Source organism: Streptomyces sp. NPDC014656 (assembly GCF_043084305.1).
Lineage (GTDB): Bacteria > Actinomycetota > Actinomycetes > Streptomycetales > Streptomycetaceae > Streptomyces.
In genome coordinates this window covers 389,273-613,137 of record NZ_JBIBZN010000001.1, presented here as the reverse complement: position 1 = coordinate 613,137, position 223,865 = coordinate 389,273, and the positions used below count along the sequence as shown (strand labels likewise).

At 73.8% G+C, this 223,865-nt stretch carries 197 protein-coding genes, 1 tRNA gene and 5 pseudogenes (2 of these 203 running past the window's edge); 103 read left to right on the top strand and 100 right to left on the bottom strand.

What is annotated here, in order from left to right; genetic code table 11:
• Both ACF1ED_RS02865 and ACF1ED_RS02860 read left to right on the top strand, forming a co-directional pair.
• Positions 1-79: the end of an ABC transporter substrate-binding protein gene (locus tag ACF1ED_RS02865; protein WP_391756593.1), read on the top strand. It extends 1,262 nt beyond the left edge of the window; 79 of the gene's 1,341 nt are visible here — the last part of the coding sequence; its start codon lies off the left edge, out of view; the stop codon is at positions 77-79.
• 138 nt (positions 80-217) lie between these two features.
• The gene (locus ACF1ED_RS02860) at positions 218-1,969 is read left to right on the top strand and encodes a beta-galactosidase (RefSeq protein ID WP_391756592.1); all 1,752 of its coding nucleotides are present in this window, start codon (positions 218-220) and stop codon (positions 1,967-1,969) included.
• 538 nt (positions 1,970-2,507) lie between these two features.
• Here ACF1ED_RS02860 and ACF1ED_RS02855 read toward each other — a convergent pair.
• From ACF1ED_RS02855 to ACF1ED_RS02845, 3 genes are all read right to left on the bottom strand, one after another.
• A complete protein-coding gene (locus ACF1ED_RS02855) occupies positions 2,508-3,536 on the bottom strand; it encodes an ABC transporter permease (protein ID WP_391756591.1) in 1,029 nt (342 codons plus the stop codon).
• Entirely contained in the window at positions 3,533-5,137 is a 1,605-nt protein-coding gene (locus tag ACF1ED_RS02850; protein ID WP_391756590.1) for a sugar ABC transporter ATP-binding protein, read from the bottom strand. Before ACF1ED_RS02850 ends, ACF1ED_RS02855 begins: the two co-directional genes overlap by 4 nt.
• Positions 5,138-5,316: 179 nt before the next feature.
• Complete coding sequence (locus ACF1ED_RS02845; protein WP_391756589.1) at positions 5,317-6,372, bottom strand: substrate-binding domain-containing protein; 1,056 nt, start codon at positions 6,370-6,372, stop codon at positions 5,317-5,319.
• A 594-nt stretch (positions 6,373-6,966) separates the two neighbouring features.
• On the opposite strand from ACF1ED_RS02845, the pseudogene ACF1ED_RS02840 reads away from it, so the two are divergent.
• Positions 6,967-7,044, top strand: a pseudogene (locus ACF1ED_RS02840) (hypothetical protein); the annotation flags it as partial.
• A gap of 789 nt (positions 7,045-7,833) precedes the next feature.
• Here the strand turns inward: ACF1ED_RS02840 and ACF1ED_RS02835 are convergent.
• Entirely contained in the window at positions 7,834-8,865 is a 1,032-nt protein-coding gene (locus ACF1ED_RS02835) for a YihY/virulence factor BrkB family protein (protein ID WP_391756588.1), read from the bottom strand.
• Positions 8,866-9,194: 329 nt separating this feature from the next.
• Between ACF1ED_RS02835 and ACF1ED_RS02830 the strand changes: the two genes are divergently transcribed.
• From ACF1ED_RS02830 to ACF1ED_RS02775, 12 genes are all read left to right on the top strand, one after another.
• Positions 9,195-9,491: a gas vesicle protein gene (locus ACF1ED_RS02830; protein ID WP_391756587.1), complete on the top strand. Its 297-nt coding sequence runs from the start codon at positions 9,195-9,197 to the stop codon at positions 9,489-9,491.
• An 81-nt stretch (positions 9,492-9,572) separates the two neighbouring features.
• Entirely contained in the window at positions 9,573-10,010 is a 438-nt protein-coding gene (locus ACF1ED_RS02825; protein ID WP_391756586.1) for a gas vesicle structural protein GvpA, read from the top strand.
• 2 nt (positions 10,011-10,012) lie between these two features.
• Complete coding sequence (locus ACF1ED_RS02820; RefSeq protein WP_391756585.1) at positions 10,013-10,726, top strand: GvpL/GvpF family gas vesicle protein; 714 nt, start codon at positions 10,013-10,015, stop codon at positions 10,724-10,726.
• Positions 10,727-10,775: 49 nt separating this feature from the next.
• The gene (locus ACF1ED_RS02815) at positions 10,776-11,030 is read left to right on the top strand and encodes a gas vesicle protein GvpG (RefSeq protein ID WP_391756584.1); all 255 of its coding nucleotides are present in this window, start codon (positions 10,776-10,778) and stop codon (positions 11,028-11,030) included.
• A 43-nt stretch (positions 11,031-11,073) separates the two neighbouring features.
• Positions 11,074-11,553: a hypothetical protein gene (locus ACF1ED_RS02810; protein ID WP_391756583.1), complete on the top strand. Its 480-nt coding sequence runs from the start codon at positions 11,074-11,076 to the stop codon at positions 11,551-11,553.
• Entirely contained in the window at positions 11,546-12,403 is an 858-nt protein-coding gene (locus ACF1ED_RS02805; protein WP_391756582.1) for a cyclase, read from the top strand. The genes ACF1ED_RS02810 and ACF1ED_RS02805 overlap by 8 nt, the downstream gene beginning before the upstream one ends.
• Before the next feature lie 135 nt (positions 12,404-12,538).
• The gene (locus ACF1ED_RS02800) at positions 12,539-12,946 is read left to right on the top strand and encodes a gas vesicle protein (protein ID WP_391756581.1); all 408 of its coding nucleotides are present in this window, start codon (positions 12,539-12,541) and stop codon (positions 12,944-12,946) included.
• On the top strand, positions 12,943-13,881 hold the full coding sequence (locus ACF1ED_RS02795) for a GvpL/GvpF family gas vesicle protein (RefSeq protein WP_391756580.1): 939 nt from the start codon (positions 12,943-12,945) through the stop codon (positions 13,879-13,881). Before ACF1ED_RS02800 ends, ACF1ED_RS02795 begins: the two co-directional genes overlap by 4 nt.
• Positions 13,878-14,135 carry a gas vesicle protein gene (locus ACF1ED_RS02790; protein WP_391756579.1) on the top strand — a complete coding sequence of 86 codons (258 nt, stop codon included), beginning with the start codon at positions 13,878-13,880 and terminating at the stop codon, positions 14,133-14,135. The genes ACF1ED_RS02795 and ACF1ED_RS02790 overlap by 4 nt, the downstream gene beginning before the upstream one ends.
• A complete protein-coding gene (locus tag ACF1ED_RS02785) occupies positions 14,132-14,503 on the top strand; it encodes a gas vesicle protein K (protein ID WP_391756578.1) in 372 nt (123 codons plus the stop codon). The genes ACF1ED_RS02790 and ACF1ED_RS02785 overlap by 4 nt, the downstream gene beginning before the upstream one ends.
• A 74-nt stretch (positions 14,504-14,577) precedes the next feature.
• Positions 14,578-15,042, top strand: coding sequence for a hypothetical protein (locus tag ACF1ED_RS02780; protein ID WP_391756577.1), 465 nt, complete (start codon positions 14,578-14,580; stop codon positions 15,040-15,042).
• A 224-nt stretch (positions 15,043-15,266) separates the two neighbouring features.
• Positions 15,267-15,578: an NIPSNAP family protein gene (locus tag ACF1ED_RS02775; RefSeq protein WP_391756576.1), complete on the top strand. Its 312-nt coding sequence runs from the start codon at positions 15,267-15,269 to the stop codon at positions 15,576-15,578.
• A gap of 154 nt (positions 15,579-15,732) precedes the next feature.
• On the opposite strand, the gene ACF1ED_RS02770 is transcribed toward ACF1ED_RS02775, so the two are convergent.
• Together ACF1ED_RS02770 and ACF1ED_RS02765 are read right to left on the bottom strand one after the other, a co-directional pair.
• The gene (locus ACF1ED_RS02770; protein WP_391756575.1) at positions 15,733-17,013 is read right to left on the bottom strand and encodes a cytochrome P450; all 1,281 of its coding nucleotides are present in this window, start codon (positions 17,011-17,013) and stop codon (positions 15,733-15,735) included.
• 225 nt (positions 17,014-17,238) lie between these two features.
• Positions 17,239-19,476, bottom strand: coding sequence for a catalase (locus ACF1ED_RS02765; protein ID WP_391756574.1), 2,238 nt, complete (start codon positions 19,474-19,476; stop codon positions 17,239-17,241).
• Positions 19,477-19,708: 232 nt separating this feature from the next.
• Here ACF1ED_RS02765 and ACF1ED_RS02760 point away from each other — a divergent pair, with 232 nt between their 5' ends.
• The gene (locus tag ACF1ED_RS02760) at positions 19,709-21,253 is read left to right on the top strand and encodes an FAD-dependent oxidoreductase (RefSeq protein ID WP_391756573.1); all 1,545 of its coding nucleotides are present in this window, start codon (positions 19,709-19,711) and stop codon (positions 21,251-21,253) included.
• A gap of 126 nt (positions 21,254-21,379) precedes the next feature.
• On the opposite strand, the gene ACF1ED_RS02755 is transcribed toward ACF1ED_RS02760, so the two are convergent.
• Both ACF1ED_RS02755 and ACF1ED_RS02750 read right to left on the bottom strand, forming a co-directional pair.
• On the bottom strand, positions 21,380-21,679 hold the full coding sequence (locus ACF1ED_RS02755) for an SHOCT domain-containing protein (protein ID WP_391756572.1): 300 nt from the start codon (positions 21,677-21,679) through the stop codon (positions 21,380-21,382).
• 37 nt (positions 21,680-21,716) lie between these two features.
• Entirely contained in the window at positions 21,717-22,178 is a 462-nt protein-coding gene (locus ACF1ED_RS02750; protein ID WP_391756571.1) for a DUF6325 family protein, read from the bottom strand.
• 78 nt (positions 22,179-22,256) lie between these two features.
• Here ACF1ED_RS02750 and ACF1ED_RS02745 point away from each other — a divergent pair, with 78 nt between their 5' ends.
• The 4 genes from ACF1ED_RS02745 (at position 22,257) to ACF1ED_RS02730 (ending at position 25,690) form a co-directional block, all read left to right on the top strand.
• Entirely contained in the window at positions 22,257-23,189 is a 933-nt protein-coding gene (locus tag ACF1ED_RS02745) for a DUF1214 domain-containing protein (protein ID WP_391756570.1), read from the top strand.
• Positions 23,190-23,345: 156 nt separating this feature from the next.
• Positions 23,346-24,323, top strand: a complete 978-nt coding sequence (locus ACF1ED_RS02740; protein WP_391756569.1) for a GlxA family transcriptional regulator — start codon at positions 23,346-23,348, stop codon at positions 24,321-24,323.
• A 103-nt stretch (positions 24,324-24,426) separates the two neighbouring features.
• On the top strand, positions 24,427-25,173 hold the full coding sequence (locus tag ACF1ED_RS02735) for an MBL fold metallo-hydrolase (protein ID WP_391756568.1): 747 nt from the start codon (positions 24,427-24,429) through the stop codon (positions 25,171-25,173).
• Positions 25,174-25,183: 10 nt separating this feature from the next.
• Entirely contained in the window at positions 25,184-25,690 is a 507-nt protein-coding gene (locus ACF1ED_RS02730; RefSeq protein WP_391756567.1) for a MarR family winged helix-turn-helix transcriptional regulator, read from the top strand.
• 48 nt (positions 25,691-25,738) lie between these two features.
• Here ACF1ED_RS02730 and ACF1ED_RS02725 read toward each other — a convergent pair whose 3' ends face one another.
• Positions 25,739-26,317, bottom strand: a complete 579-nt coding sequence (locus ACF1ED_RS02725) for a TetR/AcrR family transcriptional regulator (RefSeq protein ID WP_391756566.1) — start codon at positions 26,315-26,317, stop codon at positions 25,739-25,741.
• 91 nt (positions 26,318-26,408) lie between these two features.
• Between ACF1ED_RS02725 and ACF1ED_RS02720 the strand changes: the two genes are divergently transcribed.
• Positions 26,409-26,855, top strand: coding sequence for an anthrone oxygenase family protein (locus ACF1ED_RS02720; protein ID WP_391756565.1), 447 nt, complete (start codon positions 26,409-26,411; stop codon positions 26,853-26,855).
• Here the strand turns inward: ACF1ED_RS02720 and ACF1ED_RS02715 are convergent.
• The 3 genes from ACF1ED_RS02715 to ACF1ED_RS02705 all read right to left on the bottom strand — a co-directional run bounded on the left by ACF1ED_RS02715 (position 26,839) and on the right by ACF1ED_RS02705 (position 32,352).
• Complete coding sequence (locus ACF1ED_RS02715; protein ID WP_391756564.1) at positions 26,839-29,115, bottom strand: hypothetical protein; 2,277 nt, start codon at positions 29,113-29,115, stop codon at positions 26,839-26,841. The genes ACF1ED_RS02720 and ACF1ED_RS02715 overlap by 17 nt on opposite strands.
• A gap of 290 nt (positions 29,116-29,405) precedes the next feature.
• Positions 29,406-30,824: a Re/Si-specific NAD(P)(+) transhydrogenase subunit beta gene (gene pntB, locus ACF1ED_RS02710; RefSeq protein WP_391756563.1), complete on the bottom strand. Its 1,419-nt coding sequence runs from the start codon at positions 30,822-30,824 to the stop codon at positions 29,406-29,408.
• A 1-nt stretch (position 30,825) separates the two neighbouring features.
• Positions 30,826-32,352: a Re/Si-specific NAD(P)(+) transhydrogenase subunit alpha gene (locus ACF1ED_RS02705; protein ID WP_391756805.1), complete on the bottom strand. Its 1,527-nt coding sequence runs from the start codon at positions 32,350-32,352 to the stop codon at positions 30,826-30,828.
• A 190-nt stretch (positions 32,353-32,542) separates the two neighbouring features.
• On the opposite strand from ACF1ED_RS02705, the gene ACF1ED_RS02700 reads away from it, so the two are divergent.
• Together ACF1ED_RS02700 and ACF1ED_RS02695 are read left to right on the top strand one after the other, a co-directional pair.
• On the top strand, positions 32,543-33,517 hold the full coding sequence (locus tag ACF1ED_RS02700; protein ID WP_391756562.1) for an acetylxylan esterase: 975 nt from the start codon (positions 32,543-32,545) through the stop codon (positions 33,515-33,517).
• Positions 33,518-33,575: 58 nt separating this feature from the next.
• Positions 33,576-34,505, top strand: coding sequence for a LysR family transcriptional regulator (locus ACF1ED_RS02695; RefSeq protein WP_391756561.1), 930 nt, complete (start codon positions 33,576-33,578; stop codon positions 34,503-34,505).
• A 7-nt stretch (positions 34,506-34,512) separates the two neighbouring features.
• Here the strand turns inward: ACF1ED_RS02695 and ACF1ED_RS02690 are convergent, their stop codons facing one another.
• Complete coding sequence (locus tag ACF1ED_RS02690; protein ID WP_391756560.1) at positions 34,513-34,989, bottom strand: hypothetical protein; 477 nt, start codon at positions 34,987-34,989, stop codon at positions 34,513-34,515.
• Positions 34,990-35,127: 138 nt separating this feature from the next.
• Here ACF1ED_RS02690 and ACF1ED_RS02685 point away from each other — a divergent pair, with 138 nt between their 5' ends.
• From ACF1ED_RS02685 to ACF1ED_RS02675, 3 genes are all read left to right on the top strand, one after another.
• Positions 35,128-36,498: a carbohydrate-binding protein gene (locus tag ACF1ED_RS02685; RefSeq protein ID WP_391756559.1), complete on the top strand. Its 1,371-nt coding sequence runs from the start codon at positions 35,128-35,130 to the stop codon at positions 36,496-36,498.
• Positions 36,499-36,686: 188 nt separating this feature from the next.
• On the top strand, positions 36,687-37,895 hold the full coding sequence (locus ACF1ED_RS02680) for an MFS transporter (protein ID WP_391756558.1): 1,209 nt from the start codon (positions 36,687-36,689) through the stop codon (positions 37,893-37,895).
• A 59-nt stretch (positions 37,896-37,954) separates the two neighbouring features.
• On the top strand, positions 37,955-38,383 hold the full coding sequence (locus ACF1ED_RS02675; RefSeq protein ID WP_391756557.1) for a heme-binding protein: 429 nt from the start codon (positions 37,955-37,957) through the stop codon (positions 38,381-38,383).
• A gap of 47 nt (positions 38,384-38,430) precedes the next feature.
• On the opposite strand, the gene opcA is transcribed toward ACF1ED_RS02675, so the two are convergent.
• Together opcA and ACF1ED_RS02665 are read right to left on the bottom strand one after the other, a co-directional pair.
• Positions 38,431-39,345, bottom strand: a complete 915-nt coding sequence (gene opcA / locus ACF1ED_RS02670; RefSeq protein ID WP_391756556.1) for a glucose-6-phosphate dehydrogenase assembly protein OpcA — start codon at positions 39,343-39,345, stop codon at positions 38,431-38,433.
• A gap of 52 nt (positions 39,346-39,397) precedes the next feature.
• Positions 39,398-39,955, bottom strand: a complete 558-nt coding sequence (locus tag ACF1ED_RS02665) for a DoxX family protein (RefSeq protein ID WP_391756555.1) — start codon at positions 39,953-39,955, stop codon at positions 39,398-39,400.
• Positions 39,956-40,144: 189 nt separating this feature from the next.
• Here ACF1ED_RS02665 and ACF1ED_RS02660 point away from each other — a divergent pair, with 189 nt between their 5' ends.
• The 3 genes from ACF1ED_RS02660 (at position 40,145) to ACF1ED_RS02650 (ending at position 41,529) form a co-directional block, all read left to right on the top strand.
• Entirely contained in the window at positions 40,145-40,351 is a 207-nt protein-coding gene (locus tag ACF1ED_RS02660; protein WP_391756554.1) for a hypothetical protein, read from the top strand.
• Entirely contained in the window at positions 40,348-40,962 is a 615-nt protein-coding gene (locus tag ACF1ED_RS02655; protein WP_391756553.1) for an HdeD family acid-resistance protein, read from the top strand. Before ACF1ED_RS02660 ends, ACF1ED_RS02655 begins: the two co-directional genes overlap by 4 nt.
• A gap of 144 nt (positions 40,963-41,106) precedes the next feature.
• The gene (locus ACF1ED_RS02650; protein WP_391756552.1) at positions 41,107-41,529 is read left to right on the top strand and encodes a DUF350 domain-containing protein; all 423 of its coding nucleotides are present in this window, start codon (positions 41,107-41,109) and stop codon (positions 41,527-41,529) included.
• Between the two features lie 53 nt (positions 41,530-41,582).
• On the opposite strand, the gene ACF1ED_RS02645 is transcribed toward ACF1ED_RS02650, so the two are convergent.
• The 5 genes from ACF1ED_RS02645 to ACF1ED_RS02625 all read right to left on the bottom strand — a co-directional run bounded on the left by ACF1ED_RS02645 (position 41,583) and on the right by ACF1ED_RS02625 (position 46,790).
• On the bottom strand, positions 41,583-42,080 hold the full coding sequence (locus ACF1ED_RS02645) for a hypothetical protein (RefSeq protein WP_391756551.1): 498 nt from the start codon (positions 42,078-42,080) through the stop codon (positions 41,583-41,585).
• On the bottom strand, positions 42,077-43,519 hold the full coding sequence (locus ACF1ED_RS02640; protein WP_391756550.1) for a WGR domain-containing protein: 1,443 nt from the start codon (positions 43,517-43,519) through the stop codon (positions 42,077-42,079). The genes ACF1ED_RS02645 and ACF1ED_RS02640 overlap by 4 nt, the downstream gene beginning before the upstream one ends.
• Before the next feature lie 161 nt (positions 43,520-43,680).
• A complete protein-coding gene (locus ACF1ED_RS02635) occupies positions 43,681-44,382 on the bottom strand; it encodes an ABC transporter ATP-binding protein (RefSeq protein WP_391756549.1) in 702 nt (233 codons plus the stop codon).
• A 36-nt stretch (positions 44,383-44,418) separates the two neighbouring features.
• Entirely contained in the window at positions 44,419-45,888 is a 1,470-nt protein-coding gene (locus ACF1ED_RS02630) for an ABC transporter permease (RefSeq protein ID WP_391756548.1), read from the bottom strand.
• A gap of 206 nt (positions 45,889-46,094) precedes the next feature.
• Complete coding sequence (locus ACF1ED_RS02625; protein WP_391756547.1) at positions 46,095-46,790, bottom strand: type 1 glutamine amidotransferase domain-containing protein; 696 nt, start codon at positions 46,788-46,790, stop codon at positions 46,095-46,097.
• Between the two features lie 158 nt (positions 46,791-46,948).
• On the opposite strand from ACF1ED_RS02625, the gene ACF1ED_RS02620 reads away from it, so the two are divergent.
• The gene (locus ACF1ED_RS02620; RefSeq protein ID WP_391756804.1) at positions 46,949-47,917 is read left to right on the top strand and encodes a LysR family transcriptional regulator; all 969 of its coding nucleotides are present in this window, start codon (positions 46,949-46,951) and stop codon (positions 47,915-47,917) included.
• Positions 47,918-47,924: 7 nt separating this feature from the next.
• Here the strand turns inward: ACF1ED_RS02620 and ACF1ED_RS02615 are convergent, their stop codons facing one another.
• Both ACF1ED_RS02615 and ACF1ED_RS02610 read right to left on the bottom strand, forming a co-directional pair.
• Positions 47,925-48,968, bottom strand: coding sequence for a S66 peptidase family protein (locus ACF1ED_RS02615; protein WP_391756546.1), 1,044 nt, complete (start codon positions 48,966-48,968; stop codon positions 47,925-47,927).
• Between the two features lie 62 nt (positions 48,969-49,030).
• The gene (locus ACF1ED_RS02610) at positions 49,031-50,227 is read right to left on the bottom strand and encodes an ROK family protein (RefSeq protein ID WP_391756545.1); all 1,197 of its coding nucleotides are present in this window, start codon (positions 50,225-50,227) and stop codon (positions 49,031-49,033) included.
• A 155-nt stretch (positions 50,228-50,382) separates the two neighbouring features.
• On the opposite strand from ACF1ED_RS02610, the gene ACF1ED_RS02605 reads away from it, so the two are divergent.
• Genes ACF1ED_RS02605 through ACF1ED_RS02595 form a run of 3 tightly spaced genes read left to right on the top strand, consistent with a single transcriptional unit; the run spans position 50,383 to position 52,235 of the window.
• Positions 50,383-51,327, top strand: coding sequence for a ketopantoate reductase family protein (locus ACF1ED_RS02605; protein WP_391756544.1), 945 nt, complete (start codon positions 50,383-50,385; stop codon positions 51,325-51,327).
• A 37-nt stretch (positions 51,328-51,364) separates the two neighbouring features.
• Positions 51,365-52,006, top strand: a complete 642-nt coding sequence (locus ACF1ED_RS02600; RefSeq protein ID WP_391756543.1) for a phosphoribosylanthranilate isomerase — start codon at positions 51,365-51,367, stop codon at positions 52,004-52,006.
• A 40-nt stretch (positions 52,007-52,046) separates the two neighbouring features.
• Positions 52,047-52,235 (top strand): hypothetical protein, encoded by a 189-nt coding sequence (locus tag ACF1ED_RS02595; RefSeq protein WP_391756542.1) that lies wholly within the window; start codon positions 52,047-52,049, stop codon positions 52,233-52,235.
• Positions 52,236-52,500: 265 nt separating this feature from the next.
• Here the strand turns inward: ACF1ED_RS02595 and xylB are convergent, their stop codons facing one another.
• Positions 52,501-53,991, bottom strand: a complete 1,491-nt coding sequence (gene xylB, locus ACF1ED_RS02590; RefSeq protein ID WP_391756541.1) for a xylulokinase — start codon at positions 53,989-53,991, stop codon at positions 52,501-52,503.
• Positions 53,992-54,136: 145 nt separating this feature from the next.
• On the opposite strand from xylB, the gene xylA reads away from it, so the two are divergent.
• A complete protein-coding gene (gene xylA, locus ACF1ED_RS02585; RefSeq protein ID WP_391756540.1) occupies positions 54,137-55,306 on the top strand; it encodes a xylose isomerase in 1,170 nt (389 codons plus the stop codon).
• A 22-nt stretch (positions 55,307-55,328) separates the two neighbouring features.
• On the opposite strand, the gene ACF1ED_RS02580 is transcribed toward xylA, so the two are convergent.
• Together ACF1ED_RS02580 and ACF1ED_RS02575 are read right to left on the bottom strand one after the other, a co-directional pair.
• On the bottom strand, positions 55,329-56,339 hold the full coding sequence (locus ACF1ED_RS02580; RefSeq protein WP_391756803.1) for a LacI family DNA-binding transcriptional regulator: 1,011 nt from the start codon (positions 56,337-56,339) through the stop codon (positions 55,329-55,331).
• A 239-nt stretch (positions 56,340-56,578) separates the two neighbouring features.
• The gene (locus ACF1ED_RS02575) at positions 56,579-56,899 is read right to left on the bottom strand and encodes an L-rhamnose mutarotase (RefSeq protein ID WP_391756539.1); all 321 of its coding nucleotides are present in this window, start codon (positions 56,897-56,899) and stop codon (positions 56,579-56,581) included.
• A gap of 221 nt (positions 56,900-57,120) precedes the next feature.
• On the opposite strand from ACF1ED_RS02575, the pseudogene ACF1ED_RS02570 reads away from it, so the two are divergent.
• Positions 57,121-57,647: pseudogene (locus ACF1ED_RS02570) on the top strand (LUD domain-containing protein).
• Between the two features lie 7 nt (positions 57,648-57,654).
• Here ACF1ED_RS02570 and ACF1ED_RS02565 read toward each other — a convergent pair.
• The 4 genes from ACF1ED_RS02565 to ACF1ED_RS02550 all read right to left on the bottom strand — a co-directional run bounded on the left by ACF1ED_RS02565 (position 57,655) and on the right by ACF1ED_RS02550 (position 61,992).
• The gene (locus tag ACF1ED_RS02565) at positions 57,655-58,680 is read right to left on the bottom strand and encodes a LacI family DNA-binding transcriptional regulator (RefSeq protein ID WP_391756538.1); all 1,026 of its coding nucleotides are present in this window, start codon (positions 58,678-58,680) and stop codon (positions 57,655-57,657) included.
• A 29-nt stretch (positions 58,681-58,709) separates the two neighbouring features.
• Positions 58,710-59,645, bottom strand: coding sequence for a carbohydrate ABC transporter permease (locus tag ACF1ED_RS02560; protein WP_391756537.1), 936 nt, complete (start codon positions 59,643-59,645; stop codon positions 58,710-58,712).
• The gene (locus ACF1ED_RS02555) at positions 59,642-60,589 is read right to left on the bottom strand and encodes a carbohydrate ABC transporter permease (protein ID WP_391756802.1); all 948 of its coding nucleotides are present in this window, start codon (positions 60,587-60,589) and stop codon (positions 59,642-59,644) included. The genes ACF1ED_RS02560 and ACF1ED_RS02555 overlap by 4 nt, the downstream gene beginning before the upstream one ends.
• Before the next feature lie 86 nt (positions 60,590-60,675).
• Positions 60,676-61,992, bottom strand: coding sequence for an ABC transporter substrate-binding protein (locus tag ACF1ED_RS02550; RefSeq protein WP_391756536.1), 1,317 nt, complete (start codon positions 61,990-61,992; stop codon positions 60,676-60,678).
• Between the two features lie 218 nt (positions 61,993-62,210).
• Between ACF1ED_RS02550 and ACF1ED_RS02545 the strand changes: the two genes are divergently transcribed.
• The gene (locus ACF1ED_RS02545; protein WP_391756535.1) at positions 62,211-64,232 is read left to right on the top strand and encodes a beta-galactosidase; all 2,022 of its coding nucleotides are present in this window, start codon (positions 62,211-62,213) and stop codon (positions 64,230-64,232) included.
• A 154-nt stretch (positions 64,233-64,386) separates the two neighbouring features.
• Positions 64,387-65,967, top strand: coding sequence for an arabinogalactan endo-beta-1,4-galactanase (locus tag ACF1ED_RS02540; RefSeq protein ID WP_391756534.1), 1,581 nt, complete (start codon positions 64,387-64,389; stop codon positions 65,965-65,967).
• A 60-nt stretch (positions 65,968-66,027) separates the two neighbouring features.
• Here ACF1ED_RS02540 and dgoD read toward each other — a convergent pair whose 3' ends face one another.
• Genes dgoD through ACF1ED_RS02515 form a run of 5 tightly spaced genes read right to left on the bottom strand, consistent with a single transcriptional unit; the run spans position 66,028 to position 70,756 of the window.
• A complete protein-coding gene (gene dgoD / locus ACF1ED_RS02535; RefSeq protein WP_391756533.1) occupies positions 66,028-67,173 on the bottom strand; it encodes a galactonate dehydratase in 1,146 nt (381 codons plus the stop codon).
• A 24-nt stretch (positions 67,174-67,197) separates the two neighbouring features.
• Positions 67,198-67,950, bottom strand: a complete 753-nt coding sequence (locus ACF1ED_RS02530) for an SDR family NAD(P)-dependent oxidoreductase (protein WP_391756532.1) — start codon at positions 67,948-67,950, stop codon at positions 67,198-67,200.
• 26 nt (positions 67,951-67,976) lie between these two features.
• Positions 67,977-69,194, bottom strand: a complete 1,218-nt coding sequence (locus tag ACF1ED_RS02525; RefSeq protein ID WP_391756531.1) for a sugar kinase — start codon at positions 69,192-69,194, stop codon at positions 67,977-67,979.
• Positions 69,191-69,832, bottom strand: a complete 642-nt coding sequence (locus ACF1ED_RS02520; RefSeq protein WP_391756530.1) for a bifunctional 4-hydroxy-2-oxoglutarate aldolase/2-dehydro-3-deoxy-phosphogluconate aldolase — start codon at positions 69,830-69,832, stop codon at positions 69,191-69,193. Before ACF1ED_RS02520 ends, ACF1ED_RS02525 begins: the two co-directional genes overlap by 4 nt.
• Positions 69,833-69,850: 18 nt before the next feature.
• Entirely contained in the window at positions 69,851-70,756 is a 906-nt protein-coding gene (locus tag ACF1ED_RS02515) for an SMP-30/gluconolactonase/LRE family protein (RefSeq protein WP_391756529.1), read from the bottom strand.
• A gap of 156 nt (positions 70,757-70,912) precedes the next feature.
• Between ACF1ED_RS02515 and ACF1ED_RS02510 the strand changes: the two genes are divergently transcribed.
• Positions 70,913-72,169: an ROK family protein gene (locus tag ACF1ED_RS02510; protein ID WP_391756528.1), complete on the top strand. Its 1,257-nt coding sequence runs from the start codon at positions 70,913-70,915 to the stop codon at positions 72,167-72,169.
• Between the two features lie 79 nt (positions 72,170-72,248).
• On the opposite strand, the gene ACF1ED_RS02505 is transcribed toward ACF1ED_RS02510, so the two are convergent.
• Positions 72,249-73,022 (bottom strand): IclR family transcriptional regulator, encoded by a 774-nt coding sequence (locus ACF1ED_RS02505; protein ID WP_391756527.1) that lies wholly within the window; start codon positions 73,020-73,022, stop codon positions 72,249-72,251.
• Positions 73,023-73,237: 215 nt separating this feature from the next.
• Here ACF1ED_RS02505 and ACF1ED_RS02500 point away from each other — a divergent pair, with 215 nt between their 5' ends.
• The 4 genes from ACF1ED_RS02500 to ACF1ED_RS02485 all read left to right on the top strand — a co-directional run bounded on the left by ACF1ED_RS02500 (position 73,238) and on the right by ACF1ED_RS02485 (position 77,632).
• Positions 73,238-74,392 carry a mandelate racemase/muconate lactonizing enzyme family protein gene (locus tag ACF1ED_RS02500; protein WP_391756526.1) on the top strand — a complete coding sequence of 385 codons (1,155 nt, stop codon included), beginning with the start codon at positions 73,238-73,240 and terminating at the stop codon, positions 74,390-74,392.
• Complete coding sequence (locus ACF1ED_RS02495; protein WP_391756525.1) at positions 74,389-75,408, top strand: zinc-binding dehydrogenase; 1,020 nt, start codon at positions 74,389-74,391, stop codon at positions 75,406-75,408. Before ACF1ED_RS02500 ends, ACF1ED_RS02495 begins: the two co-directional genes overlap by 4 nt.
• Positions 75,409-75,487: 79 nt before the next feature.
• Positions 75,488-76,438: a hypothetical protein gene (locus tag ACF1ED_RS02490; protein WP_391756524.1), complete on the top strand. Its 951-nt coding sequence runs from the start codon at positions 75,488-75,490 to the stop codon at positions 76,436-76,438.
• Between the two features lie 162 nt (positions 76,439-76,600).
• Positions 76,601-77,632: a LacI family DNA-binding transcriptional regulator gene (locus tag ACF1ED_RS02485; RefSeq protein WP_391756523.1), complete on the top strand. Its 1,032-nt coding sequence runs from the start codon at positions 76,601-76,603 to the stop codon at positions 77,630-77,632.
• Here the strand turns inward: ACF1ED_RS02485 and ACF1ED_RS02480 are convergent.
• The 5 genes from ACF1ED_RS02480 to ACF1ED_RS02460 are packed head-to-tail and all read right to left on the bottom strand — an operon-like array spanning position 77,622 to position 85,515.
• Positions 77,622-79,871 (bottom strand): glycoside hydrolase N-terminal domain-containing protein, encoded by a 2,250-nt coding sequence (locus tag ACF1ED_RS02480; protein ID WP_391756522.1) that lies wholly within the window; start codon positions 79,869-79,871, stop codon positions 77,622-77,624. The two genes, ACF1ED_RS02485 and ACF1ED_RS02480, sit on opposite strands and share 11 nt — an antisense overlap.
• A complete protein-coding gene (locus ACF1ED_RS02475; RefSeq protein ID WP_391756521.1) occupies positions 79,868-81,865 on the bottom strand; it encodes a beta-galactosidase in 1,998 nt (665 codons plus the stop codon). The genes ACF1ED_RS02480 and ACF1ED_RS02475 overlap by 4 nt, the downstream gene beginning before the upstream one ends.
• A 29-nt stretch (positions 81,866-81,894) precedes the next feature.
• Entirely contained in the window at positions 81,895-82,851 is a 957-nt protein-coding gene (locus ACF1ED_RS02470) for a carbohydrate ABC transporter permease (protein ID WP_391756801.1), read from the bottom strand.
• Between the two features lie 2 nt (positions 82,852-82,853).
• Positions 82,854-83,813: an ABC transporter permease gene (locus ACF1ED_RS02465; protein ID WP_391756520.1), complete on the bottom strand. Its 960-nt coding sequence runs from the start codon at positions 83,811-83,813 to the stop codon at positions 82,854-82,856.
• 1 nt (position 83,814) lies between these two features.
• On the bottom strand, positions 83,815-85,515 hold the full coding sequence (locus ACF1ED_RS02460) for a Tat pathway signal sequence domain protein (RefSeq protein WP_391756519.1): 1,701 nt from the start codon (positions 85,513-85,515) through the stop codon (positions 83,815-83,817).
• A gap of 383 nt (positions 85,516-85,898) precedes the next feature.
• Between ACF1ED_RS02460 and ACF1ED_RS02455 the strand changes: the two genes are divergently transcribed.
• Complete coding sequence (locus ACF1ED_RS02455; RefSeq protein WP_391756518.1) at positions 85,899-88,757, top strand: glycoside hydrolase family 3 C-terminal domain-containing protein; 2,859 nt, start codon at positions 85,899-85,901, stop codon at positions 88,755-88,757.
• Positions 88,758-88,920: 163 nt separating this feature from the next.
• Complete coding sequence (locus tag ACF1ED_RS02450; RefSeq protein WP_391756517.1) at positions 88,921-89,460, top strand: hypothetical protein; 540 nt, start codon at positions 88,921-88,923, stop codon at positions 89,458-89,460.
• On the opposite strand, the gene ACF1ED_RS02445 is transcribed toward ACF1ED_RS02450, so the two are convergent.
• Entirely contained in the window at positions 89,420-90,571 is a 1,152-nt protein-coding gene (locus tag ACF1ED_RS02445; RefSeq protein ID WP_391756800.1) for a Cmx/CmrA family chloramphenicol efflux MFS transporter, read from the bottom strand. The genes ACF1ED_RS02450 and ACF1ED_RS02445 overlap by 41 nt on opposite strands.
• Before the next feature lie 464 nt (positions 90,572-91,035).
• On the opposite strand from ACF1ED_RS02445, the gene ACF1ED_RS02440 reads away from it, so the two are divergent.
• Positions 91,036-91,578: a DapH/DapD/GlmU-related protein gene (locus ACF1ED_RS02440; RefSeq protein ID WP_391756516.1), complete on the top strand. Its 543-nt coding sequence runs from the start codon at positions 91,036-91,038 to the stop codon at positions 91,576-91,578.
• A 38-nt stretch (positions 91,579-91,616) separates the two neighbouring features.
• Here ACF1ED_RS02440 and ACF1ED_RS02435 read toward each other — a convergent pair whose 3' ends face one another.
• The 3 genes from ACF1ED_RS02435 to ACF1ED_RS02425 are packed head-to-tail and all read right to left on the bottom strand — an operon-like array spanning position 91,617 to position 93,090.
• Entirely contained in the window at positions 91,617-92,063 is a 447-nt protein-coding gene (locus tag ACF1ED_RS02435; protein ID WP_391756515.1) for a pyridoxamine 5'-phosphate oxidase family protein, read from the bottom strand.
• Complete coding sequence (locus ACF1ED_RS02430; RefSeq protein WP_391756514.1) at positions 92,060-92,254, bottom strand: DUF397 domain-containing protein; 195 nt, start codon at positions 92,252-92,254, stop codon at positions 92,060-92,062. The genes ACF1ED_RS02435 and ACF1ED_RS02430 overlap by 4 nt, the downstream gene beginning before the upstream one ends.
• Complete coding sequence (locus ACF1ED_RS02425; protein WP_391756513.1) at positions 92,251-93,090, bottom strand: Scr1 family TA system antitoxin-like transcriptional regulator; 840 nt, start codon at positions 93,088-93,090, stop codon at positions 92,251-92,253. The genes ACF1ED_RS02430 and ACF1ED_RS02425 overlap by 4 nt, the downstream gene beginning before the upstream one ends.
• A 101-nt stretch (positions 93,091-93,191) precedes the next feature.
• Between ACF1ED_RS02425 and ACF1ED_RS02420 the strand changes: the two genes are divergently transcribed.
• Complete coding sequence (locus tag ACF1ED_RS02420) at positions 93,192-93,677, top strand: hypothetical protein (protein ID WP_391756512.1); 486 nt, start codon at positions 93,192-93,194, stop codon at positions 93,675-93,677.
• A 16-nt stretch (positions 93,678-93,693) separates the two neighbouring features.
• Here ACF1ED_RS02420 and ACF1ED_RS02415 read toward each other — a convergent pair whose 3' ends face one another.
• Positions 93,694-94,545, bottom strand: coding sequence for an NAD(P)H-binding protein (locus ACF1ED_RS02415; protein ID WP_391756511.1), 852 nt, complete (start codon positions 94,543-94,545; stop codon positions 93,694-93,696).
• Positions 94,546-94,839: 294 nt separating this feature from the next.
• Here ACF1ED_RS02415 and ACF1ED_RS02410 point away from each other — a divergent pair, with 294 nt between their 5' ends.
• Positions 94,840-95,739 (top strand): GNAT family N-acetyltransferase, encoded by a 900-nt coding sequence (locus tag ACF1ED_RS02410; protein ID WP_391756510.1) that lies wholly within the window; start codon positions 94,840-94,842, stop codon positions 95,737-95,739.
• Positions 95,740-95,890: 151 nt separating this feature from the next.
• Positions 95,891-96,034, top strand: coding sequence for a hypothetical protein (locus ACF1ED_RS02405; protein WP_391756509.1), 144 nt, complete (start codon positions 95,891-95,893; stop codon positions 96,032-96,034).
• A 69-nt stretch (positions 96,035-96,103) separates the two neighbouring features.
• Here the strand turns inward: ACF1ED_RS02405 and ACF1ED_RS02400 are convergent.
• Positions 96,104-96,317, bottom strand: a pseudogene (locus ACF1ED_RS02400) (chloramphenicol phosphotransferase); the annotation flags it as partial.
• A 130-nt stretch (positions 96,318-96,447) separates the two neighbouring features.
• Here ACF1ED_RS02400 and ACF1ED_RS02395 point away from each other — a divergent pair.
• A complete protein-coding gene (locus ACF1ED_RS02395; RefSeq protein WP_391756508.1) occupies positions 96,448-97,179 on the top strand; it encodes a DUF6333 family protein in 732 nt (243 codons plus the stop codon).
• A gap of 177 nt (positions 97,180-97,356) precedes the next feature.
• Positions 97,357-99,720 (top strand): LAETG motif-containing sortase-dependent surface protein, encoded by a 2,364-nt coding sequence (locus ACF1ED_RS02390; RefSeq protein ID WP_391756507.1) that lies wholly within the window; start codon positions 97,357-97,359, stop codon positions 99,718-99,720.
• 376 nt (positions 99,721-100,096) lie between these two features.
• Here ACF1ED_RS02390 and ACF1ED_RS02385 read toward each other — a convergent pair whose 3' ends face one another.
• The 3 genes from ACF1ED_RS02385 to yicI form a co-directional block, all read right to left on the bottom strand.
• Positions 100,097-101,461, bottom strand: coding sequence for an NAD(P)/FAD-dependent oxidoreductase (locus tag ACF1ED_RS02385; protein ID WP_391756506.1), 1,365 nt, complete (start codon positions 101,459-101,461; stop codon positions 100,097-100,099).
• A gap of 52 nt (positions 101,462-101,513) precedes the next feature.
• Complete coding sequence (locus ACF1ED_RS02380; protein ID WP_391756505.1) at positions 101,514-102,047, bottom strand: hypothetical protein; 534 nt, start codon at positions 102,045-102,047, stop codon at positions 101,514-101,516.
• Positions 102,048-102,665: 618 nt separating this feature from the next.
• On the bottom strand, positions 102,666-104,948 hold the full coding sequence (yicI, locus tag ACF1ED_RS02375; RefSeq protein WP_391756504.1) for an alpha-xylosidase: 2,283 nt from the start codon (positions 104,946-104,948) through the stop codon (positions 102,666-102,668).
• A 317-nt stretch (positions 104,949-105,265) separates the two neighbouring features.
• Here yicI and ACF1ED_RS02370 point away from each other — a divergent pair, with 317 nt between their 5' ends.
• The 13 genes from ACF1ED_RS02370 (at position 105,266) to ACF1ED_RS02310 (ending at position 120,018) form a co-directional block, all read left to right on the top strand.
• Positions 105,266-105,949 carry a GntR family transcriptional regulator gene (locus ACF1ED_RS02370; protein WP_391756503.1) on the top strand — a complete coding sequence of 228 codons (684 nt, stop codon included), beginning with the start codon at positions 105,266-105,268 and terminating at the stop codon, positions 105,947-105,949.
• A 2-nt stretch (positions 105,950-105,951) separates the two neighbouring features.
• Complete coding sequence (locus ACF1ED_RS02365; protein ID WP_391756502.1) at positions 105,952-106,854, top strand: dihydrodipicolinate synthase family protein; 903 nt, start codon at positions 105,952-105,954, stop codon at positions 106,852-106,854.
• Positions 106,851-108,584: an L-arabinonate dehydratase gene (araD, locus tag ACF1ED_RS02360; protein ID WP_391756501.1), complete on the top strand. Its 1,734-nt coding sequence runs from the start codon at positions 106,851-106,853 to the stop codon at positions 108,582-108,584. The genes ACF1ED_RS02365 and araD overlap by 4 nt, the downstream gene beginning before the upstream one ends.
• Positions 108,585-108,713: 129 nt before the next feature.
• On the top strand, positions 108,714-109,652 hold the full coding sequence (locus ACF1ED_RS02355; RefSeq protein ID WP_386485240.1) for a carbohydrate ABC transporter permease: 939 nt from the start codon (positions 108,714-108,716) through the stop codon (positions 109,650-109,652).
• Positions 109,649-110,569, top strand: coding sequence for a carbohydrate ABC transporter permease (locus ACF1ED_RS02350; protein ID WP_391756500.1), 921 nt, complete (start codon positions 109,649-109,651; stop codon positions 110,567-110,569). The genes ACF1ED_RS02355 and ACF1ED_RS02350 overlap by 4 nt, the downstream gene beginning before the upstream one ends.
• Entirely contained in the window at positions 110,566-111,735 is a 1,170-nt protein-coding gene (locus ACF1ED_RS02345; protein ID WP_391756499.1) for a Gfo/Idh/MocA family protein, read from the top strand. The genes ACF1ED_RS02350 and ACF1ED_RS02345 overlap by 4 nt, the downstream gene beginning before the upstream one ends.
• Positions 111,732-112,580 carry a PmoA family protein gene (locus ACF1ED_RS02340; protein ID WP_391756498.1) on the top strand — a complete coding sequence of 283 codons (849 nt, stop codon included), beginning with the start codon at positions 111,732-111,734 and terminating at the stop codon, positions 112,578-112,580. Before ACF1ED_RS02345 ends, ACF1ED_RS02340 begins: the two co-directional genes overlap by 4 nt.
• Complete coding sequence (locus ACF1ED_RS02335; RefSeq protein WP_391756497.1) at positions 112,577-114,145, top strand: family 43 glycosylhydrolase; 1,569 nt, start codon at positions 112,577-112,579, stop codon at positions 114,143-114,145. Before ACF1ED_RS02340 ends, ACF1ED_RS02335 begins: the two co-directional genes overlap by 4 nt.
• A gap of 95 nt (positions 114,146-114,240) precedes the next feature.
• The gene (locus tag ACF1ED_RS02330; protein ID WP_391756496.1) at positions 114,241-115,578 is read left to right on the top strand and encodes an ABC transporter substrate-binding protein; all 1,338 of its coding nucleotides are present in this window, start codon (positions 114,241-114,243) and stop codon (positions 115,576-115,578) included.
• Positions 115,575-116,402 (top strand): rhamnogalacturonan acetylesterase, encoded by an 828-nt coding sequence (locus ACF1ED_RS02325; RefSeq protein WP_391756799.1) that lies wholly within the window; start codon positions 115,575-115,577, stop codon positions 116,400-116,402. Before ACF1ED_RS02330 ends, ACF1ED_RS02325 begins: the two co-directional genes overlap by 4 nt.
• Before the next feature lie 12 nt (positions 116,403-116,414).
• Entirely contained in the window at positions 116,415-117,710 is a 1,296-nt protein-coding gene (locus tag ACF1ED_RS02320) for a polysaccharide lyase family 1 protein (protein ID WP_391756495.1), read from the top strand.
• Between the two features lie 147 nt (positions 117,711-117,857).
• Positions 117,858-118,991, top strand: a complete 1,134-nt coding sequence (locus tag ACF1ED_RS02315) for a pectinesterase family protein (RefSeq protein WP_391756494.1) — start codon at positions 117,858-117,860, stop codon at positions 118,989-118,991.
• A gap of 118 nt (positions 118,992-119,109) precedes the next feature.
• Positions 119,110-120,018, top strand: coding sequence for a DUF2382 domain-containing protein (locus ACF1ED_RS02310; protein WP_391756493.1), 909 nt, complete (start codon positions 119,110-119,112; stop codon positions 120,016-120,018).
• A 60-nt stretch (positions 120,019-120,078) separates the two neighbouring features.
• On the opposite strand, the gene ACF1ED_RS02305 is transcribed toward ACF1ED_RS02310, so the two are convergent.
• The 4 genes from ACF1ED_RS02305 to ACF1ED_RS02290 form a co-directional block, all read right to left on the bottom strand.
• Positions 120,079-121,743: a rhamnogalacturonan lyase B N-terminal domain-containing protein gene (locus ACF1ED_RS02305; protein WP_391756492.1), complete on the bottom strand. Its 1,665-nt coding sequence runs from the start codon at positions 121,741-121,743 to the stop codon at positions 120,079-120,081.
• A gap of 351 nt (positions 121,744-122,094) precedes the next feature.
• Complete coding sequence (locus ACF1ED_RS02300; RefSeq protein ID WP_391756491.1) at positions 122,095-122,742, bottom strand: hypothetical protein; 648 nt, start codon at positions 122,740-122,742, stop codon at positions 122,095-122,097.
• Positions 122,742-123,284: a SigE family RNA polymerase sigma factor gene (locus tag ACF1ED_RS02295; protein WP_391756490.1), complete on the bottom strand. Its 543-nt coding sequence runs from the start codon at positions 123,282-123,284 to the stop codon at positions 122,742-122,744. The genes ACF1ED_RS02300 and ACF1ED_RS02295 overlap by 1 nt, the downstream gene beginning before the upstream one ends.
• Positions 123,271-124,305, bottom strand: coding sequence for a LacI family DNA-binding transcriptional regulator (locus tag ACF1ED_RS02290; RefSeq protein ID WP_391756489.1), 1,035 nt, complete (start codon positions 124,303-124,305; stop codon positions 123,271-123,273). Before ACF1ED_RS02290 ends, ACF1ED_RS02295 begins: the two co-directional genes overlap by 14 nt.
• A gap of 443 nt (positions 124,306-124,748) precedes the next feature.
• On the opposite strand from ACF1ED_RS02290, the gene ACF1ED_RS02285 reads away from it, so the two are divergent.
• The gene (locus ACF1ED_RS02285; protein ID WP_391756488.1) at positions 124,749-127,682 is read left to right on the top strand and encodes a glycoside hydrolase family 2 TIM barrel-domain containing protein; all 2,934 of its coding nucleotides are present in this window, start codon (positions 124,749-124,751) and stop codon (positions 127,680-127,682) included.
• Between the two features lie 457 nt (positions 127,683-128,139).
• On the opposite strand, the gene ACF1ED_RS02280 is transcribed toward ACF1ED_RS02285, so the two are convergent.
• The 7 genes from ACF1ED_RS02280 to ACF1ED_RS02250 all read right to left on the bottom strand — a co-directional run bounded on the left by ACF1ED_RS02280 (position 128,140) and on the right by ACF1ED_RS02250 (position 137,811).
• Entirely contained in the window at positions 128,140-129,192 is a 1,053-nt protein-coding gene (locus ACF1ED_RS02280) for a rhamnogalacturonan acetylesterase (RefSeq protein ID WP_391756487.1), read from the bottom strand.
• Positions 129,193-129,209: 17 nt separating this feature from the next.
• On the bottom strand, positions 129,210-131,942 hold the full coding sequence (locus tag ACF1ED_RS02275; RefSeq protein ID WP_391756486.1) for a Tat pathway signal sequence domain protein: 2,733 nt from the start codon (positions 131,940-131,942) through the stop codon (positions 129,210-129,212).
• Positions 131,943-132,375: 433 nt separating this feature from the next.
• Entirely contained in the window at positions 132,376-132,960 is a 585-nt protein-coding gene (locus ACF1ED_RS02270) for a hypothetical protein (RefSeq protein WP_391756485.1), read from the bottom strand.
• Positions 132,957-133,814 carry a carbohydrate ABC transporter permease gene (locus tag ACF1ED_RS02265; RefSeq protein WP_391756484.1) on the bottom strand — a complete coding sequence of 286 codons (858 nt, stop codon included), beginning with the start codon at positions 133,812-133,814 and terminating at the stop codon, positions 132,957-132,959. The genes ACF1ED_RS02270 and ACF1ED_RS02265 overlap by 4 nt, the downstream gene beginning before the upstream one ends.
• The gene (locus ACF1ED_RS02260) at positions 133,811-134,845 is read right to left on the bottom strand and encodes a carbohydrate ABC transporter permease (protein WP_391756483.1); all 1,035 of its coding nucleotides are present in this window, start codon (positions 134,843-134,845) and stop codon (positions 133,811-133,813) included. Before ACF1ED_RS02260 ends, ACF1ED_RS02265 begins: the two co-directional genes overlap by 4 nt.
• The gene (locus tag ACF1ED_RS02255; protein WP_391756482.1) at positions 134,845-136,128 is read right to left on the bottom strand and encodes an ABC transporter substrate-binding protein; all 1,284 of its coding nucleotides are present in this window, start codon (positions 136,126-136,128) and stop codon (positions 134,845-134,847) included. The genes ACF1ED_RS02260 and ACF1ED_RS02255 overlap by 1 nt, the downstream gene beginning before the upstream one ends.
• Before the next feature lie 159 nt (positions 136,129-136,287).
• Positions 136,288-137,811: an alpha-N-arabinofuranosidase gene (locus ACF1ED_RS02250; RefSeq protein ID WP_391756481.1), complete on the bottom strand. Its 1,524-nt coding sequence runs from the start codon at positions 137,809-137,811 to the stop codon at positions 136,288-136,290.
• Between the two features lie 150 nt (positions 137,812-137,961).
• Between ACF1ED_RS02250 and ACF1ED_RS02245 the strand changes: the two genes are divergently transcribed.
• Positions 137,962-138,765, top strand: coding sequence for an MBL fold metallo-hydrolase (locus tag ACF1ED_RS02245; protein ID WP_391756480.1), 804 nt, complete (start codon positions 137,962-137,964; stop codon positions 138,763-138,765).
• Between the two features lie 126 nt (positions 138,766-138,891).
• Here ACF1ED_RS02245 and ACF1ED_RS02240 read toward each other — a convergent pair whose 3' ends face one another.
• Entirely contained in the window at positions 138,892-141,807 is a 2,916-nt protein-coding gene (locus ACF1ED_RS02240; protein ID WP_391756479.1) for a glycoside hydrolase family 48 protein, read from the bottom strand.
• 314 nt (positions 141,808-142,121) lie between these two features.
• On the opposite strand from ACF1ED_RS02240, the gene ACF1ED_RS02235 reads away from it, so the two are divergent.
• Both ACF1ED_RS02235 and ACF1ED_RS02230 read left to right on the top strand, forming a co-directional pair.
• The gene (locus ACF1ED_RS02235; protein ID WP_391756478.1) at positions 142,122-143,687 is read left to right on the top strand and encodes a cellulase family glycosylhydrolase; all 1,566 of its coding nucleotides are present in this window, start codon (positions 142,122-142,124) and stop codon (positions 143,685-143,687) included.
• Positions 143,688-143,740: 53 nt separating this feature from the next.
• Complete coding sequence (locus ACF1ED_RS02230) at positions 143,741-145,483, top strand: glycoside hydrolase family 6 protein (protein ID WP_391756477.1); 1,743 nt, start codon at positions 143,741-143,743, stop codon at positions 145,481-145,483.
• 176 nt (positions 145,484-145,659) lie between these two features.
• On the opposite strand, the gene ACF1ED_RS02225 is transcribed toward ACF1ED_RS02230, so the two are convergent.
• Complete coding sequence (locus ACF1ED_RS02225; protein ID WP_391756798.1) at positions 145,660-146,682, bottom strand: LacI family DNA-binding transcriptional regulator; 1,023 nt, start codon at positions 146,680-146,682, stop codon at positions 145,660-145,662.
• Positions 146,683-147,104: 422 nt separating this feature from the next.
• On the opposite strand from ACF1ED_RS02225, the gene ACF1ED_RS02220 reads away from it, so the two are divergent.
• The 4 genes from ACF1ED_RS02220 (at position 147,105) to ACF1ED_RS02205 (ending at position 152,008) form a co-directional block, all read left to right on the top strand.
• Positions 147,105-148,442: an ABC transporter substrate-binding protein gene (locus tag ACF1ED_RS02220; protein ID WP_391756476.1), complete on the top strand. Its 1,338-nt coding sequence runs from the start codon at positions 147,105-147,107 to the stop codon at positions 148,440-148,442.
• Positions 148,443-148,533: 91 nt separating this feature from the next.
• The gene (locus ACF1ED_RS02215; protein ID WP_391756475.1) at positions 148,534-149,541 is read left to right on the top strand and encodes a carbohydrate ABC transporter permease; all 1,008 of its coding nucleotides are present in this window, start codon (positions 148,534-148,536) and stop codon (positions 149,539-149,541) included.
• A gap of 2 nt (positions 149,542-149,543) precedes the next feature.
• Complete coding sequence (locus tag ACF1ED_RS02210; RefSeq protein WP_391756474.1) at positions 149,544-150,458, top strand: carbohydrate ABC transporter permease; 915 nt, start codon at positions 149,544-149,546, stop codon at positions 150,456-150,458.
• A 107-nt stretch (positions 150,459-150,565) separates the two neighbouring features.
• Complete coding sequence (locus ACF1ED_RS02205) at positions 150,566-152,008, top strand: GH1 family beta-glucosidase (protein ID WP_391756473.1); 1,443 nt, start codon at positions 150,566-150,568, stop codon at positions 152,006-152,008.
• A 66-nt stretch (positions 152,009-152,074) separates the two neighbouring features.
• On the opposite strand, the gene ACF1ED_RS02200 is transcribed toward ACF1ED_RS02205, so the two are convergent.
• The 10 genes from ACF1ED_RS02200 to ACF1ED_RS02155 all read right to left on the bottom strand — a co-directional run bounded on the left by ACF1ED_RS02200 (position 152,075) and on the right by ACF1ED_RS02155 (position 162,208).
• Positions 152,075-152,545, bottom strand: coding sequence for a hypothetical protein (locus ACF1ED_RS02200; RefSeq protein WP_043227932.1), 471 nt, complete (start codon positions 152,543-152,545; stop codon positions 152,075-152,077).
• A 146-nt stretch (positions 152,546-152,691) separates the two neighbouring features.
• On the bottom strand, positions 152,692-153,420 hold the full coding sequence (locus ACF1ED_RS02195) for an IclR family transcriptional regulator (RefSeq protein WP_391756472.1): 729 nt from the start codon (positions 153,418-153,420) through the stop codon (positions 152,692-152,694).
• 201 nt (positions 153,421-153,621) lie between these two features.
• On the bottom strand, positions 153,622-154,500 hold the full coding sequence (locus ACF1ED_RS02190) for a geranyl diphosphate 2-C-methyltransferase (RefSeq protein ID WP_391756471.1): 879 nt from the start codon (positions 154,498-154,500) through the stop codon (positions 153,622-153,624).
• A 27-nt stretch (positions 154,501-154,527) separates the two neighbouring features.
• On the bottom strand, positions 154,528-155,766 hold the full coding sequence (locus ACF1ED_RS02185) for a family 2 encapsulin nanocompartment cargo protein terpene cyclase (RefSeq protein WP_391756470.1): 1,239 nt from the start codon (positions 155,764-155,766) through the stop codon (positions 154,528-154,530).
• A 55-nt stretch (positions 155,767-155,821) separates the two neighbouring features.
• Positions 155,822-157,231: a family 2B encapsulin nanocompartment shell protein gene (locus ACF1ED_RS02180; protein WP_391756469.1), complete on the bottom strand. Its 1,410-nt coding sequence runs from the start codon at positions 157,229-157,231 to the stop codon at positions 155,822-155,824.
• Between the two features lie 671 nt (positions 157,232-157,902).
• Positions 157,903-158,091 (bottom strand): hypothetical protein, encoded by a 189-nt coding sequence (locus ACF1ED_RS02175; RefSeq protein WP_391756468.1) that lies wholly within the window; start codon positions 158,089-158,091, stop codon positions 157,903-157,905.
• Between the two features lie 18 nt (positions 158,092-158,109).
• A complete protein-coding gene (locus tag ACF1ED_RS02170) occupies positions 158,110-158,280 on the bottom strand; it encodes a hypothetical protein (RefSeq protein ID WP_391756467.1) in 171 nt (56 codons plus the stop codon).
• A gap of 111 nt (positions 158,281-158,391) precedes the next feature.
• Positions 158,392-158,733, bottom strand: coding sequence for a GNAT family N-acetyltransferase (locus tag ACF1ED_RS02165; protein WP_391756466.1), 342 nt, complete (start codon positions 158,731-158,733; stop codon positions 158,392-158,394).
• 114 nt (positions 158,734-158,847) lie between these two features.
• Positions 158,848-159,855 carry a hypothetical protein gene (locus ACF1ED_RS02160; RefSeq protein ID WP_391756465.1) on the bottom strand — a complete coding sequence of 336 codons (1,008 nt, stop codon included), beginning with the start codon at positions 159,853-159,855 and terminating at the stop codon, positions 158,848-158,850.
• A 112-nt stretch (positions 159,856-159,967) separates the two neighbouring features.
• A complete protein-coding gene (locus ACF1ED_RS02155) occupies positions 159,968-162,208 on the bottom strand; it encodes a glycoside hydrolase family 9 protein (protein WP_391756464.1) in 2,241 nt (746 codons plus the stop codon).
• A gap of 470 nt (positions 162,209-162,678) precedes the next feature.
• Between ACF1ED_RS02155 and ACF1ED_RS02150 the strand changes: the two genes are divergently transcribed.
• Positions 162,679-166,098, top strand: coding sequence for a S8 family serine peptidase (locus tag ACF1ED_RS02150; RefSeq protein WP_391756463.1), 3,420 nt, complete (start codon positions 162,679-162,681; stop codon positions 166,096-166,098).
• A gap of 92 nt (positions 166,099-166,190) precedes the next feature.
• Here the strand turns inward: ACF1ED_RS02150 and ACF1ED_RS02145 are convergent, their stop codons facing one another.
• On the bottom strand, positions 166,191-167,108 hold the full coding sequence (locus ACF1ED_RS02145) for a pirin family protein (RefSeq protein ID WP_391756462.1): 918 nt from the start codon (positions 167,106-167,108) through the stop codon (positions 166,191-166,193).
• A 124-nt stretch (positions 167,109-167,232) separates the two neighbouring features.
• A complete protein-coding gene (locus ACF1ED_RS02140) occupies positions 167,233-167,937 on the bottom strand; it encodes a DNA alkylation repair protein (RefSeq protein WP_391756461.1) in 705 nt (234 codons plus the stop codon).
• 158 nt (positions 167,938-168,095) lie between these two features.
• Between ACF1ED_RS02140 and ACF1ED_RS02135 the strand changes: the two genes are divergently transcribed.
• The 3 genes from ACF1ED_RS02135 to ACF1ED_RS02125 all read left to right on the top strand — a co-directional run bounded on the left by ACF1ED_RS02135 (position 168,096) and on the right by ACF1ED_RS02125 (position 169,767).
• Complete coding sequence (locus tag ACF1ED_RS02135; protein ID WP_391756460.1) at positions 168,096-168,293, top strand: hypothetical protein; 198 nt, start codon at positions 168,096-168,098, stop codon at positions 168,291-168,293.
• Positions 168,294-168,567: 274 nt separating this feature from the next.
• Positions 168,568-168,996 carry a hypothetical protein gene (locus tag ACF1ED_RS02130; RefSeq protein ID WP_391756459.1) on the top strand — a complete coding sequence of 143 codons (429 nt, stop codon included), beginning with the start codon at positions 168,568-168,570 and terminating at the stop codon, positions 168,994-168,996.
• 84 nt (positions 168,997-169,080) lie between these two features.
• Positions 169,081-169,767 (top strand): DUF6766 family protein, encoded by a 687-nt coding sequence (locus ACF1ED_RS02125; RefSeq protein WP_391756458.1) that lies wholly within the window; start codon positions 169,081-169,083, stop codon positions 169,765-169,767.
• Between the two features lie 29 nt (positions 169,768-169,796).
• Here ACF1ED_RS02125 and ACF1ED_RS02120 read toward each other — a convergent pair whose 3' ends face one another.
• From ACF1ED_RS02120 to ACF1ED_RS02095, 6 genes are all read right to left on the bottom strand, one after another.
• Positions 169,797-170,609, bottom strand: a complete 813-nt coding sequence (locus tag ACF1ED_RS02120; protein ID WP_391756457.1) for a metallophosphoesterase — start codon at positions 170,607-170,609, stop codon at positions 169,797-169,799.
• On the bottom strand, positions 170,606-170,899 hold the full coding sequence (locus tag ACF1ED_RS02115) for a BON domain-containing protein (protein ID WP_391756456.1): 294 nt from the start codon (positions 170,897-170,899) through the stop codon (positions 170,606-170,608). The genes ACF1ED_RS02120 and ACF1ED_RS02115 overlap by 4 nt, the downstream gene beginning before the upstream one ends.
• Entirely contained in the window at positions 170,892-171,560 is a 669-nt protein-coding gene (locus ACF1ED_RS02110) for a nucleotidyltransferase family protein (protein ID WP_391756455.1), read from the bottom strand. The genes ACF1ED_RS02115 and ACF1ED_RS02110 overlap by 8 nt, the downstream gene beginning before the upstream one ends.
• A complete protein-coding gene (locus tag ACF1ED_RS02105) occupies positions 171,557-172,579 on the bottom strand; it encodes an iron-containing redox enzyme family protein (protein WP_391756454.1) in 1,023 nt (340 codons plus the stop codon). The genes ACF1ED_RS02110 and ACF1ED_RS02105 overlap by 4 nt, the downstream gene beginning before the upstream one ends.
• Before the next feature lie 80 nt (positions 172,580-172,659).
• On the bottom strand, positions 172,660-172,896 hold the full coding sequence (locus tag ACF1ED_RS02100) for a CDGSH iron-sulfur domain-containing protein (protein ID WP_391756453.1): 237 nt from the start codon (positions 172,894-172,896) through the stop codon (positions 172,660-172,662).
• Positions 172,897-173,137: 241 nt separating this feature from the next.
• Positions 173,138-173,830, bottom strand: a complete 693-nt coding sequence (locus ACF1ED_RS02095; protein ID WP_391756452.1) for an HAD family hydrolase — start codon at positions 173,828-173,830, stop codon at positions 173,138-173,140.
• 254 nt (positions 173,831-174,084) lie between these two features.
• Here ACF1ED_RS02095 and ACF1ED_RS02090 point away from each other — a divergent pair, with 254 nt between their 5' ends.
• The gene (locus ACF1ED_RS02090) at positions 174,085-174,702 is read left to right on the top strand and encodes an SRPBCC family protein (protein WP_391756451.1); all 618 of its coding nucleotides are present in this window, start codon (positions 174,085-174,087) and stop codon (positions 174,700-174,702) included.
• 192 nt (positions 174,703-174,894) lie between these two features.
• On the opposite strand, the gene ACF1ED_RS02085 is transcribed toward ACF1ED_RS02090, so the two are convergent.
• Both ACF1ED_RS02085 and ACF1ED_RS02080 read right to left on the bottom strand, forming a co-directional pair.
• On the bottom strand, positions 174,895-176,091 hold the full coding sequence (locus ACF1ED_RS02085) for an MFS transporter (protein ID WP_391756450.1): 1,197 nt from the start codon (positions 176,089-176,091) through the stop codon (positions 174,895-174,897).
• Between the two features lie 81 nt (positions 176,092-176,172).
• Positions 176,173-176,454, bottom strand: coding sequence for a hypothetical protein (locus ACF1ED_RS02080; RefSeq protein WP_391756449.1), 282 nt, complete (start codon positions 176,452-176,454; stop codon positions 176,173-176,175).
• A gap of 170 nt (positions 176,455-176,624) precedes the next feature.
• Here ACF1ED_RS02080 and ACF1ED_RS02075 point away from each other — a divergent pair, with 170 nt between their 5' ends.
• A complete protein-coding gene (locus tag ACF1ED_RS02075; RefSeq protein WP_391756448.1) occupies positions 176,625-177,161 on the top strand; it encodes an isochorismatase family cysteine hydrolase in 537 nt (178 codons plus the stop codon).
• A gap of 82 nt (positions 177,162-177,243) precedes the next feature.
• On the opposite strand, the gene ACF1ED_RS02070 is transcribed toward ACF1ED_RS02075, so the two are convergent.
• Positions 177,244-177,465 (bottom strand): hypothetical protein, encoded by a 222-nt coding sequence (locus ACF1ED_RS02070; protein ID WP_351849701.1) that lies wholly within the window; start codon positions 177,463-177,465, stop codon positions 177,244-177,246.
• Between the two features lie 107 nt (positions 177,466-177,572).
• Positions 177,573-178,844, bottom strand: a complete 1,272-nt coding sequence (locus ACF1ED_RS02065) for an MDR family MFS transporter (RefSeq protein WP_391756447.1) — start codon at positions 178,842-178,844, stop codon at positions 177,573-177,575.
• 565 nt (positions 178,845-179,409) lie between these two features.
• On the opposite strand from ACF1ED_RS02065, the gene ACF1ED_RS02060 reads away from it, so the two are divergent.
• The 13 genes from ACF1ED_RS02060 to ectB all read left to right on the top strand — a co-directional run bounded on the left by ACF1ED_RS02060 (position 179,410) and on the right by ectB (position 194,423).
• The gene (locus ACF1ED_RS02060) at positions 179,410-179,886 is read left to right on the top strand and encodes a hypothetical protein (protein ID WP_391756446.1); all 477 of its coding nucleotides are present in this window, start codon (positions 179,410-179,412) and stop codon (positions 179,884-179,886) included.
• Entirely contained in the window at positions 179,877-180,356 is a 480-nt protein-coding gene (locus tag ACF1ED_RS02055; RefSeq protein ID WP_391756445.1) for a GNAT family N-acetyltransferase, read from the top strand. The genes ACF1ED_RS02060 and ACF1ED_RS02055 overlap by 10 nt, the downstream gene beginning before the upstream one ends.
• Positions 180,353-182,005 carry an amino acid adenylation domain-containing protein gene (locus tag ACF1ED_RS02050; protein WP_391756444.1) on the top strand — a complete coding sequence of 551 codons (1,653 nt, stop codon included), beginning with the start codon at positions 180,353-180,355 and terminating at the stop codon, positions 182,003-182,005. Before ACF1ED_RS02055 ends, ACF1ED_RS02050 begins: the two co-directional genes overlap by 4 nt.
• Positions 181,998-182,915 (top strand): alpha/beta hydrolase fold domain-containing protein, encoded by a 918-nt coding sequence (locus tag ACF1ED_RS02045; protein WP_391756443.1) that lies wholly within the window; start codon positions 181,998-182,000, stop codon positions 182,913-182,915. Before ACF1ED_RS02050 ends, ACF1ED_RS02045 begins: the two co-directional genes overlap by 8 nt.
• Entirely contained in the window at positions 182,912-184,546 is a 1,635-nt protein-coding gene (locus ACF1ED_RS02040; protein ID WP_391756442.1) for an AMP-binding protein, read from the top strand. The genes ACF1ED_RS02045 and ACF1ED_RS02040 overlap by 4 nt, the downstream gene beginning before the upstream one ends.
• The gene (locus ACF1ED_RS02035; RefSeq protein ID WP_391756441.1) at positions 184,537-185,247 is read left to right on the top strand and encodes a rhodanese-like domain-containing protein; all 711 of its coding nucleotides are present in this window, start codon (positions 184,537-184,539) and stop codon (positions 185,245-185,247) included. Before ACF1ED_RS02040 ends, ACF1ED_RS02035 begins: the two co-directional genes overlap by 10 nt.
• 68 nt (positions 185,248-185,315) lie before the next feature.
• Positions 185,316-186,572 (top strand): NAD(P)/FAD-dependent oxidoreductase, encoded by a 1,257-nt coding sequence (locus ACF1ED_RS02030; RefSeq protein WP_391756440.1) that lies wholly within the window; start codon positions 185,316-185,318, stop codon positions 186,570-186,572.
• Between the two features lie 234 nt (positions 186,573-186,806).
• Complete coding sequence (locus tag ACF1ED_RS02025; RefSeq protein ID WP_391756439.1) at positions 186,807-187,358, top strand: DUF3291 domain-containing protein; 552 nt, start codon at positions 186,807-186,809, stop codon at positions 187,356-187,358.
• 57 nt (positions 187,359-187,415) lie between these two features.
• Complete coding sequence (locus ACF1ED_RS02020) at positions 187,416-189,368, top strand: class I tRNA ligase family protein (protein ID WP_391756438.1); 1,953 nt, start codon at positions 187,416-187,418, stop codon at positions 189,366-189,368.
• Complete coding sequence (locus tag ACF1ED_RS02015; RefSeq protein WP_391756437.1) at positions 189,365-190,522, top strand: NAD(P)/FAD-dependent oxidoreductase; 1,158 nt, start codon at positions 189,365-189,367, stop codon at positions 190,520-190,522. Before ACF1ED_RS02020 ends, ACF1ED_RS02015 begins: the two co-directional genes overlap by 4 nt.
• Positions 190,523-190,625: 103 nt before the next feature.
• Positions 190,626-191,909, top strand: coding sequence for a lysine N(6)-hydroxylase/L-ornithine N(5)-oxygenase family protein (locus ACF1ED_RS02010; RefSeq protein WP_391756436.1), 1,284 nt, complete (start codon positions 190,626-190,628; stop codon positions 191,907-191,909).
• Complete coding sequence (locus ACF1ED_RS02005; protein ID WP_391756435.1) at positions 191,906-193,087, top strand: amino acid:polyamine antiporter; 1,182 nt, start codon at positions 191,906-191,908, stop codon at positions 193,085-193,087. The genes ACF1ED_RS02010 and ACF1ED_RS02005 overlap by 4 nt, the downstream gene beginning before the upstream one ends.
• Positions 193,088-193,172: 85 nt before the next feature.
• Positions 193,173-194,423 (top strand): diaminobutyrate--2-oxoglutarate transaminase, encoded by a 1,251-nt coding sequence (gene ectB / locus ACF1ED_RS02000; protein WP_391756434.1) that lies wholly within the window; start codon positions 193,173-193,175, stop codon positions 194,421-194,423.
• Positions 194,424-194,518: 95 nt separating this feature from the next.
• Here the strand turns inward: ectB and ACF1ED_RS01995 are convergent.
• A pseudogene (locus ACF1ED_RS01995) lies at positions 194,519-194,872 on the bottom strand (winged helix-turn-helix transcriptional regulator); the annotation flags it as partial.
• Between the two features lie 100 nt (positions 194,873-194,972).
• On the opposite strand from ACF1ED_RS01995, the gene ACF1ED_RS01990 reads away from it, so the two are divergent.
• Together ACF1ED_RS01990 and ACF1ED_RS01985 are read left to right on the top strand one after the other, a co-directional pair.
• Positions 194,973-196,184: a pyridoxal phosphate-dependent aminotransferase gene (locus ACF1ED_RS01990; protein WP_391756433.1), complete on the top strand. Its 1,212-nt coding sequence runs from the start codon at positions 194,973-194,975 to the stop codon at positions 196,182-196,184.
• 155 nt (positions 196,185-196,339) lie between these two features.
• Positions 196,340-197,638 (top strand): acetyl-CoA carboxylase biotin carboxylase subunit family protein, encoded by a 1,299-nt coding sequence (locus tag ACF1ED_RS01985; protein WP_391756432.1) that lies wholly within the window; start codon positions 196,340-196,342, stop codon positions 197,636-197,638.
• Here ACF1ED_RS01985 and ACF1ED_RS01980 read toward each other — a convergent pair.
• Positions 197,593-198,225, bottom strand: a complete 633-nt coding sequence (locus ACF1ED_RS01980; RefSeq protein ID WP_391756431.1) for a HutD family protein — start codon at positions 198,223-198,225, stop codon at positions 197,593-197,595. The two genes, ACF1ED_RS01985 and ACF1ED_RS01980, sit on opposite strands and share 46 nt — an antisense overlap.
• A 243-nt stretch (positions 198,226-198,468) precedes the next feature.
• Positions 198,469-199,155, bottom strand: a complete 687-nt coding sequence (locus tag ACF1ED_RS01975) for a TetR/AcrR family transcriptional regulator (protein WP_391756430.1) — start codon at positions 199,153-199,155, stop codon at positions 198,469-198,471.
• A 150-nt stretch (positions 199,156-199,305) separates the two neighbouring features.
• Here ACF1ED_RS01975 and ACF1ED_RS01970 point away from each other — a divergent pair, with 150 nt between their 5' ends.
• The 3 genes from ACF1ED_RS01970 (at position 199,306) to ACF1ED_RS01960 (ending at position 204,294) form a co-directional block, all read left to right on the top strand.
• Positions 199,306-201,171 (top strand): ABC transporter ATP-binding protein, encoded by a 1,866-nt coding sequence (locus ACF1ED_RS01970; protein ID WP_391756429.1) that lies wholly within the window; start codon positions 199,306-199,308, stop codon positions 201,169-201,171.
• Complete coding sequence (locus ACF1ED_RS01965; RefSeq protein WP_391756428.1) at positions 201,168-202,883, top strand: ABC transporter ATP-binding protein; 1,716 nt, start codon at positions 201,168-201,170, stop codon at positions 202,881-202,883. Before ACF1ED_RS01970 ends, ACF1ED_RS01965 begins: the two co-directional genes overlap by 4 nt.
• Before the next feature lie 136 nt (positions 202,884-203,019).
• Positions 203,020-204,294, top strand: coding sequence for an FG-GAP-like repeat-containing protein (locus tag ACF1ED_RS01960; protein WP_391756427.1), 1,275 nt, complete (start codon positions 203,020-203,022; stop codon positions 204,292-204,294).
• A 585-nt stretch (positions 204,295-204,879) separates the two neighbouring features.
• Here the strand turns inward: ACF1ED_RS01960 and ACF1ED_RS01955 are convergent.
• The 3 genes from ACF1ED_RS01955 to ACF1ED_RS01945 are packed head-to-tail and all read right to left on the bottom strand — an operon-like array spanning position 204,880 to position 208,134.
• Positions 204,880-205,653 (bottom strand): hypothetical protein, encoded by a 774-nt coding sequence (locus ACF1ED_RS01955; protein WP_391756426.1) that lies wholly within the window; start codon positions 205,651-205,653, stop codon positions 204,880-204,882.
• Positions 205,650-207,806 (bottom strand): hypothetical protein, encoded by a 2,157-nt coding sequence (locus tag ACF1ED_RS01950; RefSeq protein ID WP_391756425.1) that lies wholly within the window; start codon positions 207,804-207,806, stop codon positions 205,650-205,652. The genes ACF1ED_RS01955 and ACF1ED_RS01950 overlap by 4 nt, the downstream gene beginning before the upstream one ends.
• Positions 207,807-207,813: 7 nt before the next feature.
• Positions 207,814-208,134 carry a hypothetical protein gene (locus tag ACF1ED_RS01945; protein WP_391756424.1) on the bottom strand — a complete coding sequence of 107 codons (321 nt, stop codon included), beginning with the start codon at positions 208,132-208,134 and terminating at the stop codon, positions 207,814-207,816.
• Positions 208,135-209,301: 1,167 nt separating this feature from the next.
• On the opposite strand from ACF1ED_RS01945, the gene ACF1ED_RS01940 reads away from it, so the two are divergent.
• Positions 209,302-210,084 carry an IS5 family transposase gene (locus ACF1ED_RS01940; protein ID WP_391756423.1) on the top strand — a complete coding sequence of 261 codons (783 nt, stop codon included), beginning with the start codon at positions 209,302-209,304 and terminating at the stop codon, positions 210,082-210,084.
• A 1-nt stretch (position 210,085) separates the two neighbouring features.
• Here ACF1ED_RS01940 and ACF1ED_RS01935 read toward each other — a convergent pair whose 3' ends face one another.
• The 7 genes and pseudogenes from ACF1ED_RS01935 to ACF1ED_RS01905 all read right to left on the bottom strand — a co-directional run bounded on the left by ACF1ED_RS01935 (position 210,086) and on the right by ACF1ED_RS01905 (position 215,948).
• Complete coding sequence (locus ACF1ED_RS01935) at positions 210,086-210,607, bottom strand: SMI1/KNR4 family protein (RefSeq protein ID WP_391756422.1); 522 nt, start codon at positions 210,605-210,607, stop codon at positions 210,086-210,088.
• A gap of 58 nt (positions 210,608-210,665) precedes the next feature.
• Positions 210,666-211,160 carry a hypothetical protein gene (locus tag ACF1ED_RS01930; protein WP_391756421.1) on the bottom strand — a complete coding sequence of 165 codons (495 nt, stop codon included), beginning with the start codon at positions 211,158-211,160 and terminating at the stop codon, positions 210,666-210,668.
• 147 nt (positions 211,161-211,307) lie between these two features.
• A pseudogene (locus tag ACF1ED_RS01925) lies at positions 211,308-211,424 on the bottom strand (IS5/IS1182 family transposase); the annotation flags it as partial.
• A 21-nt stretch (positions 211,425-211,445) separates the two neighbouring features.
• Positions 211,446-212,408 carry a hypothetical protein gene (locus ACF1ED_RS01920; protein ID WP_391756420.1) on the bottom strand — a complete coding sequence of 321 codons (963 nt, stop codon included), beginning with the start codon at positions 212,406-212,408 and terminating at the stop codon, positions 211,446-211,448.
• Positions 212,409-212,435: 27 nt separating this feature from the next.
• A complete protein-coding gene (locus ACF1ED_RS01915) occupies positions 212,436-214,679 on the bottom strand; it encodes a DUF6571 family protein (protein WP_391756419.1) in 2,244 nt (747 codons plus the stop codon).
• Positions 214,680-214,743: 64 nt separating this feature from the next.
• Positions 214,744-215,169, bottom strand: coding sequence for a hypothetical protein (locus tag ACF1ED_RS01910; protein ID WP_391756418.1), 426 nt, complete (start codon positions 215,167-215,169; stop codon positions 214,744-214,746).
• Between the two features lie 260 nt (positions 215,170-215,429).
• The gene (locus ACF1ED_RS01905; protein WP_391756417.1) at positions 215,430-215,948 is read right to left on the bottom strand and encodes a hypothetical protein; all 519 of its coding nucleotides are present in this window, start codon (positions 215,946-215,948) and stop codon (positions 215,430-215,432) included.
• Positions 215,949-216,783: 835 nt separating this feature from the next.
• Between ACF1ED_RS01905 and ACF1ED_RS01900 the strand changes: the two genes are divergently transcribed.
• Positions 216,784-217,104, top strand: coding sequence for a tyrosine-type recombinase/integrase (locus ACF1ED_RS01900; protein WP_391756416.1), 321 nt, complete (start codon positions 216,784-216,786; stop codon positions 217,102-217,104).
• Positions 217,105-217,203: 99 nt separating this feature from the next.
• Here the strand turns inward: ACF1ED_RS01900 and ACF1ED_RS01895 are convergent.
• A tRNA-Pro gene (locus ACF1ED_RS01895) sits at positions 217,204-217,277 on the bottom strand.
• A 105-nt stretch (positions 217,278-217,382) separates the two neighbouring features.
• On the opposite strand from ACF1ED_RS01895, the gene ACF1ED_RS01890 reads away from it, so the two are divergent.
• Positions 217,383-217,922: a DUF309 domain-containing protein gene (locus ACF1ED_RS01890; RefSeq protein ID WP_391756415.1), complete on the top strand. Its 540-nt coding sequence runs from the start codon at positions 217,383-217,385 to the stop codon at positions 217,920-217,922.
• A 7-nt stretch (positions 217,923-217,929) separates the two neighbouring features.
• Here ACF1ED_RS01890 and ACF1ED_RS01885 read toward each other — a convergent pair whose 3' ends face one another.
• Together ACF1ED_RS01885 and ACF1ED_RS01880 are read right to left on the bottom strand one after the other, a co-directional pair.
• Entirely contained in the window at positions 217,930-218,298 is a 369-nt protein-coding gene (locus tag ACF1ED_RS01885; RefSeq protein ID WP_391756414.1) for a DUF488 domain-containing protein, read from the bottom strand.
• 29 nt (positions 218,299-218,327) lie between these two features.
• Positions 218,328-218,930: a TetR/AcrR family transcriptional regulator gene (locus tag ACF1ED_RS01880; RefSeq protein ID WP_391756413.1), complete on the bottom strand. Its 603-nt coding sequence runs from the start codon at positions 218,928-218,930 to the stop codon at positions 218,328-218,330.
• 186 nt (positions 218,931-219,116) lie between these two features.
• Here ACF1ED_RS01880 and ACF1ED_RS01875 point away from each other — a divergent pair, with 186 nt between their 5' ends.
• From ACF1ED_RS01875 to ACF1ED_RS01855, 5 genes are all read left to right on the top strand, one after another.
• Positions 219,117-220,043: a phosphatase PAP2 family protein gene (locus ACF1ED_RS01875; protein WP_391756412.1), complete on the top strand. Its 927-nt coding sequence runs from the start codon at positions 219,117-219,119 to the stop codon at positions 220,041-220,043.
• Positions 220,040-221,164, top strand: coding sequence for a DMT family transporter (locus ACF1ED_RS01870; RefSeq protein WP_391756411.1), 1,125 nt, complete (start codon positions 220,040-220,042; stop codon positions 221,162-221,164). The genes ACF1ED_RS01875 and ACF1ED_RS01870 overlap by 4 nt, the downstream gene beginning before the upstream one ends.
• A gap of 163 nt (positions 221,165-221,327) precedes the next feature.
• The gene (locus tag ACF1ED_RS01865; RefSeq protein WP_391756410.1) at positions 221,328-222,338 is read left to right on the top strand and encodes an SPFH domain-containing protein; all 1,011 of its coding nucleotides are present in this window, start codon (positions 221,328-221,330) and stop codon (positions 222,336-222,338) included.
• Positions 222,335-223,237: a hypothetical protein gene (locus ACF1ED_RS01860; protein WP_391756409.1), complete on the top strand. Its 903-nt coding sequence runs from the start codon at positions 222,335-222,337 to the stop codon at positions 223,235-223,237. Before ACF1ED_RS01865 ends, ACF1ED_RS01860 begins: the two co-directional genes overlap by 4 nt.
• Before the next feature lie 286 nt (positions 223,238-223,523).
• On the top strand, positions 223,524-223,865 hold the start of the coding sequence (locus ACF1ED_RS01855) for a GNAT family N-acetyltransferase (protein WP_391756408.1). 525 nt of this gene lie beyond the right edge of the window; the window shows 342 of its 867 coding nt (coding positions 1-342); the start codon lies at positions 223,524-223,526; its stop codon lies beyond the right edge, outside the window.

The window sequence follows — 223,865 nt, the reverse complement described above, 5'->3', positions numbered from 1 at the left end:
GCTCGACGACGGCCTGAAGGCCTGGCAGGACGCCAGCGTGAAGTACGGCGAGGATCAGGGCTTCACCGTCAACAAGTAGGCCTCACCACCCCGGGGCGGAGCCCAGGCGCTCCGCCCCGCGAGCCCCGGAAAGGGCTTGCCACGTCCCTCATGTTTGCGTAAACATAAGGGACGACGTCTCGACCCGCACGCCTTCACGTACAGGAGCAAGCAGCGCATGCCCGTTCTCCAGACAGACCAGACCGGATTCCTGCTCGACGGAAAGCCCTTCCGTTTCCTGTCCGGCGGGCTGCACTACTTCCGGGTCCACCCCGAGCAGTGGCAGGACCGGCTCCACAAGGCCCGGCTCATGGGCCTCAACACCGTGGAGACCTACGTCCCCTGGAACCTCCACCAGCCGCGCCCCGACCGCTTCGTCCTCGACGGCGGGCTCGACCTCCCCCGCTTCCTCGACCTCGCCGCCGCCGAGGGCCTGCACGTGCTGCTGCGCCCGGGCCCGTACATCTGCGGGGAGTGGGAGGGCGGCGGCCTGCCCTCGTGGCTGCTCACCGAGCCGGACATACGACTGCGCTCCCGCGACCCGCGGTTCCTCGCGGCGGTGGACGACTTCTTCCGCCGCCTGCTCACCCCGCTCCAGCCGTACCTCGCCTCGCGGGGCGGCCCGGTCCTGGCCGTGCAGGTGGAGAACGAGTACGGGGCCTACGGCGACGACACCGCCTACATGGAGCACATCGCCGACTCGCTGCGCGCCTGCGGCGTCGACGTGCCCCTGTTCACCTGCGACCAGCCGGCCGACCTGGAGCGGGGCGCCCTGCCCGGTGTCCTCGCCACCGCCAACTTCGGCAGCCGCTCGGCCCACCACCTGGCCGCCCTGCGCGCGCGGCGGCCCGAAGGCCCGTTGATGACGACGGAGTTCTGGATCGGCTGGTTCGACCGCTGGGGCGCCCGGCACGTCGTCCGCGACGCCGACGACGCCGCACGCGAGCTCGACGAGGTCCTCGCCGCCGGCGCCTCGGTGAACTTCTACATGTTCCACGGCGGCACCAACTTCGGCTTCACCAACGGCGCCAACGACAAGCACACCTACCGCCCCACCGTCACCTCCTACGACTACGACTCGCCGCTCGACGAGGCCGGGGACCCGACGGAGAAGTACACCGCCTTCCGCGACGTCATCGCCAAGTACGCGCCCGTGCCGGACGCCCCCCTGCCCGCCCCGGGCGCCAAACTGGCCGTCCCCGCAGTCGCGTTGACGCAGAGCGCCGAACTGCTGCCGAGCGCGGACGGGCTGGCGCCGCGGATCGCGTCGCGGCGCCCGCTGACCATGGAGGAGCTGGAGCAGGACTTCGGCTTCGTCCTGTACGAGACCACGGTGCCCGTGCGCGGCCCCGCCCTGTTGGAGATCGAGCACGTCCGCGACCGCGCCCAGGTGTTCGTGGACGGGCAGCCGGTGGGCGTCCTGGAGCGCGAGAACCACGAGCACGCGCTGGCCTTCACGGCCCCGCGGGCCGGCAGCGTGCTCTCGATCCTGGTGGAGAACCAGGGCCGGGTGAACTACGGCCAGGGCATCCACGACCGCAAGGGCCTGCTCGGCTCGGTCCTCGTCGACGGCGTCGAACCGTCGGCGTGGACGAACCGGCCGCTGCCGCTCACCACCCTGGAGGACGTCCCCTTCGCCCCGACCACGACGACCCCCGTGGGCCCGGCCTTCCACCGGGGCGCCTTCGACGTCGCCGAGCCCGCCGACACCTACCTGCACCTCGACGGATGGACCAAGGGCAACGCCTGGGTCAACGGCTTCCCGCTGGGCCGGTACTGGTCCCGCGGCCCGCAGAAGTCGCTGTACGTCCCCGCTCCCGTCCTGCGCTCCGGCACGAACGAGATCGTCGTCCTGGAGCTCCACGCCGGCCCCCGGGGCCGTACCGTCGACTTCCGCGCGACGCCCGACCTCGGCCCGACCGAGGAGTAGGACCACCCGGCGACGCCGGGCCCGGGCGACTCCCCCGCTCGCCCGGGCCCGGCCCCTCCCCGCCCCGCCCCAGCCCTCCCGGCCTCCGGGAGGGCTTTCGCCGTTCCCGGGGCCGGTGGGCTCTCGCGGCGGTCGGCGGGCTCGTGTGGCGGGCAGCGGGCTTCCCTCACTCGCGGGCCGACCGTGAAGGGCACCGGCGGAGGGGCGGGGCCGGTGCCGCCGACAGGGCGGCCCGGACCGCCCGCGCCCTTGCCGGCGCCGGTGCGCGGCCGGGAGCGCCGCTCCCGGTCCGGGATCCGGGATCCCGGGTCTTGGATCCCGGGTCTTGGATCCCGGATCTTGGATCCCGGGTCCTGGATCCCGGGTCCTGGATCCCGGGTCCTGGATCCCGGGTCCTGGATCCCGGATCCCGGATCCTCGGCCCTGCGGCGTGTCCGCCGCGCCCCCCGCCTCCTTGCGCCGCGAGGCCCGCTCCCTCGGTGGGAGCGGGCCTCGTCCGGGCGCGGACGCGCCGGTGGAGCGGTGCGGCGGTGGTGGGTCAGTGAGGGAGTCCGACGGCGCGTTCGCCGTTGCGGCGCTGCTGGATCACCACGGCGGCCACGAGCAGGGCGCCCTGGGCGACGTTCTGCCAGAAGGTGTTGATGCCCTCGACCGTGAGGCCGTTCTCCAAGGCGCCCAGGAGGGCGACCGCGAGCAGGGTGCCGCCGACCCCTCCCTTGCCGCCCTTGAGGGCGCAGCCGCCGAGGGCGGCCGCGGTGATGGCCTTGAGTTCGAGGCCCTCGCTGCCGGAGACGGGCTGCCCGGAGCCGGTGCGGGCGGTGAGGAGGATGCCCGCGACGGCGGCGACGACGCCGATGAGGGCGTAGACGGCGACGAGGTACTTGTTGATGCTGATGCCGGCCAGGCGCGCGGCGGTGTCGTTGCCGCCGATCGCGTAGAGGTTGCGGCCGATGTCGGTGTACTTGAGCATCACGTGCACGGCGATCGCGACGACGATGAGGATCCAGACCATGACGGGCAGTCCGGCGATCTTGCCTCGGCCGAGGAAGACGAAGACCGGGTCGTTGAGGACGTAGCCCTGGGCGCGGCCGTCGGACAGGAGCTGGGCGAGGCCCTTGTAGGCGGCGAGTCCCGCGAGGGTGGCGATGGTCGGGTTGACGCGGCCGTAGACGATGACGAGGCCGTTGAGGACGCCCACCAGGACGCCGGCGCCGACGGCGGCGAGCATGCCGACGAACGCGCTGGATCCGGTGCCGGTGAAGACCATGGCGCTGACGACCGAGGCGACGCCGACCTGGGAGCCGACGGAGATGTCGAGGCCGCCGCAGATGATGACCACGGTCTGCACGATGGCGAGGAGGCCGGTGATGGTGGCCGCCTCGGCGATCACCTGGAGGTTCGAGAGGCTGAGGTAGTTCTCGTTGAGGGCGCCGAACAGGCCGAGGACGACGACGAGCGCACCGATGAGGCTGAGGTTCTGCCCGCCGAGGGCGGCCAGCGGGGAGCGCTTGCGCGCCGCCGGCGGGGCCTGCTCGGTCTCGGCCGGGGAGGTGGTGGCGGTGGTCATCGGGGGCCTCCATGGGCGGAGTCGGTGCGGGGCCGGGCGGCGGCCGGGGCGGGGACGGGGTCGAGGGGCGCGAGGTCGTCGGCCATGGCGAGGTTGAGGATCGCTTCCTCGGTGGCCTCGGCGCGGCCGAGTTCGCCGGTGACGCGGCCGCCCTGCATCACCACGATCCGGTCGGCGAGTCCGAGCACCTCGGGGAGTTCGGAGGAGATCACGAGCAGGGCGACGCCGTCCCGGGCGAGGTCGGCGATGATCCGGTAGATCTCCGCCTTGGCGCCGATGTCGATGCCGCGGGTGGGCTCGTCGAGGATCAGGACCTTCGGCCGGCGCAGCAGCCAGCGGGCGAGGACGACCTTCTGCTGGTTGCCGCCGGAGAGCTTGCGGACCTCGTGCTCGATGGACGGGGTGCGCACCCTGAGCCGGTCGGAGAAGTCCTGGGCGACGGCCTGCTCCTGGCCGCGTCGGACGAAACGCATCCGGCGCAGGCGTTCCAGGCTGACCAGGGAGGTGTTGTCGCGGATGGACCGGTGCAGGAAGAGCGCCTGGGCCTTGCGCTCCTCCGGGGCCAGGCCGATGCCCGCCCGGATGGCGTCCTTCGGACCGCGCAGCCGCAGCGGCCGGCCCTCCAGGGTGATCCGGCCGGAGCGCAGGGGACGGTCGCCGGCGAGCGCGAGCCCCAGCTCCGAACGGCCGGCGCCCATCAGCCCCGCGAGGGCGACCACTTCTCCGGCCCTGATCCGCAGGCTGATGTCGGTGACGTCGTCGGTGGTGACGCCGTCCAGTTCCAGGACGACGTCGTCCCGGGCGACGTCCTGCCGCACGAAGAGCGAGGAGAGGTCACGGCCGACCATCATCCGCACGACCTCGCCCTCGGTGGTCGCGGCGGCGTCGAGGACGCCGGCGGAGGCGCCGTCGCGGAGCACGGCGATGCGGTCCGCGAGCCGGAAGATCTCCTTCATGCGGTGGGAGACGTAGATGATCGCGATGCCCCGGGCGCGCAGCCGGTCGATGAGGGCGAACAGCGCCTCGGCCTCGTTCTCCGCGAGCGAGGAGGTCGGCTCGTCGAAGGCGATGACCTTGGCGTCGCCGGTGAGGGCCCGCAGGATCTCCACCAACTGCCTCTGGGCGGGGGTCAGTTCGGAGCCGATCTGGTCGGGGTCGATGACCTTGTCGAAGCCGAGCCGTGCCAGGTCCGAGGTGATCCTGCGGCGCAGTTCGGCGCGGTCGAGGCGTCGGCCGGCCTTGCGGGGCAGCGATCCGGCGTAGACGTTCTCCGCCACGGAGACGTGCGGGATGATCTCCGGTTCCTGCGGGATGATGCGGATCCCGGCCCGGCGGGCGTCGTGCGGCGAGGCGAAGGAGACCGGTGCGCCGTCGAGGAGGATCCGCCCGTCCGTGGGCTGGTGGTCACCGGTGAGGATCTTCAGCAGCGTGGACTTGCCGGCGCCGTTCTCGCCCATGAGGGCGGTGACCCGCCCGGGAGGGAAGGTGAGGGTGACGCCGCTCAGGGCCTGGACGGCACCGAAGCGCTTGGTGACGTTCTCGACGGCGACGCCGACACCTGGGGTCGCCTGCGTGGGGGGTGGGGTGCCGGGTGTGGTCATGCTGGCCTCACGTGCTGGAGGGACGGGAAGGGGCCGGGCGCGCGCCGGCCGGCGGGAGGGGGCCGGGGCGCGTGCCACCGGCCGGCGGGAGGGGGGCCGGGGCGCGTGCCACCGGCCGGCGGGAGGGGGGCCGGTGCGGCGGACGGGGCGGTACGCCGCACCGGCGTCGGGGGCGGCGCTCAGCCGCAGGTGACTCCGGCGGACTTCCAGGTGGCGGCGTCGACCATGGTGGTCGGAGCGAAGGCCTCCTTCGGGAACTCCTTGCCGTTCTTGAGCTTGTCGTACATGGTCTGCACGGCCAGGGCGCCGACGTCCTCGCCGTTGATGAACAGCGCGGCCTTCATGCCGGACGGCTTGCCCGAGCTCCAGTTCTTGCAGGCGAGGTAGGCGCCGAGGCCCACGCCGATGACGTCGTCGGCCTTGAAGCCGGCGTTCTCCAGCGCGGTCACCCCGCCCTGGACGTTCTCGTCGTTGCAGCCCCAGACCACCCAGTGCTTGACGTCCGGGTTCGCGGTGATGGTGGCCGCGATCTTGTCCTGCGCGCCGGTGGGGCTGTTGTCCGTGGGGACGTCGATGTTCTGCACCTTGGCGCCGGCCCCGGCGACGAAGGCGTCCTTGGCCGCCTTGACGCGGTCGGTGCAGACGGTGACGTCCTGCTTCCAGGCGGAGATGGTGCGGGTCTCCGCGGGGTTCCAGCCGGCCTTCTTAAACTCGGCGGCGGCGCGCTTGCCGACCTCGCCGCCCATCTGGGCGCCGCTGAAGCCGATCCGGGGGACGAGGGCCTCGGGGGGACACGAGGACGGGTCGGGCCCGGTCGTGCAGATCTGGTCGTCGGAGGTGAGCAGGGCGACCTTGGCGTCCTTGGCGATCTGGGCGACCTGGGGACCGACGGCCGGGTCGGGGACGACGACGATCAGACCGTTGCTCTTCTGCGAGATCGCCGACTGCGCCTCGCTGATGGTCTTGTTGGCGTCGGTGCCCAGGTTGACGACCTTCAGGTCGACGCCGAGTTCGGCCGCCTTGGCCTTGGCGCCGGCCGCCTCTCCGACGAAGTACTCCTGGTCGCCCTGCTTCTGGAGGTACGTCAGGGAGATCTTGCCGTCGACCTTGGCGGTTCCTCCGTCGCTTCCCGTATCCGACGCCTGCTGGCCGCTGGAGCAGGAGGCGAGCGCGAGGACGGTGGCCAGTCCCAGTGCGGCCGTCGCCACCGGACGCCGATGGTATTCCGTGAACATGTCGTTCCCCTTGCCCGGCCGGGCCCGTGCGGCCGACCGACGTGCGTGGATCAGGTGGTGTCGCGGAGGTCGCGGCAGAGGGACGGGAACGAGGGTTCCGGTCCGGGCGGACGACCGTGCGAGGTGAGCGGCCGGGGCACTTCCGAAGTGCTGAAGTCACCACAGCGAACCATTAATCAACTAGATGCACCACAGAAAAGCGCTGACCTCACCAAAAGTCAACACGCAGATCCAGGCCGCCGGGATCGATACTGCTCCGTTATCCGTGCCGACACGGCCGATATGGCCGACAGTGGCGCACCGAAGCCCACTCACCCAGGGGGCATGGGGCATGTCGCGTTCACCATCAAGATGTTGAAATTTGTTTGTTCGACTTCTCGGCGGGGGGTGGGCCTTCCCCCTTGAGCCGGCGACCGGGGCACGGCCTGCCGGCCCGGGGAGACGTCAGCGAGAGCGGCCGGGAGGCCGCGGGTCATCCGCGCCCCGGCTCACCGCGTCGTGCGGCGACGAGCTGAGCCGGAGCGTGACGGCGCGTAGGGGCTGAGCGGGGGTGTGGCCTGCCGGAGCCGCCCCCGTCTCGGCGAGGGCCGCGCCCCCACCGCCCCCACCGCCGTCGCCGGCATCGACCAGGCCCTGTGGGACATCAAGGGCAAGGCCCTCGGCGTCCCCGTCCGGCTTCGTCTCCCGGCAGCAGCACGACCGGCGGTCGCCCATCGGAACCGCCCCACCGGACTTCGCGGTGTCGCACATCTCCTCCTGGCACGATCCGCGGTGAGGGCGCTGCGAAAACGGGTGCGGCCACCGTTGGTCACCGGTGTCCGAAGACGGAAGGTCATGCGGTGGCCGCAGGTCGCAGCGCAGACCGCGCCCGACGGCAGGAGTCGTCCGAGGGCCCGAGGCTGCGGATCTCGGAGGGGCTTCGCGCGGGTCGAACCCCGTTGCCGAGCACGGGACTTTGCCCTTGGACCGCTCTCGGCTCTCGGACCCGCCGCGCAAGCACTGCTGGACCACGGCCGAGCGCATCGGGGCCCCCGGACGGGCCGCGACACCTGCCCGGGCGGGCCGAGCGGGGCGCCGAGCCGGTCCGCGACGGCCCGCACGGCTACGTACCGGATACGCACCGGAGCATCTGACGACCGAGCAGGCCGTGCTCGCGGGAGACGAGCCGGCGACCCGAAGAAGGGGACGCGCACGGTGGACTTCCCACCCCGGTACACCGCCCCCGGCGACAGGATCGAGAACGCCCAGCTCGCCGTCCACCTCACCCACACATCCCGGCACCGGCACCGGCACCGGCGCGCAGGGATCGACCGTGCCCTGTACCCGCCCATGTCCTGGCCCGGCGGCGTCGAACGCCGCGGGCGGGAGCTGGTGCGCCGACGGGCAGCCGGTGGTCGTGGTCCTGCGGCCCCGTCGGTGCTTCCCCCTCCGTCTTCGCCCCCGGCGCCACGCCACCAGCGCTCAGTCCATCTGGCGCCGGTCCTCCTCGCTCCATGCCCGGGTGTCGCGGGGCTCGACGTACGGTTCCTCGTCCTCGGGCTGTCCGTCGGCGATCGCCCGCCGGCGCATCATCTCGGCGTCGAACTGCAGGCCCAGCAGGACGGCCAGGTTGGTGATCCACAGCCACACCAGGAAGATGACCACGCCTGCCAGGGTGCCGTACGTCTTGTTGTACGAGCCGAAGTTCGCGACGTAGAACGCGAAGCCGGCCGAGGCGACCATCCAGATCACCAACGCCAGGAAGCTGCCCGGGGTCACCCATCTGAAGCCGCGGCCCTTGGCGTTGGGCGCGGCCCAGTACAGCAGCGCGATCATGACCGTGACCAGGAGCAGCAGGACCGGCCACTTCGCGGTCGACCACACCGTCATCGCGGTGTCGCCCACTCCCAGCGCCGAACCCGCCTGCCGGGCCAGGGTGCCGGTGAACACCACGATCAGCGCACTGGCCACGGCGAGGACCATGAGCACGACGGTCAGCCCGACGCGCAGTGGCAGCACCTTCCACACCGGCCGGCCCTCGGGGATGTCGTACACGGCGTTCGAGGCGCGGATGAACGCGGCCACGTACCCGGAGGCCGACCAGATCGCGATCAGTACGCCCACGACCGCGAACAGCGAGCCGATGCCGGCGTTGCCCCGCAACTGCTCCACCGCGCCGCTGATCACGTCCCGCGCGGCCCCGGGGGTGAGTTCTCGCAGGTTGTCCAGCACCTGCTCGGTCGCCGCCTCTCCCGTGATGCCCAGGAGCGACACCAGCACCAGGAGGGCGGGGAAGAGGGCCAGCACCCCGTAGTACGTCAGCGCCGCCGCCCGGTCCGCCAGCTCGTCGTCCTTGAACTCCTTCAGCGTCCCGCGCAGCACCGCCTTCCAGGCCCGCTCGGGCAACTCCGAGGGCCGGTCCGGCCCCCGCTCCCCGGCCTGCCGGCCCACCCCCGCGGTCTCGGCAGGCGGGCGGCGGCCTTCCCCGGGCTCCGGTGTCCTTGTGGGTTTCATGGTCGGCGCCTTTCCCTTCCCGCCGCACCCATGCCGCCCATCCGTACGGGAACCGCGGAACGGGGTCCGTACGACTGTCCCCGGAGGGCGGCCACCCGGCTTCCCCGCTCCTCCTCCCCGCCGTGGTGGCGCGCCCGTTCCCTCCGCACGCTCGTCCCGGCCATGGACCGGACGGCCGCCGCTCCCCGCAAAGCCGGGATCCAGAACGCGCGTTCGGAACGATTCGCGCTTTTCGCGCATACAACGTGAGGCACCGGGCACGCGGTCACCAGCCACGGACCGGGGCCGGGGACTTCCCGGCCGGACTTTCCTGGATGACGGACGGGACGATGAACACGACCGACGGAGAACAGGACGACAAGACGCGGACGATCGACCTGCCCACGGCGATGGACCGTGCGGCCACGCAGCTGGCGGAACTGCTGCGGTGCGAGCCGGGAGCCGTGTCGTCCGTGCGGGCGACCGAGGACGGCTGGTCGGCGGACGTGGAGGTCGTCGAGCTGGCGAAGATCCCGGACACGATGAGCGTGATGGCTTCGTACCACGTCGCTCTCGACCCCGAGGGCCGGCTGGTCGCGTACGAGCGCACCCGGCGCTACGCACGCGGCCAGATCGACCGCCGTTGACGACGGCGGACAACACCCTCCCCTGACAAGCCCGTTGCCGCCTTCCGGTGGCAACGGACGTCGAAACGGAAGGAGTTCAGCGTGACACTCGTCCAACAGAGCAGTACGACGAGCGGCGGCAGCGGCTCGGGAAATCTCTACGACGTCCTGGAACTCATCCTCGACCGAGGGCTCGTGATCGACGCGTTCGTGCGCGTCTCCCTCGTGGGCATCGAGATCCTCAAGATCGACGTGCGCGTGGTCGTCGCGAGCGTGGACACCTACCTCCGCTTCGCGGAGGCGTGCAACCGGCTCGACCTGGAGTCCGGGCGCAAGGCCCCGACCCAGCTCACGGACATCGTGGGCGAGATGACGGAGAGCGGCGCGAAGGGCAAGTCGAAGGGCGCTCTGACCGGCGCCGTCGAGGCGTTCACGGATTCCCTCCAGGGCAAGCGGGAGGAGTCCGAGGAGGAACCGAGGAAGCGGCCGGCGCGGAAGTCCGCCTCCGGCCGGACGTCTGCCGGCCGGCGGGAGGAGTAGAAGTGCCGACCTATGTCTACGCGATCGTCTCGGCCGATCATCCGGCGCCCCTGGACGGCCTCCGGGGAGTCGGTGAACCGCCGGCCGCGCTGCGGACGGTCTCCGCGGGGGACCTCGCCGCGGTCGTGAGCGACGCCGAGGAAGGACTCCGGGCCAAGCGGCGGGACGTGCTGGCCCACGAGGCGGTGGTCGAGTCCCTCATGGCGCACGGCGCGACGCTGCCCATGCGCTTCGGGCTGCTCGGCCCGGACGACGCCAAGGTGGCCGAGGTCCTGGAGCACGACGGCGACGCCTACCGCGCGCGCTTGGCCGAGCTGGACGGCCACCTGGAGTTCCACCTCAAGGCGTCCAGGGACGAGCAGGACCTGCTGCGCGAGATCGTGGCGGGCTCGCCGGAGGTCCGGGAGCTCAACGAGCGGACCCGGTCGGGCGACGCCGCGCAGGAGGACCGGGTCGCCCTGGGCGAGCTCGTGGCCCGCGAGGTCGCCGGCCGCAACGCGGAGCAGGCCGAGGACACCCTGCGGCGGCTGGAGCCCGTCGCCGCCAGGGTCGCCCGGTCCGAGCCCGGGGCCGGCCACTTCCTCAACGTCTCGTTCCTCGTGCCCGCCGGGGCCTCGAAGGAGTTCGTGCACGCGGTACGGGAGGAAGCGGACCGCGGGGGCGACGCGTGCACCTTCACGCTGACCGGCCCCCTCCCGCCGTACAGCTTCGTATGACCCGGCGCCAGGCACGCGGACGCGACGGCGGGGCGGAGGAGGCGGACGGATGGGTCTGCTCGGCGGAATCCTGACGCTGCCCCTCGCCCCGCTGCGCGGCACGGCATGGGTGGTCGACCAGGTGCTGCGAGCCGCGGAACGGGAGTACTACGACCCGGAACCCGTCAGGGCGCGGCTGGCGGCGCTGGTGAACGACCTGGAAAGCGGCCGGTTGGACGCCGAGGAGTTCGACCGGCTGGAGGACGAACTCCTCGACCGGCTCGACGAGATCGAGGCGTACCGAGAGAGGACGGAGGGCGGCTGATGACGGCACGCGAGGAACGGGCGCGGCGGAAGGAGGTGGGCCGGTGAACCCGAAGAACACCACGGTGGCCGCCGCGCTGGTCGGGGGCTACCTGCTGGGAAGGACGCGGAAGGCCCGGCTGGCCATGGGGGTGGGACTGTTCCTCGTCGGCCGCGAGGCGGATCTCGACCCCCGGCGGATCGTCCGCTCGATCGCCGCGTCCCCGGCGGCGGGGGCGCTGGTCGAGCAGTTCCGCCGGGAGGTGGTCGAGGCCACGATGGCCGCGGCGGCCGAGGCCCTCGGCCAACGGACCGCGCACCTGGGGGAATCGCTGCGGAAGCACACGAAGGCGCTCGGAGGCGGGGAGGCCGAGCCGGAGACGGCCTCGGGCGCGGGGAAGGCCACGAGCCGGACCCCGGCCCGCGGCCGGTCCTCGGCCTCGGGCGGCGCCCGGTCCTCGCAGGCGTCCCGCAAGAGGACCGGCGCGTCCCAAAAATCCTCGGGATCCCGCACGCGCCAGGGCGGGGGCGACGACGATGAGTGACTCCGCCCTGGACCGGGTCAAGGGCGACGTGCTGGAGGGCCCGGCGGTCGAACGGTTCAAGGAAGAGCTCCGGCTGTACGTGACGGCACGCTTCGAGGACGCCGCGAAGCGGCTCGGGGAGCGCCTCGGCGAGACCGTCGCGGGGCTGGCCGAGCCGGGCGCCGGACGGGGCGCCCTCGTGAAGGGCCTGGAGCGGGCGAGGCGGGTGCTCGGTGAGGGTCGGACGCCGCTGCGGGCCGCGCTGACGGTCGGCGCGCACGCCGCCAAGGACTCCGTCAAGAAGAAGGCGTTCGAGGCCGTCGGCGGAGGCGGCGGGCGGAAGGGCGGCTCCGCGAGACCCGTCGTGGTCGCCGAGGGCGTCGACGTGGGCGTACCCGTGGGCGAGGCGTACGACCAGTGGACGCGGTTCCAGGAGTCCAGCGCCTTCGCCCAGGGAACCGTCGACATCGGACGGGTCCTGGACAGGCGCATCGACTGGACCGCGGAAGGCACCCGGGGCACCGTCCACGGGGTCGTCACCTTCCATCCGCTCGCCGACGATCTCACCCGGGTCCTCCTCGTCGTGGAGTACTTCCCCCAGGGGCTGCTGGAGAGGCTCGGGCGCGTCTGGCGCGCCCCGGGCAGGCGGGTCCGCCTGGACCTGGAGCGCTACCGCACGGACCTCATGCTGCGGGGCGAGGACGAAGACGTCGAGTACGAAGACGTCGAGTACGAGGCCGACGCGGACGAGGAGGAGGACGGGAAGAGGGACGAGGACGCCCTCTACGAGGACGAGGCGGAGGCGGGCGAGGCGGAGGACGAGGGCGAGGCGGAGCCCTACGAGGAGGACCCCGACACGGCCGACCGCTGACCGCTGACCGCTGACCACTGACCACTGACCACTGACCACTGACCACTGACTACCGACGGCCAACCCTTAACCCCTAACCGCCGACCGCCGACCGCCGACCCCGACCGAGACGTCGTCCCAGGACAGGAGCGCACCGTGTCCGAGACCTTTGCGGGCCGCCTGCCGGCCTCACCCCATGCCGGACCGCCGAGCAGCCGTCAAGGCTCGTCCGCGAACCTCGCGGACATCCTGGAACGCGTGCTCGACAAGGGCATCGTGATCGCCGGCGACATCCAGATCAACCTTCTCGACATCGAGTTGCTGACCATCAAGCTCCGCCTGCTGGTCGCCTCCGTCGACAAGGCGAAGGAGATGGGGATCGACTGGTGGGAGCACGATCCCTCGCTCTCCTCGCGAGCGCGCGCCCCCGCGCCGCTCGACGCCGGGTCCCCCCGCGAACGGCAACTGGCCGACGAGAACGAGCTGCTGCGCGCGGAGCTCGCCCGGCTGCGGGACGGCGAACGGGAGGCCGTCACGGACGAAGGGACGGAGGGAACAGGATGAGCACGACCGAGCGGCCCGAGGCCCGGAGCGAGGGGCCCGAGGCACAGACCGAGCGGCCCGGCGCCCTGACCACGAGGCGGGAGCGGGCGTCCGAGGAGTCCGTCCTCCCTCGCCTCCCGCCCCGGGAGGACTCCACCCGCGTGTACGTCTACGGCATCAGCCGGGACGACGGCAGGGTCGCCCCCCTCGCGGGGGCCGGGGGCGGGGTGGACGGGCACGACGTGCGGCTGGTGGCGGAGGGCGGCCTCGTGGCCCTGGCGTCGGCCGTGCCCGCCTCGGCCTTCGACGAGGAACCGTTGCGCCGCCGGCTGGAGCACCTTCCCGGGCTGGAGGAACTCGCCCGCGCCCACCACGCCGTCGTGGACGCCGCCTTCGCCCGGGCCCCGGTCCTCCCCCTCCGCCTGGCCACGGTGTACACCGACGAGGAGCGGGTGAGCGGAATGCTCCTCGCGCACCGGGACGCCTTCACGGAGATGCTGACGTGGCTGGACGGCCACGTCGAACTGGGGTTGAAGGTCTTCGTGGACCCCGGCGCGTCCTCCGCCGCCCGCCCCTCCCCGGAGCCCGAATCGGATGCGACGGGCCCCGGCAGGGCGTACCTCCGGCAGCGCAGGCGGCAGCGGCGCGGCACCGAGGAGCTCTACCGGGCGGCCGAAGCGGTCACGGGGCGGGTGACGCGGGCGGTGAGGGAGACTTCGAGGGCCGCCGTCGCCCACCGCACGCAGCAGGGCGAGCTGTCCGGGGGGCGCGGCGTGAACGTCGCCAACCACGCCCATCTGGTGCCCGCGAACGCCGAGGCCCGCTTCCGCGCGGAGGTGGAGGCGGCCGGGAGCGGGGTGGCGGGCGTCCGGGTGGAGGTCACCGGCCCGTGGGCGCCGTACTCCTTCGCCTCGCCCGTCACCGAGGGGGGCGAGGGGGGTGCGCCGCCCCGATGACCACCCCTTTCGCGGACGGGGGACGGCACGAGCCGGGCGACCGGCTCACCGGGCCGCCGGTCGCCCTGATCGACCTGCTGGACCGTCTGCTGACCGGCGGGGCGGTGCTGACCGGCGACCTCGTCCTGTCCATCGCCGACGTGGACCTCGTCCACGTCAACCTCCGGGCGGTCATTCGGTCGATCACCGCCGAGAACCCGGCTCCCTGGGCCTCCGCGGACGCCCCCGAGCCCTTCGAGGAGGACACTCCATGAGCCCGGACCACGTGCCGCACGGCCTGAAGGAGCACGTGCGGGAACCGGACGGCGCCACCGGGGGCCGCGCCCTGGCGCAGCGGATCTCCACGGATCCCGACACGGTGGAGCGCGACCTGATCAAACTCGTCCTGACGATCGTGGAGTTGCTGCGCCAGCTGATGGAGCGCACCGCCGTCCACCGGGTCGACCAGGGCGACCTCGACGAGGAGGAGGAGGAACGCGTCGGCATGACGCTGATGATCCTGGAGGAACGCATGGAAGAACTGTGCGCGCGTTACGGGCTGACCATGGACGACCTGAACCTGGACCTCGGCCCCCTCGGTTCGCTCCTGCCCCGGGATCCCGGGGGCCCGCTCGGCCGGTGAGCGGTTCCGCACCGCGGACGCACGACCGGAGGACCGCTCGTTTCATCTGCTCGACACAGGCAAGGAGGAATGCCATGACTACATCGAACGGGAGTTCCGACAGTTCCCAGAAGACCGACACCACGTCGTCGGCGAAGACGTCGTCGGCGAAGACGTCGTCGGCGAAGACGTCCTCGTCGCGCGGCAAGTCCACCACGGGGGCCTCCAAGCGGGCCGCCTCGACGGCGGAGCGCACCCGCTCGAAGGGTTCCGCGGCCACGGACGGAGCGAAGTCCGCCGCACGCGAGGCGGGCGAGACCGCGTCCGGAGGTGCGGTGGCGAACGGTCTGCAGACGGGCCGGGAAGCCGTCACGGCGAAGGCGACGAAGGCGGCGTCCGCCGCCACCACGGCCTGGACCGTCGTCAAGAACCGCAAGGCCGTCGCGGCGGGAGCGGCGGCGGGGCTCGCCGGGGTCGCGGGCGTCGCCTTCGCGGCCGGCCGGGCGACCGCCAGGCCTGCCCTCGGCCCGCTCACCCGCCTCGCGGGGGGACGGATCTGACCGCCCCTCCTCCCCGAGGGCCCCGCGCCCGCACGGGAACCCCCGTCCGGTCCGCTCCGCACCTGTCGGAGCGGACCGGCGGCATGAGAAGCCCCGCCCGTGGCGGCCGCCCGGCCCCCGTCCAGGACCGGCCGGGCGTCGCCCGCCTCCCCGGACTGTCCGTCCACGCGTCCCACGAACCCGCCGGTCGCCCTGTCCGGATCGGGGCAGGGCATCATGCGGACATGGTCACCATTCATCTGAAGTACGAGATCGACGCCGACAAACTCGACGACTTCGAGGAGTACGGTCGCCGCTGGGTCCGGCTCGTCAACCGGCTCGGCGGGACGCACCACGGCTACTTCCTGCCGAGCGAGGGCGACAGCGACATCGCCTACGCCCTCTTCTCCTTCCCCAGCCTGGCCGCGTACGAGCGGTACCGCACGGACAGCATGTCCGACCCCGAGTGCCAAGAGGCCTTCCAACTGGCCCGTGACACCCGCTGCATCAAGCGGTACGAGCGCCGCTTCCTCCGGCCGCTCGACGGCCTGTCCTAGCGCGTCCCGAGACCGGGCCGGGCAGGGGCGAGGGCAGCGGGCGGGCTTCGCGCGGTCGCGCCGCGGGCGCCTCGGCGGGGGCGTGAGGCCCGGGCGGGGAAGTCGGGGGACGAGTGAAAGGCCCCCTGTTGCCTACGAGTTCGGGCCGGGGCGGTCAGCCGGGGAGGTCGTCGCCCCGGGAGGGGTCCGTGACGGTGAGGACGAAGCCGCTGCGCGGGCGGGTGGGAATCCTGGACAGCGGGATCGACAGGTCCTGTGCGGGAACCGCGTGGTCGAGGTCGGCGAGCCGCTTCACCAGTGTGGCCAGCAGGGCCACGGTGACGTCCTCGCCGGGGCAGCGGTGGCCGTGGGCCGGGTCTCCGCCGCCCTGCGGGATGAGTTCGTCCGCGCTCGGTTCGCGTCCGGCGAAGCGCCGCGGGTCGAAGCGGTACGGGTCATTCCACAGTTTGGGGTCGTGGTCGTGCCCGTAGAGGTCCAGGAGGACCAGGGTGTTCTCGGCGATCGCCTCGCCCCGCCAGGTCAGTCCGGTCGCGGCGAGTCCGCCGACGAACGGGGCGAAGGGGTAGAAGCGCCGCACCTCGTGGGCGAAGGCTCGCGCGTACCGTCCGTCGTCGTCCTTCAGGAGCGGTTCCCGGTGGTGCGGCCACCGGTGCAGGGCGTGCGCCGCGAAGGCGACGAACCACGCGATCGCGACGGTGGGCCGGATGATGTTCAGCAGTTCGACGGCGGCCGTCCGCGGGTCGACGAGTTCGCCGTCGGCATCCCGGTGCCAGGCCACGGTCTCGAAGGCGGTCCCCTCGTCGCCGGCCAGTTCCTCGCCCTCGCGGGCGGCGGCGACCAGGCCGGCGAGCACGTCCTCCTGGCGGGCGCGAGCACGTCGCGCGCGCAGGTGTCGAGGGCCGGGTGTCGCGAACCCGTCGACCATGGCCGCGCAGTCGACGGCCATCCGCCGGACGGCCTCGTCGGAGAGCCGGATCCCCGTCCACGCGCAGACGGAACGGGCCAGGATCAGCACCGCCTCGTCGAAGAGCACGACGCGTCGGCCGCCGCGCCAGCCGTCCACGCTCTCGGACCAGTGCCGGGCCACGTGGTCGGCCAGGGCCGCCACCCCCGCTCCGTCCTTGAGAACCGCCAAGAACATGGCCTTCCGGATCCTGTGGGCATCGCCGTCCAGGGTGTGCACGGCCCCCCGTCCGAACAGGGTGTCGAGCACGGGTCCGGGGAGGGCCGACGCGCGCCTGACGTTCCGCTCGTCGTAGAAGAAGCCGATGGCCTCCGGACCGCGCAGGGCGACCACCGGCCGTCCCAGCAGTCTGGTCCTGACCGGGCCGCCGTCCGTGGCGCGCATGCGGTCGGGCAGCCAGGCGTAGCCACGGGCCAGGAGGGAGAGGGTGCTGTCGCCCCACGGTGCGAGGGCGGTGTCGAGTCGGGACATGTCGGTCCGCTACCCGGTCCCCCCGCCCGCACACCGGGGCCTCGGCCGTTCGGCGGAAGACCGGCACCGCCCCTTCGGGCCCGGAGCCCCGGATCGTCCGTGGCGAGGGCCGGGCCGCGGCTCCCGCCCCGTCGGCCACGGCCGCACGCCGCGGTGGGCCGCCGGAAGACCGGCGCCCACCGCGACCGTCCGGTCCGGTGGCCCGGGCCGGCGGCGTCCTCCGCTTCAGACGGCGGCCGGGAACCTGTCCCAGACCCGGTGCTCCGCCAGGGCCGCCGCGACGGCCCGCACGACCGTCGCACCGTCCTCGTCCAGGGCGATGCCCGGCCCGTCCGTGTCGATGCCGAGGTCCCGGAGGAGCCGGTCGGCGCCGTTCCAGCCGCCGAGGGCCTTCCCGTGGCGGTATGCCTCGATCAGGAGCGACGCGACTCGGGGGTCCGGCCCCTGGGGTGCGGGCGTACCCGCTTTCGCGTCCCGGGCGCCGTAGGCGTCGGCGCCCGGCCCCGGCACGCCCGCGAGGACGAGGGCGTCGAATTCGACGGACCGGGCGGCCGCGAAGGTCCGCCGCACGGTGATCGGGTCGCCTTCGGCGTCCAGGACGCCGGCGGCCGGCGCGACGACCAGCGGCACCATGCCCGCGTCCAGGACGGCCCGGCACGCGGCGCGCACGCCGTCGAGGTCGGCCGAGGCGTCGGCCACGACGCCGATGACGCGCCCCTCGACGGGCCAGCTCCGCCCCAGCTGCGAGAGGGCCGGGCTGGGATCGACCTGGGCGAGGGGCGCGGTGGGGGCGGGAGCCGGCAGGCCGAGGCCCTCGGCGACCCGCTCGCACAGCTCGGGGTCGATATGGGCGAGCACCTGGAGGACGCGTTCCCTGATCACCTGCTCATGGCACTTGCTCAGTTCGAAGGAGTAGGCGGCGATGACGTGTTCGCGCTCCGGCGGGGTCAGACTCAGCCAGAAGAGGCGGGGCTGGGTGAAGTGGTCCGCGAAGGACGCGGGGGCCTCGCGGACCTTGCTCGCCTCGGGGACCGTGACGGGCGCGTCGACGAAGGCGCCGGTGTCGGCTCCGGCGAGGAAGGGGCAGCCTCCGTCGAGGCTGTTGGGCCGGTAGGGGGCCACCCCGGTGTGCACGGCCGTCTGGTGCATGCCGTCGCGCAGCATGTCGTTCACGGGGGCGTGCGGGCGGTTGATCGGGATCTGGCCGAAGTTCGGACCGCCGAGGCGGCTGATCTGGGTGTCCAGGTAGGAGAAGAGCCTGCCCGCGAGCAGGGGGTCGTCCGTGACGTCGATGCCGGGCACGAGGTGGCCGGGGTGGAAGGCGACCTGCTCGGTCTCGGCGAAGAAGTTCTTGGGGTTGGCGTTCAAGGTCATCAGCCCGATGGGCTGGACCGGCGCCAGCTCCTCCGGGACGATCTTCGTGGGATCGAGGAGATCGATGCCTTCGAACGTCTGGTCGGGAGTGTCGGGGAAGACCTGGATGCCCAGCTCCCACTGCGGGAACGCGCCCGCCTCGATGGCGTCGCAGAGGTCCCGGCGGTGGAAGTCGGGGTCCACCCCGTTGATGAGCTGGGCCTCCTCCCACACCAGCGAGTGCACGCCCAGCCTCGGCTTCCAGTGGAACTTCACGAGGGTGGTGCCGCCGGCGGCGTCGACCAGGCGGAAGGTGTGGACGCCGAAGCCTTCCATCATCCGGTAGGAACGGGGGATGCCCCGGTCGGACATGTTCCAGAGGGTGTGGTGGGTGGCCTCCGTGTGCAGCGAGACGAAGTCCCAGAACGTGTCGTGCGCGCTCTGGGCCTGGGGGATCTCCCGGTCGGGGTGGGGCTTGCCCGCGTGGACGATGTCGGGGAACTTGATCGCGTCCTGGACGAAGAACACGGGGATGTTGTTCCCGACCAGGTCGAAAGTGCCCTCTTCCGTGTAGAACTTCGTCGCGAAGCCCCTGGTGTCGCGCACCGTGTCCGCCGAGCCGCGGGAACCGAGGACGGTGGAGAACCGCACGAACACCGGTGTCTCCACGTCCTTCGCCAGGAAGGCCGCCCGGGTCACCTCTCCGGCCGTACCGTAGCTCCGGAAGACCCCGTGGGCGGCCGCGCCCCGGGCGTGCACCACCCGCTCCGGGATCCGCTCGTGGTCGAAGTGCGTGATCTTTTCCCTCAGGTGGTGGTCCTGGAGCAGGACCGGGCCCCGGGCGCCCGCCTTCAGGGAGTGGTCCGTGTCGCGGATCCGCGCCCCCTGGGCGGTGGTGAGGTGGGCGCCGCTCTGCGCCACGCGTGCCTGATCCGCGCCGGTGGCCTGGCCGGTGGGGCTGACGGTCTCCGGCCCCAGCTGGTCGGGTTTCGGCGGGAGCGGCGGGGCCGGGCGGGTCGGCTCCGCCAGGGGCGGGGTCACCGGGCCGGGCTTGCCCGGTACCCCGTCCTCGTCCGGCTCGGAGGTGCCGGGGGCGTGCTGCGAGGTCATCTTCTCTCCTTGGGACGGTCTGCCGGATGCCTCAGCCATGACCGCCGGGCGTCCGTCCCCAAACGGGGCTCGGGTTTTCTCACCCGCGGCGGCGGCTTTCCGGGCGTATGCGCGACTGACGAGCAGCCGTACGGCGGTGGATCCGCGCTCCGGCGGCTTCACGTGCCCTTCCCCCCTGCCCGAAGATCCCGCCTCCACGCGTCAGGTCGGCATTACCGGGCAGGCGCCGGGCATGAAGCGACTCTCGGACAGCGGACGCTCCTACTGGAGGGAGACGGCCCCCCTGCCTTCCTTCCCCTCTCTCACGGACGCGGCCGAGGCGGATGCGGTGGTCATCGGGGCCGGCATGGCCGGTCTGAGCACGGCGTGGGAACTCGCCCGGGCCGGGCTCGACGTCGTCGTGCTGGAGGCGGACCGGCTCGCGGGAGGGGTCACGGGCCATACGACGGGAAAGCTCACCGCTCTGCACACCAGCGTGTACGACACCCTCCGGACCGACCACGGAGACGACGCCGCCCGCCTGTACGCGGCCTCCCAGAGCGCCGCGCTGCGACGCGTCGTCGAGGTGGTCGGCGAACTCGGCATCAGCTGCGACCTGGAACGACGCCCGGCCCTCACCTACTGCCGGCAGCCCGAGGGCGTCGCCGCCCTGCGCGCGGAGGCGGAGGCGGCGCGGGCGGCCGGCCTCACCGCCTCGTTCGTCACGGAGACCGGGCTGCCCTTCCCCGTCGCCGGTGCCGTCAGGGTGGAGGAGCAGGCCCAGTTCCACCCCCTCGCCTACCTGCGCGCGCTCGTCGACGACATCGTGGCGCTCGGCGGCCGGATCCACGAGGGAACCCGCGTGGTGGAACTCGACCGGGGCGACCCCTGCCGGCTCCGCACCGACACCGGGGCCACCGTCTCCGCCCGGCACGTGGTGGTGGCCACCCACCACCCCGTCTTCGACCACGCGCTGCTCGCCACGAGACTGTCCCAGCACCGCGACCTGGTGATCGCGGGGCCCCTGCCCGCCCCGCAGGACCCGGACGGCATGTACATCACGGAGGAGAGCGGCAAGCGCTCCGTCCGCACGGCGCCGCTCCCGGACGGCGGACGGCTCCTGATCGTCACCGGTGAGGCCTTCAAGCCCGGCACCGGGGAGGACACCGAGACCGGCTACGCCCGGCTCCAGGACTGGACCGAGCAGCACTTCCCCGGCGTCACGATCACCCACCGCTGGGCGGCGCAGGACAACAGCGCCACGGACACCCTGCCCCTCGTCGGCCGCATGCCCACCGGCGGCGAGAACGTCTACGTCGCCACCGGCTTCGCCGGCTGGGGGATGACGGGCGGTGTCATGGCGGGGGCGGTCATCTCCGCCCTCGTGCGGGGGGAACGGGAGCCGTGGACCGGCCTCTACGCTCCGGACCGCCTCGGTTCGGCCCTCCGTTCCGCGCCGACGCTCCTCAAGGAGCAGTGGGAGACGGGCAAGCACTTCGTCAAGGACCGGCTGAAGACGTTCGGCGAGGGCACCGACGGGGCCGTCCGGGACCTGAGGCCGGGCGAGGGCACCGTCGTCCGCGCGAAGGGCGGTCCGTGCGCCGTGCACCGCGACGACCAGGGCGGGCTTCACGCCGTGTCCGCGGTCTGCACCCACCTCGGGTGCCTCGTCGCGTTCAACAACGCGGAACGCACGTGGGAATGCCCCTGCCACGGCTCTCGCTTCGGCGTCGACGGGGAGATTCTCCAGGGACCGGCGCTGAGTCCTCTCGAACGGCGGGACCCCGAAGAGCTGTGAGGCCGTGACCGTTGGTCGTCGAGGTCCCCGACGAGCCCCGGCGGGCCGGGCGTCCGGCGTCTTCCGCGCCGGAGGGGTTTCCCCTCCGGCGCGGCCGAGGAAGCGGCGCGGGCGGCCGGGGGCGGATCAGGCGCCGAGGATGCGGCTCTTCTGGGCCTCGAACTCGGCCTCGGAGAGCACCCCTTGCTCCTTGAGCTGGGCGAGCTCCTTCAGCTGGGAGATCTTGGTGTCCATCGACACCCCGGCCGGCGGTTCGGGCGCGGGCGGCGGCGGAGCGGCGTACGTCTGCTGGGGGGCCGCGGCGGCGCGCTCGTAGTCCTGCTGCGCCCACCGGCCCGCCTGTCGGCGCGACACGCGGTTGGACACGGCGGTGGCGGTACCGGAGATGACCGCGGTGCGCGCGACACCGCGAAGGAGACCGGGCATGACAGATTCCTTGTCGTCGGGTGGGCGTCGGGAGCCGTCAGGAGCCGGACGCGGCGGTCTCGGCCTCGACGGCCTCCAGACTCGCCAGGAGGTCCTCGGCCGGGATCCTTCCGTTGGCCACCATGCGTGCTCCGCCGCGGCGCAGGGCGGCCGCCAGGGGCACGGCCCACAGGTTCTCGTACACGAGGACGCCCGCGGAGTTGCCGGGTTCGAGGACGGCGGCGGCCTCCTGGAGGTCGTCCTCGCCGAGCAGGCCCGAGGAGGCGCCCTCGAACACGGCCAGGTCGAGTTCCCCGTCCCCGTCCAGGTCGGCGGCCTTCAGCGCGGTGACCGAACCGTCCTCGTCCTTGCGGACGAAGGACAGGTCGAGGACACGGATGACGCGCCGCTCGACGAGGTCGAGCAGCAGGGGCAGCCCTTCTCCGGTCATGCGGTTTCCCGGGAACTCCAGGATCAGGAAGTCCACGGGGCCCATCTCGGAGAATTCGTCGACGCTCATTCCGACTCCTCGCTGGCGGCTCTCGGCCTTCGACCGTGCGGCGGCCACGCCCCCGGCCGCACTCGTTGCCGCCTCCCATTGCAGCATCGCGCGACCGCGCGCGCACCTTCGCGGCGGCCCCGGGCCGCCGCACGGCCCGCCGCCGTCCCCGCCACCCGTTCGGCGGACCCGCCGGGCAGCCGGGGGGCCGCGCGGCTGATCCCGCTGTCGCGGTGGACCGGCGATCCCGACGACTACTCCCCGCCCACCGACGTGCCCGTCCCGGCCGGCGCCGACACCACGACGGCGCCCGTCGAGCAGGTCCACGCGCTCGGCGGCCGGGACTACTTCGCCCTCCTCAACCGGATGATGGCCGACAATCCCCCCGACCCCGCCGACGCCCCGTTCCTGGGCACCCTCGCCAAGCTCGGCATCGCACCCGGCGCGAGCCTGGACGGCCTGTCCTCCGAGGAGCTCGCCGTCCTGGACGCGGGCGCGCGGCGCGGCCCGGAGGCCCTGCGCGAGCTGTTCGCCCGGGCGGAGTCCGCGAAGACCGGCGGCTGGGCCGTGCACCGGGGGCTGGGGGACTACGGAACGGACTACGCCAAGCGCGCGGTGATCACCCGGTTCGGGTACGGAGCCAACCTCGACGCCGACGCCCTGTACCCGCACGCCACCACCGACGCCGACGGCCGGCCCCTCGACGGCGCCCACACCTACGTGCTGCACTTCGACGCCGGACGGACCCCGCCCGTCCAGGGCTTCTGGTCCCTCACGATGATGAACGAGCGCCAGTTCTTCGCCGACAACCCGTTGGACCGGTACGCGATCGGCGACCGCAGCGGCATGCGGACCGGCCCCGACGGCTCCCTGGACATCTACGTCCAGCACGACGACCCCGGACCCGACCGCCGGGACAACTGGCTCCCCGCCCCCGCGGGAAGCTTCAACGTCTTCCTGCGCCTGTACTGGCCCGAGGAGTCCGCCCTCACCGGCGACTGGACCCCGCCGGCCCTGCGCCGCACCGGCTGACCCCCGCCGGGCCCGGAGCCGTCATGCCCGGCGACGGGCCGGACGGACGCGGTGACGCGGGCCGCCGGACGAAGCCGGGCGCCCGCCCCCGTCATGGCCGGTTCTGCCAGAACATGGTCATTGCGGCCCTCGGGGGCGGCGCGGAATGATCGGCGCATGCTCCCACCGCACAGAGTCGTCGTCGCGGCCTTCCCCGGCGTCGAACTGCTCAACGTCACGGGCCCGGCCGAGGTGTTCTCGATGGCCGGCCGGGTCGCCGGCTCCGGCCGGCCCGGCTACACCGTGCGCGTCGCGACGGCCGGCGGCGAGCCGGTGGCCACCTCCAGCGGGATCCGGCTGATGGCCGACCTGGCGCTGGACGAGGTGGAAGGCGACGTGGACACCCTGCTCGTGTCGGGTGCCGTCCGCGTGCGCGACCACGAGGTGGAGCCGGTGCTCGACCGCGGGATCATCGACTGGCTGCGCGAAGTGGCGCCCGGTACCGGCCGGCTGGGGTCCGTCTGCTCGGGCGCGCACCTGCTGGCGGCGGCGGGGCTGCTGGACGGCCGTTCCGCCACGACCCACTGGCGGACGGCCGGGCGGCTGGCCGCCGACCATCCGCTCGTCGCCGTCGACCCGGACCCGATCTTCATCCGGGAGGGCCGGCTGTGGACCTGCGCCGGCATCGCGGCGGGGATGGACATGGCGCTGGCCATGGTCGCCGAGGACCACGGCCCCGCACTCGCGCTCGCCACCGCCCGCACGATGGTCATGTACGTCAAACGCGCGGGCGGGCAGAGCCAGTTCAGCGTGCCGCTCGCCCCTCCCGCGGCGCCCGGCGACCGGCTGGACGATCTGCGCGTGTGGATCGGCGAGCACCTCGCCGAGGACCTGTCCGCCGAAGTCCTCGCGGGGCGGCTGCACCTGAGCGTGCGTCACTTCTCGCGGCTGTTCCGGCGGCGCACCGGCACCACCCCGGCCGCGTACGTCGAGTCCGTCCGGCTGGAGGCCGCGCGCCGGCTGCTCCAGGACAGCGCCCACGGCCTGCCCGAGATCGCCGCCCTCAGCGGGCTCGGTTCCGTGGAGAGCCTGCACCGTTCCTTCCGGCGCCGTCTCGGCACCACCCCCGCCGAGTACCGGCGCCGCTTCCGCTGAACCCCGCACCCCCTCCCCTCCCCTCCCCTCCCCTCCCCTCCCCTCCCCCTGCCGCCCGCGGACCACCGCGCGGCGGAGGACAGTCATGCCCAAGGAGAGAACCGTGTCCCGAACCAAGGTCGTCCCCCTCCCGGTCATGGGCCGGCACCACATCAACGCGTACCTGCTGCTGGGCCGCAGACCCGTCATCGTCGACGCGGGAACGCCCGGCAGCGGCCGGAGGATCCACGACCAGGTCGCCGCCCACGGCGTGGACCCCGCCGACGTGTCGCTGATCGTCCTCACCCACGGCCACATCGACCACTTCGGCTCCGCCGCCGAACTGCACCGCCTGACCGGGGCGCCCGTCGCGGGCCACGTCGCCGACCTCGGCCCCTACCGCACCGGCCGGGCCCGCGAGCCGTACCTGCCCACCGGACCGATGGGCCGCCTCATGGCCCGGCACAGGAACCTGCACCTCAAGGTCCCCCCGGTCGAACCCGACGTGGTCGTGACCGGCGAGACGGACCTGGAGGACTTCGGGATCGCGGCGCGCATCATGCCCACCCCGGGGCACACCGCCGGTTCGGTCTCCGTCCTCACCGACCGGGGGGACCTCGTGGCCGGCGACCTGATCGCCAACTCCTTCTTCGGCCTCGTGCGGGGCCGGCCCGCCAACCCTCCCTTCCACGACGACCCGTCGGGGAACCTCGCCAGCCTGCGCGAGATGCTCGCCCTGAACCCCGTCAGCCTCCACGTCGGCCACGGCACCCCGCTGGAACCCGACCGGGTCCGGCGCTGGGCCGACCGGGAGCACCGGCGGCTGTCCCGGCGCGAAGCGGCGGGCCGGCTCCCGTCCGCGCGGGGGTAGCGTGACGATCATGGAATCATCGAGGAGGACCACCGCCACCGACCAGGCGCCCGCGGACCCGGCCGCCACCGACGACATGCTGGCCACCCAGCCGGTCGGCTACTGGTGCGGGCTGACGCAGGCGGCCGTCACCCGGCGGCTGCGCGACGCCATGGCCAGGATCGACGTCACGCAGCCGCAGTACTGGGTGCTCAACCGCGTGAACGGCGGCCCCGCGGCGCCGAGCCGGGACGAGGTCGTCGCGCAACTGACGCACCTCGCCGACGGGCCGCACGAGGTGGCCCGGGCCGTCGACCAGCTGCTCCACCGCGCCTGGCTCCGGACCGACGACGGAGGGCGCCTGCGCCTCACGGACGCCGGCGAGGCCGCCCGGGTGCGGATCCGCGAGCTGGCGACCGAGGTGCGCGCCGTGGTCCACGAGGGCATCAGCGACGAGGAGTACGTGGCCGCGCTCAAGGTGCTGCGCAGGATGGTGGCCAACGTCGGGGGTCACGGGGGTGCCGGCGGTCCGTCCTGACGCGGCGGCCCCGTGACGGGCCCCTTCGCATCTCACGGGGGGGGTGGGTCAGGGCGCGGCGAGCCGGTCCACCAGGAGGCGGACCCTGCGCTCGGTGTCCTCCGGGGGCAGTCGCCGTGCCCGGGTGAGGGTGGCCAGTCCGTGCAGGGCGGCCCAGAACGTCTCGGTGAACAGCCCCGGGGCGACGCCCTCCCCGGCGACCTCGCCGAGGCTTTCCAGCAGGGCCGCGAAGGCGTCCTTGAGCGGCTCGGGGGTGTCCTCGCGCGCGAACGCCAGGCCGCCGTCGAGCTGGAACATGGCGTCGTAGACCGCCGGGTTGCGCACGGCGAAGTCGAGGTAGGCGCGGGCGAGGGCGGTGACCCGGCCCCGGGGGCCGTCCGCCGCCGAGGCCGCGGCGCGCACCGCCGCGGCCATCTCGGCGGCGCCTTCGAGGGCGACGGCGCCGATGATCTCGCGCTTGCCGCGGAAGTGGCTGTAGAGGACGGGCTGGCTGTACTCGATGCGCTCGGCGAGCCGGCGGGTGGTGACGGCGTCCCAGCCCTGCCGCTCGGCGAGTTCACGGGCCGTGGCCACGATGAGGCGCTCGCGGTCCGCCCGTTCGCGCTGCTTGCGTTCCTGTACCGACATGATGCGATTCTAGCACCGCTAGACAAACGAGCGGCAGCAGTACTAGCGTTGCCTCATCAGCTAGCAGTGCTAGAAAACTGGAGGGGTCATCGTGCTCGACGCGCTCGAGGTCGTCACCACCGTGGTCGTCGGCCTGATGGTCGGCGTGGAGTTCTCCGTCGCCTTCGTCATGAACCGGATCTTCGACGCCCTCCCCGGGGACGGCGGCCAGCTCGGCCGCGCCCACGGGGGCCGGATGCTCGGCGCCGTGATGCCGGTCTGGTACGTCTCCTCGCTCGTCCTGAGCGCGGTCTGGGCCGCCGCCGCGTGGGACCGCCCCGGCACCGGCCTCGTCGTCGTCGCCGCCGCGCTGCTGGTCGTGAGCGTGGTCATGTCGGTCCTGCTGCTCGTCCCGATCAACGACCGGAGCAAGACGTGGACCCCCGAGAACCGGCCCGCCGACTGGAAGGAGCAGGCGAACCGCTGGGACCGCTACCACTACGTCCGCGTCGCCGTCATCATCGCCGCCTTCACCCTGCTGGTCACCGCGCTGGTCTGACGTCCCGGGCGGGGGCCTGCTGGAGGTGGAGGAAGAGGGCGACGGGGTCGAGGCCGGCCGCGTCCAGGAGGGGGCCCAGCCCGCGGCGGGCCTGGTCGCCCTGGGCCGTGGGGCGGGGGGCGCCGGTCTGGAAGGTGGCCAGGGGGGTCGCGGGGGCGGAGATCCGGAAGGCGGTCCACTGCCTGCCGCGCTGGCGGATCAGGACCGGGCGGGACCAGGCCATGAAGCAGGGGACGCCGGTGCCGCGGGCGTGGGCGCGGGCCAGGACGGGGCCCGGCCAGAGGCCGTCGGGGAGGCCGGCCAGGAGCGTGACGGCCTTCGCGCAGGCCGCCTGCGGGTTGCTGAACTCGCCGGCGAGCTCCCAGACGCCGGCCTCGTAGGCCGCGCTCAGATGGGCGGCGTCGAGCGCCCGGTGCGCTTCGGCGACGGGGTCGGGGACGGCGCGGGCGCGCTTGGCCAGGTCCTCCACGTCGGCCCCGGTGGCCACGGGGGCGCCGCGGCGGCCGGGCGGCAGGAAGAGGTCCGCCGCGTGGTGCGGCTCGGCGCGGGCGGCGGCGGTGCGGCCGAGCCGCCAGGCGGCCGCCGCGACGGGGTCCGCCTCCGGCCCCTCGATGTCGCCGTGCAGTCCGAGGAGGGACACGCACACGGCGATCACCGCGTCGAGGCGCCGCCGCTGGCCCTCGGGCGGGTCCTGGTCCGTGGCGTCGAGGGCGCGGAGGAGGTCGGCGGTGACGGCGCGCCAGCCGTAGTCGTCCTCGTCCCAGGCCCCGGCGGCGAGGAGCCGCAGGTGCAGGGCGGTGACCAGGAGGGTGGTGGACAGCGCCCAGGGGCGGCCTCCGGCCGTCGGGGCGTCGCCGGTCTCCCCCTCCGCGGCCTCCCGGGCGAGACGGCGGGCCAGTCCGCCGATCCAGTCGCGGGCGTGGTCGCGGGCGCTGTCGGGCAGCACGGAGGCGCCGCCCTCCTCCGCCCCGGCCCCCGGGTCCGTGGACGGCCCGGCTTCCGACGGCTCGTCCTCGTCGTCCGCCGCGAGGGGGCCGAAGGCCGCTTCGGTGAGTTCCGCCCCCAGGCTCCGGCGGCAGTCGGCCACCGTCGGGACCCCCGCGTCCGTGGCGGCGAGTTCGCGCAGCCGGATGACGTCCTGCTCGAACCGGCGCGCCGGCGCCGCGTCGCGGAACAGGTCGCCGACGGCGTATCCGCCGGAGAGGCGCGGCACCGTGACGCCCGCGCCGCGCGGTGCGCGGCGTTCGGCGTCGTCCGGCGGCGGCGGGGTGGTGCCGGTGACGAGGACGGCGAGTTCGCAGTTGCGGGCGGGGCCTTCCGCGCCGGCGCCGGAGGCTCCGGTGGCGTCTCCGACGGCGCGGGCGAGGGCCGCCCCGGTCAGGTCGGGGCTTCCCGTGAGGGCGTGCCAGGTGTCGCCGACGCGCCATTCGGCGAGCTTGCCGTGGCGCGCCCGGGTCCCGGCGAGTTCGCGGATCCGGACGGCGGGGTGGCCGGCGAGGGCGTCGCGGAGGCCGGCGGCGTCGTGGCCGGACCGGCGGGGCCGGATCCCGAGGACGACCTCGGCCGGGGAGAGCCGGTCGCACAGGCGGCGCAGGATCTCGCCCGTGGGGTCCGCGGAGGGGGCGTACAGGCGGAGTTCGTCCACCGGGCCGGTGGGGAGCCGGTCGATCAGGGGCTCGCGGAGGTTGTGCGCCAGCTCCACGACCGGGCCCTCCGGTTCCACGGGCGGGGCCTCGCAGTGGAGTTCCGTCAGGAGGTCGGCGAGGTGGCGCAGGTGGTCCGCCCACCACGGGGTCACGGCGACGGCGTCCGGCAGGGCCTCCAGCCAGTCCGCGAGGTCCGCGAGGACGGGGTGGGAGGCGCCGCCGTCCGTGGCGACGACGGTCCACGGCTCGTCTTCGACGCCCCCGCCCGGCCGGGCCGGGTCGCCCGGGCCGATGGCGACGCGGCAGGCGTCGTCGCCGAGCAGCAGGGCCAGTTCGGGGCGGAAGGCGCCGTGGCAGGAGGCGACGCCGTGGAGGTGGTCGCGTCCGGCCCGCCGGACGTCGGCGGCCTCGCGCGGGGCGGGTCCGGCGTCGCCCAGGACCGCGACGCGGGCGCCGAGCGCGCGGGCCGGCCCGGCGACCGCTTCGGGGAAGGGCCGGTCGGCGGTGTGGCCGAGGACGAGGAACTCCCGCAGGGGCGCCTTGTCCTGGCGTTCCCGCCAGTCCCTCAGGAGGGAGGCGGGCGAGGCGAAACCGGTGTGCACCACTGCTGTCATGCCCTCGGGCTCCCGTGTCGTCGTGCCTTCACGTCCAGGCGGTTCCGTGCGCCGTCCGCCGGGGCGGGCGGGACGAGTGGGCGGGCACGGACGCCGGCCCGCGCGCGGGGCTCCTCGCCGGTCCGGAGCGACGGGGGAGCGCGGTGTACCGGCCCTGCCCCGGCCCGTGCCGGTCCCGCTGCGCACGCGTGCATCCCGGTGCCTTCCCCCTCGGCTGCCGCAGACGATACCGCCGCCGTCCGGCACCGTCCCGCGGGGGTGCCGGGCGGCGGGGCCGGGTGCGCGGCGGGTCACAGGGCGCTGACGATGTCCTCCACGCGGTCCTTGGCGTCGCCGAAGAGCATGGTGGTGTTGGGGCGGAAGAAGAGGGGGTTCTGGACGCCCGCGTAGCCGGAGGCCATCGAGCGTTTGAAGACGATGACCTGGCCGGCCTCCCAGACGGTGAGGACGGGCATGCCGGCGATGGGGCTGCCCGGGTCCTCGGCGCCGGCCGGGTTGACGGTGTCGTTGGCGCCGATGACGAGGACGACGTCGGTGTCGGCGAAGTCGCCGTTGATCTCGTCCATCTCCAGGACGATGTCGTACGGCACCTTGGCCTCGGCCAGGAGGACGTTCATGTGGCCGGGCAGGCGGCCGGCGACGGGGTGGATGCCGAAGCGGACGTCGACGCCCCGGTCGCGGAGCTTGGAGGCGAGTTCCGCGACCGGGTACTGGGCCTGGGCGACGGCCATGCCGTATCCGGGGGTGATGATGACCGAGCGGGCGGCGGCGAGGAGTTCGGCGGCGCCCTGGGCGGTGATCTCCTGGTGTTCGCCGTAGTCGACGTCGGAGCCCGAGGGGGCCTCGATGCCGAAGCCGCCGGCGATCACCGACAGGAACGAGCGGTTCATCGCCTTGCACATGATGTAGCTGAGGTAGGCGCCGGAGGAGCCGACGAGGGCGCCGGTGACGATCAGCAGGTCGTTGCCGAGGAGGAAGCCGGAGGCGGCGGCGGCCCAGCCGGAGTAGCTGTTGAGCATCGAGACGACGACGGGCATGTCGCCGCCGCCGATGGAGGCGACCAGGTGCCAGCCGAGGGCGAGGGCCAGGGCGGTGGCCGCGACGAGCAGCCAGAGGGCGGGGGCGACGGTGAAGCGGACGGTGAGGACGAGGAAGAGGGCGACGGCACCGAGGTTGAGGGCGTTCTTGCCGGGGAGCGTCAGCGGCCTGGAGTCGATGCGGGCGGCGAGTTTGAGGTAGGCGACGATCGAGCCGGTGAAGGTGACGGCGCCGATGAAGACGCCGACGAAGACCTCGGCGTGGTGGATGCCGAGGGTGCCGAGCGCGTCGAGGGCGGCGGCCTCGGCGCCGCCGGGGTGGTGTTCCACGTCGAGGTAGCCGTTCCAGCCGACGAGGACGGCGGCGAGTCCGACGAAGGAGTGGAGCAGCGCGATGAGTTCGGGCATGCCGGTCATCTCGACGCCCCGGGCCCGCCACAGGCCGATGAGCGCGCCGGCGAGCATGGCCGCGGCGAGGAGGCCGGCGGCGCCGGCGCCGATGCCCCGGTCGGCGGCGAGGACGACGGTGGCGACGAGGGCGACGGCCATGCCGAGCATGCCGAAGGCGTTGCCGAGCCGGGCCGATTCGTGCTTGGAGAGGCCGGCGAGGGCGAGGATGAAGAGCAGCGCGGCGACGAGGTAGGCCGCCTGGGCGGCGTGGGTGGCGGACATGTCAGCTCCTGTTGAACATTCCGAGCATGCGGCGCGTCACCGCGAAGCCGCCGAAGACGTTGATGCTCGCCAGCAGGATCGCGACGGCCGCGAGCACGGTGACGGCGGTGGAGCCGTGGCCGATCTGGAGCAGCGCGCCGACGACGATGATCCCGGAGATCGCGTTGGTCACCGACATCAGCGGGGTGTGCAGGGCGTGGTGCACGTGTCCGATGACGTAGTAGCCGATGACGATGGCGAGGACGAAGACCGTGACGTGGGGCAGGAGCGCGGGCGGGGCGAAGCCGACGACGAGGAAGAGCGCGAGGGCGGCGAGGGCGACGCCGGCGAAGCGCCGCGCCGGTGTCACGGGCGTCCGCACCGGCGAGACGGGGGCCGGGGCCCCGGAGGCGGCGGGGGCGGGGGCGGCCGAGACCTGGACGGGCGGCGGCGGCCAGGCCGGTTCGCCGTCGCGGACGACGGTGACGGAGCGCTGCACGGGGTCGTCCCAGTCGAGGACCGGGCGGCCGTCCTTGCCGGGGGTCAGGAGCTTGAGGAGGTTGAGGAGGTTGGTGCCGTAGAGCTGGCTCGCCTGGGCGGGGAGGCGGCCGGCGAGGTCGGTGTAGCCGAGGATCGTGACGCCGTTGGCGGTGACGGTCCGCTCCCCCGGTACGGTGCCCTCGACGTTGCCGCCGTTGGCGGCGGCCATGTCCACGATCACCGAGCCGGGCTTCATGGCGGCGACCGTCCCGGCGGTGATCAGCCGGGGCGCGGGGCGGCCGGGGATCAGGGCGGTGGTGATGACGATGTCGGCCTCGCGGCACTGCTCGCCGTAGAGGGCGGCCTCGCGGGCCTTGTAGTCGTCGCCCATCTCCTTGGCGTAGCCGGTCGCCGAGACCTCCGTCTCCGGGGACTCGATCGCCAGGTACTCGCCGCCCAGCGAGCGGACCTGGTCGGCCACTTCGGGGCGCGGGTCGGTGGCGCGGACGATCGCGCCGAGCGAGCCGGCGGTGCCGATGGCGGCGAGGCCGGCGACGCCCGCGCCGGCGACGAGGACCCGGGCGGGCGGCACCTTGCCGGCGGCGGTGACCTGGCCGGTGAAGAAGCGGCCGAACTCGTGGGCCGCCTCGACGACGGCGCGGTAGCCGGCGATGTTCGCCATCGAGGACAGGACGTCCAGGGACTGGGCCCGGCTGATGCGGGGCACGGCATCCATGGACAGGACGGTGAGGGGGCGCCGGCCCAGGTCCTCGACCGTCGCCGGGTCGAGGGCGGGGGCGAACAGCGCGATGACCGTGGACCCGGGGCGCACCCGGTCCAGCAGTTCCGGCGGCGGGGCGTTCACGCCGAGCACGACGTCCGCCGTGACCGCCTCGCCGACGCGGGCGCCGGCCGCCTCGTAGGCGGCGTCGGGGAAGCCCGCCGCCGCGCCCGCGTCCGGGTCGACGACGACCTCGTAGCCGAGCCCGCGGATCTTCTCGACCGTGGCGGGCGTCGCCGCCACCCGCCGCTCGCCGTCGCGCGCCTCCTTGAGGACTCCGACAATCACCACACCCCTCCGTTCGCCGCTGTCGTCCCCCACCTTGGCCTCCGCGGACCGCTCCGGGAAGAAGGCTCGCACGCGGGAGGCCGAAGATCGTTCATGTATATGAATCCGGGGGGTGGCCGGGCTAGGGTGGGCCGGGCCGGGCAGGACCGGTCGACATTTCGAACGTGACGACCTGACCAGGCGGTGTTTCATGACCCTGTTCGACATGCCCCTCGACCGGCTGCGGGAGTACCGCAGCGCGTCGGTGGAGCCGGAGGACTTCGACGCGTTCTGGGCGAAGACCCTCGGCGGGGCGCGGGAGCACGCGCTGGACGCGCGGTTCGAGCGCGTGGCGACGGGGCTCGCGACGGTGGAGACGTACGACGTGACCTTCGCCGGCTTCGGCGGGCAGCCGGTCAAGGGCTGGTTCGTCGTCCCGGCCGGGGTGACCGAACCGGTGCCGGCCGTCGTGGAGTTCCTCGGGTACGGCGGCGGGCGCGGGCTCGCGCACAGCCATCTGCTGTGGGCCTCGGCCGGGTTCGCGCACTTCGTGATGGACACCCGCGGTCAGGGCAGCGGTTGGGCGCCGGGCGACACCGCGGACCCGGTGGGCAGCGCGCCGGCGTTCCCGGGGTTCATGACGCGGGGCGTGGAGGCTCCGGAGACGTACTACTACCGGCGCCTGTACACGGACGCGGTGCGCGCGGTGGAGGCGGCCCGCTCGCATCCGCTGGTGGACGCGGAGCGCACCGCGGTGACCGGGATCAGCCAGGGCGGCGGCATCACGGTGGCCGTCTCGGGGCTGGTGCCGGATCTGGCGGCGGTGGCGCCGGACGTGCCGTTCCTGTGCGACTTCCCGCGCGCGACGACGGTGACGGACCGGACGCCGTACCGGGAGATCGGCAACTACCTGAAGACGCACCGGGGCCGGGTGGAGCGGGTGCGGGAGACCCTCGCCTACTTCGACGGGGTGCACTTCGCGGCCCGGGCGACGGCGCCGGCGCTGTTCTCCACCGCGCTGGAGGACCAGACCTGCCCGCCGTCGACGGTGTTCGCGGCGTTCAACGCGTACGCGCACGAGGACAAGGCGATCGAGGTCTACGACTTCAACGACCACGAGGGCGGCGGCGCGTTCCAGCAGGCGGCGCAGCTGGCCTGGCTGCCGGAGCGGCTCCGCGCCCGGTAGTCCCCTTGCCCCCTCCCCTGGTCTGGACCTGTCGGGCGTCCGGCGTCAAGCTGGGCGCATGGACTTGGAGTTGCGGCATCTGAAGACGGTCCGGGCCATCGCCGAGGCGGGCAGCCTCACGCGCGCGGCCACCGCCCTCGGGCTGGCGCAGCCCGCCCTCAGCGCCCAGCTCAAGCGGATCGAACGGGTCCTGGGCGGGCCGCTGTTCGTGCGCGGCAGGGAGGGCGTGCGGGCCACCGCCCTGGGCGATCTGGTCCTGGAGCGGGCCCGGGTGGTGCTCCCCGCCGTGTGCGGGCTCCAGGAGGAGGCCGTCAGGTTCGCCCGGGACGGCGCCGCGGGGCACCGCCTCGGCGGCACCCACGGGCCGCTGCTGGGCGGCCTGGTGGACCGGCTCGCCCGGACCGAGCCGGACGCGCGGGTGACCACGTACACCTCCTGGTCGGAGCGGGAGGTCGCCTGCGGGGTGGTGGCCGGGCGGCTCGACTTCGCGCTCGTCGGGGTCTGCGGGGAGAGCTCCCCTCCGGAGGCGGGGCGGCTCGCCTGGACGGAGGTGGCCCGCGACCCCGTGTACGTGATGCTGGCGGCCGGCCATCCGCTGGCCTCCCGCCCGCGGGTGGCGCTGGCCGAACTCGCCGCCGAGGACTGGACGGACGTGCCGGGCGACGGCTGTTTCGGCGACTGCTTCGCCGCCGCCTGCGTGCGGTCCGGCTTCACCCCGGCCCGGGTGTACGAGACGGACACCGCCTCCTGCGTCCACCTGGTCCAGGTGGGCCGGGCGGTGGGTCTGTGCCGGGCCACCTTCCCCGCCACGCCGGGCATCGTCACCCGCCCCCTGGCGGGCACGCCGCTCGTCTGGCGCCACCTCCTGGGCTGGCACCCCGAGGGCGGCGCGGCCGGCCGGGCCGCCACCGTCCTCGCCCACGCCCGCGACGCCCACGCGGAGGCGCTGGCGCGCAGCGCGGGACGGACGGCGGACGCCGCCCGCTGAGGTCCCGTCAGGTGTCGTACAGGCCGTCCCAGGGGGCGGAGAACCCCAGGCCGTCGGGGTGGAGTTCCGCCCATTCCGTCTCCCCGCCCTCACCGTCCCCGCCGCGGTCCTCCACGACCAGGCCGAACAGGGCGCCCTCGAACCGCACGGCGAAGGGCGCGATCGCGATGGACTCGTACCGCCGCCCGGGCAGGGCGTCCAGCCATCCGTCCAGGAGCGTGTCGGCGGCGTCGATCGCCCCCCGCTCCCCCTGGGCCGTGGTGCCGGTGGAGGCGATGCTCGATCCCAGGTGCCCGCCGGCGCGGTCGAAGCGGTGGAGGACGGCGTACCAGCGCTTCCGCTCCCGCCAGTCGTCGTCCATCGTCCAGCCCTCGGGGAAGGCGGCGGTGACCGAGGCGAAGAACTGGCCGCCGTCCCACCGGCCGATGGTGGAGGTGCGGTGGTCGGGCTCGTACGCGATCGGGACGACCTCGGGAACGCTCATGGGCACACCGTAACCGCCGCCGCCGACAGCGCCCGGGGCCATAACGCGGAGGGAGGGGCCGGGTGGGGGCTCCCGGTCCGCCGGGCGCGTTCCTACGGTTCTCGGCAGATCCCCCACCGAGAACCGAGGAGACTCCCCATGCTCCGACGACACGCCCGTGCGGCGTGTACCGCGCTGGCCGCCGCCGGGATGGCGCTGGCCGGCCTCCAGGCCGGGTCCGCGACCGCCGCGCAGCCCTCCCCCGGGACCGGCCCGGCCGCGCAGAGCGCCGCCCGGGCGCTCGGCGCCGCCGAGGCGCGGCCCGAGCTGCTGGCCGCGATGGGCCGTGACCTGGGCCTGACCCGGGCGCAGGCAGAGCGCCGGCTGGTGAACGAGGCCGAGGCGGGCGCCACCGCCGCCCGGCTCCGCGACCGGCTCGGCGGCTCCTTCGCGGGGGCCTGGGTCGCGGGGGCCGAGTCCGGCTCCCTGACCGTGGCCACCACCCGCTCCGCCGACCTCGCCGCGATCCGGGCGGCCGGGGCCGACGCCTCGCTCGTCCGCCACGGGCTGTCCGCGCTGGAGCGGGCGAAGGCGTCCCTGGACCGGTCGGCGACCGCCGACGCGCCGGTCCGGTACGTGGACGTCCGCGCGAACGCGCTGGTCGTCGAGGAGACCCGGGCCGGCGCCGGAGCCCGCCTGGTGGCGGCCGCCGGTGTGCCGGCGGAGCTCGTGCGGGTCGTGCGGTCCGCCGGGGCGCCGCGCCCGCTGTACGACCTCCGGGGCGGCGACGCGTACTACATGGGCGGCGGCGGGCGCTGCTCGGTCGGCTTCCCGGTGACCCGGGGCACCACGCAGGGCTTCGCGACGGCCGGGCACTGCGGCCGCGCCGGCCAGACCACCAGCGGCTACAACCAGGTCGCGCAGGGCAGCTTCCAGGGGTCGGTCTTCCCCGGCAGCGACATGGCCTGGGTCGCGGCCAACTCCAGCTGGACGTCGACGCCTTACGTGAAGGGCGCGGGCGGCGCGAACGTGCAGGTCACGGGGTCCGTGCTGCAGCCCGTGGGCGCCTCGGTGTGCCGCTCCGGCTCCACCACCGGCTGGCACTGCGGCACCATCCAGCAGCACAACACGAGCGTCACCTACGCGGAGGGCACGATCACCGGGGTGACCCGGACGACCGTGTGCGCCGAGCCGGGCGACTCCGGCGGCTCGTACATCTCCGGCAGCCAGGCCCAGGGCGTGACCTCGGGCGGCTCCGGCAACTGCTCCAGCGGCGGCACGACGTACTTCCAGCCGCTGAACCCGATCCTGTCGGCCTACGGCCTGACCCTGAGGACCACCGGGTCCGACCCGGGCCCCGGCCCCGGCCCCGGTGAGCCGGAGCCGGGCGGCACCTGGAAGGCGGGCACGGTGTACGCGGCCGGCGCCACGGTCACGTACGGCGGTTCCACCTACCGCTGCCTCCAGGGCCACCAGGCCCAGGCGGGCTGGGAGCCGTCGAACGTACCGGCCCTCTGGCAGCGCGTCTGAGCCGCGCCACCCCGGGCACGCCGAGCGCCACCCGCCCCCGCCGGGCGGGTGGCGCTCGGCGTGGGCCCGGCGCCGACCCCCTGTCGCCCCGAACCCGCCCGCTATCCGCGTTTGCACTTATAGCGCGTGTGCAATTATTGTCGAAGCACGCAAAGCGCTCACTCAAGCAATCACGGAAGGGCTGAGCCATGCCGCTCGCACTCCTCGCCCTGGCGGTCGGGGCCTTCGGAATCGGCACCACCGAGTTCGTCGTCATGGGGCTGCTGCCCCAGATCGCCACCGACTACGGCGTCTCCATCCCCACCGCGGGACTGCTGGTCACCGGCTACGCCCTCGGTGTCGTCATCGGCGCGCCGGTGCTGACCGTCCTCGGCAACAAGGTGAGCCGCAAACGGATGCTCATGCTGCTGATGGGCCTGTTCGTGATCGGCAACCTGGTCTCCGCCCTCGCCCCGAGCTTCGGGACGATGCTGGCCGGCCGCGTGGTCGCCTCGCTCGCCCACGGCTCGTTCTTCGGCATCGGGTCCGTCGTCGCCGCCGGCCTCGTCGCCCCGGACCGCAAGGCCGGGGCCATCGCCACCATGTTCACCGGCCTGACGGTCGCCAACGTCGTCGGCGTGCCGCTCGGCACCCTCGTCGGGCAGGCCGTCGGCTGGCGCACCACCTTCGCGATCGTCGCCGCGCTCGGCGTCGCCGGACTGCTCGGCATCGCCCGGCTCGTCCCCGCCCTGCCCCGCCCCGAAGGCGCTCGCCTGCGCCGGGAGCTGACCGCCTTCCGCAACCCGCAGGTGCTGCTCGCGATGGCGATGACGGTCCTCGGCTTCGGCGGCGTCTTCGCCGCGATCACCTACATCGCCCCGATGATGACCGAGGTCGCCGGATACTCGGAGGGCGCCGTCACCTGGCTGCTCGTCCTCTTCGGCACCGGCATGTTCCTCGGCAACCTCGTCGGCGGCCGGTACGCCGACCGCGCGCTGATGCCGCTGCTGTACACCACGCTCGGCGGGCTCGCCGTCGTCCTCGCGCTGTTCACCTTCGCCGCCCACAGCAAGGTGCTCTCCGCCGTCGCCGTCCTCCTCGTCGGGGCGCTCGGCTTCGCCACCGTCCCGCCGCTGCAGAAGCGGGTCCTCGACCAGGCGCACGGCGCGCCGACCCTGGCCTCCGCCGTCAACATCGGCGCCTTCAACCTCGGCAACGCGCTCGCCGCCTGGCTCGGCGGGCTCGTCATCGCCGCCGGCCTCGGCTACACCGCCCCGAACTGGGTGGGCGCCGCCCTGGCCGCCGCCGCCCTCGGCCTCGCCCTCTGGTCGGCCGCGCTGGAGCGCCGCGCCCCCGCCGCTGCCGCACCGGCCGACGCCGCCGCCGTCACCCCCGCCCGTACCCCCGTGCACCACTGACCCGCCGCACCCCGGCCACCCACCCACTCACCCCTCCTCACCCCTCCAGGAGAAGCGCCATGAGCACCACCACCCTCACCCCGCTGACCACCGCCGACGCCGAGGCCCTGATCACCGCCGCCCGCCGCGCGGCCGAGGAGGCCGGGGCCGCCGTCAGCGTCACCGTCCTGGACGCGGGCGGCCACCTGCTGGCCTTCCGGCGCGACGACCGGTCCGTGCTGATCTCCGGCGAGACCAGCACCCGCAAGGCGTACACGGCGCTCCAGCTCGACGCCCCGACCGCCGGCCTCGTCGACCTGGTGAAGCCGGACGGACCGTTCCACAGCCTGGCCACCGCCCTGGACCGGCCGCTGCTCTTCATCGCCGGCGGGGTACCGGTGCACCGCGACGGGCGCCTCGTCGGCGCCCTCGGCGTCGGCGGCGGGGCGCCCGAGCAGGACCACGCGTTCGCGACGGCCGCCGTGGCCGCGCTGGACGAGCGGGGCTGAACCCCACCGGACCCACCGGACCCATCGGCGACGGACCGCGCGGCGGCTCAGGAGGTACGACCCTCCAGGGCCGCCGCGTAGGCGTCGTCGGGGTCGAGGTGGCGCAGTTCCTCGGCGATCAGCTCCGCGGTCGTGCGGACCTTGAGCGCCATGACGCGGCTCGGCTGGCCGGGGATGGCGAGCCGGGCGACCGGGCCCTCGGGGCGGTCGATCCTGACCTCCCCCTGCGGGGTGCCCATCCGGACCGCGGTGACGACCGGGCCCTCCGAGACGATCCGTTCGACCGGGACGCCCAGCCTGATCTCGAACCAGCGGGCCAGCAGCTCGGCGCTCGGGTTGGCCTCCTCGGCCTCCACGGCCGCCGAGACGACGTCCGTCCCCGCCTGGTCGAGGGCGGCGGCCAGCATCGAGCGCCAGGGGGTGAGCCGGGTCCAGGCGAGGTCGGTGTCCCCGGGGGCGTACGAGACCGCCCGGGCCGCCAGCGCGCCGAGCGGGTCCTCGACCGCGTACATGTCGGTGATCCGCCGCTGGGCGAGGGCCCCGAGCGGGTCCTTGGAGGGGACGGCCGGGGCGTCCACCGGCCACCAGACGACTACGGGGGCGTCCGGCAGCAGCAGCGGCAGCACCACCGAGTCGGCGCGGGCGCCGAGTTCGCCGTGGAGGCGGAGCAGCACCGTCTCGCCCGAGCCGGCGTCGGTGCCGAGGCGGACCTCGGCGTCGAGCCGGGTCACGTGGCGCTCGCGCGGCGAGAGCGCCCGGCGGCGGATGACCACGAGGGTGCGCGAAGGGTGTTCCTTCGACGCCTCGTTGGCCGCCCGCACGGAGTCGTAGGCGTTCTCCTCGTCGGTGACGACCACGAGGGTGAGGACGACGCCGACGGCGGGGGTGCCGACGGCCCTGCGGCCCTCCAGGATCGCCTTGTTGACCGCGCTGGAGTTGGTGTCCGTGAGATCGATCTTCATTGCCCGGCGCCCGTCCCTTCCTCTGCGGCGAGCCTAACGCCCCGCGCCGGGTTCAGTGGTCGTCCGCGTCCGCGTCCGCGACGGCGCCGCCGCCGGCTTCGGCGGCGGCCCGGTTCTGGGCGCGGCGGCCGACCACGGCGGCGGCGGCGAGCGCCGTGCCGAGGAAGGCGGTGGCCACCACCCAGGGGCGGTCGAGGACGTGCCCGGTGGCGTGGTCCAGGGAGTAGCGGCCCGCGCCGGTGATGCCGATGGCGGCGGCGGTGAAGCCGAGGAAGGCCGGGTACTCGTAGCCGCCGGCCTGCGCGAAGAAGCCGGCCGGGGCGTGCACGGACACGGCGCCCGCCATCGCTCCGGCGGCGGCCGCGCCGGCCGCGGGGGTGGCCAGGCCGAGGGCGAGCAGGACACCGCCGCCGGCCTCGCCGAGGCCCGCGGCGACGGCGGACTCGCGGGCCGGGTGGAAGCCCATGGCGGACATCGCCCCGGCGGTGCCCTCGATGCCTCCGCCGCCGAACCAGCCGAAGAGCTTCTGGGTGCCGTGCGCCGCGAGCACGGCACCGGTGCCGACCCGCAGCACGAGCAGCCCGAGGTCGCGCCGGTTGGGGTGGGACATGACGTTCTCCAGGTGCGGGAGGGGACGCGTACGCCTCCACTGTCGGCGGGCCGCTCCCCCGCCGCCGCCCGGGAGACCGCCGGATACTCCACTTGAGTCATGTTTTGCGGCGTTTGCCGCGCGTTGCTTGACTGGGGTGGCCGTCGCCGCCCCGGCCACCCGGGAGCGGCCCGAGGGAAGTGGGTGCGCATGACCGCCGAGTCCCCCGGCACCACCGCGCTGGTCGCGATGCGCTCCGTGGCCGGCCCCCGCCGGTTCCCGCCCGAGGAGTGCGCCGCCGCCGTGGACTTCCTGGTGCGGGCCTTCACCGGGGCGGGACCGGAGGGCATGCGCCGGCGCGTTCGCGCGCTCGGCCGCGAAGTGGCCCCCGGCGAAGCAGAGAGGACATCACCATGACGCGGACGCACGACAGGCCGCACGACGGGACCGCCCGGACCGAGCCGCCGCGAGGACCGCTCGCGCTGCTCGCCGGGGCGGCCTGGCAGGCCCTCCTGGTGGCCGGGCTGGTGGCCCTCGTCCTCGGTGTGCTGGTGCTGGTGTGGCCGGGCGCCTCGCTGCTCGCGGCCGGCGTGCTCTTCGGCCTCTACCTGCTCTTCAGCGGGGTGACGCAGCTGGTCGCCGCCTTCGGCACGCACGCCACCGCCTCGCTGCGGGTGCCGGCCTTCATCAGCGGCGCCCTGTCGATCCTGCTCGGCCTGTTCTGCTTCCGGGGCGCCACCCAGTCGATCCTGCTGCTCGCGCTGTGGATCGGAATCGGCTGGCTCTTCCGCGGCATCACGCAGACGGTGGCGGCGGCGTCCGACCCGGCGACGCCGGCCCGGGGCTGGCAGGTCTTCCTCGGCATCGTCAGCGCCGTCGCCGGCATCGTGCTGATCGTCTCGCCGCTGGAGTCGGTCGCGGTGCTGACCCTGCTCGGCGGGATCTGGCTGATCGCGGTCGGCGCGGCCGAGATCGTCACCGCGATCCAGATCCGCTCGCGGGCCCGGCACCTGCCGCCCGGCGCCTGATCCGCCCCGCTGTGCGCCGCTCGTCCGGTCCGCCGTCCGCCCGATCTCCGGGCGGACGGCGGACCGGCTCGTTCCGTGCGCTAGATTTTGCCGGTCCATGACCGTCGATCGCTCGCGATCACCACTCTCCGGAGCCGGCTTCCCATGACCGACATCGTCAACGGCCTCGGCCGTGCCACCGCCTACGGCGCCCTGGGCGTGGTCCTGCTGATCCTCGGCATCGTCCTGGTGGACGTCCTGACCCCCGGCAAGCTGGGCCGGCAGATATGGGAGGACCGCAACCGCAACGCGGCGATCCTGCTGAGCTCCGCCCTGCTCGGCATCGGCGGGATCGTCTTCACGTCGATCTGGACCACCTACGACAACTTCGGCAAGGGGCTGGCCTCCACGGCCGCGTTCGGTCTCCTCGGCCTGGTGATGATGGCGGTCGCCTTCCTGGTGGTGGACCTGGTGACGCCCGGCAAGCTGGGGGCCACGCTGGTGGACCCGGAGCCGCATCCGGCGGTCTGGGTGACCGCCTCCTGCAACATCGCCGTCTCCGCGATCGTCTCCGCCTCGATCGCCTGACGCACCCGGCGCCCCGCGCCCCCCGCACCCTTTCCGGCCCGGTGCCCGTCCGCTCAGGACGGGGCCGGGCCGGCGGGCTTCCCGGCCGGTTCCACCTCCAGGAAGCGGCGGCCGCGCGGCCCCTTGTAGAGCAGGGCCTCCCAGCCGAGCCGGCCCAGCGCCTCGGCGCAGGCCGTCAGCTCCCCGGTCTCCTCCCGGGCGGCGCCGGAGCCGGGCGGCCCCAGCCACTCGACCACGGCGGTGGCGGGCCGCTCCCCCGCCCGCACCCGGTAGCCGGTCGCGGTCCGGACCCCGGCCGAGTCCACCGCCGACGGCGTGAGCCCGGCGGCCTCCAGGGCCAGCGCCACGGCCCGTACCGGCTGCCGGCGCTCCCACAGGGCGGGTACGGCTCCGGCCGCACCGTCCGGGCCGCCGGTCAGGCGTCTGATCTGGCGGAGCCCGTCGAGCGCGGAGCGGACCTCGCGGGAGCGCTGCTCGGCGTTGCCCGTGAACGGCGGCCCGTCGCCCGTCGCCGCCTCGAACGCCCCCTCGGCACCCGGCTCCCGGCTCACAGCAGGCGCCGGATCTCGCCGCGGACCCGGTAGAAGCCGCCGGCCGCTGGGTGCAGGGCCTCCACGACGTACCGCGCGCCGGCCTCGCGGATGGCGCGGGGGAACTGCACGTTCCACGACGGCTCGTAGCCGTGGCTGACCACGCGGACCCGGCTGCGGCCGCCCTCCCGGACGCACTCGACGACGATCGAGCCGGCCGGGGCCTCGCCCACCGAGGCGACGGCGGCGACGGCGGAGGCGGTGGTCGCCGGGGTGTACGTGGGCAGCGCGGCGGCCAGCTTGACGTCCCGCACCACGGGCACGCTGCCCTGCTGGGCGGCCTCGATCGCCGCCTCGCTCGCGTCCACGCAGACCAGCGAGCCGTCGGTGGTGACCAGGTACAGCCGCTCGTCGCGGTACTGCATGGAGAGCGCGGAGCCGCCGCCGGTGCCCAGCTTCCACAGCCGGGTGCCGTCCTCGGCGAAGCAGTAGACGGAGGAGGACGAGTCGCCCGCGAAGACGAACCGGCCGCCGGGCGAGGTGGCGCACGAGTACACCATCGCGTCGCAGGCGTAGACGGCCTCGACGCGGCCGTCCCGCTTCGCCAGCCGCTGCACCTTGCGGTGGCCGGTGCCCGCGTAGACGGCGGTCTCCTCCTGCCAGCCGAAGAGCACCGCGCCGTCGGAGCCGGTGTGCCACAGCTCGCCGGTGCCGTCCGCCGCGTAGGCGGTCACGCCCTTCGTGTCGCCGTAGTAGACCGCGCGGGCGTCCGCCCGGACCATCCAGGCGTACTCGCCCCGGCCGGAGCGGGACCACTGGTGCTCGTCCTCGTGGTCGATGACGGTGAGCCGGCCGGAGCGGTCGGCCACGTCGAGGACGCCCTCGTGGATGTCGAGCCAGAAGATGTCGACGTCGGCGCCGATCTCGTAGGCGGCGAACGGCAGCTTGGAGGAGAGGTCGTAGACCTTGCCGTCGTCGCAGCCCGCGTAGATCCAGAAGTCGTCGGCGACCAGGCACTTCACGCCGTCGGGCAGGCCGAAGCGGGCCAGCACCTCGCCGCCGTGGTCGAGGGTGAAGACGTCTCCGCCCTGGTTGCCCACCCAGATCCGCTCCTCGTCGACGTGGATGCCGAAGGCGGCGGAGCCGGTGCGGAAACGCCACAGGACGGGGGCGACGGCCCGGGCCGTGGAGGGCGCGGAGCCGACCGCGCGGCGGGTGACCGCCCGGGCGGCGCGCTGCCCCCGCACGGCGGGGGCGTACCCCTTGCGGACCTTCTCGCCGATCTTCTTCGCCGCCGCGGCGTGCGCCTTGTCGGCCGTCGCGAAGGAGGAGCGCTGGGTCTGTCCGGCCGCGCCGATGCGGCCGTAGCGGACCGACACGTCCAGGCCCTCGACGGTCACTTCGTAGAACTTGTGGGCACCGCCGCCGTCCTGCGACAGCTCCAGATAGGTCGTCGTCATGGTCAGAACGGTAGGGGCAGCCACTGACAACGGCCCGCACGGGGCCCTGCCGGCCCGTGCGGTCCGGCAGGGCGGCCGGCGCGGCCGGGCACGGCCGGCCGCGAGGACGCGCCCTCGTCCGGCGGTGCCGGACGCGAGGGCGCGGTCGCCCGCTCCGTGTCTCAGACCCCGGAGGGCGCCTTCCCCTTCGGGTTCTCCGTGACCGTGACGCGGCCCTTGCGGAGGGTCGCCAGGCGCGGGGCCCGGCGGGCGAGGGCGCTGTCGTGGGTGACCATCACGAAGGTCAGGCCGTGTTCCTGCCAGAGCCCTTCGAGGAGGTCGGCGATCTCGTCGCGGGTCGACTCGTCGAGGTTGCCGGTGGGTTCGTCGGCGAGCAGCACCCGGGGCCGCTTCACCAGCGCCCGGGCGATGGCCACGCGCTGCTGCTGGCCGCCGGAGAGTTCGGACGGCAGATGGGCCAGGCGCTCGCCGAGGCCGACCGACTCCAGCGCCTCCGCTGCCCTGCGGCGGCGCTCCTTGGCCTTGACGCCGAGCGGGACCAGCGCGGTCTCCACGTTCTCCTGGGCGGTGAGCGTGGGGATGAGGTTGAAGCTCTGGAAGACGAAGCCGATGTACTGGCTGCGGACGGCCGTGAGCCGGCTCTCGGAGAGCCCGGCGAGGTCGGTGCCGTCGAGGAACACGCTGCCGGCGGTGGGGCGGTCGAGGCCCCCGAGCATCTGGAGCAGGGTGGACTTGCCGCCGCCGGTGGGGCCCTGGATGACGAGGCGGTCGCCCTGCGCGACCTTCAGGTCGATCCCGGCGAGGGCGTCGACCCTCGCCTGGCCGCGCCGGTACTGCTTGGTGACGCCGATGAGTTCGTACATGGGTGGGACTCCTGCGGTACGGGGAGGGGTGGGCGGCTACTCGACGCGGCGCAGCGCGTCGGCGGGGCGCAGCCGGGAGGCGCGCCAGGCACCGAACGCCCCGGCGACGAGGCCGCCGACGAGGGCGAGGAGGACGGCGAGTCCGACGGTGGTGAGGCTGACCGGGGCGGTGAGCGCGATGTCGACGCTGCGGCCCGCGGCGGTGCGCGTCATGCCGGGGCCGCCCGCGCCGCCGCCGAGGGCCATGCCGCCGCCGCGCCCGGCGAACCCGCCGGTGCCCGCGCCGAGTTCGGCGGTGAGGGTGGGGCTGACGGCGGTGACGGCGTAGGCGCCCGCGAGGCCGACGGCGATGCCGAGGGCGCCGCCGATGACGCCGTTGACGAGGGCCTCGCCGACCACCTGGCGGGTGACGCGGCCGCTCTTCCAGCCGAGGGCCTTGAGCGTGCCGAACTCGCGGACCCGGCGGCTGACGGCGGAGGAGGTGAGGAGCCCGGCGACGAGGACGGCGGCGAGCAGGACGGCGTACGAGAGCCACCTGCCGACGCTGGAGGCGAGGCCGGCGGCGGTGTCGAGGGAGCCGGAGACGGTCTGGGCGAGGTCGGCGGAGGTGGTGACCGTGGTGCCGGAGACGTTCTTCTGGATGGCGGCCTTGACGGCGTCGATCTTCGTCGAGTCGGTGGCCTTGACGTAGACGGTGGTGACCTTGCCCGTCGAACCGGAGAGTGCCTGGGCCCGCTTCAGCGGGAGGTAGACCTGGGCGGTGGCCTGCCCGCTGTCCGCCGTGGCGATCCCGATGATCTCGAACTTCACTCCCTTGACGGTGAGTTCGCCGCCGACGGCGAGGCCCTTCTGCTGGGCGTAGGCGCTGTCGACCACGACGACGGCGGCGTCGGTCTCGGTGGACTTGAAGGTGCGGCCCCCGGTGACCGTGGAGGTGGTGAGGGGGCCGAGGTCGGGGCTGGTGACGTCGGTGCCGTAGAGGGTGAAGGAGTCGACGTCGAAGGCGGCGCCGCCGCCGGTGACGGTGTCGCCGGGGCCGCCGCCGGTGCCGCCCTGGCCGAAGCCCTGGCCCTGCCCCTGGGCCTGTCCCTGGCCGCGCCGGAACTCGCCGTCGATCTTGAGGTTGACGAGGCTGAGGCCGCCCACCGCCCGGTCGACGCCGGCCTGCTTCGCGACGGTGGCGACCGTGGAGTCGGCGAGGGTCTGGAAGCCCTGGACCATGAGCCGGTCGCTGCTCTGCTCCTCGCCCTCGTCGCCGCCCTGGAACTCGAAGCGGGGCCGCACCGGCTGCGCGCCCTCGGCGGGCCGCTCCTGGGCCTTCGTCACCGTGAGGTCCGTGCCGAGTCCGTAGAGGGATTCGAGGACCTTGCCCTGGGCCTGCTTCATGCCCGCGGAGACCGAGGTCACGACGATGACCAGCGCGATGCCGAGCGCCAGGCCGGAGGCGACGACCAGCGCCGCCTTTCTGCGGCGGCGCAGTTCGCGCCGGAGGTAGGTGAAGAACATGGCGCGAACGTAGGGGCGCCGCGTGAGGCCGGGATAAGGCCCGCGTGAGAGCCGGATGAGAGCACACCGCGCGGCCCCCGGCTCCCGCCACGGGGCGGGGGCCGGGGGCCGGGGCCGCGCGCGGCGGGGCGGGGGCCGGGACGGCACGGGGGCCGAACCGGCACGGGGGCGGGGGCGGTCTGGCGGGCGCGCCGGTGCCCGTGGGGTCAGGCGAGCTTCTTCAGGACCTCGGTCGCGAGGGCGGTGGAGGAGGCGGGGTTCTGACCGGTGACCAGGTTGCCGTCGACGACGACGTGCGGGGCCCACGGCTCGCCCGCCACGACGTCGACGCCCGCCTCGCGCAGCCGGGTCTCCAGGAGCCACTTCGCCTTGTCGGCGAGGCCGGCCTGGGTCTCCTCGGCGTCGGTGAAGGCGGTGACGCGGCGGCCCGCGAAGGCGTTGGCGCCGTCCTCGCGCACGGCGGCGAGGAGGGCGGCCGGGCCGTGGCAGACGACGGCGAGCGGCTTGCCGGAGGCGAGGGCGTCGACGAGCAGGCGCCCGGAGTCGGCGTTCACGGCCAGGTCCTCCATGGGGCCGTGCCCGCCGGGGTAGAAGACGGCGTCGTACTCGGCGAGGTCGACGTCCTCCAGGCGGAGCGGCGTGCGCAGCGCCGCGAAGGCGTCGAGGACGGCGGCGACGCGGTCGGCGCCCTCCTGGCCGCCGTTGGCCTCGGGGGCGAGGCTCCCCCGGTCGACGGTGGGGACGACGCCGCCGGGGGTGGCGACGACGACCTCGTGGCCGGCGGCGGTGAAGGACTCGTACGGAGCGGCGGCCTCCTCGGCCCAGAAGCCGGTGGGGTGCTTGGTGCCGTCGGCGAGGGTCCAGTGGTCGGCGCCGGTCAGCACGAAAAGGATCTTCGACATGGGTCTGCGGGCCTCTCGGTCGGGGGAACGGACGGCCGGCCCTGGCCCCGCGGAGGGGGTCACCGGGTCGGCGATGATCCGACCGTAGGCGCCACGACCCATGGGAATCCAATAGGCTCGGACATGTGGACGATAGGAATTCCGATGGATCGGCGGGAATACCCTCGCTCCCCGGACCGCCGACGCCCGGGCCGCCGGCGAACGGGCTGCCGGACCTGAACCTGCTGCGCACCTTCCTCGCCGTGTACCGGGCCGGGGCCTTCACCGCGGGCGCCCGGGTCCTGGGCCTGTCGCAGCCGACGGTGACCGCGCAGATCCGGGCCCTGGAGGGCCGGCTCGGGCGGGAGCTGTTCGAGCGGCGGCCGCGCGGGGTGGTGCCGACGCCCTCCGCGGACGACCTGGCGGCCCGGATCTCCGGCCCGCTGGACGCGCTGGGGGCCGCCGCCGGGACGGCGGCCGGTTTCCCGGGCGAGGAGGTCCCGGCGGAGCCGGTCCGGCTGGCGGGCCCGGCCGAGTACCTGGCGCACACCGTGCTGCCGACGCTGGCGCCGCTGGTGGAGCGCGGGGTGCGGCTGCGCGTGGCCTTCGGCCTCACCGACGGCCTGCTCGACGAGCTGCGGGCGGGCCGGCACGACCTGGTGGTGGCGACGGCGCGCCCCCGGGGCCGCAGCCTGACCTGGCTGCCGCTCGCCGACGAGGAGTTCGTGCTGGTCGGCGCGCCCGTGTGGGCCGGGCGCCTCGGCGGACGGATCGCGGCGGAGGGGCCGGCCGCGCTGCACGGCGTGCCGCTGGTGGCGTACGCCGAGGACCTGCCGATCCTGCGCCGCTACTGGCGCCACGTCTTCGGCCGGCGCCTGACGGCCGTGCCCGCGGTGACCGCCCCGGACCTGCGGGCCGTGCGGGCGGCGGTGGCGGGCGGCGCCGGGGTGAGCGTGCTGCCCCGCTACCTGTGCGCGGCGGAGCTGGCCGCGGGCGCCCTCGTACCGCTCCACCTGCCGGAGGACCCGCCGATCAACACGGGCTTCCTGGTGGGGCGTCCGGGGCCGCCGGCCCACCCGCACGTGGCGCTGGTCCGGGACCACCTGGTGCGGCGCGGGCGGGAGGCCGGGGAGCGCCCCGGGGCCTGACCCGCCGTCAGTAGGTGACGGTGATCCGGCGGGCGGGGCCGTCGACGCGGACGGTGCCGCCGTACGGGATCACCACCTGCGGGTCGGTGTGCCCGAGGTCCACGTCGAGGACGGCGAGGGTGTCGGGGGCGTAGGCGTCGAGCGCGCGCAGGACGGCGGCGCGCTGGGCCTCGCGGTACGCGGCCCTGGCCGTGGCGTCGTTCGGGGTGTCGAAGGACCAGGCGCGGGCCCGGCCCATGAGGAGGGCGGAGAAGCGGGCGAGGAGGCCCCGCTCCCCCATGGCCCGCAGGACGCGGAACACCTCGTCGGCGGAGGGCAGCAGTTCGGAGGTCTCCAGGAACAGCACCCCGCCCTCGTACACCTCCGGCTCCGCGATCTCCCCGCCGGCCATGAGGAGTTGGGCGACGACCTCCAGACAGCCGCCCCACGAGCGGCCCTCGGCGACCCGGTCGGCGCGGTGCCAGATCCAGGGCCCGGCGGGCTCCATGACGGGCGCGGAGTCGAAGGTGCGGGGGTCCTCCCAGGGCCGTTCGACGTCGTTGGTGTCCGTCGGGGCCGGCAGGTCGTAGGGGCCGGAGCCGAAGAGCGCGGCGCGCACGGAGGCGTCGGTGACGGGGTGGACGGCGCCGGGCCGGCCGAACTGGGTCATCACGGCGGCCCCGTGATAGCCGACGACGCCGAGGTTCCACAGCCGCATGAGCAGGCTGGTGTTGTCGCTGAAGCCGAAGAACGGCTTGGGGTGGGACCGGATCAGCGCGTCGTCGAGGTGCGGGAGGACGGTGATCTGGTCGTCGCCGCCGATGCTGGCGACGATCGCCGCGACCGTGGGGTCGGCGAAGGCGGCGTGCAGGTCGGCGGCCCGGTCCCGCGCGGACGCGCCGAGCTTCCGCGTCGTCGGGTACTCGACGGGCACCAGGCCGTACTCCTCCGACAGGCGCCGCAGCCCCAGTTCGAAGGGGAGCGGCAGCACTTCGGGCAGCCCGGCGGCGGGCGACAGCACGGCGATCCGGTCGCCGGGGCGGGGCTTGGGGGGAACGATGCTCTCCGACATCCCCGCACCCTAGTCGGGGCCCCGCCCCGGCCACCCGCGGTTTTCCGGCGGGCGCCCGCCGGTCAGCGGGTGTGGGCCAGGGGGTCGGCGAGGACGTCGTGGAGGACGAGGGCGGCGGCGCCCCGGGCGGCGTCGGTCGCCGGGGAGGCGGCGCGCAGCCGGCGGGCGTCGGCGGGCCACAGGCCGGAGACGACCCGCTCGGCGAGTTCCGCGGTGACGGCGGGGGCGAGCCAGGGCATCAGGCGGGGGTAGATGCCGCCGAGGACGACGGCCTCGGGGTCGAGGAGGTTGACCGCGCCGGAGAGGGCTCGGCCGAGCATCCGGCCGGCCTCGGCGAGGGCCGCGAGCGCGCGGGGCTCCCGGCGCTCGGCACGGGCCGCGAGGTCGTCGACGTCGGCGGCGTCCGCCGCGCGCAGCAGGGCGGCCTGGCCGGCGTACTGCTCCAGGCAGCCGCGGGAGCCGCAGCGGCAGCGGGGGCCGCCGGCGTCGACGACGAGGTGACCGATCTCGCCGGCGAAGCCGTGGGCGCCGCGCAGGAGTTCGCCGTGGACGACGACGGCGCCGCCGACGCCGGTCTCGCCGGTGAGGTGGAGGAAGGTGCGGGGCGTGCCGGGGGTGCCGAAGCGGAGTTCGGCGAGGGCCGCCATGTTGGCCTCGTTGTCGGAGGCGACGGCGAGCCGGCGGGCGGCGGGGCGCAGCGCGGCGAGGGCCTCGCCGAAGAGGCGCTCGGCGGGGGTGTCGTGCCAGCCGAGGTTCGGGGCCTGGCGGACGGTGCCGTCGGAGACCAGGCCGGGCAGGGCGAGGGCGGCGGCGGACGGGCTCAGGCCGAGGGCCTCGGCCTCGGCGAGCGCCTCGGCGGCGACGCCGGCGGCCCGGGCCAGGACGCCGGGGGCGTCGGCGCGGTTGTCGAGCCGTACGGTGCGGCGGATGCGGTCGGCACCCGTGAGGTCCACGAGGCAGACGGAGACGTACGCGACGTTGATCTCGACGCCGAGGGCGGCGGGGCCGGTCACCGCCGGTTTGAGGACGGTGCCGGGGCGGCCGGCCTGGCCGCTGAAGGTCTTGCCGGACTCGACCAGGAACCCGAGGTCGAGGAGCTGCTCCACCAGGGAGGAGACGGCGGGCCGGGTGAGGCCGACGCGGGCGGCGACGGCGGCCCGGGTGGTCTCGCCGGCCTCGTGGACGGTCCTGAGGACGAGGCTCAGGTTGTGCCGGCGCACGCCCGACTTGTCGGCCTTGGGTTCCGTGGGCTGGTTCATGGTGAGCGAGAGCCTAGTCGCCCCTTTCACTCGAACAGAAACGCGGACGGGCCCGGCGCGGGCCGGACGCCGCGGCCTAGGCTTCCGCCCGTGACGCTTCCGCGTGACCGGCGCGGCCGGGCCGCCCGCCCGCCGCTCCCCACGAGAGGAACCCCATGAAGATCCTGGTCGTCGGCGCCGGTGCCACCGGTGGCTACTTCGGCACGATGCTGGCCCGCTCCGGGCGGGACGTCACCTTCCTGGTGCGGCCCGGCCGGGCGGCGGCGCTGCGCGCGGGCGGGCTGCGGGTGGCGGGACGGGACGAGGAGTGGGTGCTGGACGCGCCCCGGCTCGTCACGGCCGGCGAGGAGCCGTCGGGCGGACCGTACGACCTGGTCCTGCTCGGTGTGAAGTCGACCGCCCTGGACGCCGCCCTGACGGACCTGGCCCCCTTCGTCTCGCCGGGCACGGCGGTGCTTCCGCTGCTCAACGGCATGGCCCACCTCGACGCGCTGGACGCCCGGTTCGGCGCCGGGGCGGTCCTCGGCGGGGTCGCGAAGGTGGTCACGACGCTCGACGACACGGGGACGATCCGGCGGCTCGCGCCGCTGGCGCACCTCGCCCTCGGCGAGCGCGACGGCTCCGTCTCGCCGCGCGTGAAGGAGATCCGCGCCGTCCTGGAGGAGGGCGGCATCGACGCGCCCGTGCCCGCGTCGATCGTCACCGCGATGTGGCACAAGTGGGTCTTCATCACCACGATCGGCGCGGTGACGAGCCTGATGCGCGGCACGGTCGGCGAGGTGTACGACGCGCCCGGCGGCCCGGAGCTGGGCCCCGCGGTCCTGGCGGAGGCGGCGGCGGTGGCCGCGGCGGCCGGGCACCCGGTGCCGGAGGCGGAGCGGGCGGCGACCCTCGCGGTGGTCTCGGCGCCCGGTTCCCCGATGGTCCCCTCCCTCTACCGGGACCTGACGGCGGGCCGGCCGACCGAGGTCGAGCACCTCTTCGGCGACCTGACCGCGCGGGCCCGCGCCCTGGAGGTGCCGACCCCGCTGCTCGACCTCGCCACCCTCCACCTGCGGATCCACCAGCGGCGGATCGACGCCGCCGACCGGGGTCAGTAGGCTCGGCGGCGCCGGACGGGAGCAGAGGAGCGACAGAGTGTTCGTCAAGGTGTGCGGGCTCGCCACGACCGCCGACATCGACGTGGCCGCCGAGGCGGGCGCGGACGCGATCGGCCTGGTGATCAGCGGGACCAGCGTGCGGGGACTGGCCCGGGACCGCGTGCCGGCCCTCGTCGCGCACGTGCCGGACGGCGTCGTGTCGGTGCTCGTCGTCAACGACACCCCAGCCGCCGAGGCCGCCCGGATCGCCGCCGACCTGGGCTTCGACGCGCTCCAGCTGCACGGCCGCGCCTACGGCCCCGCCGAGTTCGAGGCCGCGGCCGGGATCCACCCCCGTCTGTGGCGGGCGACCGCCCTCGCCGACGGGCCCGACACCCGCGTGGGCGCGCTGGGCGAGGAGGTCCTGCTGCTCGACTCGCCCAAGGCCGGCTCGGGCTCCCGCTGGGACCTCTCGCTCCTGGACACCGCCCGCCCCGAGGGCCACTGGCTCCTGGCGGGCGGCCTAGCCCCCTCGAACGTCGCCGAGGCGATCGCCACCGCCCGCCCCTGGGGCGTGGACGTCTCCAGCGGCGTCGAGTCGGCGCCCGGCGTGAAGGACCACGACCTGGTCCGCGCCTTCGTCACCGCCGCGCAAGCCGCACCGCCCGCTCAACCTCTCGGCACCTCCGCACGTCAGTAGGGGTGAGCACGACACACTGCCGGGGAACGAGGGGGCCGTGATGGTGGAGGAACTGGCGGAGGCCGTGGTGCGGGCGGCCGGCGCGGCGGTGCGCGGCGTGGCCTCGGTGCTCTCCGTCCCGGAGGCATACTCGGCCGCGGCGGAGTTCGCCACCGCGGCGGGCGAACGCCCCCGCGAGCGGCGGGACGGGAAGGGCGGGAAGGACGGGAAGGGCGGGCGGCGGGACTAGGTCGTCCTGCGGGACTTCGCCGCTGATCCGCTGGTGGGCGCCGTGGCGGATCCCGGAGGTTGGAGGTTGGATCCCGGGGGTTGGGTCCCGGAGGTCGGATCCAGTATCCCGGAGATTGCATCCCGGATTTCGGAGGTCGGATCCAGGATCCAGGACCCAGGAGGTCGGATCCCGGAGATTGGATCCCGGATCCGGGACCCAGGACCCAGGACCCAGGACCCATGAGATTGGATCCCGGATCCCGGATCTCGAACCCCTGATCCACTCAGCCCAGCAACCCCGCCGCGGCCGCCCCCAGCACCCCCTCGATCCGCCCCCACGTCTCCTCGTCCCGGGTGAGCGCCGGCAGGGTCTCCCCCGCGCCCGTGCCCCAGGCGGTGGCGATGGCCACCGGGTCCTCGCCGGTGGCCGCGCCGGCGGCGAGGGCGGCGGCGCCGAGGGCGACGAGTTCGGTGGCGGCGGGGACGACGAGGGGGCGGCCGGAGAGCCGGCGGACGGTGTCGGTCCAGGTCCGGCCGCGGGCGCCGCCGCCGATCAGGCGCAGAGGCCGGGAGCGTACGGCCGGGTCGGCGGGGTCGAGGCCGCAGGCGGCGAGGAGGCCGTCGAGGGCGCGCAGGACCGTGAAGGCGGCTCCCTCGTAGGCGGCGCCGAGGATCTCGCGGGGGTCGGTGGTGTGGCGCAGGCCGGTGAGGAGGCCGGAGGCGGCGGGGAGGTCGGGGGTGCGTTCGCCGTCGAGGTACGGGAGGACGACGGCCTCGCCGCCGGGCAGGGCGTCCTCGCGGTCGAGGCCGAGGAGGGCGGCGAAGCGGTCGACGGCGAGCGTGCAGTTGAGGGTGCAGCCCAGCGGCAGGCGGGTGCCGTCGGTGGCGGCGAATCCGGCGAGGGCGGGGTCGGCGGGGCGGGAGCGGGTGGCGGCGAAGACGGTGCCGGAGGTGCCGAGGCTGACGACGGGGTGGTCGAGGAGGCCGGCGGCGCCGAGGCCTAGGCCGACGGCGGCGGCCATGTTGTCGCCGGTGCCCGCGGCGACCGCGACCGTGCGGGGCAGGCCCAGTGCCTCGGCGGCGGCCGCGGTGAGGCCGCCGGCGCGGGTGGCGCCGGTGGGGGCCACGGCCGGCAGCTGTGCGGGGGCGAGGCCGAGGAGGTCGAGGAGGGCGGGGTCGTAGGCGCCGTCGGCGGGGGCGTACCAGCAGGTGCCGGAGGCGTCGCCGGGGTCGGTGACGGCCTCGCCGGAGAGGCGTTCGGTGAGGAGGTCGTGCGGGAGGCGGACGGCGGCGGTGGCGTCGGCGTGGTGGGGTTCGTGCTCGCGGAGCCACTGCCACTTGGCGGCGGTCATGGAGGCGACGGGGACGGAGCCGGTGCGTTCCAGCCAGGCCTTGGGGCCGCCGAGGCGGTCGGCGAGGGCGGCGGCCTGGGGGGCGGAGCGGGTGTCGTTCCAGAGGAGGGCGGGGCGCAGCGGGCGGTGGTCGGCGCCGAGGGCGACGAGGCCGTGCTGCTGTCCGGCGACGGCGATGCCGGTGACGGACCCGGGGGTGGCGCCCGCGTCGCGCACCGCCGCGTCGACGGCCGCGCGGACGGCGGTGACCAGGGCGGTCCACCACTCCTCGGGGTCGCTCTCGCGGGCGCCGCCGGTGCCGGTGACGGTGTGGGGGGCGCGGCCGAGGCCGAGGACGCGGCCGGTGGCGGCGTCGACGGCGACGGCCTTGGCGGACTGCGTGGAGCTGTCCACGCCGATCACGACGGAGGGGCTGACGGGCACGCCCTCACCTCTTTCGACTCTGTGTTTCCCGTCCGGGTCTGGCGTCCCGGGGTGCCGGTGGCGTATTAGTTATCTCAGAAAACAAATCCGGCCGCCAGCATCGTCCCCGCGGCCCTCCCCCACCCCTCCACGAGAAGGACCCACCATGTCCGAGCGCTTCTCCCCCTCCCCCGAGGACCGTTTCACCTTCGGCCTCTGGACCGTCGGGTGGCAGGGCCGCGACCCGTTCGGGGACGCGACCCGCCCGGCCCTCGACCCGGTCGAGTCGGTCGAGCGGCTGGCCGCCCTCGGGGCGTACGGCGTCACCTTCCACGACGACGACCTCATCCCCTTCGGCGCGCCGGAGGCGGAGCGCGACGCGGTCGTGAAGCGGTTCCGGGAGGCCCTCGACCGCACCGGTCTGACGGTCCCCATGGCCACCACGAACCTCTTCACCCACCCCGTCTTCAAGGACGGCGGCTTCACCGCCAACGACCGGGACGTCCGCCGCTACGCGCTGCGCAAGACGATCCGCAACATCGACCTGGCCGTCGAGCTCGGCGCCGAGGTGTACGTCGCCTGGGGCGGGCGCGAGGGCGCCGAGTCGGGCGCGGCGAAGGACGTGCGGGTGGCCCTGGACCGGATGAAGGAGGCCTTCGACCTCCTCGGCCAGTACGTCACCGAGCAGGGCTACGACCTCCGGTTCGCGATCGAGCCGAAGCCGAACGAGCCGCGCGGCGACATCCTGCTGCCCACGATCGGCCACGCCCTCGCCTTCATCGAGCGCCTGGAGCGGCCCGAGCTGGTCGGCGTCAACCCGGAGACCGGCCACGAGCAGATGGCCGGGCTCAACTTCCCGCACGGCATCGCGCAGGCCCTGTGGGCGGGCAAGCTCTTCCACATCGACCTCAACGGCCAGTCCGGGATCAAGTACGACCAGGACTTCCGCTTCGGCGCCGGCGACCTGCGCCAGGCCTTCTGGCTGGTCGACCTGCTGGAGTCGGCGGGTTACGCGGGCCCGAGGCACTTCGACTTCAAGCCGGTGCGCACCGACGGCTTCGACGGCGTCTGGGAGTCGGCGAAGAACTGCATGCGCAACTACCTGGTCCTCAAGGAGCGGGCGGCCGCCTTCCGCGCCGACCCGGAGGTCCAGGAGGCCCTGATCGCCTCCCGTCTGCACGAGCTGGCCGTGCCCACCGCCGCGGAGGGGCTGGGCGAGCTGCTGGCCGACCCGACGGCGTTCGAGTCCTTCGACGTGGACGCGGCCGCCGCGCGTTCGATGGCCTTCGAGCGGCTCGACCAGCTGGCCCTGGACCACCTGCTCGGGGTGCGCTGAGCCCGCGCCCCCCGAGGGGGCGTCAGCGGGTGGTGAGGGTGGAGCGGCGGACGACCAGCTCCGGCTGGAGCACCACCTGCTGGTGCCGGTGGTCCGCCGCCGCCGCGCCCGTCTCCTCCAGGAGCAGTTCGGCGGCCCGGGCCCCGAGGGTCAGGGCCGGCTGCCGCACGGAGGTGAGCGGCACGGTGGCGGCGGCCGCGAACTCGATGTCGTCGTAGCCGACGATCGCCATGTCCTCGGGGACCCGCACGCCGGCGGCGTACAGCGCCTGGAGGACGCCGAGGGCCAGCAGGTCGTTGGCGCAGAAGACGGCGGTCGGGCGGTCGGCGAGGCCGAGCAGCCGGGAGCCGGCGTCCCGGCCGGAGGCGACGTCGAGCCGGTCCGCCGGAAGCTCCCTGAGGGCGGTGGCGGGCAGTCCGGCCTCGGCGAGGGCGAGCAGCGCGCCCTCCCGGCGGTCCCGCACCTGCTGGAGGTGGGCGGGGCCGCTGACGTAGGCGAAGGTGCGGTGGCCGGTGGCGGCGAGGTGGCGGACGGCGAGCGAGCCGCCGACGACGTCGTCCACGGAGACCGAGCAGCCGCCGCCGTCCCCGCCGACCCGGTCGACCAGGACGTAGGGGATGCCGTGGCGGCGGAAGTCGCGGAGGTTGCCGCCGTCGGCGTCGGCGGGGGTGACGAGGACGCCGCGGACCCGCTGCTCGGCGAAGAGGGAGAGGTAGTCGGCCTCGTCGCCGGGGTTCTGGTCGCTGTTGCAGACCATGACGCCGAGGCCGGCCGCGCGGGCGGTGCGCTCGGCGCCGCGCGCGATGTCGACGAAGAAGGGGTTGCCCATGTCGAGGACGAGCAGGGCCATGATCCGGCTGCGGCCGGCCCGCAGCTGGCGGGCGGACTCGCTGCGCACGTAGCCGAGCCGGTCGATGACGCGGCGGACGTGTTCCAGGGTCGCCGGGGAGACCCGCTCCGGCTGGTTGATCACGTTGGAGACGGTGCCGACGGAGACGCCGGCCTCGCGGGCCACGTCCTTGATGCCGACGATCCTGCCGCCGGGGGGCCGTTCGGCGCCGCCGGCCGCGGACGTCCCGGTGGCCGTCGCCGCGGGTCCGGCCCCGGCGGTCCCGGACCGCCGGTCCGTACGGGCGCCGTCGCGTCCGCCCCCGGCGTCGCGCGCGGTGCCCGTCACCCGTTCCACCTGCGTGCCACCTGGTCGTCCGTCCTGCCCGTCCCGCCCCGTCCGTCCGGGGGCGCCGCCACCTGTCGCATCCTATGCGGCCCCGCTCACGCGAGGTGGAAGACCTCGGTCAGCGGGCGCATCGCCTCGTCCGGCCGGCGGCCGTCCAGTTCCTCGAAGAAGCCGCCCATCTCCGCCTGCCAGCGGGCGTTGACGTCGGTGGCGTCCATGGCCGCCCTGGCCCGTGCGAAGTCGTCGGTCTCCAGGTAGCCGACGAGGAGGCCGTCCTCGCGGAGGAAGAGCGAGTAGTTGCGCCAGCCGGTGGCGGTGAGCGCGTCGCGCATCTCCTGCCACACCTCGGCGTGGCGGAGCCGGTACTCCTCGGCCCGTTCGGCGCGGACCTTCAGCAGGAAGCAGACCCGCTGCACGGCGGCTCCTCGGTTAGGGGCCGGCGAGATCCCGGCGGGAATGAAATGTTTCACATCCTTCACCCCTGGACGCTAGGTCTTTGCCGTCCTGGTGGTCAAGAACCTTGACGACTCCTCGGGCGCAGACCGGATTCCGAAGGAATTGAATCGATTTATCAAGCGGTGTCGGCCGCGCCGGTGACCTGGCGTCCGTGCGTCGGCCGGTCGCGCGGACGCGGCCCCTGCGACACCACGAGCCGCGGGGCGACGGTGCCGTCCGGATCCGGTCCGCCGCCGCGGACGCCCCGAGGCGCCGGAGGTGTCGCGCGTACCTCGCCCGCCGTGCCCCGGACGGCCCGGACGCCGTCCTCGGCCTGCCGCACGAGAACCTCGCCGGCCACCGGGTCCGCGTCCACCGCGCCGACGGGGCCGGACTGCCCGCGCTGATCGCCCTGATCGCGCGGCTGCTGGAGGAGCACGGGGCGCGGGGTGCGCGCCGGCCGTCGCCGAGACGGGGGCGATCGTCCCCGACGGCGGCCCGGGGCAGGGGCGGCGCGCCCTCACCCTCGTGCCGGACCCGCACGTGTGCGCCGTCCGCGAGGACCAGGCCGTCGCCTCCGTGCCGGAGGCGACGCCGCGGCTCGACCCGCGGCGGTCGCTGACCTGGATCTCGGGGCCTTCGGCGACGGGTGACATCGGACTGGGCCGGGTGGAGGGCGCGCACGGGCCCCGGACCCTGGAGGTCGTCCTGGTCCGGGGCCCGTGCTGAGGGGCGTTCAGGCGGACCCGCGGATCACCAGTTCGGTGGGGAGGATGACGGTCGCCGGGTCCTCGCCCGCTATCCGGGCGAGGAGGGTGCGGACCATCTCGGCGCTGATCCGGTCCCAGGGCTGCCGGATGGTGGTGAGCGGCGGCTGGGAGGAGAGGGCGGCCGGGGAGTCGTCGAAGCCGCCGACGGCGATGTCCTCGGGGACGCGCTTGCCGGCCCGGGCGAGGGCGTCGAGGACGCCCTGGGCCATCAGGTCGGAGGCGACGAAGACGGCGTCGACGTCGGGGGCCCGCTCCAGGAGGGTGCGGGCGGCCTCGGCGCCGCTGGCGCGGCTGTAGTCGCCGGTGACGACGAGGGCGTCGTCGGCGGGCAGGCCGCAGGCGGCGAGGGTCTCGCGGTAGCCGGCGAGGCGTTCGACGCCGCCGGGGGTGTCGAGCGGGCCGGTGACGGTGGCGATGCGGCGGCGGCCGGTGTCGTGCAGGTGGCGGACCATCTCGCGGGCGCCGTCGCGGTCGTCGGCGGCGACGTATCCGATGCGGGTGGTCTGGCCGAGCGGCTTGCCGCAGGCGACGACGGGCACGCCGGCCTCGTGCAGCCGGGCGACGACGGGGTCGCCGGAGTGGCTGGAGACGAGGAGGACGCCGTCGACGTGGCCGGCCTCGATGTAGCGGAGGTTGCGGCGGCGTTCGTCCTCGGTGCCGGCGATCATCAGGATCAGGGGGATGTCGCGGTCGGCGAGGGCCTGGGTGCAGGCGCGCAGGAGGACGTTGAAGTTGGGGTCCTCGAAGAAGCGCTCCTGCGGCTCGGTGAGGAGGAAGGCGACGGAGTCGGACTTGCCGGTGATCAGCGAGCGGGCGTGCCGGTTGACGACGTACCCCGTTCTGCGGATCGCGGCGTCGACGGCCGCCTTGGCCGCGGGGCTGACGTAGTGGCCGCCGTTGAGGACGCGGGAGACGGTGCCGCGCGAGACGCCGGCCTCGCGGGCCACGTCGTGGATGGTCGCGGGGCGGCGCCTGCTCGCTGCTGTGCTCATGCTGTGTGTTTCCCCTCGTTCCCCTGTGTTCAGGACTTTACGGCGCCGGACAGCAGGTCGAGGCTCCAGAACCGCTGGATGACGAGGAAGAGGGCGATCAGCGGGACGACGGCGAGCAGCGCGCCGGTGATCACCAGGGTGTAGAGGGCGGGCTGGCTCGCGCCCTGCTTGAGGAGGGTGAACAGGCCCACGGTCATGGGGAACTTCTCGTCGTCGCCGAGCATGATGAACGGCAGCAGGAAGTTGTTCCAGATGGCGACGAACTGGAAGAGGAAGATCGTCACCAGGCCGGGGCCGAGCATGGGCACGGCGATCCGGGTGAAGATCCGCCACTCTCCGGCGCCGTCCACGCGGCCCGCCTCGACGAGCTCGGCGGGGATGGCGGCCTCGGCGTAGATGCGGCCGAGGTAGACGCCGTACGGGGAGAGGATCAGCGGCAGCAGCACGGAGACGTAGCTGTCGGTGAGGTCGGCCTCGGCCATGAGGAGGTACTGCGGGATGGCGAGGATGACCGGGGGCATGAGCACGCCGGTGAGCATGACGTTGAAGAAGAGCTCGCGGCCGCGGAAGCGGTAGACGGCGAGGGCGTAGCCGGCGAAGGCGGAGACGACGGTCGACAGGAGGGCGCCGAGGCCGGCGTAGAGGACGGAGTTGCCCATCCACTTCCAGTAGATGCCGTCGCGGTAGGCGGTGAGTTCGCCGAGGTTGTCGGCGAGGCCGCTGCCGGGCAGGAAGGTGAAGGTGGAGAAGAGTTCGTCGTCGGCCTTGGTGGCGGCGACGACGACCCAGGCGACCGGGAGCAGGCAGTAGAGGGCGCCGAGGATCAGGGCCGCGGTGGGCAGCAGGGCGGTGCGGCGGGGGGCGGGGCCTCCCGCGCCGGGGGCCGGCGGGGCCTGTGCGGTGCCGGGGGCGGTGCCGGCTGCGGGGGGCGCCTTGCGGAGCGCCGGGGTGGCGTGACCGGTCATCGGCCGGCTCCTTGCGTGGTGCGGCGGTTGGAGATCCTGAGGAGGGCGAAGGAGAGCGCGAAGGTGGCGAGGGCGAGGACGACGGCCGTGGCGGAGGCCGCGTGGATGTTCCCGCCGGTGAACGCGTCGTTGTAGACCTTCATCAGGGGGCTCCAGGTGGAGGGGATGCCGTTGGTGAGCGGCTTGAGCGTCATGGGCTCGTTGAAGACCTGGAGGGTGGCGATGATCGAGAAGAAGAAGGTGAGGACGAGGGAGGGCACCACCATCGGGATCTTGATGCGGAGCGCGATCTGGAGTTCGGAGCAGCCGTCGAGCTTGGCCGCCTCGAAGACCTCGGTGGGCAGGGAGCGCAGCGAGGTGTAGATGACGATCATGTTGAAGCCGGTGCCGCCCCAGACCGCGATGTTGGACATCGCGAGGTAGAGGGGTCCGCCGTCCATGAGGTCGGGCTGCGGGAGGCCCGCCTTCTCCAGGAGGAAGTGGAAGGGGCTGACGTCGGGGAGGTAGAGGAAGCCCCAGAGGACGGCGGCGATGACGCCGGGGACGGCGTACGGCAGGAAGATCGCCAGCCGGGCGAAGGAGCGGCCCCGGACGCGCTCTGAGTCGAGCAGGAGCGCGAAGAGGAGGGCGAGGCCGAGCATCACGGGGACGACGAGGGCGCCGTAGCCGAGGACGCGCAGGGCGCTGGCGAGGAACTCGGAGTCGGTGAGGGCGGAGGCGTAGTTCTCCAGGCCGGCCCAGACCTCGGACTTGGCTCCCTTGCCGAGGCCGAGCCCCTTGATCTGGACCTTGTGGAAGCTGAGCCAGACGGCGTAGCCGATGGGCAGGGCGAAGAAGAGGAGGAAGAGGACGGCGGCGGGGAGGAGGAAGAAGTAGGGGGCGCTTCGCGCTCGTTCGGGGGCGGTGGTGGGCGTCGGGTGGAAGAAACGGGGGGCGCTTCGCACTCGTTCGGGGGTGGTGGTGGGCGACGGGTGGGCGTACGGGGCCGTCTTGACCCCGTACGACCGGCGCGCGCCCTTGGGGGGCTGCGTCACTTGGCGACTCCGAAGCCCTGCTTCTCCAGGTCGGCGACCGTGGTGTCCTGGACCTTGGTCAGGGCGGTGCCGAAGGCGGCCCCGGTCCTGGCCTTGGCGGCCTTGCCGAACTCGTCCTTGAAGGCGGTGTAGGCGACGTTGACGTTGGGGCCCCAGGCGGCGGGGGCGGTGGTCTTCGCGATCTCGGCGGCCTTGGTGTAGAAGTCGGGCTGGTTGGCGAAGTAGTCGGGGGCCTTGGCGAGGGCGCCGCTGGTCTGGGCGGCGGTGGCGGCGGGGTAGATGCCGCTCTCCTTGACGAGGGCGGTCAGCGCCTCGGGGTCGGTGTTCAGCCAGGTGGCGAACTTCGCGGCGGCTTCCTTGTGCTTCGAGTCGCTGGTGACGGCGGTGGAGGAGCCGCCCCAGCTGCCGGTGGCGTTCTCGCCCTTGGTCCACTGCGGGAGGGGGGCCATGGCCCACTTGCCCTTGGTGTCGGGGGCGGCGGTGCCGAGGGTGCCGGGGGCCCAGACGGCGGAGACCCAGGCGAGCTGCTCGCCGGTGTTGAGGGCCTTGTTCCAGGCGGGGGTGTACATGGGCTGGTTGTCGATGGCGCCCTCGGCGACCAGGCCGCCCCAGAAGTCGGTGACCTTCTGGGTGGCGGCGTCGTCGATGCCGACCTTCCAGTTGTCGCCCTCGAAGGTCCACCACTTCGCGCCGGCCTGCTGGGAGAGGCCGGCGAAGAGGCCGGAGTCGTTGGCGGAGAAGGTGGTCAGGGCCTTCTTGGGGTCCTTCTTCTTCAGGGCGCGGGCGGTCTCGGCGAACTCGTCCCAGGTGGTGGGGACGGTGAGGCCGTACTGCTCGAAGAGGTCCTCGCGGTAGAAGAACATCAGCGGGCCGGAGTCCTGGGGGAGGGCGTAGACGGCGTCGCCGCCCAGGGTGGTCTGCTGCCAGACGCCGGGGGCGAACTGCTTCTCGACGCCCTGGACCTCCTTGGCTATGTCGGCGAGGGCGTCGTTGCTGACGAGGGTCGGCAGGGCCTGGTACTCGGCCTGGACGAGGTCCGGGCCCTTGTGGGCCTTGGCCGCCGTGATGATCTTGGTGACGAGGTCGTCGCCGGAGGCCTGCTTCTGCACCGTGACCTGGGTCTCGGGGTGCTTGGCGTTCCAGAGGGCGGCGACCTTGTCCATGCCGGGCGCCCAGGCCCAGTAGGTGAGCTTGACGGGGCCGGACTCGGCGCCCGCCCCGTCGCCGGAGTCGGATCCACAGGCGGTGAGCGCGGTGGCGCCGAGGAGGACGGCGGTGGCGGCGGCGAGGCTGCGGCGCGTGATCTGGGGCATGGGTGGGTTCTCCCTGACCGAAAGGGGCCTCTCCATCGGACGGAGAGGCCGACCATGCATCTGTGAGCGTTCACAGTAGAGAAACGTTCTGGACACTTGTCAATGGTTGTTCCTGTGCGGTTATGTTGCGTTGCCACATCGAAACCGGATGTGTGTACGTTCACAGCCACGGCAAACGAACATCCCCTTCCCACACCACAGGCGCTCAGGAGAGACTCATGTCAGCGACGACCCCCAAGGGCCTGACCCGGCTCGCGTTCGGCGGGGACTACAACCCCGAACAATGGCCGGAAAGCGTCTGGCAGGAGGACGTCCGGCTGATGCAGGAGGCCGGCGTCACCATGGTGAGTGTCGGGATCTTCTCCTGGGCGCTCCTGGAGCCCGAGCCGGGCCGGTACGACTTCGGCTGGCTCGACCGGGTCCTCGACCTGCTGCACGCGCACGGCATCCGGGCCGACCTCGGCACCCCCACCGTCGCCCCGCCCGCCTGGTTCTACCGCGCCCACCCCGAGGCGCTGCCCGTCACCGCCGACGGCGTCCGCCTCACGTACGGCTCGCGCGGCGCGATCTGCCACAGCTCCCCCGCCTACCGCGAGGCCGCCGCCCGGATCACCACCGAGCTGGCCCGCCGCTACGCCGCCCATCCGGCCCTCGCGCTCTGGCACGTCCACAACGAGTACGGCGTCCCCGTCAGCGCCTGCTACTGCGACGGCTGCGCCGCCCACTTCCGGCGCTGGCTGGACCGCACGTACGGCTCCGTCGAGGCCGTCAACGAGGCGTGGGGCACCGCCTTCTGGGGCCAGCGGTACGGCACGTACGAGGAGATCCTGCCGCCCCGCACCACCCCGACCGTCGGCAACCCGGCCCAGCAGCTCGACTACCGCCGCTTCGCCGACGCCACCATCCGCGAGAACTTCCGCGCCGAGCGGGACCTCCTCCACGCGATGTCCCCGGGGATCCCGGTCACCACCAACTTCATGACCGCGCTCAGCCAGTGCGACTCGATCGACTACTGGGCCTGGGGCCGCGAGGTCGACCTCGTCACCAACGACCACTACCTGATCACCGACGGCCGGCGCACCCACGTGAACCTCGCGATGGCCGCTGACCTCACCCGCTCCGTCGCCGGCGGCGCCCCCTGGCTGCTCCTGGAGCACTCCACCTCGGGCGTGAACTGGCAGCCCCGCAACCCGGCCAAGCGCCCCGGCGAGATGGCCCGCAACTCCCTCGCGCACGTCGCCCGGGGCTCCGAGGGCGCCATGTTCTTCCAGTGGCGGCAGTCCCGGCGCGGCGCCGAGAAGTTCCACTCGGCGATGGTCCCGCACGGCGGCACCGACACCCGGATCTGGCGCGAGGTCGTCGAACTGGGCGCCGGACTCGGCGCGCTGGAGGAGATCCGGGGCAGCCGGACCGTCCCCGACGTCGCCGTGCTGTGGGACTGGCAGTCCTGGTGGGCGCAGAAGCTGGAGTGGCGGCCGAACGAGGCGCACGACGCCCGCGAGCGCGCCGACAGCTTCTACGAGACCCTCTACGACCGGCACCTCACGGTGGACTTCGCCCACCCCGAGGCCGACCTGTCGGCCTACCCGCTGGTCGTCGTCCCGGCCCTCTACCTGATGACCGAGGCCGCGGGGCAGAACCTGCGGGAGTACGTGGAAAACGGCGGCACCCTGGTCGTCTCCTACTTCTCCGGGATCGTCGACGAGCACGACGCCGTCCACCCCGGCGCCTACCCGGGCGCCCTGCGGGACGTCCTCGGCCTCACCGTCGACGAGTGGTCGCCGCTCCTGGACCACCAGCGGGTCGGCCTCACCGGGCCGGGCGGCGCCGCGCTCACCGGCGACGTGTGGACCGAGTTCGTCCGGCCGCGCGGCGCCGAGACCGTCTGGACCTACGCGGACGGGCCGGCCGCCGGCGGGCCCGCCGTCACCCGGCACCGGCTCGGCCGGGGCACCGCCTGGTACGTCTCCACCCGCCTCGACGCGGCCTCGCTGGACGCGATCGTGGCGGCGGCCTGCGACGACGCCGGGGTGCCCGGCCGGACCGCGCTCCCCCGCGACGTGGAGGTCGTGCGCCGCGCGGGCGCGAACGGCCACTACGTCTTCGTGCTCAACCACACCGCCGAGGACGCGAAGGTCCCGCTGGACGGCACCGGCACGGAGCTGTTGGACGGCGGACGCGTGAGCGGCCCGCTCACCGTCCCGGCCGGAGCCGTGCGCGTCGTCCGCCTCGACGGCTGACGCCCGCCCGCCCCGCTCCCCCCGATCTCCCCGGGGGCGGCCCGCACCCGCTGCGCCGCCCCCGGGTGAGCCGCACCACCCGAAGCACCGTCCCCGAGGAACAGCGCCACCGCACCACCACTCCCCCGTCCGTCACCGTCGAAGGGACTCGACGATGCGCACCGTCAGAAGCCGTTTCCGGCTCCGCTCCGCCGCACTCGCCACCGCGCTCGGCGCGGGCCTGCTGCTCGCCCCGCTGCCCGCGCGGCCGGCCGCGGCCGCGAGCACGCTCACCAACACCGGCTTCGAGGCCGACGGCACCGGTACGGCCACGCCGTCCGGCTGGTCGACCTACTCGGCCGCCGGCCAGAACGCCGCCTCCTTCACCGAGGCGGGCGGCCGCGGCGGCGGCCACCGCCTCTCGCACTGGTCCTCGTCCGCCTACAAGGTCGAGACGTACCAGTACCTCAGCGGGCTCGCCGACGGCACCTACACGCTGAGCGCCTGGGTGCGCTCGGGCGGCGGCCAGAACGCGGCCTACCTCGCCCTGCGCAACTGCGGCTCCGCCGAGCAGCGCACCGACCTGCCGGTCACGACCAGCTCGTGGATAAGGGTCGTCACCTCGGTCAAGGTGGTCGGCGGCGGCTGCACGGTCAGCGTCAACTCGGACGCCAAGGCGGGCAACTGGCTGAACGTCGACGACCTGACCTTCACCCCCGGATCCACCGGGCTGACGGTGAAGGGCGTGGACCTCTCCGCGCTCAAGAAGAACGAGGACTTCGGCGCCACGTACAAGAACGCCTTGGGGACGGCCGGCGACCCGGTCGCGCTCCTCAAGGGCGCGGGCGCCAACTACGGCCGTCTGAAGGTGTGGGTGAACCCGGCCGACGGCTACAACACCAAGGCGCAGGTCCTCGCCACCGCCAAGCGCGTCAAGGCGCAGGGCATGAAGCTGCTCGTCGACTTCCACTACTCGGACGTCTGGGCCGACCCGGGCGCGCAGTCCAAGCCGGCGGCGTGGGCCGGGCACTCGTACGCCCAGCTCAGGACGGACGTGTACGACCACACGTACGACGTCCTGAACGCGCTCAAGGCGCAGGGCACCACGGCCGACATGGTGCAGATCGGCAACGAGATCAACACCGGCATGCTGTGGCCGGAGGGCTCGACGTCGAACTGGACGCAGCTCGCCGGACTGCTGAACTCCGGGATCTCGGCGGCGAAGGCGGTCTCCCCGTCCACCCAGATCGCGCTGCACCTCGCCAACGGCGGCGACAACGCGCTGTACCGCACCTGGTTCGACAACGCCAAGGCGCAGGGCGTGAGTTACGACGTGATCGCGCTGTCCTTCTACGGCTACTGGCACGGGGCGCTGTCCTCGCTCCAGGCCAACCTGGACGACGTCTCGGCCCGTTACGGCAAGAAGGTGATGGTGGCGGAGACGGCGTACCCCTTCCGGCTGGACAGCGAGGACGCGCACGAGAACATCATCGACCTGTCCTCGGAGCTGGTCTCCGGCTACCCGGCGTCGCCGTCCGGGCAGGCGGCGTGGCTCCGTGACGTGATGAACGTGGTGGAGGCCGTCCCGGGCGGCCGGGGCCTCGGCGTCGTCTACTGGGAGCCGGCCTGGACCGCGGTCGCCGGCAACGGCTGGGACCCGACGGACCCGTCGTCCGGCAACGCCTGGGAGAACCAGGCGCTGTTCGACTACGACAGCCGGCTGCTGCCGGCGGCGGGCTGGTTCGCCCACCGCTGACCCGGCACGCCGTGAAGGGCCGGGCCCCCTCGGGGGTCCGGCCCTTTCCCGTGCCGTGGGCTACCACTCCGCCAGGGAGCCGTCGTCGCGGCGCCAGGCCGGGTTGCGCCAGCGGTGGCCGGTCTCGGCGGCCCGCTCGACGGCCTTCGCGTCGACCTCGATGCCGAGGCCGGGCCCGGTGGGCAGGGCCACGTGACCGTCCTCGTACCGGAAGACCGAGGGGTCGACGAGGTAGTCGAGGAGGTCGGAGCCGGTGTTGTAGTGGATGCCGAGGCTCTGCTCCTGGATGAGCAGGTTGGGCGTGGCGAAGCCGACCTGGAGGCAGGAGGCGAGCGCGATGGGGCCGAGCGGGCAGTGCGGGGCGAGGGAGACGTCGTACGCCTCCGCCATCGCGGCGATCCGGCGGGTCTCGGAGATGCCGCCCGCGTGCGAGAGGTCCGGCTGGGCGACGGCGATGCCCTGGCCGAGCACCTTCTTGAAGTCCCAGCGGGAGTAGAGGCGTTCGCCGGTGGCGATGGGGATGGAGGTGGAGCGGGTGATCTCGCCGATGTGGTCGCTGAGCTCGGGGACGACCGGCTCCTCCACGAAGAAGGGCAGGTACGGCTCCAGGAGCGGCAGGACCCGGCGGGCCATGGGGAGGGTGAGCCGGCCGTGGAAGTCGATGGCGATGTCGAACTCGTCGCCGACGGCCTCGCGGATGGACGCGACCCGGTCCACGATCGCCTGGGTGGCGGCGGGGGTGTCGATGAGCCGGAGCTGGGCGGAGGCGTTCATCTTGATCGCGGTGAAGCCCTCGCGCCGCCGGGCGACGGCCTCGGAGGCGACCTCGTCGGGGCGGTCGCCGCCGATCCAGCTGTAGACGCGGACGCGGTCGCGGACGTGGCCGCCGAGGAGCTGCCAGACGGGGACGCCGAGGGCCTTGCCCTTGATGTCCCACAGGGCCTGGTCGATGCCGGCGACGGCGCTGGAGAGGACGGGGCCGCCGCGGTAGAAGCCGCCCTTGGTGAGGACCTGCCAGTGGTCCTCGATCCGCATCGGGTCCTGGCCTACCAGGTAGTCGGACAGCTCCTCGACGGCGGCGGCGACGGTGTGGGCACGGCCCTCGACGACGGGCTCGCCCCAGCCGGTGACGCCCTCGTCCGTGTCGATCCGCAGGAAGCACCAGCGGGGGGCGACGAGATAGGTGCGCAGGGAGGTGATCTTCACTGGTGGTCCTTCACTGGTGGTCCTTCACTTGGAGTCCTTCTTGACGGTCCAGCCGCCGTCCACGACGAGGTTGGTGCCGGTGATGTAGGCGGCGTCGGCCGAGGCGAGGAAGGCGACGGCGGAGGCGACCTCCTCGGGGCGGCCGAGGCGGGCGAGGGCGGTGGCGCCGGCCGAGAGGCGTCGGCCCTCCTCGTCGACGTCGTTCCAGACGTCGGTGAGGATCGGGCCGGGCAGCACGGAGTTGAAGCGCACGTCGGGGCCGTACTCGACGGCGAACTGGCGGATCAGCGCGCACATGCCGCCCTTGGAGGCCGCGTAGGCGGGATAGCCGGGGAGGCCGAAGTCGGCGTGGACGCTGGAGGTGGCGACGAGGCTGCCGCCCTCGGCGCGCAGGTCGTCGAGGAAGGTGCGGGCGGCGAGATAGAGGGAGCGCAGGTTGACGGCGAGTTCGCGGTCCCAGGCGTCGACGGGGAGTTCGTGGGCGGCGGCCGGGGTGTGGGTGAAGGCGTTGCTGTGGAGGACGGAGACGGGGCCGAAGCGCTCGTGGGTCTCCTCGCGCAGCGCGGTCCAGTCGGCCTCGGAGGAGACGTCGCAGCGGACGTAGGCGGCCCGGCCGCCCTCCTCGCGGATGCGGGCGGCGACGGCCTCGCCGGCGGAGGCGGCGATGTCGGCGACGACGACGGCGGCGCCCTCGCGGGCGAGCCGGGCGGCGCTGGCCGCGCCGATTCCTGAGGCGGCGCCGGTGACGACGGCGGTCTGCCCGGAGAAACGGTTCATGGGTGGGCCTTCTCGGGGAGGGGAGGTCAGCGGGTGATGTCCTGGGCGGCCAGGAGACCGAGTTCGGTGCGGCGCGGGATGCCCTCCCAGTCGCCGGGGACGGAGACGGCGAAGGCTCCGCAGAGGGCGGCGAGCCTCAGCCGCTCGGGGAGCGGGGAGCCGTCGAGACGGGCCGCGAGGTAGCCGGAGACGAAGGCGTCGCCGGCGCCGACGGGGTCGACGGCGGTGACGGGGATCGCGGCCTGGCGGTGGGCGCCGTCGGCGGTGACCGCGAGGGCCCCGTCGGCGCCGAGCTTGACGACGGCCTCGGCGGGGCCGAGCCGGGTGAGGGCGCGGGCCGTCTCCTCCGGCGCGCCCTCGGGGACGAAGAGGGAGGCCTCTTCAAGGCCGGCGAAGAGCAGGTCGGTGTACGGGAGGAGGCGGCCCAGCACCTCGGCGGCCTCGGCGCGGGACCACAGGCGCTCGCGGTGGTTGACGTCGAGGGAGACGGTGACGCCGGCGGCGTGCGCGAGGCGGACGGCGTGCTCGACGGCGGCGCGGGCGGTGGCGCTCAGCGCCGGGGTGATGCCGGTGACGTGGAGGATCCGGGCGCCGGTGATCCGGGTGTCGTCGAGGTCGGCGGGGGCGAGGCGGGAGCCGGCGAGTCCGGAGCGGTAGTAGGTGACGCGGAGCCGGTCGGCGGTCCTGCGCTCGCGGAGCATCAGGCCGGTGGGGGCGTCGGGGTCGGTGCGGGCGCCGGAGACGTCCACGCCCTCGGCTCGCAGTCCGGCGAGGACCATGGCGCCGGCGGCGTCGTCGCCGACCCGCCCGGTCCAGGCGGCGCGGTGGCCGAGCCGGCTGACGCCGACGGCCACGGTCGCCTCGGCCCCGGCCCAGCCGAGCCGCATCGGGGCGCCGTTGGCGAAGGGCCCGGCACCGGTGGCGGCGACAACGGCCATGACCTCACCGAGCGTCACGAGCGCGGGGGCGGGAGCGGGGGCGGGGGTGGACGCGGAGGCGGGGCCGGGGGCGGTGCTCGGTACGGGGCTGGGGGCGGAGGCTCGTGCGGGGCCGAGGCCGGGGGCGGTGGTCGGTGCGGGGCCGGACGCGGCAGCGGGGCCGGGCGCGGCGGCTCGCGCGGAGGCGGGGCCGGGACTCGGTACGGGGCCGGACGCGGAGGCGGTGCTCGGTGCGGGGCGGGGCGCGGCGGCTCGCGCGGGGGCGGGGGCCGGTGCGGGGGCGGGGGCCGGTGCCGGGTGTGTCATCGGAGTCGTATCCCGTCCAGGAAGGCGGCCGCCCGCTCGGTGAGGGCCGTGAGGGAGCCGCCCTCGCAGGCGTCGCCGACGAGGGGGCCGCCGATGCCCAGGGCGGTGGCGCCCGCGGCGAGGTAGGCGGGGGCGTCGGCGGCGCCGATGCCGCCGGTGGGGACGAGCGGCACGTCGGGGAGGGGTGCGCGGACGGCCTTGAGGTACTCGGGGCCGCCGGTGGCGGCGGGGAAGAGCTTGACCATGGTCGCGCCGGCCCGCCAGGCGGTGAGGATCTCGGTCGGGGTGTACGCGCCGGGCAGCACCGGCACGTCGAGGCGGACGGCCTCGGCGATGACGTCGGTGCAGGTGGCGGGGGTGATGAGGTAGGTGGCGCCGGCCTCGACGGCGGCCTGGGCGGCGGCGGGGGTGGTGACCGTGCCGGCGCCGAGGGCGAGCCCGGGCGGGGCGTCGGCGGCGTACTCGCGGAGCGCGTCGAGCACTCCGGGGGTGGTGAGCGTGAACTCGGCGGCGCGGACGCCGGAGGCGAGGAGGGTGTCGGTGACCTCGGCGAAGCGGGTGGCCGAGGAGGAGCGGAGGATCGCGATGACGGGGGCGGCGGCCAGGGCGGCGCGCAGCCCGTCGTACGGGCTGGTCATGGTGGGTTCCTGAGGGGGTCAGCGGTCGGCGTACGGGGTGGCGGGCAGGCCCGTCGCTCCCGGCCGGCAGACGAAGAGCCGGCCGGCGTCGGGTTCGGCGCGGAGCCGGTCGCCGGAGAGGCCGTGGGTGGCGGTGGTGATGACGAGGACGTCGAGGTCGGGGCCGGCGAAGGCGCAGCTGGTGACGTGGGAGGCGGGCAGCTCCACGCGCGCGTGGAGGACGCCCCGGGGGGTGAGGGCGAGGACTTCGCCGCCGCCCCAGACGGCGACCCAGACGTTGCCCTCGGCGTCGACGGTGAGGCCGTCGGGGTAGCCGCTGTCGAGGACGGCGAAGGGGCGGCGGCCGGAGAGGGCGCCGGTGACGGGGTCGTAGTCGAAGACGTCGACGCGGCGGGTGGGGCTGTCGGCGTAGTAGAGCAGGGTGCCGTCGGGGCTCCAGCCGAGGCCGTTGGAGATGGTGACGGGGGCGACGAGGGTGGTGAGGCCGTCGGCGTCGAGGCGGTAGAGGGCTCCGGCGCCGGGCCGCTCGTCGAAGGCCATGGTGCCGCCGAGGAGACGGCCCGAGGGGTCGACGGAGGCGTCGTTCATCCGGCGGGGGACGCCGTCGCCGGGGAGTGCGGGGGCGGCGAGCTCGACGGCCTCGGACGGGGCGCGGCCTTCCTCCAGGTGGAGGAAGGCGGTGCCGGCGGCGACGAGGAGGGCCCCGGAGGCGCAGGGGACGGCCGCGCCCACGGGGCGGTCGAAGCGGAGGGCGGCGGTGGGCGCCAGGTCGGTGCGGCCGTCCTCCCGGGTGAGGGCGGCGCGGTGGACGAGGCCCTCGGTGATGTCGACCCAGAGGAGCTCCTGGCGGGCGGCGTCCCAGACGGGGCCTTCGGGCAGGCGGCCGGGGGCGGGGGCGCAGGGCACGGCGCTGAGCTGGAGCATCGGTCTCCTCCTGGGTGTCGGCGGGGCGGCGAGGTGGCGGCGAGAGAAAAACTACGGGTTCGTCTAACGGTTGTAAATATCCCTCCCGCGTCTTCTTCCAACCCTTCGAATAAGATCCTGGACGACGACCGCGCACCGACGGAGGCAGCAGCAGAGATGATCAGGCGCACCTCGCAGGACATTCGCCGCCTCAACCGCTTCGAGGTGCTGCGCCGGGTCTACGCCGGCCCCGGCGCGATGAGCCGGCAGGACGTCGCGGCCGCCACCGGCCTCTCCTTCGCCACGGTCGCCAACCTCACCGCCGAACTCCTCGAAGCCGGCGTCCTCGTCGAGGCCGGGCACGAGGAGTCCGGCGGCGGACGGCCGCGCGCGCGGCTCGCCGTGAACCCGGAGCGGGGCGCGCTGATCGGCGTCGACATCGCCGAGACCTCGGTCCACGCCGAGCTCTTCGACCTGGCGCTGACGGTCCGGCACTCCGTGGAGCGCCCCCTGCCACCGGGGGACGTCCGCCCCGCCGACGTCGTCGACGCGCTCGCCGGGGCCGTCGAGGAGCTGCTCGCCGCGTCCGGGACCGACCGGTCGAGGGTCCTCGGGGCGGGGGTGAGCGTGCCGGGCATGGTCGAGCGCGAGGGCGGGGTGTCGTCGTTCTCGCCGTACTGGTCCTGGCACGAGGTGCCGCTGCGGGCCCTGCTCGACGAGCGGCTCGGGCTGCCGCTGTGGCTGGACAACCCGCTGCGGGCCAGCACGGTCGCGGAGATGTGGTTCGGCGCGGGCCGCGAGGTCGACGACCTGGTGGTGCTGACGCTGCGGGCCGGCGTCGGCGCGGGCATCGCGATCGGCGGGCAGCTGTACCGGGGCTTCACCAACAGCGCGGGCGAGTGGGGCCACACCTGCCTCGCCCTCGACGGACGCCTGTGCACCTGCGGCAACCGGGGCTGCGTGGAGGCGTACGTGTCGCTGCGCGGGATCGCCGCGACCTGGCGGGAACTCGCCCCGGACGACGGGCGGGCGAGCGGCCCCGACGACGCGGCGACGGTCGCGGCGCTGGCCCGCGCGGCCGACGCGGGCGATCCTGTGGCCGCCGAGGCGATCGGCCGCACCGGGCGGTACCTCGGCGCCGCCGTCGCCAACCTGGTCAACCTGGTCAACCCCCAGGTCGTGGTGGTCGGCAACCAGGTCGTCGACCTGCTCGGCGAGCGCCTGCTGCCGGCCGCGTACGAGGCGGTGGGACACCACGCCCTGGCGCTGCCGCACCGGGCGGCGACCCTGCGCCGCAGCGCGGTCCCGCACAACCCGGTGACCCGCGGCGCGGCGACCTTCGCCCTGGAGGGCTTCCTCGACGACCGGGAGGTCTTCGGCCCGGTGAGCCGGATGCGCAAGGCCGCCAAGGGCGGTGCGGGCGCGGGTGATTGAGGACCGGCGCGGGCGCGGACGCCCGCACGGGCACGGGCCCGGTCGCCCGTACGGGCACGCGTCCCGCCGCGGCCGCGGGTCAGCGCGCCGGGCCGCGGTGGCCCAGGCGGGCGGAGAGTTCGCCCGCGCCGCGTACGGCGAGGGCGGTGAGTTCGTTCTCGCGGGCCTCGTCCCAGCGGATGACGGGGACGGAGATGGAGAGCGCGGCGACGACCCGGCCGGAGCGGTCGCGGACGGGGGCGGCGACGCAGGAGACGTCCGGGTTGGACTCGCGCTGCTCGACGGCGACCCCGAGGATCGCGATCTCGGCGAGCGCGGCGCGCAGGGCCTCCGGGTCGGTGATGCTCTGCGGCGTCATGCCGGTCAGCTCCCGCCCGTCGAGGAGCGCGTCCAGCTCGTCGGCGGGGAGCATCGCGAGGAGCATCTTGCCGACGGCCGTGCAGTGGGCGGGCAGCCGCCGGCCGGCCGCCGACACCATGCGGACGGCGTGGGTGGAGTCCACCTTGGCGACGTAGATGACGTCGGCGTCCTCCAGGAGGGCGACGTGGACGGTCTCGCCGCAGGTCTCGGCGGTCTCGCGGGCGACCTCCCGCCCCTCCGCGGCGAGGTCGAGCCCCTCGGCGTAGCGGCTGCCGAGCTGGTAGGTGCGCACCCCGAGCCGGTAGCGGCCGGGCTGTTCCGGCACCGGGACGAGGTAGTTGCGGGCGGTGAGCGTGGAGACCAGCTCGTGGGTGGTGGTGCGGGGCAGCCCGAGCCTACGGGTGATCTCGGGGGCGGAGAGCGTGCCGTCCCCCTGGAGGAACAGCTCCAGTATGTCGAATGCCCTGGTCACCGCGGGTACGAGTCGTCCCATGGCCCCCCACCTCACCCTCACGCCGTTCGAAATGCCGTACCGCGACCGAAATCGCGGACAGAGACTAGCCCCGGACCGGGGGCCGGGCAACGGGCCCGGTCCGCGCGCGGCCGGGTGGACGGGCTTCCATTGACACCCCGGCGGGCCGCTGCCTACGGTCACGCCACTTCGTCGAACGCCGTTCGAGATCACGAACATTCCGGAGAGTCATCGCGGTGCGCATCACGGGAATCACCACTCATGTCGTCGGCACGCCCTGGCGCAACCTCACCTACGTCCTGGTCCACACCGACGAGGGGCTGACCGGGGTCGGCGAGACCCGGATGCTCGGTCACACCGACGCCCTGCTCGGCTACCTCCGCGAGGCGGAGGCGAACCACATCGCGGGCTCCGACCCCTTCGCCGTCGAGGACCTCGTGCGCCGCATGAAGTACGGGGACTTCGGGCGCGCCGGCGAGATCGTGATGTCCGGGATCGCGGTCGTCGAGACGGCCTGCTGGGACATCAAGGGCAAGGCCCTGGGCGTGCCGGTCTGGCAGCTGCTCGGCGGGCGGGTGACGGAGCGGGTGCCGGCGTACGCGAACGGCTGGTACACCACCGAGCGGACGCCCGAGGCGTACCACGCGGCGGCCCGCGAGGTGGTGGCGCGGGGCTACCGGGCCCTGAAGATCGACCCGTTCGGCGCGGGCCGGCTCGAACTCGACCCGGCCGCCTCGCGGTACGCGGTCTCGCTCATCGAGGCCGTCCGGGACGCGATCGGGCCGGACACCGAGCTGATGGTGGAGATGCACGGCCGCTTCTCCCCCGCGACGGCGGTCCGGCTGGCCCGCGAGCTCGCCCCCTTCCGTCCCGCGTGGCTGGAGGAGCCGGTGCCGCCGGAGAACCTGAAGGCGCTGGCGAAGGTGGCGGAGAAGACCGAGCTGCCGATCGCCACCGGGGAGCGGATCCACGACCGGATCGAGTTCCGGGAGCTGTTCGAGTCGCAGGCCGCCGACGTCATCCAGCCGGACGTCGGGCACATCGGCGGCATCCTGGAGGCCCGCAAGCTCGCCGCGACCGCCGAGACCCACTACGTGACCGTCGCCCCGCACAACGTCGGCGGCTCGGTCCTCACCGCGGCCTCCCTCCAGCTCGCCGCCTGCACCCCGAACTTCAAGGTGCTGGAGCACTTCAACGACTTCGCCGACGCCGAGATCAAGAAGGTGGTGCGCGGCGCCCCGGAGATCGACCCGGAGACCGGCTGCTTCCCCGTCTCGCACGCCCCCGGCCTCGGCGTCGAGCTGGACGTGGACGCGGCGGCCGAATTCCCGCAGCAGCGGGCCAGGTTCGACCTGTGGGCCGACGGCTGGGAGCGGAGGCGGCCGAAGTGACCGGCGGAACGGGCGACCGCGCCGTCCTCGTCGAACGGCCCGGTGCCGCCCGGCTCGTGACCCGGCCGAGGCCCGAACCCGGCCCGGGCGAGGTCCTGGTGCGGGTCGCCGCCGCCGGGATCTGCCTCAGCGACCGGGAGGTGTACGAGGGGCGGCGGCCGCCCGGCTACGTGCGCTACCCGGTGGTGCCGGGGCACGAGTGGTCCGGCACCGTCGAGGCGGTCGGCCCGGGGGTGGACCCGGAACTGACCGGGCGGCCGTGCGTCGCCGAGGGCTTCCGCTCCTGCGGGACCTGCGAGCGGTGCCGGTACGGCGAGACGAGCCTGTGCACCGCCGGGTACGCGGAGACCGGCTTCACCGAGCCCGGCGCCTTCGCCGACCGGCTGCTCGTGCCCGTCCGGCTCCTCCACCTCCTGCCGGACGGCTCCGACCTGCGGGCCGCCGCCCTCCTGGAGCCGGCGGCGGTGGTCGCGGCGGCGGTACGGGCCGGGCGGCCGCGCCCCGGGGAGCGGATCGCGGTCGTGGGCGCCGGGACGCTCGGGCTGCTCGCCGTGCGGTGGCTGGCCGCCCACTCCCCCGCCGAACTGGCCGTGGTCGACCCGCGCGCGGCCCGGGCCGGGCGGGCCCTGGACTTCGGCGCGAGCGCCGCGCTCGCCCCCGGGGAGGCGGCGCACGGCGCCTTCGACCTCGTGGTGGAGACCGCCGGGGCGCCCACCACGGCGGCGTCCTCCTGTCTGCTCGCCCGCCGGGGCGGCCGGGTGGTGCTCACCGGCATGTTCGCGGAGGGCGCCGCCGGCATCGACCCGGTGCACCTCTCGGTGAGCCAGCTGGAGCTGCGGAGCGTCTTCGGCGCCTCCTCGGCGGCCTGGACCGACGCGGTGCGGGCCTTCTCGACCGGGCTCCTGGACCCGGCGCCGCTCGTCACCCACGAGTTCCCGCTGGAGCGCTTCGCCGAGGCGCTGGACCTGGTCGGCTGCGGGGACCCGGCGGTCGGCAAGGTCCTGCTGCGGCCCTGAACCCGCCGCGCACCACCGGCGGGCACCCGCCCGTCCGGTTTCCCGCACGTCGTCCGGACCGTCGAACACGAGGAGTCAGATGTCTTCGCACCGTCCCGGGGCCGAGGCCCTGCGCCGCATCGGCCACCCCGTCCCGCGGCCCGACCCCGCCGACTCCTCCCCGCACTCCTTCCCGGACGGGGGGCGGTGGCGCACCGAGGTGCCGTCCGTGGAGGGTCCGGAGGCCCTGGCGGCGGTACTCGCGGAGAGCGCGCGGCTCGACGTGCCGGTGCACCGGGTGAGCCAGGGCAGCGGGGTGTGGATGCTCACCGACGCCGAGATCGCCGAGATGGTGGCCGCCTGCGCCGAACGGGCCGTGGAGCTCTGCCTGTTCACCGGTCCGCGCGGCACCTGGGACACCGGGGCGGCGACCCGCACCGACTCGGGCGGCGCGGGTCCGCGCGCGCGGGGCCACGACGCCCTCGCCGGCTGTGTGGAGGACGCCCTGCGGGCCGCCGGGCTGGGCGTGCGCTCGCTGCTGGTGGCGGACGAGGGCGTGCTCTGGACCCTGCACCGGCTGCGTGCCGCCGGGGTCCTGCCCGAAGGGATGCGGTTCAAGGTGTCGGCGCTGATCGGCCCGGTGAACCCGGCCTCGTACGCGGTCTACGAACGGCTCGGCGCCGACTCCCTGAACGTCCCCTCGGACCTGACGCCCGCGCACCTCACCGAGATCCGCCGGTCCAGCGCCGCGCCGATGGACCTCTACGTGGAGGCGCCGGACGACCTCGGCGGCTACGTCCGCCTCCACGAGGTGGCCGAACTGGTGCGCAGGGCCGCGCCGTTGTACCTGAAGTTCGGTCTGAGCCGGGCGGCCGGCATCTACCCGTACGGAGCCCATCTGCGCGAGCACGCGCTGGCCACCGCCCGCGAACGGGTCCGGCGCGGACGCCTGGTCCTGGACCAGCTGGCCCGGCACGGCGCCGCCGGCTCCATGTCGCCGCTCGGCTCGCACGGCTCCGGCCCGCTGACCCGCTTCCCCGTCACGGACTGAGGCCCGCTCGCCGGACCCTCGCGTCGAAGCGCTTCGATTTTGCCCCTCCCCGCAGTCTGGACACGTCAACTCGCCCGCGTTACCGTCTCGCTGAGCCCGTCGAAGCGATCTTTCGACGGCTCCGTCGAAGCGATTCACCCGTCCTGGCCGCAGGGAGATCGGATGGTCACGCTTGCCGAGGTCGCCCGCCACGCCGGGGTGTCGGCCAGCACGGTGAGCTATGTCCTGAGCGGCAAGCGGCCCATCTCCGGCCCCACCCGGCGGCGGGTGCGGGCCAGCATCGAGCAGCTCGGGTACCAGCCGCACGCCGGGGCCCGGGCGCTCGCGAGCAGCCGGTCGCGGATCATCGCGCTGATGGTGCCGCTGCGCACCGACATGTACGTGCCGGTGATGCTGGAGATCGCGGTGGCCGTCGCCACCGCGGCCCGGGCGCGGGGCTACGACGTGCTGCTGCTCACCGGCGAGGAGGGCCCCGCGGCGCTGCGCCGGGTCACCGGCAGCGGGCTGGCCGAGGCCGTGATCCTGATGGACGTGCAGCTCGACGACGGGCGGCTGCCGGTGCTGCGGGGGGCGGCGCCGCCCGCCGTCCTCGTCGGGCTGCCGGCCGATCCGTCCGGACTGAACTGCGTGGACCTGGACTTCGCCGCGGCCGGGGCGCTCTGCGTGGAGCACCTGGCCGGGCTCGGCCACCGGGAGATCGCCGTCGTCGGCGGCTCGCCCGGGGTGTACGCCCGGCACACCGGCTTCGCCGAGCGGACCCTCGGCGGGCTGCGCGAGCGGGCGGCGCTGCTGGGCGTCGGGCTGCTGCACCGGCCGTGCGACGGCAGTCACGACGCGGTCGCCGGGGTGCTGGCCCGGATCCTGGACGAGCGCCCGGGGGTCAGTGCCTTCGTGGTGCAGAACGAGACGGCGGTGGAGCCGTTGCTGGCCCTGCTGCGGCGGACCGGGCGGGCGGTCCCGGAGGACGTGTCGGTGGTCGCGGTCTGCCCGGAGGCGGTGGCCGCGCGGGCGTCCGTGCCGCTCACCTCGGTGGCGATCCCGGCGCAGGAGCTGGGACGGCGGGCGGTGGAGCGGCTGTTCGCCCGGCTCGCCGGGCCGGGCGGGCCTGAGGCGACCGGGGTGGAGCTGCTCACCCCGGTGCTGACCGTGCGGGCCAGTTCGGGTCCGCCGCCCGCCCGCCGGGTCACGGGCTGACGAGGACGTGCTCCTCGCCCTCCCGGAGCCGGATCCGCCGCCGGCCCTCGGGGGCGCACAGCTCGACGTCGGCGTCCCGGGCGGGGCGCAGCACGGCCCGGTACTCCCCCGGCGCCCAGGCGAGGTCGAGCCGGGCGCCGAAGCGGGTGCGGACGCCGGTGATCCGGCCGCGCGCGCAGAGTCCGGGCGGGGGCGCGGGCAGCAGCACGAGCCGGCCGGGGGTGGAGCGGACCAGCGCCTCGACGAGGAGGGCGGGCAGGGCGTGGGCGGCGTCGGCGTTGTAGACGTCCCGCTCCGGGTAGTGGGCGCTCATCAGGGAGGCGTGGAAGAAGTCGCCGCCGAGGACCCGGCGGAGGGCGTCCCCGGTGCGTCCGGCGTCGCCGAGCCGGGCGGCGATCAGGCCCTGGTGGAGGTGGCCGTGGGCGGAGTCGTTCTCGTGGCCGCGCAGGGCGAGGGCGCGGGCGGCGGCCCGGGCCAGGGCGGGGGTGTCGTACGGGGTGATCTCGTCGAGCGGCCAGACGGGGTAGAGGTGGCTGAGGTGCCGGTGGTCGTAGCGGTCGCCGAGGCCGGGCCAGGCCCATTCGGCGAGGGCGCCGTCGTCGTTGACGCGGTGGGGCGGGAGGCGGTCGGCGAGGGCCCGGAGGCGGGCGGCCCGCTCGCCGGGGGCGCGGTCGGCGGCGGCGGTGAGGGCGTGGCGGGCGGCGGCCAGGTCCATGGTGGCGTTGACGGCGCCCCAGCTGCCGCCGCGCGGGCGGTTCTCCGGCGAGTAGGAGGGGACGACGGCGAGGTGTCCGTCGGGGCCGGTGCGGGTGAGGAAGTCCTCGTAGAAGTCGGCGAGTTCGAGGAGCATTCCGGTGAGCCAGGGGTCGCGGCGGCCGTCGGCCTCGTCGGCTTCGAGGAGCGGGAGGAGGAGCCAGTCGGCGGCGGCGGTCCAGAGGTGGAGGGGGTACTCCCGGTCGAAGTGGTACGTGTGGCCGCTCTCGCCGTCGGTGTGGGCGGGGGCGACGACACCACGGGTGCCGAAGACGGCCCGGGCGTTGTCCCGCCAGTCGGCGGACTGGCCCCGGATCAGGGCGCGGTGGGCCTCGGTGACCTCGGGCAGGTCGGCGGCGACGGCGGAGGCGGTCTGGAGGGCGAGGTTGGCGTCGGTGGTGAAGCCGCCGGACCAGGCGGTGTCCCAGTCGCCGGTCCACAGGCCGCACAGGCGGGGCGGGTACAGGCCGGCCGAGGAGAGCAGGTGGTGGCGGCCGGCGGCGAAGAGGCGTTCGAGGAGGGCGGGTCCGGCGGGGCGGGCCAGCAGCTGCGATCCGGACAGGGCCCGTTCGGCGGGGTCGGCGGCGAGGTCGAGGGCGACCCGGCGGTAGGCGGCGCCGTGGAGCGCGGCGTGCCGGGCGAGGAGCCGGGCGTACGCGGCGGCGGGGCCGTCCTCCCCGGCGAGGGCGCGCAGGGCGGCGGTCTCGCCGGCGGGGTCGTACGGGCCGTCGTGGCGGTGCACCCGGGTGAGCAGGAGCAGCGCGCCGGCGCCCTCGGCGCGGATGCCGCGGTCGGTGAGGACGGTGCGGCCGGCGTCGGCGACGACGAGGGTGACGCCGGTGTAGCCGAGGGTGGAGCCGGGGTAGCCGGCGCGCAGGGTGAGGACGGTCTCGCCGTGGGCGGTGGTGACGCCGCGGGCGGTGGTGAGGCCGGGCGGAACGCCGTCGAGGCGGTGGTCGAGCTCCACGTGGACGCGGGGTCCCGGCTCCGTCACGTACTGGACGAGGACGTCGTCGGCGCGGGAGACGAGGACCCGGCTGGTGCGCGGTCCGGCGGTGGCGGTGACGACGCCGGTGGTGAAGTCGGCCTCGCGGCGGACCGCGCGCCCGCCGTCCGGGGCCTCGTCCCGGACGCGGGTGAGGAAGCCGGGGTGGAAGGGCCGGATCCAGCGCAGCGGGCGGCCGTCGGTGAAGGTCTCGGCGGCGGTGAGGTCGCCGGAGAGGAGGGCGTCCTGGAGGGCGGGGAGCCGGTCGGCGAGGCGGGGCGGGTCGGTGTCGCCGGGGGCGTGGTGGGGGCGGACGAGGGTGTGGTGGGTGACGATCACCCGGTCGTCCGCGGGGTCGCCGTACACCAGGGCGCCGTGCCGGCCGTTCCCGGCGGGGAAGGCGTCCTCCCAGCGGGCGGCGGCCGCGGGCTCCCAGGTGCCGTGCACGGGGCCGGGCGGGAGCCCGGGGGCGTGCGGGGAGGCGGGGGCGGGTTCGCTCATGGGTGCTCCTCCAGGACGGCGGCGCCGAAGCGGTCGAGGGTGAGGGTGTCGTCGACGGTGGTGCCGGTGAGCAGGTCGCGGTGGCGGCCGGGCACGGCGACGGTGACCGGGTCGCGGCCGTGGTGGAGCAGGAAGAGGAGCTCGCCGCGGCGGACGGCCTCGACGCCGTCGGGGAGGCCGGCGAGGACGGGCCGGACGCCCGCCTCGTGGGCGGCTTCGGTGAGGAGGGCGCGCAGGGCGGCGGGTTCGGGGAGGGTGGAGAGGTAGCGGGCGCGGCCGTGGCGGAGGACGGCGGGGCGGCCGTCGAGTTCGCCGCCCCGGTAGGCGGCCAGGGTCTCGGCGCCGGGGGCGGGGACCAGTTCCTCGGACCACAGGGTGCCCCGGAAGGCGTCGCAGTCGGCGTGCTCGCCGGGGGCGAGGGGCCACCGTTCGTCGATCCGGTCGATGCCGAGGAGGGCGCGGAGGCGGGCGTCCATGCCGCCGGGGCGGATCCGGTCGTCGGGGTCGGCGACGCCGGTGAAGAAGCCGCAGACGAGCCGGCCGCCGCCGGAGACGTACCGCTCCAGGGCGCCGATCGCCGCGTCGTCGAGGAGGTAGAGGTGCGGGACGACGACGAGGGGGTGGGCGGTCAGGTCGTGGTGGGGGTGGGCGAGGGTGACGGGGAGGCCGGCGTCCCAGAGGGCGCGGTGCCAGGCGCGGACCAGGTCGCCCTGGTCGAGGTGGGCGGAGAGGGCGCCCTCGTGACGGCCCGCCCACCAGGAGTCCCAGTCGTGGAGCAGGGCGACGCCGCCGGCGGGGAGGCGGCTGCCGGCGACGCGGGGGCCGAGGCGGGCGAGGTCGGCGCCGATGCGGACGGTCTCGCGGAAGGCGCGGCCGTGTTCGCCGCTGTGGCCGAGCATGCCGGAGTGGAACTTCTCGGCGCCCTGGCGGGAGGGGCGCCACTGGAAGTAGTGGACGGCGTCGGCGCCGCGGGCGACGGCCTGGAGGGTCCAGAGCCGGTTGAGCCCTTCGGGTTTGGGGCGGTTGACGGGGCGCCAGTTGACGGCGCCGGCGGCCTGCTCCATGACCATCCAGGGGCGGCCGCCGGCCTCGGCGCGGGTGAGGTCGGCGACGAGGGCGTTCTCGTGGGCGCCGGCGCGGGGCTCGGCGGGGTCGGGGTAGACGTCGACGGAGACGACGTCCTCCTCGGCGGCCCAGGCCCAGCCGTCCTGCCCGGACCAGAAGGGCATGAAGTTGGTGGTGACCGGCAGGTGGGGGGTGTGCTTGCGGACGATGTCGCGTTCGGCGCGGTAGCACTCCAGGAGCTGGTCGGAGGTGTAGCGGCGGAAGTCGAGGACGTGGGAGGGGTTGCGCAGGTAGTGGGCGCGGCGCGGGGGCAGGACCTCGTCCCAGGCGGCGTACCGCTGGCTCCAGAAGTCGGTGCCCCAGGCGGCGTTGAGGGCGTCGAGGGTGCCGTACCGGTGCTGGAGCCAGGTGCGGAAGGTGCGGGCGGCCTCGTCGCCCCAGTCGTGGGTGCAGTACTCGTTGTTGATGTGCCACATGACGAGTGCGGGGTGGGTGGCGTAGCGGGCGGCGAGGTCCTCGGTGACGGCGGCGGCGTGGCGGCGGTAGACGGGGCTGGAGTGGGAGAAGTGCTGGCGGGAGCCCCACCATTCGGTGCGGCCGTCCTCGTCGCGGGGGAGGGTCTCGGGGTGGCGGCGGCCGAGCCAGGGCGGCGGGGAGGCGGTGGGGGTGGCGAGGACGACGTCGATCCCGTGCGCGTGGGTGAGGTCCATCAGCCGGTCGAGCCAGCCGAACTCCCGGGCGCCCGGCTCGGGTTCGAGCCGGGACCAGGAGAAGACGCCGAGGGTGACGGTGGTGACGCCGGCCCGGCGCATCAGCCGCAGGTCCTCGGCCCAGGTGTCCTCCGGCCACTGTTCGGGGTTCCAGTCGCCGCCGTACAGGATGCGGGCCGGGCGGCCGGGCGGGCGGGTGAGGTCGTCGAGGCTCGGCATGCGGGTTCTTCCGGTAGGAGGGTGCGGGGTCATCCCTTGACGGCGCCGGTGAGCATGCCCTTCTTGAAGTGCTTCTGGACGAAGGGCGAGAGGACGGCGACGGGCAGCAGGGCGAGGACCATGACGGCCATCTGGACGGCGAGTCCGGAGAGGTTCCCGGCCTTGACGGCCTGGCCGAGGCCGACGGGGATCTCCTGCTTCTGGGCGAGCTGGATGAGGACGTTCTGGAGCGGCATCATGTTCTGGTCGTTGAGGTAGATGGAGGCGTTGAACCAGGCGCTCCAGTAGCCGACCGCGTAGAAGAGGGTGATGACGGCGATCACCGCGCGGGAGAGCGGCATCACGATGGTCCGGAGGATGCGCAGGTCGCCGGCGCCGTCGATGCGGGCGCTGTCGATGAGTTCGGGCGAGATGCCCATGAAGAAGGCGCGCAGGACGAGGATGTTGAAGACGCTGATGGCGCTGGGGAGGATCAGCGCGAGGTAGGTGTCGGTGAGGCCGAGGCTCTGCACCAGCAGGTAGGTGGGGATGAGGCCGGCGCCGAAGAACATGGTGCCCATGAGCGTGAAGAGGATGGCCCGGTGTCCGAGGGAGCCGGGCCGGGACAGTCCGTAGGCGGCGAACACGGAGACGGTCATCGAGAAGAGCGTGCCGGCGAGGGTGACGCCGAGGCTGACGAGGACGGCGCGGGTGACCTGTCCGCCGCTCAGCAGTTCCCGGTAGGCGATGAGGGTGAGGTCCCGGGGGATGATGACCAGTCCGCCGGCCTCGGTGATCGCCTTCTTGCTGGAGAGGCTGGTGACGACGACGATCCAGAGCGGGAAGAGGACGGCGAGGCAGGCGGCGGCGAGGAGCCCCGCCTTGGCGGTGAGTCCGGCCCGGGTGGGCGTCTCCTCCCAGACGGGGCGGGCGGGCGCCGCCCACCGGGAGCGGCGGGCGGCGGTGTCGCGGGCGGGCGGCGGCGCGGGCCGTTCGAGGACGCGCAGGGTCACTTGCGGTACACCCCCTGTTCGCCCATGAGGTGGGCGACCTTGTTCGCGGTGAGGACGAGCACGAGGCCGACGATCCCCTTGATGAGTCCGGCCGCCGCCGCGTAGCTGAAGTCCTGGCTGCGCAGGCCGGTCCACCAGACGAAGGTGTCGAGGACTTCGGCGGCGCCGGGTCCGACGGCGTCGCGCTGGAGCAGCAGCTGCTCGAAGCCGACGGTGAGGGCGTCGCCGACGCGCAGGACGAGGAGGAGGGCGATGACGGGGCGCAGGGCGGGCAGGGTGACGTGCCACATGCGGCGCCACCGGTCGGCGCCGTCCATGGCGGCGGCCTCGTAGAGGGACTGGTCGACGGCGGCGAGCGCGGCGAGGAAGACGATGACGCCCCAGCCGGCGTCCTTCCAGATGCCCTCGGCGGTGACGAGGAACTTGAAGACGCCGGGGTCGGTCATCAGGTCGAAGCCCTCGTGGCCGTGTTCGCGCAGGGTCTGGGCGATGATGCCGGCGCCGCCGAAGATCTGCTGGAAGACGGTGATGACGATGACCCAGGAGAAGAAGTGCGGCAGGTAGAGCACGGCCTGGACGAAGGCGCGGATCCGGGGCCGCAGCAGGCTGTGCACGAGCAGGGCGAGGGCGATGGGGACGGGGAAGAAGAGGACGAGCTGGAGGAGGAAGAAGACCAGGGTGTTCTCGACGGCGTCCCAGAACGCGGGGTCGGACAGGACCCGGTCGAACTGGGCGAGGCCGACCCAGGGGGATTCCAGGACGGCGGTGACGCCGTTGGTGGAGACGTAGGGGTCGTAGTCCTGGAAGGCGACGACGTTCCCGAGGATGGGGACGTAGTTGAAGACGAGGACGAGGGCGAGGGCGGGCACCGTCATCAGCAGGAGGACGCGGTCGCGCCGGAGCCGCCGGCCGAGGGGGATCCTCGGCCGGCGGTCGGTGGTGTCGTGCTTGTTCACGTCAGCTCGCCGCGGAGCCGGTGGTGTCGAGGAGCTTCTTGTACCAGTCGCGGAGCTGGTCGCCGCCCTTGGACTTCCATTCCGAGACGGCCTGCTGCATGTCGGAGAGCTTCTTCCGGCCGCGGACGATGTCCTTCTCCAGCTGCTCGAAGTCGTTCATGAGGCCGGTCCACCGGGCGGGTTCGGCGATGGTGAGGCCGTAGAAGGAGGACTTGCGGGTGAGGGCGCCCATCCGCTGCTGCCATTCGACCTGCGCCTTGGTGATCTCGGGCATGTCGGGGTGGGCGATGTAGGGGGCGGGGCTGGCGACGAACATCCAGGAGCTGCTGACCTCCTGGTTGCCGGCGTCGGTCTTGACGGGCAGGCCGTCCTTGACCGTGTGGTGGACTCCCTCGACGCCGTAGTCGGTGAGCATGCGCTCCTTGGTGCCGTAGGGGGCGGCGGTGAAGTCGGCGATGGCGAGGGCGTCCTCGATCACCGACTTGGGGGCGCCCTTGCGGACGAAGGACCATATGTTGGCGGGGTTGGTGGCCCACAGCTGCGGGGTGCCGCCGGCGTGGCCGGGGACGTCCATGGCGGCCATCGCGAATCCCGGGTTCTGGGCGGCCATCTCGGCGGTCTTGCCGTACCAGTGGGAGAGGTCGTTGTTGTAGATGAGGCACTGGCCGGAGGTGAAGCGGACGCTGGTGTCGCCCTGGTTCTGGGCCTTCTCGTCGGGGTGGACGACACCGGCGTCGAAGAGCTTGCGGGTCCATTCCAGGGCTTCGAGGTACTCGGGGGTCTCGATGCGGTTGACCAGCTTGCCGTCGACGAGGTTCCAGCCGAGCGCCTTGTCGCTGCCGTTGAGGACGCCGAACATGTTCCAGGCGGTCCAGGTCATGTCGGCGCAGGCCCACACCTTGGCCTTCGCGCTGGTGATCTCCTTGGCGAGGGCGAGGAACTCGTCGGCGCTCTTGGGGAGTTGCCAGCCCTTCGCGTCGAAGAGGTCCTTGCGGTAGAAGGGCGCGATGTTGGTGACGTAGGAGGCGGGCATGGGCAGGCCGCGGAGCTTGCCGCCGAAGATGGAGCGCTGCCAGGCGTCGGTGGGGATGGCGGCGAGGTTGGGGTAGGCCTTGACCTTGTCGCCGGAGAGGTACGGGCCGAGGTCCTCGAACTTGGCGTTGACGGCGCTGGGGATCTTGCCGCCGAGGTTCCAGCCGGGGACGACGACGAGGTCGGGGATGTCGCTGGAGGCGAGGACGGCGCCGAGCTTCTGGTCGTAGACGTTGCCGTCCTGGTTCTGCCAGGTGGCCTGGACGCCGATGGCCTCGTCCATGGCCTTGTAGTACGGGTTGCCGGGGGCGGGCGGGGTGCCCCAGAAGGGCGCCATGACGGTGAGCGCGCCGCCCTTGCCGAGCTTCTCGGGTACGGAGGCCTTGAGTTCGGCGGCGGGGATGGCGCGGGTGAAGCCGGCGGCGGAGCCGTTGCGCGCGGGGACGTCGGCGGGGACGACACTGCTGGCCACGAAGGCGGGGAGGATCTTGGCGGCGTCCTTGCCGCTGGTGGTGCCGTCCTTCTTCCCGGTGTCCCCGCCGCCGCCGCAGGCGGTGAGCAGCGGGGCTCCGCCGGCGACCGCGACGGCGGCGACGGCGCCGGTGGCGAGGAAGCCCCTCCGGCTCTGTTCGGTTCTCGGGGAGCCCGTGGAGGCGGCGTTCGGCGTCATTGCGTCAACCCTTCATGGCACGCGCCAGGACACGCGGCGCCCGAAGGGTCGCCGGCCGGCTGCGGTGATGGAGATGGAGCAAGGTGCGGGGTGCGGGCGGGGCGGGGCCCCGGGGGCGCGGCGACGGGCGCGGCAGGTCGGCACCGGCGAGTCGAAGCGCTTCGATGTTGCTGCGAGGTTAAGTGACCGTCACAGGCGCGGCAAGAGTCGTTCAGGAGTTTCTCGAACCGACGCCCGGGAAGCCCTCTTGCCTTCAACTCCTGTGGACAGGAGGCGAAATGTGACCGCCGTGGACCTTGACACCCACCCCGGCGCACTTGAGCATCGAAGCGCTTCGAAACTTCCGGCCGCCGTCCGGCGACCACCGTCCAAGGGACTCGTACGTGACCGCAGACCGGCCGCCCTTCCGTGACCCGGCCCTCCCCGTCGACGCACGCGTCGCCGACCTCCTCGGCCGCCTCACCCCCGCCGAACGCCTCGCCCTGCTCCACCAGTTCGCGCCCGGCGTCGAGCGCCTCGGCCTGGCCGCCTTCCGCACCGGCCAGGAGGCCCTGCACGGCGTCGCCTGGATGGGCCCGGCGACCGTCTTCCCGCAGGCCGTCGGCCTCGGCGCGAGCTGGCACCCCGAGCTGGTCCGCCGGGTCGGCGAGGCCGTCTCCCGCGAGGCGCGGGTGATGCGCGCCAAGGACGAGCGGGTCGGCCTCAACGTGTGGGCGCCCACCGTGAACCTGCTGCGCAACCCGCTGTGGGGGCGCGGCGAGGAGGGCTATTCCGAGGACCCGGCGCTCACCTCCGCCATCGCCGTCGCCTTCACCCGCGGCCTGCGCGGCGAGCATCCGGCGTACTGGCGCACGGCGCCCGTGCTCAAGCACTGGCTCGCGCACAACAACGAGACCGCCCGCGACACCTCCTCCGCCTCCGTCCGGCCCCGCGTGCTCCACGAGTACGACCTGCCGGCCTTCCGCGGCGCCGTCGAGGCGGGCACGGTCGCCGGTGTGATGCCCGCCTACAACCTGGTCAACGGCCGGCCCAACCACCTGTCCCCGTACCTGGAGTCGGAGCTGCGCGCCTGGACCGACCGGGAGCTGCTGGTCTGCTCCGACGCGGGCGCGCCGAGCAACCTCGGCGACTCGCAGGCGTACTTCGACAGCCACGAGGAGGCCGTCGCGGCGGCGCTGCGCGCGGGCGTCGACTCCTTCACCGACCACGGCACCGACAGCTCGGTGATCCTCGGCCGGCTGGAACGGGCCCTGGAGCGGGGCCTGATCGGCCAGGAGGACGTGGACCGGGCGGTGCGCAGGCAGCTGACCGTACGGTTCCTGCTCGGCGAGTTCGATCCGGAACTCGACCCGTACGCCCAGGAGTCCGCGTACGACACGGCCGGCCACCGCGAGCTGGCGCGCGAGGCGGCGGAGGCGGCGCTCGTCCTGCTGCGCAACGAACCGGCCCCGGACGGCGCCCCGCTGCTGCCGCTGGCGGACGGCGGCCGGATCGCGGTCGTCGGGCTGCTCGCCGACGCCGCCAAGCTGGACTGGTACAGCGGCGCGCTGCTGCGCCGCTCCACCCCGCTGGACGGCGTCCGGGAGCGGTTCGGCGCGGACCGGGTGGACTTCGCGGAGGGCGTGGACCGGATCCGGCTGCGCACCGCCGACGGGCGCGCGCTGCGCGTCCCGGACACGGCGGGCGAGGAGACCGGGCGGGACGCGGAGATCGCGCTCGACCCGGCGCTGCTCGCCGGCCGCACGGACCTGCCGCCGCTGACCGCCGACGCGGAGGGCACGGTCCTCGACCTGATCGACTGGGGCGACGGAGTGCTGACCCTGCGCGCCCCCGACGGCAGGTACCTGTCGGTCGCCGACGACGGCCTGCTGCGCGCCTCGGCGGACGAGCCCGGCGGCTGGGTCGTCCAGGAGACGTTCCGGTTCGAGGCCCACGGCGGCGGACACCTCCTTCTGCACCTGGGGACGGGGGGCTACGTCTCTGTCGCCGCCGACGGCGCGAAGGTTGCCGCCGGTCGCGAAATCGCCGAGGTCTTCTCCGTGGAGACCGTCGAGCGCGGCGAGGAGGCCGTGGCCCGGGCCGCCGCCGGGGCCGACACGGTGATCGTGGTCGCCGGGAACGACCCGCACGTCAACGGCCGGGAGACCGAGGACCGCACGACGCTGGCGCTCCCGCCGCACCAGGACCGGCTGTGGCGCGCCGCGCACGCGGCCAATCCGCGCACGGCCCTCGTCCTCGTGTCCTCCTACCCGTACGCCGTGCCCGACGCGGCGGCCACGCTCCCGGCGCTGCTGTGGACCGCGCACGGCGGCCAGGCCGCAGGCACCGCCCTCGCCCGCGTCCTCGCCGGGGACGTCTCCCCCGCCGGACGCCTGCCGCAGACCTGGTACGGCTCCGACGCCGACCTGCCGGACCTGTTCGACTACGACGTCATCGGCGGCCGGCAGACGTACCTGTACTTCGACGGCACCCCGCTCTTCCCCTTCGGCCACGGCCTGACGTACACGGCCTTCGGCTACGAGGCGCTGACGGCCACGGTGGACGAGGAGGAGGTGCACGTCTCCTGCACCGTCACCAACACGGGCGCCGTCGCCTCGGACGAGGTCGTCCAGGTGTACGCCCGGGTGGTCGCCCCGTCGGTGCCGCGCCCGCACCGGGCGCTCGTCGCCCACGAGCGGATCCACCTGGCGCCGGGCGCCACGGCGGCGCTCGCCTTCACGGTGCCGCTGTCGGCCCTCGCGTACTGGGACGTGGCGCACGGGCGGTGGGCGGTGGAGCCGGGGGCGTACGAGTTCCAGGCGGGCCCGTCCTCGGCGGACCCGCGCCGGACCGTCCGCGTCGAGCTGGCGGGCACGGCGCCGGGCCCGCGCCCGGTCCTGGAGGCGGGGATCGAGGCCGCCGCCTACGACGAGCAGACCGGCACCGTGATCGTGGACCGCTCCCGGGTCTCCGGCGACGCGGTGACCCCGGCGGACCCGGCCGCGCCGGGCACGCTCCTCTTCCGGGCCTGCGACTTCGGCGACGGGGTGACGGAGCTGGCCGTGACGGCCGCCGGGGCGGGCGAGGTGACGTTCTTCGCCGGTACGGACCGGGAACCGCTGGCCCGGGTGACCGTGGAGCCCACGGACGGCCCGTACGCCCACGTCCTCGCGGGGGCGCCCTGTCACCTCCGGGACGTGACGGACCTCCGCGTCGAGCTGCGCGGACCGGTCCGCCTCGCGCACGTCGGCTTCTCCGGCTGAGGGACCGGAGAAGCACGGCGCACGGGCGGCCCCGCCGGCCTCCTCCGGGCCCGGCGGGACGCCCCCGGGGCCCGGCACCGGCGTCATCCGGTGCCGGGCCCCGGCACGTTCCTCCACGTCCCGGCTAGGCTCTCCCGATCCGTACCCATGGGGAGGGACCCACATGACCGGCACCACGTCCATACGGAACACCGCACTGCTCGCCGCCGCCCTGGCGGCCCTGGCCGTCTCCTGCGGTACGACCCCCGAACCCGAGCGCCCTGCGGCCGGTCGGGCGGTGGCACAGGAGGCGACGGGGGCCGCCGAGTCCACGGCCGCGCCCGAGGACGCCGGCGCCCTGCCCGACGACTCCGCGCCCGCCACCGCCGCGTCCACCGCCGACCCGTACGCCCCCGAATCCGGCGAGAAGGTCCGCGACGCCTTCGCGACCCTCCAGGCCACGCTCAACGACTCCTGCGCGCAGGACTGCGGCTACTTCCTGGGCCGCGTGAACAAGGAACTCCAGGAACTGGACCGGGCGATGAAGAACGACCCCAAGGGGCCCGGACACTTCCCCGAGCCGATCCGGAAGATGACCGAACTCAACGAGCAGCTCGGTGGCGACGCCTCCTTCGAGAACCTGAAGAAGCACGAGAAGCAGCTCGTCGCCACCCGCGACTTCATCAACACCTGGATGCAGGACCACCCCGACGACTACCGCTGACCGCCGCGAACGCCAGCGCGGCGGCCACCAGCCCCGCACTGAGCAGGAACGGCCCCGTCGGCCGCCCCAGCACCGTCGCGGCGAGCAACGGCCCCGCCACGGCGCCCGCGTTGAGGGCGGCCGTGGCGTAGGCCCCGGCGAGCGCGGGCGCCCCGGCCGCCTCGTACAGGATCCGGGCGATGAGGGTGCCGCCGAGCGCGAAGGACAGCGCGCCCTGGACGAGGAGCAGGCCCAGCAGGGCCACCGGCCGGTCCGCCAGTAGGGCCAGGCCTGCCCAGCCCGCGAGCAGCAGCGGCCCGCCGACGGCGAGGACCCGGGCGGCGTGGCGGTCACCGAGCCGCCCCGCCGCCGTCACCCCGGCGAAGGACCCCGCCCCGAACAGCACCAGGGCCACGGAGACCCAGGACGGGGCGAGCCCGGCCGGGCCGGTGACGACGGGCGCGAGGAAGGTGAAGGCGCCGAAGGTGGCGGCGTTCACGAGCGCGGCGAGGACGAGCACCCGGACGAGCCGGGGTTCGCGCAGCACGCCGAACTCGGCCCGCAGGGAAGGCCCTCCGGCGCTCGGCCCGGTCGCGGGCACGCCCCGCAGGACGCCGAGCGCGGCCGGTACGCAGAGCACCGCCACCGCCCAGAAGGCCGCCCGCCACCCGGCGTGGGCCCCGAGGAGGGCGCCACCCGGGACACCGGCGACGGTGGCGACGGTCGTCCCGCCGAGGAGGACGGCGAGCGCCCGCGCCTTGCGGTCCGCCGGGACCATGGCGGTGGCCGTGGTGAGGGCCAGGGCGAGGAAACCCGCGTTCGCGAGGGCGGCGGCGACGCGGCTGACGAGGAGGACGGCGAAACTGCTCGTCAGGGCGCCGGCCACATGGGCGGCGAGGAAGACGAGCACGAAGCCGAGCAGCCCCGACCGGCCGGACCGGCCGCGCGCGAGCACGGCCATGAGCGGCGCGCCGATCACCATCCCGACCGCGAAGGCGGAGGTGAGCGCCCCGGCGGTGCCGACGCTCACCCCCAGGTCTCCCGCGAGGTCCGGCAGCAGACCGGCGAGCATGAACTCCGAGGTGCCCATGGCGAACACGGCGAGGGCGAGGAGGTACAGGGGGAGGGGCAGGGACAGGGCACGCTGAGGTGGCCGGGGATGGGGCTGGGGATGGGGCTGGGAATGGCGTTGGGGCTGAGGCTGGGGCACGGAAGGCTCCGAGGTGAGGCGAGAACGGTGGACGTCGTCTCGTCACCGCCGCCTGCCCTCCCACCTCCCGGCCCAGGAGCACGCGGGCACACCCGACCGGCCGCACGGCACTGCGCGCGGCGGCGGTCGGTGAGGTCACCGGCTCAGGAAGGGCGGGGGCTCAGGGGCTGACGGCGGGACCGAAAGCCCCCCGCTCTGGACGCCTCGGGGCTGGACACGAGGGGCACGATACGCCCCTCCCCCGCTCCCCCGCACCCGGATTCCGCCCCCGGCCGAGGCCGCACGGGGTCGCATAGAGTGCCGTCGCGAAGGGTGACCGGGCCGCCCGTCGCACGACGGTCCCGGGCGCCCCCGCCCGCCCCCGGCACACAGACAAGGACCGTGACATGCCCAGCGACCGTCTCATGCGGATCCACAGCGCGGAGTTCCAGGCCATGGCCGAGAGGGTCCTGCGGGTCACCGAGCTCACCTCCCGCCTGAACGTCCTGCCCTTCGAGGACGAGGCGGGCAAGGCGGAGCTGTTCGAGCGGATCCTCGGCAAGCCGCTCCCGCCGAGGGTCACGATCTATCCGCCCTTCTACACGGACCACGGTCTGAACCTCGACCTCGCCGAGCGCGTCTTCATCAACCAGAACTGCACGTTCCTGGACTACGCCGGCATCCGGATCGCCGAACGGGTGATGATCGGACCGAAGGTCACCTTCATCACCAGCGGCCACCCGGTCGACCCCGAGGAGCGCAAGCTGTACCTCACCGGCGCGCCCATCGACGTGGCGGAGAACGTGTGGATCGGCGCCGGTGCCACGATCCTGCCCGGCGTCACCATCGGGCGTGACGCCGTGATCGCCGCCGGCGCGGTCGTGGCCGACGACGTCCCGCCGGCGAGCCTGGTGACCGGCGGCAAGGCGACCGTGCGCCGAAGCTGGTGACGGCCCCCGCCGGCCGCGCCGGGCGCCGCCGTCCTCCGTCAGCCGGCGGCCCACTCCCCGTCCGTCATCAGCCGCCGCCCCGGCAGCTCCGGCTCCTCGTGCCACGCCTGGAGCCCGGTCGGCCGGACCCGGAACCAGCGGTACGCCGGCCCCGCGCGCCGCGCGTCCCACCCCGTCTTGCCGTGGAAGCCCTCGGCAGCCGCGTCCGGAACCTCGTCGTGGGTGTACGTCACGACCTCGCCGTCCAGCAGGACGACGTCCCGGGTGTCCCCGAGAGCGAGGCGCGTCCGGCCGGAGGCGGCGAGATTCCGCCCGGTGGGGTTGGCGAGCCGCGTGACGAGCCAGACGTCCGCCCCGTCCCAGAAGAACGAGAGCGGCACGAGGTACGGCGAGCCGCCCGGACCAGCGGAGGCGACCCAGAGGTCCAACTCCCGTCCCAGGCGCGCCCGCACGTCCTCGATGCGCTGCGCGCTGTCGCGGGTCACCGCTTGACGGACTCGATGAAGGCGGTGAAGGCGGCGGCGGAGACCTTGAGGGCGGGACCGGCCGGAACCTTCGAATCGCGGAGGGGGACGAGGCCGAGGGAGGGGACGAGGTTGTGGGCGACCTCCACGCAGTCGGCGCCGCCGTTTCCGCTGAAGGAGGGCTTGAACCAGAGAGGGGACTCGTTGGTCACAGCATGCCCTTTCGTACTTCCTTGATCATGGCCAGCGAGTCTGCCGGGGAGAGGGCTTCCGCGACAAGCCGATGGTAGGTCGCGTTCAGGTACGACAAGGTGGCGGCTTCCCGCACCAGGTGCCCCCGGGCCTGAGCCTCGCTGTAAGCGAGCAGGGACCTGTCGGCCAGTGTCAGGAGCGTGAGGGGCATGTGCGACGGGCGCCTCTCCCCCAGGCTGAACGGAGCCACCTGGACGTAGGTGTGCGGGCGCGCCGCCAGCTCGACGATCCAGTCGAGCTGCGCCGCCATGACGGCGGGGCCGCCGACCATCTGGCGCAGGCAACTCTCGTCCAGCACCACGAAGCACATGGGTGGACGCCGCTGCTCCAGGATCTGCTGGCGCTCCCGCAGGATATGCACCCGTTGCGCGGCCTGGTCGGCCGTCACGGACCCCCGCTCGACGGAGAACGCAGCCAGCACCTTCGCGTACTCATCCGTCTGGAGCAGCCCCGGTACCACGCCGACGTCGAACACTCTGATCTCCACGGCCTGCCGCTCGAAATGGAGGTACTCCGGGAACCCCTCCAGCAGCACCCCGTCCCGCATCCTCAGCCACTCGCGCTCGAACGATTCAGCCTTCCCCGCCAGCTCGAACGCCGAGTCGATCTCTCGCGAGAATCTGAGAGTTGGAGATCTGCGGGCGGTCTCGACGGCGGAGATGTGCTTTCCCGAGTACGAGATCCGGTCGGCCAGATCCTCCTGCTTCCAGCCCCGTCCCTCGCGCAGCCTGCGCAAACGCGCCCCGTACGCCGCAACCACCCCACTGTCCGGGTCCAGCTCCTTTCGGTTGACCACAACTCTCCTTCCGCAAGTCTCAGTTGAAGATTTGAAGACTTGTCGAATATAGGCCACGCTGATGGCCCCTGGTAGTGGCTGCGCTACAGAGAGGTACGCCCATGCCCGAAAGCGACCGCCCCACCCCCGTCCCCGACCTCGGGTCGTACATGGCGGCAGACACACCCGAGGGCCGGGCCCGCCTCGGGAAGGTGACCGCCTGGGACGGGGAGTCGGTGCACCTGCAACAGCCCGGCGGGGGCGCCGTCTGGACGGCCGTGCCGTCGGAGCTGCGGCGGCCGACGGCCGAGGAGACCGCCCTGATCCGCGTGCTCACCACCCCGGTCCCGGCGACGAGCCGCACGTCGCGAACCTTCCAGGAGCCGCCCGTGGTCCTCACGGAAGCGCCCCTGCCGCCGGCCGTGCCGACGCCGGGCTGTCCGACGTGCGAGCTGGTGGCCGCGTGGGAGCGGAACTGCCTCCGCAGGCACGACTACTCCCGGGCGGCGGACTTCCGGGTCGAGATGCGCAACCACCCGCACACCGAGCCGAAGGTGCGGCTGCGGGAGGGTCGCCTGCCGCCGGGCCGTGACCCGGAGGCGCCGTGACCGCGCGGCGCACCGCTCAGCGGAAGTCCGCCGCGTGGTCCGCCGCCCACTGGCGGAAGGACCGGGCGGGGGTCCCGGTGATGCGCTCGACCTCGTCGTTGACCGGCTCGGGGTCGTCGAGCATCCTCGCCTGGGCCGGCAGGACCGCCTCCACCAGGTCCGCCGGCCAGCCCGCGGCCTTCATCCGCGCGACGGCCTCGTCCAGCGTGATCTCGTCGAACCGCACCGGTCGTCCGATCGCCTCGCCGATCAGGGCCACCTGCCGTTCCTGGGTGACCCGTTCGGGGCCGGTGAGCAGGGGGCGGGCGCCGAGCAGGGCGTCGGTGGTCAGCGCCTCGACGGCGACCGCTGCCGTGTCCGCCTCGTGGATGAGCGGGCGGGCCAGTCCGGCGAGCGGAGCCCGTACCGCTCCGGTGGCGCGGATCTCCTCCGCCCAGCCCAGGGTGTTGGACGCGAAGCCGGTGGGCCGCAGTGCCGTCCACTCCAGGCCCGACGCCTCGATCAGCCGCTCCAGTTCCGCGTGGAACCGGGTGATCACCTCGCCCGGCTCCCCCTCCTCGTTCCCGACGCCGGCGGACGACAGGTACACCACCCTCCGGGCGTGCTTCCCGATCGCGTCGACCACCTCCGCCGCGCCGTCGGCGCTCAGGAACGGCCACACCAGGAAGACCGCGTCGACGCCTTCCAGGGCGGGGCCCAGCGAGGCGGGGTCGCCGAGGTCGCCGCGTACCGCCCGGACGCCTTCCGGGAGGTCCGCCTCCCCGCGTACGAGCGCCTTCACGGGCACGCCCGCCGCGTGCAGCCGGGCCACCACCGCGCCGCCGACCCTTCCGGTCGCGCCGGTCACCAGGATCCTGGGCCGTGTCATCGCGTTCTCCTCGTCTCGTCGTCTCGCCGTCCGTCGGGACGACCCTCCTACGTCAACCAAGGTCGAGGTCAAGCGCCGGCCCCTCGGCTTCCCCGCTCCGGGCGGGGCGGCGCGGAAGTCCGTGGACGGGCCCGGGGAGTTCACGTACGGTGGGGCTCCACGCCCTGAGACGAACGGAAGGAGGCGAGTGCCGTGCAGTTCACGCCCACCCAGCGCTCCCCCTTTCCTTGTCCCGGCGCGGTTCGTCAGTTCTGACCGGGAGCGCTCCACGCAGTCCGCATCCCGGAGGAATCCATGACCGGTCTGGTCATCCGCACGCTTTCCGAGAGCGACGCCGCTCTCTTCGACACGCTCCCCGACCCCCTCGACGCCCGTGAGGCGCATCGGCTCACCCGGTTCCGGCCCGACTGGAAGCGCGTCGCCCTGCGCGACGGCGAGGTCGTCGCGCGCGGCGCCTGGTGGGGCGGGCCCGACGACGACGAGCCCGTCAACATCAACTGGTTCGACGTGGCCGAGGGCGAGGAGGAGGCCGGGGCCGCGCTCCTGCGCTCCGCGCCCCGGCAGGTCGAGCTGGAGATCAACCTGCCCGGCGGCTGGCGGGAGGACGCCGGGCTGCGCGCCGCCGCGGAGGCGCGCTTCGCCGCCGCGCGATCCGCCGGGTACGCGCTCCTGGTGGAACGCCTCCTGTACCGCTGGACCCCCGGGCGGGGCCTGCCGGAGCGGCCCGGACGCCTGCGCTTCGAGGCCGAACCCGACGACGCCGTCTTCTTCGACGCGTTGCGCCGCATCCACTCCGTCACCCTGGACGCCCACGCGCTCAAGGCCGTGGAGGAGGGCGGTCTCGACCGGGCCGCCCAGGAGGAGCTCGACTTCTTCCACTGGTGCCCCTCGCCGCGGGAGTGGTGGCAGGTCGCGCGCACGCCGGAGGGCGAGTTGGCCGGCATCCACGTCCCGGCCCACAACCCCTCGGGCCCGACCGTCGGCTTCATCGGGGTCGTCCCGGAGCAGCGCGGCCACGGCTACGCCCACGACCTCCTCGCCGAGTGCGTCCACGTCCTCGTCGAGCACGGTGCGGAGTTCATCGGCGCGGCCACGGACCGGGGCAACTTCCCCATGGCCGCGAACTTCGCCAAGGCCGGCTTCCCCGTGACCAGGGAGCGGATCAACTTCCACCCGGCGGGCCGGCCGGCCTAGACGAGCAGGTCCGAAGTGCTGGTCAGTGGTCGTGGGCGATGAGTGACCTGGTCAGCGGTGCGTTGTTGGCTCGGTCGTGCCGGCTGGCGGCGGTCAGGGCCAGGACGCGTTGTCCGGCGCGGGCCGGGACCCCGGCTGGGGTTCCGGCTCCGTGGCGTTCGAGGCCGAGCCGGCCTTCGAGGGTGTCGTCGACGGACTCGATGAGCCGGCGGACCGGTTCGAGGAGGTGCTGACCGAGGGGTACGCGTGGGCGTTCCGCACGGCGACGGGGGCGCTGCTGCTGGGGTGGTGCTGATGCTGCTCCGGCTGCCGCGGGTCGGCCGGGCGGGCGCCGGGCCGCCGGCCGACACGGTCGGCGAGGTCGGCTGACGCGGGCGGCGAGGGTGCGCGCACACCAGGGACTCGGTCCGCGTCGTGTCCGCCTCCAGGTCGTGGACCACGCCCTCGTGCACCGTCTGCGCCCGCAGCGCCGCCATGCCCCGCTCGCGGTCTCCACGTGCGATCTCGGCGCCCGCGGCGACCGCGCTCTCGCAGCGGACGCCCACCCACAGCACATCGACCTCGCCCAGGGCCTTCCGGGCAAGAAACGAATTCCGGCCGGTCGGGTCGAGGATCCCAGGGGCTTGAGCCCTCGGCCCTCGGTCTCGCTACGGTGGCGCCCTGGACGCCCCGCTCCCGCGGGAACCCGACACCCACGGAGGTAATCCGATGACGACAGGCAACGACTTCTGGGAGTACCCGCCGGAGCAGGACATCGCACGGTACGGGGAGTTCAGGCTCACCCTCGTCGAGCCGCCCTTCCCCGCCGGGGCGGAGGTCCTGCCCGCTCACGACCCGGACCGCGCAAGGGAGTTCGCCGCGGCGCTCCTCACCGTGGACGCGGTGGTGGAGGAGGCGGAGCGGATCGAGGCGGTCGAGCGGCCCTCCTTCGCCACGCGCGCGGACCTCGATCTGGTCGGCGTCGGATGCTGGGGAGCGGTGACCGAGATCAACGATCCCGCGCTGGCGCTCAGCGGGGGGAACCACCCTCTCGCCGAGCAGGCGGACGCGCTGGCCGAACGCTTCCCGGGGGCGGTCGTCGTCGGCTCGGCGACGACCGACCACCACATGACCCACGGCACTCACGTGATCCACCATCCGGACGGGACGCGCCTGTTCGGCTCGGGGTGGGGCGGAGAAGGGGACTGGGAAAGCTCCGGCACGCCGCGCGAGGTCGTCGCCGCCTTCGGCATCGGCGCCGACGACCTCGCGCGGGAGGACGTCGACCTCGACGCCGACCCCGGGTCCTTCTACTGGGAGGGCCTGGCGCGGCTCGCCCTGCTGCGCGTCACCCCGCTGCACCGCAAGGGCCGCACGCTGTCGGTGTTCCGGGTCCGGCGCACCGAGAAGACCATCGGCGATCTGGAGGAGACCTGGCTCCGGGGCCTCGACGAGTTCTGACCGTTACGACCGCAAAACCCTCACGAGTCGGCGGGGGCATGCCGACGTAACACCGGGACTCCGCTCCCTCTGTCCCCTAGAGTGCCCAACAGGCGGCATATCCAGACCAGTTGACCTCGGAGCCGCGACGCCGCATGCCGTTCGTGCACACCACGGGGCTCCCAGGGGGAGAAGTCAGTGAGCATTCACATACAAGAATCCGCACGCCGTCGACGGGTGTGGCCGCGCCTCGTGCCGGCCTTCACCGCCGCGGCGGCCATGACCCTGACGGGTCTGCCCGGGCTCGACGAGGCACAGGCCGCGAAGCGGCCCAACGTCAAGACGATGCGGTGCGACGAGAAGTACCTCGGGAAGAAAGAGCCCACCACGCCGCCCAACTCCGGGCCGCCGGCCAACCTGCCGTACGAGGCGTGGCCGAACGACGAGAACTACACGTACGACAACCCCGCCAAGGCGTACGACGGCGTGCTGCCGCCGACCGAGGACCAGAAGGCGGCCGCGGGCACCGACTACCGCAAGTGGGAGAAGGCGTTCAACAAGTCGAAGGATCCGGCCGACAAGGTCATGGAGATCTACGCCCGTTACAACGCGCAGCACAAGACGGGCTACAAGGACTTCCAGCGCTTCCTCGACGTGAAGTACATCGGCAACCACGGCAATCCGCGCCGTGGTGACGCGTTCGAGGCCCGCATGGTCAAGAAGTACAACATGATCGGCCCCGACTGGATCTGCCAGGACGTCATCGAGTACATCGACGAGAACGGCGAGAAGCGCTACCGCGTCGTGGACGCGCACAACACGCGCACCGAGCGCAAGGTCGAGATCAAGTCCAACGGCAAGGTCGAGAGGGACCAGCTGAAGGCGGACAAGCAGATCGCCAAGCAGTACCCCAAGTCGACGTTCCGGTACCTGACCGGCGGCGCGACCGAGAAGTGGACGAAGGACGCCATCAGGCAGTTCGACAACGAGATGAAGAACGACCGCAATACCAACCGCAGCCAGGCCGGGGTCTACGAACGCCGGTCCAACGCCGTCGAGCGCACCCAGAAGCCGAACGTCTACACGAAGTACGACAAGCGCTTCAACCCCGACCCGCTCAAGGGCGGCCGGGGACCGATCATCGACCAGGCCCTGCGGTCCGGGAAGACGGTCCAGGAAGCGCAGCGGCTCCAGAAGATCTACGACCAGAACAACCGCGGCGGCTACTTCAACCGCGGTCCCGGCGGCATCGACTTCTCCACCCTGGAGATCAACTACGTCGGCACCCCGGTCAAGGGCAAGGGCCTCGACTACTCGATGAAGGCCGACTACGTCCAGGACCCGGACGCGAACCCCGGCTACGGCGGTGACGCCAAGCTCCAGCTCGCCTCGGACGCCTTCTTCACCTGGCTCGCCCTGACCCCGGACAAGTTCTGGGTCAACCTCAACCCGGTCCGCCCCGACGTGATCATGGACAAGGAGTTCGCCAAGACCGACGCCGGGCGCATCCTGCTGGAGGCCGACCTCACCCTCAAGCACGACTACGCGGATGCGATGAACCCCGACAAGTACGAGCGCGGGGAGCGCTTCTGGCGCGCGGCGCCCCGCACGCCGGAAGGCATGCCGTGCCTGCCGGTCATCCGGCAGTGGATCACCCCGAAGCCCGCGAAGATCCGTGAGCAGGACGGCGGCATCTACATCCTCGACGCGCCGCTGAAGGTCAACATGGAGGTCCCCACCGGACCCGACGTGCCGGCCGGCGGCTGCGAGCTCACCGAGGCGCAGACCAGGCAGGCCGAGTCGCTGATCCTCACGATGATCCAGCCGGAGCTGGAGCGCCGGGTCAACGACGACGCGTCCTACGCCGACCTGCGCCGCGTCTACTCCTCGCGAGTGGCCGCCGAGTACATCCGCCGCCAGGACGCGGTGGCTCCCACCGACTTCCGCGAGATCATCAACAGCAACGACGTCAAGCGGTGGCCGCTCAGGGACGAGAACAAGGACTGGGACAAGAAGACCGTCTACGACAAGTACGTCCACTCGTTCAAGAACGGTGACTACAAGTTCGAGCGCGTCTACAGCGGCAAGGTGTGGATCCTCTCGATGGGCGGGGTCGACTTCTCCAAGGCGCCGAAGCGGAACATCAGCCGCGCCGAGTTCGACACCCAGCACCGCGGCCTGGACAAGACCACCAAGAGCTCCGTCCAGACGGAGGTGACCCACCGGGGCGGCGAGACGGCCTACCTCGGTGGATCCAGCTCCGAGCAGCCCACCAGCCCGGAGGAGCCGACGCCGACCCCGACCGGCCCGAACGACCCGAAGCCGACGCCGACCGGCCCGGAGGACCCGAAGCCGACCGGCACCCCGTCGGCCCCGGCCCCGGACCCGTCCACGCCCGGCGGTGACCCGACGACTCCGCCCGCGAAGGACCCGGACGGCGACCTCGCCGACACCGGCAGCAGCAGCCCCCTCGGCCTGATCGCCGGCGTGGCCGCGGCCCTCGCGGTCGTGGGCGGCGCGCTGACCTGGTGGATGCGGCGCCGCAGGAGCGCCGGCAGCTAGACGAGTGAGCCCGAAGTGTTCGGGTGCGTGGAGCGAGGGTCTCGTTGGTTCGTTCGTGACGACGAACCCGGAGACCCTCGCGACAGCACCGCACGTGCGGGCCGACGACGCCCTGGCGGGAACGCGGCGATCGGTTCGCCCGCCGCCGGCTGACCGTCGGATTCCCCTGCCGGCCACGCACCGCTGACCGGGTCACTCATCGCCTACGACCACTGACCAGCGCCTCGGACCCACTCGTCCAGGTCCTGTCGTCAGACGTCGCCCCCGCGTCAGGAGTGACGCGAGGGCGACGGCCGTTTCGCAGGGCTCGGCGGTCCTGTCGTAGCGGGGGGCGACCCCGCACCACGCCGTCACCGGCCGGGCGCCGCCCCGGCCTTCAGGAGGCCCCGTGCCCGCCACGACGGAGGGCCCGCCGGGCCCGCGTCCTGCTGCCGTTGAAGAAGTCGTTGAACCGGTCCAGCCCCCAGACGGCCCGGAGGACGAACGGCCGCATAAGCAGCGACATCGACGGCGGGTACTTCGAGGCGTCCGACCAGATGCCGGCGAGGTCCTCCGACATCTCGCCGTCGACGATGTAGTCGGCGATCTGGTGGGCCACGTACGGCACCTGGCAGAGACCGTGGCCGTTGCAGGCCATCAAGTAGAAGACGTCGTCTCCCACCTGCCCGGCGACCGACAGCCAGTCCGGGCTGATGCCGATCCAACCGCCCCAGGCCCGCTCGATGGCCACGTCGGACAGCGAGGGGAACCGGTCGGCCAGGTCCTTCCCCATGTCCCGCACGACACGGGGGTCCGGGACCCGGTCCGGGAGCGGGTAGCTCTGGCCCCGCTGCGGTTGGCGGACCCCGCAGACGATGGTGTTGCGCTCGGTGAGCCGGTAGTGGGTCATCAACTGGTGCTGGGTGATGATGCCGGACCGACTGGTCCAGCCCAGCGCGGCGAGCCGCTCCGGGGCGATGGGTTCCGACTCGATCTCGATGACGTACAGCGGCGTCGCGAGGTTCTTGGGCGTGATGTCCCACTCGCCGCCGTAGACGCTGGTCGCGAGCACCACCTTGTCGGCCCGCACGGTGCCGTGCGGTGTCGTGAGCTCGACGGTGCCGCCCGTCCGCCGGACATCGCTCACCCGCGTCCGCTCGAAGACCCTGGCCGGGGAGGCGAGCAGCGCGCGGCGCACACCACGGGCGAGCTTGCCCGGGTTCAGCATCCCGCCGATGGATTCCCGCATGCCGCCCACGAAGCCGGCGGGAAGGCCGAGTTCCTCCCTGCTGCCGACGGTCCCGTGTCCGCCGAAGGCGCGCAGGATCGCCGCCTGGGTGCGCACCCTGAGCATCATGACGGGTGAGACCGCACCCCACACCAGGCCGTTCGCCACGTAATCGCAGTCGATGTCGTGGGTCTTCATGAGGTCTTCCACGTAGCGGCCCGCGTGCTCCGCCAGTTTGGCCATGACCGGCATCTTCTTCGGGGACTGGAGGCTGAGCATCCGCAGGTCGCCGCCCGGCGCCCCGGCGATCTGACCGCCGTTGCGCGAGGCCGAGCCGTAGCCGCAGAACTCGGCCTCCAGCAGGACCACGTCCTGGCCGCGCTCCGCGAGGCGCAGCGCGGCCGCCATGCCGCCCATGCCGCCGCCGACGACGGCGACGGCACAGGTGAGGTCGCCGTCCAGCGCGGGCCGCACGTCGTCCGGCCGGTCGATCCAGCCGGTGAATTCGCTGTATTTCGTGCCGTCGGTCCTCATGCTGTGCTGATCTCCTTCTGGGTGGGGGGTGTGTTCCGCTCCGCGCTCCGCGTCAAGGCATGCCCGGCAGCACGCCCCCGGCCCCGGTGTCCGTCCGGCGGACCAACCGCGACAGGCGCCCCTTCGGCGAGCGGGAGGTTTCCGGCTTTCGCGTCTCCGTCTCAGTCCCGAGGAGCCGTGGCCCCGAGCGGGGCCGCCCGCCGCTCTCCCTTGGCCGCGACCGAGCGGGCCGGGAGGTCTCCCATCGACAGGAGACGGGGGGCGCCTCGACGACCGCGGTGGAGGCGTTGACCGCCGCCGCGATGGTGCTGAGGAAGGAATCGAAGCCCACCGAGGAACGGAGGCCGACGACCTGCTCCTCTCCGAGGATCCGGTAGTCGCCGCCCGCGGTCACCTCGCCGGCCGGGTCGCGCACGACGACGACGCCGTTCGCGGCGCCGCCGAGGAGCACCCCGAGGTCTTGACCGGCCACGCGGGGGTCCTGGTCCGCCGCTCCGACGATCTCCACGTCCGCGCGTCGCAGCGGGGAAGAAGCGATGGTCCGGCCAGTGGCGCCGAAACCCACGATGACAGCCTTCTTGCTCAACGTCACTCTCCTGGGCGCCCCGGTCGGCACACCCACGACCCGGTGTTCGGCGAAACCGGACTTCGCCCGTGGCGGTTGCCTCGTAGCCCACTGTCGTCGGCCACGACCGCGGAGAGAACGCCACCGAGCACCTGCTTCCCCCGGGGACGGTGCACGGTGCACAGGCCGGGTCGCGCCCTTGCGCTCGTGCGCCGCCGAGCGGGAGCCCTTGCCGCCCAGGACGTGACCGGCCGGGCACGGGGCCGCCCCGGCCGCCTGCCGGCGGGCGCGCACGGCGGTCGGGCCGACCGCCGTGCGCGCCGATCGACGTCGCCCCCGGCGCCGGCTCCCGCCCGGACGGCCCGAGGCGTCCGGACGGCCCGAGGCGCCCGGACGGCCCGAGGCGTCCGGGCGGACGTGCCGCCCACCGCCCGCCCGCGGAGACGGGTACGGAGCGTGGCCCGCGGTCCGTACCGCTCGGGCCCGTCCCGCCGGGCGGCCCCGGTGCGGGACTTCCGGACGATCCCGTTCAGGGCCTCGCGGTCGTCCAGCCGCTTCCGCCCCGCGACGGCTCGGGCGGCGACGGCCAAACGAGCTCCCGCCCGGCATCGGACCGGTGCCCGTGGCCGCGCACCGGCCTCATCCGGTGAGGACGCCCTCCACTCCCCCCGGCCCCAGGGTCCGCACCTCGTACGGCAGCTCCGTCCCCGTGACCGTCGCCGTCGGACCCGGCGCCGTGCGGCCCGCTCCCGCGTCCGGCCCCCCGTGCGTCACCGTGTACACCGCGGCCGGGGCGCCCCGGTGGTCCGGGACCGTGACGGTGGTGGTCGCGCCCGCGGGCGCGCCGGGGGCCACCAGGAGGGTGAGGCCGTCGGGCCAGTCGCCGTCCGGGCGGTCCGAGGGCGCGGCCAGCGGGAGGACGGCGCCGGGACGGACGTACAGGGGGAGGCCGTCGAGGGCGTGGGTCTCCCGGCGCCAGCACGGGCCGGTGACGGTCTCGCCGGTGAGGAGGTGGGTCCAGGCGCCCTCGGGGACGTACACCTCGGTCTCGCCGCCGGGGTCCATGACGGGGGCGACGAGGAGGTCGGGGCCGAGCATGTACTGGCGGTCCAGGGTGCGGCAGGCCGGGTCGGCGGGGAACTCCAGGAGCATGGGGCGCATGACGGGCAGGCCCGTCTCCCGGGCCTCGACGGCCGCCGCGTACAGGTACGGCATGAGGCGGTGCTTGAGGCGGGTGAAGCGGCGGGCCACCTCCACGGCCGTCTCGCCGAACTCCCACGGCACCCGGTAGGAGTCGCTGCCGTGCAGGCGGCTGTGGGAGGACAGCAGGCCGAAGGCGAGCCAGCGGGTGAAGACCTCCGGGTCGGGGGTGCCCTCGAAGCCGCCGATGTCGTGGCTCCAGAAGCCGAAGCCGCTCAGGGAGAGGGAGAGTCCGCCGCGCAGCGACTCGGCCATGGCCTCGAAGGAGGCCCAGCAGTCGCCGCCCCAGTGGACGGGGAACTGCTGGCCGCCGGCGGTCGCCGAGCGGGCGAAGAGGACGGCCTCGCCGGAGCCCCGTTCCTTCTCCAGGAGTTCGAAGACGGTGCGGTTGTAGAGCTGGGTGTAGTAGTTGTGCATCCGCTCGGGGTCGGAGCCGTCGTGCCAGACGACGTCGGTGGGGATCCGCTCGCCGAAGTCGGTCTTGAAGCAGTCGACGCCCTGGGCGAGGAGCGGGCGGAGCTTGTCCTGGAACCAGGTGCGGGCGTCCGGGTGCGTGAAGTCGACGAGGGCCATGCCGGGCTGCCAGAGGTCCCACTGCCAGATGTCGCCGTTCGGCCGGCGGACCAGGAAGCCGCGGTCGGCGGCCTCCTCGAAGAGGGCAGACTTCTGGGCGACGTACGGATTGATCCAGAGGCCGACGCGCAGGCCGCGGGCCTTGAGGCGGGCGAGCATGCCGTCGGGGTCGGGGAAGGTCTCCGGGTCCCAGGCGAAGTCCGACCACTGGTACTCGCGCATCCAGAAGCAGTCGAAGTGGAAGACGGAGAGCGGGATGTCACGGGCGGCCATGCCGTCGACGAAGGAGGTGACGGTCGCCTCGTCGTAGGGGGTGGTGAAGGAGGTGGTGAGCCAGAGGCCGAAGGACCACGGCGGGGGCAGGGCGGGGCGGCCGGTGAGGGCGGTGTAGCGGCGCAGCACGTCCTTGGGGGTGGGTCCCGCGACGACGTAGTACTCCAGGGACTGGTCCTCGACGCTGAACTGGACCTGGCCGACGGCCTCGGAGCCGACCTCGAAGGAGACCCGGCCGGGATGGTTCACGAAGACGCCGTAGCCGCGCGAGGAGAGGTAGAACGGGACGTTCTTGTAGGCCTGTTCGCTGCTGGTGCCGCCGTCGGCCTGCCAGATGTCGACGCTCTGCCCGTTCTTCACGAAGGGGGTGAAGCGCTCGCCGAGGCCGTAGACCTGCTCGCCGACGCCGAGCGCCAGCTGGACGGCCATGTGGTGGGCGCCGTCCGGGGTCGTCACGAAGGCGGTGCCCTTGCGGCCGGCGGCGGTGAGGGGGCGGCCGTCGGCGTCCAGGAAGTCCAGGGTCCAGGGGCGCGCGCGGTCGAGGCGGAGGCGGAGCGGGCCGGAGGCGAGCTCGACGGCCGTGCCGTCCTCGTGGACCGTGCCGGCGGCGGGGTCGGGGGCGGCGAGCGCGAAGCCGGGGCCCCGGCGGGTCTTGCCGGCGTGGTGGGTGATCCGCACGCCGATCACGCCTTCGGCGGGGGCGTGGCACTCCACCGTGAGCAGCGCCGAGTTCAGGGTGTCGCCGCGGGTCTCGACCCGCTTGACGGAGGCGTACGCGGTGAAGCGGCCGGGGGCCACGCGCAGGTCGCGGACTTCGGTGGCGTACGAGGCGTGCACGCCCTCGCGCATCAGCCAGAAGCCGTCGGTGAACTTCATGCGGGTCCTTGGGGTGGTGGGAGGAGCGGGGGCCGGGCCGGGGCTGCGGGGCCGAGCCCGGGGGGCGTACCTGGTCCCCAATAGTTATCCCAGAAAACAAAACCCGGGAACAGCCCCGTGACGATCACCGGAGGCCCGCCGTGGAAGCGCTCCCCCGGCAACGGATAGAAAACGCTTTCTCCAACCCTGCGCGAAGCATTGACGAAACACCGGCGCCCGCTTAGCTTCATGCCCGTTGCACTTCGTACGTCATATATGAGACGCGATACACGAGATGCCGTACACCATGCGCCATACACGAGATCTGAGAGTGTTCCATGGCCTTCGCCCCCAGCCCCATCCCCTCCCGGACCCAGTACGTCCAGGAGGCGATCAAGCACGACATCCTCACCGGGGGGCTCAGACCCGGGCAGGCGCTCGTGGAGGCCGAACTCGCCGCGCGCTTCGGAGTCTCCAAGACCCCGGTGCGCGAGGCGCTGAAGACCCTCGCGGGCAGCGGACTCGTGGTCATGAGCCAGTACAAGGGCGTCACCGTGCGGATGGTGGACGCGGACATGGCCAGGGCCGTCTACGACGTCCGGCTGCTCCTGGAGCCCGAGGCCGTGCGCCGCGCGGTCGCCTCGGGGGCCCCGCTCGACGCCGCCCACGAGGCGCTCGCCCGGGCGGCCGGCGCCGATGACCCGGCCGAACGCTCCCTGGCCAACCGGGCGTTCCACCGCGCCCTCTACCTCCCCTGCGGCAACCCGCTGCTGGGGCGGATGCTCGACGAAGTGCGCGACCAGGCCGCGCTCGTCTCCACCGTGGCCTGGGCCTCCGTCCCCTCCTGGGACCGGGAGGCGGCCGAGCACGAGGAGATCCTGCGGCTCGCCGCCGCGGGCGACGCCGACGGGGCGCGCCGGGCCGTCCACGCCCACATCGCCTCGTTCGTGGAGCGCGCCTTCCCCGCGAACCCCCTGGAGCCCGGCGCGGGTTCCTCCCCTCTGGACAGCGACAGCGAGTGACCATGAATTTCGAGACCCTTCGGGCCGCCCTCGCCGACGTCGTGGCCATCCCGGTCACGCCGTTCGCCGAGGACGGCCGGGTGGACTCCGCCGCGCACCGGGCGCTGCTGCGCCGGCTGCTCGACGGCGGGGTGCGCACCCTCACCCCCAACGGCAACACCGGCGAGTTCTACGCCCTGACCCCCGACGAGCGCCGCTCGATCACCGAGGCCACCGTCGCCGAGGCGGCCGGCCGGGCCGTCGTCCTGGTCGGCGTCGGGCACGACGTGCCGACCGCGGTCGAGGCGGCCCGGCACGCCCGGGACACCGGGGCGCACATGGTGATGGTCCACCAGCCGGTGCACCCCTACGTCTCCGAGAGCGGCTGGGTCGACTACCACCGGGCCATCGCCGAGGCGGTCCCCGAGCTGGGCGTCGTCCCCTACATCCGCAACCCGCTGCTGAGCGGGGCGCGGCTGGCCGAACTGGGCGCCGCCTGCCCGAACGTGGTGGGCGTCAAGTACGCGGTGCCGGACGCCTCGCGCTTCGCCGGCTTCGCCCGGGACGCCGGGCTCGACCGCTTCGTGTGGGTGGCCGGGCTCGCGGAGCCGTACGCCCCCTCGTACTTCTCGGCCGGCGCCACCGGCTTCACCTCCGGTCTCGTCAACGTGGCGCCCGCGCTCTCCCTGGAGATGCTGGAGGCGCTGCGGGCGGGCGACTACGGCACGGCGATGAAGGTGTGGGAGCGGATCCGCCGCTTCGAGGAGCTGCGCGCCGCCAACGGCAACGCGGACAACGTGACCGTGGTGAAGGAGGCGCTGGCCTCCCTCGGGCTGTGCCGCCGGGACATCCGGCCGCCGAGCCGCGAACTCCCCGAGGACGAGCGGGCCGAGGTGGCGGCGATCGCCGGCGGGTGGCCGATATGACGGACGGAGGGCGCAAGCGGCCCCACGAGCTGCGCAGCCACCAGTGGTACGGCACCGACGGGCTGCGGTCGTTCAGCCACCGGGCCCGGACCCGCCAGCTCGGCTACCTGCCGGAGGAGCACCTCGGCAAGCCGGTGATCGCGGTCCTCAACACCTGGTCGGACATCAACCCCTGCCACGTGCACCTGCGCGACCGCGCGCAGGCCGTGAAGCGCGGGGTGTGGCAGGCGGGCGGCTTCCCGCTCGAATTCCCGGTGTCCACGCTGTCGGAGACCTTCCAGAAGCCGACGCCCATGCTCTACCGCAACCTCCTCGCGATGGAGACGGAGGAGCTGCTGCGCTCGTACCCGGTGGACGGGGCGGTGCTGATGGGCGGCTGCGACAAGACGACGCCGGCGCTGCTGATGGGCGCGGCCTCGGTGGACCTGCCGGCGGTCTTCGTGCCGGCCGGTCCGATGCTGCCGGGGCACTGGCGGGGGGAGACCCTCGGCTCCGGCACGGACATGTGGAAGTACTGGGACGAGCGGCGGGCCGGCACCATCGGCGACTGCGAGCTGGCCGAGCTGGAGAGCGGCCTGGCCCGCTCCCCCGGCCACTGCATGACGATGGGCACGGCCTCGACGCTGACCGCCGCGGCGGAGACCCTGGGCGTGACCGTGCCGGGCGCCTCCTCGGTGCCGGCGGTGGACTCGGGGCACGACCGGATGGCCGCCGCCTCGGGGATGCGGATCGTGGAGCTGGTCCGCCAGGACCTCAGGCTCTCGGCGCTGCTGACCCGGGAGGCGTACGAGGACGCGGTGGCCGCCGTCCTGGCGCTGGGCGGCTCGACCAACGCGGTGATCCACCTGATCGCGATGGCCGGCCGGTCGGGCGTGAAGCTGACGCTGGACGACTTCGACCGGATCGCGCGGACGGTGCCGGTGCTGGCGAACCTGCGGCCCGGCGGGGAGCACCTCATGGAGGACTTCCACTTCGCCGGCGGGATGCGCGGCTTCCTGTCGCGGATCGCCGACGTGCTGCACCTGGACCGGCCGACGGTCTCCCACGCCACCCTGCGGGAACAGCTCGACGGGGCGCTCGTCCACGATGACGAGGTGATCCGGGAGCGGCACCGGCCGCTGGCGCCCGAGGGCGGCCTCGCGGTGCTGCGGGGCAACCTGTGCCCGGACGGGGCGGTCATCAAGCACGTCGCGATGGAGCAGCGGTTCCTCAAGCACACGGGTCCGGCCGTCGTCTTCGACGACTACCGGACGATGCAGCGGACCATCGACGACCCGGCGCTCGGCATCACCGCCGACCACGTCCTGGTGCTGCGCGGCGCGGGCCCGAAGGGCGGCCCGGGGATGCCGGAGTACGGGATGCTGCCGATCCCGAAGTACCTCCTGGAGCAGGGGGTGCGGGACATGGTCCGGATCTCGGACGCCCGGATGAGCGGGACGAGCTACGGGGCGTGCGTGCTGCACGTGGCGCCGGAATCCCATGTCGGCGGACCCCTTGCCCTGGTCCGCACGGGCGATACGATCACCCTGGACGTCGCGGCCCGCTCCCTCCACCTGCACGTCGCGGACGAGGAGCTGGAGCGCCGCGGGGCCGCGTGGACCCCGCCGCCGGCCCGGTACGAGCGCGGCTACGGCGCGCTGTACATGGAGCAGATCTCCCAGGCCGACACCGGCTGCGACTTCGAGTTCCTGGCACGGCCGGGGACGACCCCCGAACCGTACGCGGGCTGACCCCCCGCCACCGTCCGCCACCGCCCTCCCTGTTCGACATGCCGAACGCCGTTCGCGAAGCGCTTCACCTCTGATAGAAAGCGCTTTCCGAACCTCTTGCACCGCCCGCCCGAGAACGGAGCCGCCGTCATGGCCACAGCTGTGACCAAACCGCCCCGAGCCACCACGGCACGGGGGCGCCGCCGCACGGGAGCGACCCCCCGCCGGCTGCCGTATCTGCTCATAGCCCCCGCCGGCCTGCTGATGCTGGGCTTCATCGCCTACCCCGTGCTGAGCGTCTTCTACTACAGCCTCCAGCACTACAACCCCACCAAGCCCTGGCGGAACGGCTTCGCCGGCCTGGACAACTTCACGAAGATCTTCACCGACGACCCGCACTTCTGGGGCACCCTCACCTTCAGCCTCAAGTGGGTCGTGGTGGAGGTGACGCTCCAGCTGCTCTTCGGCCTGGCGCTCGCCCTCATCGTCAACCAGACCTTCTTCGGCCGCGCCCTGGGCCGGGCCCTGGTCTTCTCCCCGTGGGCCGTCTCGGGCGTGCTCACCTCCGCGATCTGGGTGCTGCTCTACAACTCCCAGACCGGCATCACCCGCTACCTGGCGGACCTCGGCATCGGCGAGTACGGCACCTCCCTGCTCTCCGACACCGGCACCGTCTTCTGGGCGGCGATCGTCGCCGACCTCTGGCGCGGCGTGCCCTTCTTCGCCATCCTCATCCTCGCCGACCTCCAGTCCATCCCGGGCGACCTGTACGAGGCCGCCGAGGTCGACGGAGCCGGCCGGCTGCGGCAGTTCTTCCACATCACGCTCCCGCACATCCGGGACGCGATCGTGCTCTCCACGCTGCTGCGCGCGGTGTGGGAGTTCAACAACGTCGACCTGCTCTACACCCTGACCGGCGGCGGACCCGCGGGCGTCACCACGACCCTGCCGCTCTACGTCGCCGAGACCAGCGTCGACGCCCACAACTTCGGTTACGCCTCCGCCCTCACCACGGTGGCGTTCGTGATCCTTCTCTTCTGCTCGATCGTCTATCTGCGCCTGAGCAAGTTCGGAGGCGACAGCAAGTGACCGCCGCAGCCACCCGCACCCGCACCGCGCCGTCCGACGGCGCCGCGCCCCCCGCCGTCCCCCCGGAGGGCACCCCGCCCACCGCCTCCCGCAAGCGGCACCGGGCCTGGGACGAGGTCCCCCGCTGGCAGATCTACCTCCCGCTCGGCGTCTACCTCGTCTTCACCCTGGTCCCGTTCTACTGGATCCTCCTCTTCGCCGTCCGCCCGGCCGGATCGACCTCGCTGCTGCCCTGGCCGATGACCACCGAACACTTCGAGAAGGTGTGGACCGAGCGCAGCTTCGGGATCTTCTTCCAGAACAGCCTGCTCATCGGCGTCGCGGTGCTCATCAGCACCACCCTGGTCGCGCTGGCCGGCGGATACGCCCTGGCCCGCTTCGACTTCCGGATCAAGAAGGGCTTCATGCTGGCCCTGCTCTGCTCCCAGTTCGTGCCCGGCGCCCTGCTCCTCGTGCCGCTCTTCCAGATCTTCGCCGAGCTGAAGATGATCAACTCGATCGGCAGCGTCATCCTCGCCGAGACGGTCTTCCAGCTCCCGCTGTCGATGATCCTCATCAGCGGCTTCATCAGGAACGTGCCCCCCTCGCTGGAGGAGGCCGCCTGGGTCGACGGCTGCAACCGCTTCCGCGCCTTCCTGATCGTCGTGCTGCCGCTGCTGCGGCCCGGTCTCGTCGCGGTCGGCTCCTTCGCCTTCGTGCACGCCTGGAACCACTTCCTCTTCGCCCTGATGTTCCTCAGCAGCCAGAGCAAGCAGACCATCCCGGTCGGCCTCAACACCCTCATGGGCGCCGACAGCGTCGACCTCGGCGCGCTCGCCGCGGGCGGCGTCATCGCCGCCGTCCCCGTCGTGATCGTCTTCGCCTTCATCCAGAAGTGGCTCGTCACCGGCTTCAGCGCCGGGGCGGTGAAGGGATGAGCCCCATGCCCGCGACAGAACCCCTGCCCGTCGTCCTCGCCGGTGCCCGCGGCCACGGCCGCAGCCACCTCCTCAACATCCACCGCCTGGAGCGGCTCGGCCTGGTCCGCCTGGCCGGCGTCTGCGAGCTGCGCCCGCTCGACGCCGCCGAACTCGACGGACTCGGCGACCCCGTCCAGTCCGACGACTTCGAGGCGCTGCTCGCCGCCACCGGCGCGAAGCTCGCGGTCCTCAGCACCCCGATCCAGACCCACACCGACATGACGCTGGCCGCCGCCCGGCACGGCGCCGACATCCTCCTGGAGAAGCCCCCGGCCCCGTCCTACGCGGAGTTCCGCCGGATGGCCGACGGGGTCGCGGCGGCCGGCGCCGCCTGCCAGATCGGCTTCCAGTCGCTCGGCTCGCACGCCGTCCCCGCCGTCCGCGAGCTCATCGCCGACGGTGCCGTCGGCGAGGTCCGCGGCGTCGGCGCGGCCGGCGCCTGGGTCCGCGACGAGGCCTACTTCCGGCGCGCTCCCTGGGCCGGCCGGCGCCGCCTCGACGGCCTCGACGTCGTCGACGGGGCGCTGACCAACCCGCTCGCCCACGCCGTCGCCACCGCCCTCGCGCTCGCCGGGACCACCCGCGCCGAGGACGTGGCCGGCATCGAGACCGAGCTGTTCCACGCCCACGCCATCGAGTCCGACGACACCTCCGCCGTCCGCGTCACCACCACCGCCGGCTTCCCGGTCACCGTGGCCGCGACGCTCTGCGCGGAGGAGACCCGCGAGCCGTACGTGGTCGTGCACGGCACCCGGGGCCGGATCACCTTCTGGTACCGCGAGGACCGGATCCTGCTCCAGCGGGCCGGGCACGGCCCGGAGGAGATCGTGTACGGCCGCACCGACCTCCTGGAGAACCTGCTCGCGCACGTCACCGACGGCACCCCGCTGTGCGTGCCGCCGGACGCGACCGGCGCCTTCATGCGGGTCGTCGAGGCGGTCCGCACCGCCCCCGACCCGCTGGCGCTGCCCGCCGCCCACTGGCGCGCCGAACCCGGCGAGAACGCCCCGCGACGGGTCGTGGCGGACGTGGAGAAGCTGGTGGACGCGAGCGCCGAGCAGCTGCGGCTCTACTCCGAGCTGGGCGCCCCGTGGGCGTCGCGGGCCCCGGCGGAGGTCCGATGAGCACCGACACCGCCACCACCGTGCTGCGCGCCGGGGGCCGCGCGGTCGCCCACTGCGTGACCCGCCCCGGGCTCGCCGCCGACCACTCCCCGCGCCCCTACCTCCACCCGGTGACGACGCTCGCCGGGCGGACCGTCACCGAGGTGCTGCCCGAGGACCACGTCCACCACCTGGGCGTCTCCATCGCCGTCCCGGACGTCGGGGGGCACAACTTCTGGGGCGGCCGGACCTTCGTCCGGGGCCGCGGCTCGGTCGAGCTCGACAACCACGGCGTCCAGCGCCACGACGGCTTCAAGCTGTGCGACCCGGACGGCTTCGTCGAGGAGCTGACCTGGAGCGCGGGCGGCGAGCGGCTGCTCGCCGAGCACCGCACGGTCGCCGCGGTCGCCCTCACCGACACGGCGTGGGCCCTCGACCTGACCTTCTCCGTCGCCAACGTCTCCGGCCGGGACCTGTCGATCGGCAGCCCGGCCACCAACGGACGCCCGGGCGCGGCGTACGGCGGCTTCTTCTGGCGCGCGCCCAAGGAGGCGTCCGCGCCCGGGGTGTTCGGCCCCGACGCGGACGGCGAGGAGGCCGTGCACGGCGCCCGCGCCGACTGGGTGGCGATGTGCGGCGACGGCTGGACGCTGGTCTTCGCCGGGGCGACCGCGACGACCCGGCGTGACCCGTGGTTCGTGCGGGCCGCCGAGTACCCGGGCGTCGGCTCCTCCCTCGCGTACGGGGAGCGGCTCGCGGTCCCGGCCGGCGGGACCTTCGTCCGGCGCGTGGTCACGGTCGTCGCCGACGGACGGCTGGACCGGGACGGGGCCGCGGCCCTGGTGCGCAAGGCGGTGGCGTCGTGACCGGGCCGTACGTGCCCGAGGTCACCGGGGACCTGGGGGACGGCACCTACCGCAACCCGGTCCTGGCGGCGGACTGGTCGGACCCGGACGTGGTCCGGGTGGGCGAGGACTTCCACCTCACCGCCTCCAGCTTCGGCCGCGCCCCCGGCCTGCCGCTGCTGCGCTCCCGCGACCTGGTCAACTGGACGCTCACCGGGCACGCGCTGGAGCGGCTCGCACCCGAGGAGGCGTTCACCGGCCCCCGCCACGACCGCGGGGTGTGGGCGCCGTCCTTCCGCCACCACGACGGCCGGTTCTGGATCTTCTGGGGCGACCCCGACCACGGGATCTTCCAGATCAGCTCCCCGGCGGCCGAAGGGCCCTGGAGCCGGCCCCACCTGGTGAAGGAGGGCCGGGGCCTGATCGACGCCTGCCCGCTGTGGGACGAGGAGACCGGCGAGGCCTACCTGGTGCACGGCTGGGCCAAGTCCCGGGCCGGGTTCAACAACCGGCTGACCGGACACCGGATGAGCCCGGACGGCACCAAGGTCCTCGACGAGGGCCGGACGCTGATCGACGCCGACCTGATCCCCGGCTGGTTCACCCTGGAAGGACCCAAGCTGTACCGGCACGACGGCCGGTTCTGGATCCTCGCCCCGGCCGGCGGGGTCGCCACCGGCTGGCAGGGCGCCTTCCGCGCCGACTCCTTCTTCGGCCCGTACGAGGAGCGGATCGTCCTCTCCCAGGGCGACACCGACGTCAACGGCCCCCACCAGGGCGGCTGGGTGCGCACCGGCGCGGGCGAGGACTGGTTCCTGCACTTCCAGCAGAGCGGCGCGCACGGCCGGCTCGTCCACCTCCAGCCGATGCGCTGGGACGAGGACGGCTGGCCGGTGATGGGCGACGACGGCTCGCCCGTACGCGTCCACCGCAAGCCCGCCCTGCCGTCGGGGCCGCCGGCCCGGCCGGCCGTGGACGACGCCTTCCCGGGCGGCGCCTTCGGACCGCAGTGGTCGTGGACCGCCAACCCCGGTGCGGACTGGACGGGTCCGCACGAGGGGCCGGGACTGCGGCTCGCCTGCGTCCGCGACGGGCGGGCGGACGACCTGCGGTCGGTGCCGCACGTGCTGACGCAGCGGCTGCCGGCCGGGGCCCGGAGCGTGGAGGTCCGGCTGCGGCTGGAGTCCGACGCCCCCGGGGCCCGCGCCGGACTGGTCGTGCTCGGCGACGCGTACGCCTGGATCGGGCTGGAACGGGACGCCGGCGGACGGGTGCTGCTCGCCCACCGCTTCGCTCCGGGCAACGCCGACCGGGAGCGGGACGCGGCCCGGGCCGTACCGCTCGCCACCGACGCCGCGCTGCTGCGGATCGAGGTCACCGCCGACGCCCGCTGCCGCTTCTCCTACGACGCCGGCGAGGGACCCGTCCGGCTCGGCCCCGAGTTCGCGGCCGCCCCCTGGCGGTGGGTGGGCGCCCTGCTCGGCCTGTTCGCCGCCGCGCCCGAGGGCGAAGGGCACGCCGGGACGGGCGTGTTCACCGACTTCCGCACCCTCGCCACCGCCGCCACCGCCACCCCCGCCCGCTGAAACGCGGCAGGGCCCCGCACTCCCCCACACCGCACCCCCCTCCCCCGCACCACCCGAGTACCTCCGAGCACCACCCCGAGAGAAGAGAGCCGACGATGACCATCTTCCCCGGACGGCGCAGAGCCGCCCTCGCCCTCGCCCTCTCCGGCGTCCTCGCGCTGACCGCCACCGCCTGCGGTGACGACGGCAGCGGCGGCGCCGGCGGCGAAGGGACCGAAGGATCGGGCAAGGGCAAGATCACCTTCTGGGACAACAACGGCGGTGTCCGCACCGACGTCTGGAAGGAGATCATCGCCGACTTCGAGAAGGCCAACCCGGACATCGACGTCGAGTACGTCGGCGTCGCCTCGAAGGAGGTCCAGTCCAAGTACGACACCGCCATCCAGGGCGGCGCGCTGCCGGACGTCGGCGGCGTCGGCGCGGCGATGCTCGCCGGGATCGCCGCCCAGGGCGCCCTGGAGCCGCTGGACGAGCGGATCGAGAAGAGCTCCCTGTTCGGCAAGCTGAACAAGGGCATGGTCGAGTCCGTCAAGGCGGCCGGCGGCCAGGACAAGCTCTTCACCGTGCCGACCTCCGCCAGCAACGGCGTCCTCTACTACCGCACCGACCTCTTCAAGGCGGCGGGCCTCCAGGAGCCGTCCACCTGGTCGGCGTTCTACGCGGCGGCCGACAAGCTCACCGCGAGGGACAAGAACCGCTTCGGCTACACCATCCGCGGCGGCGCCGGCTCCATCGCCCAGGCCCTGGACGCCATGTACGGCCAGAGCGGGATCCAGAGCTTCTGGGACGGCGACAAGACCACGGTCAACGACCCGAAGAACGTGGCCGCGCTGGAGAAGTACGTCGGCCTGTTCAAGAAGAACACCCCGGCCGCCGACGTCAACAACGACTTCACCAAGATGGTCGCCCAGTGGGACAGCGGCGAGATCGGCATGCTGAACCACAACCTCGGCTCCTACCAGGACCACGTGAAGGCCCTGGGCACCGAGAAGTTCCGCGGCATACCGAACCCGACGCTCGACGACGGCACCCGGGTCATGGTGTCCAACCCGGTCGACGGCCTCGGCCTGTTCTCCTCCAGCAAGAACAAGGCCGCCGCCTGGAAGTTCATCGAGTTCGCGGCCGGCCACGAGTCCAACTCCAAGTGGAACAAGTCCGCCGGCGCCATCCCCGCCCACACCGAGGCGGCGCAGGACCCGTGGCTCCAGGAGGCCGAGCCGACCAAGCTCGCCGCCGAGGTCCTCTTCAGCGGCAAGGCGACCATCGTCCAGCTGCCGTACTACCTGCCGGACTGGAACACCATCTCCAAGGCCGACAACGAGGCCAACTTCCAGAAGGTGCTGCTCGGTTCGATGTCGGCGAAGGACTTCGCCGACACCCTCGCCAAGCAGCTGAACGAGGCCCAGGCCGAGTGGAAGTCGCAGAAGAAGTGACGGTCGGCCGCCGTGAGGCGGTCGCGGCCGGGGCGGGCCTGGTGCTCGCCCTGGCCGCCCGGCCGGCCGCCGCCCGTACCGAGGAGTCCGCCGCCGGGGGCGCGGCCCCCCGCCCCCGCACCCTCTTCGTCGCCGGAGACTCCACCGCCGCGCAGAAGTACGCCGACGCGGCCCCCGAGACCGGCTGGGGCATGGCCCTGCCGTTCTTCCTCCACCGCGAGTTGAGCGTCGCCAACCACGCGGTCAACGGCCGCTCCACCAAGAGCTTCCTCGACGAGGGCCGCCTCGAACCGATCGCGGCCGCCCTGCGCCCCGGCGACGTGCTGCTCGTCCAGTTCGGGCACAACGACTCCAAGAGCACCGACCCCGCCCGGTACGCCGCCCCCTGGGGCGCCTACCAGGACAACCTGCGGGTCTTCGTGGAGACCGCCCGCGCCCGGGGCGCCCACCCGGTGATCGCCACCTCCGTGGAGCGGCGCCGCTTCGACGCCGCCGGGAACGCCCAGCGCTCGCTCGGCGACCACCCGGCCGCCGCCCGCGCGGTGGCCGCCGCCTCCGGGGTGCCCCTCCTCGACGTCGAGGCCCTGTCGCTGGAGCTGTGGCAGCGGCTCGGCCCCGAGGCGACCAAGACGTACTTCAACTGGACCGCCACCGAGCAGGACAACACCCACTTCAACCCGCCCGGCGCCATCGAGGTGGCCCGGCTCGTCGCCCGCGAACTGCTCCGCACCCGGGTCCTCGCCCCCCGCGAGACCCGCCGGCTGGACGACACCGTCCCCACCCGCTGGATCACCTGGCCCCCCGCAGTCCCTTCCGCCTCCTGAGGAGAACCGCGCGTGAACAGAAGCACGAAGCTCGGAGCGGTGGCCGCCGCCGCCCTCGTCCTCACCGTCACCGCGCCCGCCGCCGGCGCCCACTCCGGCCACCCGACCGGTCCCGGCACGGCCCGTGCCGTCCTCCCCGCCGGCGACGGCTGGGCCTCCGAGGGCACCGGCACCACCGGCGGCGCCGCCGCCGACGCCTCCCGCGTCTTCACCGTCACCACCTGGGCCGAACTGCGGGCCGCCCTCGCCGTCCCCGGCACCGAGCCGCGGATCGTGAAGGTCGTCGGCACCCTGGACGCCGTCGAGGCCGGCTGCGCCGCCTTCGAGGCCCCCGGCTACGACTTCGACCGGTACCTCGCCGACTACGACCCCGCCGTCTGGGGGTACGAGAACGAGGTCACCGGCCCGCAGGAGGAGCTGCGCGCCGCCTCGGCCACCGCCCAGGGCCAGGCCATCAAGGTGAAGGTGCCCGCCAACACCACCCTCGTCGGCGTCGGCCGGAACGCCACGATCCTCGGCGGCAGCCTCCAGGTCACCGGCGTCGACAACGTGGTGGTCCGCAACCTGAAGCTGGAGAGCCCGCTCGACTGCTTCCCGCAGTGGGACCCGACGGACGGCGCCACCGGCGCCTGGAACTCGGAGTACGACAGCCTGGTCGTGTACGGCTCCACCCACGTGTGGATCGACCACAACACCTTCACCGACGGCCGCTACCCGGACAGTTCGCTGCCCGAGTACTACGGCGAGGTGTACCAGCAGCACGACGGCGAGCTGGACGTGGTGCGCGGCGCGGACCTCGTCACCGTCTCGTGGAACGTCTTCACCGACCACGACAAGACGCTGATGATCGGCAACAGCGACAGCGCGGGCGCCACCGACCGCGGCAAGCTCCGCGTCACCCTCCACCACAACCTCTTCGACGGCGTGGTGGAGCGGGCCCCCCGGGTGCGCTTCGGCCAGGTCGACGCGTACAACAACCACTTCAAGGTGCCGGACACGAACTACGTGTACAGCCTGGGCATCGGCCAGGAGTCGCAGCTGTACGCGGAGAAGAACGCGTTCACGCTCGGTTCCGGGGTGCCCGCCGGGCAGATCCTGAAGAAGTGGAAGGACGCGCCCGTCACCACCACCGGCAACTACGTCAACGGGCGCCCGGTCGACCTGCTGGCCGTCCACAACGAGCAGTTCCCGGCGGAGACGCTGCGCGGCGACGCGGGCTGGACGCCCGCGCTGCGCACCCGGGTGGACCACCCGCTGGCCGTGCCCTTCCTCGTCGGCCACCACGCAGGCGCCGGCCGGCTGCGCTGACCGGCCCCCCGGCTCCGGGCCGGGGCGGAGCGCGGCACACCCGTCCCGTCGCGCCCGCCCCGGCCCGGTCTCCTTCCCCCGGCCTCCCCGCCTTCCCTCGCCTTCCCCCGCTCTCACCCACCTCCTGCTCAGCGAAGGAGCATCCGCATGCCCTCGCACCACCCCCGCACCACCCTCGGCCGCCGGTCCTTCCTCACCGGCGCCGGCGCGGCGCTCGCCGCCCTCGCGCTGCCGGCCGCCCCCGCCGCGGCCGCCCCCGCCGGCCCCTTCGGCCGGTACGGTTCGCCGTCGGCCCGGCTGTCCGCGAGGACGCTGTACGTCCACCCCGGGGGCCTCGGCGACCACACCTCCGTCCAGGCCGCGGTGAGCGCCGCGTCCGGGGCCGGCTGGACGCTGGTGCTCGCGCCGGGCACGTACCGGGAGACGGTCGCGGTGAGCGCGGCCCGGACCGGGATGACGTGGATCGGGGCGAGCGGGGACGCGAAGGACGTCGTCGTGGTGTACGACAACGCGGCCGGCACCCCGAAGCCCGACGGCTCCGGCACGTACGGCACCACCGGCTCGGCGACGGTCACCCTCCAGGCGGCGGACTTCACCGCCCACGCGGTGACCTTCGCCAACGACTTCCTCCGCACCGACCTGCCGGGCAACCCGGGCACCCAGGCGGTGGCGCTGAAGGCGCAGGGCGACCGCTCGGCCTTCTTCCACTGCCGTTTCCTGGGGCACCAGGACACGCTGTACGCGGACTCGATGTCGCTGACGGCCTTCGCCCGGCAGTACTTCGCGCACTGCTACGTCGAGGGGGACGTGGACTTCGTCTTCGGGCGGGCCACGGCGGTCTTCGAGCACTGCCACTTCCGGACGCTGGTCCGCACCGACCTGGCCGGGGCGCCCTACGGCTTCGTCTTCGCCCCGTCGACCGCCCGCGCCAATCCGCACGGCTTCCTGGCCTCCCGGTGCCGGGTCACCAGCGAGGCCCCGGACGGCTACTACAAGCTGGCCCGGCCGTGGGTGCCCGGCTCGGACCCGACCGCCTGGCCGTCCCTGGTGGTCCGGGAGAGCGTCCTGGGCGCGGGGATCGACGCGGTGGCGCCGTACGCGGACATGCGGGCCGAGTACCCCTGGCAGCGGCAGCGCTTCGCGGAGTACCGCAACGCCGGCCGCGGCGCGGAGGTCACCGTCCCGGAGAACCGTCCGCGGCTGACCGCCGGGCAGGCGGCGGAGGCGACCCGGGCCGGGTACCTGGGCGACTGGGAGCCCGTGGCGCCGCCCTGCCCCTGAGCCATCGATTGAACGGTCAAATAGTCAGAAATCAACTAAATATGTGGCGCTCATGGACGTTTCGCCCTCGCCTCGCCGGTCAGTAGCCGGGTGACCGCGACAAGCCTGGAGGGTGGACATGATCGCCCAGGAACAGATTCCCACTGTGCTGGACCATCCCGTGTACGACACCGAGGGGAAGAAGATCGGCGACGCCAAGCACGTCTTCCTCGACGACGCCACCGGCCGCCCCGAATGGGTCACCGTCAAGACGGGTCTGTTCGGCACCAGCGAGTCCTTCGTGCCGATCAAGGACGCCTCCGTGGTGAGCGACCACCTGGAGGTGCCCTACTCCAAGGACCGCGTCAAGGGCGCCCCGCACGTCGACGTCGACGGCGGCGGCCACCTGGACGCGAGCGAGGAGCAGCGGCTCTACGAGTACTACGGCATCGCCTGGGACGAGGCGTGGCAGCGGGCGAACGAGCCCGGTGACCGCGGCTGGGCCCGCGGCGACGGCACCGGAGCCGCCGGCACGGCCGGCATGGCCGGCGCGGCCGGTACGGCGGGCCTGGCCGGCACGACCGGCAGGGCCGACATGACCGGCAGGGCCGACATGACCGGTGCGGCCGGCACGGCGGAGTCGCGTGAGGACGCGATGACCCGGTCCGAGGAGCAGATGCACGTCGGCACCGAGGAGGTCGAGACCGGCCACGTCCGGCTGCGCAAGTACGTCGTCACCGAGGAGGTCCAGCAGACCGTGCCGGTGCGCCACGAGGAGGTCCGCGTGGTGCGCGAGCCGATCACGGACGCCAACCGCGACGAGGCGATGTCCGGCCCCGAGATCACCGAGGCCGAGCACGAGGTGACGCTGCACGAGGAGCGTCCGGTGGTCGAGACCCGGGCCGTCCCCGTCGAGCGGGTCCGCCTGGAGACCGACGAGGTCACCGAGGAGGAGACCGTCACCGGTCAGGTCCGCAAGGAGCGCATCGAGATCGAGGGCGAGGACACCGGGACCGTCCGGGACACCGGCGAGGACCTCGGCAAGTGAGGGACCACCATCCGGGGGCCGGGCGGCACCGCCGCCCGGCCCCCGTTCCGTCACGTCGCGTCAGACGAGGAGGTCCACGCAGTCCAGGGCGGTGCCCGCGCTCAGGAAGCCGGTGCCGGTCGAACCGCTGACGACGTTCAGCCGGAGCACGTTGTACCGGGTGGGGTCCGTCCGCCACGCGCTCGCGGGGACGCTGTAGGTGAAGGTGTGGTTGTTGCCCCGGTAGGAGCCGGTGGTGAGGGAGCGGGTCGACGGCTGGGCGGGCGGTGACGGGACCGCAGAGACCCAGGTGTCGTTGACGGTGACCTGCGGGCGCCCGTTGAGGAAGGCGGTGGTGACGCCGATCCGCAGCGTGTGGGCGGCGGCGGCCTGCGCGGCGGTGAGCCGGAAGTAGACCAAGAAGCCGTCGTTGACGTCCTTCCACAGGTAACAGGGCACGGCGGCCGAGGGGTTCGCGCCGTCGACGACGACGTTGCCCGTCCAGGCGGCGGCCCGGACGTCGGCCGGGTGGGCGTACGTCATGAGCGCGGCGTTCTTGAAGCCGGCCGGGGTGCCGTCCCAGTCGCCGAGGCGCCAGACGGCGGGGGCGGTGCTCGGGTCGCCGGTGATCGTGAGCGTGTGCAGGGCGGTGGCGGCGCCGGCGGTGACGGTCACCGTGGTGGTGTGGACGGCGAGTTCACCCTTGTGGACGGTGAGGGTGTACGTCCCCGGGAGCATGCCCCGGCAGGAGTACGCGCCGGTGCCGGCGGCGGCCCGGGTCCAGTACTGGGCGTCGGCGTTGGCGAAGCCGATCGTGTACGGGTGGTCCGGGTCCATGTTCTTGAGGCCCACGCCGGCGACCCTGCCGCGTCCGGCGGCGCCGACCCAGCCGGGGATGCCGAGGCCGTCCACCCAGGCGGTGTCGTGGGCGGCGGCGAAGAGCGCCGGGTCGGGGGCGCCGCCGTCGGTGAAGGCGAGGAGGTAGGGGCCCTGGAGGCCGAAGCGCATGGCCTCGGTCTGCGACTGGTTGTAGTGGAGGATCTCGTAGAGTCCGACGCCCAGTTCGTTGGAGTGGCGCAGCAGCGAGCGGTAGAAGGGGCCGCCGGACGCCTTCTCGTGGTTGGAGCGCACCATCCAGAGCCCGGCCGTGCCGGTGGTGTGGCCGACGTAGTCGTAGTCCATGACGCGGACGCCGGAATAGTGCTTGGAGCGGGTCTGCCCGTCGGCGCGCCGCCAGACGTCGCCCGCCTCGATGACGGTGTCGGCGCCCTCGACCCAGGAGTCCGGGCCCTCGTTCGGGAAGACGCCGGGCTTGAGGCGGGCGATGAAGCGGGTGGCGGTGAAGGAGGTGTCGGCCTTGTCGGTCCACAGGTAGACGTTGTTGTGGCCGGAGCGGGCCGCGTAGTAGTGGCGCAGGGTGCCGTGGACGACGGTGACGAGGATCGTCGCGCCGTGCTGGGCGAGGGTGACGGTGGAGGCGCCGAGGCCCGACTCGACGTGGGAGTGCTTGCCGCCGTACCCCTCGTACTCCTTGCCCTTGTAGACGAGGGAGGTGAGGTCGCCGTTGGTCTTGGAGACCTTGAAGACGAGTCCGGCGCCGGTGTCGAGGACGTAGTGCGCGCCGTCGTCGCTCCAGCCGAAGCCGGCCGCCTCGGCGGCTCCGGCGGCTCCGGCGGTGGCGGCGAGGGCTCCGGCGGCGGCGACCGCGCCGAGGACGGTCCGGCGGGGGACGGGGTGGGTGCGCATCTGCGGCTCCTTCGGCGGGGCGGTGGGGGGCAGCCATAGGTCGCCGCGGGAGGGGAAAGGGTTGCCCCCTCGGTCGAAACGTTTCAAGAGGGTTTCGCCGTTGAGCCGGACCCGCCGGACCCGCCGACCCGGCCGCCACCGGGGCCGACCGCCGGTCCGGCACGGCGCACGGCTTCGCCCCGCTCGCCGGGGGCGCCTCCTTCCACGCCTGCCGGCTCGACCCGGCGAGCGCCGTGCCCGCGCCGGTGGACCGCTCCTCCGGTCCGCGGAAGAAGCTCGGCGTGCCCGCGGACCGTCCGGACGGCGTCCGGACGGCCGCGCGGGGACCGGGGACGCCCCGGTCCTCCGCCGTCAGGCGAAGCCGCCCCGGAGGGTCGTCCGGCCGCCGCCGGGGGCGGTGAGGACGACGGTGTACGCGTCGGCCGAGGCGTCCCGGACGCCCTCGGCGTGGTTGTACTGGGCGGCGAAGGTGTGCGGGCCCGCCGGGACCGCGCGGCCCTCCTTCAGGGTCCAGCGGTAGACGAGGGCGCCGGGTTCCTCCACGACCGTGACGGTGAAGTCATCGGCGGAACGGGTCTGCCAGTGACCGGTGCTGACGATGCCTCCGGTGAGCGCCACCCGCAACTCGACCGTGAGGCCGGTGACCTCGCCGTCCGTCGTGACGGCGAGGTCGCTCTGCGCCCACCAGCGGTTGCTGCCGGGGTCGACGGTGCCCGCCGCGCGGGCCACGGGCCCGGGCGCGACGGCGACGGCCGGGGGCGCGGGCCGCTCCTGGAGGGCGGTGACGGCGAGGCCGCCGAGGGCGACGACGCCCACGACGGTCGCGGCGACGGCCGCGGTGGCCGTCCAGCGGCGCCCCGCCCCGAAGGCCGGCGTCCGCTCCCGCCGGGGCGGCGGCCCGGCCATGCCGCGCTCGACGCGGGCCAGCATCCGGGCGCGGTCCGGGCGGTGCGCGGCCGCCGCCTCGCGCAGCTCGCCGCGCAGCCGTGTCTCGTCCATCAGCGCCTCCCCGAGGCGAGTTCGGTGGCGGCCCGTCCGCCGAGCAGCTTCTGGAGTTCGGCCATGCCCTTGGCGGTCTGGCTCTTGACCGTGCCGACCGAGACGCCCAGGGCCAGGGCGGTGTCCCGCTCGGAGAGGTCGAAGGCGTGGCGGAGGACGACGCAGGCCCGCTTGCGGAAGGGCAGGGCGCGCAGCGCGGTCCGCACGTCGACGACCGCGGGCACGTCCGGGTCCTCGGTGTGCTCGGGGCGCCGGTCCCAGAAGGCGGCGATCCGGCGGCGTTCGCGGACGGTGCCGCGGATGCGGGTGCGGACGAGGTTGGCGACGACGCCCCGGGCGTAGGCGGCGGGGTGGTCGGCGGCGCGGACCCGGTCCCAGCGGTGCCAGAGCGCGAGCATGGCGTCGGCGGCGAGGTCGTCGGCGGCGTCGGTCTCGCCGGTGAGGAGGTGGGCGAGGCGGGCGAGTTCGGCGTAGTGACGGTCGAAGAAGTCGCGGAACTCGGCCGCGCCGTCCCGCTCCTCGTCCGGGTCAGTCCCGGCCACGGTCGTCCCCCGGTGCGGCGGGTGCCGGGCCGGTGCCGGCGCGGACGGTGAGGTGCGGGGCGAGCAGCTCGGTGCCGGGGGCGGTCTCGCCGCGCAGCCGGGCGACGAGCCGCTCGACGGCGATCCGTCCCATGTCCTGGGCGGGCACGGCGACGGCGGTGAGCGGTACGGAGGCGTGGGCGGCGACCTGGTCGGGGCAGACCGCGGCGACGGAGACGTCCTCGGGGACGGCGCGGCCCTGGTGGCGCAGGACGGCGAGGAGCGGTTCGACGGCGGCCTCGTTCTGCACGAGGAGGGCGGTGGTGCCGGGGCGTTCCTCGAAGATCCGGGTGACGGCGGCGGAGACGGCCGCGTAGGTGCCGTCGACGGGCCGGTGGAGCAGGTCGAGGCCGTGCCCGGCGGCGGCGGCGCGGACACCGGCGAGGGTGCGCTCGGCGTAGCCCGTGCCCCGGGCGTAGACGGCGGGGGGTTCGCCGAGGACGGCGAGGCGGCGGTGGCCGAGGCCGGCGAGGTGGTCGACGCAGCGGGCGCCGGCGGCGGCGAAGTCGAGGTCCACGCAGTCGAGCCCGGCGGGGTCGGCGGGCAGTCCGATGAGGACGGAGGGCCGCTCGGCCTGCCGGAGGAGGGGCAGGCGGGGGTCGTCCAGCTCGACGTCCATGACGATCATGCCGTCGGCGATGGCGCTGCCCTCGACGCGGCGGACGGCCTCGGGGCCCTCCTCGCCGGTGAGCAGCAGCACGTCGTGGCCGTGGGCGCGGGCCGTGGTGGTGACGGCCATGGCGATCTCCATCATGACCGGCACGTAGAGGCCGGTGCGCAGCGGCATCATCAGGGCGAGGATGCTGGTCCGGCCGCCGGCGAGGGCGCGGGCCCCGGCGTGCGGGCGGTAGCCGAGCTCCTCGATGGAGTGCTGGATGCGCTCGCGGGTGGCGGTGGAGATGGACCGCTTGCCGCTCAGGACGTAGCTGACGGTGCTGGCCGACACACCGGCGTGACGGGCGACGTCGGCGAGGGTGACCACGTGCGCGCTCCTCGGCTGGTCCGGGCGGGTTCGCCGGGATGGGTGGAGGGTTCTCCGGAATCGGCGGAGGGTCCTCCGGGCGGGTGGGGTGCCCGTCGGTGACGGGGGCCGTCGGCGGCGGGCCCCGGCGACGGGGACCCCCGGCGTCAGGAGCCCTCGACGACAGGGACCCCCGACCCTAAGCGGCCGCTCGTCGGACTGTCCAGGCGGGGCGCGAAGAGTCCAAGGGCCCGGGGGCCGCGCGGGGTTGTGCCGGGGCGTACGGCGGGGTGGGATGGAACCGGTCGCGCAAGCGCTTTCCGGCGGGTGTCCTCCTCCCCGCCTCCCCCCTTCCTCCTCCCCGCCTCCCCCCTTCCTCCTCTCGCCCTTCCCCCTTCCCCCTTCCCCTTCCTCCTCTCGCCCTCCCTTCCCCCTCTCGCCTCTCACCTCTCCCTGGGAACGTCATGACCGATCTGCCCTGGTACACCTCCTTCGCCCCCGAGCGGGGCACGCTGCCGCCGCGCGCCTGGACCGCCTTCTCCGACGCCGCGCGGCTGCCGCTCGGCGGCGACTGGGCGTTCCGCCTGTCCCCCGCCGCCGACGCGGCGGACACCGCCTTCGCCGAGCCCGGCTTCGACGCGGACGGCTGGCGGACCGTCACCGTGCCGGGGCACTGGGTGCTCCAGGGCGAGGACGGGGAGTTCGGCGCCCCCGCGTACACGAACGTCGTCTACCCCTTCCCGGTCGACCCGCCGCACGTGCCGGACGAGAACCCGACCGGGGACCACCTGCGCCGGTTCGACCTGCCGGACGACTGGCCCGCGGAGGGCGGGGCGGTGCTCCGCTTCGACGGGGTCGAGTCCTGCGCCCGGGTGTGGCTCAACGGCACGGAGCTGGGCTGGTTCAAGGGCTCCCGGCTCGCCCACGAGTTCGCGGTCGGGGAGCTGCTGCGGGAGCGGGACAACGTCCTCGCGGTCCGCGTCCACCAGTGGTCCTCGGGCTCGTACCTGGAGGACCAGGACCAGTGGTGGCTGCCGGGCGTCTTCCGGGAGGTGACGCTGCTGCACCGCCCGGAGGGCGCGCCGGGCGACTTCTTCGTGCACGCCTCGTACGACCACACCGCGGGGACCGGCGAACTGCGGGTCGACTGCGACGTGCCCGCCCGGGTCCGGGTGCCGGAGCTGGGGCTCGACCTGGCGGCCGGGGAGTCCGTCACGGTGCCGGTGGAGCCGTGGAGCGCCGAGGTGCCGCGGCTGTACGAGGGCGAGCTGACGGCCGGCGGGGAGCGGATCGGGCTGCGGATCGGCTTCCGCTCGGTGTACGTGGAGGACGGCGTCCTGAAGGCGAACGGGCGGCGGATCCTCTTCCGGGGCGTGAACCGGCACGAGTTCCACCCGGAGACGGGGCGGACCCTGGACCTGGACACCATGCGGGCGGACGTCGAGCTGATGAAGCGGCACCACGTCAACGCCGTGCGGACCTCGCACTACCCGCCGCACCCGGCCTTCCTCGACCTGTGCGACTCCTACGGCCTGTGGGTGGTCGACGAGGGCGACCTGGAGACCCACGGCTTCGAGGAGCTGGGCTGGCGGGGCAATCCGGTGGACGACGAGCGGTGGACGCCCGCCCTGCTCGACCGGGCGGCCCGGCTGGTCGAACGGGACAAGAACCACCCGTCGGTGGTGCTGTGGTCGCTGGGCAACGAGTGCGGCACGGGGGCCGGGCTGTCCGCGATGGCACGCTGGATCCACGACCGGGACCCGTCGCGGCCGGTGCACTACGAGGGCGACCGGTCCTGCGCCGACGTGGACGTGTACTCCCGGATGTACCCGCCGCACGCCGAGGTCGAGGAGATCGGCCGGCGCGAGGACGGGGGCCCGGAGCGCCGCCGCGAACTCCCCCTCATCCTGTGCGAGTACGCCCACGCGATGGGCAACGGCCCCGGCGGCCTGAGCGAGTACCAGCGCCTCTTCGAGACGTACGAGCGCTGCCAGGGCGGCTTCGTGTGGGAGTGGATCGACCACGGCCTGGCCCACCCGGTCCACGGGTACGGCTACGGCGGCGACTTCGGCGAGGACCAGCACGACGGGAACTTCGTGTGCGACGGGCTGCTCTTCCCGGACCGGACCCCCTCGCCGGGCCTGGCCGAGTACAAGAAGGTGATCGAGCCGGTGCGGATCGGGCCCGGCGGGCGGCCGGGCACGGTCGCGGTGCGCAACCTCCACGACGTGGCCGACCTGTCCGCGTACGCCTTCGGATGGGAGTTCCTGGCGGACGGGAAGGTGGTGGGCGAGGGGCCGCTGGCGGTGCCTCCGCCGGCCGCCGGGGAGCGGACCGAGGTGGTCCTCCCGGAGCCGCCGGCGCATCCGGCGGGCGCGGAGACGCTGTGGAGGGTACGGGCGGTGCTCGCCGCCGCGACGCCGTGGGCGGAGGCCGGCCACGAGATGGCCTGGGGCGTCGTGCCCGTGACGGGACGGCGCCCCCTGGCGGCGCCGTCGCCTCCGGTCCGCCCGGCCGCCGGGGACGGGCGGATCGGGCTCGGCCCGGCATCGTTCGACGCGCGCACGGGCGCGCTCGTCTCCCTGGGCGGCCTGCCGGTGTCCGGTTTCGGACTGGACGTCTGGCGGGCGCCGACGGACAACGACGAGGGGGCGCCCTGGCAGCCGGACGCGCGGTGGGCGTCGCTCTGGCGGGAGCTGGGCCTGCACCGGATGCGGCACCGCACGGACGGGGTGATCCCGGACGGCGGGGGGCTGACCGTCCGGACGCGGGTGGCTCCCCCGGGCCGTGACGTCGGGCTGGCCGTGACCCACCGCTGGACCGCGAGCGGCACGGCGGTACGGCTCGACGTGGACGTGGTGCCCGAGGGCTCCTGGCCGGTACCGCTCCCCCGGCTGGGCGTGCGGCTCGGTCTTCCGGCCGCCCTCGACCGGGCGGTCTGGTACGGCGGCGGCCCCGGGGAGGCGTACCCGGACACCCGCGCGGCGGCCCGCCCCGGCCTCTGGGAGTCCACGGTGGCCGGTCTCCAGACCCCGTACGTGCGTCCGCAGGAGAACGGGGCCCGGATCGACACCCGGTGGCTGGAGCTCACGGACGGGGAGGGCGCGGGCCTGCGCGTGGCGGGCGAGCCGGAGTTCTGGTTCACCGCGCGCCGCTGGACGCACGCGGAGCTGGACGCCGCCGCGCACCGGCCGGACCTGGCCCCGGGCGACACCCTGTGGCTGAACCTCGACCACGCCCTGCACGGCATCGGCTCCCAGTCCTGCGGCCCCGGCGTCCTCCCCGAGCACCGCCTCCAGGCGGCCCCGGCGTCCTTCTCGCTGGCGTTCGAGCCGGTCGGGGCATGTCGAAGCAGGGCAGCGGGCCGGCCGTCACCCGCCGGAGCGCGGAACCCGTAGCGGCCCCGCGCACGGCGGCGGCGGTGATCACCGGCGTCCTGGGGGCGTTCCTGCGGGGGGCCCGGAGACGTCCGCGCCTGTGTCAGCGCTCCCGTCCGCGCGTACGCGCGCGGGGCGGCCGGCCCGAAAGGGCGGCGGGAGCCCTGGTGCGGCACGCGGCCGGGTCGGTCGTCGCCGCGATCGGGACGCTGCCGCTTCCCGCGCTGTTCCGGGGGGGCCTACCGGTGAGTCAGGGAGATCGGCCGCCTCATGCCGCTCGGCGCCTGGGAGGCGCTGAGCCGCGACCCGGAGCGGCCGGCCGTGGAGAAGCACCCCGTGGCGGTGGCCGAGGCGTGGGCGGTCTTCGGCGGCCGGGCCGTCGCCGGGGCCGTCCTCTCCGTGGCGGCGGTCCGGTGCCGGACGTCTGACGCGGGGCCGGCCGGGCCCGCGGGGTGCGGGGCCCGGCCGGTGGGGGCGGTCAGCGGAGGAGGTGTTCCGGGAGGACGCCCCGGGCCTTCAGTGCGGCGGCGACGAGGGCCGCGTACTCGGTGGCGCCGCGGACCGAGGTGTGGGTGTTGTCCCGTTTCTCGGCCGTCAGGTAGAGCTCCTTGGACGCCTCGGGACCGAGCTGTTCGACCCGGGCCCTGGTGAGGGCGGTGAGGTCGATCAGCGGGGTGCCGAGGGAGGCGGCGAGGGCGCGGATCTCGGCCGGGTGGTCGACGCCGAGGCCGTTGACGAGCAGGGCGGTGCCGTTGTCGAGGGTGCCGTCCGCGTTGAACCAGCGGCGGACGACCGGGGTGACGAGGACGGGTGCGCCGCCCCTGGCCCGTACCCGCTCGACCAGGGTGGTGAGGTTGGCGCGGTAGGTGGCGGCGTCCGTCTGCTTGTCGTTGTGGGCGAGCTGGATCAGGACGGGGTCGCCGGGCCGGATCGCCGCCTCGACCCGGTCGAAGAGCGCCGGGTTCGCGAGGAAGCTGACGGTGCTCTCGCCGGAGTCGGCGTGGTTGGCGACGGCGGCGCCCCGCTTCAGGTGGACGGGGAGCCGCTGGCCCCAGCCGGTGTACGGGTCGCCGGGCTGGTCGCAGACGGTGGAGTCGCCGATCAGGAAGAGGCGGGTCGCGGTGGGGGCGGGGGTGACGCGGAGGGACGCGACGCGCGGGGCGGAGCCGTCGATCAGCAGGTCGAGGCCGGGCGTGCCGGCGGGTCCGGTGGGTTCCCCCTCCGGGTCGCGGACGTCGACGGTGAAGGAGCGGCGGACCCGCTCGCCGGCCCCGGTCGGGGTCTCGGCGAGCAGGGCGCGCCGGGTCTCGCCGCTGATCCGGGTCGTTCCGGCGGTGTCGCCGCCGAGGGTGACGGTGACGTCGTACGTGCCGGGGGCCAGGTCGAAGTGGCAGGCGAGGGCGCCCGTCCCGGTGGCGGCGCAGTGGTCGAGGCCCTGGCCGTAGGGGTTCTCCCCGGCGTGGGCGGTGGCGGGTGCGGTGGCGGCGAGGAGCGCGAGCAGGCTCGCCGCGAGGATCGTGGTCCTCTTCATCGGGCGTCTCCTGTCCGTCACTCGGGGAGGTGGTCGCCGACGAGGGCGAGGTTCTGGATGGCGGCCAGGCCGTAGAGGGCGGTGGTGTTGGTGCTGATCCAGAGGTGCTCGTAGCCGGGTTCGAGGGCGGCGGGGCCCCGCACGGGCGTCTTGTCCCAGACCATGGCGGATGTGTAGCCGTCGCTCCTGTCGAACTTGGCCCAGGCGCGCTGGGCGAGCTTGGTGTCGTTCAGCTGGGCGGCGGCGTAGGCGTCCTGGCGGGAGTGGCCCTGGAAGAGGAGGAGCGTGCCGAAGTTCTGTCCGTAGCGGGCGGCCTGCTCGGTCTTGGAGGCGTTGAAGTAGCGGCAGTAGTCGAGCCAGGCGTTCTTGAAGGCCGGCAGGTCGACGAGGTCGATGAGCTCGGCGCACATCTCGACGAGGCCGAACATGGCGGAGAGGTGGGAGACGCCGACGGCGGGCTGTTCGGCGACGGCGAAGCGGCCGGTGTCGAGGTCGTAGAGGCCGGTGCCCTGGACGAAGCCGTTGGGCTGGGCGGCGATGGTCTCCATGGTGGAGCGCAGCCGCGCCTCGGCCTTGGCGGCCTTGGGTCCGCCGCGCTCCCACTCGGTGAGCCAGGCGGCGGCGAGACCGCTCCAGTCGGTGCCGAAGCCGATGGAGAGGGCGTGGCGGTCGGGGGTGTAGGGCTCGGTGCGGATCTTGCGGATGGGGTCGAGGACGAGGAAGGTCTCGTCGGAGTCGACCAGGTCGCGCATGAGGTCGCCGACGCGTTCGTCGGCGGTGAGGAAGTAGTAGGGGCGGCGGTAGACGGCGGTGGAGATCCGCTGCTGCTTGGCGCTGTCGGCGAAGTGCTGGACGCCGTGGCGGGTGCCGAGGCCGGCCCAGGTGCCGAGGTGGTAGACGTCGACCTCGCCGGTGTGGCGGGTCATGGCCTCGGCGAAGCGGAAGACGTCGGCGCGGCCGGAGCGGAGGTAGGCGTACCAGAGCCACAGGTCGGGCGAGAGCTCGGAGTTGTCCCAGGCGTAGCCGCCGACGTCGTACCGCCACTGGTGCCGGTCCTCGTCGTAGGTGTGCATGATGTCGCCGTAGTCCCAGAAGCCGTACCAGCGGCGCTGTTCGGCCTGGTCCTTGTAGTAGGTGAAGAGGTAGTCGAGGCGGTCCTCGATCTTGGCCCTGGCGGGGGTGGAGCGGTCGACGGGCGAGAACAGTCCGCCGAAGACCCGGGCGCGGACGAGGTCCTCGGGGCTCGCGGCGAGCTGCGGCGGGACGCGGACGGCGGCGGCCTGGGCGACGAGGGCGGCGGCGCTCGGGGTGGCGGCGTTGGCCCAGAACATCAGCTCGCTGGTGCGGGCGATGCCGTAGGGGGTGCCGAAGCCGGGCTCGTGGTCCTCGTAGGTGATGTTGAGGCCTTCGAGCTGTTCGGGGAAGGTGTCCTGTCCCATGCCGTCGTGGTAGAAGCGCAGGTCCATGGGCTGGGCCTCGGGCGACCAGAGCCAGAGGGTGACCTCGGCCTCGTCGCCGGCGGCGCCGCGGACGTCGAGCTGGGCGGGGTGCTTCTGCCAGAAGTCCCGCAGGCCGAAGGAGAGTCCGCCGCTCGCGCCGCCGACGTAGCCGAAGCCGTTGGCGCGGCGGCCGCCGCCGGCGGGGATCCAGCCGTGGCCGGGCTTGGTGCGCTTGCGGATGCCGAAGCCGTCGGCGGTGAGCTGGGAGAGCGTGTAGTCGCCCCAGGTGGGGATGTACTGGAGGCGGCTGGTGACGCGCTGGTCCCAGGTGGCCGGGTCGGGCAGCTTCTCGCCCTTGACCTGGGCGGCGCGGACGGCGGCGCCGGGGTCGCGGCGCAGGCCGGTGATGCCCTGGACGGCCTCGGTGAGGAAGCCCTGGTCCTCGCCGGCGAGGCGGACGTGCCGGTCGTAGAAGGCGTCGCGCATCGGGACGGTGAAGCGGACGCCGAGGCCGCGGATGAAGTCCTTGTCCTGGTCGCCGTCGAAGGTGATCGTGTGGATCATGCGGAGGGCTTCGGAGCCGGCGTGGAAGTAGAGCCGGACCGAGAAGGGCAGCCAACTGCGGCTGCCCTTGCGGTGCTTGCCGTCGATCCGGACCACGGCCCGGACGGGGCCGGTCTGTTCGACGACGGCGCCGGAGATCTCGCCGTCGAACCGCTCCCACTTGGCGTTGCCCTGGTCGCCGTCGTCGATGTCGCCCTGGCGCAGCAGCACGAGCCGCCCGTCGGTCGCGATCTTGACGCCGTCGCGGGTGAGGGACTCGACGAGCTTGCCGCCGTCCTTCCACAGGACGGCCCTGACGACGCCGGTGTCGACGGTGATCCGGCGGCCGGACTCGGTGACGGTGACGGTCTTCGCGCCGGCGGCGGGGGTGCCGGGGGCGAGGGAGTAGCGCTCGGCGCCGGCCGCCTCGGGGCCGACGGCGTGGGCGGTCCACTTGAGGGAGCCGTCGGGCCACCGGGCGGTGGTCCAGGTCTGTACGGGGACGGGGGCGCCGTCGGCGGTGGTGAGGGCGAACTCGCGGTCGCCCGGATGCGCGCCCTTGGGCCAGGCGACGCCGAAGGTCGACCCGCCGGCGGCGCCGAGGCCGCCCGGCTCCAGCCAGGAGATGCTCGCGGGCCGCTCCTCCGCGGGCACCTCGGCGGCGGGCGCGGCCTGCGCCTCGTTCCGGCCGAGCGCCCAGCTGAACTGGGCGGCGGCACCGGCGACGGCGGCCGCCTTGAGGAGGGAACGGCGGGGTATCGAGGACACGGGAACTCCTTTCGAGGGCATGCCGATGACATGCCTGCGGGAGGGGAAGGGGGCGCGAGGGTACGGAGCGGGGCGCGGGGCCGGCGGGACGCGGGCCCATCGGGGCGCGGGGACGCGGCGGAGCCCGCGGGCCTCCCGGGGCCCTGAACGGTCCGGGCCTGAACGGTCCGGGGCGGGAGCCCGGCGCGGGCCGTCCCGGACCGTTCGGGCCCGGGCGCGGCGGTGAGGGCGGGCGGACGCGGGGGTGGGGCGCGATGGTGGGGCCGCGGAAGCGGGAAGGCGGAAGCGGGAAGGCGGGGGCGGGAAGGCGGGGGCGGGAAGGCGGGGGCGGGAAGGCGGGGGCGGGAAGGCGGGGGCGGGAAGGCGGGGGCGGGGACGCGGGGGCCGCGTCCCCGGGGTGGCCGGGGAGGGGGTGGCCCGGTGGCGCGGGCGGTCAGGCGCCCGCGAGGGCGGGGGCCTTGCGGTGTTCGGCCGCCAGGGTGCCGGCGAGCAGCAGGCCCAGGGCGGGGAGGGCCAGGGGGGCGGAGAACCAGGCCGAGGCGGCCACCACCGCCAGGCCGCAGACGACGAGCAGGGAGCCGGCCGGGTCCCGCAGCGCGCGGCGCCCGGCGTCCGGGAGCAGCGCCCGCCAGGAGACGCCCGGGCGCCAGGCGGTGGCCGCCCGCAGCAGGGCGACGGTCGCCCAGAACGCCGCGAGGATCGCGAGGGCCCCGGCCGCCCGGCCGCCCGGCACCGGCAGCGCCCGTACGAGCGCGAGGTCGGCCCCGACGAGGGCGAGCACGGTCCAGTAGGCCGCGCCCACCGCCCACCCGCCGCCCCGCAGGGCGGCGCGCAGTCCGGCGGCGAAGGACCGCAGCCCGGTCTCCTCGCCCTCGATCGTGCGCCGCAGGTGCCCCGCGCCGGCGGCGAGCGCCGCCGGCAGGGTGACGAGCGGGAGCGCGGCGACGGCGATCCACACCCCCGTCAGCAGGCACTCGGCGAAGACCCCGAAGCGGGCGAGGAAGCGGTCCCGCCTCACTTGAGCCCCGAGGTGGCCATGCCGTCGATCAGGTACCGCTGGAAGGCGAGGAAGAACGCCACCACGGGCAGCAGCGCCACCAGCGACATCGCGATCATGCCGCCGTAGTTGGCGACGCCGTCCTGGTCGACGAACATCTTGAGGCCGAGCGAGACCGTGTACTTCTCGGGTTCGTTGAGGTAGATCAGCGGGCCCATGAAGTCGTTCCACGCGTTGATGAAGGTGAAGATGGCGCTGGTGATGAGCGCGGGCCGGCACAGCGGCAGCACGATCGACCAGTAGGTCCGCAGGTGCCCGCAGCCGTCCAGGCGCGCCGCCTCGTCCAGCTCCTTGGGCAGGGCCCGCATGAACTGGACCATCAGGAAGACGAAGAAGGCGTCCGTGGCGAGGTACTTGCCGAGCAGCAGCGGCGTGTACGTGTTGATCAGTTCGAGCTTCTGGAAGAGCACGTACTGCGGGATGAGCAGCACGTGGTAGGGCAGCAGCAGGGTGCCGATCATCAGCGTGAAGAGCAGGTTGCGGCCCGCGAAGCCGATCTTGGCGAAGGCGTAGGCGGCGAGCGAGCTGGAGATCAGCACGCCGGCGACGGAGGCGAGCGCCAGGAAGAGCGAGTTGGAGAAGAAGGTGGAGATGGGGATGTCGGCGATGCCGTCGGCGAGCCGCCGGTAGTTGTCGGTGATGGGGTCGGTCGGGAGGACGTTCAGGCTGCCGACGATCTCGTCGTTGGGCTTGAACGAGCCGCCGATCACCCAGAAGACCGGGTAGAGCACGACGGCGAGGACCGCGAGGGAGCCGAGGTGCCAGGCGAGGGACCCGGCGCGCAGGCCCCGCGTCCCGGTGCGGACGAGGCTCATCGGCCTCCCTCCTCGTAGTGCACCCAGCGCCGCTGGGACCAGAACAGGACCGCCGTGACCAGGCCGACGGCGAGCAGCAGCATCCAGGCCATCGCGGAGGCGAGGCCCATCCGGCTGTTCTCGAAGCCCTGGACGTAGAGGTAGCAGGTGTAGACGAGCGTGCCGTCGGCCGGGCCGCAGGCGTTGCCCTGGCTGCCGATGATGTAGGCGGAGCCGAAGATCTGGAAGGAGTGGATGGTCTCCAGGAGCACGTTGAAGAAGAGCACCGGGGAGATCATCGGCAGGGTGATGTTCCAGAACCGGCGCCACGGTCCGGCGCCGTCCATCTGCGCCGCCTCGTACAGCTCGCGGGGCACCTGCTTGAGCCCGGCGAGGAAGATGACCATGGGCGCGCCGAACTGCCAGACGGTGAGCGCCACCAGGGCGTAGATGATCTTGTCGGGGTCGCCGATCCAGCCGCCGGGGTCGAGGCCGATCAGCTGCTGGGCCCGGTCGACGGGGGCGTTGTCGGCGAAGAGGGCGCGCCAGACGATGGCGATGGAGACGCTGGCGCCGATGAGCGAGGGGGCGTAGAACGCGGCCCGGTAGAAGCCCTGTCCGCGCCGGCTCTGGTTGAGGAGGACGGCGACGCCGAGGGCGGCGGCCAGTTTCAGCGGGGTGCCGAGGACCACGTACCAGCCGGTGACCTCGACGGAGGTGCGCCAGCGGGGGTCGCCGAACATCTCGGTGAAGTTGTCGAGCCCGATCCAGCGGGGGGCGTCGAAGAGGTTGTAGTCGGTGAAGGCGAAGTAGAGCGAGACGGCCATCGGGCCCGCGGTCAGCAGCAGGAAGCCGGTGAGCCACGGGGACATGAAGAGGTAGCCGGCGAGGTTCTCGCGGGCGGTGCGGGACCCGGGGGCGCGGCCCGCCGCCCGGCGGGGGCGCCCGCCGCCGGGGGCGGGGGCCGCGGGCGCGGTCCCCTTCCCCGGCGGGGCCGCTTCCGGGGTCTGCGGGACGGCGGGGGTCGGTACGGTGGTCACGGCGGCGTCCATCAGGAGGAGAGGGCCGTCTTCGCCTCGGTGAAGTACTGCTTCACCGCGTCGGCGACGGTCCGGGTGCCCAGGGACATCTCCTCCGAGAGGCGCAGGAAGGCCGCCTCGCAGACGTCGGCGCCGGCCGGGTGCGGGGTGATGGGCTCCAGGACGCGGGACTCGACGAGCTGCTTCTCGTAGGCGGCGATCTGCTTGCCGACCTCGTCGGCGGGCACGTAGGCGGCGTTCTGCGCCTCGGTGGCGGGGACGCCCCGGTCGTAGCCCATGATCTTGCCGACCTCGGGGTCGTGGACCATGAAGTCGATGAACTGGGCGACCTCCTTGGGGTGCTTGGTGCGCCTGGAGGCGCTGAGCATGAGCGAGCCGAGGTACTGGCCGGTGCGCTTGCCGTCGGTGGTGGGGATGGGGGCGAGGCCGTAGCGGCTCTTGCCCTCGGCGGTGTAACGGACGGCGAAGTTGTCCCAGGTGAACTCGCAGCCGGCGAGTTCGGCGGTGACCGCGGACTTCGGCTTGGCCTGGATGGTCTTCTTCGGGTCGGCGTAGACGCCGGACTTCACCCGCCCGGCCGCCTTGTTCCACCAGTCCGTCAGGTCGGCCTCGGTGAAGCCGAGTCCGGAGGCGGTGAAGAAGGCCTTGCCCTGCTGGCGCAGGTACATGTCGTACAGGTACATGATCCCGTAGGGGCCCGCGTCGCCGGCCCGGCCCGCGGTCTCCTGGATCTTCGCCAGGGCGTCGTGGTACTCGTCCCAGGTCCAGCCGGGCTTCGGGGTGACCTTGGCCTTCTCGAAGACCGCCCGGTCGATGACGAGGGCCATCGAGTTGGAGCCGACGGGGACGCCGAGCAGCTTGCCGTCGACCTCGCCGAACTTCTCCAGCCCGGCCCGGAAGCCCTCCATGCGGAGGTGTCCGGCCTCGACCTGCTCGCGCAGGTCGAGGAGGACGTTCTTGGCGTCGTACTTGCGCAGGAAGCCGATGGCGTTCTGGAAGACGTCGGGGGTGTTGCCGCCGGACGCCTGGGTGTTGAACTTCTTCCAGAAGTCGGCGTACGGCTGGAAGTCGGTCTTCACCTTGATCTTCGGGAACTTCTTCTCGAAGAGGGCGATCGACTGGTTGATCCGCTTGGCGCGGTCGTCGGAGCCCCACCAGGTGTACCGGATGGTGACGGTGCCGTCGCCGCTCCCGGAGCCGCTTCCGCAGCCCGCCGCGGTCAGGCCGAGTACCGCCACCGAGCCGCCCGTGACCTTCAGCAGACTCCGACGGTCGACAGTGCCTTGAGTACGCACAGTTCGTCCTCCCGCGCGTGATTAGAACGTTTCAGGAAAGCGCTTGCTGGGTCACCGTAGGGTCGCCCGTCAGCCACGTCAACGCTTCGGACAGGATCTTTCGAAGCGCTTCGAAACGCCGACGTGCGTCACCACGATGAAAGGATTCAAAGAGGGGGGTCAGGCGAGCCGGATGACGTTCCACGACATCGGCTCAAGGACGGCCCTCAGGACGCCGTCCGACAGCTCCGTGCCGGCCACCTCGTGGGGCACCACCCGGCCCGGATCGGCCAGGGTGTTGCACGCCTCCGGATCGGCGTCGGCGAGCGCGCTGTGCTCCACCACCTCCGCCAGGCCGAAGCCGCGCAGGGTCACGTCGAGCGGCAGCGCCCGGTGCCGGTCGCGGTTGACCGCGAAGACCGTCACGCCGCCGTCCTCGTCCCGTACGGCGGTCGCGTGCAGCAGCGGCACCTCGCCGTACTTCTCCGTCCGGTGCGCGGGCGAGACCGGGCGCACGTCGAGGACGGTGCCGCGGCCGTGCCGCGCGGCCTGGGCGAAGGGGAAGAAGGTGGTCTGCCGCCAGGCGGGGCCGCCGGGCTCGGTCATGATCGGCGCGATCACGTTCACCAGCTGGGCGAGACAGGCCACCGCGATCCGGTCGGCGTGCCGGAGCAGCGTGATGAGGAGCGAGCCGAAGACGACCGCGTCGGTGACCGTGTAGACGTCCTCCAGGAGGCGCGGGGCCTCCTGCCAGTCCTCGAAGGGGTGCGGGTTGGGGCGGCGCTGGTACCAGACGTTCCACTCGTCGAAGGAGAGGGTCAGCCGCTTCGGCGACTTGAGCCGTGCGCCGACGTGGTCGCAGGTGGCGATCACCTCCTCGATGAAGGCCTCCATGTGGACGGCGGAGGCCAGGAAGGAGTCCCGGTCGCCGTCGGTCTCCTCGTAGTAGGCGTGCAGCGAGACGTGGTCGACCACCTCGTACGTCTCCGCCAGCACGGTCGCCTCCCAGGCGGCGAAGGTCGGCAGGTCGCGGGCGGAGCTGCCGCAGGCGACGAGTTCGAGGTCCGGGTCGATCTGGCGCAGCGCCCGGGCGGTCTGGGCGGCGAGCCGGCCGTACTCCTCGGCGGTCTTCTGGCCGGTCTGCCAGGTGCCGTCCATCTCGTTGCCCAGGCACCACAGTCGGATGCCGAAGGGGTCCTTGTCGCCGTGCGCGATCCGCAGGTCCGAGAGCGCGGTGCCGGCGGGGTGGTTGGCGTACTCGACGAGGTCCATGGCCTCCGTGATGCCGCGGGTGCCGAGGTTGACCGCCATCACGGGCTCCGCCCGGGGACCGAGCTTCCGCAGGAAGGCCATGAACTCGCTCAGGCCGAAACGGTTCGTCTCGGTGGAGCGCCAGGCGACGTCGAGCCGCCGCGGCCGCTGCTCCACCGGCCCTACGCCGTCCTCCCACCGGTACCCGGACACGAAGTTGCCGCCGGGGTAGCGCACGGCGGTCACGCCCAGCTCGCGGACCAGCTCCAGGACGTCGGTGCGCAGTCCGTCCTCGTCGGCGGCGGGGTGCCCGGGCTCGTGGATGCCCGTGTAGACGCAGCGCCCGAGGTGCTCGACGAAGGAGCCGTACAGCCGGGGATCGACGCGGCCGACGGTGAAGTCGGGGTCGAGGGTGAAACGAGCGGTGCGGGTGGGGCGTTCGGAATGGGACACGCGATTCCCTCTCGTTCGGTGCGTTCGAAATATCGACCATCGGTCGTATGTCCGAACGAGAACGTAGGAGGGGAGCCCGCGCACGTCAATGGACCTCCGGAGCGCGCGACGCCTGGCGGCGGGCGGCCCGGCGGTGGCAGCATCTGGCGGATGCTCCCTTCCCTCCAGGTCGGCCCGTACACGGTCATCGCGCTCGCCGACGGCGCGGGCCCCTTCTTCGCCCCCAGGTCGGAGGCCTTCCCCGACGCCACCGGTGAGCAGTGGGCGGCGGCCGACCGGTTCGACCCCGGCTCGCTCGACGCCGAGGGCCGCTGGTGGCTCCGGTTCCGCGCGTTCGCGATCCGCGGCGAGCGGGGGGTGACGCTGGTCGACGCGGGGATCGGCCCGGCCGACGGCCCGGCGGCGTCCTGGGCGCCCGTGCCCGGTGTGCTCCCGGAGTCGCTGGCCGCCGCGGGGATCGAGCCGGCCGACGTGGACACGGTGGTGCTCACGCACCTGCACACCGACCACGTGGGCTGGGCCGTCGTCGGCGGCGATCAGGCCCGGCCGTTCTTCCCGAACGCCGACTACCTGCTCCAGCGGGCCGAACTCGACGCGATCGACGAGGTCAACCCGCAGCTGCGGTCCCGGCTGGTCGACCCGCTGCGAAGGACCGGACGGCTGCGGCTGCTCGACGGCGGGACCCCGCTGCGCGGCGGCGGGCGCGTGATCGCCACGCCCGGTCACACGCCCGGACACCAGAGCGTGCTCGTCCCGTCCGGACGCGAACTCGTCGCCGTCACCGGCGACCTGCTCGTGCACGCCGTCCAGCTGCTCCACCCCGAACTGGCCTACGCCCACGAGATGGACCCCGCGCGGGCGAGGGAGTCGAGGGAGCGCGTGCTGCGCTCCCGGGAGGCCGGCACCCTCCACCTCGCGACACCGCACCTGACCGAGCCGTTCGTCACCCTCTGAGCCGCCCCCGCGGAGGGCCGGGGACCTCCCGGCCGGGCCCGGAAAGCCCGAGGGCCGGACGGGCCCCTTTCGGGGTCCGCCCGGCCTCGATTTCGTACGCGGAGCCCGCTCTCGCGGGGCGGGCTGTTATTCGAGCAGCTCCGCGTACGAGCCCATGGCCAGGGCGATGTCCGCCTGGGCCCAGAACCGGTGGTAGGTGAAGACGGGGGCGGCGCCGCCCGCCAGGTAGGCCTCGATCTTCGGCCAGGCCGGGTCGTCCTGGTAGAAGGAGCGGATCGAGGCGAAGGTGGAGGTGTTGTTCACCGCGTCGCCGTTCGGCATGACGCCGGTCCAGCCGCTCGGCACGTGGACCGGGTCGTCGAAGCGGTTGTAGTCGGCGCGGGTCTCCTCGACGGCGATGCCCAGCGGGTCCTGGTGGTGCTCCCACATGCCGTCGAGCAGGGCCTTGGCGACCCGCTTGGCCTCCGCGTGGCCGGACTTGGCCGCGTAGTAGGTCAGGGTCTTGGCGTAGGCGGCGGCCACGCCGACGTCGTTGGTGTAGTCGGCGACGGTGACGTGCAGGCCGTTGTTGGCGCCGGGGTTCGCCGCGTTCCAGGTGTCGGGCGCGCCGGACCACTGGAGGGTGGACGGGATGCGGAAGGTGCCGTCGGGGTTGACGGTGGTCTCGGACAGGGCCCAGGAGACCCACTTGTCGAGGACGGTCTTCGCCTCGGCGTCACCGGTCTGCTGGTAGTACTCGGCGACCCGCTCCATCGACCAGGCCTGGAAGCCGAACCACTGGTTCGACGCCGGGTCGTGGTAGACGGGCTTCTCGTCGTAGTACATGCCGTAGAAGGTGGGGGTGCCGGCCGGCGGGGTGGCGTAGCGGCCCTGCCAGCTGTTGGTGGCGCCGCCCGCGATGCCGCCCTCGCTGGACTGGAGCCAGCGGTAGAACTCCAGCTGCCGGTCGAGGCTGGTGGCCCAGTCCGCCTGGCCGGTCGCCGACTTGGGCTTGAGCGGGGCGTACTCGCTGAGCGCGTACGCGGCGAGCGGGTTCTGGTAGCCGCTGTGGTTGTGGCTGGAGCCGATCCGCCACGACCAGCCGGCCGAGGTGTCGACGGCGCCGCCCCAGGCGTAGTACCAGGACATCAGGTAGTGGGCGCTGTCCTTGCCGGTGCCGGCCGGGCAGGCCGTCGGGCCGACGCAGTTCCCGATCTTCTTGAAGTACTTGTCGAACATGGCGTACCGCAGGTAGTCGCCCATCTTGGCGGCCTTGCCGACGGTGGCCGAGACCTGGGAGCCCTTGCCCTGCTCCTTGGCCCAGAGGTCGGCCCAGTAGGCGGCCTGGACGGCGCGGGCGTCGGCGTCGGGGGCGTTGGTGTACTTCCACTGCTTGGCGTAGGAGGCGTCCCCGGTGAAGATGTCCAGGTAGCCGTTCTTGCCGCCGTAGGAGAAGTTGTCGCAGGTCGGGTGGGTGACGGTCTCCCAGACGGACTCCTGCGGGCCGCGCTGGAAGGTGTTGATGTACGAGGGGCCGGTCGCCGTCGGTCCGGCGGAGCACTTGCCGGGCTCGTTGCCGAAGCCGTAGACGTTGTCGACGTCCTGGATCCAGTGCATGCCGTAGATGTCGTCGGTGCCGTAGGCGCTCTTCAGCTCGGCCGCGATCGGATCGGAGCCGGAGGTGACGCCGGAGTCCAGCTTCGCCGGGTACTGCGAGGGGAGGTCCCACTCGGGGGCGTAGGTGGCCGGCTTCGAGGCGTTGTAGGCGGAGTTCGTCGGCTGGTCCGCGTGGGTCGGGATCATGTACTTCTCCATGATCTCCCACGCGCCGTTGAACTTGGTCCAGTCGCCGGTGATCTTGCCGTACATGGCCTGGAGCCAGATCAGGTAGCTGTACGCCTCCGAGGTCGTCTCGTGCCCGTGGTCGGGGGCCTCGACGATCAGGGTCTCGACGGAGTGGTACGGGATGCCCTCGGGCGAGAAGTAGCCGTTGGCCGGGTTGGTGATCTTCCCGTACAGGTCGAGGAAGCGGGCGTCGTAGGTGGAGTCCGCGGCGAGCTGGGTGGCCTGGACCTCGGCCTTGGCGTGGCCGGGGGCGGTCGCGGTGAAGACGGCGGTTCCGGTGCCGGTGGCTGCCGCGGTGACGGTCACCTTCTGGGCGGTGTTCCAGTTCGCCGGGGTGAAGGTGAGGGTGGCGGGGCTCGCGGTCAGGCCGGTGGTGCCGGAGGTGCGGGCCACCGTGACGGTGACGTTCGCCGCCGGGGCCTTGGACAGCTTCAGGTCGAAGGTGCCGGTGGCGCCCTGGCGGACGGCCAGCTGGCCCGGGGAGGCGACGAGCGCGGGCCCGGCGGCCACCGTGATGCCGACGGGGGCGGACTCCCCGGAGGCGCCCTGGCTGTCGTACGCCTTCGCGTAGAGCGAGTGGGCGCCGGTGGCGAGGCCGGCGGCGCTGTAGGTGAAGGGCGCGGTGGTGTCGGTGCCCAGGAGCGTCGTGTCGCTGTAGAACTCGACCTTGTCGACGGTGGCGCCGTCGGCCGCGGCGGCGGTGGCGGCCAGCGGCACGGCGTCGCCCTGGGCGTAGACCGCGCCGGCGGCGGGGCTGGTGAGGACGGACACCGGCGGCTGGTGGGCGCCGGTGCACGAGGTGCCGTTGACGGCGAAGTTGGTGGGTGCGGCGTTGGTGCCGCTGTAGGTGAACTGGCCTCCGGCCGTGACGGCGGCACCGGCGGCGACGGTGCCGTTCCAGCCGGCGTTGGTGACCGTCACGTTCTTGCCGGACTGGGACCAGACGCCGCTCCAGCCGTTGGTGAGCTTCTGGTCACCGGCGTAGGAGTAGGTGAGGGTCCAGCCGTTCAGGGCGGCGGTGCCGCGGTTGGTCAGGGTGAGTTCGGCGGTGAAGCCCGAACCCCAGTCGTTGGTCTTGTAGTCGACGCTGCACTGCACGGCGGCGGCCTGCGCGGTGCCGGCTCCGGCGCCGGCGGCCAGCAGGCCGAGGGGGAGCGAGAGCGCGGCGGTCAGGGCGGTGAGGTGCCTGCGTGGGCGGCGTGGTCTCAGGCGTGGCATGCGGGTGGATCTCCTCGCGGCTCGGGAGGTCGGGTGGTGCGAAGAGGGAACCGCACGGAACGCCACGAGGTGCGCGAGGCGGGCCGCACGGGGGGTGCGTGAACAAGCCGTGAACCAGTGGGAGCGCTCCCACTGTGCAAGCGTGACGCAACCACGTCAAGATGCGCGAAGAGTCGAAGGCAAACGACGAGCAATTTCCTCAACTCCTCTTTTGCTTGGCCTCGGTTGGCGCTACGGTCTGCCCCGACCAGTGGGAGCGATTCCATCCAGTCGGCACGCCGTAGGGGGCGTGCCCTCGCTGTGAGGACTCGCTCATGCGACATCCCCCACGTCTCACCGCGCTGCTCGCAGGAGCAGCGGTCACGATGGCGAGCACCGCGCTCGCCGTCGTGGGTACGGCCTCAGGAGCCGCGGCCGCACCCGTCTGCACCGTGGAGTACTCGGTCACCAACCAGTGGACCGGAGGCTTCCAGGGTGCCGTCACCGTCACCAACAACGGCACCGCGCTGAACGGCTGGAGCCTCGGCTTCTCCTTCCCCGCCGGCCAGCAGGTCAGCCAGGGCTGGGGCGGCAAGTGGACCCAGTCCGGCGCCGCCGTCACGGTGACGAACGAGAGCTGGAACGGCCGGCTCGACGCCGGCGCGAAGGCGACCACCGGCTTCATCGCCTCGTGGACGGGGGCCAACACGGCCCCCACCGCGTTCACGCTCGGCGGTGTGCCCTGCGTCGCGAACGGGCCGACCACCCCGCCCACCAGTACGCCGCCGACCGATCCGCCCACCACTCCCCCGACCGACCCCCCGACCACACCGCCCACCACACCCCCGACCACCCCGCCCACCTCGCCGCCGCCGACCCCGGCCACCGGCGCACCCGAACTCACCGTCACCGGCAACAAGTTCACCGACCAGAACGGTGCGGTCCGCCGGCTGCTCGGCGTCAACCGCTCCGGCGGCGAGTTCATGTGCGTCCAGGGCTACGGCATCTGGGACGGTCCGGCGGACGACGCCTCCGTCCGGGCGATCGCCGACTGGAAGGCCAACACGGTCCGCATCCCCCTCAACGAGGAGTGCTGGCTGGGCCTGGACAACATCAAGCCCGAGTACCGGGGCACGAACTACATCGACGCCGTGAAGGACCTGGTGACCAAGGTCCTCGCCCACGGCATGACCCCGGTCGTCGAACTGCACTGGACGCACGGCCAGTACACCGGCAACTCCTCGGGCTGCGCCGACGTGCACGCCACCTGCCAGAAGCCGATGCCCAACGCCCGGTACACCCCGGCGTTCTGGACCTCGGTGGCGAACACCTTCAAGAACGACAAGCGGGTCGTCCTCGACCTCTTCAACGAGCCCTATCCGGACCGGGCGACCTCCACCGCGACCCAGGCATGGACCTGCTGGCGCGACGGCGGCACCTGTCCCGGCATCGGGTACGAGGTCGCCGGCATGCAGGACCTGGTGGACGCGGTCCGCGCCACGGGGGCGAAGAACCTCGTCCTCGTCCCGGGCATCGCGTACTCCAACGACCTCAGCCAGTGGCTGACGTACCGCCCCACCGACCCGGCGCAGAATCTCGGCGCCGCCTGGCACGTCTACAACTTCAACACCTGCTCCACCGAGACGTGCTGGAACGACACGCTCGCTCCCGTCGCCGCGCAGGTCCCCCTGCTCGCCGGCGAGATCGGCGAGAACACCTGCGGACACGCGTTCATCGACCGCGTCATGAAGTGGTTCGACGACCGCGGGCTCTCGTACCTGGGCTGGACCTGGAACACCTGGAACTGCAACTCCGGTCCCGCACTGATCAGTTCGTACGACGGCACACCCACCGCCTTCGGGATCGGGCTGCGCGACCACCTGCGCGCGATCGTCCCGTGACCCCCGCCAGTTCCGTACACCACGTGAATCCGCCGAAAGGAACCCCCACCCCCATGAGCCGCACCAGCCGCACCGCCCTTCTGGCGGCCCTCGGCCTCATCACCGCGACCGGCGCGACCGCCACGGTCTTCGGTGCCACCGCCGGCGCAGCCACCCCGGGCTGCAAGGTCGACTACAGCATCACCAACCAGTGGAACACCGGCTTCGGCGCCAACGTCGTCGTCACCAACACCGGTGACCCGACCACCGCGTGGACGCTGGAGTGGAGCTACGCCGGCAACCAGCAGGTCACCCAGGGCTGGAACGCCACCCTCACCCAGTCCGGCACCGCCGTCACCGCCAAGAGCCTGTCCTACAACGGCACGCTGGCCACGGGCGGTTCGACCTCCTTCGGCTTCAACGGCTCGTACAGCGGCACCAACGCGGTGCCCGCGACCTTCAAGCTGAACGGCGTCACCTGCAACACCACCACCCCGCCGACGGACCCGCCGACCACTCCCCCGACCACCCCGCCCACGACGCCGCCGACCACCCCGCCGCCCGGCCAGAAGGCGGACAACCCGTACGCGGGCGCCAAGGTGTACGTCAACCCCGAGTGGTCGGCGAAGGCCGCGGCCGAGCCCGGCGGCACCCGGATCTCCAACCAGCCCACCGGCGTCTGGCTGGACCGGACCGCCGCCATCGCCGGCGTCAACGGCGGCATGGGCCTGCGCGCCCACCTCGACGAGGCCCTCAAGCAGAAGGGCACCGGCGAGCTGGTCGTCCAGCTGGTCATCTACAACCTGCCCGGCCGCGACTGTGCCGCGCTCGCCTCCAACGGCGAGCTGGGCCCGACGGAGATCGACAAGTACAAGACGCAGTACATCGACCCGATCGCGGCGATCCTCGCCGACCCGAAGTACGCGGGCCTGCGGATCGTCACCACGGTCGAGATCGACTCGCTGCCGAACCTCGTCACCAACGTCGCGGGCCGGCCGACCGAGACGGCCAACTGCAACGTCATGAAGGAGAACGGCAACTACATCAAGGGCGTCGGCTACGCGCTCAACAAGCTGGGCTCGATCGCCAACGTCTACAACTACGTCGACGCGGGCCACCACGGCTGGCTGGGCTGGGACTCCAACTTCGGCCCCTCCGCCGAGCTGTTCAAGCAGGCCGCGACCGCCGAGGGCTCCACGGTCGCCAACGTCCACGGCTTCATCGTGAACACCGCCAACTACAGCGCGCTGAAGGAGGAGAACTTCAAGGTCACCGACAGTGTGAACGGCACCTCCGTCCGCACGTCGAAGTGGATCGACTGGAACCAGTACACCGACGAGCTCTCCTACGCCCAGGCGATGCGCGACAAGCTCGTCTCCCTCGGCTTCGACAGCAAGCTCGGCATGCTGATCGACACCTCCCGCAACGGCTGGGGCGGCACCGCCCGGCCCACCGGCCCGGGCGCGCTGACCAGCGTCGACACCTACGTGAACGGCGGCCGCTACGACCGCCGCATCCACCTCGGCAACTGGTGCAACCAGTCCGGCGCCGGTCTCGGCGAGCGTCCCCAGGCGGCCCCCGCGGCCGGCATCGACGCGTACGTCTGGATGAAGCCCCCGGGCGAGTCCGACGGCGCCTCGAAGGAGATCCCGAACACCCAGGGCAAGGGCTTCGACCGCATGTGCGACCCGACCTACACGGGTAACGCCCGCAACGGCAACAGCATGTCCGGCGCCCTCCCGGACGCCCCCCTCTCGGGCGACTGGTTCTCCGCCCAGTTCCAGGAGCTCATGAAGAACGCGCACCCGGCGCTGTAACCCCCGCCGGGGGGTGCCGCGCACGGCCCGGCGGGACCGGGCGCGGCACCCCCCGCACGGAGCGACCGGCACGTGACGAAGAGGCCGGACGGGCCCACGAAGCCCGTCCGGCCTCTTCGTCGTGCGCCCCGCCCGGCCCGCGAGCCCGGCCCTCCGCCGGCGGAGGGCCGGGCTCCTCAGCAGGAGGCCCGGACCACCAGTTCGGTCGGCAGGACGCGCTTCGGGGCGGCCTCCAGGGTGCCCGCCACGTCGTCGAGGAGCATCCGGGCCATGGTGCGGCCCATCTCCTCGATGGGCTGGCGGACGCTGGTGAGCGGCGGGTCCATGAGGCGGGCGACCGGGGAGTCGTCGACGCCGACGAGGGCGACGTCCTCGGGGACGCGGCGGCCCGCCTCGCGGAGGGCGGCGCGGGCGCCGGCCGCCATGACGTCGGAGGCGGCGAAGACGGCGTCCAGGCCGGGCCTGCGCTCCAGGAGGCCGCGCATGGCGCGGCGGCCGCCGTCCTCGGTGAAGTCTCCGGCGGCGACCAGCCCCTCGTCGGGAGCGTGGCCCGCCTCCGCCAGGCCGGCGCGGTAGCCGCCGAGGCGGGCCCGGGCCACGTACATGTCCAGGGGGCCGGTCAGGGTGGCGATGCGCTGCCTGCCGCGGCCCACCAGGTGCGCCACGGCGGCGCGGCCGGCGCCGATGTTGTCGGAGTCGACGTACGGGACGGGTTCGGCCTCGGAGCGGCGGCCGTTCATGACGACCGGGATGCCGAGTTCGCGGATGCGGTCGGGGAGCGGGTCGTCGCCGTGGACGGAGGCGAGGAGGACGCCGTCGACGCGCTGGGCGGCGAGGTACTGCTCGAAGCGCTGGCGCTCCTGTTCGCTGCGGACCAGGGTGAGCAGGAGCTGCTTGTCCGCCTCGGCGAGCTCCGCGCTGACGCCGCGGATCAGGTCGAGGAAGTAGGGCTCGGCGAAGAGCCGGGCCTCGGCCTCGGGGATGACGAGGGCGACGGCGTCCGTGCGGCTGCCGGCGAGCGCGCGGGCGGCCTGGTTGGGGACGTAGCCCAGCTCGGCGACGGCCCGGGCCACGGCGGCGCGGGTCTGTTCGCTCACCCGCGGGGAGCCGTTGATGACCCGCGAGACGGTGCCCCGGCCGACTCCGGCGCGGGCCGCGACCTGCTCCAGGGTGGGTCTGCTGTTCTGCCGTCCGTTCACCGTCGCCGTGCTCCCCTCGTCGGACCTCGTGCCGCTCACCAGGGACTCGGTGGGGACGGGCCCTCCGGCAGGCGGTACGGGCCGTGCCGGGGAAAGGGGCCCGCGCGGGGCCACACCGGGATGGGAGCGCTCCCACCCTAGAGCACCGCGCTCCCGGCGCGCCACGCGTGCGTTCAGGAGATGACGTGAAGAACCGCGTTCCAGTACGGGGAAACCCGCTGAACACCTTCCGGTAACGAAACCGCGTTCATGTCTTGACACCCCCACCCCCCCGGCGGCAACCTTCCGGCAACGACGTGGGAGCGCTCCCATCAGGGGGGCGGCACAACCTGCATCAGGTCCCGGCAGGGCCCGCCGAGCCGCGAGCAGCCGGCCGGACCTCTTGGCGCACAACGAGCACCACCTTGGACGAGGAGAGTGGAATGCGCACTTCCAGCAGCAGACGCGGACGCCGCACGGCCGCCGCGGCGGTCGCCGCAGTGGTGACCGGAACGGTCCTGCTCACCGGTTGCGGAAGCGACAAGGACGACGAGGCCGGGAAGGACGGCGGGAAGATCACCCTGCGCGTCGGCACCTTCGGGTCCTTCGGCTACGACAACAAGACCGGCGCGAAGCTGTACGCCGAGTACGAGCGGCTCCACCCGAACATCAAGATCGAGGAGTCGAACGTCTCCGACGGTCAGAAGTACTGGGACACCCTGAAGCTGCGCCTCTCCCAGAACAGCGGCACCGCCGACATCCAGGCGATCGAGGTCGGCTACATCGCCGAGGCCACCGGCCCCACCATGGCCGCCAAGTGGCTGGACGTCGCCAAGGAGGGCGGCGCCGACACCTCCAAGTTCCTCGACTGGAAGGTGAAGCAGGCCACCACCGCCGACGGCAAGGTCATCGGCCTCGGCACCGACATCGGCCCCATGGCGGTCTGCTACAACAAGGACCTCTTCGCCAAGGCCAAGCTGCCCACCGACCGCGACGAGGTCGGCAAGCTGTGGAACGGCGACTGGGCGAAGTTCCTCACCGTCGGCGAGACGTACAAGAAGAACGCCCCCGCCGGCACCGCCTTCCACGACTCCGCCAGCGGCCTGTTCAACGCCGTGCTCTCCAGCGACCCCGTCCAGTACGCCGACTCCAGCGGCAAGCTCGACTGGGAGAACAGCCCCGGCGTGAAGAAGGCCTGGGAGCTCGGCGTCAAGGCCGCCCAGGGCGGACTCACCGCCAAGCTGCGCCAGTTCGACGAGGCGGGCACCTGGAACGCCGCCTTCAAGAACTCCAAGTTCGCCACCGTCGCCTGCCCGAGCTGGATGACCGGCATCATCAAGGACCAGGCCGGTCCCGCCAACCAGGGCAAGTGGGACATCGCCGCGCCGCCCGTCGCGGGCAACTGGGGCGGCGCCTTCCTGGCCGTGCCCAAGGCGGGCAAGCACACCAAGGAGGCCGCCGAGCTCGCGGCCTGGCTGACCGCCCCCGAGCAGCACGCCAAGGTCTTCGCGGTGAACGGCAACATCCCGTCCTCCAAGGACACCCTGCTCTCCGCCGCGGTGCAGGACGCCAAGCTGCCGTACTTCGGCGACACCCCGGTCGGCAAGATCTTCTCCTCGGCGGCGGCCGGCATCACCCCCGCCGTCATCAGCCGCTACGACGGCCAGGTGAAGACCTTCCTCACCGACAACGGCATCCTCGACATCGAGCAGCGCGGCACCGACCCGGGCAAGGCCTGGGAGAACGTCAAGAAGCTGGTCGACGACAAGATCCAGCAGTAGCGGGGATCGCGTGCCGGCCCGCCGCCACCTGCCGGCGGCGGGCCGGCGCCGTCCGCACGACCGCACGCATCGACCTGGAAGGACGCCACCCGTGGCCACCTCCGTACGGGCGGAGCGGGGCGGCACCCCGCCGCCCGCCCCGCCCTCCCCGCCCGCCCCGCGCGGCCGGCGCCGCCGCTCCGGTCCGGGCGGCTGGCGCAGCACCCTGTACCGCTGGGACGTCAAGGCGATCCCGTACGTCTTCATCACCCCCTTCTTCCTCACCTTCGCCGCCTTCGGCCTCTTCCCGCTGATCTACACGGGCTGGCTCTCGCTCAACCGGGTCGAGCTCGGCGGAACCCCCGAGTGGAAGGGCCTGGAGAACTACACCGACCTCGCCACCAGCGAGTTCTTCTGGAACGCGCTCCTCAACACCTTCACCATCGGTGTCATCTCCACCGTCCCGCAGCTGCTGATGGCCCTCGGTCTCGCCCACCTGCTGAACTACAAGCTCCGCGGCCGCGGCTTCTTCCGGGTCGCCATCCTCGCCCCGTACGCCACCTCGATCGCGGCGGCGACCCTGGTCTTCGCCCAGCTCTTCAACACCGACTACGGGATGATCAACGGCGTCCTGGACTGGGTCGGGATCGGGCCGATCGACTGGAAGAACTCCAAGTGGCCGGCGCAGATCGCGATCTCCGTCATCGTCACCTGGCGCTGGACCGGCTACAACGCGCTGATCTACCTGGCCGCCATGCAGGCCGTGCCGCAGGACCTCTACGAGGCCGCCTCGCTGGACGGCGCGTCCCGCTGGCGCCAGTTCATCAGCGTCACCATCCCCTCCATCCGCCCGACGATCTTCTTCACGATCATCGTCTCCACCATCGGCGCCACCCAGCTCTTCGGCGAGCCCATGCTCTTCGGCGGCAGCGTCGGCATCAGCGGCGGCAGCGGCCACCAGTACCAGACCCTGAGCCTCCTGATGTACGAAAAGGGCTGGATCACCGGCGCGCTGGGCTCCGCCTCCGCGATCGCCTGGGTCATGCTGGCGCTCCTGCTGCTCGTCGGCGGCATCCAGGCGCTCGTCTCCCGCCGCAACCGCAAGAAGCTGGGGGACTGACCATGGCCCGCACCCTCGACACCTCCCCGTCCGTCGAGCCCAAGACCCCGGGCGCCCGCCCGGCCCGCCGCCGCTTCCGCCAGACGGCGGGCCGGCAGCACCACGCCGGACCGCTCACCTACGTGCTGCTGGTCGTCGCGACGGTGGTCTCGCTCTTCCCGCTGTACTGGAACGTGGTCGCCGCCTCGCACACCGGTGACCGCGTCGTCCAGGCACCGGCACCGCTGCTGCCCGGCTCCCGCCTGCTCGACAACCTCAGCTTCGCCTGGGAGCAGGTCGACATGGGCGAGGCGCTGATCAACACCACGGTCGTGGCGAGCCTGGTGGCCGCCTCCACCGTCCTCTTCTCCACGCTCGCCGGCTTCGCCTTCGCCAAGCTGCCCTTCAAGGGCCGCGGCATGCTGCTCTCCCTGGTGGTCGCCACCATGACGATCCCGCCGCAGCTCAGCGTCATCCCGCTCTACCAGATCATCACCGACCTCGGCTGGTTCGACCAGCTCCAGTCGGTCGTCCTGCCCTCGCTCGTCGCGGCCTTCGGCGTCTTCTTCATGCGCCAGTTCCTCGTCGAGGCGCTTCCCGTCGAGCTGGTCGAGGCGGCCCGCATGGACGGTGCGCACAGCCTGCGCATCATCTGGCACGTGGTCTTCCCGGTGGCCCGCCCGGCCATGGCCGTGCTCGGCATGCTCGTCTTCGTCCAGGCGTGGAACGACTTCTTCTGGCCGTTCATCGCGCTCACCCCGGACGGCAGCCCGACCCTCCAGGTCGCCCTGGCCGGACTCGGCGCCGGCAACCACACCGTCGACCACGCGATCGTCCTGACCGGCGCGCTGATATCGACCGTGCCGCTGCTGCTGGTCTTCGCCTTCCTGGGCAAGCACATCGTGGGCGGCATCACCGCCGGCGCGGTCAAGAGCTGACCCGCCCCACCCCTCTCCGTACCGCAATTCCCGTCGGCCGTACGGGTCCGCCGCAGTCGCCGGACCCGAACGGACCGACCCGTACCCCGCGTTGGGAGCGCCCTCCTATGACCGCGTCCGAGACCCGGCCGCTCACCGCCGTCCGCCAGTTCCCCTCCGACTTCCTCTGGGGGTCGGCCACCGCCGCCTACCAGATCGAGGGAGCGGCCCGGGAGGACGGCCGCACCCCGTCCATCTGGGACACCTTCTCGCACACCCCCGGCAAGGTCTTCGAGGGCCACACCGGTGACGTGGCCGTCGACCACTACCACCGGTTCCGCGACGACGTCGCCCTCATGTCCGAACTCGGCCTGAACGCCTACCGGTTCTCCGTCTCCTGGTCCCGGGTCCAGCCCACCGGCCGGGGCCCCGCCGTCCAGAAGGGCCTGGACTTCTACCGCTCGCTCGTGGACGAGCTGCTCGCCGCCGGCATCGAGCCCGCCCTCACCCTCTACCACTGGGACCTCCCCCAGGAGCTGGAGGACGCCGGCGGCTGGCCCGAGCGCGCCACGGCCGAGCGCTTCGCCGAGTACGCGGGCATCGTCGCCGACGCGGTCGGCGACCGCGTCAAGCGGTGGACCACGCTCAACGAGCCCTGGTGCAGCGCCTTCCTCGGCTACGGCTCCGGGGTGCACGCCCCCGGCCGCACCGACCCGGTCGCCGCGCTGCGCGCCGCCCACCACCTCAACCTCGGCCACGGCCTCGCCGTCCAGGCGCTGCGCGCCGCGCTGCCGGCGGACCGGCAGATCTCCGTCTCGCTCAACCTGCACGAGGTGCGCCCGCGCAGCACCTCCGCCGAGGACGTGGAGGCGGCCCGCCGCATCGACGCCGTCGGCAACCGCGTCTGGCTCGGCCCGATGCTGGAGGGGGCCTACCCCGAGGACCTGATCGCCGACACCCGGCACCTCACCGACTGGTCCTTCGTCCAGGAGGGCGACACGGCGACGGCCCACCAGCCGCTCGACTTCCTCGCCATCAACTACTACTCCCCCACCCTGGTGGCGCACGTCGCCGAGGGCGAGGAGAAGCCGCAGGACGACGGGCACGGCGACAGCGCCCACTCGCCGTGGCCGGGCGCCGACTCGGTCGCCTTCCACCGCGCGCCGGGCGAGCGGACGGCGATGGGCTGGCCGGTCGACCCGAGCGGCATGTACGACCTGCTGCGCCGGACCGCCGACGCGTACCCGGACCTGCCGCTCGTCATCAGCGAGAACGGCGCCGCGTACGACGACGTGGTCGGCGAGGACGGCGGGGTGCACGACCCCGAGCGCACCGCCTTCGTGCACGCGCACCTGGAGGCGGTGCACCGGGCGATGGCCGACGGCGTCGACGTCCGCGGCTACTTCCTGTGGTCGCTGCTCGACAACTTCGAGTGGGCCTACGGCTACGCGAAGCGGTTCGGGATGGTCCGGGTGGACTACGACACCCTGGAGCGCACCCCGAAGACCAGTGCCCGCTGGTACTCCCGGGTGGCCCGGTCGGGCGAGCTGCACGCGCCCGACGCGGTCTGACCGGAGCACGCGGAAGGGGCCGTGCCGGGTTCACCGGCACGGCCCTCACGCGCTCCTGACGTCCGATCAGATGTCGATGACCCGGTAGCCGATGACGTAGACGCCGCCGGAGCCCTCGACGCTGCGCCACTGGGTCTCGGCGCCGACCTCGCTGCCGGTGACGAGGGTGGCGCCGAGCTTGTCGTCGCCGCTGGTGGAGTCGTAGTCCCACAGGGTCAGGGTGCGGGCCTGCTCCTTGCCGAGGATGAGGGCGGCGTTGCCGTTGCCGTCGGCCATGGAGCGGACGTAACCGGTGCCCATGGTCTGGTACTTGATGCCGTTGCCCGGCCAGACCTTGACGGCGTTGCCGTTGGCGTCGGTGATCTTGAGGTACGCCTCGTCGTGGTCGCCCTCGCTGTTCTTCTGGCAGTGCAGCTCGACGAGTTCGATCCGCACGTAGTCGATCGGCTCGGCGTGGGCGGTGCCGGCGAAGGCGCCGAGGGTGCCGAGCCCGAGGAGGGCGGTGGCGGCGATGCGTGCGACCCGGTTCTTGCGCATGGTGTGTCTCCCCCGAAGGTTGCGTTCTGCTCTTCTCTGGTGTGCCGTTCCCCCGGCACGTCCCCTACTGTGCCGCCCCTCCCCCGCCCCGTTCTACGCGCGTTCCGCTCAACGGAACCGCTTCCGGGAGGAGTTGGCGGGGGCGGTCAGGGGGCGAGCGCGGCCGGCGGGACGGCGCGGTGCGGCACGCCGCGGGCCAGGGCGCGGCCGAGCGCGGCGCCCGCGCCGGCGACGGCCTCGGCGAGGGCGTCGAGCCGCCGTCCGGCCGGCACCATGGCGGCGAGCGCGGCGACGGTCCGGCCGTCCCTGCCGCGCACGGGGAAGGCGGCGCAGCACACCCCCTCCATCACGTCCTCGCGGTCGAGGACCGCCCCGGCCCTGAGGGGTCCGCGCAGCGCGTGTCCGGCGGCGGTGTCGAGCCGGAAGGCGGTGCCGTTCCGCACCGGCACCAGCGGCTCCAGCTCGCCGGGGGCCGAGGAGACGACGATGGCCCGGTCCTCGCGCAGGACGGCGAGGACGACGCTGGCGCCGGTCGCGGCCCGCAGCCGCTGCACCGGCAGCCGGGCGGCGAGCCGCAGCCCCGGGTGCGGCTCCCAGGCCTGGCCGAGCCGGTAGAGCTGCGGGCCGACGCGGTAGCGCGAGCCGCGCCGCTCCACCGCGCCGACGGCGACCAGCTGGTCGAGCAGCCGGTGGGCGCTGCCCTTGGGCACCCCGCAGGCGAGGGCCAGTTCGGTGACGCCGGCCTCGTCGCCGCTCCGGCGCAGTGCGTCGAGCAGGGCGAAGGCCCCTTCGAGCACGCCCCGGCCGCGCCCCGGCCGGTCCTGTTCCGCGGTCGTGCGCGCGGTGCCGGGTCTCGGACTCGTCCCCTGGTCCATGGGCCGTGTTCCCCCTGTCTGCTCCGCCCGGCCGTCGTCCCCCTGTGGCGCGGCTCCGGGCGCCCCTCCACGATGCCGCAGACCCGGACGAACCGCCGAAGGGTTCGGCGCCGGTGCGTCGCGGCCCGAGGGGGCCGGAAACGGTCGGGGCCGGGTCCGTCACGGTGGACGGACCCGGCCCGGTGACCGGCGGGGCGGGGGTCAGACGCGGTCGGCGGCGATCAGGACGTACTGGAAGGAGCCGTCCTTGTACGACTCGATGAACGCCTCCTCGATGCCGGTGACCAGCGAGGAGGTGGCGCGCAGCTCCCAGTAGGGCAGCGTGTCGGGGGTGAGGTCGATCACGGCCTGGGGCACCAGGCGGTTGTCCGCCATCGCCTTGAGGTACTCGCGGCGGGAGTGGATGTTGCACTCGAAGTGGGCGTTGATCTGGGAGACCCACTTGGAGGGCTGGCCGTACTTCGGGTTCCAGCAGCCGGTGATGGTGACGTAGCGGCCGCCGACCTTGAGGAAGCGGGAGTGCTCGGCCATCAGGTCGTCGAGGTCGACGTACATGCTGGACTCGTTGTTCCAGGAGGCGGTGATGCTGCCCTTCTCGAACGGGGTGTCGAGCATGTTGCAGACCTGGGCGCTGACGTGGCCGTCGATGCCCAGCTCGCGGGCGCGCTTGTTGCCGAACTCGGCCTGGGTGGAGGAGAGGGTGACGCCCCGGACGTGGCAGCCGAACCGCTGGTGGGCCATGACGCTCGATCCGCCGCGGCCGCAGCCGGCGTCGACGAGGGTGTCGGCGGCGGTGACGGGGCCGAGGTGGTCGAGGAGGACCTCGGCCTGGGCGGACTCCAGCCGGTGCAGCTCGGCGATCAGCTTCTTCTCGTACTCGCTGTCCTCGGGGGTGCCGAGGGAGGCGTGGTCGACGGCGCCGATGCCGTAGTGGTGGTGGTAGAGGCCGTCCACGTCACCGAGGCGCAGGTTCACGGGCCGGGCCTCGGCGTTCCAGTAGCGGGCGATGTCGCCCTGGTACGGCGTCGCCGGACCGGGGATGATCGCGGAGGCGTCGGTGGAGGTCAGCTCGGTGGTCACAGAGGGGATCCATTTCGGAAGTCGGGCCTACCAGAAGTCGGGCAGGCTGTAGCGGAACGTGTTGGTCTGGTGCCAGTAGTGGTTGCCGTCGACCCAGGTGGCGACTCCCTTGAGGAAGCGCAGCACGGTGGGGACGGCGAAGGTGGCGGCCACCTCGGCGGCGGCGGTCTCGAAGGCGCGCATGAGGTCGTTGTGGACCTCGATCGCCTTGAGGTAGGCGTCGCGCTCGGAGAGCTTCTCGCGCTGCGCGAGCACCACCGGCAGGTTGAGGTGGACGCCGGGGCTGGAGAGCTCCTTGGTGTAGGAGTACAGGTCGTTGACGATGGTCGTCGCGTTGCCCGCGAGGGCGATGACCCGCTGCATCTCCGGCCTGGCGTGCAGGTCCGCCGGGAGTTCGTAGCCGCCGACGGAGTCGGTGATGGTGGGGCAGGGGCGGAAGTTGTTGAACTGGCGCATGGCCAGGTACTCCCACACCTCGGGCACGTGGTCGGTCTCGGCCCAGGCCGCCTCGGCGAGGTAGCCCATGTGGAGCCGGGCCATGTCGTGCCGGAAGCGGTCGGCCTGGGAGGGCGAGGCCGCGCGGACGAAGTAGTCCATGGCGGAGCGGTAGGCGCGGCGCGGGGCGTCCGAGCCTAGCGACTCCGCCCACGCCGGGGCGTACTCCGGGGTGGTGTGGAGGGGGTCGAGCGCGGTGTGCGCCATGAGGAGGCGGCCGCCGAGGCCGATCGGCGAGCCGCCGTGGTCCTCGCAGTAGCAGTCGTCGACGGCGTTCTCGGCCACCATGAGCCGGGTGGCGAGCATGAGGTGGTCGACGGTCGGGGCGTCGGGGTGGCAGGCCACCATGTAGCGCCCGACGGAGAAGCCGTCGAACTGGCCTTCCCACTCGTCGGGGAAGAGCTGGACCTCGTCGACGGCCCAGTCCTTGATCCGGCGGCTGACCTCGTCCACCCGGGCCGGGTCGGGGTCCGGGACGGGGTGGAAGTAGAGGCCGGGGATGGGCCGGCCCTCCGCCGCCGAGGGGGCGGCGGGCGCCGCCTCGGCGGGGTCCGGCGCCGTGTCCGGCACCGGGAGGGGTGCCGGACGGGCGAAGGACGTGCTGGCCGTGCCGAGTCCGCTGGGTCCGCCGGGGATCCAGCGGGGGGCGGCGGGCGGCGCGGGTGCCCCGGCGGCCGGGCCGGTGAGGGCCCGGTCGAGGACGTCGGCCCCGAGGCGGGCCGCCGCCGCGGGCAGGGGTGCCGGCAGGGGGGAGAGCCCGGGGTCGGGCATCCGTTGCTCCTTGCTGGGTGGGGCGCCGGTCCCGGATCCGGGACGGGCGGGGGCGTCAGTCGCGGCGGCGGGCGATCTGCACGTTCTCCATCACGCCGAGGGCGTCGGGGACGAGGACGGCGGCGGAGTAGTAGGTGGTGACGAGGTAGGACATGATCGCCTGCTCGCTGATGCCCATGAAGCGGACGGAGAGGCCGGGCTCGTACTCCTCCGGGATGCCGGTCTGGCGGAGGCCGATGACGCCCTGGTTCTCCTCGCCGGTGCGCATGGCGATGATGGAGCTGGTCTGCTCCTTGGTGATCGGGATCTTGTTGCAGGGCAGGATCGGGACGCCGCGCCAGGCCGGCACGGACTGGCCGCCGAGGTCGACGTGGTCCGGGTAGAGGCCCCGGGCGTTGAACTCGCGCCCGATGGCGGCGATGGTGCGCGGGTGGGCGAGGAAGAGCTTGGTGCCCCGGCGGCGGCTGAGCAGCTCGTCCATGTCGTCCGGGGTGGGCGGGCCGGAGTGGGTCTGGATGCGCTGCTTGAAGTCGGCGTTGTGCAGGAGGCCGAACTCGCGGTTGTTGACGAGCTCGTGCTCCTGGCGCTCGCGCAGGGCCTCGATGGTCAGGCGGAGCTGCTCCTCCGTCTGGTTGTGCGGGCCGTTGTAGAGGTCGGCGACGCGGGTGTGGACCTTGAGGACGGTCTGCGCGACGGAGAGCTCGTACTCGCGGGGCTTGAGCTCGTAGTCCACGAAGGCGCCGGGGAGGACGGCCTCGCCGACGTGCCCGGAGGACATGGCGATCTCGGCCTCGCCGTGCTTGTTCTGCGCCTGGTCGGGGAGGGAGGAGAACTCCTCGATGTGGGCCTGGAGGGCCGGGGAGTTCGCCATGACGGCGGCGAAGTCGGCGCGGGAGAGGGTGAGGAGGGTGCCCGAGGTCTCGGCGGTGGCCGTGTAGTCCCAGGTGGCGTCGGCGTCGAGCAGCGCGTTCTCGCCGAAGCGGTCTCCGTCGCCGAGGACGGCGACGGTGATGTCGTCGCCGTAGGGGCCCTCGGAGGTCTGGCTGACGCGGCCGTGGGCGAGGAGGTGGATCTCGCCGGCCGTGTTGCCGCGGGTGACGAGGATGTCGCCGGCGGAGAAGTCGCGCTGGACGCAGCGGCCGGCGAGGGCGGTGAGCACCTCGACGTCGTCGAAGCCGCGCAGCAGGGCGAGTTCGCCGAGCTCGCGGGGGATCACGCGGACGGTGGCGCCGTCCTGGACGAACTCCACCCGGCCGTCGCCGACGGTGTAGCTGAGCCGGCGGTTGACCCGGTAGGCGCCGCCCTTGGTCTCGACCCAGGGGAGCGTCCGCAGCAGCCAGCGGGAGGTGATCTCCTGCATCTGCGGGGCGGACTTGGTCGTGCTGGCGAGGTTCCGCGCGGCGTGGGTGCTGAGGGACTGCTGCGGGGGCGCCGCCTGGGCTTCCGGGCTGGTGTCGACGGTCATCGGACCGGGCTCTCCTTAGCGAGGGGGTGACCGGGCACGGCGGCGTGCCGGACCGGTCGATGAGGAGGAATGGAGGGAGGTGGTCTGGCCATCCGTCCAGACCCGGGGAACAGTAACGGTCCGTCAGGACGGCCCGCCCGAAGAGCCGAGGGGCATTACCTCGATGCAGTGATCTTGTTTCGGGCCCGGTTTACCGGTGCGCCCGCCGGGTTTCCGCCATGCGTCGCGGAAGGGGGAGGGCATGCGGGCCGGTGGGGGCCCCGGGGCGGTTTCGCGCCCCGATCGGACGGCACGCGTTCCGGCCACGTTGACCACGGTGACCCCGCCTTGACAACCGATCCCTCCCGTCACACAAGTCAACACGGAGCGTCAACCCGTCCTCTCCCGGGCCTTCGACACTCCCCGTCACGTCTTTCTCTCCACACAACTGCCGTCGCCTGAACGGAAGTTCGCGGAACGATGAGCACGAGGGGACCGTCGTGGCGGCGGGAGACGGGGGGCGGGGGCCACGGAGGAGGGGCACTCCGGCTCGCGGGCGGCCGGCGGCGGGCCGGTCTGGGCAGTCGCACAGGCCGGGCCGCGCGGGACCGGGCCCGTGGGCACAGACAGGCGGGGCGGGCCGTTCCACGATGTCCCTGGCCGCGGTCGCGAGGACGCGCGACCGCGCGGACTCATAGAGGAGTTCCCATGCCAGGGAGGAAGAGCCGCCTGCCGGGCGGTCCGCTGCTCGCCGCGCTGCTGCCGTCCGGCGCGGCACCGGCCTCCACGGCGGGGCCCGCCGCGACGGCGACGGCCGGCGGGATCCCGTCGGTGGGCACCTCGTGGGGCGCGCCCGGTCCGTACGAGGTGGACGTCGACATCGAGGCGGTGCACACCTTCTACCGCCCGCGCGCGATGGGGGCGGCGGGCGAGCGGCACCCGGTGGTGATCTGGGGGAACGGCACGGGGGCCGTACCCGGGATCCACAGCTCGCCGCTGCGGTACCGGGCGAGCCACGGCGTCATCGTCGCCGCGGCGGACACGCCCGCCTCGAACTTAGCGATCAGCATGCGGGCCGGCATCGACGTGCCGGAGCGGCGGAACGCCGATCCGGGCAGCGAGTACTCCGGCCGGGTCGACCTGGAGCACATCGGCCCGGCGGGGCCTGAGCCGGGCAGGCCTCAGCGGCCGAGCCGGGCGTCCAGCCACTGGAGGACCTCGGGGGTGACCGGGTCGGTGATGTCCGCGAACTCCTCGTGCTTCTTGAGGAACTTGGCGACGTAGGGGCACACCGGCACGATCCGCATCCCCGAGGCCCTGACGTCGGTCAGGGCCTGCTCCACGAGGATGCCCGCGAGCCCCTGCCCCGCGTAGGCCTCGTCGACCTCGGTGTGGAAGAACACCCGCCGGTCGTCGCGGTCGCGGTAGGCGGTCAGCCCCGCCCGCGCGCCGTCGACGAGGATCTCGTACCGGTGCCGCTCGTCGACGCGGCGGACGACGGGGCTGACGCTCTGCTCGCTCATGGGCGGCCTCTCGCACTCGCTCGGACACTGCTTCCGCACGGCGCGCCTCGGCCCGCCGCGCCTCACCCTACTCCCCGGTTCTCGCAGGTGGGGCGGGGCGTCCGGCCGGGCGGGTCAGCCCCCGGCGGCCGTACCGCCGCGGACGTCGACGGCCACGGACGCGCCGCCGCGTTCGAGGACGAGGTAGCGGGGATCGAAGCGCTGCGGCACGGCGAAGCAGAGGCGGCCGGTGGTCTCCCCGGGGGCGAACGTGTCGTCGAGGGCGCCCGGTTCTTCGCCGCACCGCGACCACCGGAGCAGCTGGGCGTCGCCCTCCCCTTCGCCGATCAGCACGACGGGCAGATGGGTGCCGGTCCCCTGCCCGGTGCCGCGCACCACGACGGGGACGGCGACGACGCGCAGGGCCGTGCCGGCCCCGGGGGCCGGTGCGACGGTGGCGGCGGGCGCGCGGACGGTCACGGCCATGTCGTCGACCTCGGCCTCGGTCCCCACCCCGACGACCCGGTCCGGGAAGAACGCGGGGTCGCGGTAGATCCCCATGCCGTCGAGGGACGAGCGGCTGCCGTCGGCGGGATCGCGGTCGAGCGGGGCGGCCCCCGCGAGGACCAGGGCGGCCACCGTCACGGCCGCCGCGAGGAGCCGGGGGGCGAAGGGCAGCACGGCGGACGCGGCCCGCAGGAGCGGGCGCCGCCGCCAGGCCACGGCGGCGGCGAACAGGCCCGCCGCGACGACGAGGACGACGGCTCCGGTGTGGTGGTGGAGGTTCGCCTCGCCTTCCACGTGCCGCACGGCGAGGGGCCGGCCGGTGGCGCGGGACAGCGTCACGACCACCGGCTCGCCCGAACGCACCCGGTCCACCCGCGCGCTCCCTCCGGCGAGGGGGATCGTGCGGCCGTCCGTCGTCCGCGCCTCCAGGTCGTAGCCGTACCGCTCGTGGCCGTCGCCGTCCAGGTCGGTCACCCGCACGGCGACGGCGTGCTCCCGGTCCACCGGTGCCACCGCCTCGGCGGTCCAGACGGCCAGGAAGCCGAGCGCGGCACCGGCGAGGGCGAGCGCGAGCACGCTCGCCCAGCCGAAGACCGCGGTGCGTTCGTCCTTCTCCCGGTGCTTCCGATCGGACATGCCGGTCCGCCTCCCCCGTCGGGTCCCCCTGTCGGCCCCACCCTAGGAGGGAGAGGTGAACTCCCCCCTGAGTACGGGTACTCAGGGCCGGGGACCCGGCGGCGGGAGGGGCTCAGCCCTGGTCGGCGACGAAGGACGCCATCCAGGTCAGGGCGGAGTTCCAGTTGATGGTCAGCTCGTTGGTGGACCAGGACTGGATGTCGTCGATGTAGCAGAACTGGCCCACGCAGCCCTGGAGTTTCGCCTGCGCGAGCGGGTCCTGGATGCTGGAGTTCGGGCCGCCGGAGAGCGAGCCGGCGGGCGGCGGGGGCAGCTCGGGGTCGAGCTGGCGGGCGTACCAGCGGCTGTGCTGGTTGTGGGCGGCCGCCTCGCCGTAGCCGGTGACGTAGGAGAGGTTCAGGGCGTTGCGGCCGAGGACGTAGTCCATGCTCTGGACGGCTCCGTCGCGGTAGGCGGCGCTGCCGGTGAGGTCGTAGGCGGTGGCCAGGACGACGGCGTTGTTGAGGATCTGGTGGGTGGAGCCCCAGTCGTACTTCTGGCCCTCGGGGGCGTACGGCATGCCGTAGGGGTGGGCCTTGAGGGTGGCGAGGTAGCGGTCGGCGCCGGCGCGGACCGAGGCGCGGACCTTGTCGCGGCCGGGGAGGCGGCTGGGGACGGTGGCGAGGTCGAGGCGGGCGGGGACGGCCGTGCTCGCCCAGTCGAAGCCGACGGCTCCGAAGATGTCGGCGGTGTGGACGGGCGAGGCGAGGACGTGGGCCTTGAACTCCTTGGCGCCGGTGGTGAGGTAGAGCTCGGCGGCGGCCCAGTAGAACTCGTCGGCCACGTTCCGGTCGGCGTAGGTGCCGCCGCCGACGCCGTCGCTCTCGGAGGCGAGGACGTCGGGGTGGGCGAGGGCGGCGGCCCACGCCTTGCGGGCGGCGGCGAGCGCGGTGGCGGCGAAGGCGGGGTCGTACTCCTCGTACAGGCGGGCCGCCTGGGCGGCGGTCGCGGCGAGGTTGAGGGTGGCGGCGGTGGTCGGCGGGTGGAGTTCGCGCTTCTGGGGGTCGTCGGAGGGCATCAGCGGCAGGCCGGTCCACTGCTCGTCGTGGATCTTGTGGTGGGCCATGCCGGCGAGGGGTTCGCCGTCCGGGACCTGCATCTTCAGGAGGAAGTCCAGCTCCCAGCGGGCCTCGTCGAGGATGTCGGGGACGCCGTTGCCGCTCTCGGGGAGGGCCAGGGTGCCGTCGCCGAGCGCCTCGGCGTCGCCGGTGCGGGCGTGGCGGGCGCGTTCGTAGGTGCTGAGGAGCTGCCAGACGGAGATGCCGCCGTTGACGACGTACTTGCCGTGGTCGCCGGCGTCGTACCAGCCGCCGGAGACGTCGAGGGCGTAGTCGCAGACGCCCGGCTGGCAGGGCACCCGGGTGTCGCCCTGGTTGGGGGCGACGCCGACGTGTCCGGCGGCGCGGCCGTAGCCGGGGCGCAGGTCGTCGCGGACGGGGGTTCCGCTGCGCTGGGTGTAGTAGAACTTCGCCGCGTCCAGGCGCAGTCGCTCGTAGGCGGCGGTGCCGATGTCGAAGGGGTGGCTGGTCTCGCCGTCGGCGGTGAGGGTGAGGCCCGTGCCGGGCCTGCGGTGTCCGCCGAAGTCGATCGTGTGGACGTTCTGTCCGGAGGAGGCGTCGACGCCGCGCGGGACGGTCCGGCCGCGGGCGACGACGGCGCCGGCCGCGTCCTTGAGCTGCCAGGGCAGCGGGGTGGTGGCCTCGGTGACGAGGGTGGCGTTCTTCGGGCCGCGGGGCAGGTAGGCGACCTGGTTGACGCGGACGCGGGGCCCGGTGTCGGGTTCGTACTCCTCCGGGGGCACCCCGCCCAGCAGGGACACGTCGTCGAGGCAGAACCGCCAGGGCTCGGCGGCGCCGCCGAGCTGGAAGGCGACCTGGCCCTGGGTGGTGTCGACCGGGGAGGCGAAGGTGTACGTGTAGGTGTCGCCGGAGACGCTGAGCTGCGGCACGACCTCGTGGTACGCGTCGTACGGGGCGACCTGGAGGCCGACGACGGCGCGGACGGAGTGGCCCGCCGGGGTGCCGGTCGCGCGGAAGGCGATGCGGTACGACTCGCCCTTGGCCAGCGTGAGGTCGTTCTGGCCGACCGCCGCGTCCCAGCGGTTCGCGGTGCCCCCGGGCACGTCGGCGCAGAGTCCGCCGCCGTCGGGCCCGGCGGTGACGCCGCTGGTCCACCAGGACTCGGTGCCGGCGTCGAAGCCGCCGTTCCTCACCTGTTCCGCCTCGTCCGCGCCGGCGGGCCCCGCGGGCAGCGCGGTCAGGCCCGCCGCCAGCAGGGCCGTCAGGGACAACAGGGCGGTTCTGCGTCGGTTCACGTCCGGGCTCCTCATGGGGGTCGGTGGAGCACACCCTCTGTGGGAGCGCTCCCAAAGGGGCGGTGGACATCCTTGTGGTCCGGGCGCGGGGCCGTCAACGGCCCGGACAGGACCGGTCCGTCGCGGCCCGGATACGGCCAATCGGAGAGACGGCCTCCGGTCGCGCGGCGACGGGGGGCCGGAAGGCGCGTGCCGCCTGCGGTTCCGCGGCGCCGACGACGGCGGCTGTCGCACAGTCATCGCACGGGTGTCACGGACCCGTCACATCACCGTCGTCGCCCCATCGAACTGGCGTCCTGCGGCGTGGCCGGAAACCATGCGTTCCAACCCCCCGCTCCCGGACCGCCGTTGATCACACCCCTGTGACCTCACATACTGCGCTGACCGACAGCGGGCGCCTCTCGCGCCGCTGGCCGGATTCGACCATTCGACCTCATCCCAAGCTCCTGGGGGGAGACTTGCGCGCACACGTGCAGAGAGCACGCGCCCTCACGATCGCGGCCGCCACCTCGGTGGCCCTGGTGGCGGGCATGACCGGCCCGGCCACGGCGATCACGGCGGACACCCCGCACACCGCCCACCCGGCGAAGGACCGGAAGAGCGCGAAGGGCCCGAAGGCCCCCGCCGCGCCGGAGATCCGGCGCACCGGCGCCGACCTGCGGATCCCGCTCGTCACCGGCGACCACGTGGTGGTGGACGCCGCGGGCCGCATGGTCCGCTTCGAGGCCGCCGCGGGCCGCGAGCACATACCCGTCGAGGTGCGCCGCACCGGCGACCGCACCCTGGTGGTGCCCGCCGACGCCCAGCGCCTGATCGCCGAGGACCGGCTGGACCAGCGGCTCTTCGACCTCTCCGTCCTCACCGACCCGCGGCTGCGCGCCGGCCACCGGGCGGGGCTCAAGCTGATCGTCCAGTACGAGGGCGGGGCCGCCGCCGCGCGGACCGGCGTCCGGACGGCCGGAGGAGCCGAGGTCCTGCGGACCTTCCCCGTCCTCGGCGCCGAGGCGCTCCTCGCCTCCCCGGACGACCTGGCCCGGGTCTGGGAGGCGCTGACCGACCGGCGGCGGGACGGCGCCCGGGCCGCCGCCACCGGCATCGGGAAGGTGTGGCTGGACGGGGTGCGCGGGGCGCGCCTGGACCGGGGCGTCCCGCAGATCGGCGCCGACAAGGCGTGGCAGGCGGGCTACGACGGCACCGGCGTGAAGATCGCCGTCCTCGACACCGGCGTCGACAGGACCCACGACGACCTGAGGACCCGGGTCGTCGGGGAGAAGAACTTCTCCTCCTCCCCCGACGCGGTGGACCGCGTCGGCCACGGCACCCACGTCGCCTCCATCGCCGCCGGAACCGGCGCCAAGTCCGGCGGCCGGTACAAGGGGGTCGCGCCCGGCGCCGAGCTGATCAGCGGAAAGGTCCTCGACGACGAGGGCTACGGCGACGACTCCGCCGTCCTCGCGGGCATGGAGTGGGCGGCGGCCGAGGGCGCCGACATCGTCAACCTCAGCCTCGGCAGCGCCGACAGCCCCGGTGTCGACCCGCTGGAGGCGGCGATCGACCGGCTCTCCGCCGAGAAGGGGATCCTCTTCGCCGTCGCCGCGGGCAACGAGGGCGAGGCCGGTCCCTCGACGGTCGGTTCGCCCGGCAGCGCGGACGCCGCCCTGACCGTCGGCGCCGTCGACCACGAGGACCGGCTCGCGCCCTTCTCCAGCACCGGCCCGCGGGTCGGCGACGGAGCCGTCAAGCCGGACGTGACCGCCCCCGGCGTCGCCGTCACGGCGGCGGCCGCCGCCGGCAGCGCGATCGACGTCCGCCCCGGCACCCCGCACCCGGCGCCCGGCTACCTCCAGATCGACGGCACCTCCATGGCCACCCCGCACGTGGCGGGGGCGGCGGCGATCCTCAAGCAGCGGCATCCGCAGTGGAAGGCCGCCGAGCTCAAGGGCGCGCTGACCGGGTCGGCGAAGGGCGGCGACGGCCTCACCGCCTTCCAGCAGGGCACGGGCCGGATCCAGGTCGACCGGGCGCTGGAGCAGACCGTCGTCGCCGAGTCCGGGTCGCTGAACTTCGGCACGGCGCTCTGGCCGCACGCCGACGACGAGCCGGTCACCCGGCAGGTCGTCTACCGCAACCTCGGCACGGCCGACGTCACGCTCGACCTGTCGGTGGCCGGACTCGACCCGGCGGGCAAGCCCGCCCCCGAGGGCTTCTTCGCGCTCGGCTCCCCGCGGGTGACGGTGCCGGCCGGCGGGACCGCGTCGGTCGACCTCGTCGCCGACACCAGGATCGGCGAGGCCGACGGCACCTACTCCGGTTACGTCACCGCCACCGGCGCGGGCGGTTCCGTCCGCGCCGCCGCCGTGGCCGTGCGGGAGGCGGAGTCGTACGACCTCACGGTCAGGACGCTCGGCCGCGACGGCGCCGACGCCCGGAACTTCGCCAACACGCTGACCGGCGTCGCCGGGCCGGCCGCCGGCTTCCAGGCGCGCGTCGACAACGAGCCCGGCAGCCACACCCTCCGGGTGCCCAAGGGCTCGTACACGCTCAACACGGCCGTCTACGAGGACCCTTCGGACTACACGAAGGGCACCGACTGGATCGCCCGGCCGAAGCTGGACGTCTCCGCCGACACGGAGGTCACCGTCGACGCGCGCACGACGCGGCCCGTGGAACTGACCGTGCCGGGGATCGACCGGGCGGACTACGCGGGCACGTACTACGAGGTCGACACCGAGATCGGGCGGGTCGGCAACGGCTGGGTCCTGCGGGGCCTCACCGGCTTCCGCACCGCCCACCAGGGGCCGGCCGTCACCGACGGCTCGATGCTGCAGACCTGGGACGCCCACTTCCTCGACGACGCCGCCGGCAGCCAGTACTCGGTGGCCTTCGGCGGGCGGACGGACAGGGTCGCGACCGGCTACCGCCGCCATGTGGAGGCCGGTGAGCTGGCCACCCTGAAGGTCGGCCTGGGCGCCTCCGCCGCCGGCAAGACCGCGCTGGCCTCTCCCTACGCGCACCTGCCGGGGGCGCCGGAGGGCAACGGCTTCTCCGCGCCGCAGGCGACGCCGGGGACGCGCACCTTCCACGTGTCGACGGCCGACGGCGTCTCGTGGCTGACCCGCTTCAACCAGCTCGGCGCGCCCGACGAGTGGGGCTACCCGGCCTTCGAGGGCAGCCTGGAGATGGCCCGGCCGAAGCGGTACGAGGCGGGCCGGACGTACCGCGAGCGGTTCAACGCCGGTGTCTTCGGGCCGCTCCTGGGCGAGGGCACGGGCGTCTTCCGCACCGCTCCCGACCCGGTGACGGGCGAGCAGCAGCTCGTGGGGGCCGTGCCGCTGCTGGCCGACGGGGAGGGCCACGCCGGCTCCTCGCTGTTCTCGTCGGCGACGTCGACGCTGTACCGCGACGGCGTGCGGATCGCGGCGAACGAGGACCCGCTGAGCGGCACGGAGCCGTTCGCGGTCGACGGCGCCGAGGCCGAGTACCGGCTGGTGACCTCGGCGGAGCGGCCCGCCGGTGTCGCCGGGGTGTCGACCCGGATCGACACCTCCTTCACGTTCCGTTCGAAGCAGGTCGCGGCCACCACGGCGCTGCCGGTGTCCACGGTCCGCTTCGCGGCCCCGGTCGACCTGGCCACGAGCGCCCCGGAGGGCACGTGGGTCTCGGTGCCGGTGACGGTGCAGGGATCGGCGGCCGGCCGGAACCTCAAGTCCCTTGAGGTGAAGGTCAGTTACGACCGGGGCGGAAGCTGGCGGTCCGTGCCGGTCGTCGGCGGCCGGGTGGTCGTGAAGAACCCGGCGAAGGGCAGCGGGATCTCGCTCTCCGCCGAGGTCACGGACCGGCAGGGCAACACGTCGACGCTCTCGGTCCGCGACGCGTGGACCGGGAGGTGACGCCCACCCGCTGAGCACGCGTCACCTGAGCCGGCGTCACCATGTGGGGTGGTGGCGCCGGTTCGGCGTGCGGTCCGGGGGCGGGCCCGGTCTCAGCGCGCGTCGCGGCGTGGCCTGAGCGGGGTGGTGGGGAGTTCGGGGGCCGGGAGGCGGTCGCCGGGGTAGCCCGTCACCTCGCCGAAGCGGTCGGAGCCCCGCGCCCACTCCTCCCGCGCCTGCCGGATCTCGGCGTCGGTGCGGGCGATGAAGTTCCACCACATGACGATCTCCTCCCCGAAGGGCGGGCCGCCGAGGAGGACCGCGCGGGCCCGGCCGGAGGAGGCGTTGACGAGGGTGAGGGCGGCGCGGCCGGGGGCGGCGTATCCGAGTTCGGCGGGCCGGAGCGGGGTGCCGTCCAGGGTGAGGTCGCCCTCGTCGACGAGGAGGCCGTGCTCGAACTCCGGGTCGACGGCGAGGGTCACGATGGCGCCGGGGTCGAGGAGGAGTTCGGCGCCGAGGAGGGGCGTGAAGGTCTCCACCGGGGAGGTGTCGCCGGCCAGCGTGCCGAGGAAGACGCGGAGTTCGGCGCCGTCGACGCGCACCGGGCGGGGCGCGTGGTGGGCGAAGGCGCGCGGGGTGTCGCGGTGGGCGTCGGGGAGGGCGACCCAGAGCTGGACGCCGTGCAGGACGGTGGTGTCGGGGGTGGAGACCTCGGAGTGGGCGATGCCGTGGCCGCCGGTCATGAGGTTGATCTCGCCGGGGCGGACGGCGGCGTGGCTGCCGAGGCTGTCGCGGTGCTCGATCTCCCCGCTGAAGAGCCAGCTCACGGTCTGGAGCCCGATGTGGGGGTGGGGGGCGACGTCCATGCCGCCGGAGGCGGCGACCGGGTCGGGGCCGTAGTGGTCGGCGAAGCACCAGGCGCCGATCAGGGTGCGGGCCCGCTGCGGCAGCGTGCGCCGTACGGTCATGGCGCGCGGGCCGCCCAGCGGAACGTCCCGGGGCGTGAGGACCTCGACCTTCGTGTCGCCCATCTCCGACCCCTCCTCGCTTTAGTTTCAGATTCAACCATTGTGGGTGACGCCCCGCGCCGCCGCAAGTCCGTGGTCCCCCGGACCTCCCGCCCCCGCCCTCCGGCCCCGCGCCGGAGGGCGGGGGTCAGGAACCGCCCTCGCGGCGGCGGACCATCTCGGTGATCCAGGCGGGGGCGTAGGGGGAGGTGCAGCCCTTGGGGGTCGGGTGGTCCTTGAGGACCTCCAGGCGCTCGCCGATGGCGAGGGCCCGGTCGCGGTGGGCCGGGTGCTCGATGCCGGTCCGGGCGAGACAGTGGTTCATCGCCCACTGGAGCCGGCCCGGGGCGTCCTTCATCTCGCGCTCGACGGTGTCGAGGAGGGCGTCGAGGTCGAGGCCCTCGGGCCGCTTCGCGACCCGCTCGGTGGTGAGCGCCCAGCCGGCGCTCGCGACGACGGCGTCGGGGTCGGCGAGCCACCGCAGGCGCAGCTCCTCCGCGTGGGGGCCCTTCTTCACCACGTGGTTCAGGAGCCAGTCGTGGACCTTGGGGGCGCGGGCGGCGCGCAGCATGGCGTCGAGTTCGTCGCGGCCGAACTCCTTGGGGCGGCAGACGAGGGTGGCGAGGAGCCGGGCGGCGGTGTCGCCGCTCGCCCACAGCTCGCGGGCGAGCTCGTGCCGCGTCCTCAGCCGCTTGGCGATCGCGCGCAGCCCGGCGAGGTTCACCCCGTGGTCGTCGCCGTGCCGTTCGTTGACCTCGCGCATCCGGGGGTCCTCCAGCGCGGCCAGCTCGGCCAGCACCTCGTCCGCCGTCACCCCGGCCTCCCCGCTCGCCCCGGCCACCGTCCCGGCCATCGGTCCTCCTGTCGCTCGCGTACGGCCTCCAGCCTACGGGCGCGGTGGTTCCGTGCGGCCGGGAGCGGCTGTCCGGGCGCCCGGCGGGTAGACGCGGTACGAAGGCGCCCGGGCGGGGAACCCGGGCGGAGGACCGGATCCGGAAGGCGGCGAGGACGATGCGCGGACCCACCGGGGGACGGTCGGCGGACACGGGCGCGGGCTGCCGGCGCAGGCTCACGGACGAGGAGTTCGGGGTGCTGATACGGGAGGCCAGGGCGGAGGCGCGGCGCGGCTTCCTGGGGCGCCCGCCCCCCAGCGAGACCGATTTCTCCTTCCGCACGCAGCACGCCGAGTTCGGCGCGGCGGCCCACTGAGCGCACGAGCCGGGGCCTCGGCGCCGGCGGGACACGGGCGGGGCGGACACGGACGGGACGGGGCGGCAGGACGGCGAGGGATGGACGGACCACGGGCGGACGGGACAGAACGGCGGGGCGGTGGACGGGTGGACGGACGACAGGCGGACGGGACGGGACGGCGGGGCGGCGGGCGGGTGGAGGGACGACGGGCGGGCGGGCGATCGGGTGAAGCCGGTGGGCCGGGCGGCCCCGCGTCTCGGGGCCGTACCGCCCGCACGGGCAGGGTGGGCCCATGACAGCACCCGGACGACGGACGAGAAGGCTGTGCCGCGCGGCCTGCGCACTGCCGGCCGCGCTTCTGCTGTGCGGCTGCGGGGCGTCCGCGGCGCGCGAGGACGGCGCCACCGACGCCGGCCGGCGGTTCGCGGCCGCGGTCTCGGCCGGGGACTACCGCGCCGGCTGCGAACTGCTCGCCCCGGAGACCCGCGAGCAGATCGAGGAGGACGCCCAGGGCCCGTGTGGGCCGGGGCTGCGGGAGGCGGGACTGCCGCCGGCCGGCGAGGCGCGCGGGGTCGACGTCTACGGCCGCGAGGCGCTGCTTCGGATGACTTCGGACACGCTCTTCCTGTCTCAGTTCGACAGCGGCTGGCTGGTCACGGCCGCCGGCTGCGAGGAGGGCTCCGGCGACGAGCCGTACCGCTGCTCGGTGAAGGGGGGCTGACGGGATGCGGATCCTCTTCCTCGGCTGTGTCGTGACGGTCCTGGGCGGGCTCGCCTACTTCACGGTGATCGGGGCGATGCACCGGTGACCGCGGGACGCGCCGGTTTCTGGCGCTCCAACAGCCTCACCCTCGTCTTCGGCGGGGCCTTCCTCCTCGTGCTCGCCGCCCAGGCGGTCGCCGGGCGCGCCGAGTTCAACGAGCAGCTGGCCGTGGCCGGGCTCCAGCAGATCGGCTTCGGCGCGTACCTGACCTCCTCGGACTTCGCCGTCGACGTCACGGAGAACTGGCAGTCGGAGTTCCTCCAGTTCTTCCTGTACGTGTACGGGACCGTCTACCTCGTCCAGCGCGGCTCGCCCGAGTCGAAGCCGCTGGACCGGGCGGGGACCGAGAGCGAGCGGGACCAGAAGATGGGCGACCACGCCCGGTCCGACTCCCCCCGCTGGGCCGGCACGAAGGACTGGCGGCAGGGCCTTTACGCCCGCTCGCTGGGACTGGTCATGGGCGTCTTCTTCCTGCTGTCCTGGCTCGCCCAGTCGGTGTCCGGCGTCGCCGCGTACAACGGCGAGCGGCTGCGGCAGCTCCAGGCGCCGGTCGACTGGGGCGCGTACCTCGCCTCGGCGGACTTCTGGAGCCGCTCCCTGCAGAACTGGCAGTCGGAACTCCTCGCCGTCTGCGCGATGGCCGTCCTCTCCGTCTACCTCCGCCAGCGCGGCTCCCCGGAGTCCAAGCCGGTGGGCTCGTCGCACGACTCCACCGGCGTGGAGGGCTGAGGCGGGTCCCGGCCCCGGCGGGTCCCCGCTCAGCGGGGGTCGTAGCGGGCCGTGGGGGCGGCGGGGCGGGCGCGGTGGCCGTCGAGGGGCAGGCGGTAGAGCGCGAAGGCGTGGTCGATGACGGGCTGGGCGACGTTCCGGACGCGGACGCCGCCCGCCGTCATGCCGTGCTCGGTGCCCAGGTGGGCGTGGCCGTGGACGGCGAGGTCGGCGCCGTGGGAGTCGATGGCCTCGGCCAGGAGGTAGCTGCCGAGGAAGGGGTAGATCTCCAGCGGTTCGCCCGCGAGGGTGTCGGGCACCGGGGAGAAGTGGGTGAGGGCGATGCGGACGGCGCAGCCGTGCTCGGCCAGTTCGCCGAGCGCGTGCCCGAGGCGCTCGGCGCTCCGCCGGGCGGTGCGGACGAAGGCCTTCATCTCGGGCTCGCCGAACTCGCCGGCGCTGCGCCCGAGGAAACCGCCGCAGAAGCCCTTCGCCCCGGCGACGCCGACCTTGTGGCCGGCGACGGGCAGGACGGTGCTCTCGCCCTCCAGGACGTGCGCGCCGGCGTCGCGCAGCACCCCGGTGACCTCGTCCGGCGTGTCCCCGTGGTGGTCGTGGTTGCCGAGGACGGCGACGACGGGGACGCCGAGCCCCGCGATCTCGCCCGCCACCACCTCGGCCTCGGCGACGCTGCCGTGCCGGGTCAGGTCGCCGGCGAGCAGCAGCAGGTCGGCGCAGTCCGGCAGGGCCTCGAAGGCGGGGCGGAGCAGGCCGGCGCAGTCCTCGCCGAGGTGGATGTCACCGACCGCGGCGATCCGGACGGCGGGCTCCCGTTCGGTGCGTTCCGGTCCGAGGAGGGTCATGTCAGCTCCTCCCCGTGGTCCGGGGCGTCGTGGCCGGCCACGGCGATCTCGGTGCGCACCGTGCAGCCGGTCAGGGTGGCGCGGGCGAGTTCCAGGATCTCCTCGCACCGGGTGGAGTTGGGGACGGTACCGGTGAGCAGCACGACGCCGCCGCGCCGCTCCACCCGCACGCCGAGCTCGGCCGGTCCGTCCCCGGCGAGCCGCTCCCGCAGCAGCGCGATGCGGTACTCGTCCTCGTACGGCTCCGGGCCTGGCGCCCGGGCCTCGTGCGGCTCCGGTCGTTCAGTCACGGCCGTCGGCCTCCTCCCGTGTCGTCGGGGGGTGCGGGAGGACGCCGAGGAGCCGGAGGAGGTAGAGGAAGGCGACGGCCATGGGCCGGTCGCGGGTCTCCTCGGCGACCCGCTCCCAGTCGACCCGTTCGCGCAGGCCGCGGGCGACGGGCAGCAGGGCACCGTAGTCGCAGTGGTGCTCGGAGAGGGCCGCGAGCCGGCCGGTCATGAGGTCGGTCGGGTCGATCACCGGCAGGTGCACGGAGTCGACGGGGAGGACCTGGGCGCGGTCCAGGAGCTCTCGGGTGACGGACCGTCCGGCGAGGGCGAAGATCAGGTCGATGTGCTCCCCGCCGCTGCGGGCCTTCACCAGCCAGTCCTCCGGCGGGTCGACGATCTCGATGCCGCGCTCGCGCAGCAGCTTCACCACGGTCTCGGAGTCCTCCGCCCGCAGCGCGAAGTCGGTGTCGTGCTGGAGCCGGACCGGGATGCCGTAGGCGTAGGCGGCGACGCTGCCGACGAGGGCGAAGGGGCAGCCGGAGCTCTTGAGGACGGCGCCGACCTCCTTGGTGACCTCCAGGATGGCCTGGGTGTGGTCGGGCGGGAGCGGGTCGGCGGCGCCTCCTGCGCCGGCACCGCGGGCGCGGGCGTCGCGGGCGTGGGCGTGGGCCGTGAGGTTCATGCCTCCTCCTCGGAGGTGGGCCGCAGGGCGCCGGCACCGGAGCGCCAGGCGCGGATGGCGGACGTGGCGAGGGCGTCGTCCAGGAGGACGGTGGCCCGGGCGCCGAAGGCGACGTCGGGGGCGAGGCCGGGCTCCTCGGCGAGCAGCCCGCCGACGACCTCGCGACGGACCAGCTGCTCGTGGACGGCGTCGGCCTCCACGTGCTCGTCGTAGTAGCGGACGGCGGCCTCCCCGGCGCCGCACCGGCGCAGGGCCGCCGCGTGCCAGGAAGCGGCGGGCGGCGAGCCGATCTCCAGGGCGGCGAAGTGGCCGACGAGGGCGCCCCGGCGGGCCCGGTGCAGCCCGAAGAGGGACATCACGTTGGCGACCGCGAGGGCGGGCGCCCCGACCTCCGGCAGATACCGGCCGTATCCGGGATCGAGCCCGAGGGCGCTCATCAGGTCGGCGTAGAGCCGGGCGTGCGCGCGCTCCTCGCGACCGCAGCCGAACTCGTCGTACAGCACGGTCACCAGGCCCGCCTTGGCCCGGCCGCGCAGCCGGGGCAGCATCCAGGCCTGCGGGTCGGACTCCCGCAGCTGGTGGACGGAGCGCAGGACCGCGTACTCCCGCAGCTGCTCCAGGGTGCCGTGGCGCAGCAGGTGGCGGGAGACGCCGCGGCCGTCGGGCGGCTCGGTCAGGAGGGCGTCGAAGACCTCGTCGGGCGTCGCGGGCCCGGGGCACGCCTCCCGCAGCGCCCCCTCGAAGCGTTCCTCCAGGAGGGCGCGCAGGCGCAGCAGGTCCGGGTCCCACTCGGCGGCGTCGGGCACGCCGTCGAAGCCCCGGTAGTGGAGTTCGTAGCAGAGGTGGAGGGCCAGCTGGACGTCCTCGCCGTACGGGTCGGCCGCCGCGGCGGCGCGCGGTCCCGGCAGCGCGCCGGGGCGTCCGCGCAGCCGCCCGGAGACGGCCGCCGACAGCTCGCCGCGCGCCGGGGGCAGGGCGGGCGCCCGGGCCCCGGCGGGGCGCGGGGCGGTGATCGTCATGGCGGGACCTCCTCGGGGGGCGTCTCCGGCGGGCCGGGCGCGTCGGGCGGGCGGTGGCGTATCGGGCGGGCGGTGGCGCGTCAGCCGGGCGGTGGCGTGGGCTCGGGTCCGCCGGACCGGTCGGGGCGGGTGGCCCTGGCGCGGCGGCGGTGGCTGGTGTCGCAGAACGGATCGAGCAGGCTGCGGCGGCAGCGGCAGAGCGCGACGACGGGGCGCTCGCTGCGCCGCACGGTCCCGTCGGCGAGCACGACCTCCACGGGGCCGTCGACCAGCAGCGGGCCCTCCGCGAGGGGGGTGACGCGGACGGCGGGCGGCATCCGGGGACGGGGCGGCGCGGGCGCGGGGGGCGGCGGTGGCTCCGTCCGGTCGGCCGGGTCCGCGGACGCCGGCCGGGGGGTCTTCTCGTGCGCGGGTTCCACGGCACACCTCCGGAGGAGGAAGCGTGGGACGGGAGGCCGTGACGGCCGCCGGTCCCACGGGGCTGACGCCTTGGCGCCTGCCCCCTCCCGGCCCCGTCATGCCCGCGGGCGGACGGGGGTGCCGGGAGGGGCCGGGGCCTCAGCGCGGGGGCCGGGCCAGCGGTCCCGCGTCGAGGTGGCGCAGCAGGGCGAGGGCGTCGTCGTGGACGAGGACCGCGCCGGCGTCCTCCAGCTCGCGGCGGGTGGCGCCCCCGGTGAGGAGCCCGACGCAGGGCACTCCGGCGCGTCCCGCGGCCTCGACGTCCCAGACGGTGTCGCCGACGAGGACGGCGTCCTCCGGTGCGGCGCCCACCTTGTCGAGGGCGGCCCGCACCAGGTCGGGGGCGGGTTTGGTGGCGGTCACGTCGGCGCTGGAGGTGGCCGCGTCGATGACGTCGTCGGCGCCGAGCCGGGCGCGTACGGCCGCGACCTCCTCCTCCGAGGCGGAGCTGGCCAGCACGATCCGCCAGCCCCGGGCGGCGGTGGCCCGCAGCAGTTCCGCGGCGCCCTCGAAGGGGGTGAGGGTGTCGAACCAGGTGGCGTAGAGGGTGCCGTGGGCGCCGGCGATCGCGTCGTCCTCGCCGGCCCGCCGGTCCGCGCCGAGCACGGCGTCGAGGAGCCGGTCGGCGCCCATGCCGACGGCATGGTGGATGCGGGCCATCGGCACGGTGTGGCCGTGCTGCCGCAGGGCCAGCCACCAGGTGAGGGTGTGGAGGTAGGTGGTGTCGACGAGGGTGCCGTCGATGTCGAACAGGGCGGCGCCGCGGGTCCGCGGCGCCGGGTGCGGGGTCATCGCGCCTCCCGGGGGCGAGGGGTGCCGCTGGGCCGGCGCGGCCGTCGTGCGCCGACAGGCTGCGGCTGCCCCGGCGGGGGGTGGGTCATGCGGGAGGGGGGCTGCGGGGCGGGTCATGCGGGGCGGGGCGTTCGGGGAGAGGGACTCGGGGGCCGGAGGGGCGCGTCGCGCCGGGCGCGGGGCCCCGGCGGGCGGTTGCGGGGTACGGGGGCGGGTAGCCGCGCGCCGACAGGTGTTCCGGCGAGAGCAGGGAGATGACCGAGATGGTGCACGACACGATCGAGGTGGAGGCCCCGCTGCGCGAGGTCTACGACCAGTGGACGCAGTTCGAGGAGTTCCCCCGCTTCATGGACGGGGTCGAGGAGGTGCGGCAGCTCGACGACCGGCTCTGCCACTGGCGGACCAAGATCGCGGGAGCGACCCGCGAGTTCGACACCGAGATCGTCGACCAGCTGCCCGACGAGCGGATCGCGTGGCGGACGGTGGGCGGTGACGTGAAGCAGAAGGGCGTCGTCACCTTCGAGCGGGTCGACGACGCGCACACGCGCGTGCGCCTGTCGATGGAGGTGGAGCCCTCGGGCATCACCGACCGGGCGGCGAAGGCGCTGGGAGTCGTGGAGAACCGCGTCGAGGGCGACCTGCGCCGCTTCAAGCACTTCATCGAGGAGCGGGACCGGGCGACCGGCGGGTGGCGCGGCCGGCTCCGTCCCGCCGACAGCGCAGGCGGCACCGCCCCCGCGGACCCGGCCACCCCGGACGACGGCGTCCCGCCGCCGCACGGCCGCTCCCCGCTCCCGTCCGACGCCCTGCCGCCGCGCGACGGCCCGCCCCCGGCCCCCGGCGCGGGCCCGCCGTACCCGGGACCCGTGTAGTCGTGGACGGCGCCGGTTCCGGTCCTGGTACGGGTTCCGGCCCCGGTGCCGGTTCTGGTACGGGTACGGGTTCCGGCCCCGGTACCGGCGCCCGTCCTTGGCCTGGTCCCGGCACCGGCCCAGGCTCCGGCCCTGGCACCGGTGCGGGTTCCGGCACCGACGCGGGTCCCGGCTCCCGCGGCGGATGCCGGGCTAGCCGGACGGTGTCGCCGTCCGCGCCCGCCGGAGCAGATAGGCGGCGGCGGAGACGACCAGGACCAGCATGCAGGCGATGAAGACCAGGCCCGCGCCCTCCAGGCCGAGGGGGCCGGCCAGCAGGCCGACGCCGATCACCGGGATCGAGATGCCGGTGTACGCGACCACGAAGAGGGACGAGATGACCGCGGCCCGCTGGTCGGGGGGCGAGGCCGCGGCGACGGCGGAGAGCGCCGCGCGGAAGGTGAGGCCCTGTCCGGTGCCCCCGACGAGCGCGGCGAGGACGATGAGGACGAGCAGGTCCGTGGCGAGGGCGGCGCCGAGCAGGACGAGGCCGGCGAAGAGGACGGCGCAGCCCAGCGGGAGCGAGCGGGTGGGACCGAAGCGGCCCGCGGCGACCTGTCCGGCGGTGGAGGCGAAGAAGGCGAGGGCCACGACGAGGCCGCTGACGGCGTGGTCGTCGACGTGCAGGTAGCGGGCGAGGAAGGCGGGGCTGACGGAGGTGAAGACGCCGAAGAGGGCGAAGCCCGCGAAGGAGGCGACGGCGGCCGGCGCGAAGACGGCCCGCACCCCGGCCGGCAGGGCCGGTCCGCGGGGCCGCACGGCGCTGAGCGGCCGGCGCTCCTCCACCGTCTCGGGCAGCCCCTGGAGGACCAGGACCGAGACCGCGACGAGGACGAGGTGGACGGCGAAGGGCAGCAGCAGCGGCTCGGGCGCGTACTCGGCGAGGAGCCCGGCGAGCAGCGGTCCGCAGCCGAGGCCGCCCATGTTGGCGGCGGTCGCGACGAGGGTGGCGCGGGCGGCGCCGCCGGGCGGGGCGAGCTCCATGACGTAGGCGGTGGCGGCGCCGGTGAAGAGGCCCGCCGACAGGCCGGACAGCAGCCGCCCCGCGTACAGCCAGCCGAGGGCGTCGGCGCACAGGAAGCAGACGGCGCTCGCCGCGGCGAAGGCGAGCCCCCAGCGCAGGGCGGGCCGCCTGCCGATGGTGTCGGAGACGTTGCCGGCGAGGAGCAGCACGCCGATGACACCGAAGGCGTACACGGCGTACACCACGGTGACGGTGAGCTCGGAGAAGCCGAACTTCTCCTGGTAGAGGGGATAGAGCGGGGTCGGGAGCGTGGTGCCGGCCATGCACACCACGAACACCGCTCCGCCGAGCAGACACCGCAGCCACCCGCGTCGATCACCGGCCATACCGGCGAAGGTAACCCGCCCGGCCCGTCCGCCCGCGGCAGCGCGGCGGACCGGCCACACCGCCGGCCCTACGGGGCCGCGTCAGCCGCCGGGCACCCAGTGGTTGTGGACGGCCACCACGCGGGGCCTGGGCTGGTCGGCCCAGCCGAGGTCGGCCGCGACGGGCATCATCTTCTCCGCGAACGCCTCCATCTGCTCCTGGCTCGCCCAGATGTCGAAGATCTCCAGGCCGCCGTCGGTCGCCACGCACGCGTGCGAGACGCAGCCGTCGAAGATGCCGGGGATCTCCTGGAACTTGGCGTTGAGCTGGTCGTACTGATCCGTGCTGACTCCGCCGAGGACGGCGTGGACGAGGATCGCCATGATCCTTCCTCCTCGTGAGGCGACGGTCCGCCCCCCTCCCCACCAGCACACCACGCCGGGGCGGGGACGGCACCCGCTCGGGATGCGCGGGGCGGTCCGTGCCGGTATGCCGGGAGGTACCCCACGGGACCCGGAGCCGGAGCCGGGTCCGGAGAAGGGCGGTGCCCGCCATGGCGCACACGGCGCTCGTCGTGATCGACATGCTCAACACGTACGAGCACGAGGACGCGGACCGGCTCGTGCCGTCCGTGACGGCGGCGCTGCCGGCGGTCACGGAGCTGCTGCGGCGGGCCCGGGCGGCCGGGGCGCCGGTCGTGTACGCCAACGACAACTTCGGGCAGTGGCGCTCCCACCACGGCGAGATCCTCGACCTGGCGCTCGCGGGCCGCCGGCCGGACCTGGTCGAGCCGGTCCGGCCGGACGAGGACGCGCTGTTCGTCGTGAAGGCGCGGCACTCGGTCTTCTACGAGACGCCGCTCGCCTATCTGCTCCGCTCCCTGGACGTGACCGAGCTCGTGCTGACCGGCCAGGTGACCGAGCAGTGCGTGCTCTACTCCGCGCTGGACGCGCACATCCGCCATCTGCGGGTGACGGTCCCCCGGGACGCGGTCGCCCACATCCACGAGGACCTGGCACGGGCCGCGCTGCGGATGATCGAGCGGAACATGGACGGCCGGATCGTGGACGCCGCCGACGTCACGTTCTGACCGCCCGTCCGCTCCGTCCGCCCCGTCCCGCCCCCGGCCACAGCTCCGGAACCGGCGCAGCCGGCTCGGGCCCCGGATCCGGCTACAGCGCGAAGCCGAGGAGGGCGACCTCCAGCGGGAGGGCGGGCCGCTCGGGGAGCGCGGGCGGTTCCTCGCCGCGGCCGGTGTGGGTGGGGCGTACCGGGCGCAGCGCCGCGAGGCCGTCGGCGGCCCAGCCGGCGCCGGTGGCGGGGAGGGAGAGGGTCATCCGCCGGCCGTCGGCCAGGGTGGTCTCCAGGGTGTTCGGGTCGTTCGTCGTCCGCATGGCACCTCGCTCGGGTCTGCACACGATGGATCTCCGCTTCCTGGAGGGAAGACGGGCGGTCGCACCGGAAGGTTCCCGCCAGGCCGGCCCGGCCCGCCCGCGCCGGGTCACCCCGGCTCGGGCCCCGCCCCCGACGCGGCGGGTTCCGGCTCGGTCCGCTCCACGGCCTTGACGCGGCGGGTGAGGCGGGTGCCGATGCCGAACTGGGCGGCGGCCGCGGCGACGGTGACGACCAGGCAGCCGATCCAGAGCGGGGCCGCGCCCCAGGTGTGGATCACCCAGCCGCCGGCCAGCGGCGCCACGACGGCGGAGCCGGTCCAGGCGACCTGGTAGAGGCCCTGGTAGCGGCCGCGCAGGTGGTCCGGGGAGATGCGGGCGACGAGCGCGAAGCTGGTGGGGGTGTTGCCGATCTCGCCGAGGGTCCACACGATGATCGAGGCGCCGTAGATCCAGGCGGAGTGGCCGAAGAGGAGGACCGAGTAGCCGACGCCGATCAGGGCCGAGGACCCGGCCAGCACCCAGGACTCGGGGAAGCGTTTGTAGAGCCGGGTGAGCGGCAGCTGGACGGCGACGATGACGATGCCGTTGAGCGCGGCCACCTGTCCGAAGGTGCTCGGCGAGAAGCCGTCCTGGCCCATCGCGATGGGCAGTCCGCTCTCCGACTGGAGGAGGACCGTGAGGACGAGGAACTGGGCGGCGACGAAGGCCACGAAGCTGCGGTCGCGCAGCACGGCGCCGAAGCCCTCGCCCTCCTCGCCGTCGGGGGGCGCGGCGGCCGGGGCGCGGCCCGGGACCCGGATCGCGATCATCACGGCGCCGATCAGGGTGGTGGCGCCGTTGAGCCAGAAGAGCGCGGTGTAGCCGGTGAGGGAGACGAGGCCGACGGAGAGCATCGCGATGGAGTAACCGACGTTGATGGCCCAGAAGTTGAGCGAGTAGGCGCGGACCTGGTCCTTGCCGGGGATGACGTCGGCGATGAGCGCGTTGTGGGCGGGCCGGGTCGCGTTGTTGACCACGCCGACGACGAAGGCGCCGAGGAGCAGGGCCCAGGGCGAGCGGGCGTAGGCGAGGGCGATCATGCTGACCGCGGTGGCGCCGAGCGCGCCGACGAGCGTGGGCTTGTGGCCGAAGCGGTCCCCCAGGGCGCCGCCGAACGGCCCGGCGATGAGCGATCCGACGCCGATGCCCGCCACGACGGTGCCGGCGAAGGCGGCGCTGCGGTCGAGTTCCTCGGTGATGTAGAAGGCGAGGAGGGGCATCACGAAACCGCAGGCGCGGTTGATGAGTTGAGCGGTCCAGAGCCACCAGAAGCCGGAGGGGAGCCCGCCGAAGGTCGCGACGAGAGAGGATCGCGCCCTCGTCAGTGGCTGGAATCGCATGCGTTCCCCTTCGTCGTGAGGCCCGTGGACGGGGCGGATGGTACGAGACCCGCGTTCCGCCGGTCCGGACACCGAATGAATACCGGCCGGAGCGGTTCCGCGAAAGGCGGGAACGCGCCACGCACCTCTCGGACACTTCGCCGGCGTCCGGTGCGCGAACCGCCCCGTATGGGGTTCACCGACGGGATAGGGAAGCTTTCGGCGGAAGAGTGCCGGTGTTCTCCGCTTGGCGCTACGTTGGTCTGCGGCGCGGGCGCCAAGTCCGTCGAAACTTTTCGGAAATGACGAGGTGTCACGCAAATGACGAGGTCAGCGGGGGCTTTCGCCGCGCCCCCTCAATCTCTATGATCTTACTCGCGCACCGGCCCCATGCACTGATGTACCGCCCTTTATGAGGATCTGTCAGAGCCGTCGCACCCTGACCAGGTGTGGGACCACGGCATATGCGGATCCTGCGTTCCCAGGTTGTTCAAGGCACCTTCCGTACGGATGATCCACGACGGTTCGGAGGCGAAGAGCACGTGACGCACATGGCGCACCACCGGCGGGCGGGGACCGCCGCCGCATGAATCCCCTGACCTACTCACCGCGTCTGGTGAAGGCGCTCCCCCCGGTGCACGCGAACGGGCGGACGCTGAAGGCGTACGCGATGTTCGCCGACCCCGGGCGCGCCCACGACCTGCCGGAGCCGGAGTGGCTGGAGCGGCACGCGGCCACCGTGCTGGGCGGGCCGCCGGGCGGTGGGGACCATCCGGCCGGCTTCCTGATCCTGCATCACGGCATGGAAGGAACGTATCTGCTGGTGAGCCAGTGGTACGACGCCGACATGCTCAAGCACTGGGTGCGCGGCGCGGTGACCGACGCGGAGGGGAACACGGCCTTCGTCCCGCTCGCCGAGCGGGACCTGATCGCCTGCGTCTGGGAGCTGGAGGTCGTGAAGTACGAGCGCGACGCCTGGGTCAACACCGTGCTCGCGCGCGGCAGCACCGGACCGGACGCACTCGGCGCGTATCTGGAGACGACCTTCTCGGGGTGGGTGTGAAGCACGACATCGAGGTCCGGCCGATCGAGCCGGGCCATCTGGACGCACTGCTCGCGCTGTGCGTCGAGCACGCGGCGTACGAGAAGGCGGAGTTCGCGGACGACGGCCAGGTGGAGCGCTGGCGTTCGGCGTTCTTCGCGGAGCGCCCCGCGCTGTACGGCTGGGTCGCCCTGGACGACGGACGGCCCTGCGGCTTCATGACCGTCACCACGGACTTCGCCACCTGGAGCGCGGAGCGCTTCGCCTACATGGACTGCCTCTACCTCCAGGAGCCGTACCGCGGCCTGGGGCTCGGGCGCGTCTTCCTGGAGCGGCTGCGGGAGTTCGCGGTCGCCGAGGGCTGCGGCTGGGCGGAGTGGCAGACGCCGCCGGACAACGAGGCGGGCATCGGCTTCTACCGGCGCATGGGCGCCCGCGCCAAGGACAAGGTCCGTTTCTCCTACGACGTCGGGGCGGGTGGTCTCTCGTGACGCGGGAATCCGTGCCGCCGGTCCCGCCGGTGGCGCTGCCGCCGTGGTCGGTCGATCCCGCCGACCGGGAGCGGCCCGCGCCGGCGCTCGGCGACCTCGTCCGCGCGGCGGCGGCCGCCTGGCCGGACCGTCCGGCCCTGCACGACGGGCGCCTCGGACTGACCTTCGCGGAGCTGGAGCGGCGGGCCACGACGCTCGCGGCCTGGCTGGCCGGGCAGGGGGTCGGCCCGGGCGACCGGGTGGCGGTCCTGGCCGAGAAGAGCGCGCTGATGCCGGTCCTGGCCATCGGGATCTGGAAGTGCGGCGCCGTCTACGTCCCGCTCGACGGCACGGCCCCTCGGCCGCGGCTGCGCGGGCTGCTCGGCCGGCTCGACCCCCGGGTGGTGCTCGCGCTCGACGACCGGGAGCCGGTGGCCGAGGGGGCTCGCTGGGCGGGCCGCGCGGAGCTGGACGGAATCCTGTCGGGACCGGACCGGGAGTGGCCGACCGTGCCGCACGGCCCCGGGGCCACGGCGTACATCATCTTCACCTCGGGTTCCACGGGCGAGCCCAAGGGCGTGGAGATCACGGTCGCGAACCTGGTCGCGTACTTCGGGAACCACAACGAGGTGCTGCGGTTCACGCCGGAGTCACGGGTGTTCAGCCTGTCGCCGTTCCACTTCGACGTGTCGATCGAGGACACGCTGCTGCCGCTGTCGCTCGGCGCGTTCGTCCACCAGTTCCGCGGGATGCACGCCGGCGCCGTGATGCGGGCGGTCATCACCCGCGAGGGGATCACCCACCTGATCGCGGTCTCCACGCTGCTGACGATGATCACCGAGGGCGGGAAGCACGTCACCCGGGAGAACTTCCCCCGGCTGGAGATGGTGATGACGGGCGCGGAGGTCTGCGACCCGGGCGTCATCAACGTCTGGAAGGAAGGGCTGCCCGAGGTCCGGGTGATCAACGTCTACGGCCCGACCGAGGCGACGATCGTCTGCGTCGCCCACGAGATCGAGCGGGCCGACCCGGAGCGCGTCGGCTCGTACCCGATCGGCCGGCCCCTGCGCGGGGTCACGGCCCGGATCATGGACGACGGCACCGAGGTCCACGAGCCGGGCCGGGTGGGCGAGTTGTGGATCGGCGGCGAGCAGGTGATGCGCGGCTACCACGGCCAGCCGGAGGAGACCGCCCGGCGCGTGGTCGAGGTCGACGGCGTCCGGCACTACCGCACCGGCGACCTGTGCAGCTACGACGAGAACGGCGACATCGTCTTCCGCGGCCGGAACGACGACGAGGTGAAGCTGGCCGGCCGCCGGATCCACCTCGGCGAGATCCGGCAGACCGTGCTGAGCTGCCCTGGCGTCGAGCGGGCCGCCGTCGCCCTCGTCCAGCGCCTCGGCCACGACGTGATCGCCCTCGTGGTGATGGCGCCGGACCGGTCCGTGGTCCCGGACGTGGAGAAGCGGCTGGCGGAGCTGCTGCCCGCGTACATGCTGCCGACCGTCGTCGCCTGGTCGCCCGAGCTCGCCGTCTCCTCCACCGGGAAGACGGACGAGAAGCTGCTGATGGGACGGCTCGCCGAGGCGGTCCGCGAGGCGAGCGCCACCCGTTTCGTCATCGCTCCGGACGGGGACGTCGAGCCCGTCGGCGAGGACGGCCATGCCTGACACGGAAACGGCAGCGCTGCACCCGGAGTTCGGACGGCTCGCCGCCGCCCGCAGGATCATGGCGGCACCCGGCTCCACCGGCTCGCTCGCGCGGGACCGGGCCAACGCCGAGCGCTGGATCGCCCGGTTCGGCGGCGCGGCCGACCCCGACGACGGCGCCACGGTCGAGACGGGGCCGCACTCGGTCACCGTCCGGCCGGCCCGGGAGGCGGCGGACGGCCCCTGGGTGCTCTACGTCCACGGGGGCGGGATGGTCTACTACTCGACCGCCGTCTTCCAGCCCTTCTTACGCCGCCTGGCCGGCGAACTCCGCGCGCCGGTCGAGGCCTTCGACTACCCGAAGGCGCCGGAGCACACCGTCGAGGAGGCGGTGGAGCTGCTGGCCGAACGGATCTCCTCGCGCTGCCGGGCCCTGACGGACCGTCCGGTCGTGCTGGCCGGCGACAGCGTCGGCGGACTCCTCTCCCTCTACCTCGCCCTGCGGGTCCTGCCCGGGGCGTTCTCGCGGATCGTGCTCCTCTATCCGGTCCTCGACCTGCGGACGGAGCGCCCGTCCTACCGGGCCTTCGGCGAGGGCCACTTCCTCGACCGAGACGCCATGCGGCTCTTCACCTCCTTCCTCGCCCCCTTCTTCGCCGCCCGCGGCTTCGACCCGATGGACCTGCCGGAGAGCGAGCTGGCCCGGCTCCCCGGGTGCTCGATCGTGACCGCCGGCTGCGACGTGCTCCGCGACGAGGGCCTCGCCTGGGCCGCGTCCACGGCCGCCCGCGCGCCGGGCCTGCGCCACCGGCACTTCCCGGACCTCCCGCACGACTTCTGCCTGTACGCCGGACGGCTGGCCTCGGCCGACAGCGCCGTCGCCGAGATCGCCAGGACCGCCTTCCCTCTCGAAGAACGGGGTCGCCCGTGACAGCCCGAACCGGCGCGGTGGCACTGCCGCCGTGGTCGACCGATCCCGCCGGGGCGGCCGGTCCGCCGCCCGCCCCCGGCGACCTGCTGGCGGCGCCGGCCCGCAAGTGGCCGGACCGCACCGCGATCGACGACGGGACGGTGACGCACACCTTCGCCGAACTGGAGGAGGGCGCCCTCGCGGTGGCGTCCTGGCTGGCCGCCCAGGGGGTCGGCGCGGGCGACCGGGTGGCGGTCCTCACCGAGAAACGAGCTGTCATGCCCATGATCATCGTGGGCATCTGGAAGCGCGGCGCCGTCTACGTCCCCCTCGACGCCACCGAGCCCGAGGAGCGGCTGCGGGGCCTGCTCGCCCGGCTGCGCCCCGCCGCCGTCCTCACCCCCGGCGACCGGGAGCCGGTGGCCCCCGGCGCCCGCCTGCTCGGCGGGGAACGGCTCGCCGGCGTGCTCGCCGGACCCGCCGCCCCGCACACCACCGTGGCGCACGGACCCGAGGACGCCGCGTACATCGTCTTCGCCTCCGGGGCGACGGGCGAGCCGCAGGGCGCCGAGATCTCCGTCTCCGGTCTCTTCGCGCACTTCACCGGCCACAACGAGGTGCTGCGCTGCACGCCGGACTCGCGCGTGCTGAGCCTCTCCCCCTTCCACTTCGACGTGTCGCTCCTGGACACCCTGCTCCCCCTGTCGGTGGGCGCCTTCGTCCACCAGTTCCGCGGCCTCCCGGCGGGCGCCGTCATGCGCTCCGTGATCGCCAGGCAGCGCGTCACCCACCTGCTCGCGGTCACCGTGATGCTCGGTCTGATCACCGGCGACGGACGCCGGATCACCCGGGCCGCCCTGCCCGACCTCGAACTGGTCATGACCGGCGCCCAGGTCTGCCACCCCGACGTCCTGCGCGTCTGGACCCGCGAACTGCCGGAGACCCGGCTCGTCCAGGCCTTCGGCCCGCCCGAGGCCACGATCTTCGGCTTCAGCCACCCGGTCGGCCCCCGCGACGCGGACCGCACGGCCCCCTGCCCCGTCGGCAGGCCGCTGCGGGGCGTACGGGCGCGGCTCGTGCGCGACGGCGCCGAGGTCGAGGGGCCGGGCGCCGAGGGCGAGCTGTGGGTCGGCGGCCCGCAGGTCATGCGCGGCTACTTCGACCAGCTCGGGGAGACCGCCCGGGTCGTCGTCGAGGCCGACGGGACGCGCTGGTTCAGGACCGGCGACCTCTGCGCGTACGACGCCGACGGCGCGCTCGTGCTGCGCCGGTACGACGAGGGCGTCACCTGGCTGGCGGGGCGTCGCACCCACCTCGCCGAGATCAGCCGGACCGCCCTCGGCTGCCCCGGCGTCGAGCGGGCCGTCGCCGCCCCGGTGCGGCGCGACGGGCGCGACGCGGTCGCCCTCGCCGTCGCCTCCAAGGACCCCCGGACGCTCGCCGAGGTCACCGACCACCTGCGCGGCCACCTGCCCGAACCCCTGCGCCCCGTCCTGCTCGCCCGGACGCCCCCGGCGCCGGCCCCGCAGCCCGAGGAGCGGGAGCTGGTCCGGTGGCTCGCGGAGGCGGCCGCGCACTCCCGGTCCCCGTACGTCGCGCTGTCGGCCGACGGCGCCGCCGAGCCTATCGATGAGGTGGAGACATGCCCGTAGCGGTGAACGACACGGTCAAGGAGAAGGTCGCCGAGTACCTGGAGGCGGCGCTGGGCAAGCCGGTGGACCTCGCCCCGCTGCCCGACGACACCCCGCTCAACTCCCTGGGGCTGGACTCGCTGCTGACCATCAGCGTCCTCGTGACCCTCCTGGAGGACTGCGGGGTCGACCTGGGCGAGCACGCGGACTCGCTCGTCACGCCGAGCACCCTCGGCGACCTGTACGCCATCGCCGGCCGGTTCCTCGGCGAACCGGAGGCCCCGCAGCCCGCGGCCGCCGCCGCGGCCGGCGCCGACTCCGGCGAGCACAACGCCCAACTCGCCTACTACCAGGCCAAGCTGGCGTACGAGACCGACTCCGCCGACCTCCGGGACGCCCTCGCCGCCGGCCAGGACCTCGTCGTCGTCGACGGGCGCAGCAGCGAGTCGTACGCGGCGGAGCACATCCCGGGCGCGATCAGCATCCCGCACCGCTCGATCTCCCAGGACTCGCTGGCCGGCCTCTCCAAGGCGCCGCTGTACGTGACGTACTGCGACGGCATCGGCTGCAACGCCTCCACCAAGACGGCGATCAAGCTGGCGACGGCGGGCTTCCGGGTCAAGGAGCTGATCGGCGGCCTCGACTGGTGGAAGCGGGACGGCCACCCGACCGAGGGCCACGCCGCCCCGGAGCACGCCCACCACGCCGCCTGCGGGTGCTGACCGGCTCCGTGCCGGAGCCGAGCGGTCATCGCAGGAGTCCGTCCGACCGAGAAGTGGGGAGCAGGAAGATGAGCACCGAGGAGTACGACGACGCGCCGCTGGACGTGGCGGTGGTGGGCGGCAGTCTCGCCGGCTGCGCCACCGCCGTCCACTTCGGCACGATGGGGTACCGGGTCGCGGTCTTCGAGAGGAAGGCCACGCCCGAGGAGTACCACAAGCAGCTCTGCACCCACTTCGTGCAGCCGCACACCGTGCCCCTGCTGGCCGCCCTCGGGCTGGCCCATCTCCGCGAGCCGTCCTGGTCGGTGGCGACCAAGGCCGTCTTCGTCACGCCCGGGGGCGTGGTCGAGACGCCCGGCACCGGCTACGACCCCGAGCGGCCGGACTCGTACGCGCTCAACCTGGAGCGGCGGGTGCTCGACCCGGCGATCCGGGAGTCCGCGCGGCGGCACGGCGTCCGGTTCGTGGAGTCCACCTCCGTGGAGGGCGTCGAACGGGACGCCTCCGGCTGGACCCTGGAGACCCGGGGCGACTCCGGGCCCCGGCGGTACCGCGCCCGGCTGGTCGTGGCGGCGGACGGCCGGCGGTCCCGGCTGGCGGGGCTGCTCGGCAACGAGGCGGAGAGCAGGCCCAACGAACGCGCCGCGCTCTTCGGCTACTTCCGGGGAATCCCGGCGCCCGCGGACAACCGCTCGGTCTTCGTGATGAACGACCGCGACCTGGCGTGCAGTTACCCGCTCGTCGACGGCAGGACCGAACTCGTCCTCTTCGCGGAGAAGTCACGGGTGGAGGGGTGGCGGGGCGCGGACGGCCGGATGCAGGAGTTCCTGAAGTACTTCGACGGGCTGCCGGACGCGCCCCCGGTGACCGACGCGGTCCCGGAGGGGCCCCTGCTGGGCTACGGCGACTATCCGAGCCTGATCCGCCGCCCGGTCGCCGGCTCCGTGCCGTTCGTCGGCGACGCGGCCCTGTCGCTGGACGCCATGAGCGGCGTCGGGTGCGGTTTCGCGCTGCTCTCCGCTCAGCTGCTGGCCCACGCCTTCGCCGGCCGCGCCCTGGACGCGGAGGGGGTGCGGGACGGACTGGACGACTACCGGCAGCGGTTCGAGAAGAACCTCCTGCCGCACGCCGAGGGAATCTGCGGGGACTCGCTCGTCGACAAGGACGAGGCGACCCGGCGGAGGATGTTCGAGACCATCTGCGGAAACCAGGAGCTGAGCCAGAAGTACCTGGCCCTGACCGGCCGCATGGTGCTGCCCGCCGAATTCCAGCGCGCTTTCATGCGGGGCCTGATGGCCCGCGGTTCGGGCGCCGCCCGGAAATAGGCGACGGATTCTCCCGTCCCCGCGCCGGAACATCACGGGGATACTCCGGGAACAGCACTGGGATATCGCCGGAATACCAGCGGGATATCGCTGGGGACATCACCACGAGCGCCCCGGAATACCACCGGGACATCACCGGGAGAACCACCAGGGCCATCGCCGGGTGATCACCGGAAATAACCGGAACATCGCCGGAACACCACCGGACCATCGCCGGGAAAGGAACAGAGGCCGATGTCGCGTGTCGCTTTCACGACGTTCGCGATCCTGAAGAAGCCGTACGGAAACCCCGAGGTGCAGGAGTTCGACGACCTGACACCGCCGACCTTCGAGGAGGCCGAGCGCAGCCCGGGCTTCGTCGCCCGGGCGAAGGAGGACCCCGGCCAGAGCCACCTCACCAACTTCCAGCGCGACTGGGGCGACTGGGGCAAGTTCGAGGTGCCGCGCTTCTACACCGGCGGCCGGACGGACGAGACCGACAGCCGGGCGTCGACCCTCTCCCTCTGGGCCGACCTGGACTCCGTCTTCGCGTTCGTCTACGCCGGGCTGCACCGCTCCACCCTGAGCCGTCGCCACGAGTGGTTCCTCAAGCCCGAGTGGCCCTCGTACGCGGCCTGGTGGGTCTCCGACGACACCATCCCCACCTGGGCGGACGCCTGCGCCCGGCTGGAGCACCTGCACGACCACGGGCCCTCGCCGTTCGCGTTCTCGTTCCGCCGGCCCTTCGACGCCGACGGCGCCCCGACGCGGCTCGGCCCGGCCGAGCGGCGCGGCACCGGCGCCTGACGCCGGCACCCGACGCCGTACACCGCTCCGTCCCAACCACTCCACCAGGGGGTCCCCTTGATCACGCGCGCCTTCGACCGGTCGGCGATGAGCTGGTCCTACGAGATGCACCTGCAACCCATGCTGTCCGCCTCCGACATCGAGGGGCTGCCGTTCGGCTCCGTCTTCGGCAGCGTCCCCGGGCACACCGTCTCGAAGCGCCACGCCCACCAGGACGGCGAGATGTTCATCGTCCTGGCGGGCCGGGCGGTGGTGGTGCTCGGCGACGAGGAGCGCGAGCTGGGCCCGGGCCAGGTCTGCTACCTGTCGCCGTTCGGCTTCCACGAGATCCGCAACGACCACGACGAGCCCTTCGACATCGTCTCGGTGTACTGGGAGCACATCCCGAGCGCCGTCGCCGCCCTGGAGAAGGCCCCGCCGCGCGACCAGCAGGCCGACCGCACGCTGGTGTTCTGCCCGCCGCCGACGCCCAACGGCGGCCTCCACCTCGGCCACCTCGCCGGGCCGTACGTCCGCGCCGACATGCTGGTGCGCGCGCTGCGCGGCACGGGCCGCGACGCCCGGTACGTCACCGGGACCGACGACCACCAGTCGTACGTGGCCGCCGCCGCCCGGCTGCGCGGTACGGACCCGGCGGCCGTGGCCACCGCCGAGGGCGACGCGATCGTGGCGACCCTGCGCGCGGCCGGGGTCGGCGTCGACCGGCTCACCCGCCCGGCCGGGGACCCGGAGCACGCCGGCCGGATCCGGAAGCTGCTGGACCTGGTGGCCGCGTCGCCCGCGGTGACGGAGGAGGAGCGGGAGACCGCGTACTGCCCGGACTGCGAGCTGTCGCTGCACCAGGCGTTCGCCCGCGGGGCGTGCGCGCACTGCGGGGCGGCCAGCGACGGGGAGATCTGCGAGGCGTGCGGCCGGCCCAACGAGGCCCGGGAGCTGACCGGCGTCCAGTGCCGGATCTGCGGCACGGCGGCCGTCACCCGGCCGGAGCGGGCCCTGTGGCTCGACCTGAACGCCTACGCGGACGAGCTGCGGGAGTACCTGCGGGCCTCGTCCACCTCGCCCGACCTGCGGATCCTGGTCGAGCGGCTGCTGGACGAGGGGCTGCCGCCGTACCGGCTCGCCCGGACCTCCGAGTGGGGCGTCGACCTGGGCGGGGGCCGGGCCCTGGACGCCTGGGCGGACCTCGCCCTCACCTTCCTGGACGCCGCCCGGTCGGAGTCCGAGGAGGGCGGCCCGGCGCGGATCGCGCTCTTCCTCGGCTACGACAACAGCTTCTACTACGCGGTGCTGCTGCCGGTCCTGGCCTTCGCGGCCGGTCTCGGCGAGCACCTGCCCGCCTCCTTCGTCACCAACCAGTTCCTGCACCTGGGCGGCGAGAAGTTCTCCACCAGCCGGGGCCACGCCGTCTGGGCGGACGACGCGCTCGCCGCGGCCGGTCCGGACGCCGTGCGCCTGGCGCTGCTGCGCGACGCCCCGGAGGGACGCGTCACCCGGATCACCGAGGAGCGCGCCGGCCGGCTGACCGAGGACCCGCTGTACCTCGCCGCGCACGCCTGGCTGGACGGCTTCGCGGCGCTGGGCGACGGCGCGGTGCCGGGTACCGGCGCCTGGACCGACGCGCACCGCGAGTTCTACCGCCACCTCAACCTGATTACCCGTCAACTCGACGGCCTGGTACTGCCGGAGGCGTTCAGCGCGCGCGGCTACGTCGACCTCCTGGAGTCCTTCGTCAAGCGCTGCGCCGAGTTCCGGGCGACGGAGGAGGTGGCCCGCCGGGTCCCGTCGCTGGCGGAGGAGGCGCGGACCAGCCTGGCCCTGGAGTACCTGGCGGCCAAGGCGTTCGCCGCGCTGGCCTGGCCGGTCACGCCCGGCCTCGCCGAGCGGGTGTGGGAGTGGCTGGGGCTGCCGGGCACGCCGGTGCGCGAGGCCGACTGGTCCTTCCTGCCCTCCGGCACCCGCTGCACGGCGCCCGCGCCCGTCCCCGCGCCCGCCGCGAGCGGTCGGTCGTGAGCGACCCCGACGGGGCCGGCCAGGCCGGCTCCCGTGACGGCGGGGAGCTCCCCGCCGTCACGGACGTCGTGGTGGTGGGCGCCGGGATCACCGGCGCCGCCGTCGCGCACCACCTGGCGCGCCGGGGCGCGTCCGTCGTCGTCCTGGAGCAGGCGCCCCGCCCGGGCGCCGGGGCGACCGGGCACTCCGGCGGCATGGTGCGCGCCTACGACCCCGACCCGGCGACCGCCGCGCTGGCCCTGGCCGGCCTGGCGGTCTACCGGGACCCCGCGCGCTGGGCGTCGGGCCGGGCGCCGCTGCGCGCGGTCGGCGCGGTGACCGTCGCGGATCCCGCCGAGGAGGCCGGCTTGCGGGCGGCGGCCGGGCGGATCAACGCGGCGCTGGGCACCTCGGCGCACGTGGTCGCGGGGGCCGCCGAGGCGGCGGGCGTCCGGCTGGCGGGCGGGGTCGCCCTGGTCGAGCCGGAGGCGGGCTGGGTGGCCCCGGCGGAGGTCACGGCGGACTGGCTGGAGCAGGCGCGTGCCGACGGCGCCGTCGTCCGCTGCGGGGTCCGCGTCCGGGCGGTGGAGGCGCGCGGCGGGCGGCCGGTGGTGGTCACCGGCGCGGGCGCGGTCCGGGCCGGAGCCGTCGTGTCGGCGGTCGGGCCCTGGGCGGCCGATCCGGTGCCCGGGCTGCGGCCGGCCGTCCCGGTCCGCTCGCGGTCCATCCAGGTGAGCGTCGTCGGGCGCGGTCCGGACGCGCCGGCCCACGCGACCTTCGTCGACCTGCGGACCGGTCTGTACGCCAAGCCGGTCGGCGCGGACCGGACGCTGGTCGGCATGCCGCACCTGGTCTGGGACGCGCCGGTCGACGCCCGTCCCGACCCCGCCCACGCGCGGGCGACCCTCGCGGCGCTGGCCACCCACTTCCCGTGGCTGGCGACCGCGCCGCACCTCGACACGGTCCGCGCCGCGGACGCGTACGGCCCGCCCGCGGACGGCGGCCCGGCGTCCGGGCTGCTGGCCGGCACCGGCGTGCCGCACGCGTGGGCGGTGCGCGGCTGGAACGGCGGCGGCGTCAAGACCGCTCCGGAGGCCGGCCGCCGGATCGCCGCCGCCCTCCTGGCCGGCCCGGGCGACGCCGCGAGCGGCCCCGGTCCCGGCACCGGCCCCTGATCCGGCCGGCCGCACGGCCCCGTTCGACCGCCCGCGGCCGCCGCACGACGGCGCCGCCGGGCCCGCTCCACCACTTCTGTCCGCATTCCATCAAGGGGGAACAGTGACGCGCTGCCACGACGTGCTCGGCATCGGCTTCGGTCCGGCCAACCTGGCTCTCGCGATCGCCCTGGAAGAAGAGGGCCACGACCTCGACATACGGTTCCTGGAGGCCCGGCAGGGCCCGTCCTGGCAGAGCGCGATGATGCTCGACGGCTCGGACATCCAGAACCACCCCGTGCGCGACCTGGTGTCCCTGCGCAATCCGCGCAGCCGCTACAGCTTCATCAACTACCTCTTCGAGAACGGGAGGCTGCTCGACCACCTCAACCTCCCGGTGGAGTTCCCGCTGCGCAAGGAATACGCGCAGTACGTCACCTGGGCCGCCGGGCACTTCGAGCGGCTGGTCGACTACGGGGTGCGGGTCACCGGCGTCGCCCTGGACCGGGACGCCGGGGGCCTGCCGCGCTACACCGTCACCACCTCGGCCGGCGAGACGCTCCGGGCGCGGGCCCTGGTCATCGGCACCGGGCGGGCGCCGTTCGTGCCGGAGCCGTTCGACACCGTGGACTCCCCCCGCGTCTTCCACCTGACGCGCTACCTGCCGGCCCTGCGGGAGCTGGAGGAGCGGGGCGGGGCGCCGCGCCGGGTGACGGTCGTCGGCGGCAGCCAGAGCGCCGTCGAGCTCACCCTCGACCTCGCCCGGCGCTATCCGGAGGCCGAAGTGACCACGCTGGTGCGGTCGCTGACGCTCCGTGAGAAGGACACCAGTCCGTTCAGCGAGGAGGGGTACTTCCCCGGCTTCACGGACTACTACTACGGCGCCTCGCGCGAGCGGAAGGACGCCATCGACCAGTACATGCGGCTGACGAACTACTCGTCGGCCGACGGGGACGTGCTGCGCGAGCTGTACCGGCTCATCTACGAGCAGCGGCTCGACGGCGAGCAGCGGGTCTTCGTCAGCGGCAGCCGTCAGGTCCGCGCGCTCGCCGTGGACGAGACCGGTGTGCGGATGACCGTGGACGAGCTGAACACCGGGGAGTCGGAGGAGCACGAGGCCGACTTCGTCGTGCTGGCCACCGGTTTCCGCGACCTCGGTCCCGCCGCCCACCAGGAGCGCGTCCCGGCGCTGATGGGCGGGCTCGCCGGGGACTTCGCGTTCGACGCCCACGGCTATCTGTCCGTGGGCCCGGACTACGAGGTGCGGCCGGTGACGCCCGACACCCCGGCGCTCTTCCTCAACGGCCTGTGCGAGTCCAGCCACGGCATCGGCGACGCCGGCTCCTTCAGCCTGCTGTCGCTCCGGGCCAAGGTCATCGCGGAGAGCCTCCGGAAGCGCCTCCCGTGAGGGAGCCTCCGGAAGCGGCCGGGGCCGGCACGGCCGGCAGCGGGGCGGGGCGGCGGCCCGAGCGGGCGCTCGCGGCCCAGGTGGCCGGGGGCGTCCTCGGTGCCGGGATGCCGGTCATGCCGCCCGTCGTGGCGGCGCTGGCGGGCGGGTCCGGGCCGCTCGTCTGGACGGCGCACCTCCTGCTGGGCGGCTGGGTCGCCCTGGTGCTGGCCGCGCTGGTCCGCACCCGGGTCGGTCCGGCCTCCCTGGCGGGGGCCGTCGGGGCCCTGCTGGGCACGTGGGCGGAGCGGGTGGTGGACGGCGTCTTCGCGGTCGCCTTCACCGCCGGGCAGGCGGCGATCGCCTGGTTCGCCGCGACCGCCCTGCTGACGGCGGCGGACGGCGCCCCGCCCCGGGCGGGGACGGACGGCCTGCCGCTCGCCCTGGGCGTGCTCGTGGTGGCCGGGGCGGCGGCGCTCGGCCCGTGGACGTTCCCGGCCGCGGTGCTCAGGTGGCGTCCCTGGGTCACCGGTGTCCTGGCCCTCGCGTGCGCCGCGTGGGCCTGGCCGGGCGACCCGGTGGCGTGGGCCGGCACGCCGCTGGCGCCGTCGGGGCTCTCGTCGCAGGGCGCGCTGTGGCTGGCGCTCGCGGCGCTGTTCTTCGCCGGTGTCGGCTGGGAGGCCGTCACCGGCGCCGCTCCCGCGACCGGCGCCGGGCCGGGGCGGACCGCTGCGGGCGTCCTCCTGGGGACGGCCGCGGTGGCCGTCGTCTACCTGGGGCTCGCGGCGGTCCAGGGCCGGGCCTCCCCCGGTCCGGCTCCGGAGCCGCTGCGCTGGGCGCTCGCCGGGGCGACGGCCGCCGTCCTCACCTCCTACGTCTTCACCAACGTGCGCACGGCGGCCCGGATCGCCGCCCGGCTGTACCCGGGCGGGCGGCGCTCCGCCGGGCGGGGCCCCGCCCGGGTCCTGGTGGCGGCCGTCGGCGCGGCCTGCTGCGCCTTCGCCTGGGCGGGGGCGCGGGACGGCGGCGTACCCCTGCTGCTGCTCGGTCCGGCGGCCGCGGCGCTGACCGGCTACGCGCTGGGCGCCGCCGCCGCGGTACGGCACGGCGGGCCGCTCCTGCGGTGCGCCGGGGCCCTGCTGCTGCTGGTGCTCGCGGGCCTGGCGGTGCTCGGCGGTCCGGCCCTGTCCGGCGCGTGAACGCCGGCCCCGGGCCCGTGCCCCCGCGCGTCCCCTCCCTTCCGTACGGCTCCCTTCCCACCCCCCATCACCGAGGAGACCCCTCATGAACGCCTCATCCCTCGAATCCGAGGTCCGCAGCTACAGCCGGAACTGGCCGGTGGTCTTCGACCGGGCCCGGGGCAGCCGTCTGACCGACCGGGACGGGCGCGCCCACCTGGACTTCTTCGCGGGCGCCGGCGCCCTCAACTACGGCCACAACCACCCCGTGCTGAAGCGGGCGCTGCTCGACTACCTGGAGCGGGACGGGGTCACCCACAGCCTGGACATGCTGACCGCGGCCAAGGAGGACTTCCTGACCGAGTTCGGGGCGCGGGTGCTGGGGCCCCGCCGGCTGGACTACCGGGTGCAGTTCCCCGGCCCGACGGGCACCAACAGCGTGGAGGCGGCGCTGAAACTGGCCCGCAAGGTGACCGGGCGGCAGACGGTGGTCGCGTTCACGGGCGCCTTCCACGGCATGTCGCTGGGCTCCCTCGCCGTCACCGGCAACGCCTCCAAGCGGGCGGGTGCCGGGGTGCCGCTCGGGCACACCTGGCGCCTGCCCTACGACGGCTTCGCCGGGGGGCAGGTGTCCGGCCTGAAACTGCTCGACAGCATGCTCGGCGACCGCAGCAGCGGCCTGGACCTGCCCGCCGCCGTGATCGTGGAGACGGTGCAGGGCGAGGGCGGGGTGAACCCGGCGGGCCCGGCGTGGCTCGCCGACCTCGCGGAGCTGTGCGAGCGCCGGGGCATCCTGCTGGTCGTGGACGACGTCCAGATGGGGTGCGGGCGCACCGGCCCGTTCTTCAGCTTCGAGGCCGCGGGGATCACCCCGGACATCGTCTGCCTGTCCAAGTCCCTGAGCGGGTACGGGCTTCCGATGGCCCTCACGCTCTTCCGCACCGAGCTGGACGTCTGGCAGCCGGGCGAGCACAACGGCACCTTCCGGGGCAACAACCCGGCCTTCGTGACGGCGGCCGCGGCGCTGCGGGAGTTCTGGGCGGACAGCGCCCTGGAGAAGCAGACCGAGGCGCGGGGCGCGCTGCTCGACGAGCGGCTCGGCGAGCTCGCCGAGCGGTATCCGGCGCACGTCTGCGGCCACCGGGGGCGCGGCCTGGCGTGGGGCCTGGCCTTCCGGGACGCGCCGGTGGCCCGGCGGGTCGCCGACGCGGCCTTCGCCCGGGGGCTCCTGGTGGAGACCTCGGGCTCGGAGGACGAGGTGGTGAAGCTGCTGCCGCCACTGACCGCCACCGACGACGAACTCGACGAGGGCCTTGCCCTGTTGGCCGAGTCGGTGGCCGCGACCGTCGGCGGCTGAGCCCCGGGCGGGGGTGCGCCCCGGGGTCACGCGCCGGGCAGCGCGGCGGTCTCCGGGGTGCGGGCCGCGGCCTGTCCGGAGGGGCCGCGTTCGGTGAACCAGTGGGTGCGGACGGCGTCCGTCGGCCGCGGTTCGCCGAGCGCGTCGAGGCCCCAGCCGGCCAGGGCCTCGACGACCGGGCGCAGTTCCGCTCCGCGCCCGGTGAGCTGGTACACGGTCACGTTGGCGGGCCGTTCCAGGCGGCGGCGCTCGACCAGCTCCTCGCCCTCCAGCTGCTTGAGCCGGCTGGCGAGGATGTCGGTGGAGACGCCGGGGAGGTCGGCGTGGAGGTCGGTGTACCGCCGCGGGCCGTGCAGGAGCTCCCGGACGATCAGCAGACTCCAGCGCTCCCCCACCGCGTCCAGGGCTCGGGCGACGGCGCAGTACTGGTCGTAGCTTCGGCGTGGCATGGGGCCAGCATAGCCAAAGGGTTGGACTTTCCAAGTGCCTACTTGGTAGAACAAAGCAGCCACGGCGGCGCGGATGACGGTCACGGTCGGGAGGCCGCAGATGAATTTTCGACAGTCCAGCAAGTTGAAGGACGTGTGCTACGAGATCCGTGGCCCGGTCGTCGACCAGGCCAACGCCCTTGAGGAGGCGGGGCACAGCGTCCTTCGGCTGAACACCGGCAACCCGGCGCCGTTCGGCTTCGAGGTGCCGGAGGAGATCCTCCAGGACATCATCCGCAACCTGCCCAACGCGCACGGCTACAGCGACGCCCGGGGCATCCTGCCGGCCCGGCGCGCGGTGATGCAGTACTACCAGCAGCGCGGCGTCGGCGGCGTGACCGTCGACGACGTCTACCTCGGCAACGGCGCCTCCGAGCTGATCCAGATGGCCGTGCAGGCGCTGGTGGACGACGGCGACGAGGTCCTGGTGCCGATGCCCGACTACCCGCTGTGGACCGCCGTGGTGCGCTTCGCCGGCGGCCGGGCCGTGCACTACCTGTGCGACGAGGAGGCGGACTGGTTCCCCGACCTCGACGACATCGCCTCGAAGATCACCGACCGCACCAAGGCCATCGTCGTCATCAACCCCAACAACCCCACGGGCGCGGTCTATTCGAAGGAGCTCCTGGAGGGCATCCTCGAACTCGCCCGCCGCCACGGCCTGATGGTGCTGGCCGACGAGATCTACGACAAGATCCTCTACGACGGCACCGAGCACCACTGCCTGGCCGCGCTCAGCGACGACGTGCTCACCCTCACCTTCAACGGCCTCTCCAAGTCCTACCGGGTGGCCGGTTTCCGCAGCGGCTGGCTGGTCGTCTCCGGGCCGAAGGAGCAGGCCGGGGACTACCTGGAGGGCCTGACCATGCTGGCCGGCATGCGGCTGTGCCCGAACGTGCCGGCGCAGTACGCCGTCCAGGCCGCGCTCGGCGGGCGCCAGTCGATCCACGACCTGACCCTGCCGAACGGCCGGCTCACCGAACAGCGCGACGTCGCCTGGCGGGCGCTCAACGAGATCCCGGGCGTGAGCTGCGTCAAGCCGAAGGGCGCCCTGTACGCCTTCGCCAGGCTGGACCCGAACGTGCACAAGATCGTCGACGACGAGCGGCTCGTCCTCGACCTGCTGCTGCGCGAGAAGATCCACCTCGTCCAGGGCACCGGCTTCAACTGGCCCCGCCCGGACCACTTCCGCTTCGTCACGCTGCCGCGCGCCGACGACCTGGAGACCGCCATCAACCGCATCGGCCGCTTCCTCTCCACCTACCGCCAGTAGCGGGCGGACGGGCATCGGGTTCCGGCCAATTCCGTTGTGACGCACTTCGATTGACGTATCGCCGGACCGTGGACACCACGGGCGGGCAAGCTAGATCATCCAGTGACCGTTCCTCGCACTCCACATCCGGGGTGCATCCCACCGGAGGAGCTCCGTTGAACCGTCAGAGCGAACGCCCGCCCGCCGTGATCGTCATGAGCGACCTGGCGGCCCTCGCCCGCCAGCACCGCCTGATCACCGATATCGCGGAGCGCGGCCTGGCGCCGCTCGTCGTCGTCGGCCCCACCACCGACCTGCCCAAGCTGAACGGTCACATCGCGGACCCGGCCCACCCGCTGTCCCGGATCGAGGCCGTCCGCCAGTTCCCGGACGCCGTGATCGCCGGCGTGCTGGCCTCGGTGCAGGACTGGGTAGCCGACTACGACGTCCGCGGCGTGATCTGCAGCGGCGAGGTCTTCGTCGACCCGTGCGGCGTGCTCTCCGAGGCCCTCGGCCTCCCGGGCCCGGGCACCTGGGCGGCCCGGGTCTGCCGGGACAAGGTCATGCAGCGGGTCCTGCTCCGCGACCACGGCCCCGCCTGGCGGGCCTTCGCCCCCCACCAGCGGGACGCCGCCGCCTCCGACACCTACCCCTGCGTCGTCAAGCCGGCCGGCCGGATGTTCAGCTCCGGCGTCGTCCGCGTCGAGAACGACGAGGAGCTGCGCGCCGCGCTCACCGCCTACGAGCCGGACGAGACGATCCTGGTCGAGGAGCTGGTCGACGGCCCCGAGTTCTCCGTCGAGGCCCTCGTCCACAACGGCGAGCTGCTCTGGAGCGGCGTCACCGCCAAGCTCACCAACGAGGACGACAGCCGCTTCTTCACCGAGATCGGCCACACCAGCCCCGCCGACCTCCCGCTCGCCCACACGGACGCCCTGGTCGCGGCCAACGCCGCCATCCTCAAGACCCTCCGCTTCGACAGCGGCATCACCCACGCCGAGTTCCGGCTGCGCGACGGCCAGCCCGTCCTCATGGAGATAGCGGCCCGCCTCCCCGGCGACGCCATCACCATGATGTGGCACCTCGCCACCGGCAAGCCGATCGAACCGGCCATCGTCGACCTCGCCCTCGGCGTGCGCCCCGACTATCCGGCGCCCACCCGCCGGGCCGTCCAGCGCTTCGTCGAGCACCGTCCCGGCCGCCTGGCCGACGTCCGCTACGAGGGCGAGCCGGTCGCCTGGATCGCCGACGACGCCGTCTGGCCCACCGTCGAGGCCACCGCCCCCGACGCCCCCGCCCGCTGCGCCTCCGTCATGGTGGGGCTCCCCCGCGGCTCCCGCCTGGGCACCCTCGCCGACTCCTCCGGCCGCTCGGCGTACGTCGTCGCCGACCTCCCGTGGGACGCCGACCCCGAGGCCGAGGTCCGCGCCTACGTGGAGCGCGTCGAGCTGACCATCGAGGCCGACCCGGCCTGACGTCCGGCGGCCGGGCGCCCCCGGTCCGGCGGCGCGAGGTCCGCCCACAGGGCGACGGCGCCGGGAGAGAGGGGGACGATCCCCCGGCCCGGCGCCCCGTCGCCCGCGTCCCACCACACGCCCTGCCCGGCGGTCGCGGCGGGCCCCTCCTCGCCGGCCCGCCACCGGCCCCGCAGCACGTGGAGCACCCCGGCGTGGCCGCCGGGCGGCACGACGGGGCCGGTGACCCGGTCCACCCGGACCGTCCAGCGGCCGCGCCGCACCATGAGGTTGAGCACCCGGCAGGCGCCGCCCCGCAGCGCGGCGGTCAGCTCCAGGTCACCGGGGAAGGCGAGGGGCTCCTCCGCGCGGACCGTCCGGTCGAACGCGCCGGGGGCCGTCAGCCGCACCCCGTCGCCCGACAGGACGGTGAACGCCCGGTCGACGCCGGGGAACGCCGAGAACGGCCCGTCCCGTTCGATGTCGGCCACGCTCGCCCGCCACCCGAACTCCTCGGCGCCCGCCGGCCGGCAGGCGATCTCCCGCGTGGCGCCCCCGCCGTTGCGCCACCGCCCCGCCGTCAGGGTCTCGACGTCGTAGCGGTGCATGGGGCTCCTGAGCTGCGCGGAGTGCGGTCCGTGGACGGCCGCGGGGCGGTCCGAGCCTACTGCGCCGGGGATCCGGGGGCCTAGGCGGCGGCGCGCGTGACGCGGGCGTCGGACCGGAGCCGGGTGAGGAGGTCGCCGGAGGAGACGGGCGCGCCCGCGGCGGCGGACGGGGACTCCGGGGAGGGACCGTTCACACCGGGTACCGGTCCGGTCCGGCCCGGTCCCGGGTTCCCGTGAGCCGCGTCACAGCGCTCGCGCGCCACCCCCCGCGGCCCCGGCGAGGAGTCCGTCGACGAGCGTGCCGAGCGTGCGGGGGTAGACGTCCCGCGCGGCCAGCGGGACCCAGCCGACGCCGATGGCGGCCAGGTGGGGCACCTGCGCCGGGTCCAGGTCGTCGCGCTGGGCGAAGGGCCGGCCCTCGTCCTGCCGGCGGGCGGAGCGGGCGCGCACGAGGACTTCGCCGACGGTGAGGTACCAGACGCCGCGGAAGAGGTCGACGCTCTGCTCGGGGGTGCATCCGTGGTCGCGGGCTCCGGCCACGACGGCTTCGACCATCCACATCGCCGACTCGTCGAGGAGGCCGACGAAGCCGTCGGCCGACAGCACCTCGGCGGCCCACGGCCAGGCCCGGAGGGCGTCACGCATCGCGAGGGCGGCCGTGACGATGCGCTCGCGCGGATCGTCGGGGAGCGGAGGCCGTTCGACCTGCTGGATGTGGTGGTTGAGCAGCAGGAGCAGCAGGTCGTCCTTGTTCCGGATGTGGTGGTAGAGGGTCGTCGCCCCGACGCCCAGTTCGGCGGCGAGGCGGCGGATCGTCAGCTTCTCCCAGCCGTCCCGGTCGATGAGCGCGCGGGCGGCCACCAGGATCCGCGCGCGGGAGGTCAGGGGCGGGCGGCCGGTGCGGCCGTGCGGGGCGGGCGCTCGGGACATCGTCCCATCATGCCCCGCCCCCTCCTCCGCCACGAAACGGGCGCGGCCGCGGCTCCCGTGTCCGCGGGGGCCTGCCCCGTGCTACTTTCGGAACATGTTCGGAAAGTTAATGGGCCTCGCCTGCCCGGGAGTTCGCCTTCGAGGAGGACCATGACCACCATCGAGACCGCCACGGCGAGGGAGTCCTCCGCGCCCCCGCCCGACGACGATTCCCCGGCGGGGCCCGGCACGACCGGACTGCTGCGCCCGTACCGCGCGGCCTTCGCCGCCGTGGTGACCCTCCAGGTGATCGGCGCCCTCGCGGGCCTGCTGCCGCTGCTCGCGGTCGTCGAACTCGGCCGCACCCTGCTGTCGCCCGGCCCGGCCGATCACGGCCGGGTGTGGACCGCCGTGGCCGTGGGCGCGGCCGGCATGTCCGTCCGGCTGCTGTTCACCGCCGCCTCGTCCGGCCTCGGGCACGTGCTCGACGGCCATGTGCAGCTGGCGCTCCGTCGGCGGCTGGCCGCGCGGCTGGGACGCGTACCGCTCGGCTGGTTCTCGCGGCGCCGGACCGGCGAGCTGGCGAAGGTGGTCGGGGAGGACGTCAGCGCCGTGCACCCGTTCATCGCCCACGCCCCCGGCGAGCTGGTCTCCGCCTTCGTGGTGCCGCTCGCGTCGCTGGTCTACCTGTTCGCCGTCGACTGGCGGCTCACCCTCGTCACCCTGGTCCCGGTGCTGCTGGCGGTGGCGCTGGTCCCCCTGATGATGACGCCGGCCCGGCTGCGGGAGCAGGAGGAGTTCGACGCGGGCACGGGGCGGATCGCGAGCGCGGTCGTCGAGTTCGTCCAGGGCATCGCGGTGGTCAAGGCGTTCGGCGGGAGCGAGCGCGTCCACCGGCGGTTCCTCACCGCCGTGGACGACTTCGTCGGCGGCTTCCTCCGGATGGTCCGCGGGCTCGCCGGGACCGCCGCGGCGATGCAGGTCGTGCTGTCTCCGCCGTTCGTCCTGCTGGCCGTGCTGACCGGCGGCACCGTCCTGCTCACCACCGGCCGCATGCCCGCGGCCGACCTGCTGCCCTTCCTGCTGCTCGGCATGGGCCTGACCGCTCCGGTGGAGGCCCTCGGCCACGGCTTCGACGACCTGCGGGCCGCGCGGCGCGCGGTCGGCAGGATCCGGGGCGTGCTGGAGGTGCGTCCCCTGCCGGAGCCTGCGCGCCCGGCCGCCCCCGACGGGAACCGGGTGGAACTGCGGGGCGTGCGGTTCGGCTACGAGGCGGGCCACGAGGTGCTGCGCGGGGTCGACCTCTCGCTCGAACCGGGGACGGTCACCGCCGTCGTCGGACCGTCGGGAAGCGGAAAGTCCACGCTGGTGCGGCTGTTGCCGCGGTTCTTCGACCCGACCGCGGGCTCGGTCACCCTCGGCGGCGTCGACCTGCGCGAACTCGACGCCCGGGAGCTGTACCGGAGGATCTCCTTCGTCTTCCAGGACGTCCGGCTGCTGCGCGCGTCCGTCGCGGACAACATCGCCCTGGCGGTGCCGCACGCCGGCTTCGACGACGTGGTCCGCGCCGCCCGACTGGCGCACGTCCACGACCGGATCCTCGAACTGCCGCGCGGCTACGCGTCGGTGATCGGCGAGGACGCCGGGCTGTCGGGCGGCGAGGCCCAGCGGATCGCCCTCGCCCGCGCCCTGCTCGCCGACACGCCCGTCCTCGTCCTCGACGAGGCGACCGCCTTCGCCGACCCGCAGACCGAACGGGCGGTCCGCCGCGCCCTGGCCGCGCGGGAGGGCACCCGGACGGTCCTGGTGATCGCCCACCGCCCGGAGACCATCGCCGGCGCCGACACCGTCGTGATGCTGGACGAAGGGGTGGTCGTCGAGCGCGGCGATCCCGCCGAACTGCTGGCCCGGGGCGGCAAGTTCACCGCCTTCTGGTCGGCGCGGCGGCCGGCACCCGCCGACCCGTCCGGCACCCCCGGCACCCCCGACGCCCCAGCCGACCCAGCCGACCTGCCGCGAGGAGACGAGGCCCGATGATCCGCACGCTGCTCCGGGTGCTGGGGCACGAGTACGCCCGGCCGGTGCGCCGCACCGTGGCCCTGATGACGACGGCCGCCCTCGCCGAGGGGCTCTCCTACGCGCTGCTGCTCCCCCTGCTGCGCGCCCTGTTCGGCGGCACGCCCGGGGACGCCCGGCCCTGGCTGATCGCCTTCGGGGCCGCGGTCGCGGTCCACTCGGCGCTCCGCTACGCCGCCGACCTGTCCGGGTTCCGCGTCGGGTCCACGCTGCTGCGCGGCACGTACCACCGCCTCGGCGGCCACCTCGCCCGCCTGCCCCTCGGCTGGTACGAAGGGGGCCGCGTCGGCGAGGTGTCCGTCCTCGCGGGGCGGGGCGTCCTGCGGGCGATGAGCGTGATCGCGCATCTGCTGGCGCCGTTCGTCTCCGCCACCGTGACCCCGCTGGTGGTCCTCGGCGTCATGCTGGCCGCCGACTGGCGGCTGGGCCTCACCGCGTCGGCCGCCGTCCCGCTCGTGGCGGTGGTCCGGACGCGCACCGGGCGCTCGGCCGCCGCCGCCGACGCGGAGCGCCACGAGCGCGACCACGAGGCCGCCGGGCGGGTCGTGGAGTACCTCCAGGCCCAGCCGGTGCTGCGCGCCGGCGGGCGGACCACCGAGCGCTTCCGCCTGCTGGACGACGCGCTGCGGGAGGTCCGGCGCGCCTCCCGCCGCACCGCGCTGTCGGCCCTGCCGGGCGTGGTCGGCCTGACCCTCGCGGTCCAGGCGGCGTTCACCGCCGTGCTCGCCCTGGGCGCCCACCTCGCGCTCGGCGGGACCATCGGCGCGGCGGAACTCCTGGCGGTCCTGGTGCTGGCCGCCCGCTGCGCGGACCCCCTCCTCTCGCTGTCGGAACTCGGCGGCCGGCTCCGCGAGGCGCGCCACGAACTGGACCGCCTCGACGCGGTGCTGCGCACCGAGCCGCTGCCCGAACCGGCCGTACCGGTCCGCCCGGCCCGCCACGACCTGGAGTTCGCGTCGGTCACCTTCCGCCGCGGCGGCCGCACGGTGATCGACGGCCTCTCGCTGTCCGTGCCCCAAGGACAGCGGCTCGCCGTGGTCGGCCCGTCGGGCTCCGGCAAGAGCACCCTGCTCCAGCTGATCGCCCGGTTCCACGACGTGGACGCCGGCGCGGTGCGCGTGGGCGGCGTGGACGTCCGCGCGATCGGCTCGGAGGCGCTGATGGCGCGGTGCGCCATCGTCTTCCAGGACGTCTACCTCTTCGACGGCACGATCGAGGAGAACGTCCGCCTCGGCCGGCCCGGCGCCGACCCCTCCGAGGTACGGGCGGCGGCGACGGCGGCCCGCCTCGACGAGGTCGTCGCGCGGCTGCCCGCGGGCTGGTCGACCCCGGTCGGCGAGGGCGGCACCCTCCTGTCGGGCGGCGAGCGCCAGCGCGTCTCGATCGCCCGTGCCCTCCTCAGGGACGCCCCCGTGGTCCTCCTGGACGAGGTGACGTCCGCGCTGGACCCGGTGAACGAGGCCGCCGTCCACGAGGGCGTCGAGCGCCTGATGGCGGGCCGCACGGTGGTGACGGTCGCCCACCGGATGCGCACCGTCCGGCGCGCCGACCGCGTCGTCTTCCTCGACGGCGGCCGGATCGTCGAGCAGGGCACCCACGACGAGCTGCTGCGCCGCGACGGCCGCTACGCCGCCTTCTGGAACGCCGCCCTGACACCGGCGGTGCGCGACTGAACCGCCCGGGTCGCGCGGGGGCGGGCCGGCCACGCACACGGCACCCTCCCGGCCCGCCACAACCTTTTCCGGGGGCCGGGAGTCACCTCACCGTCCCGCTCCCCCGTGCGGGACCCACTCGCCCCTGGGAGGACCCTTGCACTTCGCCGCGACCCGGCAGCGGCGGCTCGCCGCCGCCGTGGCCACCGCCCTCGCCGTCACCTTCGGTTCCGGGATCCTGGCCGCTCCGGCGGCCTCCGGGGCGGACGGGACGCCCGTCGTCGGCAGCGCCCCGACCGAGCTCGTGGAGGCGACCCCCACGCGGGTGCCCACCGGAACGATCGACCTGGACACGACCTCCGCGCTGGAGTTCGCCTTCGACGTCGACGGCCCCGGCGCCCGCGTCGAGTTCTCCCTGCGGAACACGCGCACGGGCAACGCCGTCACCTGGATACGGGAGCTGTCCGGGGGCCGGTTCCCCGTCGGCTTCGTCTGGGACGGCACCTTCTCCATCCCGGACCCCGACGGCGTGTACACCACCCATGCCGCCACCACCGGCACGTACGCGTGGACCGTGACGGCCTCCCCCCTGAGCGGTGACGGCCCGGGCCTGCGGACGTCCGGCACCTTCGCCACGACCCGCACCCCCCGGGACCACGACCTGGACGCCGACGGTGTCTTCGACCTCCTGGCCGTCACCGGCGAGGGCCGGCTGACCGCCGAGGGCTCCTACCGCGGCAACGCGGGCTACAGCGATTTCTGGGGCGCCCGGGGCTGGGACGCCTTCGATCGCCTGGAGGTCGCCGGTGACGTCGCCGGCACCCCCCACAGCGATCTCGTCGCCCGCGACCGCGGCGGTGTGCTCTGGCTCTACCGGAGCAACGGCGGGCGCACCCACGAGTATCTGGAGCCGCGGTCCCGCGTCGGCGGCGGATGGCAGGTGTACCGCCACCTGGCCGGCGGCAGCGACCTCACCGCGGACGGCCGCCCGGACCTCGTCGCCGCCGACGCGTCGGGCGTCCTGTGGCTGTACGAGGCGACCGGTCGCACCACCGCGCCCTTCGCGCCGCGCGAGCGGATCGGCGGCGGCTGGCAGGCGTACAACCAGATCACCGCCGTGGGGAACGTCGCCGGGGGGCCCGGCGGCGACCTCGTCGCCCGCGACAAGAACGGCGTCCTCTGGCTCTACCTCGGCAAGGGCGACGGCACCTTCACCGCCCGCGAACGCCTCGGCGGCGGGTTCCAGCGCTACAGCGAACTCGTCGGCGGCGGCGACTGGGACGGCGACGGAAGGAACGACCTGCTCGCCGTCGAACCCGCCACCGACACCGTGTTCGCCTTCGAGGGAACCGGCCGGCGCGACGAGCCGCTCGACCTGACGAGGAAGGCCACCCTCCTGTTCAAGGGCGTGGAGCACGACATCTACGCGTGACGGAGGCCCGGCGCGGGTCCGGTCCCCCGACCGGCCCGCGCCCGATGGGGGCGTGGTCCGGAAACGGCCGAGGGGCCGTCCCAGACGAATCTGAAACGGCCCCTCGGACCACGACTTCGAAAAGTCGGGACGACAGGATTTGAACCTGCGACCCCTTGACCCCCAGATGTGCGGGCCGGGGGTATTTTCCGCATACAGTCGGTTTAATGGGGGCGCAGAAAGTGCACGTGACGGTTCGTCGTGCACCATCGTGCGTGCCGTGTGGTCCCCAACTGGTCCCCAACTCACGTCCGGGTCCAGCCTCATGCCTCACAGCGGCCGTGCGCGCTGTCCGATTCGGCGTGTAGCAAGCGTCGAGCCCCACCCAGGAACGCCTAGCCCGGGTTCAGGCACGGTCTCCGTGGCCGTGCAGGAGGTAGTGGGAGTCGCCCGGGTGGCGCTGGACCCGGGCCTGTCGCCAGGCGGCATCGAACGACAGCTGCTGGGGAGGCGAGGCCTGTGCGCGGGCGCGGCGCATCAGGAGCAGCGCACGCCAGCTGGTTCGCGGAGACAGAAGGAGACGCCACAACGTCGTGTGCCGGGCGCTCACGATGCGTCCGTGGCAGTGGGCCTGGTCTCGCTGGTCGCCGGCGGCGGTGTCAGCAGGGCTTCGACCTGGTCGGCATGACCGGGCTTCCGGGCGGCGCGCATCCCGTTGGCCAGGAGTATCACCAGCAGTCGCTTCTGTTCCTCCTTGGGGAACTCGGCGAGGAAATCTCGCAGGATGGTCAGGAGTTGCCGCTCCATGGGTTCGTCGTGATCCTTCGGGTAGCCGCGCAGCCGTCGTGCGAGCGCTTCCAGCTCCGCGTCAGCGGGCGGCTGGGTGATCTGGGCATCGGGCTGCTGGAGCCATCGAGCCAGGAGGGCTGCCGGGTGGGCGAGTTCCTGGGCGAGGGCTTCCGCGCGCTGCCTCGTGAGGGTGTCTGTGGCTGCCTGAGCGCGTATGGCAGTGAGCAGTTCCTTCACCGCGGCACGGTCCTCGTCCGCGAGTTCGAGCTGGACGGAGGCGGTGACGGTGGCACCGTCCGGAAGGCCGAGTTCCTGAGGTTGGCGCAATTGCCGTGCGCAGGCGTCCTGTGCGGCGGGGAGGTCGATTGGGTCCTGGTCGCGTACTGCAGCTGCCGCCGTGGTACGCAGGGCGGTGCGGACACGGTCGGCGATCTCGTCCGGATCGTAGGAGCCTGAGGGCTCCGGTGCCAGGGTCGCTTGGATGGTGGCGGTGTAGTAAATGCCGGGTCGGCTGCTGCGCAACACTGCGGAGAAGGCGTCGATCTCCCGATGGAGTCGCTTACGGCGGGCCCATTTGAAGCCGTGCCTCATGTCGCGTCCTCCGTCCCGATGCGAAGGGCGGAATCGTCTTCGGAGGCAATCGCGGGGCCCAGCGGCGTCTGGATCTGGCCGCCGGGCGGCGTCGGGCGGTGGTCGTTCCATCGCAGGATTAGGCGCTCGCGCAGGTCGACGACCGACTGTGAGGTGTATCCCGTGCCGGCCCGTCCGGCGATGAAGGTGGACAGCGGACCGGTCATCCAGTGCTCGCGGATGACGCGGTTGAGTACCTCGACCACTGCGTCGGCGTCGAGAACGCCGTCGGCCACGGCTTCGGCCCAGGCGGTGAGGACCTCCTCGCACCATGCTTCCAGCGTCGGCACGGACAGGGCGGCGGACCATCCCTGCACCAGCTCGTCGGCTGTGTCTGAGTGCTCCAGGGCGTTGGCCAGCAGCAGGATCGCGGCAGGGTGCTCGGCGGAAGGACGGAGCAGAGACAGGACTGCGCGGCGTGCCGCGAGATGGTTGCGATCGTCCGGCTGCTTGTATTCGGTCAGCCATTTGTTGACCGTGTCCCACACGCGCGGCAGCAGCCGGAGGTCCGAGCCCATGGCGCGCAGGACCTCTTCCGCCAGGGATACGGCGCTGTCGTGTTCGCCACGGCCCAGGACCCAGCGCAGGCAGGTGAGCGCCTGGCGGGGGTATTCCTTGGAGAAGGGCCCCTGGCACACCACCGCGGCCACGGTGGCGTTGGCCCGGGATTCCTGGCCGGCCCAGGATCGCAGTTTCGTACGGGCTTCCGGCCCAAGGGCGGGGTCCCTGGCGACGCGCGCGAGCAGACGGGCGGCGCCGTCCTGCCCGGCGTCGCTCGCGGTGGCCCATGACTGGGCGACGTCCAGGGGACGCAGATCGCTTTCGTCGACGGCGAGTTGGGCGAGCAGATCTGCGATCTGCGGGATCCGTCCGGCACCGAGCCCCTTGGGGGCGGTGAGCTGCTTGACCCACTGGATCAGGCTGGGCTGGATGTCGCTGAGCTGGCGCCAGAAGTGCCGCAGTACCGCGGCCGGGTATCCGGGCAGGTGGCTGAAGGAGACGCGCTGCCCGTCACTCTTCGCCTGGACCGCCTCCAACCGGGTGACGAGGTCACGGCCCGTGAGAATGTCCCGGATGCCGCGCGTCTTCTGGTCCCTGAGCAGCAGACGCGCCCCGGCCAGCACTTCGGCGGGGCTGAGTCCTTCAAGCATGATGGCCGCCAGCAGCAACGCCCGATCATCCGCGCTGTCCTGTGTCTCGCGAAAGACGGTGCTGACTCGTTCACGCCAGCGCAGTACGAGGTCGCGGGCGTCCTTGACCGTACCGCCCGATTCACTGATGCGGCTGAGTTCACGGGCGAGTGCCGCGGCGTCGCCCGGATGCATGTCGGCGCGAAGAAGATCATCGAGCGGGGCTCGACGGTCCTCACCGTCGCTCTCCTCGCCCCGCCTGTCGACGTCCCCGACACTTTCCTGCAACCATCCCCGGCGTGCGACCCACGGATAGATCTGCTCAATGTGGCGCCGCGCGATCCGGTCCCCCGAGGGTGCGTGGACGGCGCGAACGACGGTGCGCCCCAGGACCGGGTCGTTCTCGGGCCAGCCGCGCTCACCCGCCACCACGACAAGGTAGGAACCTCTTTTCCGCAGGATCTCGGCGTGCCCGAGGAACTTCCTGGCCGTGACGTCCGGCTTCTCCCAGCGCATGCTCTCGCCCGAAACGTCAAGCAGGTACCCCCGGCCATGCTCGGCGGGGAGCAAGAACTTGTCTTTCTCAACCGATTCCCAGTCCGGCAATACGTGCTCAAGGCGCAGCCGTAGCCTGGGCCCGCTGTTGCCGGGCAGGACGGGTCGCAGCTCAGACAGGGCGCGCAGTCCCGCTGCGGTCTTGCCCGTCCCGGGCGGGCCGGCGATCACGACTACGCGCTCGTCCAGGCCGAGCATCGCCAGCACTTCCGGGGCGGTCGCGATCTCCTTGCCCTCGCCGTTCTCGGCGACCCAAGCACGGCGGACCGCGTCGATCTCCGCCGGTGGCACGGGCTCGGTGGGCAAAGGCTCCTGCTGGTGCAGGTTGATGTCCCGCCCAGCTTGCAGCAGAGTCGAGTAGGTGTTGTTGGCGGCGTGAATCCCTCCGTGGGACACACGATTGTCGGGCGGCACAGTGGACGGGGTCACGGCCCGTTCACGCCCTCGGGTTGCGTGGCGGCACCCCGTAGTTGATGCCCCCACTGCCCGCGTCCAGGTTGCCCAACGCCTGCACGATCTGGCTGTTGGTGTTGTTCTGCGCGGTCAACATCGGGGCGCCCTCCGACGGTGCGTCGTCCTGCGGGGCGGGCAGGAGCACCGCCAGTTCCTCACCCATGTCGGGATAGCGGTCCAGATAGGCAGCGAGCTGCAGGACGAACCGCTGCTCCAGCCGGCTGCGCAGATCGTCGCGGTTTTCCTCTGCCGCCTCGGCGAGGGTCTGCTCCGCCGCATCCAGCAGCTCCAGCTGCCGCTCCACAGACGACTCCCCGTCCCGCCTGAAGAACCGCGCCAGGGCTCCGCGCAACGACAACCAACCGCCCCTGGCCATCTCCGCCGCCACGGCACTCGCCGCTGGCACAGCCACTGCCATCACGTCCAGTTCCGAAGCCACCATTCCCCCTCGTCATACGTCGTCGTTCCACTGCCAGAGAACAGTCTGCGATCACTCATGCACACAGAGCAGCGAGATGAGGAGGCATGACGGAAACGGATAGGGCCGCGTGCATCGCAGCACATCGCACACATTGCCCGGAATAAGTCACTTCATTGGGCGCCAAACTGCCTGCCCTGCTTGTGAACAGTGCCGCCGGTCAGGAGTTCGACACGTATCCAGCCAGCTCGGTGTGTGCTGTGCGAAGCTGGGGTTGGTATGCGGCAATCGACAGGATGGCCGAATTCGGGCTCTCGTTGCCCTGCGGTAGGCGATGGTCAGCGTTTTGCACTCCTGGACGAACCTCGACCAGGGTGATGCACACGGTTGGGTCCATCGATCTGCCAGCCTTCGACGCCGGCACCGGGTAGATCTTCTGACGGCGGAGATAGAGTCGACGCTCCGGGTGAAACAGATCGAGGAACGGCCTGTGAACGAGAACTCGTCAGCGCGCTCGGACGCGGGTGGTAGCGCTGGAGCTGGCGGCTTTGACTTCCAGGACCGCGTCGCTGCATGGTTCGCCGTCGCCACCCTCGCCAGCGAGGCCGCAGCACCGGTGCAGGGCCTGTGGACTGGCACCGTCGAGCAGGTCGCGTGTGAGACCGGTGAGCCTGTCGACGACTGCAGGGTACACACCACCGATGGCATCACCCTGGCGCTCCAAGCCAAACGATCAATCACCGTGGGCACCACGAAGACCAGCGAACTAGCGAAGACTGTAAGTGAGCGTTGCTCTATCGATCTTGGTGGACGTGGGTTCGACTTGCACCAGCTCGGTTGGGTGATCTTGCCGTGTGTCGAGCATGAAGACAGGGCCTCTGGTGCAGCTCGGGGTTGTCGAGACCGTGAGCACGCCAGGAGGCCCTGTTGCCGCATTTGTACGCCCTTGCGTCGGATGGCTCCAACTTGGCTGCTGGTGAGTGTGATTGCCTCGCTCATCGGTTCGGGAACGCCGGGGACCATCCGCACAGGCGGCCGAGGTATCCGTCCGACATGAGCGACGCGGAGTGGGCGGTCGTGCGCGACGCGATGCCCGTGCCGGGGTGGTTGGAGGGCAGGGGCGGTCAGCCGGAGAGCTATTGCCACCGGCAGATGGTCGACGCGGTGCGCTACCTGGTCGCCGGCGGTATCCCCTGGAGGGCGATGCCCGCGGACTTCCCCGCGTGGGACCGCGTCTGCGCCTTCTTCCGGCGCTGGCGGGACACGGGTCTGGGCGCCGAGTTCCACGACCGGCTGCGGGACCGGGTTCGCGAGGCCGCAGGCCGGGATCCGGAGCCGACCGCGGGCATCATCGACGCGCAGTCGGTGAAGGCGGCCGCGTCGGTGCCGGCTGCGAGCCGAGGCTTCGACGGAGGGAAGAAGGTCAACGGCCGCAAGCGGCACATCGTGGTCGACACCCTTGGCCTACTGCTGGCGGTGATGGTCACCGCGGCGTCGGTCACCGACCGCGAAGCCGGCGGACAGCTGCTGGCCCGCCTACGCGAGCGGCACTGGCGCATCACGATCGTGTGGGCCGACGGCGGCTACACCGGACGCCTGGTCGACCTGGCCCGCGACGTCCTGGCCCTCGTGCCGAGCGTGGTCAAACGCAGCGACGACACCACGGGCTTCGTTGTACTGCCCAAGAGGTGGCTGGTCGAGCGGACGTTCGCGTGGCTGATGCGCTCACGCCGCCTGGCCCGCGACTACGAGGGCCGCACCGACAGTTCCGAGGCGGTGATCCGCTGGTCGATGACCATGGTCATGAGCCGCCGACTCGCCAAGCGACCACGCTGATTCAGGACAGGGGTTCGTAGAACGGGCGGTCAGGCGCGAAGTTGCGAGAACACACCGTCACATCCTCGCCCCTGAGATAAGCCAGCAACCATTCACTGAACGTCATCTCATGAAGAGTCCAGGCCGGACTGTCAAGCTCCTGAACCAGGACCTGCCAGGGCGACGAGGGTCCATCTGGAACACGAAGGAAGACCCATTCTCCCGTCGTGGCCGACGCCACCGGCATCAACTCACCGGGGTCCGCCCCCGCCGAACTGGGCAGGAACTCCGCCATGTCCTCCTCCCGCCACATCTCGAGATCCCTCCTGATGGTCTCTCCCAGACTGTGCAGAAGATGGCCTGCGGGATGCTCCAGGTACAACTGCCCGTTGATCTGGATCGAGCCGTAGGCGTTCACGATCTCACGGAAGTCCGCAGGGAACTCGATACCGAACTCCCGCTCCATTTCGACCCAAGGCGCCGAATCCGACCAGTTGAACCGGGGCTCGCCCAACAGGGCTTTGACCTCCGAAAGCGTTGCCACCACCAAGCCCCTTCCCCTGGGTTCCGGGGGGCCCGGCCGAGACCCCCGCCCCGGTAGCCTACGAGCCGCCGACTCGCCCGGCGACCACGCTGAACGCCCCCGGACGCGCCTCGGCCAGCCACCCCCGCGCGACCAGGCGCTTCGCCTTTGACCGCACCCCCTCGACCTTCGCGGGAACCGCCTCCAGCCCGAGAGCCACTGCCAGCTGCCGGCAGTCCATCGCTTCCCCGCCCGACCTGCTCCCACCGGCCAGGACATCCACGAGCCGGCGGTAGTCCGGCGCCAGCACACCGACATCGAGGCCGTCCCGGCACACCGGCACGACCGAACCCGGTACCGCCGCGGCGGCTGCCGCCGTCCGCTCGCCTGCCACCACGACCGGCGGCACCTCCTCCCGACGGCAAGGTTCTGCCAGGACCTCGGCCACCGTCTCCCGGGCGATCACCACCCGCTCCCAAGCGGCCTCCGCCTCCCGCAACTCGGCCTCAAGAGCCTCCATCCGCTGCCGAGCGGCACGCTCGCGCTCCTCCAACAGCCCCAGCACCGACGGCATCCCCACACCTCCACCAGAGAGACGACACCACACCTCGTCTCTGCTGCTGGAGCACCACTCCTATGCCTGATCAGCGGAAACACGCCCGCCACTCTCGGAAAGACAACGGCTCCTAACGGGTGCGGAGCCACCTGAGCTGGCGAGTCAGGCGAAGGCACGCTCGACCACAGCGCACCTTGCCCGGTCCGGAACTGTGGGCGCCGCCACGCCTGCGATCAACGGCTTGATGCCACGCTTCCACAACAGGAGACGGTACTGGGGGAACGGGACGAGCCGGGATTCACCTCAGGCTTTGACTTCGCGGTAGGCGGTGAGTGCGCTGCGCTCCACCTGGGTCAGGAGGCCCTCCCGTGTGGGTTCGTCCATGTTCCGCTGCTCTGTCCACAGGCGGGTCATGTCGGCTCCTTGGGTGCGGAGGAGTTCGTACCGCTGGGCCTCCGGGGTGCTGCTCAGTCCGTCCAGCCAGGTGCCGGCGAGGCCGTCCTTCGTCGAGGCGCGGTCGGTACCGAGCCGGTGGACGACGGCCGCTCGCCATTTCCTTGCCTGCTTGTCGTCCAGGTCGCGGGTGACCGAATCCGCGATGCCGTCGAGAACACCGAGGGCGCGGGCGCTCTCGGTGGGGGGCACGCTGAGGCTGTACCCCTTCGCGTCGGCGGGAACGGCGGCGAGGCGCTGCCCGGTGGTCCGGGTCTCTGCCAGACGGAGTGTCGCGTAGGCGTCGGGGTCCTCCATGACGGCGCGCAGGACGTTGCGGAGGGTGTCGGTCAGGACAGTCAGGTGGTAGGTGCCATCGGACTCCCACGGCGGCTCGCTCGGGGCCGCTTTGGTGACGAAGTCCTCGACGGCGATGCCGCCGAGCATCGCGTGCAGGTCGGGGGCGTAGTCGGACAGGGCTACGGCCAGGGGGCGGCGCAGGGCCGGGTCGATGGTGACGCTGCCGCTTCCCTGGTCTTCCAGCGTGGTGAGGACGTCCTTGAGGGCCTGGGCCTGAGCGAGAGTGTGGTTGCCCTGCTCGTCGCCGGCCGATGCCTTCACGATGGCCTCGCCGAGGGCCACGCAGCTCATGCCTGACTGGACGGCTTCACCGACGGACTTCTGGATACGGGGGTTCTCCGTCAGGTCGCTGCACGGAGGAGCCGACTCCCGGCCGAGCAGCAGCCATGCTCCAAGACCAGCGAGCAGCGCCAGGCACACGCCGAGCACGATCAGTGCTGCGGCCGATCGGGGGCGGGCTGTTTCCTTCGGCATGATCGACTTCCTCCGTGGGCGGTCGGGTCAGTTGGTGGTGTCGGTCAGATACTTCTGTGTCGTGTTGGTCCCCCGGTCATGTCCGTCGAGGATCTCGCTCTTAAGCCCGGCCCTTTCGTCGGCGTCGATGTCCTGCCGGCCGTCGGCCCACGAGTCGACCATGAGGTTCATCTGGTTGTTGGCGTTGAGGTAGTGGTCGGCGATGCCCGCGTTGGCGGTGGTGTCCGCTTCGGCCTTCAGGTTGTTGCCCATGACCCAGGCCCAGGTGTCGACGCCGCGCTGGATCGAGTCGCCGAAGGCGATGGAGACCCCGCCGGCAGTGGTGAAGTACAGAGGGGTCACGGCCCCGCCGACGACGTGGTAGGCCATCTTCGATTTCCAGTCCGCCGCGCTGTAGGCGGACATGCGCTCGTCGTTGATGACGTCCTCCCGGATGGCGCTGTAGGCGCCCAGGGTGGCTCCGGCGTTGCTGAGGGGGTTGCTCTGGGTGAAGCCGTCGGCGCCGTTGGGGATCTTCTCCATCTCGAGGCTGATGTAGCGGGACTCGGCCTTGTGGAGCGTCGCGTACGCCTCGGGGTCGTCGGACAGGCCCCGCATGAATTGCGCCAGGTCCTTCTGACTCGCCGCCATGTGGACCTTGTCGCCGTCGCGGAAGAAGCCGTCGCCGGTGGCGGCGGTGACGTACTGGCTGCTGCCCATGCCGCCCAGGATCTGATGGGTGTCCTCGGTGTACGAGGCGAGGGCGCGGGAGAGGGGCTCGCGCATGTTCTCGTGCACCTTCTGGTCGGGGCCGAGGCCGCTGATGACGTCGTGCATGATGCGGGCCTGTCCCTCGGTGTGCGGGGTCACGGGCCAGGGGTCCTGGTTAGGTCCCAGAGGCGGGTGGCCCGTGGTCGACGACTCCAGGATCAGTCCCAGACCTGTGCGGACGTCGCGCTCCTCGCTCTCGCGGTCGGAGTGGGTCTCGATGTTGCCGCGCCACTCCGGGGTGTCGACGAGGTTCCAGTCGCGTTCCTTCAGCAGGTACTGCAGGTTGTCGTTCTTGCCGTCCGGCCCGGGGTCGAGGTAGGAGGTCGCGGCATCGGGATCCTTGGCCATGAGGCCGAGGACTCCGTCGAGCGGGTCGTTGGCGAACCAGCCGCCGTCCTTGCCGCTGAAATCACCTTGCAGGTCCCAGACTCCGGGGTCACCGCCGCGCTTCTTGTCCTCGGCCGTACGTATGTCGTCTGCCAGGTCGTGCAGGAAGGAAGCGGAGTAGCCGTCGCCCTGCTGCATGAGCGTGACGAGGCTCTGATAGCCGCGGACCTGCTGGCCGTGACCACGGCTGATCACGTTCGGGCGCTCGCCGGCCTCCTTGAGGTCGAACTTCTCGGTACCGGCCTGCCTCAGCTGCTCCCGGAAGTCCTTGTAGAACGCTGACTTCGGGTCCTGCATGGCGTTGGCCAGGGAGTTCGCCAGTCCCTTCTCCAGACCGAGGTAGGTCTGCCGCTGCTTCTTGTCGTCGTGATAGGCGAGGTCGTTCAGCCGGTTCGTGAAGTTCAGCGCGCCCTGCGCGCCCATCCCGTTCAGGAACGTCTGGGTGAACTCGGGGCGGGAGGAGTTGTCGCGGAAGGACCGCTGCAGCTCGGCCAGGTCCGCGGCCGAGACCTTCTCGCCCGCGTTGACCCGGGTGGCGATGTCCTCCGCCCGGTCCGCCTCGTACAGCTCGACATCACTCTTCGCGCCCGCGTTGAAGCCGTCGAAGGTGCCGTCGAGCGGATTACTGTCGACCACGACCGCCTCCAGGGCGATCCGGACACCGTCGTCGGCGTCGGCCACCGCCTTGACGGCCGCGGTGATCGCCGCGTTCCACTCGCCCACCGACGAACGGACCGAGTCCTGATAGCTGGGGTCGTGGAGGTAGGCGCTGCGCTCGCTGTCACTGAGCCGGGCGGTGTCGAAGGAAACGTGCCCCTGCTCGGACACCGCCATCCCCGCCTTGACCGCATCGTCCCGGACGCTGCGTACCCTGCCGCGCAGGTCGACGAACTGAGCGTGCGCGTCGCGCAGCAGCGCGGCGATCGCCTTCGCCTCCTTCTGCGCGGCCTTGTACTCGCTCAGGGTCACCGCGAACCGGGCGTTCGCGGCGTCCGCGCTCTGTCCCTGCCAGGACGGACCCAGGGATATGCCGTGGACGTCCCGCTCGTACTGCTCTTCCAGCTTCTTGAACTCACCCGCCATGTCGTCCCACTTCGAAGCGGCAGCGGTGAGCTTGGACAGGTCGGTGGTCATCACTTCGTGGTACGTCGGCATGCTTCCCCCAGGCCGTTCACGGACAGTTCGGTTCTCGGCAGACTCAGAGCCTGTCAAGTCCGGAGGACTGGCGCGTCTGCAGACCGACGCCCACGTCGGTGTTCCGCAGCAGCAGCGAGGTGCCGCGCAGGGCACTCTTCTCCGACCCCAGGCGGCTCATCAGCCCCTTGACCTGCCGCTCCCACACCGCGTGGGCCTTCTTCAGCGCCGGGGAGGTGTCCCACCCTTCCCCGTCCTTGCCGCTGAACTCGCTGACCGCGGCGCTCGTACTCGCCTGAGCCGTGTCACCGGCCTTCTTCGTGTCGGGCTCGAGGTGCTGCTCGATCGCGTCGGCCGCGGCCTTCTTCTGCGCCGGCGTCGACACCAGGTTCACGGCACCTCCGCCCCCGGCCGCCGATACGAGCTGGTTCAGCCGCATTTGCTGCCCACCCGCCTCAGGCTCGGACTGCCCCCGTTCGGCCCCTGCCATGCTGCCGTCCCCTCGCTGGACTGTCGCGCGTCGGTCAAGATCACCATACCCATCGCGATCAGACCGGATCGACGCGAAGGAGCCCGCGTAGCACCGACGCTCCTCCGGCGCCGGGATTCCGCGCCAGAACCGACGAGGTCTCGCTCGTCAAACCGACGCGCTGCCGGGGTGAGATGGACGCCTCAGGAAGCTCCATGTTCTGTACGCCGTGAACACGGTGGAGCGGGGCCGGCCGGATCCAGAACGGTTCTGTTCTCCTGTCACCGGCCCGCCCCGCGAAGAGAGCGGGGCCTGCCGGCAGAAGAGGGCCAGGCCCGGGAGAAGGCGGCGCGTTCGGTGCGGGTCCATTCCGTGTACTCCTGGCGCACGTGGGAACGGCCGGTGTCGGGTTCATCGTCCCGGAGCGGGTGCTCTGCGGGGAGGGGGCCGGCGGCGTGGAGGCCGTCGGTGTCCACGTCGAAGGTGCGCCGCGCCGCCGCGGCTGTACCGGCCTTGTCCAGGGCGTGTTCGGCCCGGGTAGCGGTGGCGCCGCCGCCCAGGTGGTCGAGTTCGGTGGCGTAGGCGCTGAGGTCGGCGAGCGCGGCCCGGCGCAGCAGGAGCAGGCGGTGGGCCATCGGGCCCGGGCGGCGCTGTCCGGCCGCTTTAGCCACCGCGGTGGCGGCGTCGAGGCCGGCCTCGGGGGCGGTGAGGGCCTTACCCTGCTCGTGCTCGGGCGGTGCGGTGCGGTGCGGTGCGGTAGGCGTCGTGGCAGCCGGGGGCCGGGGAGGATGAAGTGTCATAGGGCGGCCGGGTCCTCCCGCACCGCCGGCACCGCAGTACCTGCCGTCCCTCAGCGGCGATGATGTCGGCCTTCATGCTAGGGCACATGCGGCACACGATCGCCGGGCGCTCCGTCACCAGGTCCGTCCCTCGCTCCGTTCGGCACCGGTTCCCTGCGGGTCGGCCGGGGCGGGCCTGCCCCTCGCGCGCGGCCGGCACTCCGGCATCACCCGGACGCGGTCTCCAGACGTTCTTCTGCGCCCGTCGTCCCGGCTTCCCTCGCCGCACGCCGGGCACGGGCCCGGCGCAGAGCGGGGCGTACCAGGTGTCGGCCTGACGGCGGCACCCGGAGAGAGCCTGCTCGATCCGGGTCGGCGCATTGTGCAGGGCGATGGCTGGGTCTACGAGGATTTCGGCTGGGAGTGATGCCTGCCACCGGTTGGAGCATGACCTCTCTGGTGCCTTCGTCCAGGGCCGGGATCCCGCGCCCTCTTCCCGAGGCAGGGAATCCCGCTCATGACAAAGACGCCGTAGCACCTGGCGGGCGGCCCGCACTTTCACGATCCGCTCCGCCGGAAGAACGGGCACGTCAGTCGTGTCCGGAAGTGCTTGCGGCCCGGCGGCGCGCGGCACGGTCGACCTGCCGCAGCGGAAGGTGGGCGAGCTGGATGATCGCAGCTGCTTCGACGGGTCGTCGAAGTCGACCGTGCGGCGGCTCGTCGGGGCTGCCGTCCTCCTCCGAGCCGTGGCATCGTGCCGTTCACCAGTTCAACGGTCGCCTGAGAGCGAAGAACTGCGTCACCCGATATCACCGCATAATCGCCGGTCCGTCCGGACCACCGCGACGGGGGTGACATGACCGCACTGCCGTACCGGGAAGGCCCGTGGACCGACGGACACTTGGTGGCCTGCGGCGACGACGTCGTGACGCGGCTCGGCTTCGAGCACCTTCGACGACACGACCTGCGCCACACCGGGCTGACGTGGTTCGCGGACGACGGGGTCCCCCTTCACGTCCTGCGCAAGATCGCCGGGCACGGCTCACTGCGCACCACCCAGCGCTACCCGCACCCCGACGCCGGCCAGGTCACCGCAGCCGGTGCAGCCCTCTCCGCGCACCTCATGGTGCTCCGTGCACCTCGTTCGCTGCCTGTCACGGCAGTCGTCGCCGTCTGACCGGCACCGACCGCCCTGGTCCCCAACTGGTCCCCAAAAATGATCAAGGGGCCGCTTCAGATCGCTCTGAAACGGCCCCTGACCTGCGACTCATTCGAGTCGGGACGACAGGATTTGAACCTGCGACCCCTTGACCCCCAGTCAAGTGCGCTACCAAGCTGCGCCACGTCCCGGTGCCCGTCGGCGGCGGGGTTTCCCCGCGTCGGCGTGCAGGAGAACACTACCTCACTCCGTGGGGGGAGATCACACACCGGTGCGCGGGGGCGGAGAATGGCGGGGTGAGCGAGGCATCCGGAGGGAACGGGCGCGGCCGGGACCGCGACGAGGAGGGGCGGGCGCGCAGCGCGCGGCCGCGGGACGGGCTCGGGCGGCCGCTGCCGTACGGGGCGGCGGGCGTGGCGCGCCAGCCCGAGGGGGTCGCGCGGACGCCCGGGGAGACGGTGCGGGAGGCGCAGCGGCTGCTGGACGCCGGGATGCCGTTCCACGCGCACGAGGTCTTCGAGGACGCGTGGAAGTCGGGGCCGGGCGGTGAGCGGGAGCTGTGGCAGGGGCTGGCGCAGCTGGCCGTGGGGCTGACGCACGCCGCGCGGGGGAACGCGACGGGCGGGGCGCGGCTGCTGCGGCGCGGGGCCGGCCGGGTCGGCGGGTACGCGGAGGGGGGCGGCGAGACGTACGGCCTGGACGTCCCGGGGCTCGTGGCCTGGGCCGGGGAGCTGGCCGTGCGGGTGGAGCGCGGGGCCGCAGGCGGGGCCGCTCCCCCGGACGCCGCCGCCGAGGCGCCCCGGCTGGCGGGGGGCCGGGGCGGCGCGGGCCGGTAGCGCTCCGTCAGGTGGCGAGTTCTTCCTGGAGGACCGTGGTGTGGCTGGTCTCGGGGTGCTTGGTGGCGGTGAGGAGGGTGAGGGGGGCGGTCTTCGCGAGGGCGCGGAGGCGGTCGAGGGCGGCGGCCGCCTCGGGGGCCGCGAGTTCGGCCTCGTAGCGGCGGCGGAACTCGTCGTAGCCGCCTTCGCCCGGGCCGTGGTACCAGCGGCGGAGTTCCGTGGACGGGGTGAGCGCCTTCGGCCATTCGTCGATGCGGGCGTCCGCCTTGGCGAGGCCGCGCGGCCAGAGGCGGTCGACGAGGACGCGGACGCCGTCGTCGGGGGCCGGCGGGTCGTAGACGCGGCGGACGCGGACGGCGGGGGTGGGGGCGGGCATGGCTCCAGGGTGCGCGACCCCGGCGCGCGTCACCCGTCGACGCGCAGGACGGGCAGCAGGACGGCGTCGACGAACGCGCGGGCGGCGGAGTCGTCGGGGAAGCGGTCCTCCAGCAGCCGCTCGATGCGGAGCAGGCCCATGAAGCTGGGGGCGACGAAGGCGATGGCCGGGTTGTCGGGGGCGACCTCGCCCCGGTCGACGGCGCGCTGGACGACGGCGTCGATGGCCGCGACCTCGGGGGCGATGACGGTCTCGCGGATGCAGCCGCGCAGGTCGGGGTGGCGGAGGTATGCCTGGGCGACGGCCTCCATGAGCTCGGTGTCGTGCTCGTGGCGGGCCGAGGCGATGCGGGCGGCCTCGTGGAGGTCGCCGGCGAGGCTGCCGGTGTCGATGCCGCCGAAGACCGCGCAGCGGCGGGCGGCGAGGGCGGCGGTGACGAGCTGCGGCTTGGTGCCCCACTGCCGGTAGAGGGTGGCCTTGCCGCACTTGGTGCGGGCCGCGACGCCCTCCATGGTCACCGCGTCGTAGCCGCCTTCGCGCAGGAGGCGGAGCACGGCCTCGTACAGCTCCGCCTCGCGCTCCGGCGTGATCTTGCTGCGGCGGGCGGCGGCGGTGGCGGCCTGCGTGGACATCGGTTCCTCCCGGAAACCTCGGGCCCTCCGCGCGGGACGGGAGCACCCTTCTCTGCACATACGAGAGTAGGGGGTGCACAATCGAGACGCAAACGTATCGAGACGCTTGCGTCTCGATGAAATCGGATCTAGAGTTCCTCCGTTTGTTGCAGCTTTGACCGATTGACGGATGGGAAGTGCCGCGCCATGGCTACCCCGACACACGGGACGGGCGGGACGGACGGGATACGTCCGGCCGCCCGGGCCGAGGGCGGCCGGCCACCGCTCCTGCGCGAGCTGTTGCTCGTCACCGGGCTCTTCCTCGTCTACAAGTTGGGCCGGCTCCTCGCCAACGGCCACGAGACCGCCGCCTTCCGCAACGCCGACCTCGTGTGGGACGCCGAGCGCGCCCTCCACCTCCCCGGCGAGGGCGCGGTCCAGCAGCTCCTGCTGCACGGCGAGCCGCTGGTCCGGGTCGCGAACACCTACTACGCGGCCGTGCACTTCCCGGCCACGATCGCCTTCCTCGCCTGGCTGTACTGGCGCCGCCCCGCGCACTACGTCTGGTCGCGGCGCGTCCTGGCGCTGCTCACCGGCGCGGCGCTGGCGCTGCACATCCTGGTGCCGCTCGCGCCGCCCCGGATGCTCGCCGCCGCCGGCCTGGTGGACACCGCGCGGGTCTACGGCCCGTCCGTGTACGGCGCCGCCCCGGAGGCGGACTCGATGGCGAACCAGTTCGCCGCGATGCCGTCGCTGCACTTCGGCTGGGCGCTGATGGTCGCGATCGGGCTCATCGCCGCGACCCGCTCGCGGCTGCGCCGGTGGTGGCTGCTGCACCCGGCGCTGACGCTGCTCGTGGTCGTCGGCACCGCCAACCACTACTGGATGGACGCGCTCGCCGCCGCGGCCCTGCTGGGCTTCGCGCTGCTCGTCGTACCGACGCCGGAGCGTCCGGCCGTGCCGACCGCGCCGCCGTCCGCGTCCCCGGCCGTGCCGCCGTCCGTGTCCACGGCCGCGCCGACCGCGCCCCCGGCCGTGCCGCCGTCCGCGTCCACGGCCGCGCCGGCCGCGGCGCCCGCCGCGCCCCCGCAGCGGTCCGCCGCCGGCTCCGTCCCCGCCGGGGTGCGGCGATGAGCGCCACGGCGGGCACCGTGCTCGCGGTGCTGCTCTCGCTCGTCTCCGCCGCCGGGTACGCGCTCGCCGCCGTCGCCCAGGCCCGGCTCGCCGCCGCCCCCTCCACCCCCTCAGGGCACGGGGCGCTGCGGGCCCTGCTCGCGCGCGGCCAGTGGTGGTGGGCCGTCGGCCTCAACGCCGCCGGAGCCCTCGCCCACGTCGCCGCCCTGCACTACGGCCCCCTGACGCTGGTGCAGCCGCTGGGCGCGCTGACCCTCGTGGCGGCACTGCCGCTGGGCGCCCGCACGGCCCGCCGGCGGGTGACCCGCACCGAGTGGCGCGGGGCGCTGTGGACCCTGGCGGGCCTGGTCGGCCTCGTGGCGGTCACCGGCCCCGCCGCGCCCGGCGAGTCGCTGAGCCTGACCGAGGCCCTGGTGGTCGCCGGGGCGACGGCGCTGCTGATCGCGGCGCTGGCCGGCGCCGGCCGCCGGGCCGGGCACGGGGAGGGCGGCGTACGGGCCAACGGGCTCGGGCACGCCACCGCCTCCGGCATCGCCTCGGGCGTCGGCTCGGCCCTCACCCAGACCCTCACCGCCGCGCTGGCCCTCGGCCTCCCGGGCGGGCGTCCGGCCTGGTGGCAGACCGCCCTGCTCGCGGTGCTGATCTCCGCCTTCGCCATGGGCGGCCTGCTCCTGTCCCAGACCGCCTACCGGGGCGGGCTCGCCGGCCCGCTGGCGGTCGTGAACCTGTCGAACCCGGCGGCCGCCGCCGTCATCGGCGTGGCGCTGCTCGGCGAGACGTTCCGCGCGGGTGCCTGGGGCTGGCCGGCCGCCGCGGCGGCGGCCCTGGTCGCGGCCCGGGGCGTCGTCCTCCTCACCACGGGCGGCCCCACGCCCCCGAAGTCCGGGCCCGAGTCCGTGACCGGGGCCGTGACCGGGCCCGAGTCCCTGACCGGGCGCGGCCCGGCCGCGCCCGTCGCGACGCCCGTCGCGACGCCCCCCGTCGGCGAGCTCGCGCCGGGGCCCGCTGCGCCTGCGGTGCCTGCGGTGCCTGCGGTGCCTGCGGTGCCTGCGGTGCCGAGTCTGGCCGAGGCGCTGGGTGAGGTCCTCGTCCCCGTACGGGAGGCGGAGCCGGCCCGCTGACCGGGACGGCCGGGGCGGACGCCTCCTCCACCTCGCCCCCCGGCCGCCCCGGCCACCCCGGCCGCCCCACTGGTACGGCCCCACCCCACGACCCCCTTCGCGTCACCTTGACGACAACCGGCCTCCGGTTCTATCGTCATGATGACGACAAGGGGGTTCTCTCATGGCCGACATCACCCGGCGCGCGGGCTGGCGCCACCTGCGCTCCGCGCCCACCGCCCACATCCGGCACCAGCGGGACGGACGGATCGCGCACGACGGGGCCGGGCTCAGCTTCTGGTTCCGGCCGCGGAGCGCGGCGCTGTCGGAGGTCCCGGTGGACGACCGGGAGCTGGCGATGGCCTTCCACGCCCGCACCGCGGACTTCCAGGACGTGAGCGTGCAGTCCACCGTCACGTACCGGATCGGGGACCCGGCGACGGCCGCCGCGCGGCTCGACTTCTCCATCGACCCCGACACCGGGGTCTGGCGCGGGACCCCGCTGGAGCAGATCGCGACGCTGCTGACCGAGACCGCCCAGCAGCACGCCCTCGACGTGCTCGCGCGCACCACGCTCGCCCGGGCGCTGGTGGACGGCGTGGCGGCGGTACGGGAACGGATCACGGACGGGCTCGCCGCCGAACCGCGGCTGCCGGCGACCGGCATCGAGGTGGTCGCCGTCCGGGTGGTCGCGCTCCGCCCCGAGCCCGAGGTCGAGCGCGCCCTGCGCACCCCGGCCCGGGAGCAGATCCAGCAGGAGGCCGACCGGGCCACCTACGAGCGCCGCGCGGTCGCGGTCGAGCGGGAGCGGACGATCGCGGAGAACGAGCTGGCCAGCAAGATCGAGCTGGCCCGCCAGGAGGAACGGCTCGTCGAGCAGCGCGGCACCAACGCGCGGCGCGAGGCGGAGGAGTCCGCCGCCGCCGACGCGGTGCGGGCGGAGGCCGAGGCGGTGCGCAAGGTGCGCCTGGCACGGGCCGAGGCGGAGGCGGCGCGCGAGGTCGGCGAGGCCCGGGCCGCCGCCCAGACGGCCTGGCTCCAGGCGCACGCGACGGCCGAGCCCGCCGTCCTGCACGCCCTGGCGCTCGCCCGGGCCGCCGAGCAGCTGCCCAGGATCGAGCACCTCACCCTCTCCCCCGACGTCCTCACCGGCCTCCTCGCGAAGCTCGGCGGCAGCGGCGGGGCGGGCGCGTGAGCCTCGCCCCGCGGGCGGTCCTCGTACACCGCAGGACGGAGTACGAGGAGCTGCTCGCCCGGCACGGGACGCACGGGCAGGCCGCGTTCTTCCTGGCGGCCCGGGGGCGCTCGGCCGACGAGGTCCGCGAGCGGCACGACCGCGCGCTGCGGGCGCTCGCGGCCGTCGCCGGGGCCGTGCCGCTGGCCTGGCGGCAGACCCGGGTGGAGCGCGCCGATCTGGACAGGTTCCTCTTCGGGCCGGAGGACGTGGTGGTGGTGGTCGGCCAGGACGGGCTGGTCGCCAACACCGCCAAGTACCTCGCGGGCCAGCCCGTCGTCGGCATCGACGCCGACCCGGGCCGCAACCCCGGCGTGCTCGTCCGGCACCGCCCGGCCGACGCCCGCCGGCTGCTGCCGCACGCGGCCGGGCCGGGGGCCGCGGCCGACGAGCTGACCATGGTCGCGGCGGCCACGGACGACGGCCAGCGGCTGCTCGCCCTCAACGAGATCTACGTGGGTCCGCCGGGCCACCAGACCGCCCGCTACACCCTGGACGCGGAGGGCGGCGACGGCCGGGGGCCCGAGCCCCAGGCCTCCTCCGGGGTGCTGGCCGGCACCGGCACCGGCGCCACCGGCTGGCTCCGCTCGCTCTGGCAGCAGCGCTCCAGCGCGCTGGCGCTGCCCGCGCCGGCGGAGCCGCGCCTCGCGTGGTTCGTCCGCGAGGCATGGCCCTCCCCCGCGACCGGCACGAGCCGGGTCGAGGGGCTCCTCGGGCCCGGGCAGGGGCTGCGGCTCACCGTCGAGTCCGACCGCCTCGTCGCCTTCGGCGACGGCGTCGAGTCCGACGCCCTCGACCTGACCTGGGGCCAGACCGTCCGCCTCTCCGTCGCCGACAGCCGCCTCCGGCTGGTGACCTGACCCGCCCCGCGCCCGGCCGCCGGGAAGCCGTCGAAACGGCCACCGGCGCGACCACCGGAGCGGCCCCCACCGGAACGGCCCCACCAGAGCGGTCGCCGGAATGACTGTCGGAACGGCCGTCGGAACGGCCGTCGGAGCGGTCGCCGGAACGGCTGACGGAACGGCCGCCCGGGCGGCCGCGGGCGCGGCCGGAATCGATCGGCGGCGCCCGGGGAGGGCGCCAGGAGGCGCTACGGTGGGGCGCTTTGACCGTTTTGATGTGCGGTGTCGCCCGAAAGGCTCTCCCATGACCCTCTCCCCCGCCGGTCCGATCGTCGTCGCCCCCGCCACCCGCGCCGAGTGGGAGCTGGTGCGGGGCTGGGCCGCCGAGGAGGGGTGGAACCCCGGGCGGGCGGACGGGGACGCCTTCTTCGCGCAGGATCCGGACGGGTTCTTCCTGGGGCGGGTCGACGGCGAGCCGGTCTCCGCCGTCTCGGTGGTCACCTACGGGGACGCGTACGCCTTCCTCGGCTTCTACCTCGTCCGGCCCGAACTGCGCGGGCGGGGGCTCGGGCTGGCGACCTGGCGGGCCGGTCTCGCCCACGCGGGCGGGCGGGCGGTGGGGCTGGACGGCGTGCCCGCGCAGCAG

What these genes read in the sequence shown, in the direction of transcription:
- ACF1ED_RS02860 (WP_391756592.1), top strand. Translation starts at nt 218, where the DNA reads ATGCCCGTTCTCCAGACAGACCAGACCGGATTCCTGCTCGACGGAAAG.
- ACF1ED_RS02855 (WP_391756591.1), bottom strand. Translation starts at nt 3,536, where the DNA reads ATGACCACCGCCACCACCTCCCCGGCCGAGACCGAGCAGGCCCCGCCG.
- ACF1ED_RS02850 (WP_391756590.1), bottom strand. Translation starts at nt 5,137, where the DNA reads ATGACCACACCCGGCACCCCACCCCCCACGCAGGCGACCCCAGGTGTC.
- ACF1ED_RS02845 (WP_391756589.1), bottom strand. Translation starts at nt 6,372, where the DNA reads ATGTTCACGGAATACCATCGGCGTCCGGTGGCGACGGCCGCACTGGGA.
- ACF1ED_RS02835 (WP_391756588.1), bottom strand. Translation starts at nt 8,865, where the DNA reads ATGAAACCCACAAGGACACCGGAGCCCGGGGAAGGCCGCCGCCCGCCT.
- ACF1ED_RS02830 (WP_391756587.1), top strand. Translation starts at nt 9,195, where the DNA reads ATGAACACGACCGACGGAGAACAGGACGACAAGACGCGGACGATCGAC.
- ACF1ED_RS02815 (WP_391756584.1), top strand. Translation starts at nt 10,776, where the DNA reads ATGGGTCTGCTCGGCGGAATCCTGACGCTGCCCCTCGCCCCGCTGCGC.
- ACF1ED_RS02805 (WP_391756582.1), top strand. Translation starts at nt 11,546, where the DNA reads ATGAGTGACTCCGCCCTGGACCGGGTCAAGGGCGACGTGCTGGAGGGC.
- ACF1ED_RS02795 (WP_391756580.1), top strand. Translation starts at nt 12,943, where the DNA reads ATGAGCACGACCGAGCGGCCCGAGGCCCGGAGCGAGGGGCCCGAGGCA.
- ACF1ED_RS02790 (WP_391756579.1), top strand. Translation starts at nt 13,878, where the DNA reads ATGACCACCCCTTTCGCGGACGGGGGACGGCACGAGCCGGGCGACCGG.
- ACF1ED_RS02785 (WP_391756578.1), top strand. Translation starts at nt 14,132, where the DNA reads ATGAGCCCGGACCACGTGCCGCACGGCCTGAAGGAGCACGTGCGGGAA.
- ACF1ED_RS02780 (WP_391756577.1), top strand. Translation starts at nt 14,578, where the DNA reads ATGACTACATCGAACGGGAGTTCCGACAGTTCCCAGAAGACCGACACC.
- ACF1ED_RS02775 (WP_391756576.1), top strand. Translation starts at nt 15,267, where the DNA reads ATGGTCACCATTCATCTGAAGTACGAGATCGACGCCGACAAACTCGAC.
- ACF1ED_RS02770 (WP_391756575.1), bottom strand. Translation starts at nt 17,013, where the DNA reads ATGTCCCGACTCGACACCGCCCTCGCACCGTGGGGCGACAGCACCCTC.
- ACF1ED_RS02765 (WP_391756574.1), bottom strand. Translation starts at nt 19,476, where the DNA reads ATGACCTCGCAGCACGCCCCCGGCACCTCCGAGCCGGACGAGGACGGG.
- ACF1ED_RS02760 (WP_391756573.1), top strand. Translation starts at nt 19,709, where the DNA reads ATGAAGCGACTCTCGGACAGCGGACGCTCCTACTGGAGGGAGACGGCC.
- ACF1ED_RS02755 (WP_391756572.1), bottom strand. Translation starts at nt 21,679, where the DNA reads ATGCCCGGTCTCCTTCGCGGTGTCGCGCGCACCGCGGTCATCTCCGGT.
- ACF1ED_RS02750 (WP_391756571.1), bottom strand. Translation starts at nt 22,178, where the DNA reads ATGAGCGTCGACGAATTCTCCGAGATGGGCCCCGTGGACTTCCTGATC.
- ACF1ED_RS02740 (WP_391756569.1), top strand. Translation starts at nt 23,346, where the DNA reads ATGCTCCCACCGCACAGAGTCGTCGTCGCGGCCTTCCCCGGCGTCGAA.
- ACF1ED_RS02730 (WP_391756567.1), top strand. Translation starts at nt 25,184, where the DNA reads ATGGAATCATCGAGGAGGACCACCGCCACCGACCAGGCGCCCGCGGAC.
- ACF1ED_RS02725 (WP_391756566.1), bottom strand. Translation starts at nt 26,317, where the DNA reads ATGTCGGTACAGGAACGCAAGCAGCGCGAACGGGCGGACCGCGAGCGC.
- ACF1ED_RS02715 (WP_391756564.1), bottom strand. Translation starts at nt 29,115, where the DNA reads ATGACAGCAGTGGTGCACACCGGTTTCGCCTCGCCCGCCTCCCTCCTG.
- pntB (WP_391756563.1), bottom strand. Translation starts at nt 30,824, where the DNA reads ATGTCCGCCACCCACGCCGCCCAGGCGGCCTACCTCGTCGCCGCGCTG.
- ACF1ED_RS02700 (WP_391756562.1), top strand. Translation starts at nt 32,543, where the DNA reads ATGACCCTGTTCGACATGCCCCTCGACCGGCTGCGGGAGTACCGCAGC.
- ACF1ED_RS02695 (WP_391756561.1), top strand. Translation starts at nt 33,576, where the DNA reads ATGGACTTGGAGTTGCGGCATCTGAAGACGGTCCGGGCCATCGCCGAG.
- ACF1ED_RS02690 (WP_391756560.1), bottom strand. Translation starts at nt 34,989, where the DNA reads ATGAGCGTTCCCGAGGTCGTCCCGATCGCGTACGAGCCCGACCACCGC.
- ACF1ED_RS02685 (WP_391756559.1), top strand. Translation starts at nt 35,128, where the DNA reads ATGCTCCGACGACACGCCCGTGCGGCGTGTACCGCGCTGGCCGCCGCC.
- ACF1ED_RS02680 (WP_391756558.1), top strand. Translation starts at nt 36,687, where the DNA reads ATGCCGCTCGCACTCCTCGCCCTGGCGGTCGGGGCCTTCGGAATCGGC.
- ACF1ED_RS02675 (WP_391756557.1), top strand. Translation starts at nt 37,955, where the DNA reads ATGAGCACCACCACCCTCACCCCGCTGACCACCGCCGACGCCGAGGCC.
- opcA (WP_391756556.1), bottom strand. Translation starts at nt 39,345, where the DNA reads ATGAAGATCGATCTCACGGACACCAACTCCAGCGCGGTCAACAAGGCG.
- ACF1ED_RS02665 (WP_391756555.1), bottom strand. Translation starts at nt 39,955, where the DNA reads ATGTCCCACCCCAACCGGCGCGACCTCGGGCTGCTCGTGCTGCGGGTC.
- ACF1ED_RS02660 (WP_391756554.1), top strand. Translation starts at nt 40,145, where the DNA reads ATGACCGCCGAGTCCCCCGGCACCACCGCGCTGGTCGCGATGCGCTCC.
- ACF1ED_RS02655 (WP_391756553.1), top strand. Translation starts at nt 40,348, where the DNA reads ATGACGCGGACGCACGACAGGCCGCACGACGGGACCGCCCGGACCGAG.
- ACF1ED_RS02650 (WP_391756552.1), top strand. Translation starts at nt 41,107, where the DNA reads ATGACCGACATCGTCAACGGCCTCGGCCGTGCCACCGCCTACGGCGCC.
- ACF1ED_RS02640 (WP_391756550.1), bottom strand. Translation starts at nt 43,519, where the DNA reads ATGACGACGACCTATCTGGAGCTGTCGCAGGACGGCGGCGGTGCCCAC.
- ACF1ED_RS02635 (WP_391756549.1), bottom strand. Translation starts at nt 44,382, where the DNA reads ATGTACGAACTCATCGGCGTCACCAAGCAGTACCGGCGCGGCCAGGCG.
- ACF1ED_RS02630 (WP_391756548.1), bottom strand. Translation starts at nt 45,888, where the DNA reads ATGTTCTTCACCTACCTCCGGCGCGAACTGCGCCGCCGCAGAAAGGCG.
- ACF1ED_RS02625 (WP_391756547.1), bottom strand. Translation starts at nt 46,790, where the DNA reads ATGTCGAAGATCCTTTTCGTGCTGACCGGCGCCGACCACTGGACCCTC.
- ACF1ED_RS02615 (WP_391756546.1), bottom strand. Translation starts at nt 48,968, where the DNA reads ATGTCGGAGAGCATCGTTCCCCCCAAGCCCCGCCCCGGCGACCGGATC.
- ACF1ED_RS02610 (WP_391756545.1), bottom strand. Translation starts at nt 50,227, where the DNA reads ATGAACCAGCCCACGGAACCCAAGGCCGACAAGTCGGGCGTGCGCCGG.
- ACF1ED_RS02605 (WP_391756544.1), top strand. Translation starts at nt 50,383, where the DNA reads ATGAAGATCCTGGTCGTCGGCGCCGGTGCCACCGGTGGCTACTTCGGC.
- ACF1ED_RS02595 (WP_391756542.1), top strand. Translation starts at nt 52,047, where the DNA reads ATGGTGGAGGAACTGGCGGAGGCCGTGGTGCGGGCGGCCGGCGCGGCG.
- xylA (WP_391756540.1), top strand. Translation starts at nt 54,137, where the DNA reads ATGTCCGAGCGCTTCTCCCCCTCCCCCGAGGACCGTTTCACCTTCGGC.
- ACF1ED_RS02565 (WP_391756538.1), bottom strand. Translation starts at nt 58,680, where the DNA reads ATGAGCACAGCAGCGAGCAGGCGCCGCCCCGCGACCATCCACGACGTG.
- ACF1ED_RS02560 (WP_391756537.1), bottom strand. Translation starts at nt 59,645, where the DNA reads ATGACCGGTCACGCCACCCCGGCGCTCCGCAAGGCGCCCCCCGCAGCC.
- ACF1ED_RS02550 (WP_391756536.1), bottom strand. Translation starts at nt 61,992, where the DNA reads ATGCCCCAGATCACGCGCCGCAGCCTCGCCGCCGCCACCGCCGTCCTC.
- ACF1ED_RS02545 (WP_391756535.1), top strand. Translation starts at nt 62,211, where the DNA reads ATGTCAGCGACGACCCCCAAGGGCCTGACCCGGCTCGCGTTCGGCGGG.
- ACF1ED_RS02540 (WP_391756534.1), top strand. Translation starts at nt 64,387, where the DNA reads ATGCGCACCGTCAGAAGCCGTTTCCGGCTCCGCTCCGCCGCACTCGCC.
- ACF1ED_RS02530 (WP_391756532.1), bottom strand. Translation starts at nt 67,950, where the DNA reads ATGAACCGTTTCTCCGGGCAGACCGCCGTCGTCACCGGCGCCGCCTCA.
- ACF1ED_RS02525 (WP_391756531.1), bottom strand. Translation starts at nt 69,194, where the DNA reads ATGACACACCCGGCACCGGCCCCCGCCCCCGCACCGGCCCCCGCCCCC.
- ACF1ED_RS02520 (WP_391756530.1), bottom strand. Translation starts at nt 69,832, where the DNA reads ATGACCAGCCCGTACGACGGGCTGCGCGCCGCCCTGGCCGCCGCCCCC.
- ACF1ED_RS02515 (WP_391756529.1), bottom strand. Translation starts at nt 70,756, where the DNA reads ATGCTCCAGCTCAGCGCCGTGCCCTGCGCCCCCGCCCCCGGCCGCCTG.
- ACF1ED_RS02510 (WP_391756528.1), top strand. Translation starts at nt 70,913, where the DNA reads ATGATCAGGCGCACCTCGCAGGACATTCGCCGCCTCAACCGCTTCGAG.
- ACF1ED_RS02505 (WP_391756527.1), bottom strand. Translation starts at nt 73,022, where the DNA reads ATGGGACGACTCGTACCCGCGGTGACCAGGGCATTCGACATACTGGAG.
- ACF1ED_RS02490 (WP_391756524.1), top strand. Translation starts at nt 75,488, where the DNA reads ATGTCTTCGCACCGTCCCGGGGCCGAGGCCCTGCGCCGCATCGGCCAC.
- ACF1ED_RS02485 (WP_391756523.1), top strand. Translation starts at nt 76,601, where the DNA reads ATGGTCACGCTTGCCGAGGTCGCCCGCCACGCCGGGGTGTCGGCCAGC.
- ACF1ED_RS02480 (WP_391756522.1), bottom strand. Translation starts at nt 79,871, where the DNA reads ATGAGCGAACCCGCCCCCGCCTCCCCGCACGCCCCCGGGCTCCCGCCC.
- ACF1ED_RS02475 (WP_391756521.1), bottom strand. Translation starts at nt 81,865, where the DNA reads ATGCCGAGCCTCGACGACCTCACCCGCCCGCCCGGCCGCCCGGCCCGC.
- ACF1ED_RS02460 (WP_391756519.1), bottom strand. Translation starts at nt 85,515, where the DNA reads ATGACGCCGAACGCCGCCTCCACGGGCTCCCCGAGAACCGAACAGAGC.
- ACF1ED_RS02450 (WP_391756517.1), top strand. Translation starts at nt 88,921, where the DNA reads ATGACCGGCACCACGTCCATACGGAACACCGCACTGCTCGCCGCCGCC.
- ACF1ED_RS02440 (WP_391756516.1), top strand. Translation starts at nt 91,036, where the DNA reads ATGCCCAGCGACCGTCTCATGCGGATCCACAGCGCGGAGTTCCAGGCC.
- ACF1ED_RS02420 (WP_391756512.1), top strand. Translation starts at nt 93,192, where the DNA reads ATGCCCGAAAGCGACCGCCCCACCCCCGTCCCCGACCTCGGGTCGTAC.
- ACF1ED_RS02415 (WP_391756511.1), bottom strand. Translation starts at nt 94,545, where the DNA reads ATGACACGGCCCAGGATCCTGGTGACCGGCGCGACCGGAAGGGTCGGC.
- ACF1ED_RS02410 (WP_391756510.1), top strand. Translation starts at nt 94,840, where the DNA reads ATGACCGGTCTGGTCATCCGCACGCTTTCCGAGAGCGACGCCGCTCTC.
- ACF1ED_RS02395 (WP_391756508.1), top strand. Translation starts at nt 96,448, where the DNA reads ATGACGACAGGCAACGACTTCTGGGAGTACCCGCCGGAGCAGGACATC.
- ACF1ED_RS02385 (WP_391756506.1), bottom strand. Translation starts at nt 101,461, where the DNA reads ATGAGGACCGACGGCACGAAATACAGCGAATTCACCGGCTGGATCGAC.
- yicI (WP_391756504.1), bottom strand. Translation starts at nt 104,948, where the DNA reads ATGAAGTTCACCGACGGCTTCTGGCTGATGCGCGAGGGCGTGCACGCC.
- ACF1ED_RS02370 (WP_391756503.1), top strand. Translation starts at nt 105,266, where the DNA reads ATGGCCTTCGCCCCCAGCCCCATCCCCTCCCGGACCCAGTACGTCCAG.
- ACF1ED_RS02365 (WP_391756502.1), top strand. Translation starts at nt 105,952, where the DNA reads ATGAATTTCGAGACCCTTCGGGCCGCCCTCGCCGACGTCGTGGCCATC.
- araD (WP_391756501.1), top strand. Translation starts at nt 106,851, where the DNA reads ATGACGGACGGAGGGCGCAAGCGGCCCCACGAGCTGCGCAGCCACCAG.
- ACF1ED_RS02355 (WP_386485240.1), top strand. Translation starts at nt 108,714, where the DNA reads ATGGCCACAGCTGTGACCAAACCGCCCCGAGCCACCACGGCACGGGGG.
- ACF1ED_RS02345 (WP_391756499.1), top strand. Translation starts at nt 110,566, where the DNA reads ATGAGCCCCATGCCCGCGACAGAACCCCTGCCCGTCGTCCTCGCCGGT.
- ACF1ED_RS02340 (WP_391756498.1), top strand. Translation starts at nt 111,732, where the DNA reads ATGAGCACCGACACCGCCACCACCGTGCTGCGCGCCGGGGGCCGCGCG.
- ACF1ED_RS02330 (WP_391756496.1), top strand. Translation starts at nt 114,241, where the DNA reads ATGACCATCTTCCCCGGACGGCGCAGAGCCGCCCTCGCCCTCGCCCTC.
- ACF1ED_RS02315 (WP_391756494.1), top strand. Translation starts at nt 117,858, where the DNA reads ATGCCCTCGCACCACCCCCGCACCACCCTCGGCCGCCGGTCCTTCCTC.
- ACF1ED_RS02310 (WP_391756493.1), top strand. Translation starts at nt 119,110, where the DNA reads ATGATCGCCCAGGAACAGATTCCCACTGTGCTGGACCATCCCGTGTAC.
- ACF1ED_RS02305 (WP_391756492.1), bottom strand. Translation starts at nt 121,743, where the DNA reads ATGCGCACCCACCCCGTCCCCCGCCGGACCGTCCTCGGCGCGGTCGCC.
- ACF1ED_RS02300 (WP_391756491.1), bottom strand. Translation starts at nt 122,742, where the DNA reads ATGGACGAGACACGGCTGCGCGGCGAGCTGCGCGAGGCGGCGGCCGCG.
- ACF1ED_RS02285 (WP_391756488.1), top strand. Translation starts at nt 124,749, where the DNA reads ATGACCGATCTGCCCTGGTACACCTCCTTCGCCCCCGAGCGGGGCACG.
- ACF1ED_RS02280 (WP_391756487.1), bottom strand. Translation starts at nt 129,192, where the DNA reads ATGAAGAGGACCACGATCCTCGCGGCGAGCCTGCTCGCGCTCCTCGCC.
- ACF1ED_RS02265 (WP_391756484.1), bottom strand. Translation starts at nt 133,814, where the DNA reads ATGAGCCTCGTCCGCACCGGGACGCGGGGCCTGCGCGCCGGGTCCCTC.
- ACF1ED_RS02260 (WP_391756483.1), bottom strand. Translation starts at nt 134,845, where the DNA reads ATGGACGCCGCCGTGACCACCGTACCGACCCCCGCCGTCCCGCAGACC.
- ACF1ED_RS02245 (WP_391756480.1), top strand. Translation starts at nt 137,962, where the DNA reads ATGCTCCCTTCCCTCCAGGTCGGCCCGTACACGGTCATCGCGCTCGCC.
- ACF1ED_RS02240 (WP_391756479.1), bottom strand. Translation starts at nt 141,807, where the DNA reads ATGCCACGCCTGAGACCACGCCGCCCACGCAGGCACCTCACCGCCCTG.
- ACF1ED_RS02235 (WP_391756478.1), top strand. Translation starts at nt 142,122, where the DNA reads ATGCGACATCCCCCACGTCTCACCGCGCTGCTCGCAGGAGCAGCGGTC.
- ACF1ED_RS02230 (WP_391756477.1), top strand. Translation starts at nt 143,741, where the DNA reads ATGAGCCGCACCAGCCGCACCGCCCTTCTGGCGGCCCTCGGCCTCATC.
- ACF1ED_RS02220 (WP_391756476.1), top strand. Translation starts at nt 147,105, where the DNA reads ATGCGCACTTCCAGCAGCAGACGCGGACGCCGCACGGCCGCCGCGGCG.
- ACF1ED_RS02210 (WP_391756474.1), top strand. Translation starts at nt 149,544, where the DNA reads ATGGCCCGCACCCTCGACACCTCCCCGTCCGTCGAGCCCAAGACCCCG.
- ACF1ED_RS02205 (WP_391756473.1), top strand. Translation starts at nt 150,566, where the DNA reads ATGACCGCGTCCGAGACCCGGCCGCTCACCGCCGTCCGCCAGTTCCCC.
- ACF1ED_RS02200 (WP_043227932.1), bottom strand. Translation starts at nt 152,545, where the DNA reads ATGCGCAAGAACCGGGTCGCACGCATCGCCGCCACCGCCCTCCTCGGG.
- ACF1ED_RS02195 (WP_391756472.1), bottom strand. Translation starts at nt 153,420, where the DNA reads ATGGACCAGGGGACGAGTCCGAGACCCGGCACCGCGCGCACGACCGCG.
- ACF1ED_RS02185 (WP_391756470.1), bottom strand. Translation starts at nt 155,766, where the DNA reads ATGCCCGACCCCGGGCTCTCCCCCCTGCCGGCACCCCTGCCCGCGGCG.
- ACF1ED_RS02180 (WP_391756469.1), bottom strand. Translation starts at nt 157,231, where the DNA reads ATGACCGTCGACACCAGCCCGGAAGCCCAGGCGGCGCCCCCGCAGCAG.
- ACF1ED_RS02175 (WP_391756468.1), bottom strand. Translation starts at nt 158,091, where the DNA reads ATGTCGACGTCCACCTCGTACGGACCGGGCGCGCCCCACGAGGTGCCC.
- ACF1ED_RS02170 (WP_391756467.1), bottom strand. Translation starts at nt 158,280, where the DNA reads ATGCTGATCGCTAAGTTCGAGGCGGGCGTGTCCGCCGCGGCGACGATG.
- ACF1ED_RS02165 (WP_391756466.1), bottom strand. Translation starts at nt 158,733, where the DNA reads ATGAGCGAGCAGAGCGTCAGCCCCGTCGTCCGCCGCGTCGACGAGCGG.
- ACF1ED_RS02160 (WP_391756465.1), bottom strand. Translation starts at nt 159,855, where the DNA reads ATGTCCGATCGGAAGCACCGGGAGAAGGACGAACGCACCGCGGTCTTC.
- ACF1ED_RS02145 (WP_391756462.1), bottom strand. Translation starts at nt 167,108, where the DNA reads ATGGGCGACACGAAGGTCGAGGTCCTCACGCCCCGGGACGTTCCGCTG.
- ACF1ED_RS02140 (WP_391756461.1), bottom strand. Translation starts at nt 167,937, where the DNA reads ATGGCCGGGACGGTGGCCGGGGCGAGCGGGGAGGCCGGGGTGACGGCG.
- ACF1ED_RS02135 (WP_391756460.1), top strand. Translation starts at nt 168,096, where the DNA reads ATGCGCGGACCCACCGGGGGACGGTCGGCGGACACGGGCGCGGGCTGC.
- ACF1ED_RS02130 (WP_391756459.1), top strand. Translation starts at nt 168,568, where the DNA reads ATGACAGCACCCGGACGACGGACGAGAAGGCTGTGCCGCGCGGCCTGC.
- ACF1ED_RS02120 (WP_391756457.1), bottom strand. Translation starts at nt 170,609, where the DNA reads ATGACCCTCCTCGGACCGGAACGCACCGAACGGGAGCCCGCCGTCCGG.
- ACF1ED_RS02110 (WP_391756455.1), bottom strand. Translation starts at nt 171,560, where the DNA reads ATGAACCTCACGGCCCACGCCCACGCCCGCGACGCCCGCGCCCGCGGT.
- ACF1ED_RS02105 (WP_391756454.1), bottom strand. Translation starts at nt 172,579, where the DNA reads ATGACGATCACCGCCCCGCGCCCCGCCGGGGCCCGGGCGCCCGCCCTG.
- ACF1ED_RS02100 (WP_391756453.1), bottom strand. Translation starts at nt 172,896, where the DNA reads ATGCCGCCCGCCGTCCGCGTCACCCCCCTCGCGGAGGGCCCGCTGCTG.
- ACF1ED_RS02095 (WP_391756452.1), bottom strand. Translation starts at nt 173,830, where the DNA reads ATGACCCCGCACCCGGCGCCGCGGACCCGCGGCGCCGCCCTGTTCGAC.
- ACF1ED_RS02090 (WP_391756451.1), top strand. Translation starts at nt 174,085, where the DNA reads ATGACCGAGATGGTGCACGACACGATCGAGGTGGAGGCCCCGCTGCGC.
- ACF1ED_RS02085 (WP_391756450.1), bottom strand. Translation starts at nt 176,091, where the DNA reads ATGGCCGGTGATCGACGCGGGTGGCTGCGGTGTCTGCTCGGCGGAGCG.
- ACF1ED_RS02080 (WP_391756449.1), bottom strand. Translation starts at nt 176,454, where the DNA reads ATGGCGATCCTCGTCCACGCCGTCCTCGGCGGAGTCAGCACGGATCAG.
- ACF1ED_RS02075 (WP_391756448.1), top strand. Translation starts at nt 176,625, where the DNA reads ATGGCGCACACGGCGCTCGTCGTGATCGACATGCTCAACACGTACGAG.
- ACF1ED_RS02070 (WP_351849701.1), bottom strand. Translation starts at nt 177,465, where the DNA reads ATGCGGACGACGAACGACCCGAACACCCTGGAGACCACCCTGGCCGAC.
- ACF1ED_RS02065 (WP_391756447.1), bottom strand. Translation starts at nt 178,844, where the DNA reads ATGCGATTCCAGCCACTGACGAGGGCGCGATCCTCTCTCGTCGCGACC.
- ACF1ED_RS02060 (WP_391756446.1), top strand. Translation starts at nt 179,410, where the DNA reads ATGAATCCCCTGACCTACTCACCGCGTCTGGTGAAGGCGCTCCCCCCG.
- ACF1ED_RS02045 (WP_391756443.1), top strand. Translation starts at nt 181,998, where the DNA reads ATGCCTGACACGGAAACGGCAGCGCTGCACCCGGAGTTCGGACGGCTC.
- ACF1ED_RS02035 (WP_391756441.1), top strand. Translation starts at nt 184,537, where the DNA reads ATGCCCGTAGCGGTGAACGACACGGTCAAGGAGAAGGTCGCCGAGTAC.
- ACF1ED_RS02030 (WP_391756440.1), top strand. Translation starts at nt 185,316, where the DNA reads ATGAGCACCGAGGAGTACGACGACGCGCCGCTGGACGTGGCGGTGGTG.
- ACF1ED_RS02025 (WP_391756439.1), top strand. Translation starts at nt 186,807, where the DNA reads ATGTCGCGTGTCGCTTTCACGACGTTCGCGATCCTGAAGAAGCCGTAC.
- ectB (WP_391756434.1), top strand. Translation starts at nt 193,173, where the DNA reads ATGAACGCCTCATCCCTCGAATCCGAGGTCCGCAGCTACAGCCGGAAC.
- ACF1ED_RS01990 (WP_391756433.1), top strand. Translation starts at nt 194,973, where the DNA reads ATGAATTTTCGACAGTCCAGCAAGTTGAAGGACGTGTGCTACGAGATC.
- ACF1ED_RS01980 (WP_391756431.1), bottom strand. Translation starts at nt 198,225, where the DNA reads ATGCACCGCTACGACGTCGAGACCCTGACGGCGGGGCGGTGGCGCAAC.
- ACF1ED_RS01975 (WP_391756430.1), bottom strand. Translation starts at nt 199,155, where the DNA reads ATGTCCCGAGCGCCCGCCCCGCACGGCCGCACCGGCCGCCCGCCCCTG.
- ACF1ED_RS01970 (WP_391756429.1), top strand. Translation starts at nt 199,306, where the DNA reads ATGACCACCATCGAGACCGCCACGGCGAGGGAGTCCTCCGCGCCCCCG.
- ACF1ED_RS01965 (WP_391756428.1), top strand. Translation starts at nt 201,168, where the DNA reads ATGATCCGCACGCTGCTCCGGGTGCTGGGGCACGAGTACGCCCGGCCG.
- ACF1ED_RS01955 (WP_391756426.1), bottom strand. Translation starts at nt 205,653, where the DNA reads ATGAGGCACGGCTTCAAATGGGCCCGCCGTAAGCGACTCCATCGGGAG.
- ACF1ED_RS01940 (WP_391756423.1), top strand. Translation starts at nt 209,302, where the DNA reads ATGAGCGACGCGGAGTGGGCGGTCGTGCGCGACGCGATGCCCGTGCCG.
- ACF1ED_RS01930 (WP_391756421.1), bottom strand. Translation starts at nt 211,160, where the DNA reads ATGCCGTCGGTGCTGGGGCTGTTGGAGGAGCGCGAGCGTGCCGCTCGG.
- ACF1ED_RS01920 (WP_391756420.1), bottom strand. Translation starts at nt 212,408, where the DNA reads ATGCCGAAGGAAACAGCCCGCCCCCGATCGGCCGCAGCACTGATCGTG.
- ACF1ED_RS01915 (WP_391756419.1), bottom strand. Translation starts at nt 214,679, where the DNA reads ATGACCACCGACCTGTCCAAGCTCACCGCTGCCGCTTCGAAGTGGGAC.
- ACF1ED_RS01910 (WP_391756418.1), bottom strand. Translation starts at nt 215,169, where the DNA reads ATGGCAGGGGCCGAACGGGGGCAGTCCGAGCCTGAGGCGGGTGGGCAG.
- ACF1ED_RS01905 (WP_391756417.1), bottom strand. Translation starts at nt 215,948, where the DNA reads ATGACACTTCATCCTCCCCGGCCCCCGGCTGCCACGACGCCTACCGCA.
- ACF1ED_RS01900 (WP_391756416.1), top strand. Translation starts at nt 216,784, where the DNA reads ATGACCGCACTGCCGTACCGGGAAGGCCCGTGGACCGACGGACACTTG.
- ACF1ED_RS01885 (WP_391756414.1), bottom strand. Translation starts at nt 218,298, where the DNA reads ATGCCCGCCCCCACCCCCGCCGTCCGCGTCCGCCGCGTCTACGACCCG.
- ACF1ED_RS01880 (WP_391756413.1), bottom strand. Translation starts at nt 218,930, where the DNA reads ATGTCCACGCAGGCCGCCACCGCCGCCGCCCGCCGCAGCAAGATCACG.
- ACF1ED_RS01875 (WP_391756412.1), top strand. Translation starts at nt 219,117, where the DNA reads ATGGCTACCCCGACACACGGGACGGGCGGGACGGACGGGATACGTCCG.
- ACF1ED_RS01870 (WP_391756411.1), top strand. Translation starts at nt 220,040, where the DNA reads ATGAGCGCCACGGCGGGCACCGTGCTCGCGGTGCTGCTCTCGCTCGTC.
- ACF1ED_RS01865 (WP_391756410.1), top strand. Translation starts at nt 221,328, where the DNA reads ATGGCCGACATCACCCGGCGCGCGGGCTGGCGCCACCTGCGCTCCGCG.